The following is a 230,686-nucleotide window of genomic DNA, read 5'->3' as shown; positions in this document are numbered from 1 at the left end:
CCAAGGGTTGGAACGATGAGGTCCAGTCCTACACCGCCGCCTACGACGGCACCGATCTGGACGCGGCCACCCTGCACATCGGCCTCAGCGGCCTGATCGAACCGTCGGATCCGCGGTTCGCGGCGACCGTCGTTGCCACCGAGGCGGAGCTGCGCAGCGGCTCGACCGTGTACCGGTACCACCACGACGACGGTCTGCCCGGCGGCGAGGGCGGCTTCCATCTGTGCGCGGCCTGGCTGGTCGAGGCGTATCTGCTGATCGGTAAGCGCTCGGATGCGGAGGCACTGTTCGCGCAGCTGGTCGATGTCGCCGGACCGACCGGTCTGCTCAGCGAGGAGTACGACCCGGTTGCCGAGCGCTCGCTCGGCAACCATCCACAGGCCTACAGCCATCTCGGCCTGCTGCGCTGTGCACAGCTGTTGGGTAAGCCGGTGGAAGCGCTCGTCTGATCTCGGCGAATCCGCAAATACCAACTCGGGCCCGCGAACCACTCGGTTCGCGGGCCCGGTTCGTTCGCGGCCCCGGCTTCCTCGGGCGCGCCCGACCTCGGGGGCGGCGAAGCGAGCGCCGACTCGTGCTCGGCGGCCGCTACTGCTAAGGTTAAATGGTAACGATTTCCATTATGATCTAGAGCACTCTCTAGGATCTGCCCGCATTGCCAGGAGTACCCCGCGCGTGAACACACGAATTGCCCTCAGGTTCGCCGGTATCGCCGTGGGGGTGGCCACCGCGGCGGCGCTCACCGCATGCGGTAGTTCGAAGGATTCGGATAAGCCGAATATCGTCGCGTCCACCAGCGTCTGGGGCAATATCGCCGCAACGATCGCCGGTCCGGATGCCTCGGTGACCGCACTGATCACCGACCCCGCCGCCGACCCGCATTCACATGAGACATCAGCCGTGGAGTCGGCCGAGATCAGCGATGCCGACCTGGTCGTCTTCAACGGCGGCGGTTACGACGAGTTCATCGAGAAGGCGATCCAGGGCAAGAACAAACGCACCGTCGACGCATTCGAATCCCGCACCGATAAGAGCGACGAGAACGAGCACGTCTTCTACGACCCGGGCACGGTGAGCGCGGTCGCCGATCGGATCGCGAGCACCCTCGGCGAACTCGACGCCGCGCACGCCGCCGCGTATACCGACCGCGCCGTCGCATTCAAGACTCAACTGACCGCGATCACCGCCATCTCCACCAAGATCGCCGGCGAACACCCTCGGACGCCGGTGCTGCAGACCGAACCGCTGGCGCACTACCTGCTGGTCGCCGCCGGAACCACGGATCTGACCCCGCACGAGTTCCAGGAGGCGATCGAACAGGAGACCGATCCGGCCCCCGCCGCCGTCGCCGCCACTCAGGATCTGCTGACCGGTAAGAAAGTCCGCGCGTTGATCTACAACATCCAGACCGAGGACAAGATCACCAAGGACCTACGCTCGCTCGCGCGGTCGAATGGCCTACCCATCGTCGAGGTGACCGAAACCCTGCCCGACGGTGTGGATTACATTCAGTGGCAGACCAAGAACGCCCAGGCGCTCGCCGCGGCGCTGGCCTGATCGCATGAGGGCAGCATCGACGAGGGATGGTAGCCGGGTGACGAGTGAGCCCATGGGAACCGCACTGACCACCGAACACGCCGACACGGTGCAGCGGCGGGCGTCCGACATCCGCTCCGCGGTCGTACACCTCGACGCCGCCAGCCTGGCGTTCGGCGAACGCACGCTCTGGCAAGGACTGGATCTCGAGGTAGCGCCCGGTGAATTCGTCGCGATCCTCGGTCCGAACGGATCCGGCAAAACCTCGCTGCTGAAGGTGCTGCTCGGACAGCTCGGACTCAGCTCGGGTACCGCCGATATCGCGGGCGGACCCGCACGCGCGGGCAATCCCGATATCGGCTATGTGCCGCAACAGAAGACGATCGACGCCGGTGTCCAACTGCGCGGGGTCGATCTGGTCGGGCTCGGCGTCGACGGGCACAACTGGGGACTCGGGCTGCGCCGGCGCGCCGAGCGCAAGCGCAAGGTTCGCGCCGCGATCGCCGATGTCGGCGCGGAGAAATTCGCTTATGCGCCACTGGAATCCATGTCCGGTGGCGAACAGCAGCGGCTGCGCGTCGCACAGGCGCTCGTCGGCGATCCCAAGGTGCTGCTCTGCGACGAACCCCTGCTCAGCCTCGATCTGGCGAATCAGCGACTGGTATCGGAGCTGATCGATCGGCGCAGGCGAACCCATAACACCGCAGTGCTTTTCGTGACGCACGAGATCAATCCGATTCTGCCGCTGGTGGATCGGGTGCTGTATCTGGTCGACGGGAAGTTCCGGATCGGCACGCCCGATGAGGTGATGACCTCGGCGGTGCTCTCGGAGCTGTATCAGACCGAGGTCGATGTACTGCGGGTGCGCGGCCGGCTGGTCGTCGTCGGCACCGGCGACACCATGGACGCACTCGGCACGGCCGGGGCCCAGCACTGCCACGGCGCAACACTTTCCGATGAGCTGCCCGAGTCGAGTGGGGTTCGGTCGTGATCGACAAGCTGTCGGGCGTCACCTCGAAGATGCTCGACTTCTCCACCACCGCGAATCTGCTGTCCTACTCGTTCGTGCAGCAGGCCGTGCTCGCCGCCGCGCTGCTCGGACTGCTGGCCGGGGTGATCGGACCATTGATCATCAGCCGGCAGATGTCGTTCGCCGTACACGGCACCAGCGAGCTGTCGCTGACCGGCGCGGCCGCCGCATTGCTCGCCGGAATCGGCGTCGGTCTCGGCGCGATCGTCGGCTCGGTGGTGGCGGCGGTGCTGTTCGGAATGCTCGGCACGAAAGCCAGAGAACGTGATTCGGTGATCGCCGTGGTGCTGTCGTTCGGGCTCGGGCTCTCGGTGCTGTTCCTGTGGCTCGGTCCCGAACGCGCCGGTTCGAAGTTCTCGCTGCTCACCGGTCAGGTGGTGAGCGTCGGCTACAGCGGACTCGCACTGCTGATGACCTGCACGGTACTGGTGCTCGCTGCGCTCGCGGTGGTCTACCGACCGTTGCTGTTCGCGAGTTCGGATCCCGAAGTCGCATTGGCACGCGGGGTTCCGGTGCGGGCGCTTTCCGTGGTGTTCGCGGTCATGCTCGGCATTACCGCAGCCTTCGGCGTGCAGATCGTCGGGGCACTGCTGGTCCTAGCGCTGCTCATCACCCCCGCGGCCGCCGCGGCGCAACTGACCGCGAATCCGGTGCGGGCCACGGTGCTCGCGGTCGTCTTCGCGGAAACCGCAGCGGTGGGCGGCATTCTGCTCTCCCTGGCCCCAGGTGTTCCGGTCTCCACTTTCGTCACCACCATCTCCTTCCTCATCTACCTGATCTGCCGAATCATCGGCCCCCGCCGCCGCCGAGCCGCCCGCGCCCACTGACCCCGAAAGGCGGTCCCGCACCCGCATCTGCGCGCCGCACTCGCACGCCGCGGGGAATATCGACGTCACCGTGTCGTGGTCTGCACTGGACGGCCTGCTGAAGCCGGGTATGCGAGCGGTCGTCGGAAGATCCAGGACAGCGTTCGGCCCCACTCGTTGCCCGCCGGATTCAGCACGGCCAGCGTGGTCATCACCAGTGCCATCCCGACGGGCGCCCAGGGCTCATGGCCACCCGCGTGGCAGCGCATACCGCTCTCCTCCTGGACTGCCGGACGCACACCCTGCCTGGTCAGCTCGGCCTCGGCGGCGGCTCCGTAGCGGTGCCGGACCAGCGCAATGCCGACGAGGGCGAGGGCGATCAGCACTTCGGCGACAGCGGCGATGATCATGATGGCGGATTCTCCTCATCAGGTTCGTCGAAGGCCGGTGGGCTTCGACGACCAGACGATGTCCTGCTCCGCTGACAGCGCGCTGATACCTCAACGACGCGCGCCGACATCGGCATCAGCGCAGGTCAGAGCGGCTATGATCACTACGACCCAACATTGATGGCAACCGCCGTCAGTCAGTCCGACCGGGTTTCGTATGCTCGACCCACGCGCCCCTCGAACGAATGGTGACCAATGATCGACTTCACGATTCCCGCCGCACTCGCCGCCGAACGCGACCGGGTCCGACAGTTCGTCATCGACAAGATCGTCCCCTTCGAGCGCGACCCGCGACTCACCTCGCACGGCCCCACCGACGAACTGCGCCAGGAACTCGTCGAGCTGGCACGCGCGGAGAAGCTGCTCACGGTGCAGGCTCCGGAATCCCTCGGCGGACGCGGCCTCACCCATATCGAGCAGGCCGTGATCTACGAGGCGGCGGGCTGGTCCACACTCGGCCCGATCGCCATGAACTGCGCCGCACCGGACGAGGGCAATATGTTCCTGCTCTCCAAGATCGCCAACCCGGAGCAGGTCGAACGCCACCTCGCGCCCGCGGTCGCCGGCCACCGACGCACCGTTTTCGCGATGACCGAACCGGACGGCGCGGGTTCGGATCCGAATCAGCTGGCCACCGAGGCCGTCTTCGACGGCGAAAACTTCACCATCAACGGCCGCAAGTGGCTCATCACCGGCGCGGACGGCGCGAAGACCTGGATCATCATGGCCCGGGTCGCGCCGAACCCACATCTGCCCGAGGGCCCGACGCTGTTCCTGACCGAGGGCGATCAGCCCGGCATCATCATCGAACGCACCATGAACACCATGGACCGCAACTATGTCGGCGGCCACGGCGTCGTGCGTTTCGAGAATCTGGTGCTGCCCAAGGAGGCGCTGCTCGGCGAGACGGGCCAAGCGCTGCGCTACGCCCAGCTGCGGCTCGCCCCGGCCCGGCTCACCCACTGCATGCGCTGGCTCGGCGCGGCCGAACGCGCGCAGTCCATCGCGGTCGAATACGCCAAGACCCGCACCGCCTTCGGCAAACCGATCGGCGACCACGAGGGCGTGTCGTTCATGCTCGCCGATAACGAGATCGCGCTGCACCAGTGCCGCCTCACCATCTGGCATGCCTGCTGGCTCATGGACCAGGGCGAGAAGGCCAGGCATGAGAGCTCGATCGCGAAGGCGTTCGTCTCCGAAGAACTGTTCAAGGTCACCGACCGCTGCGTCCAGGTCCTCGGCGGCATCGGTATCAGCGATGAAACAGTGGTCGAAATGATCTTCCGCGATATGCGCGCCTTCCGCCTCTACGACGGCCCAACCGAGGTCCACAAGTACGCCATCGGCCGCCAAGTGCTGCGTTGAATTGCTCTGTTGTTGGCAGCGCCTTCGGCGCTGCGGGTTCGCGGCCCCCTTGGTCTCGCGTCCGAGCCGTCGAGACTCGCGCCTGCGTCGCATCGCTTCGACGACTCGGACGCGAGACGGGCCGCGAACGGGTCGCTCGTAAGACTCGCTCCGTCGGGGTCAGTGAGGTGCGGATCGTCAATACTCGGCGTACACCAGCACAGCCGTCGAGACTCGAAACCTCGTCGCATGCACTTCGACGACTCGGACGCGAGACGGGCCGCGAACGGGTCGCTTGTAAGATCCGCTCCGTCGGGGTCAGTGAGGTGCGGATCGTCAGTACCGGCGTACACCGGCTCAGCCGTCGAGACTCGAAACCTCGTCGCATGCGCTTCGACGACTCGGATGTGAGACGGGCCGCGGGCGGGTCGCTTGTAAGACCCGCTCCGTTGGGGGCACGGATGTGCGGATCGTCAGTACCGGCGTACACCAGCCCAGCCGTCGAGACTCGAAACCTCGTCGCATGCGCTTCGACGACTCGGATGTGAGACGGGCCGCGAACGGTCGCTCCTGAGACTCGCTCCGCGGTAGTCACCAACATTCGAATCGCCAAAACCCGACGCATCAGCCCAACAGTCGAGACTCGCAGCTACGGCACATACACCTCGACCACACAGACACCAGACAGGCCGCGAACGGGCCGCTCCCAAGACTCGCTCCATCGGGGCACCGAGGTGCGGATCGTCAGCACCCGGCGTACACCGGCTCAGCCGTCGAGACTCGAGACCTCGGCGCATGCACTTCGACGACTCGGACGCGAGACGGGCCGCGAACGGTCGCTCCTGAGACTCGCTCCGCGGTAGTCACCAACATTCGAATCGCCAGTACCTGACGTACACCAACCCAACGGTCGAGACTCGCAACTGCGGCACATGCACCTCGACCGCGTGGACACCAGACGGGCCGCTCCTAGGACTCGCTCCGCCGTGGTTACGGGTATGCGGATCGTTCCGCGTACACCGGCTTTGCGGTCGAGACTCGCGGCTGCGACATATGCACCTCGGCGACTCGGCCGAATCCGATGACCGCGGCCGCACAGGGACGTGAGACAAGCCGGAACGGCTGCTCGTGCGATGCGCTCGGTGGTGGTGGCCGGTGCTTGATCGGCGTCCGTCGGGCCCGACCCACTGTCGTCTTGGTCGGCTAACATGCGTGGAATGAGTTCGGAACTGCTCGTCGATGTCTCCGCGGGCATCGCCGTCCTCACGCTCAATCGACCCGCTCAGCAAAATGCCGTTACCCCGGCTATGGCCGCCGAACTGAGTGCGGCGCTGCAGCGTTGCGATGTTGAAGATGCGATCCGCGCGGTCGTCATCACCGGTACGGCGCCCGCGTTCTGTGCGGGTGCCGATCTGTCGAGCCGGGTGGGCGATGTCAGCGCGACCATCGATCCACCGCCGTGGCGGGTGCGCAAACCGGTGATCGCCGCGGTGAACGGCCATGCGGTCGGCATCGGGTTGGCGCTGGCCCTGCAATGCGATCTGCGGTACGTAGCGCGCGACGCGGTTTACGGCCTCAATCAGGTACGCCGCGGCGTGCTCGCCGACGGCTACACGCACTGGACGGTGCCGCGGCTGGCCGGTATGGCCAATGCCGCCGACATCATGCTGACCGGCCGTACCTTCGACGGTGACGAAGCCAAGGCAATGGGTCTGGCCAACGACTGCCTGCCCGCGGGCGAGGTGCTACCAACGGCACTGGCCATCGCCCACGACATCGCGAACGGAGCGGCGCCGCTCCCGGTCGCCCTGTCGAAGCGGCTGCTATGGGAGGGCTTGGGTATGAACCCGACAATGGTCGGACAGCTCGAGACCGACCTGAACGACCACGTCACCAAAAGCATCGACGGCGGCGAAGCAATGGCGGCCTTCCGAGACCGCCGCCAGCCCAACTGGACCGGCAGTATCAGCCAGGAATGGCCCGCCTGGGACAACCACGGCGACCAAGAGCGCCCCAGCCTGGACTGACCGCCGAGCACGCCAACCGCCGCAATCGAACCTCCCCTCCCACGCCCCCTGAAGCACCTCGCTGGCCTGCGACTCCACCCCACGCACCTCCCACGACTCCTGAAGCACCTTGCTGGCCTGCGTCTTCACCCCACGCACCTCCCACGACTCCTGAAGCACCTTGCTGGCCTGCGTCTTCACCCCACGCACCTCCCACGACTCCTGAAGCACCTTGCTGGCCTGCGTCTTCACCCCACGCACCTCCCACGACTCCTGAAGCACCTTGCTGGCCTGCGTCTTCACCCCACGCACCTCCCACGACCTCCCGCGACTCGAAGCATGTCGCTGGCCAACCGCCTCCGCCAGCCGACGCGCCTCAGGAACCTGACGTGCCTTGTCAGCGTGCCGCCCCTCCCGCGACTCGATGCACCTCGCTGGCCAACCCGCTCCACCCACGACCCGACACACCTCCCGCGACCGAAGCACCTCGCTGGGCCTCCCACCCACGACCCGACGGCTGCCCCACTGCCCGCGACCCGAAGCACCTCTGGGCAAGCCGCCGCCGACCCGACACACCTCCCGCAGCCCCAAACACCCCGCTAGGGCCCCAAACACCTCACTAGCCAGCCGCTCCACCCGCGACCGGGCGCCCCTCCCGCTACCCGACGCACCTCGCCGGCCAGAAACCTCTCCCCTGACCCGACGCCCCTCGACCCCACGCGCACCCGTTGGTCTGTCTGCCACGCGACATCGACCGGGCGAATCCGTGCGCGGCGAGCGACCGCGAGACGTGCCAGGGATCAGGCGCGGCCGCCGATCAAGATCAGTAGGAAGACGATCGCCATGCAGACCATCAGGACCGTGCCGATGATGCCGAGGATGTATCCGACCAGCACCTGGGCGCGGCCGCCGAAGCCACCGTGGGATTCCTCGATCTGGTCGAGCGCACGTTTGCCGAGCGCCCAGGCCACCGGCCCCAACGCGCCGCAGCAGAACAGACTCGCCGCACCGAGCGCAAGCACCGCCGTCGCGTGCGGATGCTCGATCGTCTCCTGGGGAGCCTGGTTCGGGATGACCACGAGTCGAATTCTACGGGGCGCGAGCCGATTTGCGGTTCAACCGCAGCCGCCGATTCGCCCGACAACTAGGTCCGCCGATCCGCAGCACGCCCGCCCGCACGCGCCGGCCCTCGCATCCGAGCACGTCCCGGCGGATATCGCCCGACGGCACACGTCCTTTCACACTGCACATGCGCGATTGCGCGTGTGGCTCACCGAGAAGCGTGTGGCGTCGCTATGAGAAGTGGGCGGTGACGGCAGCCGTACTGCGATCAGATGCGGCGCTGGCGGGCGATTTCGGAGAGGACAACGCCCGCCGCGACGGAGGCGTTCAACGATTCCACCGGTCCGGCCATCGGGATGCCGAGGATGGAATCGCAGGTTTCGCGAACCAGCCGGGACAGACCCTTCCCTTCCGAACCCACCACGATCACGGTGGGGATGCTGCCGTCGAAATCATCGAGGGTGGTGTCGCCACCCGCGTCCAGACCGACGATCTGGAAGCCCTGCGACGCCCAATCCTTCAGCGTGCGAGTCAGATTCGTCGCGCGAGCGACCGGAAGCCGGGCCGCGGCACCGGCGCTGGTACGCCAGGCCACCGCGGTGACGCTGGCGCTGCGCCGCTGCGGAATCAGCACACCCTGGCCACCGAAGGCGGCCACCGAGCGGATCACCGCACCGAGGTTGCGCGGATCGGAGATGTTGTCCAACGCGACCAGCAAAGCGGGTTCGGCCGAATCCCGTACCCGCGCAACCAGATCGTCCGGATGGGCATACCGGTACGGCGGCACCTGCAATGCCACGCCCTGATGCAGTCCGTTGGCGCTCAGCCGATCCAGATCGGTGCGCGGCACCTCGAGGATGGAGATGCCCGCATCGGCGGCCATCTTCACGCTCTCGGTCAGCCGGTCGTCGTTGTCGGTGCCGACCGCGACGTAGAGCGCGGTCGCAGGCACACCGGCACGCAGACATTCGACAACCGGATTGCGGCCGAGCACCATCTCCGGACCGTCGTCGCTCTTGCGCCCGGCCGGACGAGCACCGCCGCGCGGGCCCGACTTACCTTGGGCCGCGGCCTTCGCCTTGGCCACCGCCCGCTTGGCCGCGGGATGTTTGGTCCTCGCCTCGGCGGGTGGAGTCGCACCGCGCGGCTCGAGCCCGCGCCTGCGCTGCCCACCGGAGCCGACGACGGCGCCCTTCTTGCTGCCGCCCTTACGGATCGCGCCTCGACGTTGTGAGTTACCTGCCATCAGTTCGCCTTTCCACGCTGCACCGCGCCCGGCGAATGCTGCGCTGCGCCCAGCGACCATTCCGGACCCTGTGGGGTATCGGTCACTTCGATTCCGGCGGCCTGCAACCGGTCCCGCGCCGCATCGGCGCTCGCCCAGTCCTTCTCGACGCGCGCCTGCTGGCGGCGATCGAGTTCGGCGCGCACCAGGACGTCCAATGCGTCCAGCGCGACCGAATTGTCCTGTGGGGTGTACCACTGCGGGTCGAACGGGCAGACGCCGAGGATATTCAACATGGCCCTGACCTGTCCGGCCAGCTCGACCGCCGCATCGACCGCACCCGACTCCAGCGCCTTATTGCCCTCGTGCACCACGCGGTGCACTTCGGCCAACGCCCGCGGAATAGCCAGATCATCGTCGAGCGCCTCGGCGAAGGCATCGGTCCACTTGCCGACCGCGATCTCCCCGGCCCGCTCGGCCACCCGATGCACGAACGCTTCGATCCGCTGGTACGAGGCCGCGGCGTCGTAGAGCGCCTTATCCGAATACTCCAGCATGGACCGGTAGTGCGCACTGCCCAGGTAGAACCGAAGTTCAACGGCCCGAACCTTTTTCAGCACATTCGGCACAGAGAGCACATTGCCCAGCGACTTGGACATCTTCTCGCCGCCCATGGTCACCCAGCCGTTGTGCAGCCAGTACTGTGCGAATCCATCACCGGCGGCCTTGGACTGGGCGATCTCGTTCTCGTGATGCGGGAAGACCAGATCCATTCCGCCGCAATGGATATCGAATTCCGGGCCGAGATAGAACTCGGCCATGGCCGAGCACTCCAAATGCCAGCCGGGGCGCCCCGGCCCCCACGGCGACGGCCAGGTCGGCTCACCGGGCTTGGCGGCCTTCCACAGCGTGAAGTCGCGCGGATCACGCTTACCCTCGCCCGCGCTCTCGCCCTGCGCCACATCGTCGAGCTTGTGGCCGGACAAGTGGCCGTACTCCGGGTAGCTGACCACATCGAAGTAGACATTGCCCGCGGACGCGTAGGCGTGCCCGCGATCGATGAGCCGCCGCATGAGATCGATCATCTGGGTGATGTGGCCGGTCGCGCGCGGTTCCACCGACGGCGGCAGCACGCCGAGCATCTGATACGCCCTGTCGAAGGCGCGCTCATAGGTCGCGGCCCATTCCCACCAGGGACGACCCGCCTCGCCGGCCTTGTACAGGATCTTGTCTTCGATATCGGTGACATTGCGGATGAACCACACGTCGTAGTCGTGCGCGAGCAGCCAACGCCGCAGCACGTCGAATGCGACTCCGCTGCGCAAATGGCCGATATGCGGTTCACCCTGAACGGTGGCGCCACACAGGTACACCGAGGCACGGCCGGGGACCAGGGGCGCAAAGTCGCGCATGGTCCGCGTGTCGGTGTCAAAGAGGCGCAGAGTCACGGAAGTCGATCCTAGCTGGTATATAAGGCCGTTCACGGAGCGGCTCGGGTCGGCGGGAGCTGGCTCAGCGACACGCTTGTAGCAGGGCGGTAGCCACTGCGGCCACGCCCTCGCCGCGGCCGGTCAATCCGAGGCCGTCAGTTGTGGTGCCCGACACCGAGACCGGGGCGCCGAGCAGTTCGCCGAGCACCTCTTGGGCCTCGGCCCGCCGCGGTCCGATCTTCGGCCGATTGCCGATTACCTGGACAGCGGCATTAACGATTTCGAAGCCCGCCTCGTCAAGGAGCCTTCGCACTTCCTTCAGCATGGCCGCGCCGGAAACGCCCGCCCATTCCGGGCGTCCGGTGCCGAAGACCGCGCCGACATCGCCGAGCCCGGCCGCGGAAAGCAGCGCATCGCAGAGCGCGTGCGCGGCGACATCGCCGTCGGAGTGTCCGGCGCAGCCGTCATCGCCGTCGAAGAGCAGACCCGCCATCCAGCACGGCCTGCCGGCTTCGATGGGATGGACATCGCTGCCGATGCCGACGCGCATGGTCATGACCGGCCCACCGTCCGTGCGCCGTCGAGCACCGCATTCGCGAGCAGCAGATCGAGCCGGGTGGTGATCTTGAAAGCCATGGGGTCGCCAGGGATGGTGCGCACCTGGGTGCCGAGCAGTTCGACGAGACCGGCATCGTCGGTGGCCCGGAGAGTCTCATCGGCATAGGCCGCGCGCAGCAATTCGGCGGCGAAACCCTGCGGCGTCTGAATGGCACGCAGGCCCGCACGATCGGGAGTGCCGGTGACGCGGCCGTGTGCATCCACGGATTTGATGGTGTCGACCACGGGCAATGCGGGCACGACGGCGGTGGCACCGGCGCGAAGTTCGGCGACCACCCGGGCGATCAGCTCGGGTGGGGTCAACGCGCGGGCGGCGTCGTGCACAAGAAAGTAGGCGGCATCGGATGCGGCGGCGATACCCGAACGCACCGAATCGGTGCGTTCGGCGCCGCCGATGACCACACGGACCGATTCCGAGGGCGGCAGCAGGGCAACGGCGCTCTCGACGAGTTCGGTGGGGACGATCACGATGATCCGGTCGACCGCCCCGGAGGCGATCAGGCCGTCGACGGCCAGCCGGACCATAGGTGTGCCGCCGACCGCGACGAACGCCTTGGGTGTCGATTCACCCAGGCGCACGCCACGACCGGCGGCAGGCACCAACGCAACGACGGAACCGTCGCTGTTAGAAACATTCACGGTCAGGAGGCCGCGGCGAGAACCTCATCGAGGAGCGTCTCGGCCTTGCCGTCATCGGTCCCCTCGGCGAGCGCGAGCTCACCGACAAGGATCTGACGGGCCTTGGCCAACATCCGCTTCTCACCCGCGGACAGACCGCGATCCTGCTCCCGACGCCACAGGTCGCGAACGACCTCGGCCACCTTGTTCACATCGCCAGAGGCGAGTTTCTCCAGGTTGGCCTTGTAGCGGCGAGACCAGTTAGTCGGTTCTTCGGTGTGCGGCGCACGCAGCACCTGGAAGACTCGGTCGAGACCCTCCTGGCCGACGACGTCGCGCACGCCGACATATTCGGCGTTCTCTGCGGGAACGCGAACAGTCAGGTCACCTTGGGCGACCTTCAGGACCAGATACTCTTTTTGCTCACCCTTGATGGTGCGAGTCTCGATTGCTTCGATCAGCGCCGCTCCGTGGTGGGGGTAAACGACGGTGTCTCCGACCTTAAAAATCATGTGTCCCGTGCCCCTTTCGATGTTCACAGTTTAACATGCGACTCGGTAACGGCGCGATCAACTGTGCAGGTCAGGGCCACAACGAGCCGACCGCTGGGGTTGACAGAAGCGATGCGGTGTGCATTGCGTTGTGCCAGAACAGGTTATCGACCGGCACGCTTACCACACGAGCCGATTGAGAAACCCAGCAGCACCCCGGCAACTCGGCGCGCCGAACAAACTGTTACCCAACGGATGCCATGCCACGGAGTGTCCGGCCTATCCCTTAGACACCTCCCCGACGTCCGCTCACGGAGGGCTACTACTACGCTGCCTAGTTATTACTCTCCCTAGCGGAGTGAGCCCGGTCGACATGGAGGACAACCCGTGACTGCCCTGAAAGCTGTGACCGCCTCGACAGGGGCGCGACGTCGCATGGTTTCGGTTGCCGCGCTCGCCGCCGGAGCGGCGCTCGTGCTGTCCGGCTGCGGTGCAGGCCAGATCTCGCAGACCGCGACCCAGGTCGCCGCGGTCAACGGCAACCACGCCGACATCGACCGGATCTCGCTGCGCAATGTGCACATCGTCTTCCCGGCCGCGGGCAGCGAGTACACCAATGCCAAGGGCGGTAAGGCGATCATCGCGCTGTCGGTCATCAACAATGGCGAGACCGTCACCGACGAGCTGACCAGCATCACCACCGACCTCGGCTCGGTCAAGATCACCCCGCCCGCGGGTGATCCGGCATTCCGGATCGAGCCACAGCAGACTGTCGTCGCGGCCACCTCCGCGGCCGCCGCGCAGGGCACCGCAGCCAAGGACGAGCACGGTGCGACGCCGTCCACCACCGCGGCGCCGTCCACCAGCGCCAAGCCCGATGAGCACGGCGCCGGTCCGGCCAGCGATAAGACCACCGTCAACCCCGAGAAGAAGCCCGGCCTGATCGAGATCACCGGTCTGACCAGGGATATCACCCCCGGCCTCACCTACCCGGTGACCTTCAACTTCAAGCAGAACGGCACCGTGACGGTGCAGGTCCCGGTCGACGCCGGCACGCTGGCCGACCGGCACGAGGGCCAGGCCGCCACGACCGAGGGCGAGCACAAGGGCGGGCACTGATCCGCTGACCGACCCCGACGTACGGCTGTCGCGCAACCGCGCGGCAGCCGTTTTCGTATCTGTCGAGCCCGCTTGTCGGAGGTGGTACGTAAGGTGCGCCTGTGGCCAAGACCAAGTCGATCTTCCGATGCTCCGCCTGCCGGTACGAGGTCGCCAAGTGGGTGGGCAAATGCCCGGAGTGCGGAGCATGGGGCACCGTCGACGAGGTAGCCGGCGCAGCGGCGACGGCGGCATCGCCGGTCGGGCGGCGGGCGATGTTGCCGAGCACCGCGGCGGCGCCCATCTCGCATATCGATTCGAAGGTCACCAAGGCCAGGCCGACCGGCGTCGAGGAGCTGGACCGGGTGCTCGGCGGCGGCATCGTGCCGGGATCGGTCGTACTGCTCTCCGGTGAACCGGGAGTCGGCAAGTCGACGCTGCTGCTCGAGGTCGCGCATCGGTGGGCCGCCCAGCGCGATGAGAAGTCGCTGTATGTCACCGCGGAGGAATCGGCGGGGCAGGTCCGGTTGCGCGCCGACCGGACCAATGCGGTGCACGAAAGGGTCTATCTGGCGGCGGAATCGGATCTCTCGATCGTGCTCGGCCATGTCGAGCAGGTCCGTCCGACGCTGCTCGTCGTCGATTCGGTGCAGACGATGCTGGTACCCGAGGTGGACGGCACCATCGGCGGCGTCACCCAGGTCCGCGCGGTGGCCGCGGCACTCACGTCGCTGGCCAAAGCGAGCGGTATCGCGGTACTGCTGGTCGGCCATGTCACCAAGGACGGCAATGTCGCCGGCCCGCGCACGCTGGAGCATCTGGTGGATGTGGTGCTGCAGTTCGAAGGCGATAAGAATTCCACACTGCGCATGGTGCGCGGCATCAAGAACCGCTTCGGCAGCTCCGATGAGGTCGGCTGTTTCGAACTGCACGACGACGGGATCTCCTGCGTCACCGATCCGTCGGGACTGTTCCTGCATCACCGCACCGATTCGGTGCCGGGTACGGCCGTCACGGTGGCGATGGACGGTAAGCGGCCGCTGGTCGCCGAGGTGCAGGGACTCACCGTCCACACCGAGATTCCGAATCCACGGCGGGCGGTGAGCGGGCTCGACTACAACCGCGTCGCGATGGTGCTCGCCGTGCTGCAGAGCCGCGGCCGGGTGTTTCTCGGCAAGCACGATGTCTACGCCGCGACGGTGGGCGGCATGCGGCTGCTCGAGCCCGCCGCAGATCTGGCGGTGACCCTTGCCATCGCAAGTGCCGAGCGGGATCAGGCGCTGCCCGTCGGCTGGGTCATCCTTGGCGAGGTCGGGCTGGCGGGCGAGGTGCGGCGGGTGACCGGACTGGAGCGCAGACTGGCCGAGGCCGAACGGCTCGGCTTCACCACCGCCCTGGTGCCGCCCGGATCGGCGCGGGCGAAAAACGGTATGAAGGTGCACGAGGTGACCGATGTCAAGTCGGCTATCCGCCTCGCCGGGCTGCGCAAGCAGCGCACCGCACCCACCGAAACCGCCCCCGACTTCTGAGCCGCGATCCGCCAACCCCCGCTCCCCCGAGCTACACCCGCCGACAACGGGTATCGCGCAACCCGAGTAATTGCGTACAGCCGGTGGCTATTCCGCCGCGGCAGCATCTCGATCGACCGCGGTCCGGATGGCAGGCCGCCACGGTCCGGCTGGTCTGGCGGGTGGATCAGGCGATATTGAACGGTTCGGCCGCGCTGCGCAGCGAACCCAGCTGGGCGACAACGGCATACGCGCCGGGCGGGACCTGGACGCGGTCACCGGCACAGTTCGGCTGTGAGGTCGAGCCGGACCAGGTGACCATGAATGCCGCCTGCTCGCCGCGGTTCAGTGTGCGGACATCGGGTGCGCCGTCCGGGTAGCAGTCGGTGCTCGACCAGAGTCGACGCTGACCGTCGAGGGTGGTCACCGAGACCTGCTGCAGGCCGGAACCGACATCCCGCGCGCACGCCGAGGACGAGATATTGGTGATCACGATGCCGAATACCGGGTTCTCCCCGGTCTTATAGGTCGGCTGCTCGACGGTCACCTTCACCGCGAGTGACTGATCCGGGCAGGCGCCAGCGGCGACCTGACCACCGCTGGGCGCGGCGGGCGTAGTGCCGGAAGGCTTCGCACTGGTTTCGGTCGTGGTCGGCGGCGGCGTCGAGGAGGACGCACCCGCGGGCTTATTCGTCGCCGACGACGTGCTCGTCGCGGCCGCCTTTGTCGTGCCGGGCGAGTCGCCTCCGCGCGTGATCGTCAAGACCAACCAGATGACCAGTGCGAGCGCCACGACCAGGATGCCGATGGCGAGCGCGCGACGTCGCCAATAGATCTCCGGAGGCAGCGGTCCATTCGGTTCCAGCACGGAGTCAACGGTAAGGGCACGATCCGGTGCAGCGACTCAGGACCCCGGCGTGTCGGATCGGAAAACGCGCGCGCGACAGGTAAATTCCGCTCGCACGTTGGATCCCCGCGATCGGCCGTGTCAGGCCAGCTCACCGATATTGCCGACGACACGCTGCAATTTCACTTGGCCGTCGGCCAGTTTGTATGTGACACAGGCGATTGCGCACTCACCCGTCGCCACGCGCTGCGAAATGATCATCGACCGCTGCATCAGCAGTCGGCTGGTCTCCACCACATGCCTGGCCTCCATCTCGTCGACGGTGGACAACCCCTCCCTGCGCCCGACCAGAATCGACGGCGTGACCCGCTCGACCACACTGCGGATGAACCCGCCCGGCACCTCGCCGCCGTCCAGCGCATCGATGGTGGCCTTCACCGCGCCGCAGCTGTCGTGCCCGAGCACCACGATCAGCGGCACGTTCAACACCTGTACGCCGTACTCGATCGAACCGAGCACCGAACTGTCCACCACATGGCCCGCGGTGCGCACCACGAACATATCGCCGAGGCCCTGGTCGAAAATCAGCTCGGCGGCGACGCGGGAGTCACCGCAGCCGAACAGGATGGCATGCGGGTGCTGGCCGCTGACAAGCTTGGCCCGGTCGACCGCGCCCTGACTAGGATGCAGCAACGTGCCGTTCACGAAGCGCTCATTGCCCTCGCGAAGGGATTTCCAGGCACTGATCGGGTTGGAATCCGGCATACCGACCATTGTGCACATGGCATTGGTTACCAGCGAGTCCGGTTCGTTACGGATCGGCAAATATCGACCGGCCGCAGGACAATAGGAACGGTGAGGGCAGTGCTCGAGGGCCGCGCAGCGCACAGGCATGCAGACGCGAAACGCAAGATCACGGCGGTAACCAACCAGGTGGATGCCGATTTGTTGCTGGACTGGTATCGGGAAACCGCGAGGGATCTGCCGTGGCGGCGCGCGGACGTCACCGCCTGGCAGATTCTGATGAGCGAAATCATGCTGCAGCAGACACCGGTGGCGCGGGTCGAACCGATCTGGCGGCAGTGGGTGGCGCGCTGGCCGGTCCCTTCGGCGATGGCGGCCTCATCGCAGGCCGAGGTGCTGCGCGCCTGGGGCAAGCTGGGATATCCGCGGCGGGCATTGCGACTGCACGAATGCGCCAAGGTGCTCGCCGAGAAATATGGCGACGCGGTGCCGACCGATGTCGAAGTGCTACTCGGCCTGCCCGGCATCGGCGCGTATACGGCGCGGGCGGTGGCCTGCTTCGCCTATGGGCAGCGAGTTCCGGTGGTGGACACCAATGTTCGCCGGGTGGTGGCGCGCGCGGTGCACGGGCGGGCGGAGGCCGGTAATCCCTCCAGCCGCGATCTGCCCGAGACAGAGGCGTTGCTGCCGCGCCGAATCGACCATGCCGCAATGTTTTCCGCCGCGCTGATGGAACTCGGGGCGACGGTGTGCACAGCCCGCACGCCCGACTGCGCGCGTTGTCCGCTGCCGGAATGCGCGTGGGTTTCCGCGGGCAGGCCGGTATCCGAGGTGGTTCGCAAGACGCAGAAGTACGAAGGCACCGACCGTCAGGCGCGCGGCCGGTTGCTCGATGTGTTGCGCGACGCCACCGGCCCCGTCGAGCGAATTCGCCTGGACCTGGCCTGGACTCGCGATCCGGGCCAACGGGACCGCGCGCTCGACTCACTGCTCGTCGACGGCCTGATCGAGCAAACCCCCGACGGCCTGTTCGCCCTCGCAGGCGAGGGCAACCCCGCCCTCAACTGACCCCACCGGACAGCTTTGCCGGGATCCGCACGGTGCCCGTCCTGGGTTCCGGTGTGGGCGGCTAGGAGCCCAAGACCTTGCGGAGGAAGCGCTCGACCTCGGCGCGGTAGCGCTCGGGTTGGTCGTCGTGGACCAGATGGCCGGAGTTCGGGACGCGCACGTAGACGGCGTCGGGGTGGCTGGCCGCCATCTGTGACATCTGGCCCTCGGGGGTGATGGTGAATTCGCCTTCGATCAGCAGGACGGGGGCTTCGACCGCATGCCACTGGGACCAGAAGTCGCGGGTGCCCCACTCCTCGGAGATATCGCGAAAGGTCGATACCGAGCCGTGCAGGCGGTAGCCGTCCGGGCCGTGGTCGAAGGAGTTGAGGAAATACCGTCCGGCCACCGGGCCGAAGAAATCCAGGACCGCGCGTTCATCCGGAAACGGTTGCGGCCAGGCCTCGATCATCGCTGCCCAGTTCTCGGCGGTGCGGCCGCGGAAGTCCGGGGCGATGTCCTCGACGACAAGTGCGCGCACCCGCTCCGGATACTGCGCCGCGAACACCCAGCCGTGCAGCCCGCCCATCGAATGCCCGATCACCACCATGGGTTCGGAAATATCGGCGGTTGCCGCGGCGAGGTCGTCGATAAAGGCCTCGGTGCTCAGTTCTGCGGGTGCGGGACGGCCGTGCCCCGCGGCGTCGAAGGTATAGACGTGGCCGTACGCCCGCAGCCAGTCCAACTGATCGCGCCAGGTGCGGGCGCTGCCCATCAATCCGTGCAGCAGCAGGATCGGCACCCCTGCCCCGCCTTCGTCGTACACGGTGACATTTTGCCGCGCCTGCGGCGCGGCGTGTTCGCGGCCCCCGGATGTCTCGCGTCCGAGCCGTCGAGACTCACGACTTCGGCGCATGACTCGGATGCGAGACGGCCGCGAACTCCTCACTCGTAAGACTCGCTCCGCCGCGGCAGAGTCGCACCGTCGACTCGCCAGCATCGGGCTACCCCGCATGTGCTGCAAGGTGGCCGGCTGGCGCAGACGTATCGTCGGAGCCATGGCTGTTGTGAAGATCAATGCGATCGAGGTTCCGGAGGGCGCCGGCCCCGAGTTGGAGAAGCGGTTCGCCCATCGTGCGCACGCGGTCGAGGGCTCACCCGGATTCCTCGGCTTCCAGTTGCTGCGGCCGGTGGCCGGGGAGAACCGGTACTTCGTTGTCACCCAATGGGATTCGGAGGAGTCGTTCGCGGCCTGGCGGGACGGGCCCGCGCGGGAGGCGCATGCGGGCGAACGGCAGAAGCCGGTTTCGACGGGCGCCTCGCTGCTGGAGTTCGAGGTCGTGCTGGACGTCGCGGGCAAATCCGCATCCTGAATCCGCCGGACAATCGCGGCGCGCGACTCGCCCCACCGCGTGGTGGGTCGTGTTGACGGCGGGTACGACCAGATGTCACAGTTCGAAGGACAAACGCGAAGGTGATGCGGTAATTCGGTGAGATTCCGAAGCGGTCGCGCCACTGTGTTCTTGCACCGAGTCCTTGGTGCCGGAAAGCCAGACACCGGCACCTCGCACCGACCCAACTCATGGGACGCGCATCCCTAGGAGGACTCGAATGGCCATCGCGCATTCACCGAGTCGGGCAACCGATTCACTCGGCACGCTACTCATCGCGGTAGGCGTCGTTCTGCTCGCACTGCTCACGCTGTACCTGGTCGGCTTCGACCAGGGTGTCATCTCGCGCAGCGGGATGTACTTGCACGAGCTGATGCACGACGGACGTCACCTGCTCGGTGTGCCGTGCCACTGAGTTCACCCACGTCGCCGACTCCGTCGGCTGCCGTCCCCCTGGACGGATCGCTCAATACCCTGCTGCTCCGTGGCCTGCTGGCCGGTCTCATCGCCGGTCTGCTGGCCGCGACAGTGGGCTATTTCGTCGGTGAGCCCAAGATCGACGCCGCCATCTCCATCGAAGAGGCCAATTCCGCCAAGGAGAAGGCCGCCGAACACACCGAGGAACCGGCGGGTCATACGCACGGTGACGAGGAAGAGCCGCTGGTCAGCCGGGTCGGGCAGAAGGCTGGGCAGTTCTTGGCGCTCGGGCTTTCCGGGCTCGCGCTCGGGGCCATCTTCGGTTCGGTGGCGTACTTCGCACGCAGGTACTCCACACTGTCGGGGCCGAAGCTCGTGCTCGGGCTGGCACTGGCCGGTTGGACCGCGATCGTGGCGGTGCCGTTCTTCAAATACCCGGCCAATCCACCCGCCGTGGGTGAGCCGGACACCATCAACCAGCGGACCTTGCTGTGGCTGGCGGCGGTGCTGCTCGGCCTGGCCGCGGTCGGCATCGGGGTGTACGTCTACAAACTGCTTGCCGCGCAACTCGATACGGTCCGTCTGATCGCGGGGGTCGGGGCATTCGTCCTGGTCGTCGTGCTCGGCTACGTTCTGCTGCCGGGGATCAACGAGGTCAAGGACGACTTCCCGGCCGCGCTGCTGTGGCAGTTCCGAGCGGCGTCGCTCGGCGAGACGGCCACACTGTGGGCCTGTCTCGGCCTCGGTTTCGCGGCGCTCTCCGAATTCGCTACGCGCGGTAGCACTCCGGTACGAGAGCCGGTCACTACCGCAGGCTGATCCGCAGTTCGGATTGTGACAGGCAGTGTCGGCGTTATGACCGGCACTGCCTTTTCCGTACGGCCACGCACCGACCATCCCCAACGCCCACCGCGCTCGGTTTCGGTGGCATTCACCGGCCTCGTCATCGCCCTGCTGTGCGGCGTCGGCGAGGCCATCACCTATACGGCCGTCGAACTGGACGGCCCGAATGCCGATATCGGCTCGCTCGCAACAGGATCGGCGATTCGCGGCGCCATCTACCTGGCGGTCCTCGCAGTAGGCATCCGAATGGCCAACGGCGCCCGCTGGGCCCGCATTGTCCTCACCGTCGGCATCGGCGTAATCGGCCTGGCCTCCCTGATCGTCGAACCCCTCGCAGCCACGTTGTCCGCCAAGGAAATCACCGACCTCTTCGATCACCTCACCCCCGCCGCGATTATCACCGGCGCCTTCCGCACCGGCCACATCCTCGCCGTCTTGATCGCCATCCCCGCGATGTACCACCCGACCGCCCGCCGATACTTCCGCCGCTAGAGCGTGCTTTTTCGAGAGTAGTCAAATGGTGGTTGCGATGTATCGGGCCACCATTTCACAAAGATCGACGGGGCCTATTGCCAGCCGGGGCGGACGAGGCCGGATTCGTAGGCCATTACTACGAGTTGGGTGCGGTCTCGGGCGTTCAGTTTCGTCAGGATGCGGCTGACGTGGGTGCGGGCGGTGGCGGGGCTCATGTACAGGCGTTCGCCGATTTCGGCGTTGGTCAGGCCCTCGGCGACGAGGGTCATGACCTCACGTTCGCGATCGGTGAGTTCGGTGAAGGCGGCGGGTGGAGGTTGTTTGGCGTGGGCGGAGAATTCGGCGATGATGCGGCGGGTGACGCCGGGTGAGAGCAGGGCATCACCCGCGGCCACCACTCGGACGGCGCGGACCAGGTCAGCGGGCTCGGTGTGTTTGACGAGGAAACCGGTCGCCCCGGCGCGCATTGCCTCGAACACGTACTCATCGAGTTCGAAGGTGGTCAGTACGACGACCTTCACCTCGGCGAGTTTCGGATCCTCGGCGATCATGCGGGTGGCGGCGAGACCGTCCAGAACCGGCATTCTGATATCCATCAGGACCACGTCGGGGGTCAGGCTGCGGGTCATGCGGACGGCCTGTTCGCCATTGTCGGCCTCGCCGACCACCTCGATGCCGTCCTGCGCGTCGAGCAGCGCGACGAAACCGCCGCGCACCAAGGCCTGGTCATCGGCAACCAACACCCGAATCCCACCCGTCTCCCGACCACCTGTATTCATTTGGCCTCCTCCTGGGACGGTAGCCGAGCCACCACCCGGAACCCACCGCTCGGCCGCGGACCCGCGATGAGCTGGCCGCCGAGTGCGTGTGCGCGCTCGCGCATGCCGAGGATGCCATTGCCTCCACTCGGCCCGGATTTCGATTGTGGCGCGGTGGCGCGGGCATTGTCGATGGTGATCTCGACCGAGTCGGCGGCATAGCGCACGGTCACCGCGGCCGGGGCTCCCGGCGCGTGACGGGCCACGTTGGTCAGCGATTCCTGGATGATGCGCGCGGCCGCCACATCGACGACGCTCGGCAGTTTGTGTGCGGTGCCGATGACGCGGGTGTCGACGGTCAGACCGGCCGCGCGAGCCCGCTGCAGCAACGTATCCAGATCCTCGATGCTCGGCGCTGGGCTGCGCGGGGCGGATGGCCTCGCTTCGGCGACTCCGGCGTTGCGGCCAGCCGAATTATCTTGGGCCCGTTCGGAATCGCGGCGTCCGTTCGCGGATTCGGGAGTGCGCTCGGCACCGGATTCGGGCGCTTCCTCCGTGCCGGGCGTCGAGCCGCCACTGCGGATCGAGTGCAACAGCGTGTGCACCTCGGCCAGCGCATCCCTACTTGCCGTCTTGATCGCCGCCAGCGCCGATTCGGCCTGTTCGGGCCTCTTGTCGAACAACTCCAGCGCGACCGAGGACTGCACGTTGATCAGCGAAAGGCTGTGTGCCAGTACATCGTGCAACTCACGCGCGATGGCCAGCCGCTCCTCGCTGGCCCGCCGTTCGCGCTGCGCCTCCTCGTCGCGACGCGCGGCTTCGGCCCGCTGCCTGCGCGCCACCAGCACCGCCTGGCGCTGGCGGATCCCCTCCGCGATCGCGACGAGCACACCGAGCCAGGCGATCATCCCGAATGCCAGCCACGGATTCGCGGGATGCCCGACCAGCGTGGGCAACGGCCAGACCAGCGCGAAATAGCCGATCGGTGCGAGCGGATATGTCCACCAACGTGATCCGACGATCGCGGCGGAGATGAACGCGATCACCAGCGAAACGAAGATCGGACCGTAGCCGTAGCCGCGCAACAGATACACCGCGCAGGACGCGATCGTGACGAGCAGCACCGGCAGCGGATACGAACGGCGTAGCAGCAATGCGACGGGCCCGACGAGCAACAGCACGTACCCGAGTGCGTCGATCGTGTGCACTCCGGTCTGGCGCAGGTTGGCATTGCGGCCCCCGCCCAGTTGGATCACCGCGACGACCATCGCGAGAACCCAGTCCTGCACGACCGGGCCACGTTTCGATTCCCCTGGCGCTGTCACATGTGCAGCCTATTAGCCCGACCCTGCCGAGGCGTCCGCCGCGCTGCGTATGCTCCCCGCCTCCCGGAATATTTTGCCGGCCGTCAGTGCCCCGACAGTCGCGTCGCGGGGCGACGGTCGAGGTGACAGCCAGGTTTCGGGCGTTCTCGACGAGTCACCCATGTGCCTGCGAAACCCGTCGTCACGTCCGCTATCACGATGATTCGTAGGCCGCGGTACGTATGTCGACCACCGCCGCGCGACGGATGTGTCGGCCCTGGTCGGAGGCGGATTCTCGGAGCATGACAGATTCCATCGTGGTCACCGCGGGGCTGACCAAACGCTACGGCACCCACACCGCCGTCGACGGCGTGCACATGAACGTGGCGCCCGGCGAAATCTACGGCTTCCTCGGTCCGAACGGAGCGGGTAAGACGACCACGCTGCGAATGCTGGTCGGATTGATCCGGCCCACCGCGGGTACCGCCACCGTGCTCGGGCACACCCCCGGCGATCCGGCGGTGGTCCGCCGCATCGGTGTCCTCATCGAGGGCCCTGGCTTCTACCCCTACCTCAGCGGCCGCGATAACCTGCGGGTACTGGCGAAATACCGTGGCCTCGACCGATCCGATGTGGCGGACGCGCTGGACCGCGTCGGCCTCGCGAACCGTGCCGACGATAGATTCCGCACCTACTCCCTGGGCATGAAGCAGCGCCTCGGTGTCGGCGCGGCCCTGCTCGGCCGCCCCGATCTGCTCATCCTGGACGAGCCGACCAATGGTCTCGACCCGCAGGGCATGGCCGAAATGCGGGAGCTCATCACTACTCTCGCGGGCGATGGGCATGCGGTGCTGCTGTCCAGCCATATGTTGAGCGAGGTGCAGGAGATCTGCGATCGCGTCGGTGTGATCTCCGGCGGCAGGCTGCTGACCGAGTCCACGGTTGCCGAATTACGCGGCGCCTCTTCGCTTCTACTGCGCGCCGAACCACTCGAGGTGGCGTTCCCTGCGGTGCGCCGGGTGGTCGGCGAGCGCTCGGCGATGTTGACCGCAGGCGGTATTCGGATCGAAGCCGGTGCGGCCACCGCCCCGGTGGTCGCGCGCGCAGTCGTCGAATCGGGCGCAGATCTGCTGGAACTGCGGACCGATGAAAAGTCCCTGGAAGAAGTGTTTTTCGAAATAACGCAATTGGAGCCGGTGAAATGAACGGGCAGGCGATGAAGGACCTGATGGCGAGCACGAAAGCGGAAATGCTGCGATTGCGTAAGTGGCCAGCGTTCTGGATCATTCTCGGAGTCTGGATTCTGTTGAATCTCACGTTCTCCTACCTGTTCAACTACCTCGCCTACTCCTCGGGCGATATGAAGACGATGTCGAATGGTGTGCCGAAAGACGTTCTGCTGCAACAGATGTTGCCTGCAGCGGTGCCCGAAGTATTCACCCAGGGCATGGCGATGTTCGGTGGTGCGCTGATGCTCATTCTCGGCGCGCTGACCATCGGCAGCGGATATGGCTGGGGCACTTGGAAAACCGTGCTCACCCAGGGACCGTCGCGAGCCAATGCGATCAGCGGCGCGCTGATCGGCTTGGCGCTCACGGTTATCGCGCTGGTATGCGTCGCGTTCGTGGTGGATATCGGGGTCGCCTCGATCATCGCGACGACCCAATCGCAGTCGCTCGCGCTACCGGGTTCGAGCCGGGCCGTGAACGGCATCATCACCGGCACGGCAATTCTCGGAATGTGGACGCTGGCGGGCGCACTGATCGGGGCGATCGCCCGCGGTCCAGCGCTGGCCGTCGGCCTCGGCCTGGTCTGGGTGCTGGTGGTGGAGAACCTGCTGCGCGGTGTCGCGGCGATCTTCAGCCCGATCAAGGTGCTCACCGATCACCTGCCCGGCACCGCGGCGGGGTCGATGGCCGGCGCGATGCGGACCGTGCAGTCACCATCGACGCCAGGGGTGCTCGATATCCTCTCGCGGACCCAGTCGCTCATCGCACTGGTGGTGTACGTAGCGCTCTTCGCGGCGGCCACGATGTGGCTGGTGCACCGGCGCGATATGGTCTGAGCTCCGAGCCCCGAAACCGCTGGTGGACAACAGTTTGTCAGCGGTTTCGATGCTTTCCGAGGGCGATCATCACCGACGCTCCGACAGCACGCAACGGGCCAGCTCGGTCAGTGCCGCGGTGATCTGCGCGGCGGTGAGGCCGCGGCCACGCTGCTGCTGGTAGACCTCGGCGGCCAGCGGCGCGAGCAGCGGATCGACCATGGCGTCCGGTTCCTCGATACCCCCGGCCACGAGCAGCGACCGGACATGCAGGAACCAGAAGCCATATGCGCCGGTCGCGAATCGCGCACCGCCGGTCTCCGCACCGAGCACCAGATCCGCGTGCCCGTCCAGCAATTCGACCATCGCGGCATAGAAGGCGGCGAGCCGTTCGGCGGGTGCGGCGCCGGGGCCGAGCGGCGGATCGCCGCGCAGCAGTTTCTCCTGCAGGGCGCGTTCATGTTCGTCGAGCAGTGCGACGGCGATCGAATTCCTATCCGGGTAGCGGCGATACAGCGTGCCGCGCCCGACCCCCGCCGCCTTGGCGATGTCATCCATCGTCACGGTGCGCGGATCCCGCGTTGCGAACAGTTCGGCGGCCGCGGCGAGCACCTTGGCCCGGTTGCGGGCCGCATCCGCGCGCTCGGTCGGCGCTGCGGGTGCCGCGGTCGGATGCCCGCTGAGCAGGTCCATATCGCTGGTCATGGTCTCGACTGTACTCGACTTTCAGAGAAGTGGACAGAATGTCCAGTTGTCGCTACAGTCGATCTCGTCATCAACCGGACAGTATGTCCAGTTAACTGTGTTGCTACAGAAGAGGCCGATCATGAGCACCTTGTTGCATCTGGATGCCAGCGCCCGGCGCCGTTCCATCAGCCGGGAACTGAGCGCCGAATTCGCCGAGGCGTGGCGCATCGCCAATCCGGACGGCGGCTACATCTACCGCGACCTGGCGGCCGAGCCCGTGCCCTTCATCGACGAGGCATGGACCGAACTGTGCGACGCCGTACTCGCGCAGCCCACAACCGACCTGGACCGCCTCGCCACCTTGGTCCGCACGCCGGAACAGTCCGCCGCCTGGGCGATCGTGCAACCGCTGCTGGCCGACGTGCTGGCCGCCGATGTGATCCTGATCGGCACCCCGATGTACAACTATTCGATTCCCGCCGCACTCAAAGCCTGGCTGGACCAGATCACCTTCCCGCGAATGTCACTGGGAGACAGACGATTCGTTGTCGCGACCGCGCGCGGCGGGTCCTACACACCCGGCGCACCGAAGGCGGCCTTCGACTATCAGGAGCGCTACCTGCGCGACTTCTTCGCCGGCCACTTCGCCGTCACCGACACCGTATTCGTCAACGCGGAACTCGCCAATGCCAGGCAGGATCCGGCACTGGCGCACTTGCGCGGCAAGCATGACGAGTCCTTGTCCGCCGCAATGGAATCCGCGCGCAAGCTCGCTGGCCGCTAGCGACTGCTGGTAGGTCGCTCGAAAGGATCGAAGTACTGATGAATTGGATCGTTCTCGGCATCGCCGGACTGGTGGAGATCATCTGGTCGCAGAGCATCAAGCCGACGGAGAATTTCACCCGCCTCGTCCCCACCGTCATCTGCTTCGTACTCGGCGCGGTCGCGGTGTACCTGCTGTCGCGGGCCATGCAGACGCTGCCGGTCGGCACCGCCTACGCGATCTTCACCGGGATCGGGGCCATCGGGGCCATCGGCCTCGGCGTTGTGGTCAATAAAGATCCGATGAGCGCGGGTCGGCTGCTGTCGCTATCGCTGATCCTCGGCGGCATCGTGCTCGCGCGCGTCACCAATCCGGAATGAGGACGCGCGGCGGTACAGTCCGAACCATGGTCGAACCGGTACGGGTACCCGATCTGTCGTCGCGGCCCTATGGGCTCGAGGTGCAGCGCGCGATGGCCGCGCCGCCACCGGTGCTCTACCGCGCCTGGACAGAGCGGTTCGACCACTGGTTCGCGGCCCCCGGCTCGGTCCTGATGCGCCCGGCCGTGAACGAGCCGTTCTTCTTCGAAACCGACTATCAGGGCATGCGCAGCCCGCACTACGGACGGTTCCTGCACTTGGTTCCGGACCAGGTGGTCGAGCTGACCTGGGTGACCGGGGCGGGCGGCACCGAGGGTACGGAGACCGTGTTGACGGTCGAATTCACGCCGAAGGACTCCGGCACTCGACTTCGACTGGCGCACGCGGGATTTGCCGATGAGCCCACCCGCGACCGGCATTCGCAGGCGTGGCCGCTCGTGCTCGAACAACTCGATCAGCGCACTGCGGAACCGGCCTGACACGGCCTTTGGAACAGGCTGCCACCTCGGAACCCACCGCGTGCGCGGCGGGGGTAGGTTCGACTGCGAATCGTGATTCACACATCGAAAGGACTGTGATGCCCACACGTACCGCGCGCACCGCTTGGACCGGCGGCCTGCAGGACGGTTCCGGTCAGGTCGAGCTGGCAAGTTCCGGTGTCGGCAAGTACGACGTCTCCTTCCCCAAGCGCGCCGCCGACGATGCCGACGGCACCACCAGCCCCGAGGAATTGATCGCGGCCGCTCATTCCTCCTGCTTCGCCATGGCCCTCTCGGCCCAGATCGCCAACGCGGGCGGCACGCCCGAGAGCCTGGACGTCACCGCCGATGTAACCCTCGGCCCGGACCCCGCTGGCGGATTCCGCATCAGCGCCATCGAACTCACCGTCCGCGGCCGGGTCTCCGGCCTCGATGCCGACGGTTTCGCCGCTGCGGCGGCTGCCGCCAAGGCGGGCTGCCCGGTCAGCAAGGCCCTCGCCGGCGTGGACAACATCACCCTCGACGCCGCCCTCGCCTGACTTCCCGGCTCCTCGCACACCGCATAGTGCGAGTGCGAGGAGCCCAGTGGCTATGCGAGTACCTCCGGCAACATCCTGGCCAACTGCCGCACGCGGGCCGTGCCGCGCGCCGGCAAACATCGGGTATCTCCGGCGCTGAAGGCCGTTTGCCAACCCAACGTATACGCGTGCAGGCGTACGACGAATATCGTCGGCAGGCCGATGTCGGGGAGGGGATGTCGGGAGCAGGGTTGGCGCATGAACCTTTTCACACAACCCGAGGCCATGACCTTTTTGGCCGATCACTATGACGACGGCTGGCATCCATGGCCGTTCTTCTGGATCTTTCCGTTGCTGTTCTGGGTCACCTTCATCGTCATCGTGGTATTCGCGCGGCGGCGGTTCTGGGGACACCAGAGCGGAATCGGTGTGCTGCGTACCGCATTCGCGCGTGGCGAGATCACCGAGGATCAATATCGGAGTCGACTGGCAGTGCTGCGTGAACGCGGTGGCACACCGCGCGGCGGCGAAACTCCCACCACCTGAGCCGCATTCGACAAAGGCCGTGCCCGCCGCCCCGGCCCCACCAGCGGCGGTCACCGCAACGCATCACAGGAGACCACACCATGAGCATGACCTTCGGAATCGTTATCACACCGCGATCGGGCGCCGAATGGGCCCGCGCGGCACAGAGTGCCGAGCAGCAGGGCTACCGGACGATCCTGCTTCCGGACACACTGAACACCGCATCGCCCTTCCCAACGCTCGCGGCCGCCGCTGCGGTGACCACCACGGTCCGGCTGCGCCCGAACGTGCTGGCCGCTCCCCTGCGCACGCCGGCCGCCACCGTGCGGGAAACCGCGGCACTGCAACTGCTTTCGGACGGACGATTCGAACTCGCCATCGGGTCGGGGCGTCCCGATGCAAGTGCCGAGGCCGAACGGCTCGGTATGCCTTGGGGTTCGGCGGCCCAACGCCGCGAGCAACTCATCGCCACCGTGCATGCCGTACGCGAACAGGTCGATCCGGCGCCACCGATCGTCGTCGCCGCGAACGGACCTCGAATGCTCACTGTCGCAGCGAGTTTCGCCGATCGGGTGCTGCTGGCCGCCGGGCCGGAGGCCACCGAGGCCGATCTCGCCGATATGGTGCGGGTGGTCCGGGACAACACCGATCGCGATGTGCGCTTCACCCACCAATTGGTGGGCGTCGGCGATGAGCTGCCGTTCTGGCTGAGCAAGCGGCTCGGTCTCACCGCGGATGGACTGCGGGCGGCCGGATCGGCGGGTGTGCTCGACCGTGATCCGGCGACCGTCGCCGAGGTGCTCGAATACCGCAGGGAGAAGTACGGAATCGATGAGCTGATCGTCCCCGGCGAACTGACTCGCGCCTTCGCCCCGGCACTCGCCCGGTTCGCAGACCCCACTGGCTGAGCGCGCCCCCGGAGCGGAATACCGAACGCCGCGGTCGCAATTCCCGCGACCGCGGCGTTGCGCCGACAGACGCGCGCCCTCGATCGGCCCCCAGCATGTCCGCGAAGCTACTTCCCGTCCGGATTCGCCGCCCGCCGTTCGGCATCGGTGAAACCATCCACAGCCTGCCCGGGCGCGGCCATACTGCGCCGCGCCGAATACGCCGCCGCCGAAGCGAAGACGCCGGCCGTACCCGCCGGCGTCGCGCCGTAGGTGAGCGAGCGACGCGGATCGAAGCCCAGTTCGGAGCCGACGGCCACCGCATCCATATTCGCGCCGAGGAATACGAAGTCCCAGGAGTACACCTCCTGCTGCTGAGTGATCAGCGCCCGCACCGCGGCATGCGTCCACTCCCGACTGGAATTCTCGTGCCCGTCAGTGAGCACCACGACGATCACCGTGCCCGGCCGCTCGTGCTCGGGACGGCCGGCGAGTTCGGTGCCGACGTCCGTGACGAGTCGCCCCACCGCGTCATAGAGCGCGGTACTGCCGCGCGGCTGCAGGCTCAGCGGGGGCACCTCGCCGATCGGCCGGTTGGCATAGACCAGTTCGTATTCGGTATCGAACTGAGCAAGCGTCACCAGTGTCGTCTTCGGCACCTTGCGCTGTTCCTCGATGTAGGCATCGAAGCCGCCCTCGGTATCGGATTTGATCGACTGCATGGAACCCGAACGATCCAACAGTACGGCGATCAATGTCAGATCCGAATTTGTCATCCAGCACCCCCGTGGTTGTTATTCGACGATCGCTCCCCACGGTACGCCGCTGCTCGAGCCTGCGAATTCCAGAAAAATGCCGCCCACCGGAAACCCGGTGAGCGGCATTTTCCAGCGATTCGGACTTACTCGCCAGCGGCCTCGGCCACGGTGCCTTCGCCCGCACCCGTGAGCACGACCTCCGGCTTCTCCTCCGTCGCGGGCGCCTTGGTCAACTTCGCCTTACCGGTGAAGGTGAACTTCGCGTTCTCGCCGGAGCCCTCGCCGTCCCAGCCTTCGACGTCGACCACGATGGTCTGACCCGGACCGATCTCGCCGAAGAGGATCTTCTCCGACAGCTGGTCCTCGATCTCGCGCTGGATGGTCCGACGCAGCGGCCGAGCGCCGAGCACCGGATCGAAGCCGCGCTTGGCCAACAGCGCCTTGCCCTGCGGAGCCAGCTCGATCTCCATGTCCTTGTTCTTCAGCTGCACGGCGACGCGGCCGATCATCAGGTCCACCATTTGCACGATCTGCTCGGTCGTCAGCTGGTGGAAGACGATCACGTCGTCGATGCGGTTGAGGAACTCGGGCCGGAAGTGCTTCTTCAGCTCGTCGTTGACCTTGAGCTTCATCCGCTCATAGTTCGAACCCTCGGCATTGCTCTGGGTGAAGCCCAGACCAACGGCCTTGGAGATATCCGAGGTACCCAGGTTCGAGGTGAAGATCAGCACGGTGTTCTTGAAGTCGACCGTACGACCCTGACCGTCGGTGAGACGACCATCCTCGAGGACCTGCAACAGGGTGTTGTAGATCTCCTGATGTGCCTTTTCGATCTCGTCGAACAGCACGACCGAGAACGGCTTGCGGCGCACCTTTTCGGTGAGCTGGCCGCCCTCTTCGTAGCCCACGTACCCGGGCGGGGCACCGAAGAGCCGCGATGCGGTGAAGCGGTCGTGGAACTCGCCCATATCGATCTGGATGAGCGCGTCGTCGTCGCCGAACAGGAAGTTCGCCAGCGACTTGGCCAGCTCGGTCTTACCGACACCGGACGGACCGGCGAAGATGAACGAGCCCGAGGGACGCTTGGGATCCTTCAGACCGGCACGTGTACGGCGGATCGCCTTGGAGACGGCCTTGACCGCATCCTCCTGGCCGATGATCCGCTTGTGCAGCTCGTCCTCCATGCGGAGCAGACGGGTGGTCTCCTCCTCGGTGAGCTTGAACACCGGAATACCGGTCCAGTTGGCCAGCACCTCTGCGATCTGCTCGTCGTCGACCTCGGCCACGACATCCAGATCACCGGAGCGCCACTGCTTTTCGCGCTCGGCGCGCTTGGCGACCAGCTGCTTTTCCTTATCGCGCAGTCGCGCCGCCTTCTCGAAGTCCTGCGCGTCGATGGCGCTTTCCTTCTCCCGACGCGCATCGGCGATCTTGTCGTCGAATTCGCGCAGGTCCGGCGGAGCGGTCATGCGACGGATGCGCATGCGCGCACCGGCCTCGTCGATCAGGTCGATCGCCTTGTCCGGCAGGAACCGGTCGTTGATGTAGCGGTCGGCCAGCGTCGCCGCGGCCACCAGCGCACCGTCGGTGATGGACACCCGGTGGTGCGCCTCGTAGCGGTCGCGCAGACCCTTGAGGATATTGATGGTGTGCTCGACCGTCGGCTCGCCGACCTGCACCGGCTGGAACCGGCGCTCCAGGGCGGCGTCCTTCTCGATGTACTTGCGGTACTCGTCGAGGGTGGTCGCACCGATGGTCTGCAGCTCGCCACGGGCCAGCTTCGGCTTCAGGATCGAAGCCGCGTCGATGGCGCCCTCGGCGGCACCCGCACCGACGAGCGTGTGCAGCTCATCGATGAACAGGATGATGTCGCCGCGGGTGTTGATCTCCTTGAGCACCTTCTTCAGGCGCTCTTCGAAGTCACCGCGGTAGCGGCTGCCCGCGACCAGGGAACCCAGGTCGAGGGTGTAGAGCTGCTTATCCTTCAGCGTCTCGGGGACCTCACCGTTGACGATGGCCTGTGCCAGACCCTCGACCACGGCGGTCTTACCGACACCGGGCTCGCCGATGAGGACCGGGTTGTTCTTGGTGCGGCGGCTCAGCACCTGCATCACGCGCTCGATTTCCTTCGAGCGGCCGATGACCGGGTCGAGCTTGCCCTCGAGGGCGGCCTGGGTCAGGTTGCGTCCGAACTGGTCGAGCACCAGCGAGGTGGACGGTGTCCCGGCCTCGCCGCGCGAACCGGATTCGACCGGCTCCTTGCCCTGATATCCGGACAGCAGCTGGATAACCTGCTGGCGCACCCGGTTGAGATCGGCACCCAGCTTCACCAGCACCTGCGCCGCGACACCCTCACCTTCACGGATCAGGCCGAGCAGAATGTGCTCGGTGCCGATGTAGTTGTGGCCGAGCTGCAGCGCCTCGCGCAGGCTCAGTTCCAGCACCTTCTTGGCACGCGGGGTGAACGGGATATGACCGGACGGAGCCTGCTGGCCCTGTCCGATGATCTCCTCCACCTGGCTGCGCACACCCTCCAGCGAAATACCAAGGGACTCCAGCGACTTCGCCGCTACGCCCTCGCCCTCGTGGATCAACCCAAGCAGGATGTGCTCGGTGCCGATGTAGTTGTGGTTGAGCATCCGGGCCTCTTCTTGGGCCAGGACAACGACGCGCCTCGCGCGGTCGGTGAACCTCTCGAACATCGCTCCCTCACTCTCCTGCTCCGACATTCTGGCGTCCGACGCTTCTGTGGCGTCAGCCTGCCATGAAGCCCGGGGGTTGCGGCCCCGGCCTCCACTCTAGTTGGCAGGGGATTACGCCGCCTCCAGTCCACCCTATTGGGGACCGGCGACAGCACGGTCATTCACTCATAACGTGCTAGTTGCGGGATACGTTTCCGCTCAGGTTTTGCCCTCAGCGAAATCGCCGTCCGCGCTTCCCACGTGTGGTGCTAGCCGGTGAACGGCGGAACGAACTCGCACGGCACCTCGCGCGCGTGCGCCGGATCGAGGGCATTGAGGACGAAGCGGGCGGTGCGGGGGCTGCCCGCGATAGCCAGATGTTCGGAGAAGTCGGACGCGCAACCGTCCTGTACGACGATGTTCGTCGCATTCGTCCCGGTCACGAAACCCGAGCTGTAAGGGACGACGATCTCGTCGAGGCTCGCCATGATGTTGGTGTAGGTGATGCCGGGAACGTAGACGCCGTCGCTGTTGAGGTCCCGCAGGAAGGCGGAGTCGCGCAGCAGTTCGGTGCAGGCCTGGCACAGCGAACCCACCGCGGCCTGGAAGTAGGGCCCGGCCCCGAGCCGGTCGGCGAATGCGGCCATATCCGCACCGCCGCCCGCATTGGAGCCGCGCCAGGCCGGTCCGATCGATACATATCTATCGATCTTGTCCGCACCGCCGAGCCGCTTCGCGTAGTAGTTCGGCATGACGCTGCCCTGGGAATGTCCGACAACATCCACCTTGCTCGCCCCCGTCGCCGCGAGCACCCGATCCACGAACGCGCCGAACTCCACTGCGCTCTGCTCGATCTGCAGCATCCCGCCCACCGCGGAGATCGGCCACGGCAGGTCGTAGGCGCCGTATGTCAGCGCGTAGACGCAGTAACCCTCGTTGGCGAGCAACGGCGCATAGGGTCCCCAGTTCGTCTGCGCACCACCACCGGTGCCGTGTGCCAGCACCACGGGGTTGGGATGCTCGGCGCTCGGCTTGCACGACCAGTCATTGGACCCCGGCAGCGAGCCACCATGATTGATCAGCTCATTCGGAACCCCCGCGAAGAAGTTGTAGTCGACCGGATACTCGGCCTGCGCCGGCCCCGCCGCACCGACCCACACCGCGGCCAGTACGGATACGACGAGTGCGGACCACGGAACACGCCACATGGAGACCTCCGAAAGTCTGGAACGTGTTCCAGAACGTAGCGCAACTTACGACCGCTACGGAGGCAGTTCGGTCAACTGGCCGACCGAATCTCAGTTCGTGGGCATCGGGCGGCGCACGGTGATCGAAATCCGGGACTGGTCATCGACGACGACGCCACCCGATACCTCCGGGCGAGGCATCCTTCGGAGCAGCCGGGGGCTTACTACTGGCGAGTACCACGGGTCGAGGTAGGCACATCCGGACGTGCGCTGTAAGCGGGCGAATGTGCGCAATGGCGCGCGGGGGAATGGGCACCGACGGCCGGTTCAGCGTCCGGTACGAACCCTGCCGGGGTGACACCGTTTCCGCCCGCCGAGCGGCTGTCAGGCGCGTTCCAGAGGTCGCGCCAACTGATCACTACCCGTCCCGCCCGCAACGGTCACCGGAACGGCGAAATGGGCGCGCCCGCCGCGTCTTCTTCGCGAGAACGGTCGCCGCCCTACTGGATTCGGAGTTGCTATCCCAAAACCGCCGCCGGCGAGTCGATTACTGATCGACTCGCCGGCGGCGGCACAGATAGCCACCTAACCGAGGTGATGTGCCCCCGCCGGGTGCGCGGTGGACTGCCCAAATGCGTACTGCTGGGCCATGATCGGTGCGCGGTACGGTGCACCGACGGTCTGCGGGCCGGCACCGGACGCCGACTGCTCCCGCGAAACATGTTGTGTGGCAACCGAACCCGATGCCTGTGTGCGACCGTGCTGGATACCCGCGACGAACAGCGCACCGCACAGCACCAGGAAGGCCAGCGTGTGCAGGATTGCCCGGATGATATTCCAACGCACCCAAGCGGATTCGAAATCGGCGCGCACCTTGGCCAGGTCACCGATCTGGGCCGGATCGCCCGCGGCCGCCAGCTGATCGTTCAGCGGCACATTCAGTCCGGAGGTGACCGCGAAGGCGATCACATTGAGCACAAGGGCTACACCGAGCCAGATCAGCGTGGTGCGGTGATCCTTGCCCAGGTGCAACGCCGCCGCCAGGATGGTGAAGCCGACGGTGCCCATGAATCCGATCATGAACCACGGATTGATGATGACCACGTTGATCTTCTGCATCAGATCGATCATCGCGCGGTCATCGGTGCGGTTCAGCGCGGGCATCACCGACGTCGCATAAGCGTAGAAAACGCCCGCGATCAGGCCGGTTGCGAGGGTGGCCGCCACCAGCGCGGCGAGTCGTAGCGCGAACATGAATTTCTCCTACCTCGAAATCCGGACCTGATCCGATTTACTCGGTCCGGCGATGACTCGAGTACATCGGTTTCCATGGAGACCATCCATGGTTGAAGCGCTCGGCCACCTAAGCCATCGTCCACAGCCCACAGGGGAACGGGCTCACAAGTCCCTATCAGAGATCAACCCGCTCTGCATGGCCAAACCGGCCAGTCGGACCCTTTTTTGATTCTGTGGCAGATTTTCCACACCAAACTTGGCGAACAGTGCCCGCAGATGGGTCTTGATCGCGTCCACACTGAGGAACAATTCCTCGGCGATCTGCTGATTCGAAGCCGGAGTCGCGAAACCCGCCCCGTTCTTATACGGACGGCACAGTGCGACCAGCACCGACCGCTGAGTGTCGGTCAGCGAGCGCAGCGTGGGAATGGCGCCGGTCGAGGTCCGTGTCGCATCATCGGTCACGCCCCCGAAATCGTGGAACGACACCAGCGAAGTGCCGACCCGGATCCGATCGCCCGCCATCAGGCGGCGACGGCCGACCAATCGCTCACCGTTGATGAAGGTGCCGTTGCGGGACAGGCCGTCGTCGACGATGGTCCAGTGTGTGCCAAGGTATTCGATCGCGGCATGCAGCCGCGAGACCTCGGCGTCCCAGCGCAGCGCCACATCGGCCTGCGGGGACCGGCCAATGGTTACGCGCTGCTGGTCCAGGGTGAGCATCAACTCCTGCTGACGACCCGAGTCATCAGTGAATCGCAACAACGATCCGATGAAACCGGTCACTGTGCCGATACCTCATCTCTCCATACCGCCAGCGACGTCCTACGCACAGTTCCATGGTGCCGCGTCCTGGTACCGCGAGCAAGATCGAATCGACTCCCGGCCTTCTTCATATCGAAGGCGTATCACAAACGAGCCGCCGCCCGGGCGTCGCACGATTCGCCCGGGCGGCGGCCCAATAAATTAAGAACTCAGCCCTTCGCGGCCTTGTTGTACGCGTCGGTGATGTCGGCCGAGATACGGCCCCGCGCGGACACCTTGTGTCCATTCCGGCGCGCCCACTCACGAATTGCCGCGCTTTGTTCACGATCGATCGAGACCCGACTCTTCGCAGCACCGGGAGCAGCGACCGCAGCCTTGACCCGGCGCCGACCACTCACGCGCCGAGCGCTCGAAACCCACTCTTCCAGCCCGTCGCGCAGCTTCGACGCATTAGCCGACGACAGGTCGATCTCGTACGAGACACCATCGATCGCAAACTCAATGGTCTCGTCCGCGATGGACTCACCGTCGACATCGTCGATCAGGCTAACGGTGACCTTCTTTGCCATGAGATGAACGTCCTCTCGAAATCGTGCGACCCGCATACTAGGCCGATTACCCGAGGCAAGAATACCCCGAATTCCGAAAATTCCAAGACGGGGGCTGAACTATGCAATCCGATCGTCAGCGAGTGACTGGACGCACAATTGGGAACAGTATCGTTTCCCGGATTCCCAATCCCGTCAGTGCCATCAACAAGCGATCGATTCCCATACCGGTACCCGTTGTCGGAGGCATGCCGTGCTCCATCGCGGCAAGGAAGTCCTCGTCGAGCATCATCGCTTCGTCATCACCCTGCGCGGCCAGCCGCGCCTGATCGACGAACCGCTCGCGCTGGATCACCGGATCAACCAACTCCGAATAGCCAGTTGCCAACTCGAAGCCACGCACATAGAGGTCCCACTTCTCGGTAACTCCGGGCTTGCTGCGATGCTGTCTGGTCAGCGGTGATGTCTCCACCGGGAAGTCGCGAACGAAAGTCGGTGCGTAGAGCTTGTCACCGTACTGGTGCTCCCACAGTTCTTCGACCAGTTTGCCGTGGCCATAGCCCTTGTCTTCGGGAATTTCGAGACCGACCCGATCGGCGAGCGCACGCAATTCCTCGATCGACGTTTCCGGTGTCACAGAGACGCCAAGTGCATCGGACAGCGACGGGTACATCTCGACCGTTGCCCACTCGCCGCGAAGATCATATTCGGTGCCATCCGCGAGTGTCACCACCTGCGTCCCGAAGACCTCCTCGGCAACTTCCTGCACCAATTCCCGAACCATCCGCGCGGAGTCATCGTAGGTGCCGTATGCCTGATACGTTTCCAGCATTGCGAACTCCGGCGAATGGGTCGAGTCCGACCCCTCGTTGCGGAAGTTCCTGTTGATCTCGAAGACCTGTTCCAGGCCGCCGACCACACATCTCTTGAGGAACAGTTCCGGCGCAATTCGCAGGTAGAGATCCATATCGAGGGAGTTGGAATGGGTGACGAACGGCCGCGCCGCCGCACCGCCGTGCAGCGTCTGCAGCATCGGCGTCTCTACCTCGAGGAAGCCGCGCCGCTCCAGCGCATTGCGCATCGCCCGCACCACCGCGACCCTGGTCCTGGCCATTTCCCTGGCCTCGGGACGCACGATCAGATCGACATAGCGCTGCCGTACCCGCGACTCCTCGTTCATCTCCTTATGCGCCACCGGCAGCGGCCGCAGGGCCTTGGCCGACATCGACCAGGAATCGGCCATAACACTCAATTCCCCGGTCCGCGAGGAGATCACCTCGCCGTGCACGAATACGAAGTCACCGAGGTCGACATCGGACTTCCAGGCCGCGAGCGCATCGGCGCCGACGCCGTTGAGACTGATCATCGCCTGCAGCTTGGCGCCGTCACCCTCCTGCAGCGTCGCGAAACATAGCTTGCCGGTATTACGCATGAATATGACGCGACCGGCGACACCGACCCGCAGCCCGGTCTGGGTATCCGGCTCGAGCGCCGGATAAGCGGCCCGAATTTCGCCGAGGGTATGCGTGCGCGGCACCACCACCGGATACGCCTCACCGCCATCGGCGATCAGCCGCTCGCGCTTCTCGCGCCGAATCCGCATCTGCTCCGGAACGTCGTCCCCCTCGGGCGCGGGACGGTTGCTGTGCCCCGCAGGAACCGAACCCGCGGAGCGACCGGATGAAGGCGTGTTCGGGGTACTCACGACTGCGCCTCGCTGATGCTCGGCTCCGTCGTGACCACCCGGGTGGCTGTGAATATTCGCTCGCTACGCTCGCCCACGTTCAACAACCCTAGCGGGCACCGGAAATCGATTTGCGGGCCGCCCGGGCATGACCGACCAGTAACGAATCGGCAGCGGCCGGAACGCGCCACAGCGGCCCGATTTCGGGCCTTCCCGGGCACGCCGAATACCCGGCGCGCTCCGGTGCCGAAGCGAAAGCCATTGCACGCCGCTATGTTTCGAGATGGAAGTGGTTCGACCCTAATTACAGCGTCGCGAGTGCCTCGACCTCACGGGCGAAGTGCGGCGCCTGGACACCCACCGTGAGCAGGCTGGCCGCCTTCAACGCTTGATAGCCGCCGATCACATCGGTGGCCCGATGCAGCCCCAGTTCCTGCAGCGCCGCGGCGGCGAGACTGGAGGTGTAGCCCTCGGAGCAGACGACGATCCATTCCACATCGTGATCGGTGGCCAGCGCCAAGCGGGCCGAACTCGACGGGTCCAAGCGCCATTCCAGGACATTCCGTTCGATCACCAGCGCACCCGGTAACGCGCCCTCGCGTGCCCGCTGCGCCTGCGGCCGGATATCCACCAGAATCGCGCCCCGGTCGACCGCCTTCGGCGTTTCGAAGGCATAGATCCGGTTCAGGCGGCCCCGTGCGTTCTCGAGCATCTGATCGATGGTCAAACGGGTCATTACATATCACCTTCGGGCTGGTCGGTGAGGACGGTTCGGGAGCGACGCAAGGTGCCGTGACCGGTCACCTCGTAATAGGACATAGCGGTCAGCGGCGGTGAATAGGCGTGCACGCTGAGGGTGGGGTCGAGTGGACCGGTCGATTCCGCGGCGGCCGGTGCGCGCATCACGTCGTGCACCCAGCCGATCGGGAAAGATGCCTGGTCACCCGCGGTCAGTATGCGTCGGCGCAGTTCTGTTCCGTTCCAACGGAATTCCGAGAGCGCGCCACTGAGCACGGTCAGTGCACCGAGTGATCCGGCATGGTCGTGCAATTCGGTGGACTTGCCCGGTGTCCAGCTGATCAGCCAGACATCGACCTCGTCATCGGAAAGCAGCCGGGTGGCCCAGCGTTCCTCGGCGGGCCATATTCCATTGGCTGGCAACAGATGGTCGTAGCGCCCCGCGAGTACGTCTTCGGCACCCTCGTCGGTCAGCCGGAGCAGATCGGCGGGACGCAGGCGGGTGGGCAATGCGGAGGAGACGGCGCGATCGAGCGGCGGGGTAACCGTCAGGGCGCTACGCGCGGAATTGACGGAAAGAACAGAAGAACGCATGAGCGAATCTCCAGGAGTATGTCAACGGTCGAGGGACTTGGTCAGCCTCGAACGGTCGAGGCAGGTCAGCCTCGACAACACTCCTGGGTGCGCACGCGGGAATACACGGACGCGAGTGTAGCAGTGCAAAAACCGGCCGCAAAGCGGCCGGTCATGCGCGCACACCCAGGGTGGGCGTATCAACCACCCTTACGGCGCTGATTGCGCTCGTAGACCAGGCGCAATCCGGTCAATGTGAGATGCGGCTCATGGTGGTCGATGGTCTCCGATTCCGGCGCGATCAACGGCGCAGTGGCACCGGTCGCGACCACCGCGACATCATCACCGGCGAACGCGTCGAATTCATCGCGAATCCGATCGATCAGCCCGTCCACCAAACCCGCGAAGCCGAAAATCGCCCCGGATTGGATGGCCTCGACGGTGTTCTTACCGACCACCGAACGCGGCCGCGCCAACTCGACCCGACGCAATGCGGCACGCTCGATCAGCGCCTCACTGGAGATCTCCACACCCGGTGCGAGTACCCCGCCGAGAAACTCGCCCTTCGCCGACACCAGATCAACTGTGGTGGCGGTGCCGAAATCCACGACAATCGCGGCCGTGCCGAAACGATGATGTGCGGCAAGGGTGTTCACGATGCGGTCGGCGCCGATTTCCTTGGGATTGTCGACCAGCAGCGGAATACCGGTTCGCACACCGGGTTCCACCACGACATGCGGGACATGATCCCAATAGCGATTGAGCATCGATCGTATCTCGCGCAGTACCGGCGGCACCGTGGACAGCGCCGAAACTCCGACGATCTCCTCGACCTGCTCACCGACCAACCCGCGCACCTGCATGGCGAATTCATCCGCGGTCAGCAGCGGATTGGTATGCATCCGCCAGTGCCGTACCAGCTTCGCGTGATTACCGCTGCCCGAGAACAAACCGAGCTCGATACTCGTATTTCGGACATCGATGGTCAGTAGCATCGGCTCAGGCGTGAGCGACGGGCACGGAGGCGGCAGCCTGCGTAACCACGGAGGGCCCCGGGAACGCCGCGCCCGGCACAGCGGTCAGCGAGCGCGGAGTGACCAGACCGGAACCCTCCGGCGCGTGCGCCGGATCGGAGCCGAGGTCGGTCGGCCGATTCCGCTCGTCGACGAAAACAACCTTCGGTGCGTACTCTTTCAGCTCCCGCTCGTCCATCATCCCGTAGGCGATCAGAATGACCAGATCACCCGGATGTACGAGATGTGCTGCGGCGCCGTTGATCCCGATGACACCCGAACCGCGCTCACCGGCGATCACGTAGGTCTCCAGTCGAGCGCCATTGTCGATATCGACAATGCAGACCTGCTCGCCCTCGAGCAGATCGGCGGCATCGAGCAGATCCTGGTCGACAGTCACCGAACCGACGTAGTGCAGATCGGCGTGGGTCACCGTGGCGCGGTGGATCTTCGACTTCATCATGGTGCGCAACATCGCTGTCGCCTTCCTAAATGTTGGCCTGGGCAGGCTGGGAGTCGGTCGCGGCGGTGCGCGAATCGGGAAGTGTCGGGCCGCTGGCGACTGCTCGCTGGTCGCTCGAGACAACACCGCCGCCGTCGACGGGTGCGCCGAGCGCGACGGCGGTGTTGTCGATCAGGCGGGTGGCGCCGACCTTGGCGGCGATGAGCAGTCGCGCATTGCCGTTCGCCGGTGCGGGGCCGAGCGTGGACGATCGCAGTTCGAGGTAGTCGACATCGACACCAGGGGTCGCGTCGAGCACCGCACGCGCGGCCGTGAGCACGGCATCCGCGCCGAGCGCGCCCGCATGCCGACCCGCGGCCAGCGCAGCCGACAGGGCCAGCGCCGATTCGCGCTGTGTCGCATCGAGGTACCGATTGCGCGACGACAGCGCCAAGCCGTCGGGTTCGCGAACCGTCGGCAGCGCGACGATCTTCACATCCATATTCAGATCGCGAACCAGCTGCCGGATCAGCGTGAGCTGCTGGTAATCCTTCTCACCGAAGAACGCCTCGGTCGGGCGCGCGATATTCAGCAGCTTCGCGACCACGGTCAGCATGCCGGCGAAATGCGTCGGCCGGGTGGCGCCTTCGAGCTCGGCACCGATCGGGCCGGGGTGCACGCTGGTGCGCGGGCCATCCGGATACATATCGGACGCGCTCGGCGCGAATACCAGCTCCACCCCCTCCTTGCGCAGCAGCTCCACATCGGCATCGAGGGTGCGCGGGTACTTGTCCAGATCCTCGTTCGCGCCGAACTGCAAGGGGTTCACGAAGATCGAGACGATGACCACCTGGTTGGTCCGCTTGGCTCGCCGCACGATCTCCAGGTGACCCTCATGCAGCGCGCCCATCGTCGGCACCAGTCCGACAGTGCGTCCGACGCCGCGCAGCGCCTTGGAGACCGCGGTGATCATCTCTGGATCGTGGTGCACGGTCAGCTCACCGCGCCGGTACGCGTTGCGCAACTTCGGATCCATCATCGGCCTCCTTCCAGCAGCTCGATCAGAGCCGGATTGGTCTTCGCACGTTCGGCCGTGCGCAGTGACATGGCACGGTAGCCCGCGGCCAATCGGGTATCGACGGCTGCCAGCGCGGCCAGATGTGCGGCAACGGCATCCGCATCACCGCGCGCCACCGGACCGGTCAGCGCAGTCTGGCCGCGGCGCAGCGCGTTATCCAGTGCGGCGGAGGCCAAGGGGGCGAGCAATCGCTCGGCCAAGCCGTTGGGCTGATCGTCGACGATCTGCTGGCCGAGCAGGCCGGGGCCCGCCAGCGCGGCGCGCAAGGCGTCGACCGCATCCAGGATCACCGTGACCAGATGATTACTGCCGTGCGCGAGTGCGGCGTGATAGAGCTGGCGATTCTCTTCCTGCACCCGGACCGGCTCGCCGCCCATCTCGATCACCAGCGATTGCGCGATAGCGAAACCGATCTCGTCGGCGGCGGTGATACCGAAGCAGGCATTGCCGAGCCGGGCGACGTCCTCGTCGTGTCCGGTAAAGGTCATCGCAGGATGAATGGCCAGCGGCAGCGCACCGCGCTCGGCCAGCGGGGCGAGCACGCCGACGCCATTGGCGCCGGAAGTATGCGCGACGATCGCGCCGGGCCGGACCACACCGGCGGAGGCCAGACCGCGCACCAGACCGGGCAGTTCGGCATCGGGCACGGCGAGCAGCAACAGTTCGCTGCGCGCGGCCACATCCTCGACGGGCAGGATTTCCGAATCAGGTAGTCGAGTACGCGCCCGGTGCACGGAGGCATCGGAAATGGCGGCGACGCCGAACACCACGTGTCCGGCTCGCTCGAGTGCCGCCCCGAGGGCTGAGCCGACGCGTCCCGCCGAGACGATTCCCACCGTCAGACGTGCAGGCGCGGGGTCACCCGAAGCAGCATTGTCAGAGTTGACGCTTCTCGAGGTCAACGTTGTCCTCTCGATGTCGTTCCAGTCCCGCGCAAGCGGGTACCAGACGTTACGTCCCGAGGATATCGGCCCACGGTTCGCAGAAGCCACAGGGCACCCCGTGATTTACACCGCAGTGTTGTTGGCCGCGCGGGCGCGACCCGTTCGCGGCCCCCTTGGTCTCGCGTCCGAGCCGTCGAGACTCGCGCCTGCGGCGCATCGCTTCGACGACTCGGACGCGAGACGGGCCGCGAACGGGTCGCTCGTAAGACTCGCTCCGTCGGGGTTGGCGTGGTGTTGATCGTCAACACCCGGCGTACACCAGCCCAGCCGTCGGGACTCGAAGCCTCGTCGTGTGCGCTTCGAGGGCTCGGATGTGCGACGGGCCGTGAACCGGTCGCTCGTAAGACTCGCTCCGTCGGGGTTGGCGAGGTGCGGATCGTCAACACCCGGCGTACACCAGCCCAGCCGTCGAGACTCGAAACCTCGTCGCATGCGCTTCGACGGCTCGGATGTGCGACGGGCCGCGGACGGGTCGCTCGTAAGACTCGCTCCGTTGGGGCTCGGCGTGCGAGTTCACCGCTTGGGCGCTGTTAGCGGCCGGTGCGGCCGTTTTCTTCCGACTGCAGGTTGGCCATGATCTCGGCCACTGAAAGGCGGCGCGAGGAATTGCCGGAATCGGCGTCCGGATCGACCCGGCGGCGTCTGCGGGAGGTGGCGGTGCCGGGGGGTGGGACGGCGGTCGTCGGGTGCGGGGTTGGTTCCGGATGTGGGGTCGACTCTGGTGTCGAGAAATCGAGCGACGAAGGCTGGGGTGGGGTCGGCTCCGACGGCGACAAGCGCGGTGGCACGGTCGGTTCCAATGGCTCCAGCCGCGGCGGGACCCCGGTCTTTTCCGGATCCTCGGTGAACGCGTCGGCCCAGCCGAGCGGTCCGGTGTGGTGCGAATCGTCGAAATTGATGTCGGTGTTCTCCGAGTCGTATCCGTTGAGATCGTCGATAGATACGACAGCGGTCTCCGCGGTCACCGGATCATCGAAGGGGCTGGCGAACAGCGGTGTCTCCGGATGATCGGATACGAAGACAGGAGTGAAGGTGCTAGGAGATTGCTGAGACGCCGCGTCCGGCCAGCCGTCGGCATTCGTCGAGCTATTGTTGGACGAATTTCCAAATGCGCTCGGCAACTCCTGAATCCGGGTCGAATCGGCGCGCAACGCGGGGCGATCCATCGGCAAGTCGCCGTCGAAGAGCCGCTGCAGGCTCTGCCGGAGCACAGTCAGTTCGGCGCGCAGGGCGGCCATTTCGGCCGCATCGGCGCCGACTTCCTCGCGCACCCGCGCCTCGACGCGGAGTTCGTATTCCCGTCGCGCGGTGACCTCGCGCTCCAACTGGAGCTCGTACACCGTCTGCAGGTCACGAACCTTGGCCTTATCGATCGTGGCTTCCTTGCGGTACCGCGTCGCGGCCAAAGCGCCGATAACGGCCGCCCATAGCGCCGCAACCAAGCCGATCCGGACAAACTGCAGACGGTCGCTGAAAACCAGGAAAACGCTGGCAACCAGACCGAGCAGAATCAAAACGCCAATGAACAATTTTCCCGCGTCGTCCCGCCGTCGACGAGAGGTGCTGCTACGGGAGGGCGAAACCATGCACGCCAGGGTAGCTTGATCAGCCAGCCGCGCCCAGATTCTCGCACGGTGATTCCAGCGATATTATTTGCTATGTAGTTGCCGGATCGTCCGATGGGTCCTCGGGGGCCCGGCAGCAATACTCCAGCCACAGCGCCGCAGCAACCAAAGCGACCCCGGCCAGCATCCCGACAATGGCGCCGGGGCTGTCCGCACCCGCCGCGTTCAAGGTGCCGCGCTGCGGAAAAACCCAGAACAGGAAACCCAGCCAGACACCGGCGGCGAGCGAACCGACCTGCGCGGAGGCCTTGGCGAGCGCGACCGCACGGGCCGCGGTGATCGGATGCAACTGATGGGTGCCGTCGCCGATCTGATGTTCGTTGACCCGCGAGCGGATCACGAAGCCGAGCGCCACCTCGATCGCGGCCACCGGGTAGAGCGAGGCACCCGCATAGATCGAGATCGGCGGGAAACTGCCGTAGGCCATACGCGTGAGCAGCCACGCGATGACAGCCGCGACAACGACATTCGCGACGAGGTCGAGGATCCGGGTCGGCTTCAGTTTCACCACACCGACCCCTCCGCGGCTCTGGCCGATCCCGGTAGGGCGAATTCGGTCGACCGGACACCCGCGCGTTCGGCCGCGCCGAGTTCGGCGAGCAGTTCGCGCACCGGCCGCACGGCCCCGTCGACTTCGAGTACCGCGTCCGGCTGCACATCCAGCCACGGGATCAGCACGAAGGCCCGATTGTGCGCCTGCGGATGCGGCAGGGTCAGTTCCGGATCATCGCTGCGGCAGACCTGTCCGCCCTCGACGCACCAGACCACATCGACATCGAGAGTTCGCGCACCCCAGCGCACCTCGCGCACCCGCTCTGCGGCCTGTTCCAGTTGCTGGCCGATGCGCAGCCAGTCACGCGCACCGAGTTCCGGATCTTCCACCAGCACAACGGCATTGAGATAGTCGTCCTGTTCGACACCGCCCCACGGCGCGGTCGAGTACACCGGCGATACCGCGGCCACCCGCGGCCCGAGCCCATCGATAACGCTGCGCAAATGCGCGAGCCGGTCGCCCAGATTCGAGCCGATCGACAGCACAGCGCGACTCATACCAGCGCCCCCCGCTGCCGCGAGGTGACCACGCGGACATCGGCGAAGGTATGCGGAATCGGCGCGGACGGCTTGTGTACCACCACCTCGACGGCCCGGATGCGCGGATCGGTCATCACATCGTCGGCGATCTCGGAGACGACCTTCTCGATGAGATTGCGCGGCGGGCCCTGGATGATCCGGACGGCGCGCTCGGCGAGGCCGCCGTAGTCGATGGTGTCGGCCAGATCGTCGGTGGCCGCGGCGGCCGCGAAATCGGCCCATACCGTCAGGTCGACCAGGAATTCCTGGCCGTCGCGGCGTTCGTGGTCGAAACAGCCGTGATAGCCGTAGGCGCGCAGCCCGCGCAGCTCGATCCGGTCGGGCTGTCGCGGCCCACCCGTCTCCCGGCCACCACCCCGCATCGAATCGCTGCGCGATGCTAACTCCATGTCGTCGCTCCTCGCGTGCTGTGCCGGGCGGCGCGCTGCCAGGCGTCGGTGACGGCGATGGCATCCAGCGAGGCGCGCACATCGTGGACGCGGACACCCCAGGCCCCCTGCAGGGCGGCCAGCGCCGATACCGTCGCGGTGGCGGTCTCGCGGCCGTCCGGCGGGCGCGGACCGGTGTCATCGGCGAGCAGGGCGCCGAGGAAACGCTTGCGGGAGGCGCCGATCAGTATCGGCAGACCGCGGCCGACCAGCTCGGGCAGAGCACCGAGCAGTGCCCAATTGTGTTCGGCGTTCTTGGCGAAACCAAGGCCGGGATCGAGTACCAGCCGGGACCGGTCGACTCCGGCCGCGACGGCCAGCTCCACCTGTGCGGTCAATTCGGCGAGCACTTCGGCGACCACATCGTCGTAGTGGTCGGCCGGACCGGTGTGCCGATAGTCCGCGCCCGCCCGCCAGTGCATGAGGATCCACGGAACCTCGGCCGCCGCAACGACTTCGACCATCTCGGGATCGGCGCGCCCGCCGGAGACGTCGTTGACCACCGAGACACCGGCGGCGATCGCCGCGGCCGCGACACTGGCCCGCATGGTGTCCACACTGGTCGGCACGCCCGCAGCTACCAATCCGCGAATTACGGGAACCACCCGCGCGGCCTCGGTTTCGGGATCGATCCGAACCGCACCGGGCCGGGTCGACTCACCACCGATATCGATGATGTCGGCACCCGCCTCGTACAACTCGATGCCGTGCGCGATGGCCAGACTCGGATCGAGGTAGCGGCCGCCGTCGGAGAAGGAGTCGCTGGTGACATTCACCACGCCCATCACCACACAGCTACGACCGCACCGCGCGAGTCCGTGCAGGTCCACCGCGCCGTGCCTCACTTCCGCAGGATCAGATCGAGGGCCTCGGCCCGCGAGGCGGCATTGGACTGCAGCAGACCGCGCACCGCGGAAGTAGTGGTACTCGCGCCGGGCTTGCGGATGCCACGCATGGCCATGCACAGGTGCTCGGCCTCGACCACGACGATCGCACCGCGCGGATCCAGCTTGCGCATGATGGCGTCGGCGATCTGACTGGTCAGCCGCTCCTGCACCTGCGGACGCTTGGCATAGAGATCAACCAGCCTGGCCAGCTTGGACAGTCCGGTCACCCGGCCGTGCGGGCCGGGGATATAGCCGACGTGCGCGACACCGTGGAAGGACACCAGGTGGTGCTCGCAGGTCGAGTACATCGGGATATCGCGCACCAGTACCAGTTCCTGGTGGCCTTCGTCGAATGTGGTGTTCAGCACCGAATCCGGCTCCATGTAGAGCCCGGCGAACATTTCCCGATAGGCGCGGGCGACCCGCGAGGGCGTATCGATCAAACCAGGACGGTCCGGGTTCTCGCCGACCGCGATCAGCAACTCCCGGATCGCCGCCTCGGCGCGGTCCTGGTCGAACTTGCTGCCGGTCTCGAGTGCGATCAGATCCGGCTTGGCCGAACCAGAACCGTATAACTGGACCTCATCCCCGTCGTCGACGGCAGCGTTGCTATTCCCGTGGCCACCGACGTGATTGTTGGCAGACAAGCGAGACACCTCCAAAATCTCAGGCACCGGCAATCACCCGGCACCCAGATGGTCGAGCCTAATCGCCACTGGTCAGTGCCGACCGTTCGGTCCATCCCAATCGTGGTTCTCGCCATCGTTATTCCCGGTACCGTTGGCGGGCTCGTCATAGGGGTCGTTGGCGCGCCCCTGCTGACCCCACGGCTGCTGCGGTTGTGGGTATCCGTGGCGCGGCTGCGGCTCGCCCTGGCGGCCGCCGTAGCCGGGCTGACCCGACTGCTGCTGCGGCTCCTCACGCGGCGGCCAGCCCGGCGCCGACCAACCGGCGGGGGCGCCGTAGTCCGGTCGAGAGCCATGCGTCGATCCCGGCCGCGGGTATGCGGGGGCGGGCGCCTGCGGCAGCGGATAGCCGGCCGCGGGCGGCTGGGCGTAACCGCCGTAGCGCGGTTCCTGGTAGCCGCCGTCCGGGTAGCCGTTGGCCGCGGCGGGTTCGCGCTGCGGCAGCTGCGGCGTGACCGACTCCTGCGGCGGCCACGGCTCACCGCGTTCGGCGGCCAGTTCACCCGGGGTCTTCACCGGCGGCTTGTCCGAGGGGACGCGGTCGCCGAAATCGTTGAACGCGGTGATCCGCGGCCGCTTATCCACTGCGGCGAGAATCTCCTCGAGATCCTTGCGGTGCAGCGTCTCGCGCTCCAGCAGCGCCGTTGCCAGCACGTCGAGCACATCGCGATATTCATTGAGGATGGCCCACGCCTCGGTGTGCGCGGCCTCGATGAGATTGCGCACCTCCTCGTCGATGGCGCCAGCGACCTCGTGCGAGTAGTCCGAACCCATGCCCATCGAGCGACCGAGGAACGGATCGCCCTGCTCCTGGCCGTAGCGCACCGCGCCGAGACGCGCGCTCATACCGTATTCGGTGACCATCGCGCGGGCGATCTTGGTGGCCTGGTCGATATCGGAGGAGGCGCCGGTGGTCGGCTCGTGGAACACCAGTTCCTCGGCCGCGCGGCCGCCCATCGCCATCACCAGGCGGGCGATCATCTCCGAGCGGGTCATCAGGCCCTTATCGTCCTCGGGCACCGTCATGGCGTGGCCGCCGGTGCGACCGCGGGCCAGGATGGTGACCTTGTAGACCGGCTCGATATCCGGCATCGCCCACGCGGCCAGGGTATGGCCACCCTCGTGGTAGGCGGTGATCTTCTTCTCGTGCTCGCTGATGATGCGGCTCTTGCGGCGCGGACCACCGACCACGCGGTCCACCGATTCCTCGAGCTGCTCGCCGGAGATCACCGCGCCGTTCTCGCGGGCGGTGAGCAGTGCGGCCTCGTTGACAACATTGGCCAGATCCGCGCCGGACATGCCGACGGTGCGCTTGGCAAGGCCGTCGAGATCGGCCTCGGGCGAGATCGGCTTGCCCTGCGAATGCACCCGAAGGATGGCGCGTCGCCCGGCCAGGTCCGGATTGCTGACCGGGATCTGGCGGTCGAACCGGCCCGGACGCAGCAGCGCGGGGTCGAGGATGTCAGGGCGGTTGGTCGCGGCGATCAGGATGACGCCGGTGCGATCGCCGAAGCCGTCCATCTCGACGAGCAACTGGTTCAGGGTCTGCTCACGCTCATCGTGACCGCCCCCGAGGCCAGCGCCGCGCTGGCGGCCGACCGCGTCGATCTCGTCGACGAAGATGATGCACGGGCTGTTCTGCTTGGCCTGTTCGAACAGGTCGCGCACGCGGGAAGCACCGACACCGACGAACATTTCGACGAAGTCCGAACCGGAAATGGTGAAGAACGGCACACCGGCCTCACCCGCGACGGCACGCGCGAGCAGCGTCTTACCGGTACCGGGCGGGCCGTAGAGCAGCACACCCTTGGGGATCTTCGCGCCGAGTGCCTGGTAGCGCACCGGATTCTGCAGGAAGTCCTTGATCTCGTAGAGCTCTTCGACGGCCTCGTCGGCACCGGCCACATCCGCGAACGTGGTCTTGGGCATGTCCTTGGACAGCTGTTTGGCCTTCGATTTACCGAAGCCCATCATGCCGCCGCGACCACCGCCCTGCATGCGGGACATCACAAAGATGAACAGTCCCAACAAGATCACCATCGGCAGCACGAACAGCAGGATCTGGGTGAACCAGCTCTCCTGTTTGACCACGGTGTTGAAGGGCGCGCCGGACTTCTGCACGGTGTCGAAGACCTGGTTGGAGGTCTCACTGCCACCTGGGTACTTGGCGATGATCTTCTTCGAGCCAGAGGTGGCGTCGTTTCCATTGCTCAGCTCGATGCGCAGCTGCTGCTCACGGTCGTCGATCTGGACGTTCTTGACGTTGCTCTTGTCGTTGAGCTGGCTCAACGCCACCGAGGTATCGACGCTCTTCCAGCCGCGTGTGTCATTGCCGAAATAGCTGAACGCATAGATCACGAGGAAAATACCCGAGACTATGGCCAGGGTGCGAAACACTGTCTTGCGGTTCATAGAGCGTAGGCCGGGCGGCCAGTCCTTTCCGGTTTCTCCGGTGCATGCCTAGCGTGGCGTCGGGCGCGTCCCGTCCAGTGGTTCGGATGCGGACAGGCCACGTTACCGCGTACGGTCTAGTCGATACATCGCGCAGTTCGGCAGCTGGTGTAGTTCGACAGGTAAACGGCCGGGGAACGTCCGTGGTTCCCGAGGTCTCCGGTCGGGGTTACTCCAAGTGGTCACAATCATGTCATGTTCGGCCTATCGTGAGCGACGACACAACACCGCGGTGCGAGCGACGGGCCCGAAGGCGGTAGCTTGCGTAACCCACGTAGGCCCCCGGGAGCACCGTATACAACAGAGCGCAGGGGGTATGGACATAGTCGAGCTACGGACACCCACAGCGATACTGCGGCACGGACGCGGGCGATTGATAGTGCTGCGACCGGGCAGCGACGGCGAGCGCGTACTGGACGTGCCGGTGACCGACCTACTCAAGGTCCGGCTGAACCGACGTGCCGACGACGCGGTCGTCATCGAGATCTACCTGCGTTATCCGACCCCCGTGCTAACCGGCGTACCCGCCGACCGCACACCACTGCCCGTCCTCATCGCCGAGCACGACTTCCCCGCGGCCGCCGAGATCGTCGAGCGCATCAACGACCAGATCCTGGCCAGCCAGCGCATCGATGTCGCCGCCCCCGACCTACAGCCGCCAGCCCCGCAGTGGGGTAAGGGCGGGCCGACCCGAGCCGACGTCGATCGCGCCGTGCGGCGGATGGCCCCCAAGCGCGATGCCAAGTCGGCGATAGCCGCACTACATCGCTACGTCACCGCCGACGAATATGTGCTCGAGACCGCGATCGCCGTCGCGCACCCGCCAGCGGGTACCGGCCCCGGACTGCTCGCCGCGACCACCGAGCGATTGCTGTTCATTTCCATCGGCACCGGCGACAAATACGCGCACGAGCTACCCATCCCCGCCGTCCTGTGGGCACGCACCACCGAGGGTGCCGCGGCGGCGCCGGGCGAGATCGGTTCGGCGCACGGCGCAACCGGCATCGATGTGCACGACGGAAATGCCACACTGCGTTTCACCGGCACCGATCGCGCCGATACCGAACGGGTCACCTGCGCGGTCAATTTCGCGGTCCGGCGCGATTCCGCGAACGGTGCGGCCGGCCCGGCCGATCCCGGTGTCGCCCAGCTCTATTCCGAGTGGGAGTTATTGGTGGAACGGCATTCCCTCGGCATGGTCGACGACGGACAGTTCCAGCGTTACGGCCGCGGGATACTGCGCTCACTTCCCGACGGGAACTGATTGCAGGCTGATTCGCCGCCAGGGGCTGGTGGGCCGCAGCCACAGGCGCAGCAGCTCCGTGCGCCGATCGACGCCGCCGTTTTTCAGTTCGGCCAGATCCTCGCAGGCCTGCCAGTAGGTCCAGCCGGTCATGTAGGCATCGCCGAATTGGCGCCAGTTCTGATATTTGCGCTGCGCCAGCGGCAGTGCCCGCATCAGATAATCCCAGGCCAGCTCGGCGTCGAGATAGCCTGCGGTGAAAGCCATTCGCGCGACCGCGACCACCCGGGCCAGATCCCAGGCATGGATATCACTCGGCAGCGGCCGGGCCAGATGATCGGTGAAACCGATCTTGATCGCCTGCGACCAAATGTCGTAATCGCGGACCAGCGCCTCCGGATTGTCCATACCGCGGAACGAACCGACCTGACGCAGGAAAGCCCGATGCCGATCGGCCCGCTCACCGAATCGGTCGCGTTCACTGGCATTGATCGATGCCATCACCAGCGGATGCACCATTGCGTACAGCGGCGCGTGCATACCCTCGAGCAACTGTTCCATCGAGGCCTGCGCCTCGGTGCCGTCGGTAATGCCCCACGCGCCGGTCAACGTATCAATGGCGAGTTCGCGGCGGTCACCGAGCGGATGGTCGCGCTCGGGCCCGAGCAGCAGCGCGTCATGGAAGGCGTCCCAGCGCGCCGAATAGAAGCCGCCGAGCGAAAGTGCACGCAGTTCCTCGTCCGATACCGCCGCGCCGGACCAGTGATCCTCTTCCCGCTTATCGAGCTCGTCGTAGGGGAATGTCGTCAAGGTGGGTACACCGCGGGCAGGCATACCCCGATTGTTCCCCATCGATCTTGGAAGAGTCTGTGTAATCGAAATCGAATTGCCCGGCGTTGGTTACCACCGTGCGCGACTCGACCATCCGCAGTAGTGACCACCACGCAGCGAGCCTTATGAGCGAGGAGTTCGTGGCCCGTCACGCGTCCGCCCGAGGGCGCGACCATCGAACTCGGCCGAGTCGTCGAAGCGCATGCGACGGACGGAGTCGTGATTCATGGCGGCGCCGCGAGCGACTGCTTGCAGGTCACTCGAAAGGGTCGGACCCGAGACACGAGGGGGCGCAAATACGCAGCACGCAGCGCTGCAAATCAAACACCGCTAGTGTGCACCCATGAGTAGCAACATCACCCTCCTTCGTGGCCTGGATCCTGCGCCTACCGAGCAGGAAATCTATGCTGCCGCACTGCAGTACGTGCGTACGGTCGGTGGCGTGTCCGGCCTGAGCACCACAACCAAGGCAGCCGTCGACAAGGCGGTGAACGCCATCGCGGCCGCGACCACGCAATTGCTCGCGGATTTACCGGACGTTCGGGTCGCACCGCCCATCGAACCGCCACTACGCCGCGAACGCCAAGGCGCGGAGGCGGAATAGTTCGTAGCAGTTCAAGGTAGGGCGTCCACACCGTAGGTGGCGACGCAGGCCAGTGCGATCTCCAGCGGCAGACTGCGCGCTTCGATCGGATGGCCGAGCAGTTCCTCGATCCGCTGGATCCGGTAGCGGACCGTGTTCTTGTGCACACCCAGTAGTTTCGCCGTGGCCTCCGGGCTGCGATGGCTCTTCAGATACGCGTGCAGTGTTTCGCGCAGGCGTGTGGCATTGGCATCACGGCCCGCCAGCGCGCGTAATTCGCGCCCGATCAAACCGCGCATGGCCCCGTCGTCGGCACCGGCCAGATAGGCGATCTCCACTTCGCGATACGCGGTGACACGCGCTCGATCCGCTCCGCCGCGCTCGGCGACGTGCCTGGCCGCGACGGCCTCGTGATGGCTCTGCCGGAATCCGGCGGCCTGTGCGGCGGGCACCCCGAACGCGACCCGCACCGGCGACTCGACCTGACCGAGCACGGTCCGCTCGATCTCCCCGGGCACCGCCAGTTGGGCGGCATGCGCCTCATCGTCCAATCCCGCCCAGGCCCACATGCCGCTCGCACCGGAGGCGACGGTGAGCACATGGCTACTGCCGAGCGTCGCACCCAATCGCGTCGCCACCCGGTCCAGTAGCCCGCTCAACTCCCCGTCGCCGCCGGGCTCGCCGGTGGTTTCATCGGTCCACAGCACAAAGGCCAAATGCTGCTTGGCAAGTCGGTAGCCGAGCCGGACCGAGGCCTGGTCGATATCGAGTTCGTCACCGGCGAGTAGGGCACGCACGATTTCGGTGCGGCGGTTCAGCGCGGCGCGCATGACGCGCTCGCGTTCCTCCATGTAGGTATCGGTCAGCGTCTCCACCGAAATGCTGACCCATTTGGTCGAGCGCTCGAACAGCCGCAGCATGACCGCGCGCTCGATCTCCGGTGGCGGGCGCCGTTCATCGACGGCGTCGGTCATATAGTCGAGCACCGCCTCTTGGCCGACATGATAGGTCCGCAGCAGCAGCCGCAGATCGTAACCGCGGCGGGCGAGGGTTCTGGCGAAAGCGTGCGCCTCCTCCGGCAGAGCGAATTCGAAGGTGTCGCGAGTGAGATTGGCCAGCACCACTCTGGCGTGCGCCCTAGTGCTCGCAGCCAGGTCTCGGCGCATATCGCGATCGGCCAATTCCGGGATATGCGCGATGATCGCGTTGTCGAGGCGGTCGACGACCTGTTCGAGGGCCTGGGTGCGCATCGTGTCGTAGACGTATTCGGCCAGCCAGTCGCGAACCACTTCGCTGTTCGGGCCGATCGCCGCCGGCCGCGCGGCGCCGCTGGGCGAGGCAGCGGCCATAATTCCTCCGAATTGTACTTTGAGAACAAATTAGGCCGAATTCGTTGACAAAACGATCCAAGAATGTCCTGCAATCTTGTGCCACGATCATAGGTCAGTGAACTGATTCACAGTAATCAGCGACAGCGGTTCACAGCACAACGTCAGTGGGAGAACAGCAGTGACCAACACCGAATCGGTGCCCGACGTGGCCGAGAAGACGACGGCGCGCGCGACAGCCGCCGAGCAAGCGGATCCGACACTGATCGAGGTGCGCAATCCGGGTACCGGTGCGGTGGTCGGCACCGTGCCGAACGAGGGCGCCGATGCGGTCGCGGCCAAGGTCCGTGAGTTGCGCCTGTACCAGCCGGAGTGGGAGGCCCTCGGCCCCGACGGCCGTAAGGAATGGCTGCTGAAGCTGCAGGATTGGATCATCGACAACACCGAGCAGCTCGCCGATGTGCTGCAGTCCGAGACGGGTAAGCCCCGGGTGGACGCGCTGATCGACCCGGCCTTCTCCACCGATCTGATCGGCTACTACGCGCGCCGGGCCGCCAAATTCCTCGCCGACGACCATCCGTCGCCGCACAGCCCGCTGGCCCGGGTCAAGAAGCTGACCACGGTGTACAAGCCGTATCCGGTGGTCGGCGTGATCACGCCGTGGAACTTCCCGCTGGCCATGCCGGTCATCGATGTGATCCCGGCGCTGGCCGCCGGCGCCGCGGTGATCCTCAAGCCGTCGGAGGTGACTCCGCTCTCGGCGGTCGAATTGGCAAGGGGCTGGGCCGAAATCGGCGCGCCGCCGGTCTTCGCCGTGGTCACCGGTGCTGGCGCGACCGGCGCCGCGGTGATCGAGAACGCCGACTACATCCAGTTCACCGGTTCGACAGCGACCGGGCGCAAGATCGCGGCCGGCTGCGTCGAGCGGATGATCCCCTACAGCCTGGAATTGGGCGGTAAGGATCCGGCCATTGTGCTGGCCGACGCCGATCTGGATCGCGCCGCACACGGCATCGCTTTCGGCGGCATGTTCAACTCGGGCCAGGTCTGCATCTCGGTGGAGCGGGTCTACGTCGAGACGCCGGTCTACGACAAGTTCGTCGCCAAACTCACCGACGCGGTCAAGAATCTGCGTCAGGGCCTCGACGGACGCGAGTCCCAGCACGACGTCGGCGCGCTCGCCAACGAGAACCAGGTCCAGATCGTGCAGCGCCACGTCGACGAGGCCGTCGCGGCGGGCGCCAAGGTCACCACCGGCGGCAAGCGGACCGGTGTCGGCACACTGTTCGAACCGACCGTGCTCGTCGATGTCGACCACACCATGTCCTGCATCACCGAAGAAACCTTCGGCCCGACCCTGCCGGTGATCAAGGTCGCCGACGAGGCGGAAGCCGTTCGGCTGGCCAATGATTCGATCTACGGCCTGTCCGCCTCGGTCTGGACCGGGGATAAAGCGCGTGGGGAGCGGGTGGCCCGTGAACTCGATGCCGGAGCGGTGAATATCAACGACGTCTTCGTCAATCTGTTCAGCTTCGCGCTGCCGATGGGCGGCTGGGGGCAGTCCGGTGTCGGCGCGCGCTGGGGTGGCCCGAACGGCGTCCGAAAATACTGCAGGCAGAAGGCGATCACCACCCCGATCCTGCCGACCCAGCAGAAGGAACTGCTCTGGTTCCCGTACCAGATGCCGAAGGTGCTGTTCGGGCTCGGCGCGATGCGCGCGGCAGGGGCACGTGGTCTGCGTCGAATCGATATCCCCGCGATTCTGAAGCTCAAGGGAGACAACAAGTGACACAGGCGGCGAAGATTCGCGGCAAGGTCGTTGTCATCACCGGTGGCGCGCGCGGCATCGGGCTGGCCACTGCGACCGCGCTACAGGCGCTCGGCGCCAAGATCGCGATCGGCGATATCGACGAGACCACGGTCAAGGAGTCCGGGACCGCCCGGGATTTCGACCTGTACGGCAGGCTCGACGTCACCGATCCCACCTCGTTCGAAAGCTTCCTCGACGAGGTCGAGCGCACCATCGGCCCGATCGATGTATTGATCAACAATGCGGGCATCATGCCGACCGGCAAGTTCGCGGACGAGCCGGACCAGATCACCCGCCGCATCCTCGATATCAACGTCTACGGCGTGATCCTCGGATCCAAACTGGGTCTGGCCCGGATGCTCCCACGCAAACGCGGCCACGTCATCAATATCGCCTCGCTCGCGGGTGAGACGCATATTCCGGGTCTGGCGACCTATAACGCCAGCAAGCACGCGGTGCTCGGCTTTACCGACACCCTGCGGGAGGAGTACCGGGGTTCCGGTGTCGTGTTCTCCTCGGTGCTGCCGACGCTCACCAATACCGAACTCGGCTCGGGTGTGAGCGGCCCGAAGCTGCTGCGCCCGGCCGAGCCGGAGGAGATCGCCGATGCGATCGTCGCGTTGATCGCCGCGCCGAAATCCAAGGTCCGGGTGACCGCGGTGGCCGGTCTGCTCTCGCAACTGGTGAATCTGCTGCCCGAACCGGTGGCCGATGGACTGGCCAGGGCGCTGGGTTCGAGCAATGCCTTCCTCGACGATGTCGACGCGGCCAAGCGCAAGGCGTACGAGGATCGGGCGCGCAGCCTCTGATCGATCGTCGAGGGCGCCGTGGTCATGTTGTCGCGACCACGGCGCCCTCGCGTTTTCGGCGACCGCAAACTAATTTGTGACGAATATCACTTTACGCGCCCCTAACAGCCTCAACGCAGTTGCGGGCCGGTTTCCCCGGGGGCGATCGACCACATTGCGCCGCACCGAATTGGACCCCGCGACCACGGCTCGCGCCACATCGTTGCTGGTCATACGCCCAACTAGTTTGGACCAGGTCGTACCCGCCACGAGTGCCCAGGATTCGCGGAGTCGATGATGCAAATGACCATGCCAGGCAATATGCTGTCTTTAACAAACCTGCCGACTGTTTCGGCTGCCGTATCCAGACTTTCCGGCCTCAATAGGCTGGAAATTCAGGACTGATTCTGATAGCAAGGGGCTATGGACCCGCATTTGCGCGACCTGCGGTATTTCGTCGCCGTCGCTGAGGAACTGCACTTCACCAACGCCGCCCAGCGGCTGCACATCGCTCAACCCACCCTGTCGCGTCAGATTCGTCAGCTGGAACGCCAGCTCGACGTGGTCCTGTTCGACCGCAACCAGCGCAGCGTCGCACTGACCGTCGCCGGTAAGGAACTGCTCGAAGGCGCCCGGAAGATCCTGGAGCTGTGGGAGGTCACCAACGTCTCACTGCAGGAGGCGGGTGAGGTGCTGCGCGTCGGCATCCAGTCGGCGCTCGGCCGCGGTCTGCTCAACGATCTGGAGAGCGCGAGCGGGCACCGGCTCGCCCTGCACGCCGCCTCGTGGACCGACCCGTCCAGCGGTCTGGCCGGTCGGCAGGCCGACCTGGCTCTGGTCTGGCTTCCGCTGCCCGATCCGAACCGGTACCGCTGGCAGGTGCTGCGCACCGAGCCGCGCTGGGTGCTGCTACCCGAGAACCACCCGCTGGCCGAGAACGAGACCATCGATTTCGCCGATCTGCTCGACGAACCGTTCATCGCGCTGCCCACCGAAGCCGGTGCGGTGCGCGACTTCTGGCTCGGCAACGATGCACGCAATGGCCGTCAGGCCAAGATCGGCGCCGAGGCGGCGACCCCCGAGGACAAGCTGGAGGCGGTGAGCCTCGGCCTCGGCGTCTGCCTGCTCGCCGAGAACAATGTGCCGATGTACCGCTGGCCGGGGCTGACCGCCCGCCCGCTCAACGGGCTCGCACCATGCGAACTGGCGGTTGCCTGGCGCGCCGACGACAATCGGCCGACCATCCTCGAATTCGCCGCACGCGCGGTGGATGGCGGTTTCTCCGTCCAGCATCAGCAGCCTGCCGTCACCGGATAGCGGGCGCTGCTAATCGGACACAGTTCGCTTCCAGGGGTGGATCGACTCGAGTTGCGCGGACAGGCGCAGCAGGGTTGATTCACCGCCGGGCGGTCCCGCGAGTTGGGCGGCGACCGGCGTCTTGGATCCCGGGTGCATACCCATCGGGATCGACGCGGCGGGCCAGCCGACCATATTCCACAGCGGCGTGAACGGTGAATACCGTGCGCTGGTAATGACATTCGCCAACCAGCCAAGGGTATGCCAGGCCCGCGCGCGTGGCGGTGGCGCGGCGAGCGTCGGGGTGATCACCACGTCGTAGCGCTCGAAGAATTCCAGCAATCGCGCCTCGACCCGGTCCAGCTGGGCCGGGCGCACCAGCCGCAGGCGCTGGACCAACCGGCCGAGTGCCAGGTGTCGGCGGGTGCGCGGCTGCAGTTGTTCGGGGCTGGCGACCATTGCGGCCTCGCGGGCAGCGAATGCCAGCCAGCGCAGGCCCACGGAGATAATCGATTCGCCATAGGGCAGGGTCGTGGGTTCCACAAGGTGTCCGGCCGTGACGGCGGCCGCCGCCGCGGTGCGAGCCGCCGCGGTCCAATGCCGATCGACCCGGAAAAAACGCGAGGGCGGCGCAACGGCCAGCCCGATACGTAGTCGGCCCGGCGGCTCTAGCTCGGCTAGGTCCGGGCGCCCGGCCAACACCGACAGCGCGAGCGCCGCATCGCCGACCGTCGTTGCGAACACACCGTTTTCGACCATTCCCGACCAGGAATCAAAGCCGACCTCGGCCGGCACCGTATGCCGCCCCGGCTTGATCCCGAACACCCCACAGCAGGCCGCGGGAACGCGTACCGAACCGAGTCCGTCGCTGCCGTGCGCCACCGGTACCAGCCCGGCCGCGACCGCCGCGGCCGATCCGCCGGCCGATCCGCCGGTACTGCGCGCGGAGTTCCACGGGTTCCGGCTGATCCGGCCCTCACTCTCGGTGGTGCCCCACAGCCCCAACTCGGGAACCGCGGTCAGCCCGACGACCACCGCGCCAGCGGCCCGCAGTCGGCGCACCACCGGATGGTCGGCTGCGGCCGCACCCGGATCCATGGCGGTGGAACCGGCCAACGTCGACTCCCCCTCGACCGCGATGTTGTGTTCGATCGCGACGGGGACACCCGCCAGTGGCAGCACGTCCAGATCGGAGCGCTGTTCCAGTGCGAGCGCCTCCGCCCGCGCCTTGGCGGAGCGGACGACGACGAACGCATTCGTCTTCCGGTTTCCGGCGGCGATCCGGTCCAGCGCGGCGTCGACCGCCACGGACGGTGTCAGCGAGCCGTCGCGCACGCTCGCGGCGATCGTCGCGGCCGGACCGCGTGACATGCCCGATTCGCGTGGCATGCTTGATTCCATCGAAGAATGCACGGCGTCGGCCGCCCCAACGGACACCCCGTCGGCGGTCTGCACCTCCGGGGCTTCGGCCGCCGGAGCCAATGCTTCGTGGCCACGTTCGGCTACCGCCTTCGTGCCCGTAGCTGCTTTTTGCATGTGCTGGTTCTTCCCCGTCGCATCGTTGTCGAAATCGGGTGATCCGGTGTTGAGGCGCAAGTTATCATTTCGATTACTGCTCGGGGGACGATGGCGTCGGGTGTGGCGGAAAATTCCCCGGTACATCCACCGACCGAACACTGCGGATTCTCTGGATCCGCTCAGCAGCTAGGTCAGAAAATGAGTGCAGATTCCGAAAATAGTCACCGAACCGGTCTCGACTCCGATCCGACCCGCGGTTGGGGCGGACCGCTGCTGCGTACCGATAACGACGTTGTCGAAGCCTTCTCCACCGCATGGGAATCGACCGGTTGGGAATCGGCTCCCCGCCCACCGGAGATCGCCGATTTTCTACCCGATGCGGAGGCCCTGCGCCAGGCGGCATTGATCGAATTGATCCGCGTCGACCTGCGACATCGCTGGATCCGGCTGAGCCCTGCGGTACGAGCGACGGGCGCGCAGGCGCCGCATGATCACGAACCGCCCCGGGAACTCCACCAATCCAACACAGTCCCGACGAGGCGCAAGCGCCTTTTCGACTACTGCGCCGAGTTCCCTGAACTCGATCCGGCCGCTATTCCCGCGGGTTTGGTCTACGAAGAGTTCGTCATCCGCAGGCATAGCGGTGAGCGGGTGGACCCCAAGGATTGTCTGCGGGAATATCCCGAACAAGCGGCCGAATTGCGGGTACTGCTCAATGCCGACGACGTCGAACAGAGCACTCGACGGGCAGCGGTGGAGGATTCGGTACTGACCGAGTTCGCCAGAACTCGTGCGGCCGCTGAGCGGACTCAGACGACCCAGAACATCGAGTTGAACGAAACGACCCGACTGAACCGAACCAGTGAGTCTATTCGTAATACTGAGGTGACCCGAGCATCCGTCGATCCCACCGAGCAGACGGCAGCTATCGATAGCACCAAGACAGCAGCCGACGATCTCACCGAGACGGCAGCCGTCGATTTCAGTGAGACGGCGGCCGTCACTCCGACCACGGTCGGAACCGGTCCGGGGAGCTTCGAGGCGCTCGACCGCATCCAGATCGGCCAGTCCATCGACGATTTCGATCTGCTCACCGGTCTCGGCAGCGGCGCCTTCGCCCGCGTCTTCCTCGCCAGGCAGCGGTCATTGCAGCGGTTGGTCGCGGTGAAGATTTCCGCCGACCACGGCACCGAACCGCAGACCCTGGCCCAACTCGATCACGACTACATCGTGCGCGTCTTCGATCAGCGGCTGCTCGGCTCGGAGGATGCGCGCGATCCGGCCATGCGCCGACTCCGGTTGCTATACATGCAGTTTCTGCCTGGCGGCACGCTGCTCGGCGTGCTGCGCTGGCTGCGCGCGACCCCGCCCGCCGAACGTAGCGGTCAACTGCTGCTCGACGCGGTCGACGCGGCCATGGAGGAGAAGGGCGAGATCCGGCCGACCGATTCCAGCGTGCGCACCGAGATCGCCGGACTGAGCTGGCCGGAGACCGTGGCCTGGCTGGGCCGCAGATTGGCCGAGGCGCTCGAATACGCCTCCGCGCACGGTGTGCTGCACCGGGATGTGAAACCGGCCAATATCCTGCTCACGGCCGAGGCGGTGCCGAAACTGGCCGATTTCAATATCAGCTTCAGCCGCAATGTGGCCGGCACCAGTCCGGTCGCCTATTTCGGCGGATCGCTGGCGTATATGTCGCCCGAGCAGTTGGAGGCCTGCCATCCCGGCCGTGAGCGCACCGCCGAGGATCTGGATACCCGCTCCGATATCTACTCCCTCGGTGTGGTGCTGTGGGAATTGCTGACCGGCGCGAAACCGTTCGATGACTCCACCGCGACCGCGACCGAACACGGCGACGATACGGCGCTGGAAGGCATGCTGGAACGCCGCACTGCCGGAGTGGATGACGTTGCGCAGCAACGTGTTCCGCCGGATTGCCCGGCGGCGCTGCGCCGGGTGCTGCTGACCTGTCTGGAATCGGATCGGACGCGGCGCTGGTCCAACGGCGCGATGCTGGCCAAGCAGTTCGATCTGTGCATGGACGCCAGGGCCAGGGATCTGGTCGACCCGCCGCCCGGCAGTTGGCGGCTGCGGCTGCGGTCGTGGCGACTCGTGATCGTCACGCTGGCCATCGGTATCCCGAATATCCTCGCCTCGGCGTACAACATCCAGCACAATCAGCATCTGATAGTGGACCGGCTCCCCGCGGATGCCGGACGCACCTTCGTGATCATCACCACCGTGGTGAACGGCATCTTCTTCCCGCTCGGCGCGACGCTGATCCTGTACATGGGCCGAAGAGTGCTCACGGTGCCGCACGGGCTGCGCCGCGGCCGACGCTACGATCCCGAGACGCTGCGGCTGGCCAGAGCGGATTCCCTGCTGTTCGGCGATCGGGCGGTATGGGTCGTCTTCTCGCTGTGGGTGATCGCCGGATTCACCTTCCCGGTTGCGCTGGAGGTCGCGGCCGGGGATGTGCCTGCACGTGCGCTGGTGCACTTCCTCACCTCGATCGTGGTGTGCGGTGCGATCGCGATGGCGTACCCGTTCTTCCTGGTGTGCTTCTACATGGTCCGCTGCATCTATCCGATCTTCCTGCGGCACGGCGAGATCAGCACCGAGGACGCGGTGTGGCTGCGCGGTCTGGATCGCCGTGCCAATGGGTATCTGGCGGTCGCGGCATCGGTACCGCTGCTCGCGGTGGCCGGAGTGACCTTCCTACCGCCCGACGATATTCCGATGGTGATCGCCGCCGTGCGTGTGCTCTGCGTGGGCGGTATTCTCGCGTTCATCGGCTCCTATCTGCTCTTCCGCGCGCTGGAGGCCGATCTGCGTGCACTGGAGCGGGTGGTGGCGCCCGAGGAATCCCTGGACCGGGAAGTGGTTTCGGCGGGGCGGGAGCGCGGTAAGCCCACCGCGCTGGAGCTGCGATCGTGACATCTGCCGATTTCGCGGATCGCGGCGAGACCGACGCCATCACCACATTCACCGAAGATTGGCAGCGTTGCCTGCGTGGCGAGCTGATCGAGCCACCGCCGATAGCCGAATACGTCCCCGACGGCATCCAGGTGCGTTTGGCAGTACTCACCGATCTGGTCCGGATCGATCTGCGTCATCGCTGGGATCGGGCGGGACTCGGCAAGCGCATAACCGAGTACCGCAAGGAATTTCCCGAGGTCGAGAACAGTCCGGAATTGGTCGACCTGATCAGCGAGGAGTTCCTGGCCCGGCGCCGGTACGGCCCGCTCGAACTGGAGGAATTCCTCACCGAATATCCGGAGCTGGCGCAGGAAGTCCGCGCGCGGCTGACCGAATTCGCGGAGGAAGGTGACACCGCGGCGGATACCGAGCGCGCGGCCGCGCTGGTCGCCGATCTGACTCCGGGTCGCCGCATCGACGACTTCGATTTGATCACCGATCTGGGCGCCGGCACACTCGGCCGGGTCTTCCTCGCCCGGCAACGATCCATGCAGCGCCTTGTCGCCGTGCGACTTTCGGCCGGTCGAGCAGCCAGCGGGCACAGCATGGCGCAACTGGACCACCCGCATCTGGTCCGGGTTTTCGATCAGCGCCTGGTCACTGACACACCGGTTTCGGCACCGGCGGCCGCCGCATCGGCCCGTCTGGTCTACATGCAGTATCTGCCCGGCGGCACGGCAGCCGGGGTGCTCGCGCAGCGTCGGCAGGGCACGCCAGCCGACGGTGGCACCCTGCTGTTGCGCGCGATCGATACCGCCATGGAAGCGAAGGGCGAGATCCGACCGACCGATTCGAGTGTGCGCGCCGAAATCGCCGCGCTCAGTTGGCCGGAGACGGTGGCCTGGATCGGCAGGCGACTGGCCGACGCACTCGATTACGCCGCGCGCCGCAGCGTACTGCACCTCGATATCAAACCGGCCAATGTGCTGTTCACCGCCGAGGGCATACCCAAGCTCGCCGATTTCGCCGTGCGCGCGGCGGCACCGCGATCGATAGCGAATCCGATTGCGGTAGATCCGGATTCGCTGCCGTACCGCTCCCCCGAACAACTGGCCGAACTACTCGACCCGGCCGCCTCCGCACCGGGCCCGCGCAGCGATATCTACTCCCTCGGCGCGTTGCTGTGGGAATTGCTCACCGGCGCGGTCCCCTTCGACGATCCGCCGATGCCCGCCGATCCGGACGCTCGCGCCGAAACCTTCGTGACCATGGTGCGCCTGCGCGAGCAGGGCATCACCGACGCGACGCTGGCGCGCCTGCCCCCGGACACGCCGAGCACCCTGCGCCGGGTGTTGCTGGAATGTCTGCAGGCGGATCCGCATCGACGCTGGCGCAACGGCGCCGAACTCGCCGCCCAACTCGACCTGTGCCTCGACGCGCGCGCCAGGGAGTTGGTCGACCCGGCACCGACCAGCCTGGCCTATCGGTCCCGCAGCTGGCTGATAGCGATCCTCGGACTGTGTGTCGGCGTGCCGAATGTGCTCGCCAGCATCTACAACATCAATTTGAACCAGTCGCTCATCATTGATCGGATGTCGGTGGCCGATCAGGAACGGTTCGCCACGGTGGGGCTGGTCAATAACTTGATCGCCTTCCCGATCGCCGGACTGCTGCTGCTCTTCCTCACCCGTCGCCCGCTGACCATCGGCTTTCGCCTGGCGCGCGGTCGCGAATACTCACCGCGCACGCTGGCCGCGGCGCGGCGCGACACCTTGCACATGGGTGACTGGGCGGTCTGGGTGCCGTTCGGCTTCTGGATGGTCGCCGGGGTGGGATGGCCGTTGGGGCTGGCCTTCTCCGGGGTCGATCTGCCGCGGCAGACGTTCCTGCATTTCTTTGCCGCACAGGTGGTTTGCGCCGCGATCGCACTCGCCTATCCGTTCTTCCCGATCATGATCTTCGCGGTGCGTTCGATCTATCCGCAGCTATTGGTGCGCGGCGGCATCGGCGCCGAGGACGAACGGCAACTGCGCAAGGTCGCTGAGCGCGGCAATTTCTATCTGGGCGTGGCCGCGTCGGTTCCGTTGCTCGGAGTGGCCAGTGCGACCTTCGTCGACGCCGCCGATCTAGACTTGGTGATCGTTCCGGTCCGGATACTCAGCGTCGGTGGCATCCTGGCCTTCGTGCTCACCTATCGGTTGTTCCGCATGCTCGAGGCCGATCTGCTGGCCCTGGCACGGGCGATTCCACAACGGAACCGTTGACCACCGCACGGCCGTTCGGGCGGCTGATCAGTCTGTCCCATGTGCACGATCCGGCGACGACACCGCTATTTCCCGGTGATCCGGAATTCCGCACCGATACCGTCGCGACGGTATCGAACGACGGTTACTACCTGCGCAATATCCAGCAGGGCGAGCACACCGGAACCCATTGGGGCGCACCGATTCACTTCCATGCCGACGGGCTGGCCGCCGATGAACTCGACCTCGAGGATCTATTACTGCCCGCGGTGAAAATCGACGTGCGCGAGCAGTGCGCGCGCGATCGGAATTATGCGATCAGCATCGGCGATCTGCGGCAGTGGGAGATTCGGCACGGGCGCATACCCGATGGGTCGGCGGTGGTGGCGTGGACCGGCTGGGACCGAAAATGGGGGACACCGGAATTCATCGGCACCGGTGAAAGTGCCACCCAGCAGCCGGGATTCGCGGTCGAGACGGTCGAATGGCTATTGCGGACCGGGCGGCTCGGGCGGCGCGGGGCGCTCGGCATCGACACCTTCGGGCCGGATCTGGGGACCGATGAGACCTATGCGGTGTCGAAGCTGCTGTATCGCGAGCACCGGATCAGCCTGGAGTGTCTGGCGAATCTCGCCGAACTGCCTTTCACCGGTGCCTGGATATTGGTCGGCGGGGCGCGCTATCGCGGCGGGTCGGGTTCGCCCGCAACGATATTCGCGATTATGCCGGCGCCTGGCCAGCGCTCGGCTCCGGCATAGCCGCTGGGCGCTGTGTTGTCTGTTCAATCACTGCGTTCACTCACGCCTGATTACGCGCCGCCGTAGACCTTCGGGTCGAGGGTTCCGATATAGGGCAGATCGCGGTAGCGCTCCGCGTAGTCGAGGCCGTAACCGACGACGAATTCGTTCGGGATATCGAAACCGACATGCGCGACGTCCACGTGGGTGCGTAGCGCGTCCGGCTTACGTAGCAGGGTGACGACCTCGAGCGAAGCCGGGTTGCGGGTGGACAGATTCCGCTTGAGCCAGGACAGCGTGAGACCGGAGTCGATGATGTCCTCGACGATCAGCACATTGCGACCCGCGATGTCTTTGTCCAGGTCCTTCATGATGCGCACGACACCGGAGGACGAGGTGGACGAACCGTAGGAGGAGACGGCCATGAATTCCAATTGCGTGGGAATCGGCAACGCCTTGGCAAGGTCGGTCATGAAGAAGATCGCGCCCTTGAGCACGCCGACCAGCAGCAGATCGCCCTCCGGGGCGTCGGTCGGATAGCGCTTGGCAATGAGTTCGGCCAGTTCCTGGGTCTTGGCCGCAATCTCTTCCTCGGTGATCAGCACCGACGCGATATCGCCCTCGTACACGTCAGTTGGTTTCCCTTCCGGTGTTGTATCGGCGGCGTTGCCTGGGCCCTTCGTGGTCTCCGTCTCCGGGCCCGTCGCTCACCGCGGGTGCCGATCCCGATCCATTATGTGTCATCGGCTCCCACGCAGACGCAAAGTCAGCCTGCCATGTTCGCGCGCCGCGACCAACCTGCTACCCGGCACTGCGCCGCCCACGGCGACGCCGCCCTGACCGCGCCATGCGGTAATCAATTCGTCAACCGCCTGTAAATGCTTGTTGGTCAGCGCTTTAGCACCACCGGCCCGCAACCATGCACGGATCGCGCGTCGACGCAAGGCCGCAGGGGCAGTGGCGAGTGTCTCGATCGAGAGGGCCGGGCAATTACTGTCCGCGCGGTCATTGTGGGTATCGGCACCCGCGCTCGCGGCACGCAACAGTTCATCCGCCAGCGCGTCGAGCACCGCACCGTCATCGCGCAACTGCGCGGCCGTGCGCGCCAGCGCCCCCGCAACCCCACCGCCGAGCACCTGCTCCAACAGCGGCAATACCTCATTGCGCAACCGCACCCTGGTGAACTCCGGCGCCGAATTATGCGGATCCTCATGCGGCGTCAACCCGAGATCAGCACACAACTGCCTGGTCGCCGCCCGCCGCACCCCCAGCAACGGCCGGCCCCACGGCTCAGCGAACGCCGCCATCCCCTGAATCGACCGCCCACCCGAACCCCGCGCCAGCCCCAGCAAGACGGTTTCGGCCTGGTCATCAAGGGTGTGCCCGAGCAACACCGGTAACCCGCCCCGCGCCGCATCCAACGCCGCATACCGGGCCTGCCGCGCCGCCGCCTCCAGCCCCCCGGCATTGCCGACCTCGACCGGCAGCACATGTGCCGACCGACACCCGAGCGCCAACGCCCTCGCCGCCGCCTCGGCGGCAACCTTGTCCGATCCGGACTGCAACTGATGGTCGACGACCAGCGCGTCGACCTGCCCCGCCTCCACGACGGCGGCAGCCGTCAGCGCCAGCGAATCGGCGCCCCCGGACAGCGCGACCGCGACGCCCCGCACCGCATCCGGCGCGTAATCGGCCAGCCACCCCCGCACCGCGCGCCGCACCTCGAGCACCGCCGCGGTCTCGGGCAAACGCCGAGATTTCCCCGGCGTCCCGCCAGCCGCACGCCTCATACCCCGGAGACTACCGCCGGATCGCTCGGGACCAACGGGACCCGGCTGCGACGAACACCGAGCCGAGCAGCAGTCCTATGCGGGCAGGCCCGCACCCGCCACCTTCGATGTCGCCGCATCGTCACGTGGGCTTCGAGCCGCGGGTGAAACGGCCGTCGCCGCCGCTTCCGCTCGACGACGAGCTGGGCACCGAAAGACCTTCGAGCACAAGGTAATCCAGCCACGACGCCAGGCCGGTCCCGCATCGGGACGACGCGGACTATCCGAGTACGCGGGTGATCCAGCGTTGGGGGTCTTCGATTTCGTCTGGGCGAGGCAGGGTTTCCGGGTTGGTCCAGATGGTGTTGAAGTGGGTCATGCCGACGCGGTCTACTACGGCGTCCACGAATTTCTTGCCGCGGACATACTGAGCGACCTTCGCGTCCACGCCGAGCAGGGCGCGCAGTATGCGCTGGAGCGGGTTGGAGGGGCGTTTGCGGCGTTGGTCGAAAGCGGCGCGGATGTGTTCGACCGTGGGAATGACGGCCGGGCCGACCGCGTCCATCACGTGGTCCGCGTGGCCTTCCAGCAGCGTGCCCAGCATCAGCAGCCGGTCCAGCGCCTCGCGCTGCGGCGGGGCTTGAGTGGCGCGCAGCAGCCCGACCACGCCGCGCGAATTCGGATCGTCCTGGCCGGTGCCGCGACGGCGGTCGCGCACCTCCTCGACGAGTCGGCCGAGCATATCGGCCATCGGCTCGTCGCCGACCTCGCCGAGGGTGTCGACATTGGCGCGCATGTAGTCGGCCAGCCACGGCGCGGAGGAGAACTGCACCCGGTGGGTCACCTCGTGCAGGCAGACCCAGAAGCGGAAGTCGGTGGGCGAAACCCCGAGTGCGCGCTCCACGGCCATGATGTTCGGCGCCACCAGCAGCAGCGTCCCATCGGGTCCGGTGAACGGGTCGTACTGGCCGAGGATCGCGGTGGACAGGAAGGCCAGCATCGCGCCGGCCTGCACACCGGCGGGTTTGCCGGAGAGCAGACCGGTATCCGACGACCGCGCGCCGGTACCGGTCAGCTGGGACATGGAGTCGGCCGCGGCGGTAATCCAGCCGGGGCGGTCGACGATGCGGGCCGACGGCACCGGTTCGTCATCGAGCAGCCCGCTCACCTCACGGACCGGCCCCTCGGCCCGCACCGAGGCATCGGCGAGTTCGTTGACGACCTGTTCGGCCGAATACCGTGAGGTCCGTGGGCCGGACGGCACCAAGGCCGCGCCGGTGCGCGCGGCAAGTTGCCAATCGACCGCGCCCGAGAATCCGGAGCGCCTGCGCTCGGCCGGAGCGTCCGCACGCGAATCCACAGCGGGCACGCCGCCTGGTTTGTCAGTGCCTTGGAACATGGTCAACCACCCGTCACGAGCATCCACAGTTACGCAGCGTGCCAGCGATGGCGTCCAATGCGGGCCGACTCAGCTCTGGCGGCCGATCGTTCGACATCAATGCGAAGGTCAATACCCGCCCGTCGCTGTCCAGCACATAACCGACCAACGTGCTCGCCACTGAGAGAGTTCCGGTCTTGGCTCGCACCCATCCCGCGCCGCCTCGGTTCTGCGTGACATAGCGGCTGGTCAGCGACCCGGTTGCGCCCCCGATCGGGAGATCGTCGAGCATCGGCGCCAAGGTGACCGCGATCCGGTCGGTTTCCGGCCTCGCCATGGTGTTGCTCGGCTGCACGGCATTCGCGGCGCTCGGCTCGGCCGCGGTGGCGATGATCTTGTCGAGCAGCCGGGCCGGCACCCGATCCTCGGTCGACAGGCCGCTGCTATCGCGCATCGAGAGGCCGGTGATATCGAATCCGGCCTTGCCGAGGGCGGCCTCGAGGGCGGAAACGGCTCCGGTGAACGACGCCTCGTTACCGCTGGCGACCGCGATTTCCCGGCCGATGGCCTCGGCGAGCACATTGTCGGAGTGGACCATGGTGTCGCGCAGCCGGTCGCGCAGCGGCGCGGATTGCACACTCGCGACTTCCGTCGCACCGGCGGTGGCATTGCCGATCCGAACCTTGGCGGGATCGAGGCCGAGTTCGGCGGCCAGGCGCTGTCCGGTCGCCAGGGCCGGAGTCGGGGTGCGCGGCGAGTACTCGACCAGCGGATCGAGGCGCCCACCGTCGAGCATCACCGGATCCATCGGCGCGATGGAGCCCTCGCCGATATCGACCGGATCCCAGCCGGGGGCCATCGGCGCCCCGGCATAGGCGGAGGTGTCGACCACGATGGTGTCGACGACGCGCCCGGAGGATTTGATCTGCGTCACCAGATCCGACAGCCGCGGCCCGTTCGGGTAGTACCCCTTACCGTCGGGCTGCGCGGTCAGCGTCGGATCACCGCCGCCGACCAGCACCAACTCATTGGGCGCTGATCCGGTGACGACGCTGGTGCTCACCTGGTGATCCGACGGCAAGGTGAGCAGAGCGGCCGCGGTGGTGAGGATTTTGGCGGTGGAGGACGGGATCATCGGCTTATCGGACTCGGCACTCCACAGCACCATCGCCGAATCGGCGTCGGTGACCTCACCCGCGAACGCCCCGAGGTCGGGATTGGCGACCACCTGCGCGAGGGCGGCGGCGATACCGGCCGCGGTGGGCGCGGACGCAGTCGACGGCGCGGGCGCTACCTGCGGAAACGGTTTGACAGGTGCCGGCGGCGCGGCGATCGTCAGGCCGCCGTGCCGGAATTCCTCGGTCCACGGTTTGACCACGACCAGCACACCGCCCGCAGCCACCAGCAGCACGACCAGCGTGACCACGACGCCGATCCACATATTGCGCCGCCGCTTGGCGGCCAACCCACCGATATTCCTGTTGCTGCCACCCACCACGTGCCCGCCGTCTCCTGATCATTTCGAGCGATCCGCAAGCAGTCGCCAGCGGTATCGTTTCGCGCGACCTCGAGCAGTTGCCGGGGCCACCCACCTACCGCACCCAAGTGCCCGCGGACCACACTATCCTCGTTCCGGCACCGTTCCCCCGAACACCTGTCGAGTCGGCGTTCCGACGACCGCTTGCCGGTCGCAGGCAACATCGCGACAGTCCACACAGAAGCACCGAGTAAGGAGATGGCGTGGAGTTCGACGTCACCATCGAGATTCCCAAGGGTTCTCGGAACAAGTACGAGGTCGATCACGAGACGGGCCGGGTCCGGCTCGACCGGTTCCTGTACACGTCCATGGTCTACCCGGCCGACTACGGCTACATCGAGAACACGCTCGGCGAGGACGGCGACCCGTTGGACGTGCTGGTCCTGCTGCCGGAGCCGGTATTTCCCGGCTGCCTGATCGAGGTGCGTCCGGTCGCGATGTACAAGATGGTCGACGAGAAGGGCGGCGACGACAAGGTTCTCGCCGTGCCCGCGGGCGACCCGCGCTGGGATCACATCCAGGACCTGGCCGATGTGCCGGAGTTCGAACTGGCCGCGATCAAGCACTTCTTCGAGCGCTACAAGGACCTCGAGCCCGGCAAGTTCGTCAAGGGTTCGGAATGGGTCGGCCGCGCCGAGGCCGAGGCCGAGGTCACGGCCTCGATCAAGCGGCTGCAGGAGAACGGCGGCCACTGAGCCTTGTTGTGCGGGTGGACGATTCGCCTGCCCGCACAACGCAGAGAGCTGAAACACCCACCAACCGCTCGGCGCGGTATCGCTACCGCATCAGCGTAATGCGCTCTCACGCAAGGCGTCTCGGGTCTGCTCCGCACATGGCAGCGACCCGAGGCGCCCGCAGCGAAGCCTGCGCACTGTCGAGCCGAGTCGGACCGGGCAGGGTTGTCGAACGAGCCGCACTCGCCTGCCCCAACGGAACCCGTTCAACGGGTGGGCCAGCATCGACGACCTAGTGTGGCTGCATGACAACGCCACGAGTGTGGTCCGTTACCTCCACAACGCCGACTGAAGGCGATGCGCGAAGTATCGCGCGGACCGCGGTCGCCGAGCGGCTCGCGGCCGGTGCCGAGATCACCGGTCCGGCGATCTCGGTGTTCCGGCACCTCGACGAATTAGGCGAAGGCGAAGAGTGGCGGGTCACACTACGCACCTCAGCGGCGATGCGTGACCGCTTGGCGGCACGTATTGCCGAGCTGCATCCGTGGGACAGCCCGGAAGTGACCGCAACCCCGGTCGAGTGGTGTATCGACAGTTACGCCGAATGGATCGAACGCTCTACGGCTGTGTAGGAAAAGGTAGCTAACCAGCAACGCCGACGCGCTGACACAGTTCCCGGACGTCGTCGCGCATCCCCGATGGAGGGCGCTTCGCGAGAGCGTGCAGCATCTCGCGGGCGTAGCCGTTGTACCGGATCGTTTCGGATGCGGTGCGCTCCGACTTGTCGAGCATCGCGAGAACCGCGGTCGACTCGTCGCGCTGGAAATGGGCGCGGGCTACCTCGATGAAATGACGGCTCCGACGCGGCAGCGAAGCTATCCGGTCAGCGTCGAATTCGTTGGACGCGCGCAACGCCTCGCCAGGTCGGCGCAGCTCTACACCAAGCGTGGTCGCGTGTGCCGACATCACCGGCATCGAGAACGATGTCTGCACATGCCGATATCCAGGGCCCAGCTGGCGAGCCGTCCGGTCGGCGCATTCCCAATGTTCCCAGGCTTCGCCGTAGCGGCCTCGGCGCGCATGCACATAGGCGATCTCGGCCTCGAGGGCACCTGCGATTCCGTGCCAGTCGTCGGCGGTCCCGTCTCTGTCCAGGTACGGCGATATTTGGTCTATCGCGTTGCGCGCCAACACTATTGCCTCGAACCAGCGGCCCGAGTCGCGCAGTGCCTGCACCATCGCCCACGCACTACACGCGATGATGTACGGGTCGTCGGCTTCATACGACTCGTTCAGCGCGCGGTCGGCGACGAGCCAAACCAACTCGGGCGCAGGCTGATACGCGACGTAGAAGTCAGTGAGCTGATAGACACCGGCCAACGCACGCCGGGCGGCTCGGCGTTCGTCCCCGGTCGAGCGAGCCGCGCGCTGCGCATCCCTGATCAATCCGGGCAGTAGCGCGCCGAGCTGACTGCGGTGATCCGGGCTGGCGTGGCGAACACGCCATGCCTGCCACAGCCGCTCGGTCACGTGCTCGGCGCTTACTGGGCGTTCCGCTGGGCTCAGCCGGAAGTCGGTCAGCGCCGCTTGCACTTCGTTGAGCGCGAAGTGTCGCTCACCAGCGAATACCGATACCGGTACGGCGTGGTCGTTGCCGGTCAGCTCGGCCAGGTCTTCGAGCTCGAGTGCTCGCGCGATCCGCAAGAGCATTGGCAGACGAGGAGTTTGGATGCGGCCGTTCTCTACTGCTTTCAGCCACTCGGCCGACCGGCCGAGCAGCCCCGACAGCACGCGCCGCGACATGCCGATGCGCTCACGCTGCCACTTGATCCGTTCGCCGACTGGCGCGCTGTCGTCAGGGCTGTACATCGCCGCACCCCCTTCGCCCGGTTGGTTCGAGTGGTTCCAGCGTAACCGGACGTGGGCGCACCTGTGAGGGGTACAAACCGTACCCGACCACCCAGAAACGGACACTTAGCGTGCTTCCTAGCCCCGCTGCCGGGTCGATGCCGTGCCCTATCGGCTCCCCGGCAGCGGGTGCCCATAACCGGACGACGTTAGGGGGTAGGCCATGAAAGAACCCGCGCAATTTGATGATGAGGACGCCCGGAAACTCGCGATAGCACCGAAGGACGGTCCGCGATATCTCCAACGCACAGACGGGTCATGGTCTCTCGTTGACGACGAGGGATGGGAAATCGACGCCCGCCCGGATATCACCAGTGCCCGAAATGGTGTCGGCAGCGCGACCGGGCGACAGATATTCGTTGCGCCGCAGACGTTGTGCGATTCCGCGGACGTGGAGTTGGCGCATGTGCTGTCGCAGCAGCATCGCACTTGCCATATCCATCAGTGCATGTGGAAAGCGGCGGCCCGACACACGCTCGTCCTGGCGGGTCGAATGGTTCCGCAGTCGTTGAGTCCGCGTGAACGAGCCGCTGCCCGAGGTATCGACTACCCGCCGACACCGGGGACCGATGCACCGCGGCATGACGGTCCGGGACTGGGGACGTTACGTGCGGTGCTGGACCGGCTCGAGCGGCTGGCGCACGACCCCGACAATGCGCGAACCCGATAGCGCGCATCCGCGAATGGACATGCATCGCACCGAGATCGACGGCTGGCTGGCCGAATGGCGGATAGACCAGCACCACATTCGGATTATGGTGGTGTGCAACGGGTCCGACGAGCCTTTAGTTTCGTTCACCGCGGCATCGGCCCTCGACCTTGTGCAGATGCGCGAGCAATTCCCCGAACTATCGCGGTTGTGGGATGCGATTCGGCACGCGTATTGGACGGAAGTTGCGCCACCTCCGAGACATCCACGTGGACGGTCCGTTTAGCGGACAACAGGGCTACCAACCTCGGTATGCTGGGCCGGATATGCGAAAGGGACATCCGGATCGACCGGATGTCCCTTCGAGCTCGAATTACAGTGCGGTGATACCGAATTCGAGCAGCGCATCAGCTCAGTAGTAGATGTACAGCTCCCATCCGCTGTAGGTGTCGACGCACTCCCAGTAGTAGCCGCCGGTCGCGGGCGAGGCGCCGTCCGACGAACATGCCGCGTAGGTGGCGTAGGTGCCGTAGTAGTAGCCCGTGGCGGCCGAGGCGGTGGCCGCCGTCGACACCCCGGCGACGGCGGCGGTGGCGAGAAGGCCAGCCGCGATGAGGGACTTGATTCGCATTTCACTGCTCCTGAAAGCGAGGTCGAATGATTACCTCGCTTACCGTAGGGACGCGGTGCGTCCTGAACAGCCAACCCTAGGGCTCGAAGATCGCCCCCTTGGGCAATGCCACCTTCTTTACCTTGCCTTGTGCTCGAGGGGTTTTCGCCGCACTTGTTTGTTGGTAGTGCTGGCACTACCAACTCACACCAGTGGGCCCTACCCGGACTTCGGGTGCACACGGCATAGGCGCGACAGGCCCGGATTTCTAGGCTCGAATTGCGAGGGAGCAACGATGACTCCTGCGCTCGAACGGGAGGAAATCACTGCTCATGAAGGTATGTCTGCGCGGTTCCAGCAGGGTCGCGTTATCGGGAATCGCGGTGGCGGCGATCCTGGCCACCGCGGCTTGCGCGACGTCCACCACCTCGACACCATCGCAGGAACTGACCGCTGCGATGGAGCAGGTGGTCAACAGCGGCTTCCCCGGCGTGCAGGCGGTGATCGACGGTCCGGGCGGGCACCGCACGCTGACCGCGGGCGTCGGCGACCTGCGGACGGGTGCGCCGTTCGCCGATAACGCGCAGCTCCGGATCGGCAGCAATACCAAAACCTTCGTAGCGACGGTGATTCTCCAATTGGTGGCCGAGGGCAAGGTCGAACTCGACGCACCCGTGGAACGGTATCTCCCAGGTGTGGTGCAGGGCAGTGGGAACGACGGCAACCGGATAACCGTGCGGCAGTTGCTACAGCACACCAGTGGTGTGCCCGACTACTTGGGACATGGCAGCGCCGAGGGCGGCATGGAAACCGCGGGCAATCAACTCGACCCCACCTCGGACGCGGGCCGCCGACAACAGTTCGCACCCGCGGACCTGGTCCGCATGGCCATGACCATGCCGCCGAACTTCGAACCCGGCGCGAAATCGGTCTACACCAATACCAACTACATCCTGCTCGGCATGCTGATCGAACGCGTCACCGGCCGACCGCCCGCCGCGGAGATCACCCGCAGGATCATCGAACCGCTCGACTTGCGAGCGACGTACTTTCCAACCGACGGCGACACCGGAATTCACGATCCCCATCCGTCGGGCTATCACGAAATCGACGGCAAGCGAATCGATTTCACCGAACTGAATACGTCATGGGCGGGCACAGCGGGCGCGATGATCTCGACCGGATCGGATGTGAATCTATTCTTCACCGCATTGTTGAGCGGAAAGCTATTGCCCGCAGCGCAACTCGCTCAGATGCAGCAGACCGTCCCGTTCGACCGCAGCTCCGGCGAGGGCTACGGATTAGGACTGATCCACCGTCCCGTGTCGTGCGGCAAGGAGGTCTGGGGACACGGCGGCAGCATCCCCGGCTTCGAAGTCCGCACCGGCGTCGCCGCCGACGGGACCGCGGTGGTGGTGAGCACGAACCAACTGCCCGCCGGTCAAGCGGCCTTCGACGCCGTCGAGAAGGTATTCGATATTGCCATCTGCGGCAGATGACCAGCGAAACATGCGACCGAGAAGCGGAGGATCGATAGTGCTACGCAAAAAGGTGGCGATGGCCGGCTTCGCCGTTCTGCTGGCGGGCGCGGGACTGGCCTGCGCCACCCCTGCCGACACGAACGGTCCGGCCTTAGAGCGCTTCTATAGTCAAGCGCTGCAATGGAAGTCGTGCGACAACCCGCGCCTGGACCAGGCCCACGCCCAGTGCGCCGATGTGACTGTGCCGCTGAATTACAGTGCTCCACAAGGCGAGACGATCACCGTGGCGATCTCGCGCATGGCCGCGACCGATCCCGCACTGCGGCACGGAGTGATGCTGTCCAACTCCGGCGGACCCGGCGGGGAGGGGCTCGACTTCATGGTCGATGTCGGCGCGGCGATGACCCCCGACGTGCGGGCCCGCTATGACCTGATCGGCATCGACCCGCGCGGGGTCGGGCGCTCGTCACCGGTCGACTGTCACTGGCCGCGTGGCTTCGGCCTGCAAGCCGCCGGTATCGACGCCGCCGGTTTCGCCGAATCCGTTGCCGTACAGAGTGATCTGGCGACCCGCTGCGCCACCGGCGAGGGCGAGCGATTGCGCTACTTCACCACGCGCAACACCGCGCGGGATATGGATGTGATCCGCGGTGCGCTCGGCGAGCAGCGGGTCAGCTACTTCGGCACCTCATACGGCACCTACCTGGGAGCGGTCTTCACCCAGATGTTTCCGCAGCGCAGTGACCGCATCGTATTGGACAGCACCGTCGATCCGGATCGGTACGGGCCCGTCGGCATGATGCAGGATATGGGCCCGGCCAATGAGGCGGCGCTGGATCTGTGGGCGGACTGGACCGCCGCGCACGAGAACGAATATCACCTGGGCGCAACCCGCCAACAGGTCCGCGACAAAGTACTGGAGCTGATCCGCCGCTCGGCCGCGGACCCGATCCGGTTCGGCGACTTCACCATCGACGACCACACCCTGCCGGTACTGCTGTTCACCGAACTGGACGCCCCGCAAAAGTATCCGACGCTGGCCGCCACCGTGCGTCAGCTCGCCGACGCTGCCGACGGCAAGACGGTCGAGCTCGCACCCGAATTGCACTCGGCGCTGGCCTTCATGCTCAACGCACAGCCACGTGACAGTTCGGCACAGCTCGCCATCATGTGCGGCGATGTGGCAGCACCAAGGGATCCGGCTTGGTACTGGGGCAATATCGAAGCCGCCCGCGCCAGCCAACCGGTATTCGGCGATTTCGTCAATAATCTGACATCGTGTGCGTTCTGGGCTCCGCCCGCCGAATCGCCCACGCAGGTACGCAATTCGGTGCCGACGCTGATCGTGCAGTCCACCGGCGACAGCCGTACGTCCTATCCGGGTGCGGTCGCCATGCACCGGGATCTGACCGCATCCCGCATGGTCACCTTGCAGGATGTTCCCATCCACTGGATCTTCGGGAACTACCCGAACAACTGCACCTACGACGTGGTGAACACCTACCTCCGCGACGGCACGCTCCCGACCGCGGACGTGACCTGCCACGCGGACTGACCGACACGGGATCGCCCGAACCACAATGTGGTTCGGGCGATCCCGAATTCACGCATTCAGATACGCGAGCACGGCGAGTACACGGCGATGTCCGACCTCATCGGTCGCCAATCCGAGCTTCGCGAAAATACTCCGAATATGTTTGTGCACAGCACCTTCGGTGACCACCAACCGCTCGGCAATGGTCGTATTGCTGTGCCCCTCCGCCATCAATGCGAGCACCTCGCGCTCGCGGGCGGTCAATGCGGCCAACGGATCGTCCGCCTTACGCCGCACCAACAATTGCGAGATCACTTCGGGATCCATCGCGGTACCGCCGTCGGCGACGCGACGCAGCGAATCGAGGAATCGGTCGACCTTGCCGACCCGCTCCTTGAGCAGGTAGCCGACGCCACCGGCACCGTCGCCGAGTAGTTCGGCGGCGTAGGAGTCCTCCACATACGACGACAACACAAGCACCGGCAGGCCGGGATGCAGCTCGCGGGCGCGCACGGCGGCGCGCAGGCCGTCATCGGTGAATGTCGGCGGCAATCGAATGTCGACGACCACCGCATCCGGGCGGTCGGCGGCCACCGCGGCGAGGAAATCGTCCGCATTGTCGAACGCCGCGGCTACCTCGATACCCGCGGTATTCAGCAACAACACCAAACCCTCCCGCAGGAGGGCGTCATCCTCGGCGATCACGACCCGCACGGCAGCTCCACTCGCAACACAGTAGGGCCACCGACCGGACTGGTGAGCCCCATCCGTCCGTCCAGCGCCTCGGCCCGTCGCCGGATGCCGGCCAGCCCGCCGCCGTACGCTTCCCGCGCACCGCCGGCACCGTCATCGGCGATCTCGATCGTCAACATCTCGGCGGCACTACCGAGCACAATCGAAATGGACTGGGCTCCAGAGTGTTTGGTGGCATTCGTCAAAGCTTCGGCGATGACGAAATAGGCGGCGGCTTCGACCGCCGCCGGGAGCCGGCCCACCCGAGTCGAATCCAGCACCACCGGAATGGGACTGCGCGCGGCGAGCGCCGACAGCGCGCTGGCCAGCCCGCGATCCGAGAGCACCGGCGGATAGACACTGCGCACCACATCACGCAACTCCGCGAGCGCGACGGTCGCGGTGTCCTGTGCCTTGCGCACCATGCTCTGCGCCGCTTGCGGATCCTGTTCGCGCAGTTGATCGGCCAATCCGAGCTGCATGATCACCGCGGCAATCCTGGCCTGCGCGCCATCGTGCAGATCACGCTCGATCCGCCGCAGTTCCGCGCCGTGCGCGTCCAGCGCGGCCGCCCTGGTCGCGGTGAGCGCGGCCACCCGATCGGCCAGCAGGGCATCCTCCGAGGGCGATAGCAGCGCGCGGGCGGCCACGGCCTGCCAGTCCGCGATCATCGGCAGTTGCAGAGCCACCGCGGCGACCGGCACCGCGATCGCCATGCTCCACACTGCCTTCGGCCACGAGTCGACGGTGAAACCGAAGTTGGCGATCGTACCCGCGGGCAGCAACCGCCAGTACACCGGAATCCACAGCTGATTGATCGCACTGACCGGCAACGCGACCGCCAGAATCGCGACATAGATCCCGGTCACCGCATGCAACAGCAGCCACCCGATATCGCGCCAATTGGCCGGATCGGTGCATGCGGTCCCGAGCCGCTGCCGTAGATCGCCGTCCATCGGCCGATATACCGCCTCGATCGGCGCACCGAGTCGCCGCGCCGCCCTGCGCCGTTCAGCTCCGATCAGGGGCCGGATCATCCGAATCGCCTCGGGAATCGCCGGAATCCCCACACCGATCAGACTCAGCGCCGCCACAACGAGCAGACCGATCACCGCGAACATGGCCAACACCGAGGTCGCACCACCGACCGCCAGATACCCAACCGCGCCCGGCACCCGCCGCAGCCGAACCCACACATATCGCATGGTCAGCGCTTCCACCACATCACCACAAACCGACGGTAGTCCACGCCACCACGCGGCACCTCACCCCGTCGAGCGTAGTCGAATGGTGGCTCAACACCGCGGCGGTCAACCCACCCGATGTTGCATTGACCGCTTGAATCCGCCCGCGGCGTTTACCGCCGTATGACTCCGCTCGACGGACCCACAACGCAACCCCACGCTGGAAGCGTGTGGACCTGCCTGCACAGGCTGTGGAAGAGAAGGCGGGTATGTCGGACGACGTGTCCAGCACTCCTCGGCACAGCACTGGACCGGAGCAGGGCGGTGCGGTCGGACCCCGAGGAGTCCGACCGCACCGCCGACTACGCGTCCGAGGGATTCAGACCGACCCGGCCGTACTCGATGTTGATCCGACGCCGTTCGACGACGTCGCGGCACCATTTGCCGCAATTGCGTCCATGGTGTCCTCGGACGGGCTCAGTGCCTCGCCACCCGCGGTCAACAAGCCCGTGCGCTCCACGACGTCCGGCCCGGCACCATTCGCCGCCGCGTCACCTTTGGCCGCCTCGAGGCCGGCGACCATCCGCAGCGGCACTTCCTTCCAGAACAGCACCAGGATCAGCGCGAGCAGCGCGATACCGGTCACCGACAGGAATACCGTCGACATCGATTCGGCGAACCCGACCTTGAACGGCCGTGCCAGCTCCGGACTCAGCTGCTGCACGATCGAGCTGTCCTTCAGCACGCTACCGGCCGCCGAAGTATCCTGCGCGAGTAGGCCTTTCGCGAGCGCGGCATCGGCCGGATTGCTGCTGTGCGCAGCCTCGACCACCGCATGCTGGAAGGCCGGATCGTTGGCCGCGGACTGCATCTCGGTGGAGATATTCGGCGTCAGCTGCGCGAACAGAATCGACAGGAATACCGCGACACCCAGCGTGCCGCCGATCTGTCGGAAGAAGGTCGCGGCGGCGGTGGAGACGCCCATGTCCTTGGGCGGCAACGCATTCTGCACCGCGATGGTCAGCGGCTGCATGAGATTGCCGAGTCCGAATCCGGTGCAGACCATAAAGATCATCGCAACCCACAGCGGGGTATCGGCAGTCACGAAGTGCAACAGGAACAGGCCGAGCGTCAGCATGGTCGCACCGATGAGCGGAAAGGCACGGTAGCGCCCGGTACGCGAAATGAGCTGACCGGAAACGATCGAACCCGACATCATGCCGAGCACCATCGGCAGCATCTGCAGACCCGCCATCGTCGGGCTGGCTCCGCGCACCACCTGCAGATACTGCGGCAGCAGTGAAATACCGCCGAACATCGCCGAACCCACCACGACCGAGATCAGCACGCCGAGCGCGAAGGTCTTATTGGCGAACATCCGCAGCGGAATCAGCGCCTTATCCTTCATTACCTTCTCGACCAGCACGAACCCGATCACACCGAGCACGCCGATCACGTAGCAGAGAATGGATCGTCCACTGCCCCAGCCCCATTCGCGCCCCTGCTCGGCGACGATGAGCAGCGGCACCAAGCCGATCGCGAGCACCAGCACACCCCACCAGTCGACCCGGTCGGTGGAGTGCGGCCGCTTCGGCAGCTTGAGCACCTTGGAGACCACCGCGAGCGCGATCAGGCCGATCGGGACGTTGACCAGGAAGACCCAGCGCCAGCCGCTGACACCGAGGATGGTGTCCTGTCCGGCGAACACACCGCCGAGCACCGGGCCGATCACGCTGGAGGTGCCGAATACCGCCAGAAAGTAACCCTGGTACTTGGCACGCTCGCGCGGACTGACGATATCGCCGAGGATGGTCAACGCCAGCGACATCAATCCGCCCGCGCCGAGGCCCTGGAAGGCACGGAACGCCGCGAGCTGGTACATCGACTGCGCCACTGTGCACAGCAGTGAGCCGACCACGAAGATCGTGATCGCCGCCATGAAGAACGGCTTGCGGCCGAACATATCGGACAACTTGCCGTAGAGCGGCGTCGCGAGCGTCGCGGTGATCAGATAGGCCGTGGTCGCCCACGCCTGCATCGAATAGCCGTCGAGATCATCGGCGATGGTGCGGATCGCGGTCGAGACAATTGTCTGGTCCAGCGCCGCCAGCAGCATGCCGAGCAGCAGACCGCTGAGAATCGTCAGGATCTCCCGGTGCGTGAAACTTGTGGACTCCTCCACGGTGGCCGGTGCGGTCACGAATCGTTCTCCGTCCCAATGTCGTACAGGTTCTGGTCGTTGCGGATGGCCGCGAGCATGGCGGGTTTGGCCTGCTCGTAGTCGTCGACGAACTGTCGAAGCAGCCCGGCGAAGGCGACCCGGTCCTGCGGCGTCCAAGCCGCCATCACCCGCGTCAGGTTCTCGTGTCTGCGCCGGCGGATCCGCTCGGCGACCTCGCGACCGAGTTCGGTCACGACCAGCACGGTGGCGCGGCCATCGTTGCGATCGGCCTGCCGCTCGACCAGCTGCCGCTCGACCAGATGGGCGACGTGCCGACTGATCGTCGACGCATCCGAATGCACCGCGTCGGCCAGCGCGCCCGAACGCATCGGCCCGTCACAGAGCAGCCGGAACAAGATCGCGAAGGCCGCGGGATCCACACCGTCCCTGGTCCGCAGCTGCGCGGCGGTTCGCTCGCGGATGCGCTGCAGCCGGGTGAGCTGAATCGCGATCGTGTCGACCGACCGCTCGTCCTCATCCACTCGACTCACCTTTACTTGCGTCAATCAATTAGTTGCGTGATACAAGTATGTAGACGACCTAGCGACTAGGGCAAGCAATTAAACGGCCTTTACCGGCCCTTGAACTCCGGGGCTCGCTTCTCGAATACCGACTGGATGGCCTCGGTCAGGTCCTCGGACGGCAGGAACGCCGAGTTCCACGCGGAGACGTAGCGCAGCCCGGCCGCCACCTGATCCTTGGTGCGCTGCTCGAGCACATCCTTCGCGCCCTGCACCACCAGCGGCGGGTTCGCGGCGATCTCGCGCGCGATGGCGTGCGCCGCGTCGAGTGTCGTGTCCTGATCGGCGAATACATCGTTGACCAGGCCGATCTTCTCGGCACGCGCCGCGTCGATGTCCTTACCGGTGTAGGCGAGTTCGCGCAGATGCCCCTCACCGATGATGCCGGGCAGCCGGTGCAGCGACCCGATATCGGCAACGATCGCAACCTTCGCCTCGCGCAGGCTGAACTTCGCGTCCGCGCTCGCGTAGCGGATATCGGCGGCGGCGATCAGATCCAGCCCGCCGCCGATGCACCAGCCGGAGACCGCGGCGATAACCGGCTTGCGGCAGTCGGCCACGGCGGTCACCGCGGCCTGCATCCGGCGCACCTCATAGAGGAAGTCGGTGCGCGGCGCGGCCAGGGCCTTATCCGCCATCAGCGGACCGAACGTCCCGGCCATAGCGGGCAGGTCGAGTCCGTAGGAGAAATGTTTCCCGGAACCGGTGAGCACAATGGCACGAACCTCGGGATCGGCGTCCAGCCCGCGGAAGATCTCCGGCAACTCCCGCCAGAAGTCCGGACCCATCGCATTACCCTTGCCGGGACCGGTCAGTGTGACCTGCGCGACATGGTCCTTGGTTTCCACGGTAAAAGCCTGCCAATCAGTCATTCGTCCAGCGTAAAGCAGGTGTAAGCAAGTCAGCCGACCAGTCCGTGTCCTATGTAAATCCTGTGCAAAATCGGTTCGGCGCACTGGCTCCCGGGGCGGCGCCGGCCGCATCATGGTCGAGTCAGCAAACCCCGCATCCTCTGGCTGGGAGGCCATCATGCTGATGCATCAAGGAATAGGGCTGGACCATTTCAATGCGATGACTCGCGGCCATGCCGTACACGCACTGTTCGAAGTCTGCAGCAATGTCACCTGGGCGGCCACGCTCGCCGACGCCCGGCCCTACGCGGATCGCGACGCGCTGCTGGCCACGGCGGATGTCGAACTGCTCGCACTGTCCCAATCCGATCTCGATCGGGCCCTCGACGGAGTTGTGCACGAACATGTCTCGCAGCGCAGCATGACGGAGCTGGCCCGGGTGGTGCGCGATCGGATCGACCAGCTGCTCGGACCCACCGGCGGGTATCCCGAATACTGACCGGACGAAACTCGCCCGGCGTATTGCCCGCAATCGCTCTACTCTGGTTCCATGCGCAGGTCACTTCCACCAGTCGCATGCCGGGTCGCCGATACCCTGATCGCGCGCGGCCACCACGGTGTCATCGTCACTCAGCCCGCTCCCACGCCCACCGCCGCCGATGCCGCACGGGCACTCGGCATCGATGTGGGCGCCATCACGAAATCACTGGTGTTCCTACTCGACGACGATCCGGTGCTGCTGCTGGTCTCCGGCGCGCACCAGGTGGATCTGGCGCACACCGGCGAACGGCTGGAAGGCAAGCTCACCCGCGCCCCCGCCGATATGGTGCAGGAGGTGACCGGTCAGCCCATCGGCGGTATCGCACCGGTCGGCCACCCGACAAACCTGCCGACCTGGGTGGACAACGCGCTATCCGCGCACCGGGAGGTGTGGGCCGCCGGCGGCCATCCGAATACCGTCTTCCGCACCTCATTTCGCGAACTGGTGCGCATTACCGCCGGACTTCCGATCGACGTGGATTGAATTCCGCACCCGTCCGGCGAGCAGCGCGGACCGCGGAATGGAGATCAACCCGACAACCATTCGACGGTTCATTGTGGACAAAGCCGGCGTAGTTTCGTCATGTGAGCGAGCGGAGCGAGACAAGCATCAACACAGCACCAACGGTCGCGGCGGAGCCGAGCGCTAGCGAGGCGCAGCTGTGACCGATGCTCAACCGCCTGCGACCGACATCCAGATTCCCGATGATCTGAGCGGTATCACCGCCGAGCAATACCGCGCCTCCATGCGGCACTATCCGTCGGGCGTCACCGTGGTCACCCTCGACTCAGTAAACGGTCCGATCGGTTTCACTGCCACCTCGTTCGCATCACTATCCCTGGAGCCCCCGCTGGTCTCCTTCAATATCGCCCACACCTCGTCGAGCCTGACCGCGCTGCGAGCGGCCAACTCGGTGGTCATCCATTTCCTCGGCGAACACCAGCACGATCTGGCCAAGCGCTTCGCCCGGACCGCCGATGAACGCTTCACCGATCGTTCGCTGTGGACGACCCTGGACAGCGGCGAGCCGGTGCTGCACGGCACCCCCATCTGGATTCGGGCCACCATCCAGCAGCTGATCCCGATCGGCGACCACACCTTCGTCGTCGGCCTGGTCACCCGAGTGCGCGACAGCACCGATGAACAGCCCGCCGCCGCACCGCTGCTCTACTACCGCGGCCGCTACTACCGCCCGACCTCGCTCGAAGACTGAACTCGACCGGACGGCAGTCGAATTCCCCTGGGCAGCAACAGAGTTCGATCGCTACAGCTCGAGCGATGAGCCCGTGCGAACCTCAGTATGGAAGGTATCGCCCGCACCCAGGTCCAACGATGACGGCCGGGTCGAGTCCGAGGTCGGATCGCCTTCATCCGGTTCCTCCGGCGGTGCCGTGGACGATTCCGTTGCGGTCGGTCCGGGCGAACTCACGATCGACAGGCTCGCGGTCTGGGGACCGTGAGTCGAAGCCGGCACCGTCGTGTCGTGGATCGAAGTTGGCGTGGGCGTCGTGGATGGTGTCACATATGGCGCGTGCTGCGGTGAGGAATCGTCGGCCGACGTCTCGACGGTGAAAGTCGTACCCCCGGGCGACGGACTCACATACGGTGCGTGCTGCGTAGTGGTCGTATCCGGCTTGTCCTTACCGTTCGACTGCCCGCTGCTCGGGTCGCCCTCGTGCAGCGCCTTGAACGTACGTGCCGGTCCGAGGGCGGTGGTGGTGAGCTCGTTGGCCAGCTTCTTCGTATCCTTCGAGTCGAAGCCGAGTTTGTTGAGCGCACCCTGGATGCCCCCGCTGAGCGCTCCGCGCTCGCCTGCCTTCGTCAGCCGGTCGATGTCGTAGCCGTCGCGGGTTCCCGCTTCAATTGCCAGCGTCTCCAGTAGGAATTCCTTCGCGGTACCGGTCAATGCGCCGGTGGCGGCCTTGATCACCGTCTGGGTGAGGATCTGCTGGATGAGCTTGCGCAGCGCCTGGGAGATGGCGGTGCGAATCGCGACCTGCATCGCCGCGGCCTCTGCCGTACTCGCGCCCAACGTCGGCACCGCCGCCGCGGCCGCCGCAGCCAACTGGATGGCGGTGTAGATCAGCATCGAGATGATGTACAACTTGATGGCCAGGACCAGCGATGCGTAGATCCGCAGCGCCAGTGCGATATCGCGCAGCAGGTCGGTCAGGGTCTCGAGCGCCTGCACGGTCTTCGAGCGGTACCGCTCGATCGCATCGTGCGTCTCGCCTTCGATATGGCCAAGGGCCTCTTGGAATTTGGCGTCGATCCTGCCGGAGTATTTCTCCAGTCTGTTCGCCATCTTCTCGGCCGCATTGCCCAACCGGAACAGCTTGGTCTCATCGGCCTTCGGCCAGCGGTAGACGACGACCGCCGCCACCGGCTGCAACGCCGGTGGTATCGACAACCCCATGCCGCTACCCCTTGCTGTTTTCGCCGAGCAGGCCGGTGATCTTCTCGACGGCGGACTCGAAGTCGCCATCCGTCGTGGTCACCGCGTCGGCAACAGTGGTGAACTTCTTCTCGATCGAGCCGAGCAGGCTGATCACACCGTCGAGCATCTGCGTTGCGTCGTCGGACGGGCCGAGGAAATTCTGCAGAAATGCCCGACCGAATTCGTCATCACCGATGCCATCGCCGTCGGCGCTCAGCGCGCTCGTGAACTCCGCCACATCGGCGGCGAATTCGCTACCCAGTGAACCGATTTCGGTGGCGATCGAGCGGAACTGCTCCGGATCGAGCCGGAAGTTGTTGTCGCCCATGACCTACCAGCCCTTCCAATGCGGGCCCTCGTCGTCCGGGTCCTCGTCCAGCCGGCGCGGGAACTCCACCTGCGGCTCCGGTTCGGGCTCCGGCGGAGGCGGCGGCAGGATATTTCCCTCGGGCCGCGCGATCGGCGGCAGTTCGCCGAACGGATCCTCGGGCAGGCCGACCTCGGATACCGCCGCCAGCACCGGCGCCAGCCGCGCGTCGAGCTGCTCCTTGGCAGACCGGGCCGCGGCCTGCGCCGCCTCGGTCATCGCCGCGCCCAGCCGTTGCGGATTCGAGCGCTTGAATGCCTCCGGCGCCACCCACACATCCAGCGGGATACCCGCCGAATTCGCGGTCACCCGAACCAGCTGATCCCGCGACCAGCCCTGCACGGTCAGATTGGCCAGCTCCGATTTGGCCGCGCCGATCTCCTGTAGCTGCCGCTCGTACACATCGGTCATATGGTCGACTTGGCCGCGCATCCCGTCCGTCCAGGACTGGAGCGCATCCCGCTCTGCCGAATTCATTCAGCCGCCTTTCCGTTCCCCCGCCCCGGCCGGACGAGTGCCATCACCTTCCTAGACGCAGTGGGCGGGGCGCAGGTTCCATCGGAGGCGCGAATTGCGCGGCGAAATTCTCAGAGCGAGATCGGCATGGCCTAGCCGATCGAGCAGGGCGCGGCGCCGCCCGTCGGGTCGAGGCTGGTGAAGGGGCGGGTCTCGGGGGTCGGATTCCACAGGCCGTCGGTGCTGGCGTAGTTCCAGTTCGCACCCGTGGCGACGAGTGTCGCGATGGCCTCGACCAGGCGGTCCACATCGGCGGAGCTGGTGCCGAGGCCGATGCTGGCACGCAGAGCGCCGCCGAGCCCGAGGCGGTCGAGCAAGGGATGGGCGCAAAAACGGCCGTCTCGGATGCCGATGCCGTATTCGGCGGAGAGGTAGGCCGCGACCTGGCCGGGGACGAATCCGTCCAGGGTGAAGGCAACGATGCCGACGGTGTCCGGGCTGTCGTCCCAGATGCGCAACAGGTTGACGCCGGGAATGGCGGACAGGCCGGTGCGCAGACGATCGGCGAGCAGGCGTTCGTGGGTGGCGAGGGTTTCGGGATCGATCGCACAGAGCGCGTCACACGCGGCAGCGAGCGCGGCCGCACCCAGCACATTCGGCGAACCGGCCTCATGACGTTGCGGAGCGGGCGCCCATTCCGCGCGGGTGGTGCTGACCTCGCGGACCGCGCCGCCGCCCGCCAGATACGGTTCGGCGGCATCGAGCCAATCCCGACGTCCGACGAGCACTCCCGCACCGAACGGTGCGTAGAGTTTGTGGCCGGAAAAGGCGAGATAGTCGATGCCGATGTCGCGCAAGCTGATTCGACGATGCGGCGCCAACTGGGCGGCATCGACCAGGATGCGGGCGCCGCACTGATGGGCGATGGTGGCCAGCCGCTCCAGCGGCAGCACCTCACCGGTCACATTGGAGGCGCCGGTGACCGCGAGCAGCGCGGCAGGCTTACTGCACAGTTCGGCGATCAGCTGACGGATGGTCTCCTCGACGGTCGCGGCGGCCTTGACGACGCGTCGGCCGTGCCGAGTCCAGGGCAGGAAGTTCGCGTGATGTTCGATATCCAGCACCACGGTGTCGCCGGGGACGCAGGCGGCGAGCAGGTTGAGCGAATCGGTGGTGTTGCGGGTGAAGACCACCACCTGATCGTCGGCGGCATCGAGGAACCGGGTGACGGAACCGCGGGCCGCCTCGTAGCACTCGGTGGAGATCCGCGAGGCGTAACCCGCGCCGCGGTGCACGCTCGCATAGAACGGCAGCAACTGTTGCACCCGCTCGGTGACCTGCGCCAATGCCGGTGCGCTCGCGGCGTAGTCGAAGTTCGCGTAGGTGGCCGTCCCGCCCTGGACCAACGGCACCTGCAGGTCGTCGCCGGAGACCCGGGCGAAGGCGGAACAGGGCTGGTCAACAACAGCAGTCATCACAAAATCCCATCGGCTGTGGGACCCGTAACCAGGTGATTATCCGAGTCCGCGCTTGCCGCACCCGGTTGGGCTGCGGCCCGGTCGTCACCCGGAGCACCCCACCGCGGAGGAGGGTTGCCGACCAGCTAGCCGGGGCTTGACGCTGGTACTCATAACCTGAACCGAGACTGACAGATATCTCGCCGCTGTGTCAACCGTTGTTTCCGGCCGGCACTCCCGTGCATATACATGCACTCAAATAAATAACCTTGCAAAGCCGGGCGATCTGCGGTCTCATCGAGAGGTGACCGCTTCCCTGCTGCTCAGCTTTGTCGGCCTGTGCATTCTACTGTCGATCACGCCCGGCCCGGACTCTTTCCTGGTGCTGCGATTCTCGATCGTGGACGCGCGACCCGGCATCGCCGCGGCGATCGGCTCGGCACTGGGCGGCATCGTCTGGGCGGTGGTGGTCGCGGCCGGGGTCGCCGCACTGCTGGAGCAGTCCGCGACGGCCTACCGGACACTGAAGGTCATCGGTGGAATCTATTTGGTGTACTTGGGAATTCGGGCGCTGATCGATCACCGCAAGCAGCGCGGGGCCGGTACCGCGCAGACGTCCGGGCAGCCGAGCGCGGGTGAGGTGACATCGATTCGCTCGGCATTCGCCGCGGGCGTGGTTTCGTGCATGTTCAACCCGAAGGTCGGACTGTTCTACCTGGCGGTGCTGCCGCAATTCCTCACCGATGTCACCTTCGTGAACACCCTGGCGCTCGGCGCCATCGAATGCACCATTGCCGCCGTGGAGATGATCCTGCTCGCCCTGCTGGCTGCGCGGGCAGTCGCCATGCTGCGCCGCCCGCGGGTCCGCGATCGGCTCGAGCAGATCAGCGCGGCCATCCTCGCGGCACTCGGCATCGGCACCGCCGCCTCGGCCGCGTAATCCGTTGCGCGCCTTGCCGACAGCCACTTCCAGCGGCCGTCGGCAAGGCGCACCGCGTCCCTATTTCGGCTGCATCTCCTTGCGCCACAGCAGCACTGACGCGACCAGCGAAACCACGGCGGCGGCGGTGATCCACCAGAATGCTTGCCGGAACCCGGCATCCACCGGCAATCCGGCGGCGGCCGCGCGATACAGCACCACCGCCAGCAACGCCGCCCCGATCGACCCGCCGACCCGCTGCAGAATATTGACGAACGACGCCGCATCCGGCATCTGCTCGGGCCGGACCGCGGCATAGGCCGCAGCCACGATGGGCATCCCGGTCAATCCGGTCGCCATGCCGCGAATCAGCAAAAGTGCCTGTATGACAACAGGATTCATCGACGCATCACCGAGCGCGAACGGCACCGTGACCGCGACCGTCACCGCACTGCCCACCACCGCGACAACACCCCCGCCGTACCGATCGGTCAACCGGCCGCCGATGGGCATCGCGATAATGCCGCCGAGTCCGAACGACATGAGCAGCAACCCCGTCGCTACCAGCCCATCGCCGTGTAAGACCTGAAAGTACAACGGCAGCACCAACATTGCCCCGAACATCGAGGCGCCGGCGAAGAAGTTCGCCACATTCGCGGTCGCGAACACCGGATGCCGGAACAAGCCGACATCGAGCAGACTCGCGCCGCGCCCGCGCACCGACCGCGCCACGAACAGGCCGAGTGCCAGCGCACCGACCACCACCGACACCCATACCGTCGGCGCGGAAACGCTACCGCGACTGCCGAATTCGCCCAGCCCGTAGACCAGCGCCGACAAACCGACCGCGATCAGCGCGAATCCGCTGGCGTCGAATCGACCCCCGGTATCGGTCGTCTCGCTGCGCGGCAATACCCGGCGCGCCAGTACGAACGCCACCAGTCCGAACGGGATATTGATCAGGAACAGCCACTCCCAGTCCAGATTCGCAAGCATGACGCCGCCGATCGTCGGGCCGATCGCGGGCGCGGCGACCACCGCGATCCCGACCACGCTCATCACCCGACCCAGCCGATGCGGACCCGCGATCTGACCGATCAACGTCTGCCCCGCGGGCACCAGCAAGCCCGCGGCAAGCCCCTGCGCGATCCGTAACCCGATGAGCCAACCGATATTCGGCGCAAGCGCACACAACCCCGAGGTGACGGTGAACCCGGTGAGCGCGCTCAACCAGACCCGATCCATTCCGAACCGGCGTCCAAGCCAGCCGCATAGCGGCAGCGTCACGGCCAGCGCCAGCAGATATCCACTCGCGATCCACTGCGCGCTGTTCAGCGTCGCACCGAGATCGGTGGCGATGGTGTTCAGGCCGATATTGACCAGTGACGTGTCCAACATGCTCATCACGGCGCCGAAGACCACCACACCGGCGACCCGCCATACCCCTGTAGGGATCGGTTCGAGTGTGGGCGCGGTGGCGGCGACGACCGTTCGAGTATCCGACATGGATCCTCCGCTATTCGTAGACAATCTAGATTGTGGAGGCTATCAACAATATTGGTGCTCAACAATAGATATAATTAGCGAATGCCCGCCGACCACATCTACCCACGCGGCCTGCTCCGCTTCCCGACCTACGCGCTCGGCAAGCTGCACAAGGCCGTGCACGCCGAAATGGGCACGTCCCTGCGCGAACATTGGGTGCTGGTCTGCCTGGAGGAGTTCGACGACCTGTCCCAGCAGCAGGTCTCCAGCGCACTCGGCATCGACCGCAGCGAGGTGGTCCGGCTGATCGATGGCCTGGAAGAGGCCGGGTTCGTGGTCCGCACCCGCGATGCGATGGACCGACGCAAGTACCGGCTTTCCATTACCAAGGCCGGACGGGCCGACCGCCGCAAGACCGATGAACTCATCGAGCAGGCCGCCGAGCGAGTGCTGCACCGACTCGACGACGAGGAGCGGCGCACCCTGCACCACCTGGCCCTGAAGGCGCTCGGCGAAGATCTCTGAGCCCGGCCCAGCCAACCGACCACCCGGTTCGGTCGACGACAGAATGCCGATACCGCAGGTACCGTAGACAGTTGGTCACCGTGGCGTTTGCCCATTGGTAACCCTCTTGTGAAAGAACAACTCGGGAAAGCGCTAGGCAGGTCTATGAGAGGTGGGCAGGACGTGATGCTGCAGCCGCAGGTCGACGCCGCGGCGGACAAGGACCCGACGACCGGGCTCCCGATGCCACATCCCTTGCTACGCGCCGCACTCGCGTCGCAGCCCAGGACCCTTGTCGACATTCTGAACAGCGCCGCACGGACCCACCCCGAAGCACCCGCGATCGATGACGGACGCGTCGTGCTCAGCTATACCGAGTTGCTGGCCGAGATCGATACCGGTGTCGTCCGATTGATCGAGGCGGGCGTGCGACCCGGTGACCGCGTCGGCGTCCGCATGGCGTCCGGCACGCATGAGCTCTACATCACAATCCTGGCCGTTCTTTTTGCCGGTGCCGCCTACGTCCCGGTGGACGCCGACGATCCGGAGGAACGCGCCCGACTGGTCTTCGGCGAAGCCAGGGTTACCGCCATCGCGACGACCGCGGGCATCGAACCGACGGCGGCCGCGGCCGAACGGGCCGATCAGCTCCCGGTAGCGACCTCCGACGAATCGACCATTCGGCCCACCCCCGACGACGACGCCTGGATCATCTTCACTTCCGGATCCACCGGAACCCCGAAGGGCGTCGCGGTCACCCACCGCAACGCCGCGGCATTCGTCGACGCGGAAGCGCGGCTATTCCTCCCAGACGCCCCGATCGGCCCCGGCGACCGTGTCCTGGCGGGACTGTCGGTCGCCTTCGACGCGTCCTGCGAGGAGATGTGGCTGGCCTGGCGCAACGGCGCCTGCCTGGTGCCCGCGCCCCGCGCCCTGGTCCGCACCGGCGCGGATCTCGGCCCCTGGCTGGTCCGTCGCGAGATCAGCATCGTCTCAACGGTGCCCACACTGGCCGCGACCTGGCCCGCCGAGGCGCTGGACCCGGTCCGACTACTGATCTTCGGCGGCGAAGCGGTGCCGCCCGAACTCGCCGAACGCCTTGCCGGAAGTCCCGCGGCGCGAGCGACGGACCTGGAGGAGGTAGCGGAGCGTAACCACGCAGGGCCCCGCGAACGCCGCGAATCCAATACGGATTCGGACCGCGAAGTCTGGAATACCTACGGTCCCACCGAAGCTACGGTGGTCGCCTGCGCGGCACTGCTCGACGGCGGCTTCCCGGTCCGGATCGGACTCCCGCTCGACGGCTGGGACCTGACCGTCGTCGACGCCGCCGGTAATCCGGTGGGCGAGGGCGAATCCGGTGAACTGGTGATCGGCGGCGTCGGACTCGCCCGCTACCTCGACCCGGCCAAGGACGCCGAGAAATACGCTCCACTACCGTCACTCGGCTGGGACCGGGCCTACCGCAGCGGCGATCTGGTCCGCAATGACAGTGCGGGTCTGGTCTTCCTCGGCCGCGCCGACGATCAGATCAAACTCGGCGGCCGCCGCATCGAACTCGGTGAGATCGATAGCGCACTGCAACATCTGCCCGGCGTCACCGGCGCCGCGGCCGCCATCCGTTCCACCAAGGCGGGCAATAAGATCCTGGTCGGCTATCTCACCGGTACCGCACCGGATTTCGATGTGTCCGCGGCCAGGGCCCAACTCGCGCAACAACTCCCGGCTCCACTGGTCCCCCGGCTCGCCATCGTCCCCGACCTGCCCACCCGCACCTCCGGCAAGGTCGACCGTGACGCCCTGCCGTGGCCGCTGCCCAACGACACCGATTCCCCGCGTCCCGACCTCACCGAGACCGAGGAATGGATCGCCGGACTGTGGGATTCGATTCTCGGCGCCGAGGTCACCGGCCCGGACACCGACTTCTTCGACCTCGGCGGCGGCTCGCTCGCGGCCGCCCAACTGGTCACCGCCCTGCGCGAACGCTACCCGCGCATCACCGTCGCCGACCTGTACGACCACCCCCGCCTGGGCGCCCTCGCCGAACTACTCGACGAGACCGCACCACAGGAGGCCGTCGAAACCCGCATCGTGCGCCCCACCCCGCGCAGCGCCCAGTGGGCGCAGATACTCGCCACCATTGCGCTGGCCACTCTTACCGGAATGCAGTGGCTCACCTGGCTGGCCATTGTCGGGAATATCGCGGGCTGGTCCGGCTCACTGCCTTGGCTGCCGCATCTGTCGTGGTGGTGGACACTGGCCGCCTTCCTGCTGTTCATCTCCCCGCCCGGTCGCATGGCGATCTGCGCGACCGGTGCCCGCCTACTGTTGCGGGGCGTCGCGCCCGGCAGCTACCCGCGCGGCGGCTCGGTACACCTGCGCCTATGGGCGGCGGTCCGGCTATCCGAGGCCAGCGGCGCCGAAAGCCTTTCCGGCGCACCGTGGATGGTGCCGTTCGCGCGGGCACTCGGCGCGAAGATCGGCTCCGGCATCGACCTGCACACCCTGCCGCCGGTCACCGGCATGCTCGAACTCGGCGACGGCTGCAGCGTGGAACCGGAGGTCGACCTCTCCGGCTACTGGATCGACGGTGATGTCGTGCACATCGGACCGATCACCATCGGCGCCGGCGCCGTGATCGGTGCGCGATCGATCCTGCTGCCCGGCAGCAAAATCGGCAAGAACGCCGAGATCGCACCGGGCTCCTCGGTCGCGGGCAAGGTCAAGGCCGAACAGGAGTGGGCGGGCTCGCCAGCGACGAAGGTCGGCAAGGCCCAGCACCGTTGGCCCGATCACACCCCCGCCAGGGCCGCACACTGGGTCGCGATCTTCGGCGTGACCTCGATGGCATTGGCGGCCATGCCCATACTCGGCCTGGCCACGGGCGGCGCGTTCATCGCCTGGTTCATCCGCGATGCCCGCACGCTCGCTGGCGCACTCGGCCGCGGCTTCGCGATCCTGCCGGTCGCCACCCTGCTCAGCCTGACCGTGTACGCAGTGACGACGGTGCTCGCGGTACGACTGCTCAGCATCGGACTGACCGAGGGCCATCACCCCGTCCGCAGCCGGGTCGGCTGGCAGGTCTGGGCCACCGAGCGCCTGCTCGATTCGGCGCGCACCTTCCTGTTTCCGCTCTACGCGAGCCTGTTGACCCCGCTGTGGCTGCGGCTGCTCGGCGCGAAGGTCGGCAAGAGCGTCGAGGCCTCCACGGTGCTACTGCTGCCGAAATTCACCACCGTCGCCGACGGCGCCTTCCTCGCCGACGACACCATGATCGCCAGTTACGAACTCGGCGGCGGCTGGCTGCGCATCGGCGATGCGAAGGTCGGCAAGCGCGCATTCCTCGGCAATTCCGGGATGACCGCGCCCGGTCGCCGCGTGCCGAAGAACGGTCTGGTCGCGGTGCTCTCGGCCGCACCGTCCAAGGCCAAGGCGGGTTCGTCCTGGCTCGGCAGTCCGCCGGTCCGACTGCGCCGCGCCTCCGAAACCGGCGATACCGAACGCACCTTCGATCCGCCGCTACGACTCAAGGTATTCCGCGGCATCGTCGAAACCTGCAGGCTCATACCCGTATTGGTGACGTTCGGAATCGGTCTCGGTGTGCTGTTCACGCTGGCCTGGATCGCGGAATCGGCGGGGTACCTGGTCGCCGCGCTGCTCTGCGGTTCGGTGCTGATGGCCGCCGGTGCGATCGCCGGCGCCAGCTCGGTCATCGCGAAGTGGGTGCTGGTCGGGCGAATCGGCGCCGAGGAGCATCCGCTGTGGAGTTCGTTCGTATGGCGCAACGAGGTAGCCGACACCTTCGTCGAAACCGTTGCCGCGCCATGGTTCGCGCGCGCCGCAACCGGCACCCCGGTGCTGAACCTGTGGCTTCGTGGACTCGGCGCGAAGATCGGTCGCGGGGTATGGTGCGAGTCCTACTGGCTACCGGAGGCGGACCTGGTGACACTCGGTGACGGCGCGACCGTGGAACGAGGCTGTGTGGTGCAGACCCACCTCTTCCACGATCGAATCATGGCCATGGACACCGTCACCCTCGGCGCCGGCGCCACCCTGGGACCGCATTGCGTCGCGCTGCCCGCCGCGAGCATCGGCGACGGCGCGACCATCGGCCCCGCGTCGCTGGTCATGCGCGGTGACACCGTGCCGCCGTCCAGTCGCTGGTGGGGAAATCCGATCGCGCCGTGGTCCAGTGCGGCGCCGAGACTTAGCGAGGCCGGAGCAGCCAACTGATGCCGGGCAAGTTCTACGAAGAGCCCATCGACGAATACCTACCGCAGAACGGAAATCGCGGCTACCGAGTATCGCGGTACGAACTGGAGCTCTCCTACAGGGTCGCCAGCAACCGTCTGGCAGGCAAGGCCGCGATCACCGCGGTGACCACCGCCGTGCGAGATCGTTTCGCACTCGACCTGTCCCAAGCGCTCACCGTCGCCAAGGTCTTCGTCAACGGGACCAAGCCCGCGAAATACATCCACCAGCACGGCAAGCTCGTGATCACCCCGCAGCGCCGGATTCCGGCGGGCGGGGTGCTCGGGCTGGTCATCCAGTATTCGGGCGTGCCGAAGCCGGTGCGTGGGCCGTGGGGTGAGGTCGGCTGGGAGGAACTGACCGAGGGCGCCCTGGTCGCCAATCAGCCCAATGGCGCCGCATCCTGGTTCCCCTGCGACGATCACCCGAGTTCCAAAGCCAGCTACCGGATTTCGATCACCACCGATACTCCGTACTACGCGCTGGCCAACGGCACCCTGGTCCGCAAGCAGACCAAGGCGAGCCAGACCACCTGGGTCTACGAACAGCCCGAACCGATGTCGAGCTATCTGGCCACCATCCAGATCGGGCAGTACCAGAAGCACCGCATCGATGCCCCGCACGGTTCGGTGCCGATGCAGGCCGTCGCGCCGGTCCGGCTGCGCGCCAACTTCGAGCACGACTTCGCACGCCAGCAGCAGATGATGGAGTTGTTCATCGAGAAGTTCGGCCCGTATCCCTTCGACGGATACACCGTTGTCATCACCGACGACGAACTCGAAATCCCGATCGAGGCCCAGGGCATCTCCGTCTTCGGCGCCAACCACTGCGACGGCCGCCGCGGCGCGGAACGCCTTGTCGCACACGAACTCGCGCACCAGTGGTTCGGCAATAGCCTCACCATCCGGCAGTGGCGCGATATCTGGCTGCACGAAGGCTTCGCCTGTTATGCCGAATGGATCTGGTCGGAGGCCGCGGGCGGGCCGACCGCCGACCAGCTGGCGCGCGCCGCCCGGCACAATCTGTCCAGGGAGCCGCAGAACATCATCGTCGGCGATCCGAGCCCACAGCGCATGTTCGACGATCGCGTATACAAGCGCGGCGCCCTCACCCTGCACGCCCTGCGCCTGGAACTCGGCGAGTTGGCCTTCTGGGATCTACTGCGCGAGTGGACGATTCGCTACCGGCACGCATCGATCAGCACCGAGGAATTCACCGATCTGGCCGGCCACTACAGTCTGGTGCCGCTGCGGCCGCTGTGGGAGGCCTGGCTGCTCACCGAACCGCTGCCGCAACTGCCGCCCCTCGGTGGACAGGCCAACTCGACATCGCGTTGACGCGCCCTCAGAACACCAGGTAGCGCACGGCCAATTCCTCGATAAGGGGATGGCCTTCCGGAACGCTGTTCAGGGCGTCCAGATCGGATTCGACCGAGATCAGACGGGGGTCGTCCTGTTCATGGTCGAGGGCACCGTCTTGGGCGAGCTGACGCAATAGCTTCGCCCTGACCCGATCCTTCAGCGAATCACGCATAGCGTCAGACCGGCGTGAGCCAGGTCCCCCACGGCGTATTCCGCAGCACCGTATAGCCGATGAGCAGCGCGAAGAACATCCACATGGTGGTGCGACCGATCCGCGGCAGTCGCATTCGCTCACCGCGCCAGGCGCGCAGCGACCAGTCGCCGATCCACAGAAGGAACGCCAGTACCAGCGGCAGCACGAGCAGATTGCTGTGCACCGCATCGAGGATCCGGCCGTCGGTCAGATTGTGCACGCCCCGCATGCCGCCGCAGCCCGGGCAGTAGAACCCCGTCAGCGCGTAGACCGGACAGATTCCGTATGAACCTTCGCTGTGCGGATCACGGAAATGCAGCAGGACCGCGGCGCCGATACCGACGCCCGCCGCGACCAGTGGCCACCCCATGGCGCGCAGCCCGGTGCGCTGCACCTGCTCCGGCTCAGCGGCCGGTCCGGAGTGCAGTGCCAGATCCGGATTCGCCACCGGCTCGCGGTGCACGACCGGTTCCGGTGCTGCCTGCCTCATCTCCACAAGGATCAACGTTAGCCGCGGCCGACCCACTGTCGCCACAGCTGACTCGAGGCACCGGGCGTCCCCACTGACACGATCGAATCCATTCCGGCGTTTCCGCAGCTAGAGTACAATTTCTCCACGTGAACGCCGCTGGTGTTACCCGGCTCGACGGATTCGGGGTCAGGGCGGCTCGCAAGCTCGAATTCGGGCATGTGGGCCACTGGCACGCACCCAGGGACAGCGATTTCTCCGGCTCGGTCGCGGTCGAAATAGACCCCGGCGACGGATCCTCCGTAGTCGTTTTCGTTCGGGCCCCCAACCGCCGCGACATCCCCGATGATTTCCACCCGGACGACCAGGTCTGCCTGGTAATGCCCGAGGACGTCTCCGACTTCCTCGCCCCCAGCTGACCTCCCCTCCGGTCCCCGGCTGACCACTCGGTCCGCCGTGCCCCTGCACGAAACAGCCGCACCTCTCGTCGGATCCGCCTCTGGGCACTGACCCGGATCCCAGCGAGGGGTGCGGCTGTTTCGTGACCCGCGGGAGTTGGGATTGTGACCGGGCACAGGGGAATTGAGGCAGTGCGGGTCGCCGAAGGCGGTAACGGGCGCGTCGATGTCCAGCGATATCCAGGAAGAAAGCGTTCGCGCCCGAAGTTTCTTCCAGTAAGCACTATTGGCCCGACCGAATTTCGGGTATCCACCCGATAGAGCCAGGATTTCCGCCGCAGAGCGCTAGCACTAGCAAGCACTTTGCTTGCACTGTACTGTGGCGGCAGACACAAAGGAGTGCTCGAATGCTGGTCAAGTCGATGAGGACGCTGGCGGAAGTGCGCGGAGACGAACCGCTGACCGCTGCCTACCGTGCGGGACTTCGGTCTCGGACCTACCGGACCGCCGCGCTGAACAAGCCCGCCACCGCGCCCGAGGTCATCCCGGTTACCACCGGAGACGGGGCCAAGCTCAGGGTTCACGCCTATGGCCCCGCCGACGGCGACATCATCGTCTTGATCCACGGCTGGAGCTGCTGCATCGAGTACTGGAACCCGCAGATCAACGCCTTCGCCGACCGCTACCGCGTGGTCGCCTACGATCAGCGCGGCCACGGCGAGAGCACCCTCGGCAGCACCGGTCCCGGCCCGGAAACCCTGGCCGACGACCTCGAGGCCGTCCTCGAGGCCACCATCCCCTTCGGCAAGCGCGCCGTCCTCGTCGGACACAGCATGGGCGGAATAACCCTGCAGGCGTGGGCATCTCGCTATCCGGAACAGGTCGGTCGACGGGCCTCGGCCGTCATCATGGCCAATACCGCAGCCAGCGACATCCGCTACGAGACCGACCTACTGCCGCTGTTCAACAAACCGCTCATGGTGGCCAAGCGACCGGTGACCGTACTCGGCGCCAGTGTCCGAGTCCCGCTCGTCATCGCGGAAACCGCACTCACCGCGCCGGTTCCGCTCCCCGGCGGCTGGCCGGTCAGCGCGGTCTTCAAGGCCCGCGTGATGTCCAAGCCCGCCACCCGCGACGAGGTGGACTTCGCACTCGGCATCATTCGCTCGTGTCGCCCGCTCACCCGCGGCCTGCACGCCGCCGCCCTCGCCGATCTCGACCTGGGCGATGCCGCCGCGCACTTGACGGTTCCGACCACCGTCATCGCGGGCGCCGAAGACCACCTGCTGCCCGAGCGCATGTCCCGCCCGATCGTCGAGGCACTGACCAAGGCGGGCCACCTCGCCGACTACCAGGTCTGGCCCACCGGCCACCTCGGCAATATCGAGGCCGCCGACCGCTTCAACACCCTGCTGGCCGAGGTAGTTCAGCGCGCCAACCCCGGCGAGGCCGTCGCAGGCTAGTCCCCGAACCTCTTCTGGGGCTGGTCAACGGCGCCCGGCCCCAGAAGGAAACTCCTGGAACACCGCTCGTCCTCTTGCTGACGTCGACCGGTGATCAACCTCCGACAGACCTGGCGCCGGCTGCCTTCGCAGCCCGCTCGACCACGTCCACGGGCTGTACGCAGCCCGTGAATGTTCCTGCGCGGAACGAGGTTTCGTACGGCCCCAGACGAAGTCGGCCGCCAACAGAATCGGTCCCGGGAGTCATCTCCCGGGACCGATCTACGGATCGGCTGGATTCGCTCAGATACGTCCGCCGGCCGCTGCGTCCACGAATTCGTGTTTGATGATCATGCCGTCGCCGTCGATATCGAGGCTGTCGAACAAGGCTGCGATATCCCGGGGCTCCCTGCCCTTATTCCGGTAGTGCTCGAAGAATTCGTCACGGCTGACAAAGCCGTCGGAGTCCCGATCCATGGCCTCGAACGCGTCGATAATGTCCCTGTTATCCATTCGGTTCATCTCCCAACTTCTAGGCGGGTGGCGGTACTGCCACTCCGCGCGGACAGGTGGTCGAGCCGTACTGGAAAAACTGACACAACAAGGCTAGGGGCAGATCGGGCACAGGTGTGAGGAATAGCCAATTCTCAGCAAACCGATAGCTGAAGTCCCGCCAGGATCGTCGCCGGAGACAACGTGTCTCTCTCGCCGCGGCGGCCGCCGATGGGTCGGCCCTCGATCCGGACGAAGCTCGACCAGTTACCAGGGCCGGCGATGACTACCGGAGTGGGTCTCTGCGCAGGACCGCTCGGCAGAAATAGGTATACCCCGGGTAGTTCCACCGTCGCGGTCGGACGCCGAGGAGGCGACGCTCGGTGAGGAGAGCATTCATAGCTATCACAGCGAGGTTTCCATGTCCGAGCACACATACGAATCGAGCGGCAACCCCATGGGGGCCGAAACCATATTGATGATTCGGCGTTGTGGGCGCTGCAACAAGTTGTTCGCGCCGCTGACCGCCGAGTGTTCGTCGTGTCGGTCCTGGGATCTCGAATGGGTGCCTTCGTCTGGTCTCGGTTCGATCGTGTCGTGGCGGCTGGTACACCGCAGTCCGAGCCGTGCGCACGCTCAGGTGGCGCCCTTGACGATCGCCATTGTGGAACTCGACGAGGGTCCGTGGATGTATACGACGATCGACGGGGACGTCCCACCGTTCCCGGATCGGCCGGTCCGGGTGCGATTCGAGCCGCGCCCTCGGGTGGACCGATTCCCGGTGTTCGCCGTCTGCCCCGCGGCCGGTTCGGACAATGGCGTTCGTCCCGCATCACCGTGCGGATGTACTTCGAACGACGTGCGGTCGACGCGTCGTCCCGGTGCGCAGACGCGCTACGACGCATCGTGGGTGCGGACATCGCTTCGCCAGTGTGAGCTGCTCGAGGCCGCGAAATCTTTCGACGCGGCAGCGAAGTCACTGATCGGTTTCGCGATCCGCTGGGCGCCGTTCGGCGGCGCCACCGCCGGCGAGCTGCTCGTGACCTTTGGCGTCACCCGTCGACGGTTCCTGCATATGGTGGAGGAGACGCTGCACCCACGACGGGCCGATAGCGCCAAGGTGCGCGGACTGAAGCGTCATTTGCAGGACTCACTGACACAGGCGTGGCAGTCGAACCCCACCGCGTATTCGGCCGGCAACGCCTGATGTAGACACCTAGAACTCGCGCTGCGGGCGCCCCGATCGCGGTCTGGATCGTGGACGAGGCCCAGCACGAGAGTTGTCGACTGCAGTCTCACCCCGCCGGATGGGCGGATCGCCGCACTTTTCGGCTGGCGACCGCGGCCGCGACGGGACCGAGCGCCAGCGTCCACCACCAGGTGAGGTGTGCCTGCGCTGCGGCCAGCGCCGAAGCTGTGGAGATAACCGCTGCGTAGCCGGCCGCTACGGGCAGATGGTGCGACTGTCGGATCGGGACGCGGCGCTGGATCTGCTTTATCCACAGGAACATGCCGGTGACGATCAGCAGGCTGGCACCCCATCCGACGATCGCACTCGTCGTGGACACCTGGACAAGGAAGACACCGAGTGCGACGCCGATGGCGAGCGCAATCGCGATGTCGGATACTGAGGCGCGGTCCTGCCCTGTGTACGGCCGTGAATCCACGGCTCGACGCTAACGTACGAACGCGCTGCTCGCAGTAGGACCTGCCGATTTTGATCGCAGTCCAACGATATGGCCGATGTCCTCGGACGCCTTACACCTCGATGCGCGAACCCATGATCACTGTCCGTTCGCCCGGTAGACCGAAGTATTCGGCAGCGTCGGCGGTGATGTAGGAGGTGGCGATGAACAGGCGTTTGCGCCATGCCGCCATGGTCGGCGCCGTGCCCTTCTTCAACTCGATCTTCGACAAGTAGTAGGACGCGTCGTCGACCGAGATCCGCCCCTCGGTTTTCGTCGGATCGAGCAGCCGCAATGTGTGCGGGACGTTCGGTGTCTCCATGTACCCGAAACGCGCTGTCACGTGGATGATTCCGTCGTCGCCATAGCCGAGGGCATCGATCTCGGTGCGCTCGGAATCCAGGACGCGCGGCACCGGCAGTGTATCGATCGACAGGATGACCACATGCTCGTGCAGCACCAGATTGTGTTCGACATTGGCGCGCATTGCCAGCGGCGTGGTCTCTTTGCCGCGGTTCAGGAACACCGCGGTGCCGGGAATCCGCAGCAACGGCGGCCGACGATCACCCAGCTCATCGACGAACGCGCGCAGCGGCCCCTCCTTCTCCTCCCGCGCCCGGGTGACGACCGCACGTCCCCGCGCCCATGTTGTCATCACGGTGAACGCCGTGACCCCGATCAACAGCGGCAACCACGCCCCGTGCACCAGTTTGGTCATATTCGCCGCCAGGAACAGCAGGTCGACCGCCAATAACGGAACAGCGCCGAGCAGGACCAGCCACAGCGGGGCGCCCCACTTGGCCCGGGCGATGTAGAAGAACAGCAGCGTGGTGATCGTGATCGTCGCGGTGACCGCCATACCGAACGCGTACGCCAACGCCGCCGAGCTGCGGAAAGCGAACACCAGGGTGATCACCGAAACCATCAGCACCCAATTGATCCAGGGCACATAGATCTGCCCGATCGTCGACTCCGACGTGTGCGCCACCCGCAACCGCGGCAGATAACCCAGCTGAGCGGCCTGCGACGCCACCGAATACGCGCCCGTGATCACCGCCTGCGACGCGATCACCGTGGCGGCGGTCGCGATCAGCACCATCGGCAGCCGCGCCCAGCCGGGTGCCAGGAGGAAGAACGGACTGCTCACCGCGCTCTCGTCACCGAGCAGCAGCGCGCCCTGGCCGAGATAGCTCAGCGTGCACGCCGGAAGCACCAGCCCCAGCCAGCCACGCGTGATCGCCTTCCGGCCGAAGTGGCCCATATCCGCGTACAGCGCCTCCGCGCCGGTGACGGCGAGCACCACGCCCGCCAACGCGAAGAAGGCGATGCCGAAGTGCCCGAACATGAAACTCAACGCATAGGTCGGCGAGAGCGCCTTCAGAATTTCCGGATGCCCGGCGATGCCACCCACACCACATGCGCCGATCGAAACGAACCAGATGATCATCACCGGCCCGAACAATCGACCGACCGCAGCGGTGCCACGGCGCTGCACCGCGAACAGCCCCACGATGATCACGACCGTGATCGGCACGATCAGATCTGCCAACCCCGGCTGGACGACCTTCATCCCCTCCACCGCGGACAACACCGAGATCGCGGGCGTGATCATGCTGTCACCGAAAAACAATGCGGCACCGAAGATCCCCAGCGCCGCCAACGCCATGGCGGCCCGACCACTCGCACCGCCCATCCGACGCAGCAGCGTGATCAGCGCCATGATCCCGCCCTCGCCGTCGTTGTCGGCGCGCATCACCAGGATGACGTAGGTCCAGGTCACGATGATCATCACCGACCAGAAGACCAGCGACACGATGCCGTACACGTTCGCGGTGCTGATCGGCACCGGATGCGGATCATCCGGGTTGAACACCGTCTGCAGGGTGTAGATCGGACTGGTACCGATATCACCGAACACCACCCCGAGCGCGCCGACCACCACAGCGGTCCCGACCGAATGTGGGCCGTGCACCGCACGAGTCGACTCGGTGACTGGAGACTCCGTGCTCATGCCCACTCCTTGTTTGCTGGTCCGTATCCCGATTGTCGCGGGGACCACGGCGGTGCCACGGTAACCGACGCAGCGGTCTGTCACATCTCATCGACCCGCGCATTAACGGGCGGTGTGGATTCCAGCGAGGTGGGCCGGGGAGTCTGCTGAGCGAAGTCGCTGCAAATCTGCCGGATCGCCGCCTATGACCGCGAGGCGGGCGGTGCCGCCGACGGCCGGACCGGGTCGGGTCGGGTCGGGTCGGGTCGGGTCGGGTCGGTAGGCGACGTCACCGACCAATGAGACCCGCCCGCGGGACCAGGTGTCAGCGGGGTGAGCCGGTTGAAGTAGAACGCCAGGGTCCGATCCACCGCGGCCAGCCAGTCGACCTTCGGTGAGAGCCAGGCCGCCCGCTCGACTCGCGCTGCCGAGCGGTATCGCGGTGGTGGTAGTCCAGCGGCTGTGGCACCTGCCTCCACCCGGCGAGGTCGAGTCGACGGTGGGCGTCCTCGGCGGAGCAGCGGAGGGCGCCGAGAGTCAGCCTCGCCGTCCGCTGAGGATCACGTAGGCGGCGACCACGACGATGATCATCAACAGGATCGCGGAGCCGATCATCACCGCGGTCGTGCTGTAGGTGGGGAGATCCCCCGATTCGGCGGCGAGCAGCACCATGCTTCGACTATTCATCGCTGCCCCCTTTCCGTAATTTCGAGGGTAAACCGCTGGTAGCGCGGCGGGCGTTGGGATATCGCTAAGAAACCTCGGGGCGCAGGGTTCGACCGGGAGCACCGAGTGCAGGTGTGCCGATGGCTTGGCCCTCTGTTCCGTCGTAGTAGCGGTCCAGCACCGAAACCGACTCGCGGGTGTGATACCCGCGCCCTAATGCCTTCCACGGTCGAGGCGGATCTGCGCCACCAGGGCGCGATGGTCCGCGCCCGGTAGGTTTACCGTCTCCACCTCGACCGCACGACCCTCGGCAACCAGGAAGTGGTCGATACCGACCAGGGGCGTGAACCACTTGTCGGTCGGATATGTGACCAGATGTCCGGCACCCGCTTGTACTACGGCGTCGTCGAAACGCCCGGACAACATCGCGCGGTACTGCGAATGATCGTAGGTGGCATTGAAGTCGCCACCGGCGATCGCCGGCCGATCCGACGGCGACCGCTCGAGAATTCCGTGCAGGCGGGACAATTCGTCGGCCCAGACCCGGGTGCCGAATATCGGCGGTACCGGATGGAAGGCATACACCGTGACCGGCCCGACACCCGGAACGCTGGCCGTCGCTGAAATCTGGTTCAGTACGAACCCGTCGTACTCGACAGTGTCGGACAGCGGATAGCTACTCCAGATCCCTGTCCCGGTCGCGAACTTTCCGGGGGAGAGATATCGGTACGGCAATAACTGGTCGAGCCCCGCCCGGCCGAGACCCTCGACTGCCGCCGGCGTGAGCTCATTGACGGTGAGCACAGCGATGTTCCGCGCACGCACCTCGTCGACCAGCGAGGTGGGATCAGCTCCGTCGAACAGAAGATTGGCTTGCATCGCCATCACCGCAGGTCCGTCGCCGCCGCCTGTGCGGCCTACATAGAGCGGAGCCTGAGTCCACACCGCGGTGGCGAAGACAACGATCGCCACGCCCGCACCGATCCAGTGCCGCCTGGCTATGAACGCCACTCCCGCAACGAGCGCGAAGCTCATCAGGTACGGCGCGCCAGACGCAGCCAAGACCGCTATGTGGAACGACGACGGGACCAGAACGTAGAGCCACCGCGGATCGAAGTGCAAGACGACCCCCACGGCTCCGGTCAGCGTTGCGATCCATGCGAGCAGGTCGACGACTTCACTCCGAATCACCGTCCACTTCACACCGAACAGATAAGCACACGGAATCCGCAACGCATGTAATGGTTCTGATCGTGGATCTGGGCCGCGTTCGGTCGTGAATCGGGCACCACACGCCCGAGCGTGACGGTCGTGGTCGCGAACTTCGGTTCCGGCACCCGGGGAGGTCACTCGCGGACAACACGTCAGAGGTGTAGCCCGCAAAGGTGCAGCGGAATGCGGTGTCCACACTCTCCTCTTCGAAGACTTCCATGAACTCGCGGTGGTAGCGGACCTGCTCGTCCTCGTCGCCAACGTAATTACCGTCGAGGGATCCGAATCGGCGTCGAAATCGACGATGGCCCAGCCCATCCCGCCATGCTCGGCCGCGCCTTGGTATGTGCAGCAGCCGAATTCGATCACCGGCTTACCGTGCCGGGAAATGTCCCCGCAGAGCGCGACGGTAGGCGTCGGATTGTGCGTAATCGCACCATCTCGGCGAAAGATTCTCTGCACTAACGATTTTCGCGCTGTATGCCGTACCGAGCGATGTCGTCGTTGGTACGCCGCGTTGTGGTCTGCGGGTTCGATTCGGTTCATCCCCAGTTCGGTTGCCGCGTCGGAACGACGGTGTCACGCTGACTAACGTGTATACGCCCGAGCGGACGAACCGGGCCGGATACGCCGAGATCACCCCGGCCTACCGACTCCTCGATATCGTGCACGCCACGGCGCTCGCCCATGCCGAGCGGCGGCTGCACCGCGAATTCACAATCTTGTTCGATGCCAACACGATTCACCACTTCCTCCACGACTCCTACCAGGAGATCGGGGCGCGGGCGTCGGTGAACCTATATCTGCCGCTGCTGGCCGAGCGCTTCGCCCGGCAGCGACTGCACGCTCGGGCCAAGGTGGAGGGCCGCATCGAGCACGCGATCCCGGTGGTGCTGTTCCTGTGCACGTTCAACGCCGGGCGTTCGCAGATGGCGTTGGGCTTCTTCGAGCATTACGTGCAGGGACGGGCGCTGGGCTGGTCCGGCGGGTCGGAGCCGAGCGGTGCGCTGAACCAGGCAGCGGTCGCGGCCATGGCCGAGGTCGGCATCGACATCTCCCACGAGTTCCCCAAAACCTGGACCGACGAGATCATCCTGGCCGCCGACGTCATCATCACCATGGGATGCGGCGATGTGTGCCCGCTGGTGCCCGGCATCAGGCACGAAGACTGGGTCGTGGACGACCCGGCCGGGCTACCGGTGGCCGAGGTGCGACCGATCCGCGACGACCTCAACAGCCGCGTTATCGACCTCCTGGCCAGCCTCGATCTTCCGGTCGCATCCTGACCCTCCGCATTTCACCCAGGTCTGGTCGAGCGATCGATGCACTGGTGGTGCTCGTCGGCTCGCAACTGGCGGGCACACACATTCGATGCCGGCTGCAAGCGCGTCGGTCGCGGCACCGATGCGTCAGCCGCGGGTCAGGACCCGGGGACCGATCTGGTGGGCCAGCTCGAGCGCGAGTTCGACTGCCAGCCGGCGCTCGCCGGGCTGGTGACCGAGCAGTTCGCTGGCGCGAGCGACTCGCTGCAGCACCGTATTTCGGTGGGTGTGCAGGCGGGCGGCGGCGCGGGGCCCGTTCTCGGCTTCATCGAGGAACACCCGCAGGGTCTCGCGTAGGCGCGCCGCGCCGGGTGTGTCCGCGGCGAGCGGGCCGAGTGTCGTCGCGACGAATTCGGCTGCGCGGTCGTGGTTCTGGGCGGCCAGCGCGGTGACCTCCAGGTCCTGGTAGAACGCGAGCCGAGCACCACCCGGATGCCCGACGAGCAGACTGTGGATGTCGATCGCCGCAGCATGTGACAGCCGGAAGCCTGCGATGCCGGGGCGAGTGGGCCCCACGGCGACACGGACGCCGGGTTGTGCCCGGTCGATCGCGTCGGGCAGTGCGTCCAATGCAGGATCGGAGTCGGTACCCAACCATGCCCAGAGCGTGGACGTTCCAGCGGATAGCGTGAGCGGGGGCCGGGCACCGGCGGCGCGCGCCAGGATGGCAGCGCTGGACTCCAGAACACCCTGCACCTCGCCCGGCCACTGAGTCCACAGAACAAGCGCGGTGTGGCGCCGGGCGAGCTCGTAGCCCAGACGCTCACTTGCTCTGCGGCTGTCGATCGGGGCGCCGTCGAGGATCAGCCGAATTGTCTCGGTGCGCCGCGCAAGCGCACCACCGAGCAACTCCTCGCGCTCGCGCTGCGCATCGGCGATGACACGGCCGATCACGTGGTCGACGTACTCGAACATGCGCTGCGAGGAGACCTCCAGCAGCCGCACGAGTAGCGGACCCGACGGGACGACGCGGATGGCATGGGCCAGGTAGTGCTGCCACGCGATGTTCTGCCCGCGCCGGTAGGACTGGAAGATCACATCGAGGTCGATACCGCGCCGTGCGACAGTACGGGCGACGTCCAGTGCCTCGGGTGGCACGTCGATCGGGGTCGCCCGGCCCTCGCGACGGGCGAACATGGTCAACAGGCGCGCGGCATTGGCGCGGTTACTCGCCGACATATCCGCCACGAGCGCCGCGTCGACGCCCACCGCCGGCGTCAGCTCGATCTCGGCGGCATCCATCTCGGCGACGAGCTCGTCGAGGTCGGCCAGCATCAACTCGGCGACATCTCCCATGAGCGCTACGACCTCGGCCAACGGCTCGCCATTCATGTATTCGAGTGTGCCACCGCACACATTCCGATGCAAAGACTAGGCAGCTGGACATGCCGCACGAGGTACCAGCAGACCTACCGTGAACCACATCACAACGCCGCCCATCGTGGCCAGGAGAGATCAGTGACTATGACGACCACCAATACAACGCAAACCACGCATTTCGATGTACTGATCATCGGTGCCGGGATTTCCGGTATCGGTGCCGCCTATCACCTCAAAACCCGCCGCCCGGGCACGTCGTTCGCGGTACTGGAGGGCCGCGACTCGATCGGCGGCACTTGGAGTCTGTTCCAGTACCCCGGGATCCGATCGGACTCGGACATGCCCACCTTCGGATTCGGCTTCAAGCCCTGGACACACCCCAAAGCGATCGCCGACGGGCACATCATCCTCGACTACCTGCAGCAGACCGTTACCGAGAACGGGCTGGCCGAGCACATCCGGTTCGGCTACCGCGTGGTCGCCGCGGCGTTCTCCTCATCGCAGCAGCGGTGGACCGTCACCACCCAGCGTTCCGGCACCGGTGAGACCGCAGAATTCACCGCACGATTCCTGTTCCTGGGTACCGGCTACTACGACTACGAGGCCGGCTTCACCCCTGAATTCACCGGTATCGACGACTTCGCGGGCGAAGTGATCCATCCGCAGCACTGGCCGGAGGATCTGGACTACACGGGCAAGCGCGTGATCGTGATCGGCAGTGGCGCGACGGCCGTCACGCTCATCCCGTCGATGGCCGACAAGGCGGACCACATCACGATGCTGCAGCGCTCGCCGAGCTACGTGTTCTCGACTCCGGCGGTGGACGCCATCGCCAACACGCTCAACAGAGTCCTCGGCCACGAACGCGCATATCGGATTGTCCGGCGCAAGAACGTCCTGCTCACTCGCGGGATCTACAAGGCCTGCCAGCGCGCTCCGAAGTTGATGCGCAGGCTGCTGATCGCCAACGTGCGCCGGCAGTTGCCCAAGCACTTCGACGTCGACACCCATTTCACCCCGCGCTACAACCCGTGGGAGCAGCGGTTGTGCATGGTGCCCAACGGGGATCTGTTCAAGACGATCTCGGCCGGGCAAGCCTCGGTGGTCACCGACCGGATCGCCCGGTTCACCAAGACCGGCATCCTGCTGGAGTCGAACCAGGAATTGGCCGCCGACATCATCGTGACAGCAACGGGTCTGAACATGTCGCCCTTCGGCAAGGTCCGGTTCAGTGTCGACGGGCGGCAGGTAAATCTGCCCGATACGACGGTCTTCAAAGCGATGATGCTCTCCGGTGTCCCCAACCTCGTGTTCGCCACCGGCTACACGAATATCGCCTGGACGCTCAAGGTGGATCTGGTCTGCGAGCACTTCTGTCGCCTGCTCGACTACATGGACTCCCGTGGCCACGACACCGTCGAGCCGGTGTTGGACGATCCGCATATGGAACGGGTGCCGCTGATGGATTTGAGTTCGGGCTATGTCCAACGGGGAATCTCGCAGTTCCCACGGGCGGGTACCAGCGGCCCGTGGACGGTCGAGATGGCCTACGAAAAGGACGTCGAGCGGCTACGCGAGGGCCCGGTCGAGGACAAAGCCCTGACATTCACCCCCGCCGAGCCGGCTCAGCTGGCGTCCTGATCGGGGCGATCACAATGAAAAGCGAGATCACCTTCACCAGCCACGGCGTCAGCTGCGCCGCCTGGCATATCCCGGCCCGCACCGACGCACTGACCGGTGCAGCCGGCCGACCGTGCGTGGTCATGGCGCATGGTTTCGCCGGCACCCGCGACACCGGCCTGCTGGGCTACGCCGAGTCGTTCGCCGATGCCGGCTTCGATGCGCTCGTCTTCGACTACCGCGGCTTCGGTGACTCCGAAGGTACGCCCCGACAGGATGTTTCGTTCCGACGTCAGCGCCAGGATTACCACGCTGCCATCGCCGTCGCACGGCACCTGCCCGGCGTCGCCCCCGACCGGATCGTGCTGTGGGGGACGTCGTACTCCGGCGGTCATATCGTCGCGGTCGCCGCGCAGGACCGGCGCATCGCGGCGATCGTCTCGATGACGCCCGCGGTGGACGGGCTCGCGACGCTGGTGCAGCTCGCGCGTTACGCCGGGGTCGGACAACTGGCGCGCGCGACCGCACACGGACTGCGTGACCTCGCCCGTGCCCTCACCAAGCGGACGCCGCACCACATTCCGGTGGTCGGGCAACTCGGGTCGGCAGCGATGATCACCACCCCCGGCGCCGAGCAGAGCTACACCTCAATGGCCGGCGCGACCTGGCGCAACGAGGTCTGTGCACGCACCGCACTGGAGGTCGGGCTGAACCGCCCCATCACCTTCGTCGGCCGCGTGGCATGCCCGATCCTGGTGCAGGTCGGCAGCAACGACAGTGTCGCTCCCCCCAGCGCGGCACGCCGGGTCGCCAGGAAGGCCGGGCCGCGAGCGCAGCTGCGCGAGTACCCCGTCGACCACTTCGACGTCTACCAGGGGCCATGGCAGCGGCGGGCGCTGGCCGACCAGCTTCAGTTCCTGTCGGGCGCTCTCGAACCAGGGCATGTACCCAACGGCCGCCGAACTTACGAGGGGCTTGGGAAGTAGCGGCAGCGCACGTCGAGGTCTCGTCGGGGCGATGCCGAACCATGTGATCCACATGTCACCGGCCACTGCCGGGTAACGCCTACGACCGGACAACAAATCGATGACGAACGCTGCGTCGACATAGCCAAAGTGGGTGGAGACGAAATAGGTCGAACCATGGGTATCGGCCCGAGTCCACAATTGACGTAGGGCAGGATATTCCGCCCATGGAAGGCCGATGCAATGGCCCACAGCTTTTCCGGAATCTTGAACGACAATATTGTATCGGAGCCGAAAGTCGTTGTAGTGGAAGATGAACGATGCCAATTACGGCAAATACGCCGGACCCGGCTGCATCGTCCTCAACAGCGACAAAAGGAGTAAGCTCAATGCATTCGGTGTCGATAAGATCGAAATGTTGATGCACAAGTAGTACCAGGCGACGGCGACCAGATGCCAAGTCGACCGAACGTTCCACGTCAGAGAATTGTCGGCTGAACAGAGCAATCGAGGAGCCCTCATGACCGTGGTCCAGAACTTCATCGACGGCAAGCTCGTCGACTCGGTCGGCGGTGCGACGATGGCGCTCGTCGATCCTGCCACCGGCGATCAGTACGGCACCGCCCCGGCGTCCAACGAACAGGACGTCGGTAACGCGTATGCAGCGGCGGCCAGGGCGTTCGACGACTGGAAGCGCACGACGCCGTCGCACCGGCAGAAGGCGCTGTTGGATTTCGCCGACGAGTTGGAGAAGGCCGCCGCCGCGCTTGTCGAGGCCGAGGGCCGCAACACCGGCAAGCCGAACCACCTCACCTTGGCCGCGGAGATCCCGCAGATGCTGGACCAGACTCGATTCTTCGCGGGTGCGACACGGGTACTCGAGGGCAAGTCGGCCGGCGAGTACCTGACGGGCCATACGTCGTGGATCCGCCGGGAGCCGGTCGGCGTCATCGGGCAGGTAACGCCGTGGAATTACCCGATGATGATGGCGATCTGGAAGTTTGTTCCCGCGATCGCGGCGGGCAACACCGTGGTGATCAAGCCGAGCGACACCACCCCAGTGACGACGGTGATGCTGGCCGAACTGGCCTCCGAACACCTGCCGCCGGGCGTGCTCAACGTGGTAACCGGTGACCGGATGACCGGTGCGGCGGTGGTCGCGCATCCGACCCCGAAGATGGTGTCGATCACCGGTTCGGTGGCCGCAGGCCGTGCGGTCGCGGAGTCGGCCGGAGGTCACCTGAAGCGCACGCATCTGGAGTTGGGCGGCAAAGCGCCGGTAATCGTGTTCCCCGACGCCGATATCGCTGCTGCCGCAAAGGGTATCGCGGCCTCGGGCTATTTCAACGCCGGGCAGGATTGCACGGCGGCCACCCGGGTGCTCGGTCACGCGTCGGTGGCCGATGATTTGACCGCGGCGCTGGCCGAGCAGGCCGGCAGTGCAACAACGACGTTCGGCAAGGCCACCGATGACGAGGACGCCTGGGTGCCACCGGTCAATAATGCCAACCAACTACAGCGGGTGCTCGGCTTCCTCGGTGAGGTGCCCGATCACGCTTCGGTCGCGGCCGGTGGGCACCGGCAGGGCGACCACGGGTATTACGTCGAGCCGACGGTCATCGGCGGACTGTTGCAGGATGACCGGCTGAGCCAGCACGAGATCTTCGGCCCGGTGATTACCGTGCAGTCGTTCACCGACGAAGACCAGGCGATCCGGTGGGCCAACGGCGTCGAATACGGGCTGGCGTCCTCGGTGTGGACCAAGGATGTGTCGAGGGCGCTCCGCGTGTCGGCCGCGCTCGACTTCGGCTGCGTATGGATCAACACCCACACCGCGCTGATCGCCGAAATGCCGCACGGCGGGTTCAAGTCGTCCGGGCACGGCAAGGACCTGTCGATGTACGGGCTGGAGGACTACACCCGCATCAAGCATGTGATGGCCAAGATCGACTAGCTAGTTCTCCGCGAGCAATCTCCATCCCCATTCAGCTTTCGATATGGCACGCGTGATCGTCGCGTGCAAAATCAACCTCGCCCTCGGTCCGGTCGAATCCGGCTGAAATAGGTCATTCGGCGCTCAGTCATCGTGCCCGGCTCCCGAACTCATTTGCGTGGCACCGGAATCCGGGGCCACGATATCGAGTTGATCGGCCGCGTACCGGGCGCGCAGGACCTTTTTATCGAATTTACCGACGCTCGTCTTGGGCACCTCGGGCACGAATGTCCAGCGTTCGGGCAATTGCCATTTCGCCACTTTGTCGGCCAAGAACGCCCGCAGCGCACCTGCGTCGACCTCGGCTCCGGTGCGCAACGCGGCGGCCACGACGGGACGCTCGTCCCACTTCTCGTCGGGCACCCCGAACACCGCCGCTTCGACGACGTCCGGATGCGCCATGATCGCGTTCTCGAGTTCGACCGAGGAGATCCATTCGCCGCCGGACTTGATGATGTCCTTCGCGCGATCGACCAGAGTCAGGTAGCCGTCGGCAGTGATGGTGCCGATATCGCCGGTGCGCAGCCAGCCGTCGCGGAACGCGTCGGAGCCGATCGTGTCCGCATCCGGCGAGTAGTAGGAGGCGGTGATCCACGGACCGCGAACCTCCAACTCTCCCACGGTTCTTCCGTCGCGAGGCAACTCCGCGCCGTCGTTGCCGATGAGGCGCGCTTGCACGGGAGCCGGAAAGCGCCCCTGGGTGACCCGGTAGGCGTAAGCCGCCTCACCTTCGATTTCCGGCGGGGGCCAGGCGACGCAGCCCAGCGGCGAGGTTTCGGTCATTCCCCACGCCTGGATGATGCGGACCCCGTGGCGATCCTCGAAGGCCCGCATCAGTTGCGCCGGCACGGCCGAGCCCCCGACCACGACCGCTCGCAGATGGCCGAGGTCCCGTGGGCTCGCATCGACCGCGGCGAGTACGCCGTTCCACACTGTCGGAACAGCGGCAGCGAAACTCGGTCGTTCGGCTGCCATCAGCTCGAGCAGCGGTGACGGCTGCAGGAATCGATCGGGCATCACCAGCGACGCGCCGACCATGAGCGCCGCGTAGGGCAGGCCCCAGGCGTTGGCGTGGAACATGGGCACGACCGCCAGCACCCGATCGCCTGCCCTGATGCCCATGCCGTCTGCGGTGCACGCGTGCATGGAGTGCAACCAGTTCGAACGGTGCGAGTAGACAACGCCTTTCGGGTCACCGGTGGTACCGGAGGTGTAGCACATCGCAGCGGCGGATCGCTCGTCGAGCACCGGGAAGTCCAATACGGGCGGGAACTCGGCGAGCAGCGTGTCGAGTTCGTGTACCGCGACACCATCGGGTGCGTGCAACGCCGCGGCGTCTCCGTTGGCGACGATGACATGGCGGACAGTCCGCAGCGTCGGCAGCACCTGCGCCAACACGGGCACCAGCGAACCGTCGACGATCACCACCTTGTCCGCCGCGTGGTTGGCCACATAGGTGATCTGTTCCGGAAAGAGCCGGATATTGAGGGTATGCAGCACCGCGCCCATGGCAGGCACTGCACAGTACGCGATCAGGTGTTCGTTGTTGTTCCACATGAACGTGGCGACCCGGTCTCCGCGTTCGATTCCCAGCGCGGTCAGTGCATGGGCGAGCCGGGCCGCCTGCGCACCGAGTTCACGGTAGGTCAGCACTCGCGACGCGCTGCCCGTCCAGGTGCGGACGGTGGCGTCGGCGTGCACGGTGGTGGCGTATCGCAGCAGCGTCGCCAACGAAAGAGGTTCGTCCTGCATCGTGCTCGGCATCGGCAGGTCGTAGTCGTTGTAAGTCATTGTGTGCTGGTCTTTCTCAGGAAGAGCGCGGCGTCCTCTTGGTACCGCGGTCGGCCGGGCCGGAGCGTGCCCCGGACCGGCCGACCGCTGTCCTCAGCCGCGTAGCGCCGAGGCGAAAATCGCCGGCAGGGCGCCGACGCCGGGGTTCTTTGCGAAGTCGGTCAAGCGCCGCAAGGTCGTGGCACCGGTGCGGTTGGTGACAAACCACGGCGGCTTCGGCGAGAGGCTGAATTCGCCGTGCAGCAGCGACCGAGGTGCAGGACGGAACGGACCGCGGACCACGGTTCGTTCCGGTTCGGCGATCAGCAATGCGTTGTGCACCACGCCGATTCCGCTCTGGATATCGGCCAACGAGTGCCCGGGGAACGCACCCCACGAAGCCCGGGCGGTGAGATACCCGAGACCGGTCCAGGCGTTGATGGCGATGGTGCCGTACCGCAGCTCGGTCACCGCGGAGTCGAACCGTCCACCCAGTTTTTCGATCGTGCCGGGGTGGGCGATGATGTTCACGCCGAGCGTGCCCTCGATCTCCTCGTTGCACACGCGAACGGCCCGCGACAGGAATTCGGCTGGATCGCCGGGCAATTCGACCACGCCGAGCACCGGGGCGAAGTATTCGGTGTGCAGCGCGGGTTCGTGGCGATCCGGTGTCATACCCTCGATGAGTATGCGTGCGCCGATCACCTGCGCCTGCGGGTAGGTCTGGCGCGCGGCTGCGACCCGGTTCGCCGATCCGGGGTAGTAGTCGGGCCGCTGCGGGGCACGGCCGATCGCCGCGCGGAGTTCGGCGAGAAACCGCTCCTTCTGGGGCCAGTCCGCGGAGATCACCGCGACCTGAGTGGCGACGCAGTTGTACCCGTTGTTGTGTAACCGCTGCGTGGCCAGGTGTTCGGCTTGGAACCGCAGGTCCGCGCTCGACCAGCGACCGGGTACCACGATTGTGGGTGAGACGCCGCCGAGCTCACTGGTGATGGGCTTGGTCAGTTCGGGCGTGCCGGCCGCTCTGTTCTTGTCGGCCTGCGGTCCAGTGCCGAAAACGATGGCGTCATGGGTGACTGCGCTGCCGGTGATGTGTACTGCGTCCACATCGGGATGGTTCACCAATGCCGATCCCACATCCGGGCCCCCGGTGATCAGACGGAGGAAACCGCGCTCGATCATGGGAGCGAAGATCTTCTCAAGCACCGGCAGCAGCGGATCGGTGATCGGGTTGAGCTTGAGCGCCACCACTCTGTTGTCGGCGTACAGCTGGTACAGCACGTCCAGCGGTGCGATCGAGAAGATATTGCCCGCCCCCAGCACGACACCGACACCACCGGTATCGGTTGGTGTGCGCTGTCCCAATCCCGCACGGGCGCGGACGGATTCGGCATCGACGCCGGGCCGCGACCAGACTTCGGCGCGAAATCCGTTGAGCAGCAGGGCGTCGAACATGCCGTGCGGGAACACCTCGACGGCGGTGCGACCACCGGGCGCCGGGCGCATCGGGTATCCGTCGACCGGGCTGCGCCCTTCCTCCAGAGCCAGCAGGGATTCCGCGAGCGCGGCGGCCCCAGTGAGCAAGGAGTACGGCCCGCTGACCCATTCTTCACCCAGCAAGGGCGAGTCCAGGGGCAGTTTCTTGATCCGGGCCGCGGTCTCGATCCACTCTTGCGCATGCTTCGCCGTATTGGCATGGATCTGCTCCAGCAGTCGACGCCGGGCGGCCAAATCGGTTCGAGACCATTGGATTTCACCGTGTCGCAGTGCGGAAACGGCGGCGTCGATGGTTGCCGTCACGATTGAGGTCACGCTTGGTTTCCTTCCGATTCAGCGTCCTCGAGGACCATGACCGAAGCCTTCTCTCCGATCATGATCGTGGGCGCATTGGTATTGCCTCGGACTACCGACGGCATGACCGACGCGTCGGCGACTCGCAGGCCGCGCACGCCCAGCACGCGCAATCGCGGGTCCACGACGGTGCCGATAGCGCAGGTCGATGTGGGGTGGTACAGCGTCTGCGCGGTGCGGGCCGCGAAATCGAGCAGCTCGGCATCGGAATCGCCTGCGGGAGTCAGGAATTCGCCGGTGGTGAGCTCCCGGAGTGCGGGCTGATCAGCGATCTCCAGCGCGCTGCGCAGACCGGCTAGCAGGCTGGCGCGGTCCGCTTCGGTGCCGAGGTAGTTGTGGTGGATACGCGGCGCAGTGCCGGGGGCCGCGGAGCGCAGGGTGAGTTCACCGCGGCTGGTCGGGTTGACCAGGCATGGGCCGAACGCGTAGCCGTGCTCGGTCGCGGCACCCATGCCTTCACCGTGGAAGAGCACCGGGGCCATATGGAACTGGATGTCCGGCCCGGCGAGGCCGGTTCGGGTCGCGATGAATCCGCCGGCCTCGCCGATATTGGAGGTCAGTGGCCCTCGGCCCTCGTCCTGGAGCAGGCCGAGGTTTTCCGGAGTGAGCGCGGTCATCAGAGACTCGCGGTCGGTGCGGTAGTTGAGGAACACCGACAGATGGTCCTGCAGGTTCTGCCCGACCGGCAGGTCGCGGACCACCTCGATCCCGAACGCCGACAGCTGTTCAGCCGGGCCGATGCCCGACAGCAGCAGCAGTTGCGCCGATCCGTATGCGCCTGCGGTCAGAATGACCTCGCGCCGGGCGCGAACCACTTCCGTGCTCCCGCCGCGGCCGATGACCACGCCGGCGGCACCGCCGTTCTCGAACACAACCCGGTGCGCGAGAGCGTCGGTGATCACGGTCAGATTGGGACGGTCGCCCGCCGAATGCAGATAGGCGACCGCGGCGCTGCATCGCATGCCGTTGCGCTGTGTCACCTGGTAGCGACCGACGCCCAGCTGGGTAGCCCCGTTGAAATCGTCGTTGCGGAGGTGACCAGCTTGTTCGGCGGCGTGCAGGAACGCCTCGACCAGCGGATGTTTCGACCGGCTCTCACTCACCGTCAGGGGCCCGCCGACGCAGTGGTAGGCGTCCTTCCCGCGTTCGTTGTCCTCGGCTTTCAGAAAGTATGGAAGTACCTCGTCGTAGCTCCATCCGTCGGCGCCGCCCGCGGCCCAACCGTCGTAGTCGGCACGCGCCCCGCGGATATAGATCATCGCGTTGATCGAACTGCATCCGCCGACCACGCGCCCGCGCGGCAGGTAGGCGCGACGGAAGTGCAAACCGGCTTCCGGTTCGGTGTCGTAATCCCAGTCCAGCGGACTCTTGAACAGCGATGGAAAGGCAACCGGCAAGTGGATCTCGTCTGCGGCGTCCTGCGGCCCGGCCTCCACCAGGGCAACCTGCACCCGCGGGTCCTCGGACAATCGGCTGGCCAGCACGGATCCACCGGACCCTGCGCCTACGACGACATAGTCGTACACGGTCGGCACCTCTCTCGAGCACATACTGAAATCGGGGAACTATGACCCCGGTCACCGTCGAAGTCGATACTGCAGGCTCGATGCGACCGCCCACTATGTGCGCGGGTTTACCGATCCCGGCTACTTGATGTGCTCGGGCACAGGCGCCATCCAGAGCGAATGCCTACCATCGACGCCATGACCGTGCTGACCGAGCCGCCCGCGAATGATTCCACTGCGCTGGCACGCACGCTGCTGATGGAGGTCGACGACCTCACGGCCGAGCTGGTCGGCCGAATTCGTACGGGCGACCACGCCTATGCGGAATCAACAGCTCTCACCGACGACGAGTTGGGGTTCGTCGTCCGTGACAACCTTGTCGCGCTCCTCGGCGAACTCTCGGGCAGCAACGGACGCCGGCTGCAGCCCGCTACCGTGGTCGGCCGAGTCAAAGCCGAACTCGGCGTGCCCCTCGCGGCGGTGCTGCACGCGTACCGCTTGGCCGGGCGGCTGCTGTGGGAACGCGCGCTCATCACAGCTGCGCGCACCAGCCTCGACATGTTGCCACGGCTCGGTTCGGAAATGTGGCGAATCATCGACGACTACTCGGGTGCGGCTGCCGATGCATACGGCGACTATTTGACAGAACGAGTCCGCCGTGACAATTCCGAACGCCGTGCGATGTTGCGCAAGCTACTCGACGGCGATACCGACGATCCGACCCAACGCGATATCGCCCGCGCACTTCACCTACCGCCGCTGGGCAACTTTATCGTGGTGCACGCAGAAGCCGATCCCGACCTGATGGAGCCGCTGTCCGGCATCGAGGAGCGACTGCGCGCCGACTTCGTCGAATCGATCTGGATCAGCGAAGCCGGCGCTCGGATCGGCCTGCTCAGCCTGGCCACGACACGCGCTCCCGATCGGGTACTCGCGCGGCTGCGCGAACATGCCACCAGCCGTATCGGCGCGAGCCGGCCCTTCCCGACCGCAGGGTTTGCGAGCACCGCGCTGCGCGAAGCGGAACTTGCCGGACGTTGTGCACTGCCAGGAACGGCCACCGTTACCGCCTACGGCAGTACACCCATCCCGCTCGTACTCGCGCACGCCCCGTCCGCGTCACTGGAACTGGCCAACGACATCCTCGGCCCCGTACTGGACTTACCTCCCGAAGAACGCGACACGCTCCTCGGCACGCTCGCCCTCTGGTTCGAGTGCGGTGGCTCCAATACCGAAGTCGCTCAACGCCTGCACTACCACCGGAACACCATCCACTTCCGACTGCGCCGCATCGAGACCCTCACCGACCGCCGCTGCTCGGATCCCAAAGCAGCCGCCGAGCTATACGTTGCTCTGACTGCGGCACGACTAGCAGGACTGGGTCCAGCCTGATACACCTGCCATCCGGCCGTCGTCGCTCACGGTTTTCGAAGGGCCTCGAACCAGGCTCTTCAGACAAGCGTGTCAAGGGATGGTCTGATCTCGCCAGCGGGTAGGAGGACCGAATCCTCGCGATGAAAAGGGCAGGTCAACCGCGGCAAAGGACAGCCCGCCCGCTTGCGGGTCATCAAATGCACAAGAAGCCTCTAAAAGAGACTCCACCTGTGCTTATAGCAAGATAATATGGGGCCGCTCGAGCGGATCGAACCCCGACCTTTCGTTACCAGAGATCACCGCTACTTCAAGCGACTCTTCGCTGTCGAACGACTATCACAGTGAGACCCGAACAGCGGCTTTGATGAATCTCAACCACTCCCGGCGATCGAACATATATTCGACACTCCTCGACTCGAAGCGATTCAGTTGGGACTTTCTTGGGCGCCACCAGGTCGGCGCCTCAACGTGTCAGACATGCGGCACGCCGCCAGTTCTCGTCATTAGCAAACGCCTGGCTAACGAATGGGGCCACGGCGCAGCAGAGCGGTCGAACATCACAGTGAAAGGGAAATATCCCATGCAGCGATCCACTCTCTACCGTGCGCTCGCGGTCACGGTGACCGCCGTCGTCGCAGCCACCGGCGCGCATCTCATTGCCGGACGCGGCACTGCGTCGGCACAGCCGTGGCCAGGTAGCGCCGAGCAGTTCACCCTTGCCGCGGACAAGTCGGGGCACCGATGGGCATCCGCCGCGTCCGCCACCATAACGCCCGGGGTGCAGACCAATACCCAGGGTGCGAGACAGTGCACGGCGAACTACACCTTCACCGACGATGCCGGCAACGTGTACCTCGGTCAGGCCGCGCACTGCGCTGGGACAGGTATCGGCGACCTGAAAGACCCCGACGGCTGCACCGCTGACAGTCTCCCCCTCGGCACCGCCGTAACCTTCAACCGTGGCGGCCTACTGATGTTGTTCCCCGGTGAGGTCGTCGGCACCGGTCAACTGGTCTATAGCAGCTGGCAGGCCATGCGGCAGGACGGCGAGCAGGACCACAACGCCTGCACCTACAACGATTTCGCGTTGGTGAAGGTCGCCCCCGAGGACGTCGGCAAGGTCAACCCGAGCGTGCCGTACTGGGGTGGTCCCGTCGACATCAACACCACCGGAACCGGCATCGGTGACCGCGTCTATGGTTACGGCAACTCCGGCCTGCGGTTCGGCATCGCCGAACTGTCCCCGCGGATCGGCCAGACCAAGGTCGACGGGCTTGCTACCGCCGGTTGGACGCACGCGTTGACCACGCCCATGCCAGGGATACCCGGCGACAGCGGCAGCGCCTTCCTCGACCGCACCGGCTGTGCCCTCGGCACACTGTCGACACTGGGCATCGGCGTGCCGATCGTCAACAACATCGGTGACATGAGCCACGAACTTGCTTACGCCCGAGCGCATTCCGGCATCTCGGGACTCTCGCTGGTCCTCGGCACCGAACCGTTCAACCCGAACCACTGAGAGAAGCTGTCAGCTCTAGCGATATCGAGCGGAAACAGCTGATGCAGAATGCTTCCCGAGTTCGCTGTGCCGACGCCTGACCTCGATCTGGCGGCGGTTGTGAGTTCGTTCGTACCCTACGCAGGTGAGCATCGCGGTCTTCGAGTGCCGCCGGATCGGTTGATCCGGCGGCATCGTCGGCTGTGTGGACGCTGCGTGATACGCAGAATGTTGGGCACGAGTGGCGGCGGGTTCGTGGCGCACTCGGCATCCATGACGATGTGACGGCACACAGCTTCCGTGGTGCGGTAGCGGACGATTCTGGACTCCGGATCGTCGACATCGAAGGTGACGCCGCCGCGCGCCGAGGTCGCCGCGATAACCACTGTGCGCTGTTCGACCCGCACCGAAACCACCCGGTTCCACGGCAGTTCGGGATCTGGTTGGGAGTTCCATCCAGATGGATAGATATTCACGCGACCGAAAGCGCCCTCTACCTGGGAAAATGGAGCCGCCTGGGGGAATCGAACCCCCGACCTTTTCATTACGAGTGAAGCGCTCTACCGACTGAGCTAAGGCGGCGTGCCTTTCGGCCACGCGAGTCTATCGTCTCGACGGTCGGATCGCGAAAACGGGTGGTCACCGCAGCGTGATCGGCGGACGGGACGGCGGCACCTGACGGGTTCGTGGACGTTGCCAGCCCAATATCGGGCCGATCGAACCCTTGTCCTTTTCATTACGAGTGAAACGCTCGGCTCATCCGGAGTGGTCGATGAAGCCGTTAGGCAGTTTGGGCCGAGATGAGGGTGGCGACCATCGCGGCGAGGGCGAAGCGGGGTTTGACGTTGAGGTCCAGGGCTTCGCGGCAGGTGAGGACAGCTTCGATGGAGCGGAGCAGGCCTTCGGGGCGGACGCGGTCGGCGAGGTCGTGGATCTGGTCGGACAGGTCGGGGTGTGTGAGGGCGACGCCGGAACCGTTGCGGGCCGCGCCGAAGCGGACGGCGATGGCGTCGCGGTAGACGCCCGCGACGTCGATGAGGGCGCGGTCGAGAGCATCGCGTCCAGTGCGGGTGGCGCGGGACTTCTGCCTGCGCTCCAAATCCTTCAGCACACCGGCCGAGCCTCGGGTCGCGCCCGCGGCACCCTTGCCTGTGCCGCCAGCGCCGAGTGCGGTCGCCAATTCTTCCCGCTCGCGTTCGTCGCGAGCCGCACTCATCTGCTTCGCCTCGTCGTCGGCCGACTTCACCAATTCGTCCGCGGCGGCATAGGCGGCACCGGGCCGCGAAACCGCACCGACCAGTGCCAGCGCACGCTGACGGCGCGACCGGGCCTCCTCGTCGGTGGCCAGCCGCCGGGCCCGCCCGACGTGGCCGCCGCTCACCGATGCCGCCCAGTTGGCCGTCTTCTCATCGAGCTTGTCGCGCTCGCGCAGCACCTGCGCGATGGCGGGCACCGACGGCGTCACCAAATGCACATGCCGACAACGCGATCGCAGCGTCACGGAGATGTCCTCCGGATCCACCGATGGCGCACACAGCAGGAACACCGTCCGATCCGGCGGCTCCTCGACCACCTTCAACAGCACATTGCCCGCAGCCTCGGTCAACCGATCGGCATCCTCGATCAACACCACCTGCCACCGGCCGGTACTCGGCCGCCGCGAGGCGATCTGCACGATCTCGCGCATCTCCTTGGTGCTGATGCTGAGCCCCTCCGGAATCACCCGCCGCACATCACCATGCGTTCCGGCCATTGTGGTCGTGCACGCATGACACCGCCCACACCCGGGCGTCCCCTCGTCCGTGCACTGTAGTGCGGCCGCAAAGCACAGCGCGGCAATAGATCTCCCGGATCCCGGCGGGCCGGTGAACAACCATGAATGTGTCATCGCCCCGTTGCCGGTCCCCCCACGAGCGGCAATCGCGGCAGCCGTGAGTTCGGATTCGACCGCATCCTGGCCGACCAGCCGATCGAAGACACCCACCACGCCGTACACCCTAGCCGCCCCCACCGACATGCAGTCAGACGCGCTGATAAGTGGTGTTCGCCCCGTCGAGTTCTTCCCGGATGATGTCGGCGTGGCCGCTGTGGTGCGCGATCTCGCGCAGGACGTGCAGCACCGTGAACCGCACCGACCACCAGACCCGCTCGGGCGTCCACGGCGTAGTCGGTGTCGGGATGGACGTGCTCAGATCGGGCTCGGTCCGAATCAGCTTGGCCGTCGCCTCCGCCGCCTCGTCCCACGCCGCCAGCAGTCCGGCAACCGTTTCGTCGGGACCCATCACATACTCGCCGTCGAATTCCGACACATCCAGCTCCGCCGTCTCATCCCGCTCGATGACGACCTTCGTCCAGTGCCGCTCGCAGTTGACGATGTGGTGCAGCAACCCGCCCAGGGTCAGCTCGCTTGCGGTGGTGCGCTGCCGCGCTTGCTCATCAGTAATGCCCCGCAACGTGATTCGGAACAGATCGCGCTGACTGGCGAGCGCGAGGATGAGATCTTCGCGTTCCTGGTCGATGGTCATGGGCGGTCCCCTTCACGGTCCAGCGTCGATACGGCGCGAGGCTACGCCATAGCTCGGTCTCGTTCGACGACTGTCTGCCCTACAGACTCGACAACGACAGCCTGCGGTGGATCGCGCCGGTCAGCTCGAACCGACCGGCGCGACACCGTCACGACTTCTTCGCGGCTGTCTTCTTGGCGGCGGTCTTCTTCACCGCCGTGGCCTTGGTCGCGGTCTTCTTCGCGGCCGTCGCCTTCTTGGCGGGCGTCTTCTTCGCCGCGGTCTTCTTGGCCGCCTTCTTCACCGGACCACGCGCTCGCCGATCGGCGAGCAGTTCCGAGGCTCGCGCGTCGGTGATCGACTCGACCTCGTCGCCCTTGCGCAGGCTGGCATTGGTCTCACCGTCGGTGACGTACGGACCGAAACGTCCGTCCTTGATCACCATCGGCTTGCCGGTGGCCGCGTCGTTCCCGAGCTCGCGCAGCGCCGCGGCGCTGGCCGCCTGCCGCCCGCGCCGCTTGGGCTCGGCGTAGATCTTCAAAGCCTCATCGAGTGTCACGGTGAATATCTGATCCTCGTTGAGCAGCGAACGTGAATCCGTGCCCTTCTTCAGATATGGGCCGTAGCGCCCGTTCTGCGCGGTGATCTCCTCACCGGAGACCGGATCGGCGCCGACAACGCGCGGCAGCGACAACAGCTTCAGCGCATCGTCGAGCGTAATCGTGGCCAGATCCATATCTTTGAACAGCGATCCGGTCCGCGGCTTCGGCGCCGCAGCCTTTTTCGCGGTCTTCTTGGCGGGCGTCGGCCCATCCTCGGCCGCAGGCTCGGGTTCGGGCAGAATCTCGGTGACGTACGGCCCGAAACGTCCTTCCTTGGCAACGATTTCGTGTCCGGTCGCCGGATCCACGCCCAGTGCACGGCCCTCCTGCGGCGTCGAGAAGAGCTTCTCGGCGACCTCGGCGGTCAGCTCGTCCGGCGGCAGATCATCGGGCAGATTCGCCCGCTGCGAGATCGAATCCCCTTCCGGGTCATCGGGATTGGCGACCATCCGCTCCAGGTACGGCCCGAACCGGCCGACCCGGACCACGACGTCGCGACCGGCGTCATCAACGAACAGCTTGATCGAATTGACCTCGCGGGCATCGATATCGTCGAGCCGCTCACCGACCATCTTCTTCAGACCACCGGAGCGCGCGACCGACCCCTCGACACCGTGGTCGCCACCGAAATAGAAGCTGGACAACCAATTTCCGCGCTGCTCGCGCCCACCGGCGATGGCATCGAGGTCGTCCTCCATCGCGGCGGTGAAGTCGAAGTCGACCAGCCGACCGAAATAGGCCTCCAGCAGACCGACCACCGCGAACGCGACCCACGACGGCACCAGCGCACTGCCGCGCTTGTACACATATCCGCGGTCGAGAATCGTTTTGATGATCGAGGAATATGTCGAGGGACGGCCGATGCCGAGGTCTTCGAGCGTTTTGATCAACGAGGCTTCGGTGTACCGCGCGGGCGGATTCGTGCTGTGCCCATCGGGATTCAGCTCCACCGCGGTGACGCGCTCACCCTGCTCGAGTGCGGGCAGCCGGGATTCGGCGTCATCGGACTGACCGCCCGCCTCTTCGTCCACACTCTCGACATAGGCCTTCAGGAAGCCCGGGAAGGTAATGGTCCGACCGGAGGCCGAGAAGACGCATTCCTCACCGGTACCAGCGACACCGGTGATCCGCAGCGTCAACGTGGTGCCCCTGGCATCGGCCATCTGCGAGGCGACGGTGCGCTGCCAGATCAGCTCGTAGAGCCGGAACTCGTCATTGTCCAGCCGTGCGTGCAGCTGTCCCGGTGTCGCAAAGGTATCGCCCGCCGGACGGATCGCCTCGTGCGCCTCCTGCGCGTTCTTCACCTTGCGGGTGTACTGACGCGGCGTCGGATGTACATACTCCGCGCCGTACAGCTGGGTCGCCTGCGATCTGGCCGCGGCGATCGCCGACTCCGACAGCGTGGTCGAGTCGGTACGCATATAGGTGATATAGCCGTTCTCGTACAACCGCTGCGCGACCCGCATGGTGCGCTCGGCGTTGAACCGCAGCTTGCGGCCCGCCTCCTGTTGCAGCGTCGAGGTCATGAACGGCGCGTACGGCTTGCGGGTATACGGCTTGGCCTCCGCGGAGGAGACCACGAGATCGGCGCCCTCCAGCGCCTCGGCGAGCCGCCGAGCGTAGGTCTGATCGAGTACGACGACCCCATTGCCCCTGAGCTGACCGTCCGGACCGAAGTCCCGTCCGGTGGCGACCCTGGTCCCATCGACGGTGACCAGACGCGCGCCGAAGGTCCGTGGGTTGGTGGCGTCGCCGTTCTCCCCGCCCGCATCCAGCTTCGCCGCGATATCCCAGTACTCGGCCGAGCGGAACGCCATCCGCTCCCGCTCACGCTGCACGATCACCCTGGTCGCGACCGACTGCACCCGGCCAGCCGACAACCGCGGCATGACCTTCTTCCACAGCACGGGGCTGACCTCGTAGCCGTACAAACGGTCCAGGATGCGCCGGGTCTCCTGCGCGTCGACCAGATCGGTGTCCAGATCGCGGGTATCGGCCGCGGCGGCCAGGATGGCGGGCTCGGTGATCTCGTGGAACACCATGCGCCGCACCGGCACCTTGGGCTTCAACGTCTCCAACAGGTGCCAGGCGATCGCCTCGCCCTCACGGTCGGGGTCGGTGGCGAGGTAGAGCTCATCGGCGTCCTGCAACAGGCTCTTGAGCTCGGAGACCTTGGCCTTCTTATCCGGGCTCACCACATAGATCGGCTCGAAGTCGTTGTCGACGTCGACGCCGAGGCGCGCCCAGGACTGCCCCTTGTACTTGGCCGGAACGTCCGCCGCACCACGCGGCAGGTCCCGAATGTGACCGACCGAGGCCTCGACCATGTAATTGCGGCCGAGATAGGGCGCGATTTTGCGGGCCTTGGTCGGGGACTCGACGATCACGAGACGACGCAGGGGACGGCCCTGGTCGGCTGCACCGCGGTCTCGTGTTGCCACCGGCGAATACACCTTTCCTAATCGACCCGCGCGGCGCGTTTCGCGCTGTGCGCGGCTGGGGCAAGCGGCGGCGACGAGGAGAACGTTGCCACCAGACACGTTTATACCTTGACGCGACGTGTGGCCGAGCGCTTGCGACTCGAACCACAGAGCGTACCTGCGTCGCTGCTGATCAGTATGCAGTGCCCATCACAATGCGGCCGCACAGCAGGTGCCCGGCATTAATTGTGTCCTACCCCAGATATAGCTCGTCCCTCACCTCCGTTACCGGCGGTGAGGGACGAGCGAATCGTTGCGTCGCTCAGCTGAGCGCGCGAACTCCGGTGGCCTGTGGGCCCTTCGTGCCCTGGCCAACCTCGAACTCGACCTTCTGGTTCTCCTCGAGGGTGCGGAAGCCCGACCCTTGGATCTCGGAGTAGTGGACGAAGACGTCAGCGGAGCCGTCCTCGGGCGCGATGAAGCCGAACCCCTTCTCCGCGTTGAACCACTTCACAGTTCCCTGTGCCATTCTGTTCCTTCTCTTTTCTTACCGGAACGGCGGACAAGTAGGTTCGCCCACCGGGTCCGTTCCGACCGCTGTACTGTTGGTTCCCCCTGCAGGAAAGCACCAAGCACACCGTTCGCAACATCGATCCTGCTGACGGTTTGGACTTTGGATCCGTCCCTCGAACACAGAAGCTTGCGACCAGGAACTAGTGAACCATGTCTTCGAGCAATTCAACAGTCGAGTTACCGACAATTTGCAAAAAAGTTGATCTTGCGAATGCGCAGGTGAGGGACACAATGCCAGAATCCAGACTTGTGGTTCGTTTGCCTCCAGATAACCGAGTCAGCGTATGGCAAACGGCCTGTGACCCAGGTCGCTATTTGGTATCGAAATGGCAGGTCGAGCTTCCCAAGTGCACACGTTTCACACTTTCCACGCGTGTCGCGGAGCCGGAGTCGTGAATCCGACCGAACCGGTAACTCGGATACACCCCAGCAAAGGCCCGAGCTACGGGGGATCGTTGCTGAATCGTGTCCTAAATGGGGTCCCCGACGATGCCCCCCGTCTCACCCATGTCGTAGAGCTGTCCGCCCGTCCCGCGGCCGCCACTACCTGGCCGGATTGGGCCGCGCCCGATGTGGTCGCGGCGCTGCGCGCCACCGGCGTCGAGGCGCCGTGGACGCATCAGACCAAGACCGCCGACCTCGCCGCGAGCGGGCGACACGTCGTCGTCAGCACGGGAACAGCATCCGGGAAATCGCTCGGCTACCAGCTGCCGGTCCTCACCGCGCTGCGGGAAGATCCGCTCGCCACCGCCGTTTATCTCGCGCCGACCAAGGCATTGGGCGCCGACCAGCTGCGGGCAATAGCGGAATTGACCCACGAGAGTCCGCTGCGGGACGTCCATCCGGCCACCTATGACGGCGATACGCAGGCCGAGGTCCGGCAATGGGTGCGCGCGAATGCCAGGATGATCCTCACCAATCCGGACATGCTGCACGTCGGCATGCTGCGCTCGCATCAACGCTGGGCCAGGGTGCTGCGCAGGCTGCGCTATGTAGTGGTGGACGAATGCCACGCCTACCGCGGTGTGTTCGGCTCACATGTGGCGCTGGTACTGCGCAGGCTGCGGCGCATCGCGGCCCATTACGGCGCGGACCCGGTATTCATACTGTGCTCGGCGACCACGGCCGAACCAGCGGCAGCGGCGTCCCGGCTGATCGGCGCGCCCTGTGTCGCGGTCACCGACGACGGATCGCCGCAGGGCGCACGCACCATCGCACTGTGGGAGCCGCCGCTGTTGACCACGCTGACCGGCGAAAACGGTGCGCCGGTACGGCGCTCCGCGACCTCGGAGGCGGCCAGGATCATGGCTGATCTAGTGGTCGAGGGCGCGCGCACGCTGGCATTCGTCAGGTCACGACGGGCCGCGGAATTGACCGCGATCGAGGCGCGCAGGCTGCTCGCCGAGGTGGATCCGGCGCTGAGCGAGCGGGTCGCGGCCTATCGGGCGGGTTATCTCGCCGAGGATCGGCGCGAGCTGGAGGCCGCGCTCTCGGATGGGTCGCTGCTGGCGGCGGCGACCACCAACGCGCTGGAGCTCGGGGTCGATATCGCGGGGCTGGATGCCGTCGTGATCTCGGGTTTTCCCGGCACGGTCGCCTCGTTCTGGCAGCAGGCCGGGCGTGCGGGGCGGCGCACGCAGGGATCGCTGGTGCTGCTGGTGGCCAGGGACGATCCGCTGGACACCTTCCTCGTCCACCACCCGGAGGCGCTGTTGGACAAGCCGGTCGAGGCCACGATCACCGATCCGCGCAATCCCTATGTATTGGGTCCGCAGTTGCTGTGCGCCGCACTGGAACTGCCGCTCACCGATGGTGAGGTCGATGCGCTGGGTGCGCGCGATGTGCTCGCCGATCTCGCAGGTCAAGGGCTGATTCGACGCCGAACGGGCGTTGCGAGGGACGGCAGCGCACGCTGGTTCGCGACGGCGGAGGCGCAGCCGCACGATGCCGTCGACGTGCGCGGTGGCATCGGCACACCCATCGCCATCGTGGACGGTGAGACCGGCAGACTGCTGGGCACCGCCGACGCCGGACGAGCGCGGGTGACGCTGCACGAAGGAGCGGTTCACCTGCATCAAGGCGATATCTATGTGGTCGATGAGCTGGATTTCGAGGGCGGGGTCGCCTTTGTGCACGGCGCCGATCCCGGCTGGACCACCAGCGCCAGGCAGGTCACCTCGATCATGGTGGAAAAGGTGACCGAAGAACACTGCCACGGCGATGTGACCACCGCATTGGCGCAGGTACGGGTCACCAGCCAGGTGATCGGTTATCTGCGCACGCTGCGCACCGGCGAGGTACTTGACCTGGTGGAACTGGACCTGCCCGAGCAGACGCTGTCGACGCGCGCGGTGCTGTACACCGTGACGCCGGAACTATTGGCTGCGGCAGGCCTGGATACGCCGCGGGTGCCCGGTGCGCTGCACGCCGCCGAACATGCCGCGATCGGTCTATTGCCGCTGGTCGCGACGTGTGATCGGTGGGATGTCGGCGGCGTCTCCACCGCCGAGCATCCGGATACGGGGCTGCCTACGGTCTTCGTCTATGACGGGCAGCCAGGTGGCGCTGGCTTCGCCGAACGTGGATTCGCGCAGCTACGGCGCTGGTTGTCGGCGACGCTCGCGGTGATCGAGAGCTGCACATGCGCGGTGGGCTGCCCATCCTGCGTGCAGTCACCCAAGTGCGGCAACGGCAACCATCCACTGGACAAGGCGGGCGCAGCCCACCTACTGACCGCGATTCTGGGCGAATTGGCGGCCGGAACGGGTGACCGATCGGCGTGATCAAGACCCCGGGCTCGATTCGTGACAGCGCCGACCCCCGCACGTGATCACTTGTCCACCTCGCCGGGCGGTCACTGGGGGTGACGGGCACGGATCGGCCTGCCGCGCCGGGCGGCCCCGGCCGTGTCGGGCTGCCGATTAAAAAGGAATGTATTCATGTTAACTGAGGCATTGCCACAGGCATTAGTGCCCGACGTGCGGATTCATAGATTGCGTTCCGCGGTTACTAACTAAATTGATGCGATACCGCAATTATTCGATCATCCCAATTACCGAATTCCGTCGATGTGACGTACCACTGTCGGACATCAGTACGTACCGGTCACTCTCCAACTTCGACCGGTCCTGCGCGTGCAACCGCACGAACAGTCCGCTTTCCGAACAGACCTATTGGTACATTCCCTTCAACAGTGACAGTCGCATCCCACTGCACTACCGCGCACTGCAGAATCCGCACTCCCATCCGCGATGCGATATCACCCGCCGTCGCACATCCGGCTTCGGTCCCACGCTCCAGATCCGCCGCCGCCGACAATGCCGCCAGATCCGCCGCGGCCTGCGCCCGATGCCGCCCCACAATCACCACTCCGACTTGACCGATCAATAGCGTCACGCCGATCAGCGCCGACAGCACCAGGCACGCGAACACCGTCGCGATACCGTCATCGGCCGAGGTGCGCCGCACCGCGCCACAGCAACGCTCACCTCCGGCCGCGATCACGCTGTCCGCTCGGCCGACTCGGGCATCGATGACAGCGCAACGCCGATGCGACGTCCGCACACCGACACGGGTGGCTGAGGCGATGATCAGTCCGGTCGTCAGGCTGAGCCCGCCGCACCGCAACGCGGCGCGCGTACTCGTCTTCGGATGCAAATGTGCTGCCCGATGGTCGATTCGGTCCACCGCAATCCGCCGCCGTTCGGTCCGCACACCGACAATCTGGCGGCCATCGTCGACTCGCCGACATCGGGCTTTGTCCGACGGCACCGCGTCTACCGCTGGATCACTGCACTCCCTTACCGCCACTCCGGTGTGGCGTGGCACCCCTTTGTCCGTTACCTGTGCCAGGTCCGCAGGGAGACCGGCTTCGGCCGCCGGGCCGCGGGCGGTCACGGCTCGGCTGCCGGCTCGCGGGTGGCCACGGCCTCTGCGCGCAGCACCAGCAGTGGCAGCAGGGGCGAGCGGGCAGAGACCGCCGCGACCACCCGATCGCCCTCACTGCGCAGCGAGATGTCGGCGGCGGGAGGAGCAACCCGCCGTGCCGCCGACACCGCATTCGCTTGATCACCGCGGGCAGCCAACCGGGCCGCTTCGCGAGCGGCGTCGACACAGCGCACCTGCGTCGACGCCGCGATGGCAGCGAGCGCGATCGCCGCCTCAACTGTCACCGCACCCCGATCGCCACCGAGATGCGTTGTACCGCAACAGTTTAGTCGACGATCATGGTCTGCTACACAGCGGTGTTCAGCGCCTTGTCGATGATCTTCGTCAGCGCGTTCACAATGCTGTCCCCGGTCACCACCCCATAGAGCACGGCCCCGAACGCCGCCGCGGCAATGGTCCCGATCGCATACTCCGCTGTACTCATCCCATCCTCGGCGACCACCGCCCGCAACAGCCGGGCCCGCACCTCGACGCCGACTGCACCGAGCTCCCGAACCATCCGTTCCCGCATCTTCCCGATTCGCACCGATTTCCCCTCTCTCTCCAGTCCACGCGGCCACTCCGCGTCGACATGCTCTGCCCCGCTGAGCCCTTCCCAGCACGGCATTGCCCGGCACGGCACTGTGCCGCTCGGCGCTACCCGGCACGGCATTCAGTACGGCGCTGCCCCACTCAGCACGGCCTGACCTGGCAGGTCCCGGATCAGCAGTGCCCAGCTGGGCACTGCCCGACACGGCACCATTCGCCCCGGCGCGGCTCCACTCAGTGCTGTCTGACCTGACGATTTCCGGATCAGCACTGCTCAGCTCGGCACCGCCCGATACAGCACGATCCCGTACCGCACTACCCGGCATTGCACGATCTGGCTCGGCGCAGGCCCACTCAGTGCAGCCTGACCAGGCGATTCCCTGGTCAACACTGCTCCGCTCGGCGCTACCCAGCACGGCACCATTCAGCACGGCCCTCCCCGCTCAACGCGACCTGACCAGGCGATTCCCCGATCAGCACTGCCCAGCTCGGCACCGCCTGGCACAGCACGATCCCGTACCGCACTACCCGGCATTGCACTATCTGGCTCGACGCAGGCCCACTCAGTGCGGCCTGACCAGGCGATTCCCTGGTCAACACTGCCCAGCTCGGCACCGCCCGGCACAGCACGATCCCGTACCGCACTACCCGGCATTGCACTATCTGGCTCGACGCAGGCCCACTCAGTGCGGCCTGACCAGGCGATTCCCTGGTCAACACTGCCCAGCTCGGCACCGCCCGGCACAGCACGATCCCGTACTGCGCTACCCGGCATCGCACTATCTGGCTGGCCGCAGGCCTGCTCAGTGCGGCCTGACCTGGCAGGTCCCGGATCAATGCTGCTCAGCTCGGCACTGTCCGGCATGGTTCGTCCCGGTTGTGGGGTTTTCACAGCAGTCCCCCGCCGAGCACTCGGCCTGCGAGGCCGATAATTACGGGGACGATGCCGAGGCAGATGAAGGCGGGGAGGAAGCAGAGGCCGAGTGGGCCGCCGATCAGGACTCCGGCGCGTTCGGCTCGGGCGGCGGCCGCGTCTTCGACTCCGCTGCGGCGCTGCTCGGCGAGTTCACCAACGGCGGCGGCGAGCGAAGCGCCCGATCGTGCTGAGCGCCGTGCCATGCGCGCGAGCGAGTCGACCTCCTCGGCGCCCGGTTGGTCGGCGCCGTCTCGTGCCACTTGGTCCCATGCCATCGCTGCGTCCGCACCCAAGGCCAGAAGATCGGCAGCCCGGCATAGTGCGGCTCCGAGGACCGCGGGCGCGCCGGGCGCCACTGCGCGCGCCGCGGCCGCCATCGGCAATCCCGCGCGCAGGCACGCCGCCAGCAGGTCGAATACCGACGCTACGGCCACGGGATCGCTGTTCGTGCCGCGCGTCGATACTGCGGCAACCGGCTGCGTGCCCGCCGCTCGCAGCGCCCGCAGCCGCCGACTCACCGCGACCCGCCCGGGTAGCACCACCAACGCCCCCGCGAGCAAAAGCACCGGCCCACTGGTAATTCCAACCATCCCCAACCCCTTCGAATGTGTGCACAACCGGGCTCGCCGTTCAGATTCGTTTCATAGGAGGACCTTTCGCGTGATCGCGTCGGTCCACAGCAAGCCGATGCACGCCAACGCAGCACCCAGAGGTAGCAGTACGGATCCGGCGCCTGGGCTCAGCAGTACCTGCAGTGGAGCCGCACCCATCAGTTGGCCGAGACCGATCCCCAGCAGTGGAAGGCATGCCAGGACCGCGGCAGTGGCGCGAGCACCGGCCAGTGCGGCCGTGGTGCGGGTGCGAAAGCGGATGCGGCCCAGTAGATCCGTACGGGCGGCGGAAAGTAGCTCAGCGAGGGCGAGACCGTGGTCTTCGGCAACCTGCCACGCGTCCGCGATCCGGGCGAGTTCCGCATCGACAATGGAATCAGGATGACGCAGACCATCCGCACCGGAGCCGCCGAGCCTGCTGCGAGCCGCACTGACCGCGAAGGCGCGTGCGGCCTCGCCACGCGCCTCCCGTGCGGCGACCTCCGCGGCAGCACTCGGATGAGCGCCGACCCGCAGTTCACCTATGACCGCCTCGAGCGCGTCGAGCAAGTGAGCGCACTCAGCACCGCGCCGCCGGTCCCGGCTTGCCCGCCGAACCCGAATACCGACAGTTCCCCCCACCAACACCGCCGCAACCAGCGGACCGATACCAACGGCAAGCGCCACCACCGTCGCGACACCGAATCCCCATCGAAACATACTGCCGCGCCGCAGCTTTCGACGATCCCCAGACGAGACGAACATCCCGACGAAGCGACGCCGCGACCTCGACACCGGCGCCATCAACACCGCACCCGCCAGACATATCAGCGCCCCGATCATCGGTCGAGCCGTTCGTCGAGTCGGCAAGTGAGTTCGGGGGTGACCGATGCCGCTGACATGCCCGGATCCGGTGCCACGGGGATCGCTTCCAAAGGGCGGACGCGTTCGGTGATCATCGAATGAGCTGCGAGCAGGTTGGAGGCTCGTGCTGCGAGCGTTGCGGGTACGGGGTGCTTCGATACGGCGATCATCGGTCGAGCCGTTCGTCGAGAAGGCGGGTTAGTTCGGGGGTGGCGGGGGCGGGGGCTTGGTCTGCGCGCCAGGCGGCGGTTATGTGGACGCGGCCTTGGGGGTCGCGTTCTACGATGCCGATTTCGCGGAGGCCGCGGGATCCGTCGGCTCGGCGGTGGACGTGCAGCACCACTTGGACGGCTGCGGCGAGTTGGCTGTGCAGGGCCGCCCGATCCATACCGCCCAGTGCCGCAAGAGCTTCCAGGCGGGCGGGGACCTCGCGGGGCGAGTTCGCGTGCACGGTGCCCGCGCCGCCGTCGTGTCCGGTGTTCAGCGCGGTCAGTAGGTCGACTACCTCGGCGCCGCGGACTTCACCGATGACGATTCGGTCGGGGCGCATCCGTAGTGCCTGGCGGACCAGATCGCGGACCGTCACCGCGCCGACGCCCTCCACGTTCGCGGTGCGCGCGACCAGGCGCACGACATGGGGGTGTGGTGGTGCCAGTTCGGCGGCGTCCTCGACGCAGATGATGCGTTCGTCCGCGTCGACTTTGGCCAGGAGTCCGGACAGGAGTGTGGTCTTGCCCGCGCCGGTCCCGCCGACAACCAAGAACGCCAGTCTGGCCCGAATGATCCTCTCCAGCAGTAGTTTCGCGTCGGCGGGTACCGCACCCGCGGCGGCCAGCGCGTCCAGTCCCTGCGTTGCCGGACGCAGCACGCGCAATGACAGGCAGGTGCCGCCGTGCGCTACCGGCGCCAACACCGCATGCAGCCGCACTCCGAACGAATCTCCCAGCGCCGCTTCCCTTCCCGACAGTCTGCCGTCGACCCACGGCTGCGCATCGTCGAGCCGCCGTCCGGCCGACAGCGCCAACCGCTGCGCCAACCGGCGCACCGCGGCCTCATCCGGGAAGACCACCGAGGTCCGCTCCAGCCCCCGGCCCCGATCTATCCACACCGCATCCGGTGCGGTCACCAGCACATCGGCGACCCGCCGATCCTGCAACAGCGGCTCCAATAGCCCCGCCCCGGTCATTTCGGTCTGCAACAGCCGCAACGCCCGCAGCAGATCCGTATCACCGAGCACACCACCGGCCTCGGCCCGAATGGCCGCGGCCACCTGCGCCGGATCCGGATCCCCCGATGTCCCGGCCAGCCGCTCCCGCACCCGATCCAACAACTCCGACGTCACCAACGCACTCAACTCGAACACCTCCCCACCGAAGCCCCAGCGTCCAGTCCGGGGACGTGCCCCAGCACCTGGGACATCGCCCGCGCACTCGCCGATCTCCCGGCACCGAGCACCGCACCACGCACCGCGCCGAACACAGACCGCAGCGCACCCTGCACCTCACGACGCAACATTGCGGATCGTCGGGCATCGACCACCGCCCGAGCAGCACATGCCGCAAGCCGATACCGCTGCCGCCGTTCTGACGTCACCAACACGCTCATCTCGAACGCCTCCCCACGGCAGCGCCAGCACCCACTGCAAGGCCATGCCCCAGCACCCGACAGGTCGCCCTCGCCCTGATTGCCGCAGATCGCCCGACACACAGCACCCCATCACGCACCGTGCCCAACACCGCGGATGGCCCGAGGTAGAGCACCGCCCGAACGGAATACGCCACATTCCGATACCGCTGCGGCAGTTCGGACTCCACCACCAACGCGCTCATATCGAACGGCCTCCCTGCCGAAGCGCCAGCACCCACACCAAGGACGCGCCCCAGCACCCGCGGGCCCGCGCGCGCCCGGAATGCCGCAGATCGCCCGGGACAGAGCACCCAATATTCACCGCTCCCAACACCACAGATCGCCAGATGCCGAGCACTGCTCGAACAGCAGCCGCGGTATTTCGATACCGCTGCGGCAGTTGGCATTTCTTCGACCAACTCGCCTCGATACGGCGCCCCGAAGGCCCCGGCACGGTTGCATCGGCCGTGCGGACTCGAACGTGTGGATCGGATTTCGTGGATGCACTCATTGCAGGGCCTGTCCGGTTGGGGCGCTGAGCACGCGGAGGATGGCGTCCGCGGCGTCGCGAAGGGGGCCACGGCGTAGGGTCAGGCCGCCGCGTTCGAGGCGGGCGGCGAGGCCCGGTTGGGCTCGCACGGCGGCGAGTAGGGGGAGGTCGAGGACTTCGGCGACCTCGACGCCGCGTAGTCCGCCGGGAGCTGGGCCGCGAACAATCAAGCCCTGGTTCGGATTCCGTTGGCCGATATGGGCGGCGACCGATTCGGCGGCGGCCACCGCGCGCAGGCGGGCGGGGACGACCAACACAACGAGGTCGGCCGCATCGAGTATCTGGTCGGCATGTGGGCCGCGTTCGCCGGATAGGTCGCATATCACCAAATCGCCTGCGGCACGGCCTGCTTCGATGACAGCGCGGATCGCGGCGGGACCTATTTCGGCGGGCAAGCGGCCGGCACCGCCGCGGCCGCAGGACAGTACAGCCAGTCCCTGCGCCGCTGCCGGCAGTGCGCTGTGCAGCGCCGCGGCGGAGACCCGACCGTCCTCGATCACCAGATCCGGCCAGCGCAACCCGGCCCCGGTTTCGATGCCGAGCAGCAGGTCGAGGCCGCCACCGAGGGGTGCGCCGTCGACCAGGACAGTGTCGCGCCGGAACCGCTCGGCCGCGGATCGCAGCCCGGTCGCCGCAGCCAATATCGAGGCCCCCGCACCGCCGCTCGCGCCCGCGATCGCGACGACTACACCGTCGCCCATGCGATATTCACCGTGCTCAGCAAACTTCTCGATAAGCCCAACGGCGGCGCCGGGCAGCGCGATCACGCGCTCGGCTCCGACCGCGGCGGCGGCCTGCCATTCGGTCAATCCGGGTTCCCCGTCGGTGACCAGGACGATGCCGATCCGCCGGAGATATCCAGCCCCAGCACAGCTCTGGGCAGCCCTTGTGTCGAGAATCACCAGCGGCGCGGCTGTCCAGGCATGTCGGCCGACGGGCAGCCCACGCTCGTCCAGAGCACGCTCCGCGGCCGCCGCAACCCGGCGCACCTCGTCGCGCAGCCGGGTGTCCTGGATGAGCATGAGCGCGGGCGGCGGCGTGAGTGCTGCGGCGACTTCGAGATTCATGCAGGTCAGCGTGCTCGAAGATGGGACGCAGCAGAAGATGCACTATGCCGAATGTGGATAACTCGGGGGGTGTGGATAAATCTGGAGAGCCGAAACCGGGGAAACCTTCCCCGAAATAGAGGACGGCCCCAGCCGGGGGGGGAGGAGGCTGGGGCCGTCGGGTTCAGCCCCGGGGGGTCGGGCTGAACGCGCCTGGACTATGTCCAGGTGCCAGCAATACTACACCCAAGCCCGGGCCACAACGCAAGTCTGTTGTCGGAGAACTTTGTGGCCACCACCGGCCCGGCGTCTGCGGGGCAAACTCCCGAACAGACTCCGCGCCCGGCCCGTCCGGCACGCTCGACGACGCATGCATATTCTGAACGGGTGACGGCCGATGGCGACCAGACAGAGCTCGCGGACCAGACGGCATGGGACGTGACGGCAACGAAGCGCCCCACCGCAGGGGGCGAGCGCGTGGCCGCCTTCTTCGATCTCGACAAGACGGTGATCGCGAAGTCCAGCACCTACGTGTTCAGTAAGCCCTTCTATGCACAGGGCCTGCTGAACCGGCGCGCGGTGCTGGAGAGCAGTTATGCCCACTTCTTGTTCATGCTGTCGGGCGCCGACCACGATCAGATGGAGCGGATGCGCGCCAATCTGACGAATATGGTCGCGGGCTGGGATGTCGAGCAGGTGAAATCCATTGTGGCCGAGACACTTCACGAGCTCGTCGACCCGCTGATCTACGCCGAGGCGGCCGATCTCATTGCCGATCACAAGATCCGCGGCCATGACGTGGTGATCGTTTCGGCGTCGGGTGAGGAGATCGTCGGCCCGATCGCCGAGGTGCTCGGCGCCTCACACACCGCGGCCACCCGGATGGTGGTCGAGGACGGTCGCTACACCGGCGAGGTCGAATTCTATTGCTACGGTGCGGGTAAGGTGACCGCGATCGAAAAGCTCGCCGCCAGTGAGGGTTACGACCTGTCGCGGTGTTATGCGTACTCCGATTCGGTGACCGATCTGCCGATGCTGAGCGCGGTGGGGCATCCGACCGCGGTGAATCCGGATCGCAATCTGCGTCGCGAGGCGGTGGCCAAGGGATGGCCGATCCTCACCTTCTCCAACCCGGTATCGCTGTGGGCGCGCTTCCAGACCCCGTCGTCGACCACCCTTGCCGCGACGGCGGCGGTCGGCTTGAGCGCGGTGCTGGCCGGAGCGATCAGTTACCGGCTGCTGCGCCGTCGCCGCTGAGTCATAGCCGACCCGGTTCGGGGCCTGCGGCCTGGCTGTTCGGAAGCGAATCGGACCGCTTGCGGAAGCGTTTGCTGACATAATGCGGCGCGACGCTGCGACCAGGGATTTAACCACGAAACGCCGGTAGACACGCCGATTATTGAATGTTTTCTCAAGCCTTGATGTGAAGGCAGTCGCAGGTGTAAAAAGGTAATTACGGAAGGACGGAAGGCCTGAGCGGAGCCGGAAGAGAAGGTTCAGCTTCCCAACCCACCCTTCCCAGCACGGGCACCAGGCACCCACGCGGAGCGCGCCGCGACAAGGGCAGAAGCGTTGTGGGCCTGCGAGATACGGGTTTTCGTCGGCGAGGGCCTCGCACAGGTTGCGGGGATGAACCGGCGGAGTTCGGATTATCGCCGAGGCCGCAGAACACAACCCACCCAGCACGCTTGGTAACCCGGAGTCCGTGCTAGCGGGCGGTGAGGTCGTTAACGACAACGCCGCCCGCTTTGACGTGTATCGGCCCCTATCCCGACGCCGCTTCGGCGATCGACGTGGCCTCGCGCGCACCATCCTCGAAGGCGCCACAGCACAGGATCACCCAGCTGCCCACCGCATCCACGGCGCCCGAGCCGAACCCGGCCGCCGCATCCTGGTACTGCTGGCGCCGCCGCAGCCAGAACACTTCCGGCACACCGAGGCTGTGCGGGTCCAGCCCACTGGACGCCGCGACCAGCCGGGAGGCCGCCCGCGCGACGATGCCGTCGGCCGTACCGAACGGCCGCAACGCCAGCAGCTCCCCATGCACGACCGCCGCGATGACCGGCGCGGGGGCCTTGGACCCGAGCACCGTCTGCGCCAGCAGGTCGAGCCGTTCGGCCACGCCGCCGTCACCGCGCGGCCGCCCGAGCAGCGTCTCGTCGGTCACCAGATCGGCCGCGGCCAGCAGATGCAGTCGGGCCAGCGCCTGTAGCGGCGCCCGCTGCCAGGTGCCGACCAGATTCCGCAACGCGTCACCGTCGAGGGCCTGCCCGACCCGCAGTGATCCGGCCAGGATCGGATCCGCGACGCGGCCGTCGGCGGGCAGTTCGGTGCTCGCACCCTCGATCGCGGCGGATGACCTGGCCGCACGCACCGCCGCCTCGGCCGCCGTGGTGGGCCAGCCCCGCCGGTTGGCCTTGTGCCGATGCACGGCGGCGAGCGCGTCGCGCGCCTTATCAGCTGCTTCGCGCACTCCGGGCAGATCGACAAGAGGCTGTAGCGGATCGGTCACTGTGTTATTTTGCCGCGCCTTCGGCGCGGCGTGTTCGCGGCCCCCTGGGGTCTCGCGTCCGAGCCGTCGAGACTCGCGACTTCGTCGCATGCGCTTCGACGACTCGGACGCGAGACGGGCCGCGAACGTCGCTCGTAAGACTCGCTCTGCCGGGGTCAAGTGAGTGGGTAGATCGGCCACGCTGGGTATCTCCAGCACGGTCACGGGTTCGGAATCCGCGGCATCGCTCGCGCTGTCGGCGACCGGCTGAGCCTTTCGTAGACACTGGATGTACGCCGGCCCATTAGTCGGGACTCGTGCCTGCGCGCATGCGCTACGACCACTCGGACGCGAGACGGGCCGCGAACTCCTCGCTCGTAAGATTCGCTCCGTTGTAGCTGGGAGGGGCGAGTCGGTCACCGCCTCGCGTGCGCGCCGTCCGAACTCGCCCGTGCGCCCGCCCCAGCGGGACACCGTGCAATGCAGGTCATCCCGCCAACAGGTCTCGGCCCGGGATGGCGTCGAGTAGGCGGCGGGTGTACTCCTCTCGGGGGTTGTCGAAGACTTCATTGGTGGCGGCCGCCTCGACGATCCTGCCGGTTTGCATGACCAGGACGTCGTCGGCGATTTGGCGGACGACGGCCAGGTCGTGGGTGATGAACAGGTAGGACAGGCCCAGTTCGGCTTGTAAGTCGTTGAGCAGCTTGAGGATCTGGGCCTGGACGAGGACGTCGAGGGCGGAGACCGCCTCGTCGCAGACCACGACCTCCGGCGAGAGCGCGAGTGCACGGGCCACCGCAACGCGCTGGCGCTGGCCGCCGGAGAGTTCGTTGGGGTAGCGGCGCATCACCGAGGACGGCAATGACACCTTGTCCAGCAGGTCGCGCACCGTTGCCTCGCGTTCCTTGGCGGTGCCGATCTTGTGCGTGCGCAGCGGCTCCTCGATGGTGCGGTAGATCGAGTACATCGGATCCAGCGAACCGTAGGGGTCCTGGAAGATGGGCTGCACTCGGCGACGAAATGCGAATGCGGCCCGACGATCCAGCTTCGCCACTTCTCGTCCGTCGAAGGTCACCGACCCCGATGTGGGTTCGAGCAGACCCAGGACCATCTGCGCCACCGTGGATTTGCCCGAACCGGACTCGCCGACGATCGCCGTGGTCGTGCCGCGCTCGAGCCGGAACGACACATCGTCGACCGCGACGAAATCCGTCGACTTCCACGGCGTACTGCCCCGAATCTTGAACGCCTTGGTCAGATTTCGCGCAACCACGACGTCATCGGAGACCGCTGCGAGCTCGGTATCGGCCGCCGCGAGCTCCTCGGCGACCTGGACAGCCTGCTTGCGCACCTCGATGCGCTCGCGCACCGAGGACAGCCGCTGCGAGGCGAGCGAGGGCGCCGAATTCACCAGCTTCTTGGTGTACAGATGCTGCGGTTCGCGCAGAATCTGCAGTGCCGGACCGGATTCCACCACCTTGCCGCGATACATCACCACCAGATGTTCGGCACGCTCGGCGGCCAGGCCGAGGTCGTGGGTGATGAGCAGGACCGCGGTGCCGAGTTCGCTGGTCAGCCCGTCGAGATGATCCAGGATCTGCCGCTGCACCGTGACGTCGAGGGCCGAGGTCGGCTCGTCGGCGATCAGCAGTTTGGGACGGCAGGCCAGTCCGATGGCGATGAGCGCGCGCTGGCGCATACCGCCGGAGAATTCGTGCGGATACTGATTGACCCGGCGCGCCGCATCCGACATACCGGCTTCCTCGAGCAGTTCGACGGCGCGCTGCTTGGCCGCCTTGCCCTTGGCAATGCCGTTGGCCTCCAAAGTCTCTCGGATCTGGAACCCGATCTTCCACACCGGATTCAGATTCGACATCGGATCCTGGGGGACCAACCCGATGCCGCTGCCGCGGACCGCGACGATATCCCGCTTCGACGCCTTCGCCAGATCCTTGCCGTCGAACACGATGGACCCGGAGGTGACCTGCCCGGTGCCGGGCAGCAGGTCGATAATGCTGTGCGCGGTGGTGGATTTCCCGGATCCGGATTCGCCGACGATCGCGACGGTCTGCCCCGGATACACCGACAGACTGACGTCGCGCACCGCCGGAATCTTCTTGCCCTCGGAGGAGAAGCAGACGTTGAGATCCTCGATCTCGAGCAATGGTCTCTCGGACATCGTCGCGGTCACCTCTTCCTCGCCTTCGGATCGAGCGCGTCCCGCAGCGCGTCGCCGAGCAGGATGAAACTCAGCACGGTGAGTGCCAAAGCCGTAGCGGGATAGAACAGAATCGGCGATCCGCCGCGCAGCTCGTGCTGGTTGGTGTTGATATCGGAGCCCCAGGACACGATGGTGCGCGGCAAACCGACGCCGAGGTAGGACAGCGTCGCCTCGGTGACGATGAACGCGCCGAGCCAGATCGTGGTGACCACGATCAGCGGTCCCGCCGCATTCGGCAGCACATGGCGCAGCAGCGTCCGGATTCGGGACACGCCCAATGCCTTCGCCGCCGTGACGTATTCGCTGTTCTTCGCCTCGATCACCGCGCTGCGCGCGATGCGCGAGGCCTGTGGCCAGGTGAAGGCCGCCAGGATCAGGATGACGGTCCAGATCGTGCGCGAGTCGAGCAGCTGCATGATGACGATCGCGGCCAACATCAGCGGAATCGCGTAGAAGATCTCCGCGATGCGGGAGACGACCGAATCCAGCAGCCCGCCATAGAAGCCCGCGAGGGCCCCGAGCGTGCCGCCGACGAGTAGGAACACCGTCGTCGCGCCCAAACCGGCCATAACCGAAGCCCGTGCGCCGTAAACGGTTCGGGTGTAGACGTCGCAGCCCTGCTTATCGAACCCGAAGGGGTGACCGGGCCCACGCGGATCCATGCTGAAATCGCCATTGCAGTAGCGCGGATCCTGATCCGAGAACAGGCCGGGCCAGAGCACGACGATGGCGATGAACACGATCAGCACCGTGGCGACGATGAAGATCGGATTGCGGCGCAGCTGGCGCCACGCGTCCTGCCAGATGCTGGTCGGCGAACCGGTGTCGACGACCTGGTCGGTGGCGAGCACCTCCACTTCGTCGGGCGGAGCGACGAAATGCGGTTGCCTGTCCGGAGCTTCCTTATCGAGGTCAGGCATATCGGATCCTCGGGTCGAGCGCGGCGTAGAGCAGGTCGATGATCAGATTCGAGATCAGGAAGATCACGATCAGCACGGTCACGAACGAGACCACCGTCGGTGGTTCACCGCGGGTGATCGCTTGGTACAGCGTTCCGCCGACGCCCGGAATGTTGAAGATGCCCTCCGTGACGACCGCGCCACCGATCAACGCACCGAGATCGGCGCCGAGGAAGGTGATCACCGGGATCATCGAGTTGCGCAGGATGTGCACGGTGACCACCCGGGGCCGACTCAGCCCCTTCGCGGTCGCGGTGCGCACATAGTCGGCGGACATGTTCTCCGCCACCGAATTTCGGGTCAGTCGCAGCACATAGGCGAACGACAGCGACCCGAGTACGAAGGCGGGTACGAACAGTTCACCGACGCTCGCCTTGCCGGTGACGGTGACCGGTGCGATGCCCCATTTCACGCCGAGCACGAACTGGGCGAGGAAGCCGATCACGAAGATCGGCACCGCGATGATGATCAGGCTGACCACCAGCAGCGTCGAATCGAACAGTTTGCCCTTGCGCAGACCTGCGATCAGACCGAATATCACGCCGAAAATGCCCTCGATGAGCACCGCCATGAACGCCAGTTTGATGGTGATCGGGAACGCCCGTGCGAGCTCGTCACGCACCGGGCGGCCGGAGAAGGCGGTGCCGAAATCGAGCGTGAAGATGCCCTTCAGATACAGCAGATACTGTACGAAGAAGGGGCGATCCAGGTGATAGCGCGCGCGGAGCTGGGCTTCCACGGCGGGTGTCATCGGCTTGTCGCCGGCCAGCGCGTGGATCGGATCGCCCGGCACTAGGAAAACCAGTGCATAGATGAGCAGCGTCGCCCCGAGGAAGACGGGGATCATTTGGAGCAGACGCCGCAAGATATACCAGGCCATTTCGTCTCCTGGGTGAGCGGCGCGGCCGTGCCGTCAGGTCATGACGGCACGGCCGGCGCCGAGCGGCTACTTCTCGATGTTCTCGAAGTCGAACAGACCATTCCAGGCCAGGTCGGCCTTCTTCACCTTGTCCGAACGTCCCGCTGCGGCAAGGTAGTCCAGCACCGGGATATCGGCCATATCCTTGATCAACAACGCCTGCGCCTGCGCCACGATCTTGTACGACTCGGCCAGCGTCGGCGCGGCGAGTGCGGCGTCGAGCAGGTGGTCGAATTCGGGGCTCTTGTAGTCGACGTTATTGGTCTCGGAGTAGCTGAAGTACTGCGAGGTGAGGAACTGCAACATCGTCGGGTAGTCACCCTGCCAGCCGTAACGGAACGACTTGCCGATCGTCTTCTGGTTCACCAGATCTCGGATGTTCTTGAAGGTCGGGTACGGCGTGCCGACGGCGTCGATACCGAGGGTGTTCTTGACGCTGTTGGCCACGGCCTCGATCCACGCCTGGTGGCCGCCATCGGAGTTGTAGGCGATCTCGTAGCGACCCGACCACGGCGAAATGGCATCGGCCTGCGCCCACAGCTTCTTGGCCTCATCGGGGTTGTACTTCAACACCTCCGAGCCGGGCAGGTTTCCGTCGAATCCGGGCAGGGTGCTCGATGTGAAGTCACGTGCCGGGATCTTGGTGCCGTTGAAGATGGTGTCGCAGATCTGCTGCCGGTTGATCGCCATGGAGATGGCCCGACGACGCAGCAGCCCTTCCTCACCACCGAAATGCGGGACGTTGGCCTGGACGCCGATGTGCTGGTTCTGCGCGGACGGATCGAGGATCGCGCGATCGCCGAGGTCCTTCTTGTAGGAGGTCAGCGCGCTGTCCGGAATAGTGTCCAGGGTATCGAGATTGCCCGCCTGCAGATCCGAGTAGGCGGTGTCGAACGACTGGTACATGACGAAGCGCAGGCCCTTGTTCTTGGGCGGACGTCCGCCCTTGTAGTCCGGGTTGGGCGCCATCTCGATCTTGACGTTGTGCTCCCAGGTCTGGAACTTGTAGGGGCCGTTGCCGATCGGGTTCTCGCCGAAGGCCTTCATATCCTTGAACGCGGCCTCGGGCAGTGGGTAGAACGGCGCGTAGCCGAGTTCGGTCTCGAAGTCGATGGACGGTGACTTCAGCGCGACGGAGAAGGTTCGGTCATCGACCACCTTCAAACCCGACATCGTCTGGGCCGTCGGCTTCTCCGCGGATACCTCGTCGAATCCGACGATCGGGGTGAACACGTAGCTCTGCAACTGGCCGTTGGTGCCGAGAGCGCCGTAGTTCCAGGCGTCGACGAACGATTTCGCCGTCACCGTGGTGCCATCGGTGAACTTCCAGTCCGGCTTGATGGTGATCGTGTAGTTTTTTCGGTCGGTCGTCTTGATCGACTCGGCCATCTCGTCGTGCGCGACGCCCTTGCCGTCGTAGTACTTCAGACCCGCGAACAGCCGGTCCACGACGCGGCCACCCATATTCTCATTGGTATTGGTCGGCACCAACGGATTTTGCGGCTCACCGCCGTTCGTCGTGACGATGTCGGCATCGGCACTATCACTCGACGAACATGCGGACAGTCCCAGGCTTGTGGCCAGTACGAATGCCGCCGTCAACGCTGTAGCTCTGTTGAATCTCAACGCGTTCTCCCGATTTCGAGACAGGCGAAGGGGGTACGTGACGGCGCATGCGTAACTACCCAGCGCGCCTCGACTCCATCCGCCTTGGAATGCCTGGGACAGTAGCCATTCGACGCAGCCTTGTCATCGGATTGACCAAGGTTCGTTCCACTTGTTACCAATCCGGCAACATCGCCGAAACACGCTAAACATTCATGAGAAAACAGACATCCGCCGGAACTATGCCTCCGTTGGGGCTTCCGATGTCCGGAGCTGCTTGATCAATCACGATAGCGACCAAAAGGCCGGTTTGTCAGCGGATCGCGCAGGATACCCGGCGCGGTGACCGAACGGAAACCCGTTGGACACACCGGACGCGGTGCGGGTCACAGTTGGTTACTGTCGAATCGACTGCGACTGCCAGCACTACGGCTACGTGAAGGAAGAGATGAGATGACCGACGCCACCGCCGACCACCGGGACTCGTACCCACCGACCGAGGCATTCGCCGCAGCCGCGAACGCCGACGCGTCGCTGTATCAGCGGGCCGCGGCGGATCGCGACGCGTTCTGGGCCGAACAGGCCGGGCGGCTGCACTGGGATCAGCCATGGACGCAGGTGCTCGACTGGACCGACGCGCCCGTCGCGAAGTGGTTCGTCGACGGCAAGCTCAATGTCGCCTACAACTGTGTGGACCGCCATGTGCTCGACGGGCACGGCGATCAGGTCGCGATCCATTGGGAAGGTGAGCCGGGCGACTCCCGCGACATCACCTACACCGAACTCCTGGCCGAGGTGTCCCGCGCGGCAAATTATTTGACCGAACTCGGGCTCGAGGCGGGCGATCGGGTCGCCATCTATATGCCGATGGTTCCCGAGGCGATCGTCTCCATGCTGGCCTGCGCCCGACTCGGACTGACGCATTCGGTGGTGTTCGCTGGCTTCTCCCCCACCGCCCTGCGCCAGCGCGTCGACGACGCCAGCGCCCGGCTGATCATCACCACCGACGGCCAGTGGCGGCGCGGTAAGGCCGCCCCGCTCAAGGAGGCTGTCGACGAGGCGCTGTACGCCAATGGCGATGTGCCGCACAGCGTCGAGCATGTGCTCGTGGTGCGGCGCACGAATATCGAAGTGCCGTGGACCGAGGGGCGCGACTTGTGGTGGCACGAGACCATCGCACAGGCCGCGCCGGAACACCAGCCCCAGGCCTTCGACGCCGAGCATCCGCTGTTCATCCTCTACACCTCCGGCACCACCGGTAAGCCCAAGGGCATCTTGCACACGAGTGGCGGATATCTCACCCAGGCGTCCTACACCCACCACAATGTCTTCGACCACAAACCCGGTCAGGACGTGTACTGGTGCACCGCCGATATCGGCTGGGTCACCGGACACACCTACATCGTCTACGGACCGCTGTCGAACCGGACCACCCAGGTCGTCTACGAGGGCACGCCGAACTTTCCGGATGAGCATCGGCACTGGAACATCGTCGAAAAGTACGGCGTCACCATCTATTACACGGCGCCGACGCTGGTCCGCACGTTCATGAAGTGGGGCAAGGAGATTCCGGCCGCCCACGATCTGTCCAGCATCCGGCTGCTCGGCAGCGTCGGCGAACCGATCAATCCGGAGGCGTGGCGGTGGTACCGCGAGGTGATCGGCGCGAGCACCGCGCCCATCGTTGACACCTGGTGGCAGACCGAGACCGGTTCGATCATGATCTCCCCGCTCCCGGGTGTCACCGCCGCGAAGCCGGGCGCCGCGATGACACCGCTGCCCGGCATCTCGGCGACGGTCGTCGACGAGGAGGGCAAGGCGGTCCAACTCGGCGAGACCGAGGCCAACGGCTACCTGGTGCTCGATCAGCCGTGGCCGTCGATGCTGCGCGGTATCTGGGGCGATATGGAGCGCTACCGGGCAACCTACTGGGAGCGCTACGCCGCTCAGGGCTGGTACTTCGCCGGTGATGGCGCCAAGCTCGACGCCGACGGCGATCTGTGGGTGCTCGGCCGGGTCGACGACGTGATGAACGTATCGGGTCACCGCATCTCCACCGCCGAGGTCGAATCCGCGCTCGTCGGTCACTCCGGGGTCGCCGAGGCCGCGGTCGTCGGCGCCAGCGACGACACCACCGGACAGGGCATCGTCGCATTCGTGATCCTCACCGCAGAGGCCAAGGACACCGGCGACGAGCTGGTCGACGAGCTGAAGGCGGAGGTGTCACGGGAGATCAGCCCGATCGCGCGGCCGCGGGAGATCCACGTGGTGCCGGAACTGCCCAAGACCCGCAGCGGCAAGATCATGCGGCGACTGCTGCGCGATGTCGCGGAGGGCCGCGAATTGGGCGACACCTCGACGCTGGTCGATCCGAATGTCTTCGAGGCGATTCGGACCAGCCGCGCCTGAGTCGGCATACCGAAACGGCACATCGTAGGGCCGGTGACGAGATTCGTCACCGGCCCTACCCGTTAGAATTACGTAAGGTGTGCCGGGAAGCCTGGTCGGCATGCGGTCGTGTACTTGAACGCCGAATCGGTGGGATTGCGCGTCCGCAGCCGTATCCACCCTGCCGGAAGGTTTCCCGTGATCACCCAAGTGCGCTCGGAGCTGACGCGCTACCTACGCACCGAAACCGTTGGTGGCGCAATACTTCTGATCGCGGCAGCGGCCGCCTTGCTGTGGGTGAACTCGCCGTGGGGCCACAGCTACTTCACCGTCACCGATACCGTCCTGCCCCTCGAGGCACTGCATCTGCACCTCACCCTCGCGGACTGGACCAAGGACGGTTTGCTGACCATCTTCTTCTTCGTCGCCGGGCTGGAGCTCAAACGCGAGTTCGTGGTCGGTGAACTCGCCGACCCGAAGCGCGCCGCACTGCCGATCATCGCGGCGGTCGGCGGCGTGGTCACCCCGGCGCTGATCGCGCTGGCGGTCGGATTCGGTGTCGAGGGCATGGACCGGGGCTGGGCCATCCCGGTGGCGACCGATATCGCCTTCGCACTGGCCGTGCTGGCCATGACCGGCTCCAGGATCCCGGCGAGCGCACGGGTATTCCTGCTCAGCTTGGCGGTGGTCGACGATCTACTCGCCATCATCCTGATCGCGGTGCTGTTCACCACGACGCTGGCGGTGCTGTGGCTACTGGCCGCCGCGGCCTGTTTCGCGGGCTGGGCGCTGGCCCAGCACAAGCGGATCTCCACACCCCTGGTGTACCTCCCGCTGGCATTGGTGTCCTGGTACGCGCTGCACGAGGCGGGCATCCATCCGACCCTGGCCGGTGTCGTGCTCGGCCTGCTGACCAGAGCGCGCAAGGACCCGGGTGAGGCGCAGGCTCCGGCAACGCGGCTCGAACACCTGATCCAGCCGGTCTCGGCCGGCTTCTGCGTGCCGCTGTTCGCCTTGTTCGCCTCCGGAGTTCCGTTGGACGGCAAGGTTTTCCAGCAGCTGTTCAGCGATAGGCTGTCACTGGCTGTCATTCTCGGACTACTGCTGGGCAAGACCATCGGCATCTTCGGGATCAGCTGGGTGGCAATCCGATTGGGTATCGCCAAACGTCCGGCGAGCCTGGGCTACCGAGACATGTTCGCCCTCTCGGTGCTCGGCGCGATCGGCTTCACCGTTAGCCTTCTGGTGGCAGAACTCGCGCTGGCGGACGTAGGCGACGGCTCGGCCGTCGAATTGGCGAAGGCCGCGGTGTTGGTGACATCAATGGCGGCGTCGCTCGCCGGTTCGGCGCTACTGTTGCGGCGTGGGCGTGTCCACCAGGCGCGGCGGGATGCGCGTGCGATAGAACGAGAGAGTGAGGCCGATACAGTGCCGGGACAGGGAGAAGGGTCGACCAAGTGAGTTTCACAAACGGCGGTAACGGGGACGAGTCGCGTCGCGACCGCACTGTCACCTCGATTCCCCTCACGGATGCCGACCCCATCGGATCGGCGAGCTTCGGCACTCTGGTCCGCGATGCCACCGAGCAGATGTCGACACTGGTGCGCGCCGAGGTCGAACTGGCCAGGGCCGAGGTGACCGGTGAGATCAAGAAGGGCCTGCAGGGCAGCGTCTACTTCATCCTCGCGCTGACCGTCCTGCTGTTCAGCACCTTCTTCTTTTTCTTCTTCCTCGGCGAACTGCTCGATGTCTGGCTGGCGCGCTGGGCGGCGTTCCTGATCGTGTTCCTGTTGATGATCGTCGCAACGGCGGTATTGGCACTGCTCGGCTATCTGCGCGTCAAGAAACTGCGGGCGCCGGCGAAGACGATCGATTCGCTCAAGCAGGCACGGACAGTGCTGCCGAGCGGCTTCGGCTCGCATGAGGAACACCTCGCGCTCGAGAAGCCGTCGAAGTAAGCGCTCGGCGCGGCCGGGTCCGGCTGCGCCGACTAGGCGGCGAGGCACGCGCCACACTAGGCTCGATCGGCGTGTCGTCCAACTCGTTTCCCGATCCGTCCAGCGTCCGTTACGACGGACCGTGGACGCATCGGGACGTGCATGCCAACGGCATTCGCTTCCATATCGTCGAGGCGGCGCCGGACCGCAGGGACGCACCGCTGGTCGTGCTGCTCCACGGATTCGCCGACCTGTGGTGGTCCTGGCGGCATCAGCTGACCGGCCTCGCCGATCTGGGCTATCGCGCGGTCGCGGTGGATCTGCGCGGCTACGGCGACAGCGATAAACCACCGCGCGGCTATGACGGCTGGACGCTGGCGGGCGATGTCGCCGGACTCATCCGCGCCATGGGCTACTCCGAGGCCACGCTGGTCGGCCATGCCGACGGCGGACTGGTCTGCTGGACGACCGCGGTGCTGCACCCGCGGCTGGTGCGCTCGATCGCGCTGGTGAGTTCCCCGCACCCGGTCGCTCTCAAGAGCGCGGTGCTGCGGGACCGGCGCCAACGCCGCGCCTGGCTGCCGAATTTCCTGCGCTATCAGCTGCCTCGATACGGCGAACACCTGCTCACCTCCGGCAATGGCTTCGAAGTCGAGCGGCTGCTGCGCCAGCGGGTCAGCAGAACCTTCTCGGGCAGCACCGAATTCATCGATACAGCCAACCGGATGCGCTCGGCCATCCAGATCCCGGGCGCGGCGCACTGTGCCCTGGAATACCAGCGTTGGGCCTTCCGCAGCCAGTGGCGTCCGGACGGCCGCCGCTTCATGGCCACTATGCGGCAGCCGATCCGCATCCCGGTCCTGGCCATGCGCGGCGAACTCGACGGCTACCTCCTGCCCGCGACCTTCCAGCGCGGCCGCCGATGGTCACCGCAGCGACGGCAAGTCGTGATCCCGGACGCGGGCCACTTCGCGCACCAAGAGAATCCGGATGCGGTCACGGCCGAGCTGGCCAAATTGCTCGGCTGAGACCGACCCTACGGCGCGGGTCAGGACCGCGGCGGCCACACCGGCACAGGGGCAGACGCAGACCCTGCGGGGGCCGGTCAGCGGCGCAGCCGTCGAACCGACACCAGGGCGGAGGCACGACGCCGACATTGCCAGCCCGTCAACGCCACAGCGATCGTGCGGAAACAGAAGCAGGTGCACGACGCCGACCCCGCGGGCCGGTGTGAGCCGCAGCCGACGCACGGACACAGGGGCAGCTGCACCCCTGTGTCGCTCGTCGATCAACTCAATACGCACGCACCGGTTTCCACCGACGTGACGGAGGCCGTCGCGGCATCGAGTTGCGGCCGGACCTCTGCCAATGTCAGGACGTATCCGGTGTCGTCGTCGGTCACCGCGGCACCGAATACGATGCCGAGCGCGCGGCCATCCGTATCCACCAGCGGCCCACCGGAATTGCCCGCGCGGACCTGTCCGCGGACCGTGTAGACCTCGCGTTCGACGGTGCCGTTGCGGTAGATCGTCGGTCCGGTCAGGTCCAGCGTTTCGCGGATTCGGGCCGCGCTGGCCGTGTACCGCCCACCACCCGGATATCCGAGCACGATGGCATTCTCGCCCGAGCGCGCGGACGTTGGTGCCTGCTCCACCACCGGGGCGACTAGCCCGGGCACCGCCAGTATCGCGACGTCCTTGGAGGGATCGAACAGCACGACCGAAGCGTTGAGCGGACCACCGACGGCGTCCACCGTGATACTGGTGGTTCCGGCGACTACGTGGGCATTGGTCACGACCCGCTCGGGCGCAATCACAAATCCCGAGCCCTCGAGTGCGCGCTGGCAGCTCGGGGCGACGCCGCGAATGCGCAGCACGCTCTGCTGTAGCGAGGCCGCCACCGGGCTGGCGAGGACGCTGGGATCCGGTGGTTCGACGGCCGCGATCGGGGCGCGGCCGAAGGGACCGATGACATCCGGAAGGCCGGAGGTGTTGAGCAGCTTGGAGAATTCATTGGGAAGGCGGCGCAGCCAGTTCGGGGAAACGTCGTTGACGTCGGCGAGCACCTTCGAGCCGTTGATGGCCGAGGCGATCGCGGGCTGGGAGGAGGTGGCCAGCGGCAGTGCCAGCAGCCATGCGGTGACCAGCACCGCGACCGCTTGCAGCAGGGCACCGATGACGCTGTCCACGCTGCGGGTGAACGGATGACGCATACCGCCGCGCGCGGCCCGGCCGAGGACCATGCCCGCGACCTCACCGACGATGACCAGCAGCACGATCAACAGCACCCCGGTGAGCACCCGCGGTCTGCCCTCGTTGACGTGGATCAGAATGTGCGGCGCGATGAGGATGCCGGCGACCGCGCCGAGTACGACGCCGAGGAAGGCCAGTGCGGAAGCCACCGCGCCCTGCCGCCAGCCGGAGGAGGCGGCCAGCAGTGCGAGCAGTACCACCGCGATATCGAGCCAAGCCGATGAGGTCATAACGTCATCCCTACGGCCGCCAGCGCGGTCTCCAGATCACGGACATCGCTGTGGTCCCATTCCCGTTCCCACCCGGCGGCTTTGCAGATCCCGGCCAGAATGCCGCCGGTCAGTCCCCACACCAGCAGGCCGTCGACCTGGAATGCCGGACTCTGGTAACCGACGCTGCCGCGCACCATGAAGCGGTTCGCCGGTTCCAGCAGGTCGGCCAACGGCACCCGCACGACGCGTTCGGTCTCGCCGTGATTGACCACTCGGACCTCTCTCGGGGTGTGCCAGTAGGCCACCACCGGGGTCACATCGAATCGGGACGGGGGCACGAACAGTTTCGGCAGCATAGCGAAGGGTTCGACGCCATCGCGCGCCAGCCCGGTCTCCTCACAGGCCTCGCGTAGCGCAGTGTCGATCGGCCCGGAGTCACCTGGATCGACCGCACCGCCGGGGAAGGCGACCTGACCGCGATGCTGACGCATGGTGGACGCGCGCTGGGTGAGCAGCACATCCGCGTCGGCGGGCAGCCCGCCGGGGGCATCGGGATCCGGTTCGGGCGAACCGCTGAACAGTACGAGCACGGCGGCCTGCCGTGGCGTGCTGTTGGCGATCATGGCCCGCCGCAGTGCTCGCGCCAAGGTCAGCGTGTCGGAGACGTCGGTATTCGGGTCCGCGGCTCGGCGCAGCCATTTCGGGATGCCTCCGGACGTGGGGATATCCGTCATGCCGCAACTCCCAGATTGTTCGCGACCGTATCGGCGATATCGTCGACGCCGGCGAAGGCGCGCACAACCACCTCGGCGACCGATCCGTCCGCACGCAGCAGCACCGACACCGGCAGTACTGCGGGCGCGCCCACCGCTGTGCGGACCTTGGCGCGCGGATCGAGCACGCCGGGCAATGTCACCTTCACATCGGTCAGCAACGCGAGCGCCCTCGCCTCATCAGGATCGCTGTGCACCGTCAGCACGGTAATCGCGTTTCCGGCGCGTCGTGCGTACTCCTGCACATCCGGCAACTCTTTGGCGCACGGTCCGCACCAGTACGCCCACAGGTTCAGCAGTGCCGGTTTACCCGCGAGCGCGGCCGCCAGATCGACCGGATTTCCGTCGGCCAGACACCCGAGGCCGAGCCCCGCAAGCGGCCCGCGTCCCACCGCATCGGCCGCGGGCACCGGACATTGCGTGAGCCCGGCGGCGGTGCGTGCGGCGAGCGCGGCCGTGGTAGCGGAGTTCGCCGGATGGTCGCCAACCGTCGCGGTGTCGTCGCTATGGCGCGGCCACAGCGCGACCGCCAAGGCCACCACGGTGATCAACCCTGCCAGCGCCAAGCGCGCCGCGACAGGTATCCGTCTCACCGGCCCACCAGCTCGAGCAGATGCTCCGCCTCCGGACCCTTTACCAACTTGGCCGCGGTATCCGGATCGGTCGGCCCAGCGCCGAACGACGGGCAGTCCTTGGCCAGGATGCAGACACCGCATGCGGGTTTGCGGGCATGACAGACCCGGCGCCCGTGGAAGATCACGCGATGGGACAGCATCGTCCATTCCTTGCGCTCGATCAGCTCGCCGATGGCGTGCTCGACCTTCACCGGATCTTCCTCGGTGGTCCACGCCCAGCGCCGCACCAAGCGGCCGAAGTGGGTATCAACCGTGATGCCCGGCACCTCGAAGGCGTTGCCCAGGATGACGTTGGCAGTCTTGCGGCCGATGCCGGGCAACTGCACCAATTCGTCGAGGGTGTGAGGCAATTCACCGTCGTAGCGTTCGACCAGTGCCTGGCCGAGCCCGATCAGCGAACTGGTCTTGTTGCGGAAGAAGCCGGTCGGCCGGATGTATTCCTCCAGCTCGGCGCGGTTCGCCTCGGCATAGGCGCGGGCATTTCGATACTTGACGAACAGCGCGGGTGTGGTCAGATTCACCCGTTCATCGGTGCACTGTGCGGAAAGTATTGTGGCGACCGCCAATTCGAGCGGAGTGGTGAAGTCGAGTTCACAGTGCGCATCCGGGAAAGCCACCGCGAGCGCACGGTCCATCCGGCGGGCTCTTCGGGTCAGGCCCAACTGGGTTTCCGCTTGTCGCGCTCGGGATTTGCGTTTCGGAACGGAGACCGCGGCGGGTTGCGCATCGGTCGCCTCGGCGGCAGGCGAAGGCCCGCCGACGGCGGCTGTGGAGGGGGAGACACGCACCTGTCCACCATACGGAACCACGCCGCAACGGTGCCCTCCTAGATCTCTTGCCGTGTTCCATCTGAGACCTAGACCGTGTTTACTGCTCGTCATGCAAGGACTCGCTGTGGTGCTCTTCCCAGTGGTGCTGATGCTATTTGCACTGGGCATGGAGCGGGTCGAGAATCGGCTCCGCAAACTTCTCGAACCCGACGAAGAGGTTCAGCAGTACCTGGACAAGGCAAGTAACGCCGAAGTGAAGGAGCTGACGAAGCTCGGACTGCCCGCCGCGGTGGCACGGATGCGCAGGCGCCGGTCCCGTGGTGAAGAACTGGACGTCGCACGCGCCAGCTGAATCCCTACCGACCAGTACCTGGCACGTCGCGCAATCCACTCGTTACGTGGCGTCTGTCACTACGCTGTCGTAATGCCGCGTAGACTGCGCTGTTGGCCGAATCGCTTCGGTCCAGGACAGAGCCATTTCCCATAAGGAGCACATTCGTGGACGAGGCCCTCGCCAGAGCAGGCATCTTCCAAGGCGTAGAGCCCACCGCGGTGGCGGCTCTCGCCAAACAACTGCAGCCCGTCGATTTTCCGCGCGGGCATGTCATCTTCAACGAGGGCGAGCCCGGTGACCGGTTGTACATCATCACCTCGGGCAAGGTGAAGATCGGACGACGTTCCCCGGACGGCAGGGAGAACCTGCTGACCATCATGGGTCCGTCGGACATGTTCGGTGAACTGTCGATCTTCGACCCGGGTCCGCGCACCTCGACCGCAACCACCGTGACCGAGGTGCGCGCGGTCACCATGGACCGTGACGCACTCAAGTCCTGGATCGACCAGCGGCCCGAGATCGCCGAGCAGTTGCTCCGCGTCCTCGCCCGCCGTTTGCGCCGCACCAACAACAACCTGGCCGACCTGATCTTCACCGACGTTCCCGGCCGGGTCGCCAAGGCGTTGCTGCAGCTCGCGCAGCGGTTCGGCACCCAGGAAGCCGGTGCGCTGCGGGTCACCCACGACCTCACCCAGGAGGAGATCGCCCAGCTGGTCGGCGCCTCCCGCGAGACCGTGAACAAGGCGCTCGCCGACTTCGCGCATCGCGGCTGGCTGCGGCTGGAGGGCAAGAGCGTGCTGATCTCCGACTCCGAGCGCTTGGCCCGCCGCGCGCGCTGACGCTCGCCCCATACCGGCAACCGGCCCCCACCGCCGCATAGCCGCACGGTGACGGACGGACGCCACAGCACAGATACAAAAGCACGCTGAGTTCAGCGCTTCAATGAACTCAGCGTGCTGTTGTGTTTGCCAGTTCTGCTCGGGTGTCTAGTTCTGCTCGGCACGCAAGTACTCGAGCTGTGCCTGCACCGAACTGCGCGCGGCCAACCACAGTCGCTTATCGACATCGGCATAGACCTTGCGCACCACCGCCATCGCACCCGCGTCCGGGCCGAGCACGCGCAGCGCCTCGCGCACTTGATCGAGACGCTGTTGCCGGTGCGCGACGTAGTAGCGGGCGATCGGCTCCAGATCGGGATGATCCGGACCGTGCGCGGGTAACAGCGCACGTCCCGCGCCCACCTCAACCAGCTTGTCCAGCGACGCCAGGTAATCGGCAAGGGTGCCGTCGCTGGAGTCCAGCACGGTGGTACCGGAGCCGAGAATGGTGTCACCGGTCAAAACCGCGTCATCGAGGACGAAGCTCACCGAATCCTTGGTGTGGCCGGGGGTGTCGAGGACGGCGATCCGGAGACCGGCCGCCTCGATCACCTCGCCGTCGACCAGCGGCGCATCGGAGCCGCGCAGGAATTCGGCGGTCCTGGCCCGGACCGGGGTACCGGTCAGCTCGACCAGGTGGTCGATGCCGCCGGTGTGGTCGTGATGCCGATGGGTGATCAGGGTGAGCGCGATATTGCCGCCCGTCGCGCGGACGATCGCCGCGCTGTGCGCCTTATCCTTCGGCCCCGGATCGACGACCACATACTCCGATTGCCCCGGGGCGCGCAACAGCCAGGTGTTGGTGCCCTCCAGCGTCATCTGGCCTGGATTGTCCGCAAGTACGACCGCCGCGGTCGGCGTAACCTGCCGCAGCTGGTCGTATGCGGGATGGGTGAGCGTCATCGGAGTACCCCAGTCGATCGAAAATCTAGCCGTAGCGACTGCTTGCAGGTCGCTCGAAATGGTCTGCCTGCGGACCTGTCTAGCGCACTTCGACGATCAGTTCGACTTCGACGGGGGTGCTGCGGGGCAGTTCGGCGACGCCGACCGCGGAACGCGCGTGCACGCCCGCATCACCGAAGACCGCACCGAGCAGCTCCGAGGCACCATTGATGACCTGCGGCTGATCGGTGAATCCCGGTGCGGAGGCGACGAATCCGACAACCTTGACGATCCGCACCACCGCATCGAGCCCGACCAGATCGTGCACCGCGGCGATCGCGTTCAGCGCGCAGAACTTCGCTGCCTCCTTGGCCTGTTCGAGCGAGACCTCGGCGCCGACCTTGCCGGTCGCCGAGAGCTGCCCGTCCACGAACGGCAGCTGCCCGGAGGTATAGACGAGCGAACCGGTGCGGATCGCCGGAATGTAGGCGGCGACCGGTGCCACGACCGGCGGCAAGGTCAGTCCGAGTTGGGTGAGGTTCTTTTCCCACTGGGTCATTGGCGAATCCTTTGCTTACTTGGGACGCTTGAGGTAGGCGACGTGCTGTTCACCGGTCGGACCGGGGAGCACGGTCACCAGCTCCCAGCCATCGGCGCCCCACTGATCCAGGATCTGCTTGGTCGCATGCGTGAGCAGCGGAACGGTGGCGTACTCCCACACCTTCGATTCACTCATGCACCGACTGTATCTTTGGCTGTGTTGTTGGCCGCGCGGGCGCGGCGTGTTCGCGGCCCCCTTGGTCTCGCGTCCGAGCCGTCGAGACTCGCGACTACGGCACATCGCTTCGACGACTCGGACGCGAGACGGGCCGCGAACGGGTCGCTCGTAAGACTCGCTCCGTCGGGGTTGGCGAGGTGCAGATCGTCAACACCCGGCGTACACCAGCCCAGCCGTCGAGACTCGAGACCTCGTCATGTGCGCTTCGACGACTCGGACGCGAGACGGGTCGCGGACGGGTCGCTTGTAAGACTCGCTCCGTTGGGGTTGGCGAGGTGCGGATCGTCAACACGCGGCGTACACCAGCCCAGCCGTCGAGACTCGAGACCTCGTCATGTGCGCTTCGACAGCTCGGACGCGAGACGGGTCGCGAACGGGTCGCTTGTAAGACTCGCTCGGTCGGGGTCACCGAGGTGCGTCGAGACTAGAGACCTCGTCGCATGCGCTTCGACGACTCTGATGTGAGTCGGGTCGCGAACGGGTCGCTTGTAAGACTCGCTCCGTGGTGGTCGCTGAGGTGCGGATCGTTAGTACCCGGTGTGCAGCGGCCTGGCTGTCGAGACTTCGTTGCATGCGCTTCGAGGCTCGGATCTGAGACAGGCCGCGAGCGCGTCACTCGCTTCGTCTGGGTTGCCGAGGGGCGGATCGTCAATACCCGGCGTACACCAGCCCAGCCGTCGAGACTCCCGACTACGTCGCTATGCGCTTCGACGGCTCGGATGTGAGACGGGTCGCTCGTAAGACTCGCTCTGTGGCGATTTGGGGGCCGTGGTGATCTCGCCCCGTTCCAATGCGATGCGTCTCACTGTCTGGGACGGAATCGCCGGCAAAGTCGGCTAGTGACCGTATCGCTGGGGCGGGATCTCAGAACGGGTTATAGGCTCGCGATCGTGGGAGTACCAACAGCAGTGCCTATTTCGGCGGAGCCGGGGCTGGAAACGGGTTGGCCGGAGCGCGCGGACAAGGCCCGCTTGCACTATGTCTCCGGCAAAGGGGGAACCGGCAAGTCGACGGTCGCGGCGGCGCTGGCGCTCGCGCTGGCCGCGGGTGGGCGGCGGGTGCTGTTGGTCGAGGTGGAGAGCAGGCAGTCCATTGCCCAGTTATTCGATCTGCCGCCGTTGCCGCCCACCGAGACCAGGATTGCCACCGCGGATGGCGGCGGTGAGGTGGTCGCGCTTGCGCTCGATATCGAGCATGCCTTCCTCGAATACCTCGATATGTTCTACAACTTGGGCTTCGCCGGGCGGGCCATGCGCCGGGTCGGCGCCATCGAATTCGTCACCACGATCGCACCCGGTCTGCGCGATGTCATCCTGACCGGCAAGATCAAGGAATGCGCAGTCCGGGTGGATAAGCAGGGCAAGCCCGTTTTCGACGAAATCGTCGTCGACGCACCCCCGACCGGACGGATCGCCAGCTTCCTCGATGTCACCCAGGCCATGGTCGAGGTGGCCAAGGGCGGGCCGATCGCCTCGCAGGCCGAGGGCGTCTCGAACCTGCTGCACTCCGATCAGACGATGATCCACCTGGTCACCCTGCTCGAGGCGCTGCCGGTACAGGAGACCGCCGACGCGGTCGCCGAACTCACCGCCAATGACCTGCGGATCGGCACCGTCATCGTGAACCGCGCGACCAAGGGGCAACTACCCGCCGAGGTGCGCAACAGGGCCGCGCGCGGCGATATCGACCGCGACGCCATTCGCACCGGACTCACCGAGGCCGGAATCACAGTGCCGGACCAGGACTTCCAGGGGCTGATCACCGAAACCGTGGAGCACGCGGCCACTTTGCAGGCACAGGACGATAGCGCCGTCGAACTCGCGAAGGTCGATGTGGCGCGGATGTATCTGCCCGCACTCGCCGACGGTATGGATCTCGGCGGCCTCTATGAACTGGCCGAACATCTGAGTAAGCAGGGAGTCCGATGAGCATCCCGAATGTGACCACGCCACTGGATATTTCGAGGATCATCGAGGACCCCACGGCACGGGTGGTGGTCTGCTGCGGCTCCGGCGGCGTCGGCAAGACGACCACCGCGGCGGCCATCGGGCTGCGCGCGGCGGAACAGGGCCGCAAGGTTGTGGTGCTCACCATCGATCCGGCGCGGCGACTGGCCCAGTCACTCGGTGTCGCCGATCTGGACAACAGCCCGCAGCGGGTGGCGCTCGGTCCGGAGGCCAAGGGCGAACTGCACGCGATGATGCTCAATATGCGTCGCACCTTCGACGATATGGTGCTCGAGCACACCAGTCCGGAGAAGGCGGAGCAGATTTTCGCCAACCCCTTCTATCAGACGGTCGCCTCCTCCTTCGGCGGCACGCAGGAATACATGGCGATGGAGAAGCTCGGCCAGCTGGCCGGACACAAGGAGTGGGACCTCATCGTGGTCGACACTCCCCCGTCCCGCAATGCGCTGGACTTTCTCGATGCGCCCAAGCGTCTCGGAAACTTCTTGAACGGCAGGATGATCCGGGTCATCATGGCTCCCGGTCGCGGTGTCACCCGGCTGGTGACCGGCGCGATGAGCCTGGCCGTGCGCGGTGTGTCGACCATTGTCGGTGGGCAGATGCTCAAGGACGCGTCGAACTTCCTGCAGTCGCTGGACTCGCTGTTCGGTGGTTTCCAGGATCGCGCGGACCGGACCTACGCGATGCTGTCCAAGCCGGGCACGCACTTTCTGGTGGTCGCGGCCCCCGAACCCGATGCACTGCGCGAGGCGTCGTTCTTCGTCGACCGTCTCTCGACCGAACGCATGCCGCTGGCCGGATTGATCTTGAACCGCACTCATCCGGTGCTCAGCGGACTGCCCGCCGACCATGCGCTCACCGCCGCTGATCAGCTGGCCGAATCCGATCCGCTCACCGCCGCGGTGCTGCGCATCCACGCCCAGCGGATGGCGACCGCCAAGCGCGAACTGCATCTGCTGCACCGGTTCACCGGAGCGCATCCGCGGGTGTCGATCGCCTCGGTGACCGCGCTGCCCTTCGAGGTCTCCGATCTGGAGGCGCTGCGGGCGGTCGGAGTACAACTCACCGATGCGCACGCGGTCGAGGTGACCGCCTGATCGTGACGATTCGAGCCGAAATCGTTCGGGCCCCGAAATCGTTTGGGCCACTGTGTCATTCTGATGCCGGATTGATATAGACCCATTAACGGAACCGAGCCCGCAATCGCGGGCTCGGTTCCAGTTTCCGGGTTAGATTGCTACCTGATGGTGACGTTGGGCTTGGAAGAAGTCGGCCCAGGACGTCACCTCCGGATGCTGCTTCAGCAGCGCGCGACGCTGCCGCTCGGTCATGCCACCCCACACGCCGAATTCGACTCGATTATCGAGTGCATCGGCCCCACACTGCATCAGCACCGGGCAGTGCCTGCAGATCGTCGCCGCCTTGCGCTGCGCCGCGCCGCGGACGAACAGTTGATCAGGGTCTACTTCCTTGCATCGGGCCTGGGCAACCCAGGCGATCCTCGCTTCGGCCTGCTCTACGTCCAATCGAGCGATGGGGGTTGTCATGTGCATTTGGTGTGCCCCTTTGCAGTCCGAACACCGGGTCAACGGCGCTCCAGAATCGCGTGTCAGTGCCGCAGCAACCCAAACCCCGCTGCGAACTGCACCACATTCCACTTTGAGTGTTAGCTCTATCACACTGGGTTCTCAATCTAGGTAAAGGTATGGCTTCTGCGCAAGACCGTCCCGAGACTTTTTGGTACGTCCGTCCATGCAAACGTGATCGAGAACCGGGCGGTCGACCCGACATGCGGTTCGCCCTTCAACGACACGCCGGATTCCGTCCAACGACACGCCGATTCGGTCGCGCGAACCGCACGATCCGACGGACTGACAAACACACCCGAGAGCCCCGGATCGGCACCCCGTAGTCTGGGGCTCGTGCCGATCACACATACGCTCGCGAGGCTGGCCGGCAGCTGCGCGCTGGCCGCCGTGCTCGTCGCCGGGTTGTTGTTCCCTCTCGCAGGCGGTTTCGGGTTCGTCTCCAACCGTGCCGCCGACGCCGTCGACAATGTGTCCGCAGAACTGGTCGAGGGCACTGTCCCCACCGTCTCGACCATGGTCGACACCAACGGAACACCCATCGCCTGGCTGTACGAGCAGCGCCGCTTCGAGGTCCCCAGCGACAAAATCTCCAACGACATGAAGTTGGCGATCGTCTCCATCGAGGATCGGCGATTCGCCCAACACGAAGGCGTGGACTGGCAGGGCACGCTGCGCGCGTTCCTCACCAATACGAGCAGCGGCGAAGTGCAGCAGGGCGCGTCCACCCTCGATCAGCAGTATGTGAAGAACTTCCAACTGCTCGTCGTCGCCAAGACCGACGCCGAGCGCCGGGCCGCCATCGAGACCACTCCGGCGCGCAAGCTACGCGAGATCCGGATGGCGCTCACCTTGGACCGGGAGCTGACCAAAGACGAGATTCTCACCAGATATCTGAACCTTGTGCCCTTCGGTAACGCCTCCTATGGCATCCAGGACGCGGCGCAGACCTACTTCGGTGTCGATGCCGTGAATCTGACTATGACGCAGTCGGCGATGCTGGCTGGCATGGTGCAGTCCAGCTCGAAGCTGAATCCCTACACCAACCCCGAGGGCGTACTGCAGCGGCGCAATACCGTGCTGGACACCCTGATCCAGAACATCCCCAGCCGCGCCGAGGAATTCCGCAGGGCCAAGTCCGAACCGCTCGGCGTGCTGCCCGAGCCGAAAGGGCTGCCGCGCGGGTGCATCGCCGCCAATGATCGCGGCTTCTTCTGCGATTACGCGATGCAGTACCTGGCCAATGCCGGTATCAGCCGCGAACAACTCAACACCGGCGGCTACACGATCAAGACCACCCTTGATCCGGCCCTACAGGATTCGGTGAAGCGCTCGGTCACCGAGGCCGCGAACCCGAACCTCGACGATATCGCCCAGGTGATGTCGGTGGTCGGCCCCGGACAGGATTCGCATCCGCTGCTCGCCATGGCGAGCAGCCGCACCTACGGCCTGAACCGCGATGCCAACGAAACGGTGCAGCCGCAGCCGTATTCGATGGTCGGTGACGGTGCCGGCTCGATTTTCAAGCTCTTCACCACCGCCGCCGCCATGGAAAAGGGCATGGGTATCAACGCCCAACTCGATGTGCCGGGCCGGTTCGAGGCCAAGGGCATGGGTAACGGTGGTGCGCGCGGCTGCCCGCCCGCCACCTACTGCGTGCAGAACGCGGGCAATTACAAGTCGCCGATGTCGGTGACCGAGGCGCTGGCCACCTCGCCGAATACCGCGTTCGTCAAGCTGATCCAGGCCGTCGGGGTCACCCCGACCGTTGATATGGCAGTGCGCCTGGGCATGCGCTCCTACACCGAGGCGGGCAGCTCGGGCCACGGCAATCAGAGCCTGGCGGACATGATCAAGGAACAGAACCTCGGCTCGTTCACCCTCGGCCCGGTCGCGATCAACCCGCTCGAGCTGTCGAATGTGGCCGCCACCTTGAGTTCCGGCGGCCGGTGGTGCCCGCCGTCGCCGATCAAGGAGGTGGTCGACCGCTCCGGCCGGACGGTACCGCTCACCCAGCAGGCCTGTGAACAGGTCGTCGACCCCGGCCTGGCGAACACCCTTGCCAACGCGATGAGCAAGGACGACGTCAGCGGTACGGCGGCCGGTGCGGCGCAGGCCACCGGCTGGAATATGCCGCTGTCGGCCAAGACGGGGACCACCGAGAGCCACCGCTCCTCGGCGTTCGTCGGCTTCACCAATTCACTGGCGGCCGCGGCCTACGTCTACGGCGACAGCCCGACGCCGGGCGAGATCTGCTCGTTCCCGCTGCGCAGCTGCGGCGACGGCAATCTCTTCGGTGGTAACGAACCCGCCCGCACCTGGTTCAACGCGGTCAAGCCGGTGATCGGGAACTTCCCGCCGCCCGGACTGCCGCCGCTGGACGATAAATATGTGCGCGGATCCAATCAGGCCCAGGTCCCCGATGTCGCCAATATGTCACAGGGCCAGGCCACCGCCGCACTGGTAGCGGCCGGCTTCCAGGTGTCACCGGTGAACGGCGCCGGTGCACCGCCGAAGGGGACGGTGATGGGGACCGCGCCGAACGGATCGGCGATCCCCGGGTCGGTGATCACCATCTACATCAGTGATGGGACGCAGCGGGTCCCGGCGCCCGCACCCGGACCCGGCGCGCCACCGGGGATTCCCATTCCGGGCATCCCGGGCATTCCGGGATTCCCGAACATCCCGGGATTCCCCGCTCCTCGATAACGCTTCGACAACACGAAACCGCCGACCCGGATCAGATCCGGGTCGGCGGTTTCGTTTATCCCGACTTGTGCCGGTGCTAGAGGCGCGCTTTCACGGCGGCCGAGAGCCGCGAGCCATCGGCTTTACCCGCGGCGATCGCGGTGGCGGCCTTCATGACCTGGCCCATCTGCCGCATGCCCGGCCGCTCGCCGAGTTCCTGGGCGACCTGGGCGATCGCGGTGTCCGCGACGTCGGCGACTTCCGCGTCGGTGAGCTGGCTGGGCAGATATTCATCGATGATGCGCGCCTCGGCATGTTCGTTGGCGGCCAGTTCGCCACGCCCGGCCTGGGTGTAGACCTCGGCCGCTTCGCTGCGCTTCTTCGCCTCTTTCTGCAGTACGGCAATGACCTCGGCATCGGAAAGCTCCCGCGCCTGCGAGCCCGCCACCTCAGCGGTTTGGATGGCGGCGAGCAGCATCCTGAGCGTGGCGAGGCGCAGCGTGTCCTTGGCTTTCATCGCGGCGGTCATATCCGCGCGCAGCTGCGATTTGAGTTCCGACATGTGCCACACGGTAGCCGCTTCGCTGTTCCCGGCCCACTACATTTGCGTGGCGGCGCCCCTGGATCGCCCGTCGCCCGTGCCGCGGGTCGGAATTGACCGCACCACGCCGACCGCTTGTGCGGAAACACACTCGGCGTTCCGCACCTGGGTCACCTATGCTGGGCAAATGCCCGTAATCTCGACCTCCGCTATCCGACGAACCGCGTTGGGAGCCGCCGGGGCCGCGGTGGCCGGTATCGGCTACGCCTCGCTGATCGAACGAAACGCCTTCGTACTGCGTGAGGCCACGATGCCGGTACTGGCGCCGGGCTCATCGTCGCTGCGGGTGCTGCACATCAGCGATCTGCACATGATGCCCGGTCAGAAGCTCAAGCAGCAGTGGCTGCGGGAGCTGGACCGGCTGGAGCCGGATCTGGTCGTCAATACCGGCGATAACCTGTCGCACCAGAAGTCGGTGCCCGCGGTGGTTCAGGCTCTCGGCGGATTGCTTTCCCGCCCAGGCCTTTTCGTTTTCGGTAGCAATGACTATTTCGCGCCGGTGCCGAAGAATCCGGCGAAGTACTTCAAGAAGGATCACCGCCGGGTGTACGGCGCGCCGCTGCCGTGGAAGGACCTGCGCGCGGCCTTCACCGAGCGCGGCTGGCTGGATCTGACCCACGTCCGCCGCGACGTCGAGGTCTCCGGCATTCGGATCGCGAGCGCGGGCGTCGACGATCCGCACCTGCAGCGCGACCGGTACGACACCATCGCGGGCGCGCCGAACCCGCTCGCCGTGCTGAGCATCGGCCTGACCCACTCGCCCGAGCCCCGGGTACTGGATCGCTTCGCCGAGGACGGCTACGACCTGGTCATGGCCGGGCATACACATGGCGGCCAGCTGTGCCTGCCCGGCTACGGTGCGCTGGTCACCAACTGCGGTATCGACCGATCGCGGGTGAAGGGCTCCTCCAAGTGGGGCACGCATACCCAACTGCACGTCTCCGCGGGTCTCGGCACTTCGCCCTGGGCGCCGTACCGCTTCTGCTGCCGCCCCGAGGCCACGCTGCTGACCCTGGTCGCCGCACCGCCGAAGCGCCCCAATGCCGATAGTGGCCAGGGCGTTTCACCCTCGGAAGCCATCGCACGCTGAGTTCGGCTAAGGTCCCTTGCCGAGACTGACGGCAGGCAGGGGAACCAGTGTGAGTGATTTCGACGACCGGCGCGACGAATCAACGGATTTGGGACGACCCGGTACGCCGTATCAACAACAGCATTACGGCGCAGGCCAATTCGGTCCTGCGCTGGGACAGCCCGAGCTCTCCGCTCCCACCCAGCCGCAGCCACAGCCAGCGCAGGGGCACAGCGCCCCCAGCGCCCAGGCGCACGACACGTTCGGCGCGCCGGTGTACCTCGATCCGCCGGTACCGCCATCCGGCAGCGGTGCGTCGAACTGGTCGAATAACGGTGCCAATACCCCAGCGGGTCATTTGCAGTGGCAACCCGGCTACACCGGATCGACCCGAACCGAAAGCGCGCAAGGGCAATTCGAACCCACGGCGCAGTGGGGACCCGCATCGATGGCCTCGACACAGTACGAATCCACCGCGCCATGGCAGACCAGCCGGGGACAGACCGGTTCGACGACGCAACTCCAGCCCGGCGCAACAGCATTCGGGCCACCGGGGCCAGCGCGATCGCCCTATGGACAAGACGGCGGCCTGAATGCGCTCTTCGGTGACCGACTCACGCAGGCCGCGTTGAGTCCGAATCGCCGCAGGGGCGGGCGCGGTATCGCGTGGGTCGCCGCCGCGGTGGCGGCGCTGGTGGTCGCGGGCGGGGTGACGGCGATCGTGGTCGCCAACAGCGGGCCGGATGACACCTCCGCGCAGAATCCGCCGCCGTCGATGGTGAGCGCGCTCACGACCACGGGCTCGCACACCCCGCCGAGCACCAGTAAGCCCAGCGCCCCGGCCGAGCACGAAACCGCGGTCGTGCCCGGCTATCAGGTGGTGGTCGCTTCGGACCTCGGCGCCGCCTATGACGTGCCCGCCGACTGGACCGTTGCGCCCGACGGCAAGGTCGGCGGTTTCGGTGAGCCGCCCAACGCCGTCACCGGCAAGGGCTTGGCGACCGAGGGCAAGAGCTACTGCCCCGGCTCCACCCGCACCGTGGCCTTCCTGACCGGTTCCAAGGACAGCGATTCGGCAACCGCCGCAACCGAACTCGGCACCACGACCGCCAAGATCGCGTACACGAACTCACCGGGCGGCACACCGAGCCCCCCGCAGCCGCTCAGTTCCCTCGACGGCTCCCAGCAGGGCATGTTCGTCGAGACCAAGGGCACCGCGACCAAGGTCACCCCCGGCTGCGCGGCGGACTTCTCCGTCTACACCTTCGCCACCCCCACCGATAACGGCAGCTTCGTCATGGTGATCGCCGCCGACACCGGCGTCCCCAACGCCGTCGACGCGGCGACCGCGATGCAGATCTTCACCAGCATTCGACCCCATGCAGGGTGATTGACCTGCCGGTTTAACGTCTGGACCCGAGCTGTTGTAAGCTACTCCAGGTTCGATTCACGGGGTGTGGCGCAGCTTGGTAGCGCGCTTCGTTCGGGACGAAGAGGTCGCAGGTTCAAATCCTGTCACCCCGACTCGTGGTTGAGACGAACGGCTCCGCCCCCGGCCTGCACAGGCCGGGGGCGGAGCTGTTTGCGCCGGGTGGCCCGACGGTACGGGGTCGGCCACCACACCGCGCAGGCGATGACCGCTAGTAGCCCGCAAATCAGGGCTAGCAAGCCGACGATCACGAACGCTTCCATCGGTACCTCCCGTGACTGCTCGTAGGTGCACCCGGCGCCGAGAGCGGATCGCCACCGACTGACGGCGCGGGAGAGCTGTCGGCGGGTTCGTCTCCGCTGGCTCCGCTACCGCGCGTCGGGCCGCTCATCACCCTGCTGCGGCACTGTGTCCTGCAGTGGCGCGACGTTGCCAGGTGTTGCTGTCTGCTCAACCTCACTGTGCACCGCTGGTGAGAAGTTCCGGAAGGAGGCGCGCCGAGGACGGACCGAATGACAGCGCGGCCGTTCCGATATGTCCCGCGATGTCCCATATGGGGCGGTGAGCACACTCTTACCGCTTGCTAACTTGCGGTCATCTCGACGAAACGCGAGGTCCATAGCGTATACAGGCATGTCGACAAGGGTGGCCACACAGGCGGATGCGGCGGGACGACCGTTGCGTGATGTGGTTTATACGACGTTGCGCGGCGAGCTGATGAACGGGGATATCAGGTTCGGTGAGCGCCTGACCGAACCCAAGTTGTCGGCTCGGTTCGGGATCTCCCGGACACCGATCCGCGAGGCGCTGACGGTGCTGTGCTCGGACGGGCTGCTGCAGCGCGAGGAGTACGGGTTCACCCCGGTACGGCCGAGCATTCCGCTGATCCGTGATCTCTATGAGCTGCGAATCACCCTGGAGCTCAGTGGAATTCAGCGGGCCATCGACAATCCGGCAGTGGTACACGATCACGCACTGCTCGCGGCCGAGCGGCAGGCTTGGCTGGTCTTGCGGGCCGATCCGCCCGAGCAGGAGCCCGGTTTCGTGGTTCGGGACGAGGAATTCCACGTCACCCTGTTGACGGCGGCGGGCAATGCCGAACTGGTGCGCTCGTTGAAGGCGGTGAACTCACGGATCCGGCATGTGCGGATGTACGACTTCATGGTCAACAACCGGATCGAGACCACCATCGCCGAGCATCTGGGAATTCTGGATGCCGTACTGGCACAGGATCTTCCGCTGGCGTACCGCTTGCTGCACACCCATATCGGCGAATCGCTCGATGTCGTCCTCGATCGGGTCACGCGGGCCATTGCCGCGATGTCCCTGGCAACTGAATAGGGAGATTCCAGTGGCACTGGAGTTCGATACCGTCCTGGTCGCCAATCGCGGCGAGATCGCGTGCCGGGTCATGCGGACGGCCCGCGCATTGGGCTTGAAGACCGTCGCCGTCTACTCCGACGCCGATGCGGGTGCGGCACATGTCGAAATCGCCGATGTCGCGGTACATCTGGGACCGAGCCCGGCCGCGGAGTCCTATCTGCGCACCGACCGGGTGATCGACGCGGCATTGTCGACGGGTGCTGGCGCGATTCACCCTGGATACGGATTCCTTTCGGAGAATGCGGATTTCGCCACGGCCGTGGCCGAATCCGGCATCGCGTTCGTCGGGCCGACGCCGGAGCAACTGCGCATCTTCGGCGATAAGCACACTGCCAGGCAGACAGCGAAAGCCGTAGGGGTGCCGCTGATTCCGGGCAGCGGACTGCTCGAATCCGCCGATCACGCGGTGGCCGAGGCCGAACGCATCGGTTATCCGGTGATGCTCAAGGCGGTCGGTGGCGGCGGCGGTATCGGCATGCAGGCCTGCGGCAATGCCGATGAGCTGCGCTCGGCATATCGACGCGTGCAGCGGCTGGCCGCGACGAACTTCTCCTCGACCGGTGTCTTTCTGGAGCGGTTCGTGGCGCGGGCCAGGCATATCGAGGTACAGCTGTTCGGGGATGGTCGCGGACGGGTGGTCAGTCTCGGCACCCGGGATTGTTCGCTGCAACGGCGCAATCAGAAGGTGCTGGAGGAGGCGCCGGCGCCCGGGCTCGCGGCGGGTCTGCCGGAGCAGTTGCTCGCGGCATCGCGGGAGTTGGCCCGATCGGTCGGGTACCGATCGGCGGGCACGGTCGAATTCGTCTACGACGTCGACCGCGGCGCGGCCTCGTTCCTGGAGATGAATACCCGGCTGCAGGTCGAGCATCCGGTGACCGAGGCGGTGACCGGGGTCGATCTGGTCGAGTGGATGCTGCGGCTCGCGGGCGGGGACACCTCGATGGTGGACGAACAGCCCGAGGGCGGACCGGCGATTACCGGCTGGGCCGTCGAGGCGCGGGTCTACGCCGAGGATCCCGGGCACGACTACCGGCCGAGTGCCGGATTGGTCACCGCGGCGACCTTCCCGGATCGCACTGCCGGATCCGCGCCCGGCGTCCGAGTCGACACCTGGATCGGTACGGGGACCGAGGTCAGTCCGTTTTATGACCCACTGCTCGCCAAGGTGATCGTGTCGGGAGCCACCCGAGACGCTGCCTTCGCGGGGTTGCGCGATGCGCTGGCTACGACGCGGATCTATGGCGTCCAAACGAATCTCACTCAGTTGCGTGCCGCGGCCGCCGATGCCGTCGTGCTCGAGGCCGCGCATGTCACGACCACGCTGGCCGGTATCCGGCCCGCCGGACATCGCATCGATGTGCTGCGCGGCGGCACGATGACCACGATCCAGGATCATCCCGGCCGAATCGGATTGTGGCAGGTGGGAATTCCACCATCCGGTCCGATGGACGATCTGTCGTTCACCCTGGCCAACGCGGCCGTCGGAAACCCGTCGGGCGTGCCAGCGCTGGAATGCACGCTGCAGGGCCCGCAGCTGCACTTCGCCGATACCACCGTGGTGTGCGTGACGGGCGCGCACACGCCGGTCACGGTTGATGGGCAGCCGATTCCCATGTGGGAGCCGGTGGCGGTCCCGGCCGGATCGGTACTCGATATCGGTGCTCCGGCCGACGCCGGATTGCGCACCTACCTCGCGGTGCGCGGCGGCATCGACGCGCCGCTGTATCACGGCAGTGCCGCCACCTTCACTCTCGGCGGTTTCGGTGGCAGCACCGGCAAGGCCGTGGTGGCGGGCGATGTTCTGGGTGTCGTCGGTGGGCGGGCCGGACTCGCGCAACCACGCGCGGTGCCGATCGACGAGCGACCCGAATTCACCCACGTTTGGCGGCTGGCCGTCGGTATCGGCCCGCAGACCTCGCCCGCCTATTTCACCGATGCGGATATGGACCAATTCTATTCGCACCCTTGGAAAGTCGGCAGCCATGCCAATCGCACCGGCATCCGTCTCGACGGGCCGAAGCCGACGTGGTCACGCACCGACGGCGGTGACGCCGGACTGCATCCGTCGAACCTGCACGACAATCCGTACAGCGTAGGGACATTGAACGTCTCCGGCGATACCCCGATCCTCTTGGGGCCGGACGGGCCGAGCCTGGGCGGCTTCGCCTGCCCGCTGACCGTGGTTTCGGCGCACCGATGGAAGCTCGGCCAGCTGCGTCCCGGTGACACCGTGCACTTCGTACCCGTCGACGACGATCGCGCCACCGAACTGCGCCGTTCGAATGCCGCCCGCGCCCGCGCCGACACCACAATGGCTCTCAACACGGCCCGGGGTCTGCGCACCGGTTCCGGTACACCCGTCGGCCTGGATGATCGCGGCATTCTCGGCGCTGTTCCGGCGGGGGCGGATCGCCCCCGCGTCGCCTATCTGCGCGGCGGCGATGACAATATCCTGGTCGAATACGGCGAGATGGTGCTGGATCTCGGGCTGCGCATGCGGGTGCACGCACTCGCGGAGGCGCTGGCTGGTACCGGACTGCCCGGCATCATCGATGTGACGCCGGGTGTCCGATCGCTGCACATCCACTTCGATCCCGATGTGCTGCCACAGTTTCGGTTGCTCGGCACGCTGACCGAACTCGAGCTCGAGTTGCCCGCCACCCACGATCTCGTGGTGCCCAGCCGCACCATCCGATTGCCGCTGTCGTTCGACGATCCGTCCATCGCCGAGGCGATCGACCGCTATCGCAGCGGTGTCCGCGATACCGCGCCGTGGCTACCCTCGAATACCGAATTCATCCGCCGCGTCAACGGACTCGACAGTGTCGAGGATGTCCGTGCCGCTGTCTTCGACGCCGAATATCTGGTACTCGGCCTCGGCGACGTCTATCTCGGTGCGCCACTCGCGGTTCCGCTCGATCCGCGGCATCGGCTGGTCACCACCAAATACAATCCGGCGCGCACCTGGACCCCATCGGATGCCGTCGGCATCGGCGGCAAGTATCTCTGTGTCTACGGCATGGCGTCGCCGGGCGGCTACCAGCTGATCGGCCGGACGGTGCCGATCTGGTCCAGTTACCGGCAATCCGCACCGTTCGAACCCGGCACCCCGTGGCTGTTCCGGTTCTTCGACCGGATCATCTGGGAACCGGTGACTGCAGATCAGTTGCTCGAACAGCGTGCTGCCGCCACGGCGGGACGTTTCGACGCCGAGGTCAGCGAGGGCACCTTCGCGCTCGCCGACCATCTGCGAATGCTCACCGAAAACGCCACGGCCATAGCGGAATTCGAGACAAAGCAGGCCATCGCCTTCGAAGCCGAGAAGCAGGCATGGCGTGCCGCGGGGGAATTCGAGCGCAGTGCGACCGTCGCGAGTGCGCCCGAACCCGCCACCGACCCACTGGCCGGGTTGCCGCCGGACGCGACCGTGGTCACCGCACCGATGATCGGCAATGTCTGGCGGGTGGAGATCGAAGTGGGGCAGCGGCTCGACGCTGGCGACCCGGTGGCCATCCTGGAAGCGATGAAACTCGAACTGCCGGTGCACAGCCCGGGCACCGGCACGGTCTTGAAGGTGCTGGCCACCCCCGGCGCCAAAGTGGAACCGGGAACCCCACTAGCAGTGATCGGAGCCGCCGAATGACCTCGGGCGTCCTAGGCAATATCGAAGTCCATGGCACGCCGACCGCGCGGGTCGCCGCCGCGTATCGGCGGATCGCCGAGGTCGATCGACCGGAGGTGTGGATCACGCTGCGCAACGAGGTCGATGTCGCCGCCGATGCCGCGGCCGTCGAGCAGCGGGTCGCCGACGGCGAATCCTTACCGCTGGCCGGGGTGTTGGTCGCGGTGAAGGACAATATCGATGTCGCGGGATTGCCGACCACCGCGGCCTGTCCGGAATTCGCCTACCTCGCCGAGGTCACCGCGGCGGCGGTCGAGCGCCTGGTCGCGGCGGGTGCCGTGGTGCTCGGCAAGACCAACCTGGATCAGTTCGCGACGGGACTGGTCGGGACCCGCAGCCCGTACGGCGCGGTCCGCCATGCCGACGATCCGGCGTTGATCTCCGGCGGATCCAGTTCCGGGTCGGCGGTCGCGGTGGCCTTGGGTATCGCCGATATCGGAATCGGTACCGACACAGCGGGTTCCGGCCGCGTTCCGGCGGCACTGCACGGAATCGTCGGCATCAAGGCCACCTTGGGCATCATTCCGGCACATGGTGTCGTCCCGGCGTGTGTGGACTACGACGCCGTGACGGTCTTCGCCACCGATTTGGACCGCGCGGTCGCGGTCGCCGCGGTCATGGCCGGACCCGATACGCGGGATCCGCGCAGCCGCGCATGGCCCGCCGATGTGCCACTCGCCGCACCGCAGGTCCCTCGGCTCGCCATTCCCCGCGCCGAGGACCTCAGCGCGCTCAGCCAACCGTACCGAGATGCCTTCGCCCGCACGGTATCCGCGGTGAACAGCACCGGTATGACGACCGAAGAGGTGGATATTTCCGGTTTGCTCGATGCCGCGCTGCTCCTGTACGACGGCGCGATCGTCGCGGAACGCTATGCGGCCGTCGGCACATTCCTCGACACCGCACCGGCGAGCGCCGATCCGACCGTGACCGCGATCATCAAGGCCGCCGGAAATACGACCGGTCCGGGATTCGCGGCCGATCTGGATGCGCTGGCCAGCGCCAAGGTCGCGGCGGCGGTGACATTGCGGGGATTCGCGGGGCTACTGCTGCCGACGACCACCGAGCATCCGAGTATCGCTGCGGTACAAGCGGATCCGGTCGGGATCAACCGCCGGATGGGAACCTACACGAACTTCTGCAACCTGCTCGATATGGCCGCGATTGCCATCCCCGGCCTGCCCACTGCGACCGGAGGTCCGTTCGGGGTCATGGTCGTGACCCCCGCCTTCGCCGATCAGGTCGCCATCGATATCGCCGCCCGCATCCTCGGCAACGACTCCGCACCGACGCTGATCGAAAGCGGTACGGAGCTTGCCGTTTTCGGCGCACACCTGCGCGGTCAGCCACTGCACTGGCAACTGGAGGAGATCGGCGCGCGATTCACCGGGGAGATCCGCACGACCGATGCCTACCGCCTGACCGCACTCGACACCACACCCCCGAAACCGGGCCTGGTGCGCCACGGCCCCGGGCTCGGCGCGCCGATCCTCGGCGAACTGTTCCGGATATCGGCGGCGGGCCTCGGCCGCTTCCTTGCCACACTACCCGCACCAATGGCGCTGACCAGCATCGAACTATCCGACGGCCGTTCGGTCATCGGCTTCGCCTGCACCTACGATGCCGCCCGCGCCGCCACCGATATCACCTCGTTCGGGGGCTGGAAGGCTTATCTGCAAGATCAGAATTAGCCCGCAACCTCGCTGAACGAGCGTCTTACACATTTGTACTAGACAGACGTGCAAGTGATCTGTTAGACATATGTGCAAGACATTCGAGTCAGTGAGGAACAGATCATGAGCACCAACCACTCCGCCACCACCCAGCCTCGGATCCTCGTGTGCGGCGGCGGGATCGGCGGCAACGCCGTCGCGCTGCAGTTGCTTCGGGCCGGGATCCGGGCGACCGTGGTCGAGCGTGCGGCTGCGCCTCGCCCGGGCGGGCAGGCCGTCGATCTGCGCGGGCCGAGCGTCGAGGTGGCGGAGCGGATGGGGCTGATGCCGGGGATTCGCAAGTCCCAACTGGATGAGCGCGGCATGGTCTTCGTGGACAGCGAGGGCAAGGAGCTGCTGCGCATGGCAGCGGAGGTCTTCGAAGGTAAGGGGACGGTCGCCGAGATCGAGATCACCCGCGGCGATCTGAATCAGGTGCTGCTCGATCTGCTCGCCGAGGCGGGCGGCGTGGACCTTCGCTACGGCGAATGGGCTACCGAGATCAGTCAGGACGATACGGGCGCCGACGTCACCTTCGCCTCCGGCGGCACCGAGCGCTTCGACATCGTGATCGGTGCGGACGGACTGCATTCCTCGACCCGACGCCTGGTATTCGGACCCGAGGAGCAGTTCTCCACCTACCTCGGCGGCTACATGTCCTTCTTCACGCTGCCGACGCCCGCCTATGCCGAGCCGCACTGGATCGCGATGAACTCGCTGGTCGGCGCGACCGGTGTCGGACTGCGTCCGGATGCCGATCCATCCACCTGCAAAGCGCTGGTGGTCATCCGCGACGCGGCGAATCCGGCATTGCGCCGCGATATCGCGGCACAGCAGCAACTCATCCGCGAGCGGCTGGCCGACGGCGGCACGATCGCGAGCACCGTCCGCGACGCCATGGGCGAGGCGGACGACTTCTACTTCGACGAACTGGCACGCATCGACGTCCCGAATTGGTCCAAGGGCCGGGTAGTACTGCTGGGCGACGCGGGCTACTGCGGTTCGCCGCTCACCGGGCAGGGCACCGCAATGGCCCTGGTCGGCGCCTACGTGCTGGCCGGTGAAATCGCCTCGCAGGCAACCGATCCCGCGCAGGCACTGACCCGCTACGAAGAGGTGCTGCGCCCATTCGTCGCCACCGCCCAGGAACTGCCGCCGGGCGGTCTGCGCTCGATGACGCCGAAGTCCCGGTTCGGTATTCGCGCCGGCCTGTTCGTCAGCAAGCTGATGACCACCAAGGTCATGAAGCCGCTGATGATGAAGATGCTCACCAAGACCGAAAGCTACGACCTGCCCGACTACTCGGTCCAGACCGTCGGCTGACCACGGCCATACGCGAGGACCGGCACCCCACCACGGTGCCGGTCTTCGCTTTTCCCCAGCACTACTCACGGCCCTGCCGGGCCGGTCACCCCTCGTGAACCGGCCCGGCTCATACCCTCTGGATGGGATCGTCGGCGCGCACCGAATGGTTACCTTCGGCAGTGGCGAGCGCAGGCTCGCCGGTCAGCTCCGGGAAGAGCCATCAGAAGTGGTTGCCCCCGATAAAAGCGTCAGCCGGGTCGGTCACCCCTCGTGGACCGACCCGGCTGGCGCTACCCCCGTGACGCGACCTGTTAACCCCTCGTGAACAGGTCGAGCCCGGTTCCCCACCCCCGGTGGTGGCTTATTGCGCCGCGATCTCGATCTGGCCGGTGACCGTGGCGGTGGTCGAGAGGGCGAGGGCGGTGGCCGGCTTGCGGATCATCGTCTGTGCCTCCTTGTCGTTCCGGATCAGTTTTTCCGGTGTGTTCCGGTGTTGACACAAACAATGCCGCTGCGGGCTTGTTGGGCACTTAAGAAGACCTTGCAGGAGAAAAACCGCAGGTAGGGGCGTTACTTCTGCCGGATCACGATAAGTTTGCAGCGCGGCGGCACGAATCGGCGGATGATGGAGGGTACGGGCGCCAAGGAGATTGGAGCGGCGATGGAGACCGTGGTTGTCTGGGTGCTGGCCTGCCTGCTTTATTGGTGGGGCCTGTTGTAGTTCCGAAGCTCGGGGCCCGCCGAATCCTGCCCCCACCTAACGAAACAGCTCCGCCTCCGACCGAAATGGTCAGGGGCGGAGCTTTTTTCGGAACGCTCGTCAGCGAGTGCGCACCGGCTGCCGTACCTCGAGTGCGTCAGCCCTCGAGTCCGGCACGAACGCCTTCCTCGACGCGCTTGCCGAGGTCTTGGTCCACGTTCTTCCAGTATTCGAAGACACGCGACAGCACCGGCTCCTGCACACCGCCGAGTACGTGTCCAACGATGTTGTCCACCAGGCGATCTCGCTGGTCGTCATCGAGGACCTCACGCACCAGAGTGCCTGCCTGGGTGAAGTCGCCGTCCTCGGCGTGCTCGATATAGCCCGCACGCACGGCGCTCACGCGCCCCGCCGACTGCCCCCCAGTGCTCGGGTCGAACTCCCAGATGCCGACATCGGGTGCCTGTTCGGGGTCGGCATGCGGTCCGCCGAACGAATTCGGTGCGTAGACAGGCACACTCGCGTCGTTGTAGTCGTAGCGCATCGAGCCCTCCTTGGCGTAGGAGTTGACCTCCGCGGCCCTGGCGCGGTTCGGCGGCAGCTGCGCATAGTTGGTGCCGATGCGGTAGCGGTGCGCGTCCGCGTAGGCGAATACCCGGCCCAGCAGCATCTTGTCGGGCGAGAAGCCGATGCCGGGAACGATATTCGAGGGTTCGAAGGCGGCCTGCTCGATATCGACGAAGTAGTTGCCCGGGTTGCGGTTCAGCGTCCACTTGCCGACCTCGATCAGCGGGTAGTCCTGATGCGACCACACCTTGGTCAGATCGAACGGGTTGACGCGATAGCCATCGGCCTCGGCGACCGGCATGACCTGCACATAGAGCGTCCAGCTCGGGAACTCGCCGCGCTCGATCGCCTCGTACAGATCGCGGCGGTGGTAGTCGCCGTCGACACCGGCGAGGCGGTCGGCCTCGGCCTGGGTCAGGTAGTCGATGCCCTGGTCGGTCTTGAAATGGTATTTCACCCAGAAGCGCGCACCGTCGGCATTGATCCACTGGTAGGTGTGTGAGCCATAGCCGTTCATATGCCGGTAGGTCTTCGGGATGCCGCGGTCACCCATCAGCCAGGCCACCTGGTGGGCGGTCTCCGGACGCAGGGTCCAGAAGTCCCACTGCATAGTGTTATCGCGAAGTCCGCTGCCGGGCAGGCGCTTCTGCGAACGGATGAAGTCGGGGAACTTGATCGGATCCTTGATGAAGAAGATCGGGGTGTTGTTGCCGACGAGGTCGTAGTTGCCGTCCTCGGTGTAGAACTTCACCGCGAATCCGCGCGGGTCACGCCAGGTATCGGGGCTGCCCTGTTCGCCAGCGACGGTGGAGAACCGGACCAGCGACTCGGTCCGCGCACCCGGCTGGAACAGCTTGGCCTTGGTGTAGCGGCTGACGTCGGTGGTCACCACCAACTCACCGAATGCGCCAGCGCCCTTGGCGTGCACGATGCGTTCGGGCACCCGCTCCCGGTTGAACTGGGCGAGCTTCTCGATGAGGTAGTGGTCGTGCAGCAGGATCGGACCCTGCGTGCCCGCGGTGAGCGATTCGTTATCGCTCTGGACCGGTGTTCCGGCATTCGTGGTTGTCGGCTTGGTCATTGCCGCCTCCTTCGCTCGAGAGCAACGGGGTGGGTTGCCCCGGGTTGTCAGGTGGATTACCGCTCGAGCGCGCGGCCCGGCGGGGTCGCTTCGCTCGCACGGCAGGTCGGGCACCGGCCCCAGAAGACGACCTCGGCCTCGTCGATGACGAATCCATTGGCGTCCTCGGGTTCCAGACAAGGGGCGCTGCCCACGACACAGTCGATATCCACGACCGTGCCGCAGCTTCGGCACACCAGATGGTGATGGTTGTCCCCGGTCCGGGTCTCGTAGCGCGCGGCCGAACCGGCCAGCTCGATGCGCCGCAGGATTCCGGCGTTCACGCAGGCCCGGAGCACGTCGTAGACGGCCTGCGTGGATACCGAACCCAAGGTCTCCCGGACGGTGGCGGCCACTCGATCGGCGTCGGAATGCGGTCGGGCCGCGACCGCGTTCAGTACCGCGACCCGCGGGGCGGTGACCCGCAGGCCTGCCGCGCGCAATAGCGCCTGCGGATCGGTGGCTTCGGTGTGCATGGAACCGATGGTCGTCGCCATTCTGGAATAAGTCAAGAAATTGATCTACTAAAGATTCGACGGCCGCGGGCAGCCGACCGCGCGCATTTCGGCACGCACCCGGTCCGCCAGCGGAACGCCGATGCTCTCGTAGATGCCACACGCCTCCGCCAGGGCGGCGCAGGCTTCCGACAGATATCCGGTATCAGCGGCGACATGCCCCAGACTGCGCAGCACATCGGCGCGGCCGTGCCGGTTGTTGATCAGGTTCGCGTCGCGCAACGACTCGGCGTAGCGGCGGCGCGCCGCGTCATAGTTGCCCAACTGCCGTTCGAGATGTCCGATTCCACGCAGGATCTCCTCCTGGGCGAGTGCGAGGTTGATCTCGATCGCGATGTCGTAGGCATCGGAAAACCGCTGGCGCGCATCTTCGAACTTGCCCGCGTTGCGATGGGGTGCCCGAGGCCCCACAGCGACCAGACCTCACCGTGGCGATCGCGGATATGGCAGGCGATCTCCAGTGCGTCCTCGTAGTAGCGGCGTGCGCTATCCCAATCCTCGGCCAACCGGGCGACGTGACCGAGGCCGCGCAGCGCATCGCCCTCTGTTCTGCACACCGAAGGAGGCGCCGCGGCCTGTCGACGCGCAACCATGATTCGTTCGGTGCGGCGTGATTTGTTCGCCCGCCATGTCGCTCGGTTATGGAGCAGTGCCGAACGACGACTTCGATGGCGTCATCACCGATTTGCTCGGTGCCGTGCACGCTCTGGTGACCAGGTCTACCCACACTTGTGGATCGGTCGACCACAGGTTGTGCGCAACTCCGGGTAGTTCCTCGAACCTGCCGTGCGGGATCAAGGCGGCGAGTTGCCGCAGTGGCCAGGATGGGCGGATGTCGTGCTGTGGGGCGATGAATGTCATGGCGACATCGGTGTCGGCCAGTCGGCGGAGCAGGTCGGGTTCGTGAATCCACTGCACGAACGACGCGCTCAGTGCGGCGTGAACGTCTGGTTCCCAGTCGATTTCGATATCGGCTTCCAGATGCCGCGAGGACTCGTACGCCTGGGACCAGGTGCGGTCCTTGTGCAATCCGTGCCCGGCGACACCGACCACGGATCTGACCCGGTCGGGATGATCGAGCGCGTAACGCACCGCGAGATCCGAGCCCCAGGAATGGCCGAGCACTATCCAGCTGTCGATACCGTTGGCTCGCCGCACCGCTTCGATATCGGCGACTGCCCGACCGAGGTCGTGTGGCCCGCCCTCGGAACGCCCGACACCCCGCGGCTCCGGGTACCACGCCCGCATCCCATGCGGTGCCAGCTCGTCATCCTCGAGGTAGTGGACGCAACCGGGTCCACCGGACAGAACCACAACGTCCGGACCACGTCCCGTGACACCGACGTGCAGCAAGGTCCCGTCCTCGGCCGGCACCATCGTCGATCGCATGTCACCCCCTGGCTGCCAGCGAAACCGAGCAACCGAATTCGCCACCTCCACCCTAATGCCGGTGTGGCGGCATTCGACGTGCGCACGAACCAGGCGATACCTGTGGCGCAGGTCACATTCGAGGTTCGTGGAATAGATACGGACAGTGGGTGGTTGATCAGCACTGTCGGCGTCCGGACAGCCCCGGGCCTCACCCCATTTGTCGCTTCGAGCGACCACTCGCCGAGAGGCGCTTGTGGGACGTCGGCACCGGAGTCGTGACGCTGGCGTGGCGTCCGGAGACTCGGCGCCGCCAGGTAACACTCGTTCCTGGCGGCGTTTCGCATTCCTGGGCGGCCCCGATTCGTGGTTCGCGGTGGCGTGGCCGATGATGCGGCCATGGCAACGCACGGCGATGGGCTCCAGCGCAGGCTCGGGCTCACCGACTCGGTGATCATCGGGCTCGGGTCGATGATCGGCGCCGGCATCTTCGCGGCGCTCGCCCCCGCGGCGGCAGCGGCGGGCGGCTGGTTGCTGCTCGCGTTGGCGGTTGCCGCGCTGCTCGCGTATTGCAATGCGACTTCCTCGGCACGGCTGGCGGCGCGGTATCCGGTGTCGGGCGGCACCTATGTGTACGGGCGCGAGCGCCTGGGTGCGTTCTGGGGGTATCTCGCCGGGTGGGGGTTCGTGGCGGGCAAGACCGCCTCGTGTGCGGCAATGGCGCTGACGGTGGGCGGCTATGCGTGGCCGCAACATTCGCGGGTCGTGGCGGTCGCGGCAGTGGTCGCGATCACCGCGATCAACTACACCGGCGTACAGAAGTCGGCGCTGGCCACGCGGATCATCGTGGCGGCGGTGCTGGCCACGCTGGCACTTGTCGTCGGGGTGGGATTGTTCGGAAACCATTCCGCCGCAGCGGCTCTGCCGGACCGGATCGGGCCGCGTGGCGTACTCGAGGCGGCCGGATTGCTGTTCTTCGCCTTCGCGGGATATGCCCGCATCGCCACCCTCGGCGAGGAGGTGCGTGATCCGCGGCGCGCGATACCGCGGGCCATCATGATCGCGCTCGGACTCGCCCTCGCGGTTTATGCGATGGTAGCGGTGGCGGCGCTGGCGGTACTCGGGCCTGCGGGTCTCGCGCATGCGATCGACCCACTCGCCAGGGTCGTCTCCGCCGCCGGGGCGCCGAGGCTGGCACCGGTGGTCCGGGTGGGCGCGGTGCTCGCGGCGGCCGGATCGCTGCTCGCACTGATTCTCGGGGTCTCGCGCACGGCACTGGCGATGGCGCGCGACCGCTATCTGCCGGGCGCGTTGGCTGCGGTGCATCCACGCTTCGGTGTGCCGCATCGGGCGGAGTCGGCGGTCGGCGCGGTGGTAGCGGTTGTCGCCGCGACCTTCGATCTGCGTGCGGCTATCGGCTTTTCGTCGTTCACGGTGCTCGTGTACTACCTGATCGCCAATATCTCCGCGGCGACGTTGACCGCAGCAGAGGACCGCCCGCCGCGCTGGGTGCCGATAACCGGTGCGGCCGGATGCGTGGTCGTCGGACTGTCACTGCCCGTCGGATCCGTACTGACCGGGCTCGCGATCCTGGCCATCGGCAGCTGCTGGTACGTCGCACATACTTGGTCCACACGCCACTGAAGCACCGTCCATCCAGGAGCTATCAGTTGCCGGCCGCACTTTCGGACCGCAATCGAAGGTAGTCGCATGGTGGCTGTCGATGCCGCGCCGAGCCGCCATTTCACAGAGACGGCTACCAAATCGCTCGGCGTTGCCGGGGGCGGAGTGGCAATTGCTCGGTGTATCCGCCTGTTGCCCGGTGTGGCGGGGGTTGGCGCGATAGCCTCATGCGCATGGGGCGCATCTACGGATTCCTGGCCGGAATTGCGGCGGTATCGCTGGTGGCGGGGGGTGTTTTCGCGGGAGGGGCGCAGGCGGAGACAGCCGCGCAGGTGGCGTGTGGGGTGTCATCGGGGCGGGAGCCGGAGCGGGCGGCGCCGGAACAGGTTGGGCTGGATTCGGAGCTGCTGACACAGGCGTTGGCGTTCGCGAGTGGGCGCAATCGGTTGAATGTGCAGGTTTTCCGGCACAACTGCCTGATCGGCGAGGGCCCGACGAATGCGCAGACCGGCAATGTCGCCTGGAATATCTGGAGCGCCACCAAGAGCGTTGTTTCGCTGCTCGCCGGAATGGCCTGGGATCAGGGCAAACTGGATCTCGCGGCGCCGATCGGCCAGTATCTGCCGCCGGGGCTCGGCGATGAACAGCATCGGTCGATCACCGTGGAGAACCTGCTCACCGAGACCTCCGGGATGAAGGTGGGTGTGCTCACCGAGGGCATCACCGGGGTGATTCCGGTCGATCCGAATAGTGCGGTACAGGCGCTCGGTGTGCCGCTGGACAATCCGCCGGGCGCGGTATTCAGCTACAGCCAGCGCAATGTCGATCTGCTCTCGTATGTCATCGAGTTGGCCGTCGGTGAGCCGTTCCAGCAGTTCGCGCAGCGTGAGCTTTTCGATCCGCTCGGCATCGAACGCGGTGACTATTACTGGGCGCGCGATCGCGCCGGGCACACCTACGGATACGCCCATCTGATGATCCCCCCGAACGATTTCGCCAAACTCGGTCTGCTGGTGAGCAACAACGGCCGCTGGGGCGCACAGCAACTCGTCTCCCAGACGTATCTGCGCAAGGCACACCAGCCGTCGGCAGCGAACAAGTGCTACGGCTATCTGTTCTGGGTTGGGCCAGGATGCGCGGAGACCCCCGCCTTCCTGCCCGCCGATGTGTACACGATGGCCGGACTCGGCATGCAGAACGTCTTCATCGTGCCCAGTCTGGATGTGACCGTGGTGTGGACCGGAGTCTTCGGAAATGTCAGCAGCGAGGGCATTTTGGGGAGCGTGCAGGACACCGCGGAATTGCCGCACGAATTCTTCCGCCGGTTGTTCGCGGCGTTCCATGACCATCCGGTGCCCGATCCGGGTCCGTATGTGGAGCCGCCGCTGGTCCTGGATCCGAGCCGATTCGTGGATACGAATATTCTGCTCGCGGTCTTCGGCATCGGACCGTCGGCCTATCTGGGCTGCAATGTCTTCAGCTGCCTGAACTATCCGTTGGCGCCGCCGTTCGCGGATACCGCCCCCGGATGCGTCATTCTGGTCTGCCTCGGTCCAGATCCGCGCACACCGGGCATCCGCTGAATCACAGGCATGTGGAGTCAGCCCAGCGGGGTGACCCAACCATGGTGGGTGTCGGTGCGGAGGGCGGCGGCGTGGCGTTTGCGGAGGGTTTGGGCGGTCGGGCCGGGGCGGCCGTCGGCGATGAGACGGCCGTCGACCTCGGTGACCGGGGACGTTCCGGATGAGGTGCCGGTGACGAAGACCTCATCGGCGATGTAGAGCTCGGTCAGGTCGATGGTGCGCTCGACGACCGGGATGCCGTCCTCCGCCGCGAGAGTGAGGATGGTGCGCCGGTTGATGCCGTCGAGGATGTCGCAGGACACATCCGGTGTGATCAGGGTGCCGTTGCGGACGAGGAAGATATTGGCGGCGCTGAGTTCACAGACGTGGCCGTTGCCGTCGAGGAAGATGCAGTCGTCGTAACCGCTGTCGATCGCATCCTGTTTGGCCAGCACCGAATTGACGTATGCACCATTGACCTTCGCGCGCGAGGGAATCGCATTGTCCGGAATGCGCCGCCATGGGCTGGATTTCAGGCGCATACCGTCCTGGGGCACGATCGGCACCGCGGCGTAGACGAAAATGCTCACCTGGATCGCGCACCCGCGGACTCGCGTACCCGGAATCGATTCGACGACATGGACTGTCGCGCGGACGAATACGTCCTCGGTCGGCGCATTGGCCGCGATCAGATCGATGACCGCCGTGCGGAATCTCGCGAAGTCCCATTCGGCGGCGAACCGGTCGATGCCGATGATCTTGCAGGATTCCTCGAGCCGCCGGAAATGGTCGTCGAGCCGAAAAGCGGTGCGCGCCGATCCATCCACATGCACCGGGAACACCGTGTACACACTGAGGCCGTACAGCACCGCCGATGATGCGACACCGACCGACGCCTCCCGCGCGCCAACGATCCGGTCCCCGAAGTACACCTGTGGATAAGGATTCGCCATCGGCGCAGGCTAGCAGTCCGAACCCGGGCGGGGCGACGGTATTTCCGATGCGACCGCCCGGGAACTGCGGTCAGTTCTCCGCGAGCCGGGCGAAGCGCGCCGTATCCATATAGTCGCGGAAAAGCGTGACCTTGCCGTCCTGAACCCGAACCACGTTGACGGAGGTGCGAACTCGCGCCCGCTCCGCGCCGGGCACGGTCATCTCCACCTCGTTCTCGACGAAAACCACCTCGGGATCGGCTGTTTCGTACACCTGGGGATAGATGCCGTGGACCTCGATGCCGGAGATGCCCGACCAGCGCTGCGCGAGATGCGCCCGGATCTCCTCGCGCCCGACCAGCCGGGTCGGCATCCCGGGGATGACGAAGGGGATCTCGAACACCGCATCCGGTGCGAGCATCTCGACGAATGTGTCGGCATCGCGCGCAGGTAGCCGGCGGAAAAGCCGTTCGACCAGCTCACGAGGGCTTTCCATCGAAGTCTCCACCATGAAACACCTTCTTCAGTTAAGCGGAACGTTGACCCCGTTTATGATCCGGAACGCACGCCCCGCTTGTCAATGCCTACAGTAAACTCACCCCTCGTGACCGATCGCGAGGAACCACGCCCGCTGCGCGCCGACGCGCGCCGCAATCGCGACCGGGTACTCGCCGCGGCTCAGGCGGCATTCGCCGATGAAGGCATCGCGGTGCCGCTGGACGAAATCGCGCGCCGCGCGGGCGTCGGCGCGGGCACCGTCTATCGCCATTTCCCCACCAAAGAAGCCCTTTTCGAAGCAGCGATCGTGGACCGCGTCGAGCGCATGATCACCCACGCCCGCGACCTGGCCACCGCCGCCGACCCGGGCAAGGCCTTCTTCGACTTCCTCGACCGCATGGTCACCGAGGGCAGCATCAAACGCGACCTGGCCGAAGCGGTCGGCGTCGATGCCCCCGAATACCGCAAACCCGCCCACGCGCTCAACACCGCGATCGGCGAATTACTCACCCGCGCACAACAATCCGGCGCGGTCCGCGGCGATATCGATATCGACGACCTGATGCGCGTCATCAAGGGCACATTCCTGGCCGCCAACAACACCAACACCACCACCGACCAACGCCGCCGCACCTTCACCATCGTGTTCGACGGATTGCGCCCCCGCTAACCGAACCCGCCCCGGATCGAACCCGTCGGTTATGCGAAAAGCCCTGTGCGAGTAGGTATTACGTCGACCGGAACTTTCGTTGTCTCTGATCTAGGGGCGATCGAACTCGCCATCGTTCACGCCAGCGGTGAAGGCGTCCCATTGACCAGAGGTGAAGACCAGCGCCGCGCCGGTCGGATTCTTGGAGTCACGGACACCGACCAGTTCGCCGTCCAAGTGCGCAACCTCCACGCATTCCGCCGTTGAGCCGCTATGGTCTGGCCTTGAACCACTCCACCCCGGACAAGTCGACGCTCACGGCATACTCTTCGCTACGTTGTCAGGATCGATCGAACTCGCCGTTGCGGGCACCGGCCAGGAACACGTCCCACTCGCCAGGAGTGAAGACCAGCGCCGGGCCGGTGGGATTCTTGGAGTCACGAACTCCGACCAAACCCTCGTCCAGGTGAGCAACCTCCACGCATTCCTTGCCTGATGAGCTTCGGCTGGACTTGAACCACTGGGCCCCGGACAGGTCGATGCTCACTCGCCATACTCCTTCGCTACCGCCAGGATGAGATCCCTGGACATGTGATGATCCAACGCCACCCGGTCTATCTCCCGCAATGCATTGCGATAACGATCGACCTCTTCCTCACGTTCCAGGTACAAGTCTCCCGCGTACTCCTCCACATACACGATGGATGGCTCGGTCAACTTCGACTGTGGCAACTCGGCGAAGTCCAGAAGGATGAACGACCCGACCAGCGCCCCAAGGTGTCTGGGCGCGCTGAACGGTACAACCCGAACCGAAACATTAGGACGCTCCGACGCTGCGACGATGTGGCGCAATTGGTCGGCCGTCACTCCGGGGCCACCGACCCTGTCGCGCACCGCCGCTTCGGACAGCAGGACGTCGACGGAAAGTTCTGGATCTTCTAGGCGGGTTTGCCTGCGGGCGGCCAGTTCGATGCGCCCTTCGATGACTTCAGGGGACAGCTCGGGTATCTCCGACCAAGCTAGCGCGCGGCGATACTCCGGTGTCTGGAGCAAGCCGGGGACCACGGTCACCTTCCACGCGGTCAGCCGACTTGCCGCTTCCTCCAAGGCCAGATAGTGGTCGAACCCGCTCGGAAGATCAGCATCCGCGTATGCCCGCCACCAGCCTCCGCCGTGTTCGCGTGCCGCCCGAACCTCTGACACCAAGCCGAGCAAAGTGCGCCGCTCGGCGTTGGTTGCATCGAACGCATCGCACAGGGCATTCACCATCATCTTGGTGACGCGCGTGGATTGCCCCTCCTCGATCCGTCCGATTGATTGCGGGGAAGTCTCTCCCGCCCTTGCTGCTTCGGCCTGTGTCATCCCCTTGGCCGTGCGAAGCCTGCGCAATTCGCGACCGAGAGCGCGCCGCGAGAGGGTACTTCCGGTAACGCTCATATCGTTTACCTCCCCTAATGAGTGACCCCGCCTTTGGAAGCCGTCAACTGGCAGCAACTACCAGGCGGCATCCGTGCCAAAAGTACGACATCTATCAATCGGATTCCTGCGTTTGAGGATTCCGATCTGGCTCGCTTCGGTGTGTCCTTGAAACGCGCCCGGTACGGAGCCTGGATGTGTATCCCCCACGCAGTCCAGCTCTTGCCTCGAGGATGTTCAGGGGTTGCCGAGAACCGGGCGCAACTAAGCCAATTCAACTATGAGCAGAGGTTCTACCGATGGACCACAACGCTTTTGGCGATACACCGTTGTCCCGCTGCCATTTCTACCGGCGGGTGTGCGATCTGCCCGCGAACGTCGATCCGCCCCACCTCGGGAGGATCGTGATGAAAGCCGAGCACGTTTGGGGCGTGATAATGCCCGCTTCACTCGGACACGCCGTCAAATGCCATATGCAGAACCGTGATTCAGATATCGGTCCGATTTTGTCACATCCACGGTCGGGCCGATGGACATTTCTCGTACGGCCGGATATTCCGGACGACACGCGCCTGTTCGCGGATATGTTCCGCCATAACGTGTCCGTGGTGCGCACAGGTGGCACGGTCGCATTGCCTTCGCCGACCGACCAGTGTGTAGAGTTCCGGCGCTGGATCGAACCGCCGCGCTGTACATTCCGGCCGTCCGGGCTGGTTGTGATCGAGGCGGTACGTGCTTGCTCCGGTCAACGTCGGCCGATGCAACCGAGGGCAACTCATGTCTGAATGTGGTTGTGGCCCATGGGTAAAGCTGTCCATGTGCGGCATCGGGCAGTTCAACACCAAGACCGGGGAGTTGGTGTCGGTGGCATGCCCGTCGGCACTGTGCGCGTACTTGATTCCGCTGGTCGACGGCCGAATCGGTGCACACGACGGGATCATGCCCATGCGGGAACCGTGCCCGTGGGCCGGTGTGCGGGTGGTCGATGACCGAGAAGACTTCGCACCCACCGGTATCGGAGTCGTACGCCATGAGTGAGATCGAACCCAACCGACACGAGACAGCCCCCTCCATCGCCGCACTTCATGGCGACCCCGAAGCACATCGAGACGGTCGGCGATCTGGCTCGACACCCGTTTCACGGGAGGTCCAATGCTTGCTCGCAATCTTCCACGAAGAAACGCGACACAAAATGGCGATCGCCCCGGTCGAGGGCGTCACGATCCGAATCACCCTGGATGCCGTGACCGCATTCGACCACAACGGCTGGAGCCTGGACTACGACGACCTGGACAAAGACGACGCCATCCCGGTCCGGCCGACCACCGTCATAGACACCGAACAGCCATGAGCGCCAACACATCCCCGCGCCCAACAGAACCAGATGTCCATCTGAGCGTCTTCCTCCACGGCGCACGATTCGACTTCGTCGCCTGCCTCACCGCCGCACTGACGTTCCTACAAGAGCACCAAGCCCAGCACTACCACGACGCCGTCTCACTCACCCTAGGTGACACCAGCACATTCCCCCGCCTACCTTGCGAACGCCTCTACCTCGCCCCCTAACCCAACCAGGCGAGCCAAAGGGCTACTCGCCTGTCGACGCGAGTCAAAGGGTCACTCGAACCCCCAGCCGCAAAGACGCTTCGACTACCCTCGAGCTATCCGCCCGGTACCGGTCCGGCAGAACCATTGGGCCGGAACGGTCCGTCGGGTTGGGTCAGCGCTGGGACAAGAGGACTTCGGCGATCTGGATGGTGTTGAGGGCGGCGCCTTTTCGGAGGTTGTCGCCGGAGATGAACAGGGCGAGGCCGCGGCCTTCGGGGACGCCGGGGTCCTGGCGGATGCGGCCGACGAGGGAGTCGTCCTTGCCTGCGGCGGCCAGGGGGGTTGGCACGTCGGTGAGTTGGACGCCGGGGGCCTTGGCGAGGATTTCCTTGGCGCGCTCGACCGAAATCGGTTCGGCGAATTCGGCATTCACCGACAGCGAGTGGCCGGTGAAGACCGGGACGCGCACACAGGTGCCGCTGACCAGCAGGTCGGGCAGGCCGAGGATCTTGCGGCTCTCGTTGCGCAGCTTCTGGTCTTCGTCGGTTTCGAAAGAACCGTCGTCGACCAGCGAACCGGCGAGCGGGATCACGTCGAAGGCGATCGGCGCGACGTACTTGATCGGAGCCGGGAATTGCACCGAACTGCCGTCGTGCACCAGCTTTTCGGCGTCGCCGACCACGGCACGCACCTGGGAGGCCAACTCCTCGACACCCGCGAGGCCACTGCCCGAGACCGCCTGGTAGCTCGAGATGACCAGCCGCTGCAGCCCTGCTACATCGTGCAGCGGCTTGAGCACCGGCATCGCGGCCATGGTTGTGCAGTTCGGGTTGGCGATGATGCCCTTGACCAGATTGCGGGTCTGCTCCGGATTCACCTCGCTGACGACCAGCGGAACCTCGGGATCCTTGCGCCAGGCCGACGAGTTGTCGATCACGGTGACGCCGGCCGCGGCGAAGCGCGGGGCCTGCACGCGGGACATGGTCGCGCCCGCGGAGAACAGCGCGATGTCCAGGTCGGTGGGATCGGCGGTCTCGGTGTCCTCGACCACGATCTCGCCGCCGCGCCACGGCAGGGTCTTACCCGCCGAGCGGGACGAGGCGAAGTAACGCACCTCGTCGGCCGGGAAGTTGCGCTCCTCCAGCAGTTTTCGCATGACGGCGCCGACCTGTCCGGTCGCGCCGACGACTCCTACTCGCACGCCCATGGTTTATCGTCCTGTTCCCGCGTGGACCACGGCGACATCGTCGCCACCCAGATCGAAGGCTTTGTGCAGCACCTGCACGGCCTCGTTCAGTTCGGTGTCCTTGACCAGCACCGAGATCCGGATCTCGGAGGTGGAGATGAGGTCGATGTTCACGCCGGCATTCGCCAGTGCCTCACAGAAGGTGGCGGTGACGCCCGGATGGCTCTTCATACCCGCGCCGACCAGCGAAACCTTGCCGATGTGGTCGTCGTAGAGCACCTGCGAGAAACCGATCTCATCCTGACGCTTGGTCAGCATCTCCACCGCACGCGCGCCCTCGGTCTTGGGCAGGGTGAAGGTGATATCGGTCTTGCCCGTCTCGATCTTGGAAATGTTCTGCAGGACCATATCGATATTGATCTCCGCGTCGGCGATCGCGCGGAACACCTTGGCGGCGTAACCCGGTTCGTCCGGCAGTCCGACCACGGTCACCTTGGCCTCGCTGCGGTCGTGCGCGACGCCCGTGAGGATTGCTTGCTCCAAGGGGATGTCCTCCATCGATCCATAGACATAGGTGCCGGGCTTGTCGGTGTACGACGAGCGCACATGCACGGGAACGTTGTAGCGGCGCGCATATTCCACGCAGCGCAGCATGAGTACCTTCGCGCCGCATGCCGCCAGCTCGAGCATCTCCTCATAGGAGACCTGCTCCAACTGCTGGGCGTCGGGCACGATCCGCGGGTCGGCGGTGAAGACGCCGTCCACATCGGTGTAGATCTCGCAGACGTCGGCATCGAGCGCGGCGGCCAGCGCGACCGCGGTGGTATCGGAACCGCCGCGGCCCAGCGTGGTGACGTCGCGGCTGTCCTGGCTGACGCCCTGGAATCCGGCGACCAGCACGACCAGACCCTCGTCCAGTGCGGCGCGGACCCGGCCGGGGGTGACATCGATGATCTTGGCGTTACCGTGCGATCCGGTGGTGATCACACCCGCCTGCGAGCCGGTGAACGAGCGGGCCTCGGCGCCGAGCGAGTGGATGGCCATGGCGACCAGCGCGTTGGAGATGCGCTCGCCCGAGGTGAGCAACATATCCATTTCGCGGGCGGGCGGTGCCGGCGCCACCTGCTGGGCCAGATCGAGCAGTTCGTCGGTGGTATCGCCCATAGCCGAGCAGACGACCACCACATCGTGGCCCTGCTTCTTCGTCTCGACGATCCGTTCAGCGACGCGCCGGATGCGCTCGGCGGTTGCGACCGAGGATCCTCCGTACTTCTGAACAACGAGAGCCACGACAGGGTCCTCCAAGATCGACAAACAGCTGCTAACAGCTCCCCAGAGTACCGGCCGAGGCGTACTCAATTTGTTGGTACCTCCCGGCCCGGCAGCGTCGAGGGGGCCTGACGCGAATCGATCTTGATGCCAATGGCTTCCATGAGCGGGTGTGTTTTCGTGTTCTGGAATGCGGCGATCAGCCACTCGCCGTATTGCCGGACGAAGACCGTCGTCTGCACCTTCATGGCGCGACGCGTGCGGCGCTGCCGATGCTTCAGCAGCCAACCCCGGCCGTGCACGACCGCCACATCCGGCGTGAGAAATCGCAGCTGGGTGATCTCACCTTCGAGGTGGGTGCCCTTCAGGTATTTCGCGAACAACGGGAGGTGCGAGTCACGGATGGCCGCGCGGCCCTTGAAATGGGTGCCGATCCAGGTGACGTAGTCGGCGTCGGGTGTGAACACCGTCGCGTACGCCTCGGCGTCACCCGCCGCCCAAGCCGCGTTCTGACGGTCGAGCAACGCGAGAATCGCAGCCTCATCGGCCCGCTGATCAACGGACATGACAACCTCCGGACAGGATCCGACCAGCGTAAGATCTGAGCAACTCAATAACTGATCAAGTAAATAGTTGACTGAGTAAGATATTGATCGAGTGATACGAGGATGTCAAGGGATGGCAGAACGCGCGGATTTGGCGACGGCATTGACCATCGCCGCCCAGCAGAGCGCCAATGACGGCGTGATGATGCATCAGGCGGTCGCGGACAAACTCGGCCTGCACGTCACCGACCTGCGCTGTCTGAACATGCTCAGGCTCGGCGGCCCGGCAACGGCCGGGGAACTGGCCGCGCGCACCGGCCTGACCACCGGCGCCGTCACCCGGATGATCGACCGACTGCTCAAGACGGGCTATGTGCGGCGCGAGCACGACGAAAAGGACCGACGGCGCGTCAATATCAGCGTGGTCCGGGAGCGCATCGATGACCTCGCCCCGCACTACGAGGTACTCGCACGCGAGTTCGGCGCGGCCATGTCCGATTACCCGGTCGAACAACTGGAATTCATGCTGGAGGTGTTCAACCGGCTGCACGAAACATCACTGAAGGTGACCGCGCTGCTGCGGGCGAACGAAACCGGCTCCGGGCACGAATCGCGTTGAACACCGGTACGCGATCGCGGGACGCAAGAGGACGATGGAGCCCATGAAGAGCACGGTGATCAAGGTGAGCACGGGACGCACCGAGGTCGTGCGCGACATCACCCCGCAGTGTGCGTCATTCGCGCGGGACGCCGGTGGCGATGGACTGTTGCATATCTTCGTACCGCACGCGACCGCCGGAATCGCGATCATGGAACTCGGCGCACGCAGCGACGACGACTTACTCGCCGCACTGCGCGACCTGCTGCCCGCCGACGACCGATGGCGGCACGCACATGGCTCACCGGGGCACGGGCGCTCCCATGTGATGCCCGCGCTGATTCCGCCCTATGGCACCGTTCCGGTCATCGACGGTGCGCTGACATTGGGCACCTGGCAGTCGATCGCGCTGGTCGATCTCAATGTCGACAACCCGGATCGGCAGGTACGACTGTCATTTCTGCGCGACGGCGCGTGACCAACAACAGCACCGGGCCCTCGGCAGCGTCGGCACGATTGCGTGCACTGCTGGTCAGCGCTCGGATGCATCATTCGGCGCCAGACGAGCGAGCTCGGTACGGTTGCCGATCCCCAGTTTCGCGTAGACGTGCGCGAGATGGGTCTTCACGGTGCCGCGGCTGATGAACAACCGCGCGGCGATCTCCGGATTGGTCAGGCCGGAGACCGCGAGTTCGACCACGGAACGCTCTGTTGGCGTGAGACTTTCCCAGCCGGAGTCGGGACGGTTGCGTCTGCCGCGAGCCCGGGTGATGTAGTCGATCGCGTCGCGCAACGACATGGTGCGGCCGCGTTCGATGTGCTCGAGCAGCGCCGGTTCGTCGGGAATATCCACGCGGACAACCGATCCCGCGTCGGCGCGGGCCCGCTCGGCGGCGCCGGACAGCAGACCCGCGGTCTCGAAGGAGGCGCGTCGCAGCGCCACCGCCGCCAATGCCGCCAGACTGTCCGCGCAGCCGAGCACCAGACCGTGTTCGTCGCGAATGCGTAAGGCCTCGTGGTGCATTCGCATTTCCTGCTCGGTATCCGGCGCGAGTAGTGCCCGCTGCTCCAGCACAGCGGCGTGCACCGACGGCAGGACCGTGGTCAGCGGTTCCGCCGACAGCTGGTCGAGCAGTTCGGCGGCCTCGGTCGCGGCGCCCGATGCACGCTGCGCACGAGCGAGCACCAGTCGCGTCCACGGTGTCAGCTGATCGTCGGAAGGCCGCTCCTGCCAACGCCCTTCGCGCCGACACCAGGTGATGGCATCGGCGGGCCGTCCGCAGTCGAGTTCGAGCAGGGCGTGCACCCGCTCCCAGCCGGGGACGAACGGCGGCAGGTCGGCACCATCGACGAGTCGATCGAGCGGTGCGAGCGCAGCGGCCGCGGACTCGGATCTGCCTGCCCACAGCAGGATTTCGGCGAGCGCGGTACGGGCCAGTGCGATGCGGTGGTAATCGCGCAGCGGAGCCGCGGTGGTCACCGCCTGTTCGGCGAGGTCGATCGCGCGCGCCAGCGCACCGCAGTGCGCGGTCGCCAATGCGAGCCAGCACAGTGCGGAGGAACCGATGGCGCGGTCGCCGCGCCGGAGTAGACCCGATACCGCGGGCTCGAGGTGGTCGATCGCGTCACGATGTTCGTCGCGCAGCAGATGGACCAGGCCGATCAGCGCCTGGGTCGCATCGGCGACGAAACCGGCACCGGCCCGTCGCGCGTCCGCATGCACCGCCGCCGCTTCGGCACGAGCGCGGTCCAGATCGAAACCGATCGTGCCGATGGCGATCAGTGCGCGGGCCAGCAGACCGACGTCGACCAGATCCGATTCCTCGGCAAGTTTTGCTGCGGCGCAGGCCTTTTCATAGCTGATGAACCCGGGCAGGGCGGTATCGGCAACGAGCGCTTGGGCCAGCAGCACCCGCGCGTGCGTCTCGTCCTGGGAGCCATTCCCTTGCACCGCAGCACGTTCCAGCAGCCGAATACCATCGGCAGCGTGGATACCCAGATGCCACAGCCAGGCCACCCCGGCCGCCAGCCGCCGACCCGCCGTCGGGTCGGCGGCGCTGCCGACTGTCTTCCTCGACATGGCAGAGGTCAAGTCACTCGAAGCGGCGCGCGGGTCGGCACGGTCCAAACCCCATTCGATGGCGGCACGCAGATTCGGATACTCGACGGTGAGTTGGGTACGCCACGCGTCCTTGTCCGAATCCAGCATCGGCGCGGCGTCTTCGACCAGTGCGAGCATGAGATCCAGATGTAGATCGCGCAGTTCCGCTGCTTCGCCCGCCTCGTCGAGCCGCAGCAGCGCGTAATCGCGCACCACGCCGAGCATTCGGTAACGGGCCACCGAACCAGTGGTATCCGCGGACACCAGCGATTTGCCGATCAAGCCGCGCAACGCACGCAGATAGCGCCCAGCCGGAATACCGAGCCGCTCGGCCAGACCGGTGACAGCTTGCGCAGCGAAGCCGGGCTCGAAAACCCCCAGACGCCGGAACAATTCGCGCTCATCCGCGTCGAGTAGGTCATAGCTCCACCGCATCGATGCGGTCAGCGTGGCCTGCCGGAACGGTGCGCGTCCGGTGTCGTCGTCGAGTAGTGCGAACGGATCCCGCAACGAATCCGCCAGCTGGGGAAGCGAGAGCGTGCCCGCCCAGCCCGCGGCGAGTTCGAGAGCGAGCGGTAGTCGGTCGAGCCGGTCGCACACCCGACGCGCGGCGGCCAGCCCATCCAGGCCCAGCTCCGTCCCACCTGCTCGGTCCAGGAAGAGTTCGAGTGCGTCGGCCAGATTGAGCGCCGACAACCGGTGCACCCGTTCACCGGGTAGGTCGAGCGGTACGCGACTGGTGGCGAGCACACCGACGCCGGGGCCACGAGCCAGGATGGCCGCCACGATCCGAGCCACCGGCGCACGCAGGTGTTCACAGTTGTCCACCACCAGCAGCGTGGTCTTGGACATCAATTCTTGGGCCAACATGCGCACCGGATCCGCAACCGCGGCAAGCGATCCACTCGACTCCTGCAGCGGCCCTGCCGACACCGCCAACCGCCCATCCGACTCCGCTAACCGTCCACCTGACTCCGCCAGCCGTCCATCCGACACTGCCGGCCGCCCACCAGACTCCGCCAGCTCAATACCGGTCGCCGCGAGCGGAATTCCCAGCGCCGCCGCGATCGCGCGGACAATGCCGTCGGCGTCGCGCTCATCCTCCAAACCGATCCAGCGGATGCCGTCGGGCCATGCGTCGGCGAGTGCGGCGCAGGCCCGCAGTGCCAGCCGAGTCTTACCGCAGCCACCCGGGCCGACCAGGGTCAGCGCTCGGCCGGGCGCGACTGCGGCCGTGAGGGCGGCCAGTTCCTCGGCTCGGCCGACGAATGACGATAGCTCGGGCGGAAAGTGCTGGTCGGAGTCGATCATCGCGCCTCGGAGTCTGCCACTACCGCCCGCATCCGACCACCGGGAATCGGCCACCTGTCGGCGCGAATATCGACCAGTTGGCAGATGTTCGGCGGTGGCGACGCCGGAAGTATTCAGTGCAGCGGCGCACCGGGCGCCACGAACAAAAGGAGCCGATCATGACCGACACCACCGCCCGCCGCGTCGTTGCCAATATCTCGCTGTCCCTCGACGGCCGGACCAATGGCAGCGGCGGCGATTACGACATGAGCTGGATCGTGCCGCATGCGGTGAGCGACGCCTCCCGTGACCAGATGGTCAAGCTGACCAGCACCGCGACCACGGCCCTTCTCGGCAGGAAGAACTACGAGGGCTTCGGCGGCTACTGGCCGACGGTCGCCGCCGACGAGAACGCCGAGCCACGCGATAGGGCCTTCGCTACCTGGCTCGATGCGGTGGACAAGATCGTCTTCTCACATACCCTGACCGAGGCGCCGTGGCCGAATTCTCGTATCGCCGAGGCCGACCCGACCGCGACGGTCAAGCGCCTGCGTGCCGAATCCGGCGGCGACATCGTGGTGCTGGCCTCCGGCAGCGTGATCAAGGACCTGCTGGTGGCGGGCGAACTGGATCGGCTGATCATCACCCTGTGCCCCGAACTCGTCGGCGGCGGCGCGCGGCTGTTCGAGGACGGCGTGCCAGCGACCAGCTGGTCGCTCACCGATCTGTCCACCACCGACTCCGGTGCCGTCGTCCTGGTGTACGACCGGATCGGCGCGGGCGAGCGGTGAGCCGGGCCCGGCCCGTGGCGGCGCGATGCCGCCACGGGCGGGTTTCATGCCCTGGTCAGCCAGGTGACCTGGGTACCGTTGCCGAACTCCGTGCGCTTGGTCGGCGCAAACAGCGTCGGGTTGAATTCGCCTGCGAAGGCCGGGGTTCCGGTACCGGAGACCACCGGATAACTCTTGATGACGAGTTCGTCGATCTCGCCGAGCAGTTGCGCGGCGAGCTTGCCACCACCTGCCAGCCAGATATCCATGCCCTCCTCTTGCTTCAAGCGGCGGATCAGACCGACGGGATCGCTGTCGACCAGTTCGACCGTCGGATCGTCGATGCGCCCCAGGGAGCTCGATACGATGTACTGCCGCATATGGGCGTACGGGCTGGTCACGCCGATGGCCAGGCCCGGGTCGTAGGTGCCACGGCCCATCACCAGCGTGTCGAAATTCTGATTCGGAGCGTCGACCGCCAGCCCGATATGTGGGCGCACATGGGTGGGCAGCGTCTCCGGGTACTCCGCCTTCATCCAGTCCCACATATCGGCCCCGATCGGATAGAAGCTGATGTCATCGCCGGGACCCGCGATGTAGCCGTCCAGGGACATGCCGACGAAGTAGCTGAGTTTTCGCATATCGATACCTCTTTCGTACTGCTGGATGGTCAGGCCCGGGTGAACCAGGTGACCTGGGCGCCGTTGCCGAAGTCCCGGCGCTTGGTCGGCGTGAACAGGGTCGGGGCGAACGCACCCGAGAAGGCGGAAATGCCGCTGCCCGCGACTACCGGATAGCTCTTGACGATCATCTCGTCGAGCTCACCGAGCAGTGCCCCGGCCAGCTTGCCGCCGCCGCACAGCCAGATATCGCCGCCCTCTTCCTTTTTCAACCGCTGCACCAGACCGAGCGGGTCACTCGCGACCACCTCGACCTTCGGATCATCGCTCGGGCCGAGGGTGCTCGAGATGACGTACTGCCGCAGATGCGCGTACGGGCTGGTGACGCCCGCCGACAGCGCGGGCTCATAGCTCGCCCGGCCCATCAGCACGGTGTCGAAGCGCGTGTTCGGTTCATCCACCGCCATCTCGAAGTGCGGCCGCACCTGACTCGGCACGAACTCCGGATATTGCTGGTTGATCCAGGTCGCCATCTCGGCGTCTAACGGATAGAAGTCGTACTCACCCGTCGGACCCGCGATGTAGCCGTCGAGCGATACCGCCACGTAGTAAACAAGCTTTCGCATATCGATACCGCCCGATCCGTTGTACTCTGCCTGAAGTGGTTTGAAGGTAGTACTACAGATGGAGTGGTGTCAAGTGCGGACCAACCCGGAGCGACGACAAGCGCTGCTCGATGCGGCACTCGAGGTGCTGGCGAAGGAGGGAGCGCGCGGGCTCACCTTCCGAGCGGTGGACAAGGAGGCAGCGGTGCCAGCGGGTACGGCGTCCAACTACTTCGCCAACCGCGACGACCTGCTCACCCAGGCGGGCGGCCGATTCTATGAGCGCTTGGAGCCGAGTGCGGCCACCATGGCCGAACTCGCCACGGGCCCGAAGACGCGCGCGCATATCACCGAGTTGATGCGGGAGACGGTCAGCCGCATCGAGGCGTTCCGCACCGGCTACCTGGCAATGCTCGAGCTGCGCTTGGAGGCGACACGGCGACCGGAGCTGCGCGCGGTCATGACCGAGGCGGTGCGTGCGGATCTGGATTTCAATGTGCGCAACCACCTCGAAGCCGGACTGCCCGGCGACGACAAGTCGGTAATTCTGCTCTATCTGGCGCTGAATTGGCTGATCGTGGACCGGCTGACGCTGCCGGGGATCTTCACCGAGGAGCAGAGCCAGCAGCTGATCGAGACCGCGGTCGATCGGCTCGTCGGGACCGAATGAAACGCCGTGTTGTACGGCGAACCCTTGTGATGCACGTCACCGCCATTCGATAATGGGGCGATGATGGCGAATGTCGGAGACCGGCTCCTCGTGCACGGACACGTAGTGGGACAGGGTGATCGCCACGGCGAAATCGTCGAAGTCCGAGGGCCCCAGGGCGCACCGCCCTACGTAGTGCGATTCGATGACGGGCACGAATCGCTCGTCTACCCGGGCCCGGACGCGATTATCGAACCCGCGATGCCCTGAGCCGCGAAACCCGAGGGCCCGCTACCCGCGGGTCGGTTGTTTGCTGCGCAGCCAGGCCCAAGCCAGAATGCCCGCGATCAGCACCCGGCCGACCGTCGCGAACAGGGCGTTGACGTCGACGGCCGGATGCCAGGTCAGCTTTCCGTCCCGCAGGACGAACGCGCCGACCGGCGCACCGCCCAATCCGAACCCGGCGCCCTCACCGCCTACCCCCTCTGCGCCCTGACCGCCGCCACCCCCGCCGCCACCGACACTCGCGGCCGGAATGACGGTGACGCCGTTGGATTCATGCGCCTCCCCGAACACCTTGCGCACCGTGATCGCGTCCTGGACCCGGGTCAGCAACTCGCTGTATTTCATGGCAACGCTCCCTCCCCGGCAGGGCGGCCGCACTCAGCCACGGTGACCGGCATCTCCGATGGTAAGTCCAGTGGACCCGGCGATATCGCCGTTCGACCGAATACCCAATCGGAACACGTTCTCGCAGTTGATAATCGATTGTGATCACCCCGAGATATGCCTCCGAATCCGACTGATGTGGCGCCGGGCACTGAACCGCTCGGTTGACTTGTGAATGTGTCGCTGGGCACAATTTGCCGATGTAGTTGGGCGGGGGCGGAGGTATGGAATGCGTACAAAGACCGATATCCGTTTCGTCGTCGACGCCGATCCCGAGCAGGTAATGGATGCATTGGCCGCGGTCGAGATGCTGCCGGAGTGGTCGACGTCCTACACCGACGCCCGGGTCGCGAGCCGCGATGACGAGCTACGCCCGCGCCGGGTATTCGTCAAAGCGGAGCTGATGGGCAGCTCGGATCTGCAGGTGCTGGAGTACGAATGGACCGATAACCGGTCCTCCTGGGAGGTCACCGACAGCACGCGCGGCGTCAAGGGCGGCGGCTGGTTCGAGGTCACCGAGGGCGCCGACGGCACCGACGTCTGGTACCACGTGGAGCTCTATGTCCCGATCCCCATCCCGGGCATGCTGGTGAGCCGGAACATGCGGCGCTCGAACGAGACCATGGTGCAGAACTTCATCGAGTTCGCCGAGGGCTTCACAGAGAACGAGAACTACCAGGCCGTGTAGCCGACCCTGCGCACCTGTCGCATTCGGATGCGACGATGTGCACCATGATCGGTTCCAAACGGGCTCGACTCCTGCCAACGGCAGAGGATGCGTCCGTCACTCAGCTCGAGTTGTTCTTCGACCTCGTGCTCGTCTTCGCCTTCACCATGGTCACCGACCTGGCCGCGCACGACACCAGCGCCAAGAACATGCTGCGCGCTGGTCTGGTACTCGCGGTCATGTGGTGGCTGTGGATCGCCTACTCCTGGCTGGGCAATGTGGTGCGCGCGGACGAGGGCATCGCCCGGGTCGCCATGTTCATTGCGATGGGCGGCGGCTTCCTGGCCGCGCTCACCATTCCCGAGGCCTTCAAAGATCTGCGCGGCGGGTGGTACGGGCCGCTGGTCTTTGCGGTCGCCTATCTGATCGTGCGCCTGGTGCACCTGGGCATGTTCCTGCTGGCCAGCGCCGAGGATGCACAACTGCGCAAACAGGTTCTGCGCTGGAGTCTGGGTTCCATCACCATCGGCACGACCCTGCTCGTCATCGCCGCGATGACCTCCGGGACCGCGCAGATCGTGCTGTGGATCGCCGCGATCGCCGGGGATATGGGCTGGACCCTACTGGCGGGCGAGGACTGGCGAGTGAATTCGGCCAGCCATTTTTCGGAGCGCTACGGGCTGATCATCATTGTGGCGCTGGGCGAATCGATCGTCTCGATCGGCATCGGCGTTGCCGGCCTGCCCATTTCGTGGCCGATCGCGGTCGGATCGCTGCTCGGGCTCGCGGTATCGGGTCTGCTGTGGTGGGCGTATTTCGATGTGGCGGCGCTGGCGGTGGAGCACGAGCTGCGGCACGCCGAGGGTGAGCGACAGGTCAAGATCGCCCGAAACTCCTACACCTTCTGGCATTTCCCGATGATCGCCGGGATCATCTTGCTCTCGCTCGGGCTGAAGAAGGTGCTCTACTACGTCGGCGACGAATCGGCACACAGCTTGCGGGACGCGCTGTACGGCATACCGCTGTACGCGCTGTACGGCGGTGTCGTGCTGTATCTGATCGCGTTGGTGGGATTCAAGCACTACGCGACCCGCACTGTCACGGTGCCGCGACTGGTGGCCGCAGCGGTACTGCTCGCGCTGATCCCAGCGGCCCGTGCGCTGCCCGCGCTGGCGTCACTGGCACTGCTGTTCGGCGTATTGGCGCTGCTGATCGTTTGGGAGACAATGCGATACGCGCAGCCGCGCGATGAGATCAGGCACGCGACACACGACTGAGGTGGTGCCGCACGCTCGCTTCGGGCGGCGTCGGGCCGTGGTTGGACGGCTCGACGCGCACCCCGGCATGCACCGCGTCCCGGATCTGATCCACGTTCTCGCGGATCATGTCCGAGACCAGTTCGTCGGTGCGTGGATCCGCGAGCACCTGGAACACGATGCGAAATGTGGTGTCGGCGATCAGTCGGATGATCTCGTCGTGGAACGGGATGTAGCGGACCCGACCGGCCTGCGGATCCTTCTTGATGAGTTCGAGGATCATCTCGTCCATTTCAGCGCGGTTCTCCTCTAGCGCCGCCGCGATATTGCGGGTGTAGTGGCCCGCGCGCAGCACCTGCGCGACCTCGTCCAGGATGGCGATGGTCATGGGGCGCTTGATGACATCGACGATGGTCGTGACGAACCGGTTCACCACCGCCGCGGTCACCCGATCGCCGAGCGCCCGGTCGGCGACCCGCCCGACACGCACGGCGATCACCACGATCCGCAGCAACCGGAACCCACGGAAGAACGGGCTGGTCACCGGGATCATGCCGAGGACTTCGTACCAGTAGACGAACGGGAAGGTCCACGGCCAGCCCGCGCGCCGCCAGCGCCAGAGGAATTCGGCGGCGAAGATCGCGCACACCGAATAGTCGAGGACCACGATCACCCGGTAGGTGTGTGCGGAGACGTCGAAGAAGACGACCCAGGTGAGCAGCGCGACGGAGACGACGGCCAGCACCAACATCACCAGGTCCGACCACAGCGCGGGCGGTTTGCGCGGAAAGTCCAGCTTAGGCGCTTCGTCGAGGCCCAATGGGGTCGGCCTGGTTGGAGTTGCCACGTGAGGATCCCTTCGACGCCGAACGGTCCCGCCGACAGTAATACGGGCCGCGCCGGGCTACTTCCCAGCGCGGATGATCGCCTCGATATTGCGCTCGGCCAGCGCGGTGATGGTGAGCGACGGGTTGACCGTGCCGGTGCTCCCGGGGATGGCCGCACCGTCCATTACGTACAGGCCGGGATGGCCGTGCACGCGGCCGTTGCCGTCGGTGGCCCGCCCGAGCACCGCACCGCCCAGCGGATGCGCGGTGAACAGCGCGTTCGCGTCGTAGCCGAGTGCGCCGTATTCGACCAGGGCATTGGAGCGTTCGGCGATCCGGTGATCGACCGCGCGGGCGGCCGCGACGATATCGTCGCGGTTCTGGGACGACCAGGACAGCCCGACCGTATTGCGGGCGCGGTCGTAGCCGAAGCGTGCGCGAGTCGGATCGAGCACCATGCCCAATGAGGCGAGCGCGCCGGTCTCGAACGGAATGCCGGGGATGTACCAACTTTCGAGCGTGAGCGGCACGGCGGATTCGTCCAGGATCCGGCTCGCGCTCGGCACGCCCTGACCGAAGCCGGCCAACTGGCTGGCACCGCGCGCCAGCACCACATCACCGTTGGTGCCCCAGCCGTCGCCGGTGTGCTCGTTGAGGTTCGGCAGTGCGCCGGTCGCCTGGGCCCGCACCAGTAGCTCCGAGGTGCCGACCGAACCCGCGCCGAGGAACAGGCGGTCGCAGGTGAGGGTGCGGGTGCAGATCACCTCGCCGGTCGGCGAAAGTTTGGTGACGGTCACCACATAGCGGCCACCGGATTCCTGCGCGATGGCGTCGACGCGATGACCCGGATAGATGGCGGACTTGCCGGTGTCCTGGGCATAACGCAGGTAGTTCTGGTTGAGGTCGAACTTCGCGCCGTTGGAGTTGCCGAGATTACTGCGCGCCACCGTCGCGGAGGGCCTGGTAGTGCCAGCGATTTCGCCGCGCAGCACATCCCAGTTGAAGATCGAGTCATTGGCGAGCGGCTGATAGCCCGCCCTGCGCACCTGCTCGTCCCAGGCCCGGGAATGTGCGAACGGCGTAGCGGCGTAGAGGTCCGCCGGAATCGGGCTGAGCCGCAACATCTCTCGTACCCGCGGGTAATAGACCCGCTCCATTTCGCCGTAATCGACTGTGCCACCGAAGACTTGGTCGAAGAAGCGGCGCTCGGGCGCGACCATCGCACCGGAGAAGATGACCGAGCCGCCACCGACCGCGGCCGCCCGCCACACGTCGATGCCCGGGTACGGGGTGCAATCGAGCACCCCGCCGAAGCTGGCGAAATGCATCGGCACCTTGGTGACACCGGTGAAGTTGGTGCGATGCCAGAAGCCGCGGCCGTCGGGCAGATCGTCACCGGTGAAGATTTCCCGCCAGGGATCGTTCGGCCAGTGCGAACCGCGCTCCAGCACGGTATTGGCGATGCCGGCCTCGGCCAGGCGCAGTGCGGTGACCGCGGCGCCGAAGCCGGAGCCGACCACGATCGCGGGCGAATGCGCGGGCGGATCGGGAAGTGGCGCAAAGATTTCCGGGACCCACATGCGGAAAAGGTTGTCCCACATCGGATCTGCGGCACCTGACGGTCCCGCACCCACTGCAATACCCGCGACACCCAACATCGCGGCCGCACCGGATGCCTTGAAAAAGGCACGTCTGTGCACCCGGGCCACCTCCATAATCACGCAGAGCCGAGCGCAGACTACCGGGATTCGGGTGTGCTGAACAGTGCAGCCGAACGATCTTGGTCGACCGGAGCACGCGCAGCGTCGTCAGTCGGCGAATGGTGCCCTATCGGGCTTGCAGGTCGCACCGGGTGCGGGGAGTTGCAGGTCCACGAGATAGTGCTCCTGGAGTCGGCCCGCGCACTCGCTCACCACCGCGTGCCCATAACCGCCCTCTATGACAACCAGCCTGGCGTTGACCAATTCCTGCTGGGCCCTGCGGGCCGCCGTCAACGGGGTGACCGGATCGAATCGGTTGTTGAACAGCAGGGCGGGCTTATCCGAGCGCAGAATCCACGGACCGGTGATGCGCTGCGAATAGCCCGTGACGGCCGCGGGCCAAGCCCCACAGGCCTGCCGCAGATACAGCCACATGGCGCCGTAATGCGGTGCAGTGCTTGCGAGTTCGGTTGCCAGCGTCGGCCATTGCTCAGGCTCGCGACCAAAGCTGTTGTCCGCGCAGCTGATCGCGGTGTAGGCATCGAGGAAGTCCTCGGTGAAACCGCCCGCGTCCAGAATCTGTTGTACGGCATCGGGATTGCCCGCCGGGCCGCGCTCCAGCTCGGTGAGCAGCTCGGCCAGCGCGGGCCAACCCGCTTTCGGGTCGTAGAGCATGGTGGCGTGGGCGGGAAGCACGTCGGCCAAGGTCACCGCGCGGGCGCGCTCACCCTGTCCGACCTCGATCGGGCCCTGACGCAACCGGTCGAGCACCGCATCGTTGCGGGCGCGCAGCGTGGCGGCGTCGGTCTTGGCCGGGCCAGCGAATGCGCAACGAGGTTGTCCCGCTTCGGCACACAGCCGCAGGAACTCCGCGAGCACCTCCTCGGTGCCCGCCGCGGAGTCGGCGATCTGGGCGCGTGAGTCGTTGGTGTAGGCATCCGGATCGATCATGGAACCGAGTTGCAGTGCGCGGACCCGGTCGCCGAAGAGCGCGCCGTAGACCTCGCCCAGATAACTCGCGTAGGACCCGCCCTCGTAGGTCGTCGTCGCATCGCCGACCGCGCGACGCAGCAGATCCAGATCACGGGCGGCATCGACGGTGGTGAGATGCCCGACCAGCTCAGGACTGTTCGCGGCGCATCCCGCGGCCAGCTCACGGGCGTTGCGCGCGGCGGCGCTCTCCTGTTCGGCATTCGTCGGCGGCAGCAGGAATCCGGACCAGAACCGGTGCTGCTCTTCGGAATTCGGGAAGCAACGCACCTGCCCGCTGCGGCCGATACCGCGCTGGTCGAAGGTGATCACATCGAATCGACGGGCCACCTCGCCGGAGAACAGCTCGCCGTGGCTCGCCCATTTGAAGCCCGAGCCGCCGGGCCCGCCGACCGCGGTGAACAGGGTGCCGATGCGCCGGTCCTTGTCGGCGGCGGGCTGTTTGATGATCGCCAGGGATAGCGTCGGGCCGCTGGGCTGCGCGTAGTCGATCGGAACCGCCGCGGTGGCGCACTGGTACCTGCTCAACTCGGGCTCGGCGCACTGCGCCCAATCGAGTTTCGGAGTAGGCGCCGCATCCGCCTGTGCGACGAGTTCGGCGATCTGCGATACCGCCTCGCTCTGCCTGGCGCACCCGACCAACGACGGAACCAAGGCGATCAGCGCCAACCCAACGATCTTCCACCCGCGCATACCGATAATCCTGCGTCGCGGACCCGGCCCTCGTCGTCCTCCTTTGGGACCAATCCCGCTCCGCCGCAACCCTGATCGCGCCGCACCATCCGGTAGGGGATTCCCCCGACGGACGCCAGAGACGCGCACTAGACCGGTCGAGTGCGGCGCGGGCGGCGCGTCAACTCGCCGCCGCAGTTCGGACAGACGGCCTGCACAGCCGCCGTGCACCGATCGCAGAAGGTGCACTCGAAACTGCAGATGTGCGCAGGGCCATCGAGCGCGAGGGCCGCATCGCAGCGCTCGCATGCGGCTCGCATCTCGAGCGCCATACTCCTCCTCCATCTCCGCTGATCCCCTACGACCACCGGTCATACAGACTATTGCGCCGATGCGGACGGCCGGACTACGCCATCAGCAATCGAACGACGGCGATACTGCCGACCACCACGATCAGCGCGCGCAATACGTTGGGCGGCATCCGCCTGCCCATCTTCGCGCCCAACTGCCCGCCGATGATCGAACCGACGGCGATCAGCGCGGCCACCCGCCAGTCGACGTCGGCGACCAGTGTGAAGATCACCGCGGAGACCGCGTTCACCAGCAGACCGAGCACATTCTTGACGCCGTTGAGGCGCTGGATGTCCTCGTGCACGAACACCCCGAGCAGACCGATCAACAGCACGCCCTGTGCCGCGCCGAAATACCCGCCGTAGATGCCGCACGCGAAGATCGCGAGGAACAGGATCAGCCCACCGTGTTCGGGCGCCGGGCCGGTATCGGCCTCGCGGCGCTGTTTCACCCAGCGCGCCAACCGCGGCTGGATAACGACCAGGATCAGCGCCGCGATGATCAGTACAGGCACGATGGCCTTGAAGGCCGACGCCGGGAGCGTGAGCAGCAAGATCGCGCCGGTGGTGCCGCCGAGCAGTGACGCGGTGCCGAGCCGGACCAGCCTGGCGCGCTGTCCGGCGAGTTCGCGCCGGTAACCGTACGCACCGCTGATCCCGCCGGGAACCAGGCCGATGGTGTTCGAGACGTTCGCCGTGACCGGCGGAATCCCGAAAGCGAGTAGCACCGGAAAGGTGATGAGGGTGCCCGATCCCACAATGGTGTTGATGCCGCCCGCCGCGATACCAGCGGCGAAGACGGCCAGTTGTTCCAACCAAGTCATACGAAGTACCTCTTACGTCCCGTCGGAGCCGTCACAGGACGGAATCCGTACAAGCGTCTACCAGCCGGTCGGAACGCTAATCGTTACGTCGGATGACCGGATGATGGGGGCCGGACTTTCGTCCGCGCATTGCCGCCCTGTAAACTCGCCGACATCATGCAGCGGGCACTTCTTCTCGGCCGCCGCGACGGGGTCTGATCGGACCGGCCTCCCGTCGCGGGGTTCTGCCGCGCCGGTCGCCCCGATAAAAGGGATCCACCACACCCTGGAGAAATCGCATGTCCCCTGCTGACGCCTTCGTATCCGGTATGCGCACCATCACACCCCCGTCGAAGCCCGCCCCCGCCGACCAGCCCACCTGGAACCGGCAGCAGAACTCCTCCATGCCGACCTTCCGGTACCGGCCCTTCGCCGAGGAGGTCGAGCCGATCACCCTGCCCGACCGCACCTGGCCCAACAAGATCATCGACCGCGCTCCCGGCTGGTGCGCCGTCGACCTGCGCGACGGCAACCAGGCCCTGATCGATCCGATGAGCCCCGCCCGCAAGCGCCGCATGTTCGACCTGCTGGTGCGGATGGGCTACAAGGAGATCGAGGTCGGGTTCCCGTCGGCCAGCCAGACCGATTTCGACTTCGTTCGCGAGATCATCGAAGACGGCGCCATTCCCGATGACGTGACCATCCAGGTGCTGACCCAGTGTCGCGCCGAGCTGATCGAACGCACCTTCGAGGCGTGCGCCGGTGCGGCCAATGTGATCGTCCACTTCTACAACTCGACCTCGGTGCTGCAGCGGCGTGTGGTGTTCCGCGCGGACCAGGAAACGGTGAAGAAGATCGCGACCGATGCTGCCGCGCTGTGCCTGGAGGTCGAGACGAAGTACCCGGACACCAACTGGCGCTACGAGTACAGCCCGGAGTCCTACACCGGTACCGAGCTGTCCTACGCCAAGGAAGTCTGCGACGCGGTCACCGAGATCATCACGCCGACCCCGGACAAGCCGATGATCATCAACCTGCCCGCGACCGTCGAGATGGCGACTCCGAATGTGTATGCCGATTCGATCGAGTGGATGAGCCGCAACCTGGCGCGCCGCGATTCGATCGTGCTGTCGCTGCACCCGCACAACGACCGCGGCACCGCGGTGGCCGCCGCCGAACTGGGTTACCAGGCCGGAGCCGATCGCATCGAGGGCTGCCTGTTCGGCAACGGTGAGCGCACCGGCAACGTCTGCCTGGTCACGCTGGGGATGAATCTGTTCTCCCGCGGCGTGGATCCACAGATCAACTTCTCCGATATCGACGAGGTCCGCCGGACCGTCGAATACTGCAACCAGCTGCCGGTACACGAACGCCACCCGTATGGCGGCGATCTGGTCTACACCGCGTTCTCCGGTTCACACCAGGACGCGATCAACAAGGGGCTGGACGCGATGAAGGCCGCGGCCGACGATGCCGACTCCGATGTCGACGACATCGTCTGGGAGGTGCCGTACCTGCCGATCGATCCGAAGGATGTCGGGCGTACCTACGAGGCCGTCATCCGGGTCAACTCGCAGTCCGGTAAGGGCGGCGTCGCCTACATCATGAAGACCGACCACGGGCTGGTGCTGCCACGACGGCTGCAGATCGAGTTCTCCCAGGCGATCCAGAAGATCACCGACGGCGAGGGCGGCGAGGTCTCGCCCAAGGAGATGTGGGATGTCTTCGCCGAGGAGTACCTGAGCCCGATCCGTCCGCTGGAGCGGATGCGGCAGAAGGTGACCGCCTCGGAAACCGACGGTGGCGTCGACGCGATCACCGCGGTGGTGAAGGTCGACGGCGTCGAGCAGGAGATCACCGGCGCGGGCAATGGACCGCTCGCCGCCTTCGTCGATGCGATCGCGACGGTCGGATTCGATGTGCGAGTACTGGATTACTCCGAGCACGCGATGTCCGCGGGTGACGACGCACAGGCCGCGGCGTATGTGGAGTGCGCGATCGGTGACAAGGTGGTGTGGGGTGTCGGTATCGCCACATCCATCACGACCGCGTCACTGCGGGCCGTTGTTTCGGCGGTCAACCGGGCACACTGAACCAAAGTCCTTCTGGCCCGGATTCGCTCGGCCCGGTCCGATCGATCCGGCACCTCGGCTGAGACCGCGGAGTACGGTGAGAGCCGGACGCCCACTGGTGACGCTATGTTGCCGATCCGGGCGTCCGGCTCTGGAAATCGCTGTTGGATCAGTATTTTCGGACTACCTGCAAGCAGTGGTGAGTGGCGGCGTGTCACCCGGTGCGTCTGCTGTATACACCACGGCGCGGGGGCAAGAACCCCGTGCTAGCGTTGATTCGCATGCAAGCGCCGAGCTCTCTGCTCGAATTTCCGAGCAGATGGGGGAACTGTGACAAGTAACGACCACAACCCGACTTCTCCGCCCTGGCTGCAGAGTCATTCGGTGGATACGGCCGAGGTCACCACCGACTCCTCGGGTCAGCACGCGGCGCAGGACGAGGCGGCCGAATCCGCATCCGTCGACGCGGCATCCGAGTACCCAGGCGACGAGCAGGAGGCCGCCGAGGCCACCGACCAGTCGGAGACCGAGCAGCCCGACGAGCCCGCGCAGCCGGAGCCCGGGCAGTTCGCCGGATTCCCGGCGGGGCCGGATCAGACCACCGCCTATCCGCAGGCCGGGATGCCGCAGCAGCAGTACGGACCGCCGCCCGGTGCACCGGAGCAGTACGGGCCTTACAGCACTGGCCAATTCGCGCAGCCGTACCAGCCGGGTCCGTACCAGCAGGGGCCGGGTCCCGGGCAGAGCGGTAACCATCCGGTGCAGCCCGAGCCGTCCTATGGCGAGTTCCGTCAGGAGATCGGGCCCGATGGGCTGGTCCGGCGGGTTTCGCAGGATGGCCAGGGCGATCCGCACGGTCAGAGTGAGCCGCAGAGCGGGCCGATCTACAGCTGGGCGCCGCCACCGCCGGTGCAGCAGCCGATGTATCAGCAGCCCCCCATGGGGCAACCGCCGATGGGGCAGCCGCCCATGGGTCAGCCACATGGCGGGCCGCTGCCCTACGCGGAACAGGGGCCACCGTCCTATGTGGACCAGGGGCCGAATACCGGCCAGATGCCATATGCCGAGCAGGGTCCGCCGCCCGGATGGCAAGGGGGCCCGCCGAATCCGTATCAGCCGCAACAGCCGTTCCAGCCGCAGCATGTGCCGCAGCCGGGGCAGCCAGGGCATTCGGTCAATGACCTGAATCTGCTCAAGCGGGCCCGTAAGGCGCCGCGCAGTGGCTGGCGGCGGGCCATGCACAAGGCCTCCGGCGGCATGATCAATCCGGGTGAGTCCGCGGCCGATGTCGTCTACCGCGATCTCGTCGACCGGGTGAATCAGCCGGTGCGCGGCGATTATCGGATCGCGATCCTCTCGCTCAAGGGCGGCGTCGGCAAGACGACGACCACGGTCGGGCTCGGATCGACGTTCTCCTCACAGCGCGGCGACCGGGTCATCGCGATCGACGCCAATCCCGACCTCGGCACCCTGGCGCACCGCGTGCCACGACAGACCCGCTCCACCGTGCGCAATCTGCTCGAGGACCACCACATCACCAGGTACTCCGATGTGCGGGCGCATACCTCACAGGCGCCGAGCCGACTGGAAGTGCTTGCCAGTGAACAGGATCCGGCGGTTTCCGAGGCCTTCAGCGAGGCCGACTACCGCCAGGCCATCGGCATCCTGCAGTCGTTCTACAACATCATCCTCACCGACTGCGGCACCGGTCTGATGCACTCGGCGATGGCCGGTGTACTGGATATGGCCAGCTCGCTGGTGCTGGTGACCTCGCCGGCCATCGACGGCGCCCGCAGCGCCTCGGCCACCCTGGACTGGCTGGACCACCACGGCTACGGCAAGTTGGTCGAGCGAACCGTGGTGGTGGTCAACGCCTCTCGCCGCGGCGCCTCCACCGTCGACCTGGACCAGCTGCGCAAGCTGTTCCTGGACCGCACCCGCGCGGTGCAGGTGGTCCCCTTCGACGACCACCTCGCCGAGGGCGCGGAAATCGACCTCGAACTGGTCAGCAAGCCCACCCGTCGCGCACTCCTGGAGCTGGCCGCCATGGTCGCCGACGACTTCGGCTACATCGGCTCCCAGCAGTACCGCCCGGGCCCGCCCCGACACCACTAGTCCCGAGAATTCGGCTGCCGCATAGCGATTGGCACCCTCACATAAGTTGCAGCAACCTGTGTGACGGTGCCACAGGCTGTGCGCCAGTGCGGGGCGGAGGTTATTCGGCGGCGACTTGAGCTGCGGCGGTGCGGAAGGCTTGCAGGACGGTGGCGATGGCGGGGCGAGTAATGGCGTGGGGACGGGTGGCCAGTTCGTAGAGGCGGGCGGCGCGGACGCCGGCGAGACGTAGGACCGCGAGGTTCGGGTGGGCTACGGCCCAGCGGGGCATGAGGGCGACGCCGTAGTTGGCGGCGACCAGGGTTTCGATGACACGGAAGTCGTTGAGGCGCTGGGCGATACGGGGTTGGACGCCGGTCATGGTGGCGATGGAGCGCAGCACATCGTCGACCGGGAAGCCGCCGCGGACGCTGAGCCAGGTTTCCTCGGCGAGTTCGGCCGGAGTCACCTCGGTACGGGCCGCGAGCGGATGGGTCGGTGCGACAACGACATCGGTGGGTTCGCGCATGATGACGCTGGTGCTGACGCGGGGGCCCGCGATGCTGGGCGAGCGCTCGTCGCGGTGGGTGAGAACGATGTCGTAGTCGGCGAGCAGGCGCGGCACTTCGCTCGGCGGCAGATCCTCGTCGCGGGCGATGACCTCGACGCCGCTGTCGGCGAGGGCGGGCAGCACCCGCGGCAGCAGCAGTGCCGCACCGGAGGGAAAGAGCGCGACCCGGACGCGACCGCGGGCAGAGCCGCGATAGTGGGCCATCTCGGCCACGGCCCGGTCCATCGCACCGAGCACCTCGTCGGCACGGATGACGAGGGCATGCCCCGCGTCGGTGAGCCGAACGCGACGACCATCGGGTTCGAGCAGTGCCACCCCCGCCTCCTTGCCGAGCACCTTGAGCTGCTGCGACACCGCCGACGGCGTCATCGAAAGCGCCTCGGCGACAGCGGCGATCGTCCCGCGATCGGCGAATTCGCGCAGCACACGCAACCGCTCGACCGCCATCGGCGGCCCGACACCTACGTTCTCCGTCGCTGCGACCGATTCGGACATCATTAAGCGATGCTACATTGATAGTCCACATTTATTCGATTGTTCTTATCGGTTTCATTAGCCACGATAAAGAACGTGACCAATCGCGACCGCCTGCTCGGGCTTACTGTTGTCCTGCTCTGGGGGCTGAACTTCATTGCTATCCGGGTGGGGCTGGATCACTTTCCGCCGTTCTTCTTCGCCGCGCTGCGGTTCGCGGTGATCGCGGTGCCGGTGCTGCTGTTCGTCCCACGGCCGCAGGTGCCGCTGCGCTGGCTCCTGCTGTACGGCATCGGATTCGGGATTCTGCAGTTCGCCTTTCTGTTCACCGCGATGCGCGCGGGGATGCCGACCGGGTTGTCCTCGCTGGTGCTGCAGTCGTCTGCACCGTTCACCGTCGTGCTCGGTGCGGTGTTCCTGCGGGAGCGGCTGCGGGGGACGCAGTTGCTCGGCATTGCCGTCGCGGTGGCGGGCATTGTGGTGATCGGGGCCGATCGGGCACAGCACGCCGCGCTGCTGCCGGTACTGCTGACCCTGGCGGGCGGCCTCGGATGGGCCTTCGGCAATATCGGCTCCCGACTGGCCACGGCGTCGGGCGGCGTCAACCCGCTGCACCTCACGCTGTGGATGACGGTCGTGCCGCCGATCCCGATGTTCGCGCTGTCCGCACTCATCGAAGGACCGACCACCGGCCTGCACGCACTGACCGACGTCACCTCCCCCGGCGGCTGGCACGCGCTGCTCGGCCTCGCCTACATCGTGGCGCTCGGCACCATCGCGGGCTCGGGCCTGTGGACCTACCTGATGAGCCGCTATCCGGCCAGCACGGTCGCACCCATGTCCCTGCTCGTCCCGGTGGTCGGCATCCTCGCCGCCTGGGCCGCATTCGGTGAGGACCCGACGCCGCTGTCGCTGCTCGGCGGAGCAATCGTGATCGCGGGTGCGTTCGCGGCGACGAAGGCAGGTCGCCGCGATGCCGCCGCCGCGACGGCGGAATCGGCTTCGACCGTTCGCCCGGAGCCGTTGGATCCGCCCCTCGACAGACAGCACCGATTGATCGAGGCCTGATATACATCCTGGTCACACCGACGCCCTTCCTGACATCGCTGCGATATCTGCGCCCGATCCCGCCGCGGCCACACCGGGGTAAGTGTTGTCGCGCCACGCGCCGCAGCCTTATCGGGGACGACGGACCCAGGCCACAGCGCCCGGGTCCGCTTCGTCGTGCCGACACCACCGCGACACCTTCGAGCGAGCGGCCCGCCGCACGCCTCGGTAGGTGCCCGCCGCGCGGTGATTGCCGAAATACACACCGACGCGACCGGATTCGGACACCGACGCAGCCACCGGCATGCAGCGGCAGCAATACACAACGGCGTCCGCCATCGCTCCGCAAGCGTCTCCGCGTCCCAGCGCGCCGGAACGAACCAGTTGCGCCGGACAGCGCTCAACACAGCCTGCGATAAGCAGCCCACCCGCACCGCGAGCGATCTACCTAGTGCTTCCCCCGAACCCGGCAGCCTCGGCCACCGCGACACCCCGACCTGCGAAGGTTGCGTACGAAGCCGGATCCAGGAAGTAACTCGGACCGGTCGCACAGCCCGGTAATGTCTGCCCCGCTGTATTCCTGGACCGGCCGAAGGCGATGTCGACCGTGTTCCGGCGGCATGAGGGGTGGGTCGGTTGCCTGCCCACAGTCGCTTTACAGTGTATTCGGCGTGGAACAGGGTCCGGAGGCTTGAACGTGTCGAGAAAATTGTCGGTGCTTGTCCGTAAGGCGGCTCCCGTATCGGGAACGATGCCCCGGACCGCCGAGCGGGAGGCCGGGTTACCAATGCCTGTGGAGGTTTCGGCGCTGGCCAGCCCACTATTCGGACTAGTGAAGCCGATGTCGATGAGGCAGGAACCGGCACCGGTGCGGGAACACCCGAGAAGGGTGGCGTCGGACAGTTTGTTCGGCACGCTGTAGGCACAACGACGCGCATGACAGATCAGCGATGGACGGTGTCGCGCCGAGCAATGCTTCGCGGCACCGTCGCAGCGGGGGTAGCGACGGCGGGGGCACTGGCGGCCGGTGCGCTCAGACCGGTGCCTGCAGTGGGCAGTCCCGGCGGCAGGCGGGTCGCGGTACTCGGCGGTGGCGTCGCGGGTTTGACCGCGGCGCACGAATTGGCCGAGCGCGGGTTCCAGGTCACCGTGTACGAGAGACGCGCACTCGGGGGCAAGGCGCGCAGCATTCCGGTACCGGGCAGCGGGTCGGGGGGACGGCCGGACCTGCCCGGTGAGCACGGCTTCCGTTTCTTTCCCGGCTTCTACCAACACATTCCGGATACGATGCGGCGAATTCCGTTCGCGGACAATCCGAATGGCGTCTGGAACAATCTGATCGGTGTGCCCGAGGCACGCTTCGCCCGTCGCGACGGCGAAGATTTCCGACTTCCGCTCGGCCCGAAGGCCCGCACGAATTTCACTCCGGAGGCCTTTCGCGAAACCGTGGGCGCGATGATATCGACGGCGCTGAAAATGCCCGCCAACGAGGGCGCCTACTTCGCCGACCGACTGCTGGTGTTCAACTCCAGTTGCGACGCCCGCCGACACGGCCAGTGGGAATACACCTCATGGCGTGACTTTGTCGACGGGCATGAGCGCTCCCACGAATTCCGCGCGCTGCTCTCGCGCACGCTGACCAGCATCATGGTGGCGGCGAAGGAGGATGTCGCCAGCGTCCGGACCATCGGCACCATGGGCGAACAGTTCCTGGGCAATCCCTTCGAGATCGGCAATGACGGCTCACTGGATCGCGTCTTGAACGGGCCGACCAATTCGGTCTGGATCGATCCATGGGTGCAGCGGTTGCGTGAGCTCGGCGTGCAATTCGCACTCGGGACCGAGGTGCGCGGGCTCGACGTGCGCGATCGGCGAATCGCATCGGCCCGCATCGTCGACGAGACCGGTGCCGACCGCACCGTCGACGCCGACTATTTCGTGGTAGCGCTGCCCGCCGAAAAGGCCCGCGCGCTGTGGTCGCCCGACCTGCTCGAGGTGCGCCCGGAATTGGCCGCAATGGACCGGCTGTTCGTCGATTGGATGAACGGCATCCAGTTCTATCTGCGCAGGCCGATGGATATTTCGCACGGTCACACCGCCTATATCGACGCACCATGGTCGCTCACCTCGATCACCCAGAATCAGCTGTGGACACGCAAACTCACCGAATTCGGCGACGGCACCGTGCAGGACTGTCTTTCGGTCGATATCTCCGACTGGAACACCCCAGGAATGCTCTACGGCAAACCCGCCAAGGAGTGCACGCACGAGGAGATCGCCCGCGAGGTATGGGCCCAGATGACCGCGCATCTCAATGATCGCGGTGAGCTCTTGCGCGATGACGACCTGCACTCCTGGTTCCTCGATTCGGGTATCAGCTGGCAGGAATCCCAGCGGCGCAATGTCAATGCCGACCCGCTGCTGATCAATACCGCCGGTTCCTGGGATTGCCGACCGGAGACCCACGGCGCGCTCGAAAATCTGTTCCTGGCAGGCGATTACGTGCGCACCGATGTCGATCTCGCGACCATGGAGGGCGCCAACGAATCCGCACGCGATGCGGTCAACGCCATTCTCGAGGTGTCCGGCTCGAATGCCGAGCGCTGCCGCAAGTTCACCCTCTACCGGGCGACCGAGTTGGAACCACTGCGCCGCATCGATGCCGAACGCTACGCCGCGGGCCAGCCGAATCTGTTCGATGTGCGACTGTGATCGATCTCCCCTCACGGAAACGTAATTCGATCGCCCGGGACGACCTGCCGGTGCTTTGATCGAAATATGGGCGAAATCACCGGTACTACTGACATCACCGATCCGGCCGACCTGCGGCAGCTGCTCGGGGAGGTCATGCCGCGGGCCGCGACCAAGGAGCGCGTCGCACTCCATCCCCGCGACCGCGACTGGATCGCCGCCACCCCATTCATCGCCCTGAGCACCAGTGATGCCGAGGGCAACTGCGATACCTCGCCGAAGGGCGATCCGGCCGGATTCGTGAAGGTGCTCGACGACACCACCATCGCCATCCCGGAGCGCCCCGGCAACCGCAGGGCCGACGGCTATCTGAACATCCTCAGCAACCCCCACGTCGGCCTGCTGTTCATGATTCCGGGCCGCCGCGAAACGCTGCGTATCAACGGCCGGGCGCGGCTGGTCCGCGACGCACCGTATTTCGACGACATGGTGGTGCAGGGACACCGCCCGATCCTGGCGATCGAAGTCGATATCGAACAGATCTTCTTCCACTGCGCGAAGGCGTTCATCCGCAGTCACCTGTGGGAACCGGAGCTGTGGCCGGTGGACGACCTGCCCAGTGCCGCCCGCTTGGTCAAGGAGGTCCAGACCAACGTGAAGGAGTCGGTGCAGGAGCTGGAGCGCTACTACTCGCCGGAGAATTACCAAGCCAAGCTGTACCGGGAGTGAGCACGGTCACTGCGGCCGAGTGGCCGGGCCGCAGGGAGTGCGCCAGCGCGCAGAACACATAGACTCGCGGCGTGGCAGAGATAACGGTGCGCGGGCGGCTCGCGCTGCGGGCAGCGGCGGCGGCGTCGTGGGCCTCGCAGAAGGCGGGACGCGGCAAGGGATCGATGATCGGCGGGCTCATCGCACTGCAGATCGATAAGACGATCATGGATCAGCTCGGCCGCGGACGACGCACCGTGCTGGTGACCGGCACCAACGGCAAGTCGACCACCACCAGGATGACCACTGCCGCGTTGAGCACACTCGGCAAGGTCGCCACGCAGGCCGACGGCGCGAATATGGACGCGGGCATCGTGGCCGCGCTGAGTGCGCACCGCGGGACGCCGCTGGCCGCGATCGAGGTGGATGAACTGCATCTGCCGCACGTCACCGATTCGTTGAACCCATCCGTGGTGGTGCTGCTGAACCTCAGCCGCGACCAGCTGGATCGTGTCGGCGAGATCAATATGATCGAGCGCAAGTTGCGCGCGGGGCTGGCGCGGCATCCGCAGACCGTGGTGATCGCCAACTGTGACGATGTGCTGGTGACCTCCATTGCCTACGACCATCCGAATGTCGTGTGGGTCGCCGCGGGCAGCGGCTGGTCGATGGATGCGACGAGTTGTCCGCGCAGCGGTGAGCCGATCCTGTGGGAGGGCGCGCACTGGCGCAGCACCGGCACGGATTTCGAACGGCCCGAACCGGATTGGTGGTTGGACGGCGATGAACTGGTCGGACCGAACGATATTCGGCTGCCGCTGAAGTTGGCGCTGCCCGGGCGGGCCAATAAGGGCAATGCCGCACAGGCGGTCGCCGCGGCGGTCGCGCTCGGCGCGGATCCGGCGGCGGCATCGACCGCCGCGGGTACCGTGCGCGAGATCGCGGGCCGCTACCGGACCGTACAGGTCGGCGAGCACGCCGCCCGCCTGCTGTTGGCGAAGAATCCGGCGGGCTGGCAGGAAGCGCTGTCGATGATCGAGCCCGATTCGGCGGGTCTGGTGATCGCGGTCAACGGGCAGGTGCCCGATGGCGAGGATCTGTCCTGGCTGTGGGATGTCCGGTTCGAACATTTCGAAGGCGTGCAGGTGGTGGCGGCCGGCGAGCGGGCCACCGATCTCGCGGTGCGCCTCACTTATGCCGGAGTCGAGCACACCACGGTGCCGGATCCGTTGCGCGCCATCGCATCCTGTCCGGCGGGACGGGTCGAGGTGCTGGCGAACTACACCGCGTTCCGCGATCTCAACCGCGATCTGGAGGAGCGAGCATGAGTGCAGCATCGCGCAGCGATTCGATGGGGGATGGTGGCCGGGTGACGGGTGGGCGCGAATCGACCGTACGTATCGGCCTGGTGCTGCCCGATGTGATGGGCACCTACGGCGATGGCGGCAATGCACTGGTGCTGCGGCAGCGGTTGCGCATGCGCGGCCACGACGCGGAGATCGTCGAAATCACCCTCGCCGACCCGGTTCCCGCCACATTGGACATCTATACGCTCGGCGGAGCGGAGGATTCGGCGCAGCGCCTGGCCACCCGGCACCTGCAGCGCTACCCGGGCCTGCAGCAAGCCGCCGCGAAAGGCGCTCCGGTACTTGCCATCTGCGCCGCCATCCAGGTGCTCGGCCACTGGTATGAGACCTCGTCCGGCGAGCGCGTCGACGGCGTCGGCCTCATCGACGTCACCACCTCCCCGCAATCGAAGCGCGCGATCGGCGAGGTGACCACCACCCCGCTGCTCACCGGCCTCACCGCCGCCCTCACCGGTTTCGAAAACCACCGTGGCGGAACCAAACTCGGCGGCGACGCGACCGGCCTCGCACATGTGACCCGCGGCGTCGGAAACGGCGTCGGCGACGGCCTCGAAGGTGTAGTCCAGGGCGCCACCATCGGCACCTACATGCACGGCCCGGCCCTGGCCCGCAACCCCGAACTCGCCGACTTCCTGCTCGCCCGGGTCCTCGGCGTCGACTCACTCCCCCCACTCGACCTCCCCGAGGTCGACCAACTCCGCCGCGAGCGCCTGCGCGCCTGATCGCTGATCCGGGCCGGGCGTTGGTGATCGGCAGCGCGCGCGGTGTGCGGTAGGGACAACGCGACGCGCTTTCGCCTGGGGCCTCGACGGAATCGTGAGTGATGCACGATACGCTCCCGCTATGGCGACGATCACACCAACGAGATCGGATCGGATCGAAGAGCAGTCGGTACCGCCAATTCATCGGCGGTCCTTAGTGAGCCGACTACGGGCATGGCGACCACGTCCGCTACATGCCTCGGCAATCGTCACCGGCGTCGTCGCACTCACGTCATTCGAAATGTCGTTCGCCGCATTGCACGACCTGGCGGTGCGAAACCTGGTGTCTCCCGCACTCGCCGCGAATGTGCCGATCGCCATCGACGGCCTGGTCGTCGGTTCGATCATCGCAACCGCCACCTTCCGGAGGGGAAGTTCCAGCTGGTGGTACGCCACGGCATTATTCGTCTTCTGGACCCTGGTGTCGGTCGCAGGAAATATCGAATACGCGCGCGAAATCGGGGGTAGCCCCGTGTCTTTGGCGTTGTACGCGGGCATGCCGATGACGATGCTGTTCGCGGTACATCTCACCCTGATGCTGTTCGGGCGACGACGTGAGCACGAACGCACCGAGGAACGCGCCGCGGTATCGCAGGAGAATGACGTCCCGACACCGCACAACGATCACGCCCCGACGCCGCAACAGGATCGCGCCCCAGCGGCGCACAACGATCACGTCCCGACGCCGCACAACGATCACGTCCCGACACCGCACAACGATCACGTCCCGGCGCCGCAACAGGATCGCGCCCCAGCGGCGCAGGAGGATTGGGACTCGGCACTGCAGGACGAGGATTGGGACTCGACGGCGCAGGAGGATGAGGATTGGGATTCGACACCGCCGCTCGAGCGTGTCGTGCCGACGTGGATTCCCGCGATCCTGGAGAATACCGACCCGCTGCTCGTCGCGCCGAAGACGGTGCTGACCAGCGCACTGCCTGAGACCGACCACTCGGTGTCGCCGCGGATCACCCCGACGTTCGCGACCACCGGGCCGAACGGCCAGACAAAGATCAACCCCTTCTGAGTTCGAACTGCTTCAGCCACAATCGGACACGTCGATGGAGTAAGCAATGGCTTTTACCGTTTGGCAAGACCAGGGCATAGAGCAATTCCGGGATGTCGCGGGTCGGCTCGCGTCAGTGATCCAGAGCGGCCTCGACCGATCGGGCGCGTTGAACCAGTTCGCCGAATCGGTCAGCAGCGGCGAAGCATTCACCGAGTTGATGATCGAATACTCGTCTCGCTGGTTCACCGAAACCAGCGGACGCTCGACCTTGATCGGGCCGGAGTTGTTCTGGCTACTGTCGGAGCCCAGCCCCCGCCGGGTAACCGGCGCCAGCCTGCGGGCCCAGGAATCGTATCTGGATACCGAATTGACGGCCGGACAGCGGGCCCGGATTCTGTTGCTCATCTGCGTATACGAGGCGCTGGCGCAAAACCAGTGGGCGCCGGAAGGCATCACGGAACACATGATCGCGACCAACGGCGTCGGCTAGGCAGCCGATCCTCCGAGCACGGCGTAGGTCCGCGCGCACCCACGGTGCGCGCGGTCAGCGCGGGTCGGAGGCGCCGCAGAGTTCGTGGACCAAGCGCATCTTTTCCAGGACCGGGTCAGGGAGGACGAACGGGTAGAGGTCGTCGTGGCCCATGGAGCGGTTGACCATATTGAGGGACCAGGCCAGGGGAAGCCAGAGGTCGATGATGCGGTCGAAGCCCGCGCGGCCCACTTGGGGGCGATCGAGGGTGGCGCCCGCCGGGGCGAAGCCGAAGGCGGCCGCGGTGTCCAGGGTGTCGCGGATGTGCAGGTAGTGGGCGAAGGTTTCGGCCCAGTCCTCGGCGGCGTGCATGGAGGCGTAGGAGGAGACGTAGTTGGCGTCCCAGCCGGCGGGTACACCCTCGGAGTAGTGCTGGTCCAGGGCCGTTTGGTAGTCGGCGTACGGATCGCCGAACAGGTTCCGGAAGCGTTGCTGGGCATCGTCATCGGCGACGAGTACGGCGAAGTAGTAGTGGCCGATCTCGTGGCGGAAGTGGCCGAGCAGGGTGCGGTAGGGCTCATCCATTTCGATGCGCAACTGTTCGCGATGGGGATCGTGTGCCTCGGCCAGATCGACCGTGATCACGCCGTTCTTATGGCCGGTGGTGACCTGGTCGGTGGCGCTGGAGAGCAGATCGAAGGCCAGGCCGGTCTGCGGATTCTTATCGCGGCCGACGATCGGCAGCCCGAGTTCGACCAGTTCCATGATCAGTCGCCGCTTGGCGGCCTCGGCTTCGGCGAAGGCCTGCATGCCCGCGGCGTCGAGATCATTGGGCCGGGTCCGGGTCAGGCGGCAGGACTCGCAAAATCGCGGTCCCCCATCGGCATTCGACATCGGTGCGACCACGCCATCCGTCGTCGTCGCGGTGATCGGCCGGGCATCGTCTGCCGTGCCGAATTCGGACTGGGCAGGCGGCACAACCGCACTGGCCGCGATGCCCGGCTCCTCCGGCACCGGCACCAGCCAATTGCACTGCGCCACATGCAGGTTGTCACAGAGCCGGAAGCGCTCACGATCGACCACACCGCTCGACCGATCCACCGCGGCGTCCCCGGGCGGATCGCCGATCACTACCAGCGCACGGTCGGCGAGACTGAAACCCAGTGGGCTGGAACAGGACAGGCATACGGAGTTCTCGAAGGCCAACTGTTGCCCACAGTTCGGACAGGTGAAATCGCGCATCTCGCTACACCTCCACCGGGGCCACGTCGACGGATACGGTGATGGAACTCTCCTTGGCGTCGGTATAGATGATGCCACGCAGCGGTGGCACATCGGCGTAATCGCGGCCCCAAGCGACGGTTACGTACCGCTCGTCGGCCAACTGGTCGTTGGTCGGGTCGAAACCGATCCAGTGACCGGTCCGGTCGTGCGCGGTATCACCGGGCACCCACACCGCCGACCAGGCATGCGTCGCGTCCGCGCCGACCATGCGTTCCTTACCGGGCGGCGGATCGGTTGCCAGATAACCGGATACGTAGCGTGCGGCCAGACCGTGTGAGCGCAGGCAGGCCACCCCGATCCGCGCGAAGTCCTGGCAGACCCCCGCGCGGGCCGCGAAAACGTCCGCGACCTTCGTGGATACCGTCGTCGATCCGGACTTGTAGGTGAAGTCGTCGTAGATGCGGGTATTGAGTTCGGTCACCGCCGCCAGCAACGGCCGTCCGGGGGTCAACGATTGGGCGGTGTACGCGGTGACCTCGGCGGTGATTTCGGGCGGATGCAGGTCGAGGGTGAACTCGACCGCCAGTGGGCCGTTGGCGGTGCTGGGACGCGCCTGCTCCCACGGCTTGTCGGTCGCGCTGATCGCGGTCCGGTCCGGTACCTGCACCTCGACCATGGACTCACCGGTGACCACCAGCTTCGTATGTTCGGCCGTGACGTGAAAGTACGAGGTGGTGTTGCCGTACACATCGGTGCCGATAGATCGGTCCGATGGCATCGGATCGATCTGGATCTCATGTGCGAGCAGCTGCTGTCCCGGAAACTCCCGCGGCGTCAGAAACGCGCGACCATAGGAGCTGCTGACCTCGGCAGAATATTTGTAGGTAGTGCGATGCTCGACCCGATAGCGTCGGGCCGCGCCGTTACTCGCCATCATCCAACGACCCTCGTGCTACCCCACAGCGGCTGGATACCAACCGGCAGTGCCAGTTTCGTCGTCTCGAACGATTCGGAGACCTTGCGCAACCGCAAATGCACGCCCTCCAGCAACTCGGCCAATTCGGTACGCCTGCCCTGGTCGTCGGTGATATCCAGATCAGCCGGGTCGACGCGGCTCAGCATGCGCTGTGCGTCGGCCAGCAACCGTTGCGGGCGTGCCGATCCCGATGCACCGGGCAGCGCCTGGAAGTCGGCATCGAGCTGATCCAATTGATAGGCCAGCGAGCGCGGGTTGCTCGCATCGAACAGCAGCAGCCCGGCGACAGCCGAAACCCGCACCGAATCCCGGTGCCGCCGACGGTAACTCACCGATGACTCGGTGGCCTTGAGCACCGTTTCGGTGACCACACGCTCGGCCGCCGCGGGATAGGACTTCGTCAGCGCGGAGGCCAGCAATGCGGTCAGCGACAGCCCCCGTTCGATGCGCTTGCCGATATCCATGACGTACCAGCCGGTATCGCGCACCAGCGATTCGGCACCGATTCCGGCCAGCGACAACAGCGCCGCCAAGGACAGCGAATGCACCGCCGACAACGCCGACTCCTGATCGTCCCCGGTGTACCGATAGTCGGCCAGCGCCCGTTCCACCGCGCCCAGAATCATCCAGGTATCCGCCGACAACTGATCGCGCACCGCCCGCGCCGCCGACCCGTACCGATTGATCGCAAAGGCCATCGACCCGGGCATATCCCGGTCAACCGTCAACTCCACCAGATAGTCATGCCCTTCGCGGCCCACCTCGGGCTCCACCGCCCGCCCGGCGACCGCGGCCCGCTTCGACGCCGTATCCGTCTCGACGGCACCGGCATTCGGCTCACCTGACCCGGATTCATCCGCGGCGGACTCCGATGCATCCGGATATCGCTGGTCCTGAGACGAAGTAGGCTCGGCCGGACCCGCGGCGCTCGAGCCCGGCCCCGCCGCCCTCGACTGCGCTTGTGACCGAGACTGGCTCGAACTCGACCCGCTCACGCCCGAACCCGACACTCCCACCATAGGACTCGGCGGCTCGACCTTGACCACAACTGCGGCACCGTGCAGACCGCCGGGCAGCACACTCAGCGGCGCCAAGGTGCCGGTGGTGCGGGCCAGGGCGGCCATGAGTGCGGGCAGGGCGTCGGCGCCTTCCAGCCATGGGCGGTAGCGGTAGTCCTGGTACTGGTCATGGGTCGCGATCAGCAGGCGCACAACGGCTTCGGCACGTTCGCTATAGCGGCCCATCCAGAACAGGTCGTTGAGTACGCGCGGTGAGCTGACCGGTTCGAGTGCGGGGGCACGGCGTTCGCGTTCCTCGTGCGCGGGTTCGGTGGCGATGGCGGCGACGGCGGTGGGGGCCGCACGGACCCAGATATCTTTGGCGGCGACCTTGATGACCACCCGCTCGGGCAGCAAGCGCTGGCGCAGCTGGCCGAGACCACCCTCCATCGCGGTGTAACCGCCGCGCCGGGCCAGCGAGAACAGCCGCATACCGATCGGAGCCGAGGCCAGACCGCCATACCCCTGGACCGCGGGTGCGACCGAGAACTGGGCGGGTTCCTGCCCCACCCACTGCCAGCCGCTGTCCTCGATCTCGGCGGCGAGTTCGGCGCGCTGCGCATCCGACAGTTCCGGCCCGAACAGCGTCGCCCCGTCGACCGCTGAACGAATGATCAGCCGATCCAGATTGGCGATCAGATGCGACCGTTCGCTGTCGTGGCCACCCCAGTACGTCGGCGCACTCTCGAGCGCCAACTCCTCCCCGAGCAGGGCCCGCGAGATCCGCGGCAGGAATCCGGCCAGCGCCGGATTCTCCAGCAGCCCGCTGCCGAGCGTATTGACCACGGTCACCGCGCCGCGCCGCAGCACCTCCACCAGCCCGACCACCCCGAGCCGCGAATCCGGCCGCAGATCCAGCGGATCGGAGAATTCGGCATCCACCCGGCGCAGCACCACATCGACCCGCTTCAAGGTGCCGAGCGAGCGCATCCACAGCGCACCGTCGCGCACCACCAGATCCGCGCTCTCCACCAGCGGAAAACCCAGCGTCGATGCGAGATGGGCCTGATCGAAGGCAGTTTCGGAGTGCACACCCGGACTCAGCACCACCACGACCGGATCCTCGTCATCGGCCATCGGCGCGGATTCGATCAACATCAACCGCATGGCCCTGGCGAACGGCGTCAACGGCCGCGGATTGGAGCGCTCGAAAGCCTCCGGAATCGCCGTCGACACCACCCGGCGGTCGGCCAACGCGTAACCAGCGCCCGACGGCGCCTGTGCCCAGTCCGCGATCACCCGGAACTGCCCGTCGCTCCACCGGCTGAGATCGCAGGCGTGCAGGAACAGCTGATGCCGTCCGGGAATCGTGATGCCGTGCGCGGCCCGTACATATCCCCGGTTGCCGAATACCAATTCCGGCGGCAGCAGGCCGGTGGTGATGGTGCGGCGCGCGCCGTAGATATCGGTGAGCACTTCGTCGAGCACTCGCGAGCGCTGCACCAGCCCGGCCTCCAGCCGGGTCCAGTCGTCCGCGGAAACCAGCAGCGGAATGGGATCGAGGCGCCAAGCCGTCGGTATGGCCGGTTCGCCCGCCGCGCCCACCTCGGTGTAATAGATGCCGTCGTCGTCGATCAGCCTGCGCACCCGGCTGTCCAACCGCCCGAGCCCGGTCGTGCCCAACTCGACGAAGTCGGTCGAGAGCTCCGACCACATGTGGCGCACACCGCCATCGGGGTCGACCAGTTCGTCGTAGTAGCCGCCCATCGGCCGACCGCATTCGTCATAGGCCGCGCTATCGGCGCCCTCGGCGCGGTATCTGGCGAACTGTTCGGCGATCTGCTCACGCACGCCGAGCCGTCCGGCATTCGGCAGCGTCGACTTCCCCCGCGCGCCGGATTCCCGGGCGCCCGAGCCTCGCGCTTCGTCGCGCATCGTCACCGCGCCGACCTCGCTTCCCCTGTCAGACGTTGTCCAGTGTGCCGCGGACACATGTCCGACTTACCGATCGCTGACCAGTCCCCACACCGTGCGCGCCCGACGCAGATCGAGGATGCCCGGCGCACCGACGTCGCTGGACTGTGCTGCCATTTTCGCACGTAGTTCGCCCGGGTCGACCCGGGCGGTGGTGTGCCCCGCGGCCTCGAATCTCCGATTGCGGCGCGATTGCGCGACTACCGCATTGACCGGCGGCTCGTCGTAGGCCATACCGCCGGGATGCGCGACGTGATAGGTGCAGCCGCCACGGGACAGACCGGTCTGCGCATCGATCAGATCGAAGACGAGCGGCGCGTCCACGGTGATCGTCGGGTGCAGTGAGTTGGGCGGCTGCCATGCGCGATAGCGCACCCCGGCCACTTGGACGTCGGCCTTATCGGTGGCCAGCAATGGCACCGGCATCCCGTTGCAGGTCACCACGAAGCGGTCCCGGTCCGCGCCGACGACCCGCACCTGCAGCCGCTCCACCGAGGAGTCGACGTAGCGGGCAGTACCGGTCGCCGCGGTCTGCTCGCCGAGGGTATTCCACGGCTCGATGGCGTCGCGCAGTTCGAGTTCGACATCGCCGAGCACCACGGTGCCGATGCGCGGGAAGCGGAATTCGGTGAACGGGTCGAGCCAGCTGGTGTCGAAATCGATGCCGTGATCGCGCAGGTCGGCGGCGACGTCGGCGATATCGGTCATCAGGAAATGCGGCAGCAGATAGCGCCCGTGCAGATTCGCACCGTGCCGAATCAGTCTGGCCCGCAACGGTTCGGACCAGAATCGCGCGACCAGACCCCGCACCAGTAGCGACTGCACCATGGCCATCTGGAAATGCGGCGGCATCTCGAAGCCGCGCAGTTCGACCAATCCCAGTCTGCCCCTTGCCGTTTCCGGGCTATAGAGCTTGTCGATGCAGAATTCGGCGCGATGGGTATTGCCGGTGAGATCGGTGAGCAGATGCCGCAGTGCCCGATCGATATGCCATGGCGCGGATCGCCCGTCCGAATGCTTACTCAGCCGGGCGATTTCGGCGAAGGCGATCTCCAATTCGTACAGCACGTCCTCGCGGCCCTCGTCCACCCGAGGAGCCTGCGAGGTCGGCCCGACGAACCGCCCGGCGAACAGATACGACAGCGACGGATGCCGCTGCCAGTAGGTGAGCATCGACACCAGCAGATCCGGTCGACGCAGCAGCGGCGACCGCGCGGGTGTCACCCCGCCGAGGGTGATGTGATTGCCGCCGCCGGTCCCGCTGTGCGTGCCGTCCACATCGAAGGATTCGGTGCTGAGCCGGGCCAGCCTGGCCTGCTCGTACAGCGTCGAGAGCAGTTCGGACTGTTCGGCGAAGGACGCGCTCGGCTGCACATTCACCTCGATCACCCCGGGGTCCGGCGTGACCGAGAGGGTGCGCAGTCTGGCATCGACGGGCGCAGCGTAGCCCTCGAGCACCACCGGCTGCCCCTGCGCGACCGTCGCGGCTTCGATCCGCCGGATCAGTTCGAGGAAATCGTCGAGTTCTTCCAGCGGAGGCAGGAAGACGTGCAGCCTGCCGTGGCGTACCTCGGCGACGAGTGCGGTGGTCGGCTCCCAGTCCGCGGCCGCCACCACCGCGGGCGGCTCGGTCCGTCGGATCTGCAGCGGCCCCATGAACAGCGGGTCACTGTCGGGCCGTGGCCGCGGGGTCTGCCAGGAGACGGCATCCAGCGGCAATCGCAATCCGGCCGGAGAATCCCCCTCCGACAGGACGATTCGCCCCTCCGGCTGACCGGGTGACTTGCCGCGACGCATCCGCCAGTCGGCACTCGCCCACCCGGATCCATCCTCACGCCGATACAGCGGCAGCACATACGCGACGGGCGCGGTCACCGGTGTGTCGAGCCGCGCCAACAGCTCAGTGCGTGCCTGCGCCGAATCCTGGTCCGGTTCCAGATCATCGCTCGGATCCACCGGATCCCCTTGCGGCGCACGGACACTGCCCGCCAGCCGGGCCAGCGGATCCTCGAAGGCCGGGCGCACCTGGGTATCCGGGAGGCCGAGGCCCGCGGCGACATGTGCGATCACGGCGCGCGCCGACTCCACATCGGCGTGCGGCGGCCACTGCGTACGCCGGACCGCCGAGCCGGCCGCGGTCGCAGCACCGTTGCCGCTGCTGCCATTTTCGACCGACTGCGGCCGGGCCACACTCCCCGCGTGCTCGGCCATCGGCTCGACGCTGACGGATTGTCCCTCCGGGGCCACGGCAACCATCTTGGGTGGCGTCCACGGATCGGCGAGCAGCTCCTGGCGGGTCCAGACAGGCGCATCGTCGGCGCGCCAGACAACCGCGATCTCCCAGCGCGGCAACGGTTCTCCGGGATACCACTTGCCCTGCCGGTATTGGACAAGCCCCGTCGGCGCGTAGATGCGGCGCAAACGATCGGCGAGATCGACGGCCCGTTCCCGTTTATGCGTACCGTCCGCATCGGTGGTCCATTCCGGGCTGGTCTGGTCATCGATCGAGACGAAGGTCGGCTCGCCGCCGATGGTCAACCCGATATCCATCGCGGCCATGCGCTGGTCCAGCGCCGCACCGGCGGCGGTGATCCGCTCCCACTGGGATGTGGTGTAAGGCAACGTCGTTCGCGGATCCTCGTGTACCCGTCGCACGGTATTGGCGAAATCCATGGTCGCCTCGGCGTGCCCGGTCGCCCCGGTGATCGGGGCAGACGAGGTCGGATGCGGTGTCGCCGCCAACGGTATGTGGCCCTCCCCCGCGAACAGACCCGAGGTCGGGTCCATCCCCACCCATCCAGCGCCGGGCAGATACACCTCGGTCCAGGCATGCAGATCGGTGAAGTCGGCGGGCGGGCCCGACGGTCCATCGAGCGAGGGCACGTCCTGGGCCAACTGCACCAGGTATCCCGAGACGAACCGGGCCGCCAGTCCGAATTCCCGCAGGATCGACACCAGCAACCAGGCCGAATCGCGGCACGAACCGATCGCGGCGCGCAGCGTGTGGTCCGGCGTCTGCACGCCCGGCTCCATCCGAATCGTGTAGCCGACGTCATTGCGCAGCGCGTAGTTGATCTCGACCAGGAAGTCGATGGTGCGCGGCCGATCGGTCGGCATATACGCGCGCACCCAATCGCGAACCAGCGCACCGGGCCCGGAGCCGGGTACGGATTCATCCACCGGACGCAGATACGGCTCCAGATCCGTGACCAGCTCTCGGCCGTAGGCGAACGGGAAATGTTCGGCATAGTCCTCGACGAAGAAGTCGAACGGATTGATCACCTCGAGATCCGCGATCAGCCCAACGGTAATCGACAGCTCCCGCGTCGGATTCGGAAAGACCAGCCGAGCAAGGAAATTCCCGAACGCGTCCTGCTGCCAATTGCAGAAATGATCGGCCGGGGTGACCCGCATCGAGTAGGCCTCGATCCTGGTCCGCGAATGCGGCGCCGGTCGCAGTCGCACCACGTGGGGATAGACCTCCACCAGCCGGTCGAAGGTGTAGGTGGTCCGGTGTTCGAGCGACACCTTGATGCCCATGCAGCAAGTTCATCACACCCTGGCCAGCTGTGGCGCAGCATGAACAGTCGGTTTCCAGAGAGCCGCCGTCCCGATGCCGTCACGCGACACACCCGACCTCCCACCACCCCGCGCGCGTGGGTGATATGACCGATTCACGAACCGATCTCGTCTGGAGGTCATATGCGCGCGCCGACCTGTCCGTCCTGCGAATCCGCCATCGACCACTGCCACGGCACCCTGATCGTCCACCTCGTCCGGATCACCGAATGCACCGACGAGGACTGCGACGATCTCGACCACGCCCGGCACGCCTTCATAGTCGATTGCGCCGACGTTGCCGGGGGCTGCGCCTGCACCGCGCCCACCCGGGATATCGCGCGCATCGCCTGAACCGGACCCGGCTGCGCCGAACTTGCTGCGATCGCGCACCCGTACGCTGGGCTGGTGAGTTACGACCACGTCTTGTTACCGTCCGGCGTCGCCACGACGATCGCGCAGGTCGACGCGTATCTGGCCACCCAGCAGGGTAGACCCGAGACGGACCCGGTCGCGGCGATGGCGGCCGAGCTGAACAGACGCAATGCCGAGCTACCCGAACAGGACGGTTTCCTGAGCACGGTTCCGGTCGGCGGTGCGGCGACCGGTGCGGTGCTGCACGTCCCGTGCCCGTACGACGCGATCGGGTTCGTCCGTCATTTGCTGTTCGAGATCGCGACGCCGCTGAATTACGCCGTCTACGATCCGCAGCTGGCCTGGTTGATCGATCCGGCCGGACATGTGCCTGCGCTGGTCACCCACGGTGGCGCGGGCGAATTCCCCTACGTGACGAAGGCGCTTGCCGACCAGTGGGTTTCCGAGCTGGTCCCGCCGAATCCCTATCTGGTCGTCGAGCGCGACGAGCAGATCTACATCCAGACCTACCGTGATAAGTCCGGGACGTTCACCCTCGAATATCGAGATGGCGCCCCGGACAGGCACTTCGGCATCACCGTCACCGACCCGCGGATCGTCGCGGAACTGATCTGGGATTGGGCCACCGACGATCGCACCCGCCTGCAAACCCTGCCGTGGAGCCGAATCACCCTGTGACGGTTACTGGTTCTGCACGGCAAGTCGACCGGCCAGGGCGATGAAGGAGGCCCCGAAGACCCGGCGCATCCACGTGACGACCGCGGGCCGCGATATCACGTGGTTGCGCACGGCGGCCGCGCATGCGCCATATACCGCGAACACCACGAACGTGGCGAGCATGAACAATCCACTCAGTTCGAGCATGCGCGCCAACGCATTCGGCGCATGACTCGGCACGAACTGGGGCAGGAAGGCGAAGAAGAAGATCGTCAGCTTCGGGTTGAGGATATTGAGCAGCACCGCCGAGGTGATGACCTGCCGCGCCGACGGCGCACCGCGCGTTGCGGTCTGCTCCTCCGGCACGGCCAGCGCGCCCTTGTCCCGGAAGGTATTCCACGCCATGTACAGCAGGTAGGCGACACCCAGGTACTTCAGGGTCTGAAAGGCGACGGCACTCGCATTGAGCAGTGCGGCCAGTCCGGTCACGGCCGCGATCATGTGCGGAATAATGCCGAGCGTGCAGCCGAAGGCCGCGATCACGCTGGCCCTTGTCCCCCGGGACAGCCCGGCCGCCAGTGTGAACAGCACGCCGGTTCCCGGTGTGGCGACGATGACGAGCGTGGTCAGCAAAAACTCGATGCTCATCCCCGACACAGTAACCCGTATGTCGTAGGACGCAACCCCGAGCTACAGCGCGCGCCGACCCGATAGCGCGCGACCGAGCGTGAGCTCGTCGGCGAATTCGAGATCGCCGCCCATCGGCAGACCGGAGGCCAATCGCGTCACCGAAAGACCGGGAAAATCGCGGAGCATCCGCACCAGGTAGGTGGCCGTCGCCTCGCCCTCGGTATTCGGGTCGGTCGCGATGATCACCTCGCTGACATCGACGCCGTCCTCCTGATTACCGATACGCGCCAACAGTTCTCGAATGCGCAGCTGGTCCGGTCCGATGCCGCTGAGCGGATCGAGCGCGCCGCCGAGTACGTGATAGCGGCCGCGGAACTCACGGGTGCGCTCGATCGCCTGCACATCCTTCGGCTCCTCGACCACACAGATCATGGTGCGGTCGCGGCGCGGATCCGAGCAGATGCGGCACATTTCGTTATCCGAGACCGTGCCGCAGACAATGCAGAACTGCACGCCGTCGCGCACCTTCTGCAAAGCGGCCTGCAGCCGGTCGATTTCGGGTGGCTCCACCTGGAGCAGATGAAATGCGATGCGCTGCGCGCTCTTCGGACCGACGCCGGGCAGTTTGCCCAACTCGTCGATCAAATCCTGGACCGGGCCCTCGTACAACGACGTCCTCGGATCAGAAGTCGGGCAGACCCGGCAGCGATCCGCCACCGGCCAGCGGACCGAGCCGCTCGGCGGCCAGCTGCTGCGCATTGGACATGGCGTCGTTGACCGCGCCGATCACCAGATCCTGCAGGCCCTCGACATCGTCGGGATCGACGATCTTCGGGTCGATACTCAGCGCCACGACCTCACCGGTCGCCTTGATCGTGACCTTGACCAGGCCGCCACCGGCCTGACCCTCTACCTCGGTCGCCGCGATCTCGGCCTGTGCCTGCATCACCGCCTGCTGCATCTGCTGCGCCTGGGCGAGTAACTGCTGCATATCGAACTGACCACCGGGCTGCACGGCTTGTCCTCTCTGCGGAAAGTGTCGCCGTCCAGCCTAGTGGGCGTGGATGCGGGCCGTCCGTCCGGAGCCCGGTGCCCAAGCGACGGCCGGGTAACGATCCGATCTTCAACGAATGCGGCACAAGGCCACCGGCCTACCATCGATCTGGGTCGGAGACCAGGTGTGGAGACAGCAATGAACGCGAACCGAGTTCTTTTCATGAGCACCTTGGTGCTTTCCTTGGGCTTCCCAATTGTGTTCCTCGGGGTCGCGAGCCCCGCCGCCGCCGACTCGGGTGTCCTCGATTCCGATGTTGTCGATTCGGATGTCCTCGACGCGGCGGCGGACTACGGCGGCGGATGCGTGCTCTACCCCGACAATCCGACGGCCACCATCGATTCACTCCGATTCCGCTGCTCGGCCGTGCAGCAGGACGCGATCTTCCACGATGCCCCGCGCGGCGATGTGCCGAGCGGCGTGACCAATGGCTGGGTGACCCGGCCACCGGTCATGCAGGCGGTGGCCCCGCCACTGTGGATCGGTAAGACCTTCTACACCGGCCCCGACGGCGGCTTTCTGGTGAACCGGATCACCAGCGCGGGCCTCGAGGCCTGGAAGGCCGACGTCTACACCGCGCCCGCCATCTCCGATGGCCTGCCAGCTTGGGCGCTCAACTACGACCCCTCACCGACACCACCGGTCTACGACGAGATCCGCGAGATCACGCCCAATGTGTGGTTCGGCTACTCCTGGTGGCGCGGCTATTTCCAGACCACCCTGCTGCTGACCTTCGCACTGACCTACTAGGGCGATTGCTTGACTCTCCCCTCCCTGGAGGGTGTTCGCTGGAGACATGACAGCGACAGTCTCCATCGGGGAGTTCGCCAGGCTGACCTATCTCAGCGTGAAAACGCTGCGGTACTACCACGAGGTCGAACTACTCGAACCCGTCGCGATCGACGCCGGATCCGGGTATCGGCGCTATGGGATCGATCAGGTCGGGCAGGCACATCTGATCCGGCGACTGCGCGGGCTCGATATGCCGCTGCCGGAGATCAAGGCGGTGTTGGCCGCATCGGATACCGAATCCCGCGATGCGGCATTGCGCGCGCACCTCGGACGGATGGAAGCGGAATTGCAGCGCACGCAGTCGGTGGTGGCATCGCTGCGGTCACTGCTGACACCGGCCGCGCCGATCGCCGTCGAATACCGCTCGATCCCGGCCTTCCCGGCGCTCGCGCGGGTCGATTCGGTCACCAGGGACGCGATCGGAGACTGGTGCGCGGCCGCGTATCCGCTACTGCACGAGACGTTGGCCGCCGCGAATATCGCGCCGACCGGTGTCGACGGCGCCACCTATTCGATGGAATTCTTCGAGAACGACGCGGGTGAGGTCGCTGCCTTCGTCCCGATCCCGCCGGACGCCCGAATCGCACTGCCGGACGAACTCTCGATCATCGAACTGCCCGCACGCCGCTTCGCGATCGCCGTGCACTCGGGCCCCTTCGACGATTTCGACCGCACCTACGGTGCCCTGGGCAGCCACGTCGCCGAATACGACATCGCGCTGGCCGAACCCGTCCGGGAGCTGTATGTCCTGGGCCCCGGTGAAATCGACGACCCGACCGCCTATCGCACCGAAGTCTGCTGGCCCATTAGGTCGGCTCTGAAAGAGGGAGAATCTCAATGACACTCACGATCGGACACGTCACCTTCGACTGTGCCGACGCCGCCGCACTTGCCGGTTTCTGGTCCGAGCTATTGGATCGGCCGCTGGACGCGGACGCGAGTGCGCAGTTCGCCACCGTCGGGATGGCCGAAGGGACTTCGCCGGTGCTGATGTTCATCCAGGTGCCGGATAAGACGCCCGGCAAGAATGTGATCCACCTGGACCTGAAGGCCGAAGACTGGCGCGAGCAGATCGATCGTGCGATCAGCCTGGGGGCCGAGCAGATCGGCGACTTCGACGAGTACGGCACGCAGTGGGTGACGCTGGCCGACCCGGAGGGCAACCTCTTCGATATCGCGGCCAGCTGATCGAAAAAGCCCGGCACGCATGACGTGCCGGGCTTCTGGGCTATCTCAGGAGAGTTCGCGCTGCAGGTTCCCCAGCACCTCGGCCTGAATCTTCTTCAGCCCCAACGGCGCGAAGATGCCCTCGAAGATGCCAGCGACACCGCCCGCGCCCTTCCACGAGGTGCGCAACGTGACCTGCGAACCCGAACCCTCCGGCGTCACGGTCCAGGTGTTCACCAACGTCGAATTCGAATCCCGTTCGGTCACAATGGAATCCGAGACCGAGACGACCGCATG

At 66.1% G+C, this 230,686-nt stretch carries 213 protein-coding genes, 2 tRNA genes and 1 riboswitch (2 of these 216 only partly in view); of the genes, 95 read left to right on the top strand and 120 right to left on the bottom strand.

Annotated features, from left to right (window positions below; translation table 11 throughout):
* From otsB to ACQP1G_RS02875, 4 genes are all read left to right on the top strand, one after another.
* Window positions 1–449 carry the final stretch of a trehalose-phosphatase gene (gene otsB / locus ACQP1G_RS02890; RefSeq protein ID WP_433198062.1) on the top strand. Its footprint begins 2,122 nt before the window's first position, so the window shows 449 of its 2,571 coding nt (coding positions 2,123–2,571); the start codon falls outside the window, past its left edge; the stop codon is at window positions 447–449.
* 226 nt (window positions 450–675) lie between these two features.
* On the top strand, window positions 676–1,557 hold the full coding sequence (locus ACQP1G_RS02885; RefSeq protein WP_433198060.1) for a metal ABC transporter solute-binding protein, Zn/Mn family: 882 nt from the start codon (window positions 676–678) through the stop codon (window positions 1,555–1,557).
* Window positions 1,558–1,609: 52 nt separating this feature from the next.
* Window positions 1,610–2,527, top strand: a complete 918-nt coding sequence (locus tag ACQP1G_RS02880) for a metal ABC transporter ATP-binding protein (protein ID WP_433198058.1) — start codon at window positions 1,610–1,612, stop codon at window positions 2,525–2,527.
* Window positions 2,528–2,556: 29 nt separating this feature from the next.
* A complete protein-coding gene (locus ACQP1G_RS02875) occupies window positions 2,557–3,393 on the top strand; it encodes a metal ABC transporter permease (RefSeq protein WP_433208083.1) in 837 nt (278 codons plus the stop codon).
* 65 nt (window positions 3,394–3,458) lie between these two features.
* Here the strand turns inward: ACQP1G_RS02875 and ACQP1G_RS02870 are convergent, their stop codons facing one another.
* Entirely contained in the window at window positions 3,459–3,782 is a 324-nt protein-coding gene (locus ACQP1G_RS02870; RefSeq protein WP_433198056.1) for a hypothetical protein, read from the bottom strand.
* 234 nt (window positions 3,783–4,016) lie between these two features.
* On the opposite strand from ACQP1G_RS02870, the gene ACQP1G_RS02865 reads away from it, so the two are divergent.
* The gene (locus ACQP1G_RS02865) at window positions 4,017–5,186 is read left to right on the top strand and encodes an acyl-CoA dehydrogenase family protein (RefSeq protein WP_433198054.1); all 1,170 of its coding nucleotides are present in this window, start codon (window positions 4,017–4,019) and stop codon (window positions 5,184–5,186) included.
* Between the two features lie 1,196 nt (window positions 5,187–6,382).
* Window positions 6,383–7,192 carry an enoyl-CoA hydratase/isomerase family protein gene (locus ACQP1G_RS02860; protein WP_433198052.1) on the top strand — a complete coding sequence of 270 codons (810 nt, stop codon included), beginning with the start codon at window positions 6,383–6,385 and terminating at the stop codon, window positions 7,190–7,192.
* Window positions 7,193–7,971: 779 nt separating this feature from the next.
* Here ACQP1G_RS02860 and ACQP1G_RS02855 read toward each other — a convergent pair.
* The 6 genes from ACQP1G_RS02855 to carD all read right to left on the bottom strand — a co-directional run bounded on the left by ACQP1G_RS02855 (window position 7,972) and on the right by carD (window position 12,636).
* Window positions 7,972–8,250, bottom strand: coding sequence for a DUF4190 domain-containing protein (locus tag ACQP1G_RS02855; protein WP_433198050.1), 279 nt, complete (start codon window positions 8,248–8,250; stop codon window positions 7,972–7,974).
* A gap of 251 nt (window positions 8,251–8,501) precedes the next feature.
* Window positions 8,502–9,479: a 23S rRNA (guanosine(2251)-2'-O)-methyltransferase RlmB gene (rlmB, locus tag ACQP1G_RS02850; protein WP_433198048.1), complete on the bottom strand. Its 978-nt coding sequence runs from the start codon at window positions 9,477–9,479 to the stop codon at window positions 8,502–8,504.
* On the bottom strand, window positions 9,479–10,906 hold the full coding sequence (cysS, locus tag ACQP1G_RS02845) for a cysteine--tRNA ligase (protein WP_433198046.1): 1,428 nt from the start codon (window positions 10,904–10,906) through the stop codon (window positions 9,479–9,481). Before cysS ends, rlmB begins: the two co-directional genes overlap by 1 nt.
* A 64-nt stretch (window positions 10,907–10,970) precedes the next feature.
* A complete protein-coding gene (gene ispF, locus ACQP1G_RS02840) occupies window positions 10,971–11,438 on the bottom strand; it encodes a 2-C-methyl-D-erythritol 2,4-cyclodiphosphate synthase (protein ID WP_433208080.1) in 468 nt (155 codons plus the stop codon).
* A 2-nt stretch (window positions 11,439–11,440) separates the two neighbouring features.
* Window positions 11,441–12,145: a 2-C-methyl-D-erythritol 4-phosphate cytidylyltransferase gene (ispD, locus tag ACQP1G_RS02835; RefSeq protein ID WP_433198044.1), complete on the bottom strand. Its 705-nt coding sequence runs from the start codon at window positions 12,143–12,145 to the stop codon at window positions 11,441–11,443.
* Between the two features lie 2 nt (window positions 12,146–12,147).
* Window positions 12,148–12,636 carry an RNA polymerase-binding transcription factor CarD gene (carD, locus tag ACQP1G_RS02830; RefSeq protein ID WP_011206964.1) on the bottom strand — a complete coding sequence of 163 codons (489 nt, stop codon included), beginning with the start codon at window positions 12,634–12,636 and terminating at the stop codon, window positions 12,148–12,150.
* 366 nt (window positions 12,637–13,002) lie between these two features.
* On the opposite strand from carD, the gene ACQP1G_RS02825 reads away from it, so the two are divergent.
* Together ACQP1G_RS02825 and radA are read left to right on the top strand one after the other, a co-directional pair.
* On the top strand, window positions 13,003–13,734 hold the full coding sequence (locus ACQP1G_RS02825) for a hypothetical protein (RefSeq protein ID WP_433198042.1): 732 nt from the start codon (window positions 13,003–13,005) through the stop codon (window positions 13,732–13,734).
* A gap of 101 nt (window positions 13,735–13,835) precedes the next feature.
* Window positions 13,836–15,242 (top strand): DNA repair protein RadA, encoded by a 1,407-nt coding sequence (radA, locus tag ACQP1G_RS02820; protein ID WP_433198040.1) that lies wholly within the window; start codon window positions 13,836–13,838, stop codon window positions 15,240–15,242.
* A 166-nt stretch (window positions 15,243–15,408) separates the two neighbouring features.
* Here the strand turns inward: radA and ACQP1G_RS02815 are convergent, their stop codons facing one another.
* Window positions 15,409–16,089 (bottom strand): hypothetical protein, encoded by a 681-nt coding sequence (locus ACQP1G_RS02815; RefSeq protein ID WP_433198038.1) that lies wholly within the window; start codon window positions 16,087–16,089, stop codon window positions 15,409–15,411.
* A gap of 120 nt (window positions 16,090–16,209) precedes the next feature.
* Window positions 16,210–16,833 carry a carbonic anhydrase gene (locus ACQP1G_RS02810; protein ID WP_433198036.1) on the bottom strand — a complete coding sequence of 208 codons (624 nt, stop codon included), beginning with the start codon at window positions 16,831–16,833 and terminating at the stop codon, window positions 16,210–16,212.
* A 147-nt stretch (window positions 16,834–16,980) separates the two neighbouring features.
* On the opposite strand from ACQP1G_RS02810, the gene ACQP1G_RS02805 reads away from it, so the two are divergent.
* Window positions 16,981–17,880 (top strand): A/G-specific adenine glycosylase, encoded by a 900-nt coding sequence (locus ACQP1G_RS02805; RefSeq protein WP_433208077.1) that lies wholly within the window; start codon window positions 16,981–16,983, stop codon window positions 17,878–17,880.
* A 61-nt stretch (window positions 17,881–17,941) separates the two neighbouring features.
* On the opposite strand, the gene ACQP1G_RS02800 is transcribed toward ACQP1G_RS02805, so the two are convergent.
* Entirely contained in the window at window positions 17,942–18,775 is an 834-nt protein-coding gene (locus ACQP1G_RS02800) for an alpha/beta fold hydrolase (RefSeq protein WP_433198034.1), read from the bottom strand.
* 142 nt (window positions 18,776–18,917) lie between these two features.
* On the opposite strand from ACQP1G_RS02800, the gene mhuD reads away from it, so the two are divergent.
* The 4 genes from mhuD to ACQP1G_RS02780 all read left to right on the top strand — a co-directional run bounded on the left by mhuD (window position 18,918) and on the right by ACQP1G_RS02780 (window position 21,002).
* Window positions 18,918–19,232 carry a mycobilin-forming heme oxygenase MhuD gene (mhuD, locus tag ACQP1G_RS02795; protein WP_330250962.1) on the top strand — a complete coding sequence of 105 codons (315 nt, stop codon included), beginning with the start codon at window positions 18,918–18,920 and terminating at the stop codon, window positions 19,230–19,232.
* Between the two features lie 238 nt (window positions 19,233–19,470).
* Window positions 19,471–19,665, top strand: a complete 195-nt coding sequence (locus tag ACQP1G_RS02790; protein WP_040686176.1) for a CbtB domain-containing protein — start codon at window positions 19,471–19,473, stop codon at window positions 19,663–19,665.
* Window positions 19,656–20,486 (top strand): CbtA family protein, encoded by an 831-nt coding sequence (locus ACQP1G_RS02785; RefSeq protein WP_433198032.1) that lies wholly within the window; start codon window positions 19,656–19,658, stop codon window positions 20,484–20,486. Before ACQP1G_RS02790 ends, ACQP1G_RS02785 begins: the two co-directional genes overlap by 10 nt.
* Before the next feature lie 36 nt (window positions 20,487–20,522).
* Window positions 20,523–21,002 carry a hypothetical protein gene (locus tag ACQP1G_RS02780; RefSeq protein WP_433198030.1) on the top strand — a complete coding sequence of 160 codons (480 nt, stop codon included), beginning with the start codon at window positions 20,523–20,525 and terminating at the stop codon, window positions 21,000–21,002.
* Between the two features lie 74 nt (window positions 21,003–21,076).
* On the opposite strand, the gene ACQP1G_RS02775 is transcribed toward ACQP1G_RS02780, so the two are convergent.
* Together ACQP1G_RS02775 and ACQP1G_RS02770 are read right to left on the bottom strand one after the other, a co-directional pair.
* A complete protein-coding gene (locus ACQP1G_RS02775; RefSeq protein ID WP_433198028.1) occupies window positions 21,077–21,763 on the bottom strand; it encodes a response regulator transcription factor in 687 nt (228 codons plus the stop codon).
* The gene (locus ACQP1G_RS02770; protein WP_433198026.1) at window positions 21,760–23,067 is read right to left on the bottom strand and encodes a sensor histidine kinase; all 1,308 of its coding nucleotides are present in this window, start codon (window positions 23,065–23,067) and stop codon (window positions 21,760–21,762) included. Before ACQP1G_RS02770 ends, ACQP1G_RS02775 begins: the two co-directional genes overlap by 4 nt.
* A 281-nt stretch (window positions 23,068–23,348) precedes the next feature.
* Between ACQP1G_RS02770 and ACQP1G_RS02765 the strand changes: the two genes are divergently transcribed.
* On the top strand, window positions 23,349–24,251 hold the full coding sequence (locus ACQP1G_RS02765; RefSeq protein ID WP_433198024.1) for an ABC transporter ATP-binding protein: 903 nt from the start codon (window positions 23,349–23,351) through the stop codon (window positions 24,249–24,251).
* Window positions 24,248–25,111 carry an ABC transporter permease subunit gene (locus tag ACQP1G_RS02760; protein ID WP_433198022.1) on the top strand — a complete coding sequence of 288 codons (864 nt, stop codon included), beginning with the start codon at window positions 24,248–24,250 and terminating at the stop codon, window positions 25,109–25,111. The genes ACQP1G_RS02765 and ACQP1G_RS02760 overlap by 4 nt, the downstream gene beginning before the upstream one ends.
* Before the next feature lie 69 nt (window positions 25,112–25,180).
* On the opposite strand, the gene ACQP1G_RS02755 is transcribed toward ACQP1G_RS02760, so the two are convergent.
* Entirely contained in the window at window positions 25,181–25,795 is a 615-nt protein-coding gene (locus tag ACQP1G_RS02755) for a TetR/AcrR family transcriptional regulator (RefSeq protein WP_433198020.1), read from the bottom strand.
* Window positions 25,796–25,916: 121 nt separating this feature from the next.
* On the opposite strand from ACQP1G_RS02755, the gene ACQP1G_RS02750 reads away from it, so the two are divergent.
* From ACQP1G_RS02750 to ACQP1G_RS02725, 6 genes are all read left to right on the top strand, one after another.
* On the top strand, window positions 25,917–26,561 hold the full coding sequence (locus tag ACQP1G_RS02750) for an FMN-dependent NADH-azoreductase (RefSeq protein ID WP_433198018.1): 645 nt from the start codon (window positions 25,917–25,919) through the stop codon (window positions 26,559–26,561).
* Between the two features lie 38 nt (window positions 26,562–26,599).
* Window positions 26,600–26,920: a DMT family transporter gene (locus ACQP1G_RS02745; RefSeq protein ID WP_433198016.1), complete on the top strand. Its 321-nt coding sequence runs from the start codon at window positions 26,600–26,602 to the stop codon at window positions 26,918–26,920.
* A 26-nt stretch (window positions 26,921–26,946) separates the two neighbouring features.
* On the top strand, window positions 26,947–27,399 hold the full coding sequence (locus ACQP1G_RS02740; protein WP_433198014.1) for an SRPBCC family protein: 453 nt from the start codon (window positions 26,947–26,949) through the stop codon (window positions 27,397–27,399).
* Window positions 27,400–27,497: 98 nt separating this feature from the next.
* Entirely contained in the window at window positions 27,498–27,938 is a 441-nt protein-coding gene (locus ACQP1G_RS02735) for an OsmC family peroxiredoxin (protein WP_433198012.1), read from the top strand.
* Window positions 27,939–28,175: 237 nt separating this feature from the next.
* Window positions 28,176–28,463: a hypothetical protein gene (locus ACQP1G_RS02730; RefSeq protein ID WP_433198010.1), complete on the top strand. Its 288-nt coding sequence runs from the start codon at window positions 28,176–28,178 to the stop codon at window positions 28,461–28,463.
* 80 nt (window positions 28,464–28,543) lie between these two features.
* A complete protein-coding gene (locus ACQP1G_RS02725) occupies window positions 28,544–29,350 on the top strand; it encodes an LLM class flavin-dependent oxidoreductase (protein ID WP_433198008.1) in 807 nt (268 codons plus the stop codon).
* A 107-nt stretch (window positions 29,351–29,457) separates the two neighbouring features.
* Here ACQP1G_RS02725 and ACQP1G_RS02720 read toward each other — a convergent pair whose 3' ends face one another.
* From ACQP1G_RS02720 to ftsH, 20 genes are all read right to left on the bottom strand, one after another.
* Complete coding sequence (locus tag ACQP1G_RS02720) at window positions 29,458–30,105, bottom strand: VWA domain-containing protein (protein WP_433198006.1); 648 nt, start codon at window positions 30,103–30,105, stop codon at window positions 29,458–29,460.
* Between the two features lie 125 nt (window positions 30,106–30,230).
* Entirely contained in the window at window positions 30,231–32,789 is a 2,559-nt protein-coding gene (locus ACQP1G_RS02715; RefSeq protein WP_433198004.1) for an ATP-dependent Clp protease ATP-binding subunit, read from the bottom strand.
* 248 nt (window positions 32,790–33,037) lie between these two features.
* The gene (locus tag ACQP1G_RS02710; protein WP_433198002.1) at window positions 33,038–33,976 is read right to left on the bottom strand and encodes an esterase/lipase family protein; all 939 of its coding nucleotides are present in this window, start codon (window positions 33,974–33,976) and stop codon (window positions 33,038–33,040) included.
* 564 nt (window positions 33,977–34,540) lie between these two features.
* Entirely contained in the window at window positions 34,541–35,209 is a 669-nt protein-coding gene (locus ACQP1G_RS02705; RefSeq protein ID WP_433198000.1) for a DUF1772 domain-containing protein, read from the bottom strand.
* A 144-nt stretch (window positions 35,210–35,353) separates the two neighbouring features.
* Window positions 35,354–35,914 (bottom strand): FHA domain-containing protein, encoded by a 561-nt coding sequence (locus tag ACQP1G_RS02700; RefSeq protein WP_433208074.1) that lies wholly within the window; start codon window positions 35,912–35,914, stop codon window positions 35,354–35,356.
* A 251-nt stretch (window positions 35,915–36,165) separates the two neighbouring features.
* On the bottom strand, window positions 36,166–36,525 hold the full coding sequence (locus tag ACQP1G_RS02695) for a histone-like nucleoid-structuring protein Lsr2 (RefSeq protein WP_354961709.1): 360 nt from the start codon (window positions 36,523–36,525) through the stop codon (window positions 36,166–36,168).
* 115 nt (window positions 36,526–36,640) lie between these two features.
* Window positions 36,641–38,107 carry a lysine--tRNA ligase gene (lysS, locus tag ACQP1G_RS02690; RefSeq protein ID WP_433208072.1) on the bottom strand — a complete coding sequence of 489 codons (1,467 nt, stop codon included), beginning with the start codon at window positions 38,105–38,107 and terminating at the stop codon, window positions 36,641–36,643.
* A 385-nt stretch (window positions 38,108–38,492) separates the two neighbouring features.
* Window positions 38,493–38,915: a rhodanese-like domain-containing protein gene (locus ACQP1G_RS02685; RefSeq protein WP_433208069.1), complete on the bottom strand. Its 423-nt coding sequence runs from the start codon at window positions 38,913–38,915 to the stop codon at window positions 38,493–38,495.
* A gap of 8 nt (window positions 38,916–38,923) precedes the next feature.
* Complete coding sequence (locus ACQP1G_RS02680) at window positions 38,924–39,478, bottom strand: cysteine dioxygenase (protein WP_433208066.1); 555 nt, start codon at window positions 39,476–39,478, stop codon at window positions 38,924–38,926.
* A gap of 221 nt (window positions 39,479–39,699) precedes the next feature.
* Window positions 39,700–40,494, bottom strand: a complete 795-nt coding sequence (locus tag ACQP1G_RS02675) for a type III pantothenate kinase (RefSeq protein WP_433197998.1) — start codon at window positions 40,492–40,494, stop codon at window positions 39,700–39,702.
* Between the two features lie 4 nt (window positions 40,495–40,498).
* Window positions 40,499–40,987: an aspartate 1-decarboxylase gene (gene panD / locus ACQP1G_RS02670; RefSeq protein WP_433197996.1), complete on the bottom strand. Its 489-nt coding sequence runs from the start codon at window positions 40,985–40,987 to the stop codon at window positions 40,499–40,501.
* Window positions 40,988–41,000: 13 nt separating this feature from the next.
* Window positions 41,001–41,993, bottom strand: coding sequence for a pantoate--beta-alanine ligase (gene panC, locus ACQP1G_RS02665; RefSeq protein WP_433197994.1), 993 nt, complete (start codon window positions 41,991–41,993; stop codon window positions 41,001–41,003).
* Window positions 41,990–42,934, bottom strand: a complete 945-nt coding sequence (locus ACQP1G_RS02660) for a Rossmann-like and DUF2520 domain-containing protein (protein ID WP_433197992.1) — start codon at window positions 42,932–42,934, stop codon at window positions 41,990–41,992. The genes panC and ACQP1G_RS02660 overlap by 4 nt, the downstream gene beginning before the upstream one ends.
* A gap of 572 nt (window positions 42,935–43,506) precedes the next feature.
* Window positions 43,507–44,562, bottom strand: coding sequence for a DUF6779 domain-containing protein (locus ACQP1G_RS02655; RefSeq protein WP_433197990.1), 1,056 nt, complete (start codon window positions 44,560–44,562; stop codon window positions 43,507–43,509).
* A gap of 70 nt (window positions 44,563–44,632) precedes the next feature.
* The gene (locus tag ACQP1G_RS02650) at window positions 44,633–45,103 is read right to left on the bottom strand and encodes a DUF3180 domain-containing protein (RefSeq protein WP_433208063.1); all 471 of its coding nucleotides are present in this window, start codon (window positions 45,101–45,103) and stop codon (window positions 44,633–44,635) included.
* A 2-nt stretch (window positions 45,104–45,105) separates the two neighbouring features.
* Complete coding sequence (gene folK / locus ACQP1G_RS02645; protein ID WP_433197988.1) at window positions 45,106–45,651, bottom strand: 2-amino-4-hydroxy-6-hydroxymethyldihydropteridine diphosphokinase; 546 nt, start codon at window positions 45,649–45,651, stop codon at window positions 45,106–45,108.
* On the bottom strand, window positions 45,648–46,055 hold the full coding sequence (gene folB, locus ACQP1G_RS02640; protein WP_433208060.1) for a dihydroneopterin aldolase: 408 nt from the start codon (window positions 46,053–46,055) through the stop codon (window positions 45,648–45,650). The genes folK and folB overlap by 4 nt, the downstream gene beginning before the upstream one ends.
* Window positions 46,056–46,072: 17 nt before the next feature.
* Entirely contained in the window at window positions 46,073–46,906 is an 834-nt protein-coding gene (gene folP, locus ACQP1G_RS02635) for a dihydropteroate synthase (protein ID WP_433208057.1), read from the bottom strand.
* 56 nt (window positions 46,907–46,962) lie between these two features.
* Window positions 46,963–47,553, bottom strand: coding sequence for a GTP cyclohydrolase I FolE (gene folE / locus ACQP1G_RS02630; protein ID WP_433208054.1), 591 nt, complete (start codon window positions 47,551–47,553; stop codon window positions 46,963–46,965).
* 174 nt (window positions 47,554–47,727) lie between these two features.
* Complete coding sequence (gene ftsH / locus ACQP1G_RS02625) at window positions 47,728–50,106, bottom strand: ATP-dependent zinc metalloprotease FtsH (RefSeq protein ID WP_433197987.1); 2,379 nt, start codon at window positions 50,104–50,106, stop codon at window positions 47,728–47,730.
* A 355-nt stretch (window positions 50,107–50,461) separates the two neighbouring features.
* On the opposite strand from ftsH, the gene ACQP1G_RS02620 reads away from it, so the two are divergent.
* Window positions 50,462–51,409, top strand: a complete 948-nt coding sequence (locus ACQP1G_RS02620; protein WP_433197985.1) for a hypothetical protein — start codon at window positions 50,462–50,464, stop codon at window positions 51,407–51,409.
* On the opposite strand, the gene ACQP1G_RS02615 is transcribed toward ACQP1G_RS02620, so the two are convergent.
* Window positions 51,389–52,222 (bottom strand): DUF1266 domain-containing protein, encoded by an 834-nt coding sequence (locus tag ACQP1G_RS02615; protein ID WP_433197983.1) that lies wholly within the window; start codon window positions 52,220–52,222, stop codon window positions 51,389–51,391. The two genes, ACQP1G_RS02620 and ACQP1G_RS02615, sit on opposite strands and share 21 nt — an antisense overlap.
* 340 nt (window positions 52,223–52,562) lie before the next feature.
* Here ACQP1G_RS02615 and ACQP1G_RS02610 point away from each other — a divergent pair, with 340 nt between their 5' ends.
* Window positions 52,563–52,823 (top strand): DUF2277 domain-containing protein, encoded by a 261-nt coding sequence (locus ACQP1G_RS02610; RefSeq protein ID WP_433197981.1) that lies wholly within the window; start codon window positions 52,563–52,565, stop codon window positions 52,821–52,823.
* An 11-nt stretch (window positions 52,824–52,834) separates the two neighbouring features.
* Here ACQP1G_RS02610 and ACQP1G_RS02605 read toward each other — a convergent pair whose 3' ends face one another.
* Complete coding sequence (locus ACQP1G_RS02605; RefSeq protein WP_433197979.1) at window positions 52,835–54,151, bottom strand: PucR family transcriptional regulator; 1,317 nt, start codon at window positions 54,149–54,151, stop codon at window positions 52,835–52,837.
* A 160-nt stretch (window positions 54,152–54,311) separates the two neighbouring features.
* Here ACQP1G_RS02605 and ACQP1G_RS02600 point away from each other — a divergent pair, with 160 nt between their 5' ends.
* The 3 genes from ACQP1G_RS02600 to ACQP1G_RS02590 all read left to right on the top strand — a co-directional run bounded on the left by ACQP1G_RS02600 (window position 54,312) and on the right by ACQP1G_RS02590 (window position 58,045).
* Window positions 54,312–55,919 carry an aldehyde dehydrogenase family protein gene (locus tag ACQP1G_RS02600; RefSeq protein WP_433197977.1) on the top strand — a complete coding sequence of 536 codons (1,608 nt, stop codon included), beginning with the start codon at window positions 54,312–54,314 and terminating at the stop codon, window positions 55,917–55,919.
* Window positions 55,916–56,749 carry an SDR family oxidoreductase gene (locus ACQP1G_RS02595; protein ID WP_433197975.1) on the top strand — a complete coding sequence of 278 codons (834 nt, stop codon included), beginning with the start codon at window positions 55,916–55,918 and terminating at the stop codon, window positions 56,747–56,749. Before ACQP1G_RS02600 ends, ACQP1G_RS02595 begins: the two co-directional genes overlap by 4 nt.
* 402 nt (window positions 56,750–57,151) lie before the next feature.
* Window positions 57,152–58,045: a LysR family transcriptional regulator gene (locus ACQP1G_RS02590; protein WP_433197973.1), complete on the top strand. Its 894-nt coding sequence runs from the start codon at window positions 57,152–57,154 to the stop codon at window positions 58,043–58,045.
* Window positions 58,046–58,054: 9 nt separating this feature from the next.
* On the opposite strand, the gene ACQP1G_RS02585 is transcribed toward ACQP1G_RS02590, so the two are convergent.
* Window positions 58,055–59,425, bottom strand: a complete 1,371-nt coding sequence (locus tag ACQP1G_RS02585; protein WP_433208051.1) for an amidase — start codon at window positions 59,423–59,425, stop codon at window positions 58,055–58,057.
* A gap of 870 nt (window positions 59,426–60,295) precedes the next feature.
* On the opposite strand from ACQP1G_RS02585, the gene ACQP1G_RS02580 reads away from it, so the two are divergent.
* The 3 genes from ACQP1G_RS02580 to ACQP1G_RS02570 are packed head-to-tail and all read left to right on the top strand — an operon-like array spanning window position 60,296 to window position 65,462.
* Complete coding sequence (locus ACQP1G_RS02580) at window positions 60,296–62,479, top strand: serine/threonine-protein kinase (RefSeq protein WP_433208048.1); 2,184 nt, start codon at window positions 60,296–60,298, stop codon at window positions 62,477–62,479.
* Complete coding sequence (locus ACQP1G_RS02575; protein WP_433197971.1) at window positions 62,476–64,725, top strand: protein kinase domain-containing protein; 2,250 nt, start codon at window positions 62,476–62,478, stop codon at window positions 64,723–64,725. The genes ACQP1G_RS02580 and ACQP1G_RS02575 overlap by 4 nt, the downstream gene beginning before the upstream one ends.
* A complete protein-coding gene (locus ACQP1G_RS02570) occupies window positions 64,722–65,462 on the top strand; it encodes a cyclase family protein (RefSeq protein WP_433197969.1) in 741 nt (246 codons plus the stop codon). The genes ACQP1G_RS02575 and ACQP1G_RS02570 overlap by 4 nt, the downstream gene beginning before the upstream one ends.
* 50 nt (window positions 65,463–65,512) lie before the next feature.
* Here the strand turns inward: ACQP1G_RS02570 and hpt are convergent, their stop codons facing one another.
* The 4 genes from hpt to dacB form a co-directional block, all read right to left on the bottom strand.
* Window positions 65,513–66,070 carry a hypoxanthine phosphoribosyltransferase gene (gene hpt / locus ACQP1G_RS02565; RefSeq protein WP_433197967.1) on the bottom strand — a complete coding sequence of 186 codons (558 nt, stop codon included), beginning with the start codon at window positions 66,068–66,070 and terminating at the stop codon, window positions 65,513–65,515.
* 111 nt (window positions 66,071–66,181) lie between these two features.
* Window positions 66,182–67,231, bottom strand: coding sequence for a tRNA lysidine(34) synthetase TilS (gene tilS / locus ACQP1G_RS02560; RefSeq protein WP_433197965.1), 1,050 nt, complete (start codon window positions 67,229–67,231; stop codon window positions 66,182–66,184).
* 259 nt (window positions 67,232–67,490) lie between these two features.
* On the bottom strand, window positions 67,491–68,609 hold the full coding sequence (locus ACQP1G_RS02555) for a zinc-dependent metalloprotease (RefSeq protein ID WP_433197963.1): 1,119 nt from the start codon (window positions 68,607–68,609) through the stop codon (window positions 67,491–67,493).
* A gap of 13 nt (window positions 68,610–68,622) precedes the next feature.
* Window positions 68,623–70,029: a D-alanyl-D-alanine carboxypeptidase/D-alanyl-D-alanine endopeptidase gene (gene dacB / locus ACQP1G_RS02550; protein WP_433208045.1), complete on the bottom strand. Its 1,407-nt coding sequence runs from the start codon at window positions 70,027–70,029 to the stop codon at window positions 68,623–68,625.
* 299 nt (window positions 70,030–70,328) lie between these two features.
* Here dacB and ACQP1G_RS02545 point away from each other — a divergent pair, with 299 nt between their 5' ends.
* Window positions 70,329–70,820: an inorganic diphosphatase gene (locus ACQP1G_RS02545; RefSeq protein WP_433197961.1), complete on the top strand. Its 492-nt coding sequence runs from the start codon at window positions 70,329–70,331 to the stop codon at window positions 70,818–70,820.
* 284 nt (window positions 70,821–71,104) lie between these two features.
* The gene (cutA, locus tag ACQP1G_RS02540) at window positions 71,105–71,431 is read left to right on the top strand and encodes a divalent-cation tolerance protein CutA (protein WP_433197959.1); all 327 of its coding nucleotides are present in this window, start codon (window positions 71,105–71,107) and stop codon (window positions 71,429–71,431) included.
* A gap of 10 nt (window positions 71,432–71,441) precedes the next feature.
* Here cutA and ACQP1G_RS02535 read toward each other — a convergent pair whose 3' ends face one another.
* The 3 genes from ACQP1G_RS02535 to ACQP1G_RS02525 form a co-directional block, all read right to left on the bottom strand.
* Window positions 71,442–72,668 carry a helix-turn-helix domain-containing protein gene (locus ACQP1G_RS02535; RefSeq protein WP_433197957.1) on the bottom strand — a complete coding sequence of 409 codons (1,227 nt, stop codon included), beginning with the start codon at window positions 72,666–72,668 and terminating at the stop codon, window positions 71,442–71,444.
* 295 nt (window positions 72,669–72,963) lie between these two features.
* Window positions 72,964–73,143: a hypothetical protein gene (locus ACQP1G_RS02530; RefSeq protein ID WP_433197955.1), complete on the bottom strand. Its 180-nt coding sequence runs from the start codon at window positions 73,141–73,143 to the stop codon at window positions 72,964–72,966.
* Window positions 73,144–73,768: 625 nt separating this feature from the next.
* Entirely contained in the window at window positions 73,769–73,987 is a 219-nt protein-coding gene (locus tag ACQP1G_RS02525) for a hypothetical protein (RefSeq protein ID WP_433197953.1), read from the bottom strand.
* Between the two features lie 311 nt (window positions 73,988–74,298).
* On the opposite strand from ACQP1G_RS02525, the gene ACQP1G_RS02520 reads away from it, so the two are divergent.
* On the top strand, window positions 74,299–75,465 hold the full coding sequence (locus tag ACQP1G_RS02520; protein WP_433197951.1) for a serine hydrolase domain-containing protein: 1,167 nt from the start codon (window positions 74,299–74,301) through the stop codon (window positions 75,463–75,465).
* A 37-nt stretch (window positions 75,466–75,502) separates the two neighbouring features.
* Window positions 75,503–77,002, top strand: coding sequence for an alpha/beta fold hydrolase (locus ACQP1G_RS02515; RefSeq protein ID WP_433197949.1), 1,500 nt, complete (start codon window positions 75,503–75,505; stop codon window positions 77,000–77,002).
* 48 nt (window positions 77,003–77,050) lie between these two features.
* On the opposite strand, the gene ACQP1G_RS02510 is transcribed toward ACQP1G_RS02515, so the two are convergent.
* The 5 genes from ACQP1G_RS02510 to ACQP1G_RS02490 form a co-directional block, all read right to left on the bottom strand.
* Window positions 77,051–77,695 carry a response regulator gene (locus tag ACQP1G_RS02510; protein ID WP_433197947.1) on the bottom strand — a complete coding sequence of 215 codons (645 nt, stop codon included), beginning with the start codon at window positions 77,693–77,695 and terminating at the stop codon, window positions 77,051–77,053.
* Window positions 77,683–78,933, bottom strand: a complete 1,251-nt coding sequence (locus ACQP1G_RS02505; RefSeq protein ID WP_433197945.1) for a sensor histidine kinase — start codon at window positions 78,931–78,933, stop codon at window positions 77,683–77,685. The genes ACQP1G_RS02510 and ACQP1G_RS02505 overlap by 13 nt, the downstream gene beginning before the upstream one ends.
* A 343-nt stretch (window positions 78,934–79,276) precedes the next feature.
* The gene (locus ACQP1G_RS02500; protein WP_433197943.1) at window positions 79,277–81,097 is read right to left on the bottom strand and encodes an MDR family MFS transporter; all 1,821 of its coding nucleotides are present in this window, start codon (window positions 81,095–81,097) and stop codon (window positions 79,277–79,279) included.
* Window positions 81,094–81,600, bottom strand: a complete 507-nt coding sequence (locus tag ACQP1G_RS02495; RefSeq protein WP_433197941.1) for a MarR family winged helix-turn-helix transcriptional regulator — start codon at window positions 81,598–81,600, stop codon at window positions 81,094–81,096. Before ACQP1G_RS02495 ends, ACQP1G_RS02500 begins: the two co-directional genes overlap by 4 nt.
* Window positions 81,601–81,689: 89 nt before the next feature.
* Window positions 81,690–82,511, bottom strand: a complete 822-nt coding sequence (locus tag ACQP1G_RS02490) for a crotonase/enoyl-CoA hydratase family protein (RefSeq protein WP_433197939.1) — start codon at window positions 82,509–82,511, stop codon at window positions 81,690–81,692.
* A gap of 157 nt (window positions 82,512–82,668) precedes the next feature.
* Here ACQP1G_RS02490 and ACQP1G_RS02485 point away from each other — a divergent pair, with 157 nt between their 5' ends.
* The 3 genes from ACQP1G_RS02485 (at window position 82,669) to ACQP1G_RS02475 (ending at window position 84,244) form a co-directional block, all read left to right on the top strand.
* The gene (locus ACQP1G_RS02485; protein WP_433197937.1) at window positions 82,669–82,989 is read left to right on the top strand and encodes a 2-oxo-4-hydroxy-4-carboxy-5-ureidoimidazoline decarboxylase; all 321 of its coding nucleotides are present in this window, start codon (window positions 82,669–82,671) and stop codon (window positions 82,987–82,989) included.
* Window positions 82,990–83,040: 51 nt separating this feature from the next.
* On the top strand, window positions 83,041–83,514 hold the full coding sequence (locus tag ACQP1G_RS02480) for a YbaK/EbsC family protein (protein WP_433197935.1): 474 nt from the start codon (window positions 83,041–83,043) through the stop codon (window positions 83,512–83,514).
* A 262-nt stretch (window positions 83,515–83,776) separates the two neighbouring features.
* A complete protein-coding gene (locus ACQP1G_RS02475) occupies window positions 83,777–84,244 on the top strand; it encodes a flavin reductase family protein (protein WP_433208042.1) in 468 nt (155 codons plus the stop codon).
* A 51-nt stretch (window positions 84,245–84,295) separates the two neighbouring features.
* Here ACQP1G_RS02475 and ACQP1G_RS02470 read toward each other — a convergent pair whose 3' ends face one another.
* The 4 genes from ACQP1G_RS02470 to ACQP1G_RS02455 form a co-directional block, all read right to left on the bottom strand.
* Complete coding sequence (locus ACQP1G_RS02470; RefSeq protein ID WP_433197933.1) at window positions 84,296–85,447, bottom strand: hypothetical protein; 1,152 nt, start codon at window positions 85,445–85,447, stop codon at window positions 84,296–84,298.
* A gap of 4 nt (window positions 85,448–85,451) precedes the next feature.
* Window positions 85,452–85,796: a hypothetical protein gene (locus ACQP1G_RS02465; protein ID WP_433197931.1), complete on the bottom strand. Its 345-nt coding sequence runs from the start codon at window positions 85,794–85,796 to the stop codon at window positions 85,452–85,454.
* Window positions 85,797–85,799: 3 nt separating this feature from the next.
* Window positions 85,800–86,312, bottom strand: coding sequence for a YbaB/EbfC family nucleoid-associated protein (locus ACQP1G_RS02460; RefSeq protein ID WP_433197929.1), 513 nt, complete (start codon window positions 86,310–86,312; stop codon window positions 85,800–85,802).
* 131 nt (window positions 86,313–86,443) lie between these two features.
* Window positions 86,444–87,766, bottom strand: coding sequence for an aminotransferase class V-fold PLP-dependent enzyme (locus ACQP1G_RS02455; protein ID WP_433197927.1), 1,323 nt, complete (start codon window positions 87,764–87,766; stop codon window positions 86,444–86,446).
* A 46-nt stretch (window positions 87,767–87,812) separates the two neighbouring features.
* Window positions 87,813–87,926, bottom strand: a riboswitch (SAM riboswitch).
* A 126-nt stretch (window positions 87,927–88,052) separates the two neighbouring features.
* Here ACQP1G_RS02455 and ACQP1G_RS02450 point away from each other — a divergent pair.
* Window positions 88,053–88,688: a LysE family translocator gene (locus tag ACQP1G_RS02450; RefSeq protein ID WP_433197925.1), complete on the top strand. Its 636-nt coding sequence runs from the start codon at window positions 88,053–88,055 to the stop codon at window positions 88,686–88,688.
* Between the two features lie 60 nt (window positions 88,689–88,748).
* Here the strand turns inward: ACQP1G_RS02450 and ACQP1G_RS02445 are convergent, their stop codons facing one another.
* Window positions 88,749–90,173: an MDR family MFS transporter gene (locus ACQP1G_RS02445; protein ID WP_433197923.1), complete on the bottom strand. Its 1,425-nt coding sequence runs from the start codon at window positions 90,171–90,173 to the stop codon at window positions 88,749–88,751.
* Window positions 90,174–90,254: 81 nt separating this feature from the next.
* Here ACQP1G_RS02445 and ACQP1G_RS02440 point away from each other — a divergent pair, with 81 nt between their 5' ends.
* From ACQP1G_RS02440 to ACQP1G_RS02430, 3 genes are all read left to right on the top strand, one after another.
* Window positions 90,255–90,677, top strand: coding sequence for a MarR family winged helix-turn-helix transcriptional regulator (locus ACQP1G_RS02440; RefSeq protein WP_433197921.1), 423 nt, complete (start codon window positions 90,255–90,257; stop codon window positions 90,675–90,677).
* Window positions 90,678–90,899: 222 nt separating this feature from the next.
* Window positions 90,900–94,889: a Pls/PosA family non-ribosomal peptide synthetase gene (locus ACQP1G_RS02435; RefSeq protein WP_433208039.1), complete on the top strand. Its 3,990-nt coding sequence runs from the start codon at window positions 90,900–90,902 to the stop codon at window positions 94,887–94,889.
* Window positions 94,889–96,244, top strand: a complete 1,356-nt coding sequence (locus tag ACQP1G_RS02430) for a M1 family metallopeptidase (protein ID WP_433197919.1) — start codon at window positions 94,889–94,891, stop codon at window positions 96,242–96,244. Before ACQP1G_RS02435 ends, ACQP1G_RS02430 begins: the two co-directional genes overlap by 1 nt.
* Before the next feature lie 7 nt (window positions 96,245–96,251).
* On the opposite strand, the gene ACQP1G_RS02425 is transcribed toward ACQP1G_RS02430, so the two are convergent.
* Together ACQP1G_RS02425 and ACQP1G_RS02420 are read right to left on the bottom strand one after the other, a co-directional pair.
* Complete coding sequence (locus tag ACQP1G_RS02425; protein WP_433197917.1) at window positions 96,252–96,440, bottom strand: hypothetical protein; 189 nt, start codon at window positions 96,438–96,440, stop codon at window positions 96,252–96,254.
* A gap of 4 nt (window positions 96,441–96,444) precedes the next feature.
* Window positions 96,445–96,951 carry a DUF2752 domain-containing protein gene (locus tag ACQP1G_RS02420; RefSeq protein ID WP_433197915.1) on the bottom strand — a complete coding sequence of 169 codons (507 nt, stop codon included), beginning with the start codon at window positions 96,949–96,951 and terminating at the stop codon, window positions 96,445–96,447.
* A gap of 128 nt (window positions 96,952–97,079) precedes the next feature.
* Between ACQP1G_RS02420 and ACQP1G_RS02415 the strand changes: the two genes are divergently transcribed.
* A complete protein-coding gene (locus ACQP1G_RS02415) occupies window positions 97,080–97,349 on the top strand; it encodes a hypothetical protein (protein ID WP_433197913.1) in 270 nt (89 codons plus the stop codon).
* A gap of 386 nt (window positions 97,350–97,735) precedes the next feature.
* On the top strand, window positions 97,736–98,791 hold the full coding sequence (locus ACQP1G_RS02410) for an alpha/beta fold hydrolase (RefSeq protein WP_433197911.1): 1,056 nt from the start codon (window positions 97,736–97,738) through the stop codon (window positions 98,789–98,791).
* 282 nt (window positions 98,792–99,073) lie between these two features.
* Here the strand turns inward: ACQP1G_RS02410 and ACQP1G_RS02405 are convergent, their stop codons facing one another.
* Window positions 99,074–99,283 carry an EF-hand domain-containing protein gene (locus tag ACQP1G_RS02405; protein ID WP_433197909.1) on the bottom strand — a complete coding sequence of 70 codons (210 nt, stop codon included), beginning with the start codon at window positions 99,281–99,283 and terminating at the stop codon, window positions 99,074–99,076.
* A 400-nt stretch (window positions 99,284–99,683) separates the two neighbouring features.
* Between ACQP1G_RS02405 and ACQP1G_RS02400 the strand changes: the two genes are divergently transcribed.
* Window positions 99,684–100,469, top strand: a complete 786-nt coding sequence (locus tag ACQP1G_RS02400; RefSeq protein WP_433197907.1) for a Zn-ribbon domain-containing OB-fold protein — start codon at window positions 99,684–99,686, stop codon at window positions 100,467–100,469.
* 88 nt (window positions 100,470–100,557) lie between these two features.
* Here the strand turns inward: ACQP1G_RS02400 and ACQP1G_RS02395 are convergent, their stop codons facing one another.
* From ACQP1G_RS02395 to ACQP1G_RS02380, 4 genes are all read right to left on the bottom strand, one after another.
* Window positions 100,558–100,929, bottom strand: a complete 372-nt coding sequence (locus ACQP1G_RS02395; RefSeq protein WP_433197905.1) for a hypothetical protein — start codon at window positions 100,927–100,929, stop codon at window positions 100,558–100,560.
* Window positions 100,930–101,020: 91 nt separating this feature from the next.
* Entirely contained in the window at window positions 101,021–102,958 is a 1,938-nt protein-coding gene (locus ACQP1G_RS02390; RefSeq protein ID WP_433197903.1) for a potassium transporter Kup, read from the bottom strand.
* A gap of 516 nt (window positions 102,959–103,474) precedes the next feature.
* Entirely contained in the window at window positions 103,475–103,624 is a 150-nt protein-coding gene (locus tag ACQP1G_RS02385; protein WP_433197901.1) for a hypothetical protein, read from the bottom strand.
* Window positions 103,625–103,816: 192 nt separating this feature from the next.
* On the bottom strand, window positions 103,817–104,794 hold the full coding sequence (locus ACQP1G_RS02380; protein ID WP_433197899.1) for an endonuclease/exonuclease/phosphatase family protein: 978 nt from the start codon (window positions 104,792–104,794) through the stop codon (window positions 103,817–103,819).
* 656 nt (window positions 104,795–105,450) lie between these two features.
* On the opposite strand from ACQP1G_RS02380, the gene ACQP1G_RS02375 reads away from it, so the two are divergent.
* Window positions 105,451–106,101, top strand: a complete 651-nt coding sequence (locus ACQP1G_RS02375; protein WP_433208036.1) for an arsenate reductase ArsC — start codon at window positions 105,451–105,453, stop codon at window positions 106,099–106,101.
* A gap of 123 nt (window positions 106,102–106,224) precedes the next feature.
* On the opposite strand, the gene ACQP1G_RS02370 is transcribed toward ACQP1G_RS02375, so the two are convergent.
* Window positions 106,225–107,469, bottom strand: a complete 1,245-nt coding sequence (locus tag ACQP1G_RS02370; RefSeq protein ID WP_433197897.1) for a PucR family transcriptional regulator — start codon at window positions 107,467–107,469, stop codon at window positions 106,225–106,227.
* A 132-nt stretch (window positions 107,470–107,601) separates the two neighbouring features.
* Here ACQP1G_RS02370 and ACQP1G_RS02365 point away from each other — a divergent pair, with 132 nt between their 5' ends.
* From ACQP1G_RS02365 to ACQP1G_RS02355, 3 genes are all read left to right on the top strand, one after another.
* Window positions 107,602–109,098, top strand: a complete 1,497-nt coding sequence (locus tag ACQP1G_RS02365; RefSeq protein ID WP_433208033.1) for a flavin-containing monooxygenase — start codon at window positions 107,602–107,604, stop codon at window positions 109,096–109,098.
* Between the two features lie 14 nt (window positions 109,099–109,112).
* The gene (locus ACQP1G_RS02360; protein ID WP_433197895.1) at window positions 109,113–110,063 is read left to right on the top strand and encodes an alpha/beta hydrolase; all 951 of its coding nucleotides are present in this window, start codon (window positions 109,113–109,115) and stop codon (window positions 110,061–110,063) included.
* Between the two features lie 499 nt (window positions 110,064–110,562).
* Window positions 110,563–111,996 carry an aminobutyraldehyde dehydrogenase gene (locus ACQP1G_RS02355; protein WP_433197893.1) on the top strand — a complete coding sequence of 478 codons (1,434 nt, stop codon included), beginning with the start codon at window positions 110,563–110,565 and terminating at the stop codon, window positions 111,994–111,996.
* Between the two features lie 123 nt (window positions 111,997–112,119).
* Here the strand turns inward: ACQP1G_RS02355 and ACQP1G_RS02350 are convergent, their stop codons facing one another.
* The 3 genes from ACQP1G_RS02350 to ACQP1G_RS02340 all read right to left on the bottom strand — a co-directional run bounded on the left by ACQP1G_RS02350 (window position 112,120) and on the right by ACQP1G_RS02340 (window position 117,182).
* Window positions 112,120–113,799 carry a long-chain fatty acid--CoA ligase gene (locus tag ACQP1G_RS02350; protein WP_433208030.1) on the bottom strand — a complete coding sequence of 560 codons (1,680 nt, stop codon included), beginning with the start codon at window positions 113,797–113,799 and terminating at the stop codon, window positions 112,120–112,122.
* A gap of 120 nt (window positions 113,800–113,919) precedes the next feature.
* A complete protein-coding gene (locus ACQP1G_RS02345) occupies window positions 113,920–115,617 on the bottom strand; it encodes an aldehyde dehydrogenase family protein (protein ID WP_433197891.1) in 1,698 nt (565 codons plus the stop codon).
* Window positions 115,614–117,182 (bottom strand): GMC family oxidoreductase, encoded by a 1,569-nt coding sequence (locus ACQP1G_RS02340; RefSeq protein ID WP_433197889.1) that lies wholly within the window; start codon window positions 117,180–117,182, stop codon window positions 115,614–115,616. Before ACQP1G_RS02340 ends, ACQP1G_RS02345 begins: the two co-directional genes overlap by 4 nt.
* A gap of 177 nt (window positions 117,183–117,359) precedes the next feature.
* On the opposite strand from ACQP1G_RS02340, the gene ACQP1G_RS02335 reads away from it, so the two are divergent.
* Together ACQP1G_RS02335 and ACQP1G_RS02330 are read left to right on the top strand one after the other, a co-directional pair.
* On the top strand, window positions 117,360–118,553 hold the full coding sequence (locus ACQP1G_RS02335; protein WP_433197887.1) for a PucR family transcriptional regulator: 1,194 nt from the start codon (window positions 117,360–117,362) through the stop codon (window positions 118,551–118,553).
* A gap of 562 nt (window positions 118,554–119,115) precedes the next feature.
* Window positions 119,116–120,054, top strand: coding sequence for a hypothetical protein (locus ACQP1G_RS02330; RefSeq protein WP_433197885.1), 939 nt, complete (start codon window positions 119,116–119,118; stop codon window positions 120,052–120,054).
* A 485-nt stretch (window positions 120,055–120,539) separates the two neighbouring features.
* On the opposite strand, the gene ACQP1G_RS02325 is transcribed toward ACQP1G_RS02330, so the two are convergent.
* The 5 genes from ACQP1G_RS02325 to ACQP1G_RS02305 form a co-directional block, all read right to left on the bottom strand.
* A tRNA-Thr gene (locus ACQP1G_RS02325) sits at window positions 120,540–120,615 on the bottom strand.
* A 199-nt stretch (window positions 120,616–120,814) separates the two neighbouring features.
* Window positions 120,815–122,050 carry a DNA polymerase III subunit delta' gene (locus ACQP1G_RS02320; protein ID WP_433197883.1) on the bottom strand — a complete coding sequence of 412 codons (1,236 nt, stop codon included), beginning with the start codon at window positions 122,048–122,050 and terminating at the stop codon, window positions 120,815–120,817.
* Window positions 122,051–122,054: 4 nt separating this feature from the next.
* A complete protein-coding gene (locus tag ACQP1G_RS02315; RefSeq protein WP_433197881.1) occupies window positions 122,055–122,558 on the bottom strand; it encodes a DinB family protein in 504 nt (167 codons plus the stop codon).
* Window positions 122,559–122,706: 148 nt separating this feature from the next.
* Window positions 122,707–125,526: a type I DNA topoisomerase gene (gene topA, locus ACQP1G_RS02310; protein ID WP_433208027.1), complete on the bottom strand. Its 2,820-nt coding sequence runs from the start codon at window positions 125,524–125,526 to the stop codon at window positions 122,707–122,709.
* Window positions 125,527–125,881: 355 nt separating this feature from the next.
* Window positions 125,882–126,088 carry a cold-shock protein gene (locus ACQP1G_RS02305; protein WP_011206895.1) on the bottom strand — a complete coding sequence of 69 codons (207 nt, stop codon included), beginning with the start codon at window positions 126,086–126,088 and terminating at the stop codon, window positions 125,882–125,884.
* Window positions 126,089–126,587: 499 nt separating this feature from the next.
* On the opposite strand from ACQP1G_RS02305, the gene ACQP1G_RS02300 reads away from it, so the two are divergent.
* Window positions 126,588–128,915: a DEAD/DEAH box helicase gene (locus tag ACQP1G_RS02300; protein WP_433197879.1), complete on the top strand. Its 2,328-nt coding sequence runs from the start codon at window positions 126,588–126,590 to the stop codon at window positions 128,913–128,915.
* 322 nt (window positions 128,916–129,237) lie between these two features.
* Here the strand turns inward: ACQP1G_RS02300 and ACQP1G_RS02295 are convergent, their stop codons facing one another.
* From ACQP1G_RS02295 to ssd, 7 genes are all read right to left on the bottom strand, one after another.
* Window positions 129,238–129,846: an Rv3654c family TadE-like protein gene (locus tag ACQP1G_RS02295; RefSeq protein ID WP_433197877.1), complete on the bottom strand. Its 609-nt coding sequence runs from the start codon at window positions 129,844–129,846 to the stop codon at window positions 129,238–129,240.
* A gap of 179 nt (window positions 129,847–130,025) precedes the next feature.
* Entirely contained in the window at window positions 130,026–130,304 is a 279-nt protein-coding gene (locus ACQP1G_RS02290) for a TadE family type IV pilus minor pilin (RefSeq protein ID WP_433197875.1), read from the bottom strand.
* A gap of 62 nt (window positions 130,305–130,366) precedes the next feature.
* The gene (locus ACQP1G_RS02285; protein ID WP_433208024.1) at window positions 130,367–130,579 is read right to left on the bottom strand and encodes a DUF4244 domain-containing protein; all 213 of its coding nucleotides are present in this window, start codon (window positions 130,577–130,579) and stop codon (window positions 130,367–130,369) included.
* 917 nt (window positions 130,580–131,496) lie between these two features.
* Window positions 131,497–132,114: a type II secretion system F family protein gene (locus ACQP1G_RS02280; protein ID WP_433197873.1), complete on the bottom strand. Its 618-nt coding sequence runs from the start codon at window positions 132,112–132,114 to the stop codon at window positions 131,497–131,499.
* 51 nt (window positions 132,115–132,165) lie between these two features.
* On the bottom strand, window positions 132,166–132,957 hold the full coding sequence (locus ACQP1G_RS02275) for a type II secretion system F family protein (RefSeq protein WP_433197871.1): 792 nt from the start codon (window positions 132,955–132,957) through the stop codon (window positions 132,166–132,168).
* Between the two features lie 187 nt (window positions 132,958–133,144).
* The gene (locus tag ACQP1G_RS02270) at window positions 133,145–134,332 is read right to left on the bottom strand and encodes a TadA family conjugal transfer-associated ATPase (RefSeq protein WP_433197869.1); all 1,188 of its coding nucleotides are present in this window, start codon (window positions 134,330–134,332) and stop codon (window positions 133,145–133,147) included.
* A 779-nt stretch (window positions 134,333–135,111) separates the two neighbouring features.
* Window positions 135,112–136,221 carry a septum site-determining protein Ssd gene (ssd, locus tag ACQP1G_RS02265; protein WP_433197867.1) on the bottom strand — a complete coding sequence of 370 codons (1,110 nt, stop codon included), beginning with the start codon at window positions 136,219–136,221 and terminating at the stop codon, window positions 135,112–135,114.
* A 417-nt stretch (window positions 136,222–136,638) separates the two neighbouring features.
* Between ssd and ACQP1G_RS02260 the strand changes: the two genes are divergently transcribed.
* Window positions 136,639–137,457: an HAD family hydrolase gene (locus ACQP1G_RS02260; protein WP_433208021.1), complete on the top strand. Its 819-nt coding sequence runs from the start codon at window positions 136,639–136,641 to the stop codon at window positions 137,455–137,457.
* Between the two features lie 508 nt (window positions 137,458–137,965).
* Here the strand turns inward: ACQP1G_RS02260 and ACQP1G_RS02255 are convergent.
* The 5 genes from ACQP1G_RS02255 to ACQP1G_RS02235 all read right to left on the bottom strand — a co-directional run bounded on the left by ACQP1G_RS02255 (window position 137,966) and on the right by ACQP1G_RS02235 (window position 144,416).
* Window positions 137,966–138,712 (bottom strand): oxidoreductase, encoded by a 747-nt coding sequence (locus ACQP1G_RS02255; RefSeq protein ID WP_433197865.1) that lies wholly within the window; start codon window positions 138,710–138,712, stop codon window positions 137,966–137,968.
* Window positions 138,713–139,178: 466 nt separating this feature from the next.
* On the bottom strand, window positions 139,179–140,870 hold the full coding sequence (locus tag ACQP1G_RS02250; protein ID WP_433197863.1) for a dipeptide ABC transporter ATP-binding protein: 1,692 nt from the start codon (window positions 140,868–140,870) through the stop codon (window positions 139,179–139,181).
* Between the two features lie 8 nt (window positions 140,871–140,878).
* Window positions 140,879–141,832 (bottom strand): ABC transporter permease, encoded by a 954-nt coding sequence (locus ACQP1G_RS02245; protein ID WP_433197861.1) that lies wholly within the window; start codon window positions 141,830–141,832, stop codon window positions 140,879–140,881.
* A complete protein-coding gene (locus ACQP1G_RS02240; protein WP_433197859.1) occupies window positions 141,825–142,751 on the bottom strand; it encodes an ABC transporter permease in 927 nt (308 codons plus the stop codon). The genes ACQP1G_RS02245 and ACQP1G_RS02240 overlap by 8 nt, the downstream gene beginning before the upstream one ends.
* Window positions 142,752–142,817: 66 nt before the next feature.
* A complete protein-coding gene (locus tag ACQP1G_RS02235) occupies window positions 142,818–144,416 on the bottom strand; it encodes a peptide ABC transporter substrate-binding protein (protein WP_433197857.1) in 1,599 nt (532 codons plus the stop codon).
* A 432-nt stretch (window positions 144,417–144,848) separates the two neighbouring features.
* Here ACQP1G_RS02235 and acs point away from each other — a divergent pair, with 432 nt between their 5' ends.
* The 4 genes from acs to ACQP1G_RS02215 all read left to right on the top strand — a co-directional run bounded on the left by acs (window position 144,849) and on the right by ACQP1G_RS02215 (window position 149,748).
* A complete protein-coding gene (acs, locus tag ACQP1G_RS02230) occupies window positions 144,849–146,804 on the top strand; it encodes an acetate--CoA ligase (protein ID WP_433197855.1) in 1,956 nt (651 codons plus the stop codon).
* 180 nt (window positions 146,805–146,984) lie between these two features.
* Window positions 146,985–148,244 carry a Na+/H+ antiporter NhaA gene (gene nhaA, locus ACQP1G_RS02225; protein ID WP_433208018.1) on the top strand — a complete coding sequence of 420 codons (1,260 nt, stop codon included), beginning with the start codon at window positions 146,985–146,987 and terminating at the stop codon, window positions 148,242–148,244.
* Window positions 148,241–148,741 carry a phage holin family protein gene (locus ACQP1G_RS02220; RefSeq protein ID WP_433197853.1) on the top strand — a complete coding sequence of 167 codons (501 nt, stop codon included), beginning with the start codon at window positions 148,241–148,243 and terminating at the stop codon, window positions 148,739–148,741. Before nhaA ends, ACQP1G_RS02220 begins: the two co-directional genes overlap by 4 nt.
* Window positions 148,742–148,812: 71 nt before the next feature.
* Window positions 148,813–149,748, top strand: a complete 936-nt coding sequence (locus ACQP1G_RS02215; protein ID WP_433197851.1) for an alpha/beta fold hydrolase — start codon at window positions 148,813–148,815, stop codon at window positions 149,746–149,748.
* Between the two features lie 260 nt (window positions 149,749–150,008).
* Here ACQP1G_RS02215 and ACQP1G_RS02210 read toward each other — a convergent pair whose 3' ends face one another.
* From ACQP1G_RS02210 to nth, 4 genes are read right to left on the bottom strand one after another with little or no spacing between them, the layout of a single operon-like run.
* The gene (locus ACQP1G_RS02210) at window positions 150,009–151,202 is read right to left on the bottom strand and encodes a MarP family serine protease (protein ID WP_433197849.1); all 1,194 of its coding nucleotides are present in this window, start codon (window positions 151,200–151,202) and stop codon (window positions 150,009–150,011) included.
* On the bottom strand, window positions 151,199–151,918 hold the full coding sequence (locus ACQP1G_RS02205) for an NUDIX hydrolase (RefSeq protein WP_433197847.1): 720 nt from the start codon (window positions 151,916–151,918) through the stop codon (window positions 151,199–151,201). The genes ACQP1G_RS02210 and ACQP1G_RS02205 overlap by 4 nt, the downstream gene beginning before the upstream one ends.
* Window positions 151,915–152,550, bottom strand: a complete 636-nt coding sequence (locus tag ACQP1G_RS02200; RefSeq protein ID WP_433197845.1) for a TlpA family protein disulfide reductase — start codon at window positions 152,548–152,550, stop codon at window positions 151,915–151,917. The genes ACQP1G_RS02205 and ACQP1G_RS02200 overlap by 4 nt, the downstream gene beginning before the upstream one ends.
* Window positions 152,547–153,227, bottom strand: a complete 681-nt coding sequence (gene nth / locus ACQP1G_RS02195; RefSeq protein ID WP_433208016.1) for an endonuclease III — start codon at window positions 153,225–153,227, stop codon at window positions 152,547–152,549. Before nth ends, ACQP1G_RS02200 begins: the two co-directional genes overlap by 4 nt.
* Before the next feature lie 244 nt (window positions 153,228–153,471).
* On the opposite strand from nth, the gene ACQP1G_RS02190 reads away from it, so the two are divergent.
* Together ACQP1G_RS02190 and ACQP1G_RS02185 are read left to right on the top strand one after the other, a co-directional pair.
* Window positions 153,472–153,714, top strand: a complete 243-nt coding sequence (locus ACQP1G_RS02190) for a hypothetical protein (RefSeq protein WP_040686056.1) — start codon at window positions 153,472–153,474, stop codon at window positions 153,712–153,714.
* 146 nt (window positions 153,715–153,860) lie between these two features.
* The gene (locus ACQP1G_RS02185) at window positions 153,861–154,535 is read left to right on the top strand and encodes a Crp/Fnr family transcriptional regulator (protein ID WP_011206875.1); all 675 of its coding nucleotides are present in this window, start codon (window positions 153,861–153,863) and stop codon (window positions 154,533–154,535) included.
* A gap of 147 nt (window positions 154,536–154,682) precedes the next feature.
* Here ACQP1G_RS02185 and ACQP1G_RS02180 read toward each other — a convergent pair whose 3' ends face one another.
* The 3 genes from ACQP1G_RS02180 to ACQP1G_RS02170 all read right to left on the bottom strand — a co-directional run bounded on the left by ACQP1G_RS02180 (window position 154,683) and on the right by ACQP1G_RS02170 (window position 156,192).
* The gene (locus ACQP1G_RS02180; protein WP_433197843.1) at window positions 154,683–155,477 is read right to left on the bottom strand and encodes an MBL fold metallo-hydrolase; all 795 of its coding nucleotides are present in this window, start codon (window positions 155,475–155,477) and stop codon (window positions 154,683–154,685) included.
* A gap of 79 nt (window positions 155,478–155,556) precedes the next feature.
* Window positions 155,557–156,015: a RidA family protein gene (locus tag ACQP1G_RS02175; protein WP_433197841.1), complete on the bottom strand. Its 459-nt coding sequence runs from the start codon at window positions 156,013–156,015 to the stop codon at window positions 155,557–155,559.
* A 15-nt stretch (window positions 156,016–156,030) separates the two neighbouring features.
* Window positions 156,031–156,192, bottom strand: coding sequence for a DUF4177 domain-containing protein (locus tag ACQP1G_RS02170; protein WP_364497970.1), 162 nt, complete (start codon window positions 156,190–156,192; stop codon window positions 156,031–156,033).
* A gap of 950 nt (window positions 156,193–157,142) precedes the next feature.
* Between ACQP1G_RS02170 and ACQP1G_RS02165 the strand changes: the two genes are divergently transcribed.
* Window positions 157,143–158,162, top strand: a complete 1,020-nt coding sequence (locus ACQP1G_RS02165; protein WP_433208013.1) for an ArsA-related P-loop ATPase — start codon at window positions 157,143–157,145, stop codon at window positions 158,160–158,162.
* Entirely contained in the window at window positions 158,159–159,298 is a 1,140-nt protein-coding gene (locus tag ACQP1G_RS02160) for an ArsA family ATPase (RefSeq protein WP_433197839.1), read from the top strand. Before ACQP1G_RS02165 ends, ACQP1G_RS02160 begins: the two co-directional genes overlap by 4 nt.
* A 132-nt stretch (window positions 159,299–159,430) precedes the next feature.
* On the opposite strand, the gene ACQP1G_RS02155 is transcribed toward ACQP1G_RS02160, so the two are convergent.
* Window positions 159,431–159,754: a WhiB family transcriptional regulator gene (locus ACQP1G_RS02155; protein WP_397240795.1), complete on the bottom strand. Its 324-nt coding sequence runs from the start codon at window positions 159,752–159,754 to the stop codon at window positions 159,431–159,433.
* A 369-nt stretch (window positions 159,755–160,123) separates the two neighbouring features.
* Between ACQP1G_RS02155 and ACQP1G_RS02150 the strand changes: the two genes are divergently transcribed.
* Entirely contained in the window at window positions 160,124–162,496 is a 2,373-nt protein-coding gene (locus ACQP1G_RS02150) for a penicillin-binding protein (protein ID WP_433197837.1), read from the top strand.
* A gap of 76 nt (window positions 162,497–162,572) precedes the next feature.
* Here the strand turns inward: ACQP1G_RS02150 and ACQP1G_RS02145 are convergent, their stop codons facing one another.
* Window positions 162,573–163,037, bottom strand: coding sequence for a GatB/YqeY domain-containing protein (locus ACQP1G_RS02145; protein WP_433197835.1), 465 nt, complete (start codon window positions 163,035–163,037; stop codon window positions 162,573–162,575).
* Window positions 163,038–163,203: 166 nt separating this feature from the next.
* Here ACQP1G_RS02145 and ACQP1G_RS02140 point away from each other — a divergent pair, with 166 nt between their 5' ends.
* The 7 genes from ACQP1G_RS02140 to ACQP1G_RS02110 all read left to right on the top strand — a co-directional run bounded on the left by ACQP1G_RS02140 (window position 163,204) and on the right by ACQP1G_RS02110 (window position 173,674).
* Entirely contained in the window at window positions 163,204–164,166 is a 963-nt protein-coding gene (locus tag ACQP1G_RS02140; RefSeq protein WP_433197833.1) for a metallophosphoesterase, read from the top strand.
* Window positions 164,167–164,215: 49 nt separating this feature from the next.
* Window positions 164,216–165,535, top strand: a complete 1,320-nt coding sequence (locus ACQP1G_RS02135) for a hypothetical protein (RefSeq protein WP_433197831.1) — start codon at window positions 164,216–164,218, stop codon at window positions 165,533–165,535.
* Window positions 165,536–165,595: 60 nt separating this feature from the next.
* Window positions 165,596–165,669 (top strand) — tRNA-Pro (locus ACQP1G_RS02130).
* A gap of 538 nt (window positions 165,670–166,207) precedes the next feature.
* On the top strand, window positions 166,208–166,915 hold the full coding sequence (locus ACQP1G_RS02125) for a GntR family transcriptional regulator (protein ID WP_433197829.1): 708 nt from the start codon (window positions 166,208–166,210) through the stop codon (window positions 166,913–166,915).
* Between the two features lie 10 nt (window positions 166,916–166,925).
* Window positions 166,926–170,600, top strand: a complete 3,675-nt coding sequence (gene uca, locus ACQP1G_RS02120) for an urea carboxylase (RefSeq protein ID WP_433197827.1) — start codon at window positions 166,926–166,928, stop codon at window positions 170,598–170,600.
* A complete protein-coding gene (gene atzF / locus ACQP1G_RS02115; protein WP_433197825.1) occupies window positions 170,597–172,330 on the top strand; it encodes an allophanate hydrolase in 1,734 nt (577 codons plus the stop codon). Before uca ends, atzF begins: the two co-directional genes overlap by 4 nt.
* A gap of 105 nt (window positions 172,331–172,435) precedes the next feature.
* Window positions 172,436–173,674: an FAD-dependent monooxygenase gene (locus tag ACQP1G_RS02110; RefSeq protein ID WP_433197823.1), complete on the top strand. Its 1,239-nt coding sequence runs from the start codon at window positions 172,436–172,438 to the stop codon at window positions 173,672–173,674.
* Between the two features lie 839 nt (window positions 173,675–174,513).
* Here the strand turns inward: ACQP1G_RS02110 and ACQP1G_RS02105 are convergent.
* The 4 genes from ACQP1G_RS02105 to ACQP1G_RS02090 form a co-directional block, all read right to left on the bottom strand.
* Window positions 174,514–176,004: a catalase gene (locus ACQP1G_RS02105; RefSeq protein WP_433197821.1), complete on the bottom strand. Its 1,491-nt coding sequence runs from the start codon at window positions 176,002–176,004 to the stop codon at window positions 174,514–174,516.
* Window positions 176,005–176,060: 56 nt separating this feature from the next.
* A complete protein-coding gene (locus ACQP1G_RS02100; RefSeq protein WP_433197819.1) occupies window positions 176,061–176,519 on the bottom strand; it encodes a Fur family transcriptional regulator in 459 nt (152 codons plus the stop codon).
* A 48-nt stretch (window positions 176,520–176,567) separates the two neighbouring features.
* Entirely contained in the window at window positions 176,568–176,969 is a 402-nt protein-coding gene (locus tag ACQP1G_RS02095; RefSeq protein WP_433197817.1) for a tetratricopeptide repeat protein, read from the bottom strand.
* Between the two features lie 228 nt (window positions 176,970–177,197).
* The gene (locus ACQP1G_RS02090; protein ID WP_433197815.1) at window positions 177,198–177,947 is read right to left on the bottom strand and encodes an alpha/beta fold hydrolase; all 750 of its coding nucleotides are present in this window, start codon (window positions 177,945–177,947) and stop codon (window positions 177,198–177,200) included.
* Between the two features lie 378 nt (window positions 177,948–178,325).
* On the opposite strand from ACQP1G_RS02090, the gene ACQP1G_RS02085 reads away from it, so the two are divergent.
* Window positions 178,326–179,570, top strand: coding sequence for an APC family permease (locus ACQP1G_RS02085; protein WP_433197813.1), 1,245 nt, complete (start codon window positions 178,326–178,328; stop codon window positions 179,568–179,570).
* 212 nt (window positions 179,571–179,782) lie between these two features.
* Window positions 179,783–181,132, top strand: coding sequence for a serine hydrolase domain-containing protein (locus ACQP1G_RS02080; protein WP_433197811.1), 1,350 nt, complete (start codon window positions 179,783–179,785; stop codon window positions 181,130–181,132).
* Between the two features lie 17 nt (window positions 181,133–181,149).
* Here ACQP1G_RS02080 and ACQP1G_RS02075 read toward each other — a convergent pair whose 3' ends face one another.
* Window positions 181,150–182,064, bottom strand: a complete 915-nt coding sequence (locus ACQP1G_RS02075) for an aminotransferase class IV (protein ID WP_433197809.1) — start codon at window positions 182,062–182,064, stop codon at window positions 181,150–181,152.
* 70 nt (window positions 182,065–182,134) lie between these two features.
* Entirely contained in the window at window positions 182,135–182,554 is a 420-nt protein-coding gene (locus tag ACQP1G_RS02070; RefSeq protein ID WP_433197807.1) for a nuclear transport factor 2 family protein, read from the bottom strand.
* A 93-nt stretch (window positions 182,555–182,647) separates the two neighbouring features.
* On the opposite strand from ACQP1G_RS02070, the gene ACQP1G_RS02065 reads away from it, so the two are divergent.
* Window positions 182,648–183,211, top strand: coding sequence for a TetR/AcrR family transcriptional regulator (locus ACQP1G_RS02065; protein ID WP_433197805.1), 564 nt, complete (start codon window positions 182,648–182,650; stop codon window positions 183,209–183,211).
* Between the two features lie 90 nt (window positions 183,212–183,301).
* Here ACQP1G_RS02065 and ACQP1G_RS02060 read toward each other — a convergent pair whose 3' ends face one another.
* The 3 genes from ACQP1G_RS02060 to ACQP1G_RS02050 all read right to left on the bottom strand — a co-directional run bounded on the left by ACQP1G_RS02060 (window position 183,302) and on the right by ACQP1G_RS02050 (window position 184,627).
* Window positions 183,302–183,442: a DUF397 domain-containing protein gene (locus ACQP1G_RS02060; protein WP_433197803.1), complete on the bottom strand. Its 141-nt coding sequence runs from the start codon at window positions 183,440–183,442 to the stop codon at window positions 183,302–183,304.
* Window positions 183,443–183,530: 88 nt separating this feature from the next.
* Window positions 183,531–183,737 carry a DUF397 domain-containing protein gene (locus ACQP1G_RS02055; RefSeq protein WP_433197801.1) on the bottom strand — a complete coding sequence of 69 codons (207 nt, stop codon included), beginning with the start codon at window positions 183,735–183,737 and terminating at the stop codon, window positions 183,531–183,533.
* Window positions 183,734–184,627 (bottom strand): helix-turn-helix domain-containing protein, encoded by an 894-nt coding sequence (locus ACQP1G_RS02050; protein ID WP_433197799.1) that lies wholly within the window; start codon window positions 184,625–184,627, stop codon window positions 183,734–183,736. The genes ACQP1G_RS02055 and ACQP1G_RS02050 overlap by 4 nt, the downstream gene beginning before the upstream one ends.
* Window positions 184,628–184,905: 278 nt before the next feature.
* Between ACQP1G_RS02050 and ACQP1G_RS02045 the strand changes: the two genes are divergently transcribed.
* The 4 genes from ACQP1G_RS02045 to ACQP1G_RS02030 all read left to right on the top strand — a co-directional run bounded on the left by ACQP1G_RS02045 (window position 184,906) and on the right by ACQP1G_RS02030 (window position 186,172).
* Window positions 184,906–185,391 carry a DNA-directed RNA polymerase subunit beta gene (locus ACQP1G_RS02045; RefSeq protein WP_433197797.1) on the top strand — a complete coding sequence of 162 codons (486 nt, stop codon included), beginning with the start codon at window positions 184,906–184,908 and terminating at the stop codon, window positions 185,389–185,391.
* Window positions 185,384–185,644 (top strand): hypothetical protein, encoded by a 261-nt coding sequence (locus ACQP1G_RS02040; RefSeq protein ID WP_433197795.1) that lies wholly within the window; start codon window positions 185,384–185,386, stop codon window positions 185,642–185,644. The genes ACQP1G_RS02045 and ACQP1G_RS02040 overlap by 8 nt, the downstream gene beginning before the upstream one ends.
* Before the next feature lie 154 nt (window positions 185,645–185,798).
* Window positions 185,799–185,957, top strand: a complete 159-nt coding sequence (locus ACQP1G_RS02035) for a hypothetical protein (protein ID WP_433197793.1) — start codon at window positions 185,799–185,801, stop codon at window positions 185,955–185,957.
* Window positions 185,954–186,172: a hypothetical protein gene (locus tag ACQP1G_RS02030; RefSeq protein WP_433197792.1), complete on the top strand. Its 219-nt coding sequence runs from the start codon at window positions 185,954–185,956 to the stop codon at window positions 186,170–186,172. The genes ACQP1G_RS02035 and ACQP1G_RS02030 overlap by 4 nt, the downstream gene beginning before the upstream one ends.
* Window positions 186,173–186,326: 154 nt before the next feature.
* Here ACQP1G_RS02030 and ACQP1G_RS02025 read toward each other — a convergent pair whose 3' ends face one another.
* The 3 genes from ACQP1G_RS02025 to ACQP1G_RS02015 all read right to left on the bottom strand — a co-directional run bounded on the left by ACQP1G_RS02025 (window position 186,327) and on the right by ACQP1G_RS02015 (window position 189,175).
* Window positions 186,327–187,361, bottom strand: a complete 1,035-nt coding sequence (locus ACQP1G_RS02025) for an aspartate-semialdehyde dehydrogenase (protein WP_433197790.1) — start codon at window positions 187,359–187,361, stop codon at window positions 186,327–186,329.
* 3 nt (window positions 187,362–187,364) lie between these two features.
* Entirely contained in the window at window positions 187,365–188,630 is a 1,266-nt protein-coding gene (locus tag ACQP1G_RS02020; protein WP_433197788.1) for an aspartate kinase, read from the bottom strand.
* A 65-nt stretch (window positions 188,631–188,695) separates the two neighbouring features.
* Complete coding sequence (locus tag ACQP1G_RS02015) at window positions 188,696–189,175, bottom strand: SgcJ/EcaC family oxidoreductase (RefSeq protein WP_433197786.1); 480 nt, start codon at window positions 189,173–189,175, stop codon at window positions 188,696–188,698.
* Window positions 189,176–189,287: 112 nt separating this feature from the next.
* Between ACQP1G_RS02015 and ACQP1G_RS02010 the strand changes: the two genes are divergently transcribed.
* Both ACQP1G_RS02010 and ACQP1G_RS02005 read left to right on the top strand, forming a co-directional pair.
* Window positions 189,288–189,773, top strand: a complete 486-nt coding sequence (locus tag ACQP1G_RS02010) for a MarR family winged helix-turn-helix transcriptional regulator (protein WP_433197784.1) — start codon at window positions 189,288–189,290, stop codon at window positions 189,771–189,773.
* 43 nt (window positions 189,774–189,816) lie between these two features.
* Window positions 189,817–190,230: a YjbQ family protein gene (locus ACQP1G_RS02005; RefSeq protein WP_433197782.1), complete on the top strand. Its 414-nt coding sequence runs from the start codon at window positions 189,817–189,819 to the stop codon at window positions 190,228–190,230.
* Between the two features lie 54 nt (window positions 190,231–190,284).
* On the opposite strand, the gene ACQP1G_RS02000 is transcribed toward ACQP1G_RS02005, so the two are convergent.
* On the bottom strand, window positions 190,285–193,164 hold the full coding sequence (locus ACQP1G_RS02000) for a helix-turn-helix transcriptional regulator (RefSeq protein ID WP_433197780.1): 2,880 nt from the start codon (window positions 193,162–193,164) through the stop codon (window positions 190,285–190,287).
* Between the two features lie 158 nt (window positions 193,165–193,322).
* Here ACQP1G_RS02000 and ACQP1G_RS01995 point away from each other — a divergent pair, with 158 nt between their 5' ends.
* Window positions 193,323–193,934, top strand: coding sequence for a dihydrofolate reductase family protein (locus ACQP1G_RS01995; protein WP_433197778.1), 612 nt, complete (start codon window positions 193,323–193,325; stop codon window positions 193,932–193,934).
* A gap of 44 nt (window positions 193,935–193,978) precedes the next feature.
* Here ACQP1G_RS01995 and ACQP1G_RS01990 read toward each other — a convergent pair whose 3' ends face one another.
* Both ACQP1G_RS01990 and ACQP1G_RS01985 read right to left on the bottom strand, forming a co-directional pair.
* Window positions 193,979–194,554, bottom strand: a complete 576-nt coding sequence (locus ACQP1G_RS01990; protein WP_433197776.1) for a dihydrofolate reductase family protein — start codon at window positions 194,552–194,554, stop codon at window positions 193,979–193,981.
* Window positions 194,555–194,583: 29 nt separating this feature from the next.
* On the bottom strand, window positions 194,584–195,159 hold the full coding sequence (locus ACQP1G_RS01985; RefSeq protein WP_433197774.1) for a dihydrofolate reductase family protein: 576 nt from the start codon (window positions 195,157–195,159) through the stop codon (window positions 194,584–194,586).
* A gap of 58 nt (window positions 195,160–195,217) precedes the next feature.
* Here ACQP1G_RS01985 and ACQP1G_RS01980 point away from each other — a divergent pair, with 58 nt between their 5' ends.
* Window positions 195,218–195,808, top strand: coding sequence for a TetR/AcrR family transcriptional regulator (locus tag ACQP1G_RS01980; protein WP_433197772.1), 591 nt, complete (start codon window positions 195,218–195,220; stop codon window positions 195,806–195,808).
* A gap of 60 nt (window positions 195,809–195,868) precedes the next feature.
* The gene (locus tag ACQP1G_RS01975) at window positions 195,869–196,057 is read left to right on the top strand and encodes a DUF1918 domain-containing protein (protein ID WP_433197770.1); all 189 of its coding nucleotides are present in this window, start codon (window positions 195,869–195,871) and stop codon (window positions 196,055–196,057) included.
* A gap of 21 nt (window positions 196,058–196,078) precedes the next feature.
* On the opposite strand, the gene ACQP1G_RS01970 is transcribed toward ACQP1G_RS01975, so the two are convergent.
* On the bottom strand, window positions 196,079–196,417 hold the full coding sequence (locus ACQP1G_RS01970) for a sporulation protein (protein WP_433197768.1): 339 nt from the start codon (window positions 196,415–196,417) through the stop codon (window positions 196,079–196,081).
* Between the two features lie 268 nt (window positions 196,418–196,685).
* Between ACQP1G_RS01970 and ACQP1G_RS01965 the strand changes: the two genes are divergently transcribed.
* Together ACQP1G_RS01965 and ACQP1G_RS01960 are read left to right on the top strand one after the other, a co-directional pair.
* Window positions 196,686–197,144: an SRPBCC family protein gene (locus ACQP1G_RS01965; protein ID WP_433197766.1), complete on the top strand. Its 459-nt coding sequence runs from the start codon at window positions 196,686–196,688 to the stop codon at window positions 197,142–197,144.
* 44 nt (window positions 197,145–197,188) lie between these two features.
* On the top strand, window positions 197,189–198,400 hold the full coding sequence (locus ACQP1G_RS01960; RefSeq protein WP_433197764.1) for a low temperature requirement protein A: 1,212 nt from the start codon (window positions 197,189–197,191) through the stop codon (window positions 198,398–198,400).
* Here ACQP1G_RS01960 and ACQP1G_RS01955 read toward each other — a convergent pair.
* The 5 genes from ACQP1G_RS01955 to ACQP1G_RS01935 all read right to left on the bottom strand — a co-directional run bounded on the left by ACQP1G_RS01955 (window position 198,378) and on the right by ACQP1G_RS01935 (window position 203,742).
* Window positions 198,378–199,226, bottom strand: a complete 849-nt coding sequence (locus ACQP1G_RS01955) for an ion transporter (RefSeq protein WP_433197762.1) — start codon at window positions 199,224–199,226, stop codon at window positions 198,378–198,380. The genes ACQP1G_RS01960 and ACQP1G_RS01955 overlap by 23 nt on opposite strands.
* A gap of 57 nt (window positions 199,227–199,283) precedes the next feature.
* Window positions 199,284–200,906: a GMC oxidoreductase gene (locus tag ACQP1G_RS01950; protein WP_433197760.1), complete on the bottom strand. Its 1,623-nt coding sequence runs from the start codon at window positions 200,904–200,906 to the stop codon at window positions 199,284–199,286.
* Between the two features lie 108 nt (window positions 200,907–201,014).
* Complete coding sequence (locus ACQP1G_RS01945) at window positions 201,015–202,589, bottom strand: alpha/beta hydrolase (RefSeq protein WP_433197758.1); 1,575 nt, start codon at window positions 202,587–202,589, stop codon at window positions 201,015–201,017.
* 128 nt (window positions 202,590–202,717) lie between these two features.
* On the bottom strand, window positions 202,718–202,888 hold the full coding sequence (locus ACQP1G_RS01940) for a DUF1272 domain-containing protein (protein ID WP_433208010.1): 171 nt from the start codon (window positions 202,886–202,888) through the stop codon (window positions 202,718–202,720).
* 86 nt (window positions 202,889–202,974) lie between these two features.
* Entirely contained in the window at window positions 202,975–203,742 is a 768-nt protein-coding gene (locus ACQP1G_RS01935) for a sulfite exporter TauE/SafE family protein (protein ID WP_433197756.1), read from the bottom strand.
* A gap of 278 nt (window positions 203,743–204,020) precedes the next feature.
* On the opposite strand from ACQP1G_RS01935, the gene leuA reads away from it, so the two are divergent.
* On the top strand, window positions 204,021–205,814 hold the full coding sequence (gene leuA, locus ACQP1G_RS01930; protein ID WP_433197754.1) for a 2-isopropylmalate synthase: 1,794 nt from the start codon (window positions 204,021–204,023) through the stop codon (window positions 205,812–205,814).
* Window positions 205,815–206,414: 600 nt separating this feature from the next.
* Window positions 206,415–207,908, top strand: a complete 1,494-nt coding sequence (locus ACQP1G_RS01925) for an AAA family ATPase (RefSeq protein WP_433208007.1) — start codon at window positions 206,415–206,417, stop codon at window positions 207,906–207,908.
* Between the two features lie 100 nt (window positions 207,909–208,008).
* Here the strand turns inward: ACQP1G_RS01925 and ACQP1G_RS01920 are convergent, their stop codons facing one another.
* The gene (locus tag ACQP1G_RS01920; RefSeq protein ID WP_433208004.1) at window positions 208,009–208,905 is read right to left on the bottom strand and encodes a LysR family transcriptional regulator; all 897 of its coding nucleotides are present in this window, start codon (window positions 208,903–208,905) and stop codon (window positions 208,009–208,011) included.
* A 123-nt stretch (window positions 208,906–209,028) separates the two neighbouring features.
* Between ACQP1G_RS01920 and ACQP1G_RS01915 the strand changes: the two genes are divergently transcribed.
* The 7 genes from ACQP1G_RS01915 to ACQP1G_RS01885 all read left to right on the top strand — a co-directional run bounded on the left by ACQP1G_RS01915 (window position 209,029) and on the right by ACQP1G_RS01885 (window position 217,005).
* Window positions 209,029–210,000 (top strand): EamA family transporter, encoded by a 972-nt coding sequence (locus ACQP1G_RS01915; protein WP_433197752.1) that lies wholly within the window; start codon window positions 209,029–209,031, stop codon window positions 209,998–210,000.
* 915 nt (window positions 210,001–210,915) lie between these two features.
* Complete coding sequence (locus tag ACQP1G_RS01910; RefSeq protein ID WP_433197750.1) at window positions 210,916–212,691, top strand: hydroxysqualene dehydroxylase; 1,776 nt, start codon at window positions 210,916–210,918, stop codon at window positions 212,689–212,691.
* Window positions 212,692–212,757: 66 nt separating this feature from the next.
* Window positions 212,758–213,399, top strand: a complete 642-nt coding sequence (locus ACQP1G_RS01905) for a pyridoxamine 5'-phosphate oxidase family protein (RefSeq protein WP_433197748.1) — start codon at window positions 212,758–212,760, stop codon at window positions 213,397–213,399.
* Between the two features lie 71 nt (window positions 213,400–213,470).
* Window positions 213,471–214,706: a MurT ligase domain-containing protein gene (locus tag ACQP1G_RS01900; RefSeq protein ID WP_433197747.1), complete on the top strand. Its 1,236-nt coding sequence runs from the start codon at window positions 213,471–213,473 to the stop codon at window positions 214,704–214,706.
* 23 nt (window positions 214,707–214,729) lie between these two features.
* On the top strand, window positions 214,730–215,467 hold the full coding sequence (locus ACQP1G_RS01895; RefSeq protein ID WP_433208001.1) for a type 1 glutamine amidotransferase: 738 nt from the start codon (window positions 214,730–214,732) through the stop codon (window positions 215,465–215,467).
* Between the two features lie 196 nt (window positions 215,468–215,663).
* The gene (locus ACQP1G_RS01890; protein ID WP_433197745.1) at window positions 215,664–216,533 is read left to right on the top strand and encodes a DUF2637 domain-containing protein; all 870 of its coding nucleotides are present in this window, start codon (window positions 215,664–215,666) and stop codon (window positions 216,531–216,533) included.
* A gap of 46 nt (window positions 216,534–216,579) precedes the next feature.
* The gene (locus ACQP1G_RS01885; protein ID WP_433197743.1) at window positions 216,580–217,005 is read left to right on the top strand and encodes a hypothetical protein; all 426 of its coding nucleotides are present in this window, start codon (window positions 216,580–216,582) and stop codon (window positions 217,003–217,005) included.
* A 54-nt stretch (window positions 217,006–217,059) separates the two neighbouring features.
* Here the strand turns inward: ACQP1G_RS01885 and ACQP1G_RS01880 are convergent, their stop codons facing one another.
* The 4 genes from ACQP1G_RS01880 to ACQP1G_RS01865 all read right to left on the bottom strand — a co-directional run bounded on the left by ACQP1G_RS01880 (window position 217,060) and on the right by ACQP1G_RS01865 (window position 225,696).
* Complete coding sequence (locus ACQP1G_RS01880; RefSeq protein WP_433197741.1) at window positions 217,060–218,226, bottom strand: zinc-binding metallopeptidase family protein; 1,167 nt, start codon at window positions 218,224–218,226, stop codon at window positions 217,060–217,062.
* Between the two features lie 4 nt (window positions 218,227–218,230).
* Complete coding sequence (locus ACQP1G_RS01875; RefSeq protein WP_433197739.1) at window positions 218,231–219,145, bottom strand: transglutaminase family protein; 915 nt, start codon at window positions 219,143–219,145, stop codon at window positions 218,231–218,233.
* On the bottom strand, window positions 219,142–222,117 hold the full coding sequence (locus ACQP1G_RS01870; protein ID WP_433207998.1) for a circularly permuted type 2 ATP-grasp protein: 2,976 nt from the start codon (window positions 222,115–222,117) through the stop codon (window positions 219,142–219,144). The genes ACQP1G_RS01875 and ACQP1G_RS01870 overlap by 4 nt, the downstream gene beginning before the upstream one ends.
* Before the next feature lie 66 nt (window positions 222,118–222,183).
* Window positions 222,184–225,696 carry a DUF2126 domain-containing protein gene (locus ACQP1G_RS01865; RefSeq protein WP_433197737.1) on the bottom strand — a complete coding sequence of 1,171 codons (3,513 nt, stop codon included), beginning with the start codon at window positions 225,694–225,696 and terminating at the stop codon, window positions 222,184–222,186.
* Between the two features lie 162 nt (window positions 225,697–225,858).
* Here ACQP1G_RS01865 and ACQP1G_RS01860 point away from each other — a divergent pair, with 162 nt between their 5' ends.
* Entirely contained in the window at window positions 225,859–226,068 is a 210-nt protein-coding gene (locus ACQP1G_RS01860) for a hypothetical protein (RefSeq protein ID WP_433197735.1), read from the top strand.
* Between the two features lie 54 nt (window positions 226,069–226,122).
* Complete coding sequence (locus tag ACQP1G_RS01855) at window positions 226,123–226,767, top strand: hypothetical protein (RefSeq protein WP_433197733.1); 645 nt, start codon at window positions 226,123–226,125, stop codon at window positions 226,765–226,767.
* Between the two features lie 3 nt (window positions 226,768–226,770).
* On the opposite strand, the gene ACQP1G_RS01850 is transcribed toward ACQP1G_RS01855, so the two are convergent.
* Genes ACQP1G_RS01850 through ACQP1G_RS01840 form a run of 3 tightly spaced genes read right to left on the bottom strand, consistent with a single transcriptional unit; the run spans window position 226,771 to window position 228,391 of the window.
* Window positions 226,771–227,394: a LysE family translocator gene (locus tag ACQP1G_RS01850; protein WP_433197731.1), complete on the bottom strand. Its 624-nt coding sequence runs from the start codon at window positions 227,392–227,394 to the stop codon at window positions 226,771–226,773.
* Window positions 227,395–227,436: 42 nt separating this feature from the next.
* Window positions 227,437–228,045 carry a recombination mediator RecR gene (recR, locus tag ACQP1G_RS01845; protein ID WP_364358372.1) on the bottom strand — a complete coding sequence of 203 codons (609 nt, stop codon included), beginning with the start codon at window positions 228,043–228,045 and terminating at the stop codon, window positions 227,437–227,439.
* Between the two features lie 13 nt (window positions 228,046–228,058).
* Window positions 228,059–228,391, bottom strand: a complete 333-nt coding sequence (locus tag ACQP1G_RS01840) for a YbaB/EbfC family nucleoid-associated protein (RefSeq protein ID WP_433197729.1) — start codon at window positions 228,389–228,391, stop codon at window positions 228,059–228,061.
* Between the two features lie 201 nt (window positions 228,392–228,592).
* Here ACQP1G_RS01840 and ACQP1G_RS01835 point away from each other — a divergent pair, with 201 nt between their 5' ends.
* The 3 genes from ACQP1G_RS01835 to ACQP1G_RS01825 are packed head-to-tail and all read left to right on the top strand — an operon-like array spanning window position 228,593 to window position 230,410.
* Window positions 228,593–229,180: a hypothetical protein gene (locus ACQP1G_RS01835; RefSeq protein ID WP_433197727.1), complete on the top strand. Its 588-nt coding sequence runs from the start codon at window positions 228,593–228,595 to the stop codon at window positions 229,178–229,180.
* 46 nt (window positions 229,181–229,226) lie between these two features.
* A complete protein-coding gene (locus tag ACQP1G_RS01830; RefSeq protein ID WP_433197725.1) occupies window positions 229,227–230,063 on the top strand; it encodes a MerR family transcriptional regulator in 837 nt (278 codons plus the stop codon).
* Window positions 230,060–230,410 (top strand): VOC family protein, encoded by a 351-nt coding sequence (locus ACQP1G_RS01825; protein ID WP_433197723.1) that lies wholly within the window; start codon window positions 230,060–230,062, stop codon window positions 230,408–230,410. Before ACQP1G_RS01830 ends, ACQP1G_RS01825 begins: the two co-directional genes overlap by 4 nt.
* A 45-nt stretch (window positions 230,411–230,455) precedes the next feature.
* Here the strand turns inward: ACQP1G_RS01825 and ACQP1G_RS01820 are convergent, their stop codons facing one another.
* Window positions 230,456–230,686, bottom strand: the 3' portion of a protein-coding gene (locus tag ACQP1G_RS01820) for an SRPBCC family protein (RefSeq protein WP_433207995.1). 204 nt of this gene lie beyond the right edge of the window; 231 of the gene's 435 nt are visible here — the last part of the coding sequence; the start codon falls outside the window, past its right edge; its stop codon occupies window positions 230,456–230,458.

The sequence above is a fragment of the Nocardia sp. CA-107356 genome, assembly GCF_050946365.1.
Taxonomy (GTDB): domain Bacteria; phylum Actinomycetota; class Actinomycetes; order Mycobacteriales; family Mycobacteriaceae; genus Nocardia.
This window is presented reverse-complemented; position numbering and strand designations above follow the sequence as displayed.

Coding starts and splice junctions, on each gene's coding strand:
- ACQP1G_RS02880 (WP_433198058.1), top strand. CDS start 1,610: ATGGGAACCGCACTGACCACCGAACACGCCGACACGGTGCAGCGGCGG.
- ACQP1G_RS02875 (WP_433208083.1), top strand. CDS start 2,557: ATGCTCGACTTCTCCACCACCGCGAATCTGCTGTCCTACTCGTTCGTG.
- ACQP1G_RS02870 (WP_433198056.1), bottom strand. CDS start 3,782: ATGATCATCGCCGCTGTCGCCGAAGTGCTGATCGCCCTCGCCCTCGTC.
- ACQP1G_RS02865 (WP_433198054.1), top strand. CDS start 4,017: ATGATCGACTTCACGATTCCCGCCGCACTCGCCGCCGAACGCGACCGG.
- ACQP1G_RS02860 (WP_433198052.1), top strand. CDS start 6,383: ATGAGTTCGGAACTGCTCGTCGATGTCTCCGCGGGCATCGCCGTCCTC.
- rlmB (WP_433198048.1), bottom strand. CDS start 9,479: ATGGCAGGTAACTCACAACGTCGAGGCGCGATCCGTAAGGGCGGCAGC.
- ispF (WP_433208080.1), bottom strand. CDS start 11,438: ATGCGCGTCGGCATCGGCAGCGATGTCCATCCCATCGAAGCCGGCAGG.
- carD (WP_011206964.1), bottom strand. CDS start 12,636: ATGATTTTTAAGGTCGGAGACACCGTCGTTTACCCCCACCACGGAGCG.
- ACQP1G_RS02810 (WP_433198036.1), bottom strand. CDS start 16,833: ATGCCGGATTCCAACCCGATCAGTGCCTGGAAATCCCTTCGCGAGGGC.
- ACQP1G_RS02800 (WP_433198034.1), bottom strand. CDS start 18,775: ATGCGCCGAAGTCGTGAGTCTCGACGGCTCGGACGCGAGACATCCGGG.
- mhuD (WP_330250962.1), top strand. CDS start 18,918: ATGGCTGTTGTGAAGATCAATGCGATCGAGGTTCCGGAGGGCGCCGGC.
- ACQP1G_RS02790 (WP_040686176.1), top strand. CDS start 19,471: ATGGCCATCGCGCATTCACCGAGTCGGGCAACCGATTCACTCGGCACG.
- ACQP1G_RS02780 (WP_433198030.1), top strand. CDS start 20,523: ATGACCGGCACTGCCTTTTCCGTACGGCCACGCACCGACCATCCCCAA.
- ACQP1G_RS02775 (WP_433198028.1), bottom strand. CDS start 21,763: ATGAATACAGGTGGTCGGGAGACGGGTGGGATTCGGGTGTTGGTTGCC.
- ACQP1G_RS02765 (WP_433198024.1), top strand. CDS start 23,349: ATGACAGATTCCATCGTGGTCACCGCGGGGCTGACCAAACGCTACGGC.
- ACQP1G_RS02760 (WP_433198022.1), top strand. CDS start 24,248: ATGAACGGGCAGGCGATGAAGGACCTGATGGCGAGCACGAAAGCGGAA.
- ACQP1G_RS02755 (WP_433198020.1), bottom strand. CDS start 25,795: ATGACCAGCGATATGGACCTGCTCAGCGGGCATCCGACCGCGGCACCC.
- ACQP1G_RS02750 (WP_433198018.1), top strand. CDS start 25,917: ATGAGCACCTTGTTGCATCTGGATGCCAGCGCCCGGCGCCGTTCCATC.
- ACQP1G_RS02745 (WP_433198016.1), top strand. CDS start 26,600: ATGAATTGGATCGTTCTCGGCATCGCCGGACTGGTGGAGATCATCTGG.
- ACQP1G_RS02740 (WP_433198014.1), top strand. CDS start 26,947: ATGGTCGAACCGGTACGGGTACCCGATCTGTCGTCGCGGCCCTATGGG.
- ACQP1G_RS02735 (WP_433198012.1), top strand. CDS start 27,498: ATGCCCACACGTACCGCGCGCACCGCTTGGACCGGCGGCCTGCAGGAC.
- ACQP1G_RS02730 (WP_433198010.1), top strand. CDS start 28,176: ATGAACCTTTTCACACAACCCGAGGCCATGACCTTTTTGGCCGATCAC.
- ACQP1G_RS02725 (WP_433198008.1), top strand. CDS start 28,544: ATGAGCATGACCTTCGGAATCGTTATCACACCGCGATCGGGCGCCGAA.
- ACQP1G_RS02720 (WP_433198006.1), bottom strand. CDS start 30,105: ATGACAAATTCGGATCTGACATTGATCGCCGTACTGTTGGATCGTTCG.
- ACQP1G_RS02715 (WP_433198004.1), bottom strand. CDS start 32,789: ATGTTCGAGAGGTTCACCGACCGCGCGAGGCGCGTCGTTGTCCTGGCC.
- ACQP1G_RS02710 (WP_433198002.1), bottom strand. CDS start 33,976: ATGTGGCGTGTTCCGTGGTCCGCACTCGTCGTATCCGTACTGGCCGCG.
- ACQP1G_RS02705 (WP_433198000.1), bottom strand. CDS start 35,209: ATGTTCGCGCTACGACTCGCCGCGCTGGTGGCGGCCACCCTCGCAACC.
- ACQP1G_RS02700 (WP_433208074.1), bottom strand. CDS start 35,914: ATGCTCACCCTGGACCAGCAGCGCGTAACCATTGGCCGGTCCCCGCAG.
- ACQP1G_RS02695 (WP_354961709.1), bottom strand. CDS start 36,525: ATGGCAAAGAAGGTCACCGTTAGCCTGATCGACGATGTCGACGGTGAG.
- lysS (WP_433208072.1), bottom strand. CDS start 38,107: ATGCGGATTCGGCGCGAGAAGCGCGAGCGGCTGATCGCCGATGGCGGT.
- ACQP1G_RS02675 (WP_433197998.1), bottom strand. CDS start 40,494: ATGCTACTGACCATCGATGTCCGAAATACGAGTATCGAGCTCGGTTTG.
- panD (WP_433197996.1), bottom strand. CDS start 40,987: ATGTTGCGCACCATGATGAAGTCGAAGATCCACCGCGCCACGGTGACC.
- panC (WP_433197994.1), bottom strand. CDS start 41,993: ATGATGGATCCGAAGTTGCGCAACGCGTACCGGCGCGGTGAGCTGACC.
- ACQP1G_RS02655 (WP_433197990.1), bottom strand. CDS start 44,562: ATGGTTTCGCCCTCCCGTAGCAGCACCTCTCGTCGACGGCGGGACGAC.
- folK (WP_433197988.1), bottom strand. CDS start 45,651: ATGAGTCGCGCTGTGCTGTCGATCGGCTCGAATCTGGGCGACCGGCTC.
- folB (WP_433208060.1), bottom strand. CDS start 46,055: ATGCGGGGTGGTGGCCGGGAGACGGGTGGGCCGCGACAGCCCGACCGG.
- folP (WP_433208057.1), bottom strand. CDS start 46,906: ATGGGCGTGGTGAATGTCACCAGCGACTCCTTCTCCGACGGCGGCCGC.
- ftsH (WP_433197987.1), bottom strand. CDS start 50,106: ATGAACCGCAAGACAGTGTTTCGCACCCTGGCCATAGTCTCGGGTATT.
- ACQP1G_RS02620 (WP_433197985.1), top strand. CDS start 50,462: ATGGACATAGTCGAGCTACGGACACCCACAGCGATACTGCGGCACGGA.
- ACQP1G_RS02615 (WP_433197983.1), bottom strand. CDS start 52,222: ATGCCTGCCCGCGGTGTACCCACCTTGACGACATTCCCCTACGACGAG.
- ACQP1G_RS02610 (WP_433197981.1), top strand. CDS start 52,563: ATGAGTAGCAACATCACCCTCCTTCGTGGCCTGGATCCTGCGCCTACC.
- ACQP1G_RS02605 (WP_433197979.1), bottom strand. CDS start 54,151: ATGGCCGCTGCCTCGCCCAGCGGCGCCGCGCGGCCGGCGGCGATCGGC.
- ACQP1G_RS02590 (WP_433197973.1), top strand. CDS start 57,152: ATGGACCCGCATTTGCGCGACCTGCGGTATTTCGTCGCCGTCGCTGAG.
- ACQP1G_RS02585 (WP_433208051.1), bottom strand. CDS start 59,425: ATGGAATCAAGCATGCCACGCGAATCGGGCATGTCACGCGGTCCGGCC.
- tilS (WP_433197965.1), bottom strand. CDS start 67,231: ATGAGGCGTGCGGCTGGCGGGACGCCGGGGAAATCTCGGCGTTTGCCC.
- ACQP1G_RS02555 (WP_433197963.1), bottom strand. CDS start 68,609: ATGTTCCAAGGCACTGACAAACCAGGCGGCGTGCCCGCTGTGGATTCG.
- dacB (WP_433208045.1), bottom strand. CDS start 70,029: ATGTGGATCGGCGTCGTGGTCACGCTGGTCGTGCTGCTGGTGGCTGCG.
- cutA (WP_433197959.1), top strand. CDS start 71,105: ATGACAACGCCACGAGTGTGGTCCGTTACCTCCACAACGCCGACTGAA.
- ACQP1G_RS02535 (WP_433197957.1), bottom strand. CDS start 72,668: ATGTACAGCCCTGACGACAGCGCGCCAGTCGGCGAACGGATCAAGTGG.
- ACQP1G_RS02530 (WP_433197955.1), bottom strand. CDS start 73,143: ATGGCAAGTGCGATGCTGCTGCGACAGCACATGCGCCAACTCCACGTC.
- ACQP1G_RS02525 (WP_433197953.1), bottom strand. CDS start 73,987: ATGCGAATCAAGTCCCTCATCGCGGCTGGCCTTCTCGCCACCGCCGCC.
- ACQP1G_RS02520 (WP_433197951.1), top strand. CDS start 74,299: ATGAAGGTATGTCTGCGCGGTTCCAGCAGGGTCGCGTTATCGGGAATC.
- ACQP1G_RS02490 (WP_433197939.1), bottom strand. CDS start 82,511: ATGACTGATTGGCAGGCTTTTACCGTGGAAACCAAGGACCATGTCGCG.
- ACQP1G_RS02485 (WP_433197937.1), top strand. CDS start 82,669: ATGCTGATGCATCAAGGAATAGGGCTGGACCATTTCAATGCGATGACT.
- ACQP1G_RS02480 (WP_433197935.1), top strand. CDS start 83,041: ATGCGCAGGTCACTTCCACCAGTCGCATGCCGGGTCGCCGATACCCTG.
- ACQP1G_RS02475 (WP_433208042.1), top strand. CDS start 83,777: ATGCGGCACTATCCGTCGGGCGTCACCGTGGTCACCCTCGACTCAGTA.
- ACQP1G_RS02470 (WP_433197933.1), bottom strand. CDS start 85,447: ATGGGGTTGTCGATACCACCGGCGTTGCAGCCGGTGGCGGCGGTCGTC.
- ACQP1G_RS02465 (WP_433197931.1), bottom strand. CDS start 85,796: ATGGGCGACAACAACTTCCGGCTCGATCCGGAGCAGTTCCGCTCGATC.
- ACQP1G_RS02460 (WP_433197929.1), bottom strand. CDS start 86,312: ATGAATTCGGCAGAGCGGGATGCGCTCCAGTCCTGGACGGACGGGATG.
- ACQP1G_RS02455 (WP_433197927.1), bottom strand. CDS start 87,766: ATGACTGCTGTTGTTGACCAGCCCTGTTCCGCCTTCGCCCGGGTCTCC.
- ACQP1G_RS02445 (WP_433197923.1), bottom strand. CDS start 90,173: ATGTCGGATACTCGAACGGTCGTCGCCGCCACCGCGCCCACACTCGAA.
- ACQP1G_RS02440 (WP_433197921.1), top strand. CDS start 90,255: ATGCCCGCCGACCACATCTACCCACGCGGCCTGCTCCGCTTCCCGACC.
- ACQP1G_RS02435 (WP_433208039.1), top strand. CDS start 90,900: ATGCCACATCCCTTGCTACGCGCCGCACTCGCGTCGCAGCCCAGGACC.
- ACQP1G_RS02430 (WP_433197919.1), top strand. CDS start 94,889: ATGCCGGGCAAGTTCTACGAAGAGCCCATCGACGAATACCTACCGCAG.
- ACQP1G_RS02425 (WP_433197917.1), bottom strand. CDS start 96,440: ATGCGTGATTCGCTGAAGGATCGGGTCAGGGCGAAGCTATTGCGTCAG.
- ACQP1G_RS02420 (WP_433197915.1), bottom strand. CDS start 96,951: ATGAGGCAGGCAGCACCGGAACCGGTCGTGCACCGCGAGCCGGTGGCG.
- ACQP1G_RS02410 (WP_433197911.1), top strand. CDS start 97,736: ATGCTGGTCAAGTCGATGAGGACGCTGGCGGAAGTGCGCGGAGACGAA.
- ACQP1G_RS02405 (WP_433197909.1), bottom strand. CDS start 99,283: ATGGATAACAGGGACATTATCGACGCGTTCGAGGCCATGGATCGGGAC.
- ACQP1G_RS02400 (WP_433197907.1), top strand. CDS start 99,684: ATGTCCGAGCACACATACGAATCGAGCGGCAACCCCATGGGGGCCGAA.
- ACQP1G_RS02390 (WP_433197903.1), bottom strand. CDS start 102,958: ATGAGCACGGAGTCTCCAGTCACCGAGTCGACTCGTGCGGTGCACGGC.
- ACQP1G_RS02385 (WP_433197901.1), bottom strand. CDS start 103,624: ATGAATAGTCGAAGCATGGTGCTGCTCGCCGCCGAATCGGGGGATCTC.
- ACQP1G_RS02370 (WP_433197897.1), bottom strand. CDS start 107,469: ATGAATGGCGAGCCGTTGGCCGAGGTCGTAGCGCTCATGGGAGATGTC.
- ACQP1G_RS02365 (WP_433208033.1), top strand. CDS start 107,602: ATGACGACCACCAATACAACGCAAACCACGCATTTCGATGTACTGATC.
- ACQP1G_RS02360 (WP_433197895.1), top strand. CDS start 109,113: ATGAAAAGCGAGATCACCTTCACCAGCCACGGCGTCAGCTGCGCCGCC.
- ACQP1G_RS02355 (WP_433197893.1), top strand. CDS start 110,563: ATGACCGTGGTCCAGAACTTCATCGACGGCAAGCTCGTCGACTCGGTC.
- ACQP1G_RS02350 (WP_433208030.1), bottom strand. CDS start 113,799: ATGCCGAGCACGATGCAGGACGAACCTCTTTCGTTGGCGACGCTGCTG.
- ACQP1G_RS02335 (WP_433197887.1), top strand. CDS start 117,360: ATGACCGTGCTGACCGAGCCGCCCGCGAATGATTCCACTGCGCTGGCA.
- ACQP1G_RS02330 (WP_433197885.1), top strand. CDS start 119,116: ATGCAGCGATCCACTCTCTACCGTGCGCTCGCGGTCACGGTGACCGCC.
- ACQP1G_RS02320 (WP_433197883.1), bottom strand. CDS start 122,050: ATGTCGGTGGGGGCGGCTAGGGTGTACGGCGTGGTGGGTGTCTTCGAT.
- ACQP1G_RS02315 (WP_433197881.1), bottom strand. CDS start 122,558: ATGACCATCGACCAGGAACGCGAAGATCTCATCCTCGCGCTCGCCAGT.
- ACQP1G_RS02305 (WP_011206895.1), bottom strand. CDS start 126,088: ATGGCACAGGGAACTGTGAAGTGGTTCAACGCGGAGAAGGGGTTCGGC.
- ACQP1G_RS02285 (WP_433208024.1), bottom strand. CDS start 130,579: ATGGTTCGGGAGCTCGGTGCAGTCGGCGTCGAGGTGCGGGCCCGGCTG.
- ACQP1G_RS02280 (WP_433197873.1), bottom strand. CDS start 132,114: ATGGTTGGAATTACCAGTGGGCCGGTGCTTTTGCTCGCGGGGGCGTTG.
- ACQP1G_RS02275 (WP_433197871.1), bottom strand. CDS start 132,957: ATGATCGGGGCGCTGATATGTCTGGCGGGTGCGGTGTTGATGGCGCCG.
- ssd (WP_433197867.1), bottom strand. CDS start 136,221: ATGAATCTCGAAGTCGCCGCAGCACTCACGCCGCCGCCCGCGCTCATG.
- ACQP1G_RS02250 (WP_433197863.1), bottom strand. CDS start 140,870: ATGTCCGAGAGACCATTGCTCGAGATCGAGGATCTCAACGTCTGCTTC.
- ACQP1G_RS02245 (WP_433197861.1), bottom strand. CDS start 141,832: ATGCCTGACCTCGATAAGGAAGCTCCGGACAGGCAACCGCATTTCGTC.
- ACQP1G_RS02240 (WP_433197859.1), bottom strand. CDS start 142,751: ATGGCCTGGTATATCTTGCGGCGTCTGCTCCAAATGATCCCCGTCTTC.
- acs (WP_433197855.1), top strand. CDS start 144,849: ATGACCGACGCCACCGCCGACCACCGGGACTCGTACCCACCGACCGAG.
- ACQP1G_RS02210 (WP_433197849.1), bottom strand. CDS start 151,202: ATGACCTCATCGGCTTGGCTCGATATCGCGGTGGTACTGCTCGCACTG.
- ACQP1G_RS02205 (WP_433197847.1), bottom strand. CDS start 151,918: ATGACGGATATCCCCACGTCCGGAGGCATCCCGAAATGGCTGCGCCGA.
- nth (WP_433208016.1), bottom strand. CDS start 153,227: ATGGACCGTGCGCTCGCGGTGGCTTTCCCGGATGCGCACTGTGAACTC.
- ACQP1G_RS02190 (WP_040686056.1), top strand. CDS start 153,472: ATGCAAGGACTCGCTGTGGTGCTCTTCCCAGTGGTGCTGATGCTATTT.
- ACQP1G_RS02180 (WP_433197843.1), bottom strand. CDS start 155,477: ATGACGCTCACCCATCCCGCATACGACCAGCTGCGGCAGGTTACGCCG.
- ACQP1G_RS02175 (WP_433197841.1), bottom strand. CDS start 156,015: ATGACCCAGTGGGAAAAGAACCTCACCCAACTCGGACTGACCTTGCCG.
- ACQP1G_RS02170 (WP_364497970.1), bottom strand. CDS start 156,192: ATGAGTGAATCGAAGGTGTGGGAGTACGCCACCGTTCCGCTGCTCACG.
- ACQP1G_RS02160 (WP_433197839.1), top strand. CDS start 158,159: ATGAGCATCCCGAATGTGACCACGCCACTGGATATTTCGAGGATCATC.
- ACQP1G_RS02155 (WP_397240795.1), bottom strand. CDS start 159,754: ATGCACATGACAACCCCCATCGCTCGATTGGACGTAGAGCAGGCCGAA.
- ACQP1G_RS02145 (WP_433197835.1), bottom strand. CDS start 163,037: ATGTCGGAACTCAAATCGCAGCTGCGCGCGGATATGACCGCCGCGATG.
- ACQP1G_RS02140 (WP_433197833.1), top strand. CDS start 163,204: ATGCCCGTAATCTCGACCTCCGCTATCCGACGAACCGCGTTGGGAGCC.
- ACQP1G_RS02125 (WP_433197829.1), top strand. CDS start 166,208: ATGTCGACAAGGGTGGCCACACAGGCGGATGCGGCGGGACGACCGTTG.
- atzF (WP_433197825.1), top strand. CDS start 170,597: ATGACCTCGGGCGTCCTAGGCAATATCGAAGTCCATGGCACGCCGACC.
- ACQP1G_RS02110 (WP_433197823.1), top strand. CDS start 172,436: ATGAGCACCAACCACTCCGCCACCACCCAGCCTCGGATCCTCGTGTGC.
- ACQP1G_RS02105 (WP_433197821.1), bottom strand. CDS start 176,004: ATGACCAAGCCGACAACCACGAATGCCGGAACACCGGTCCAGAGCGAT.
- ACQP1G_RS02100 (WP_433197819.1), bottom strand. CDS start 176,519: ATGCACACCGAAGCCACCGATCCGCAGGCGCTATTGCGCGCGGCAGGC.
- ACQP1G_RS02090 (WP_433197815.1), bottom strand. CDS start 177,947: ATGCGATCGACGATGGTGCCGGCCGAGGACGGGACCTTGCTGCACGTC.
- ACQP1G_RS02085 (WP_433197813.1), top strand. CDS start 178,326: ATGGCAACGCACGGCGATGGGCTCCAGCGCAGGCTCGGGCTCACCGAC.
- ACQP1G_RS02080 (WP_433197811.1), top strand. CDS start 179,783: ATGGGGCGCATCTACGGATTCCTGGCCGGAATTGCGGCGGTATCGCTG.
- ACQP1G_RS02075 (WP_433197809.1), bottom strand. CDS start 182,064: ATGGCGAATCCTTATCCACAGGTGTACTTCGGGGACCGGATCGTTGGC.
- ACQP1G_RS02070 (WP_433197807.1), bottom strand. CDS start 182,554: ATGGTGGAGACTTCGATGGAAAGCCCTCGTGAGCTGGTCGAACGGCTT.
- ACQP1G_RS02050 (WP_433197799.1), bottom strand. CDS start 184,627: ATGAGCGTTACCGGAAGTACCCTCTCGCGGCGCGCTCTCGGTCGCGAA.
- ACQP1G_RS02045 (WP_433197797.1), top strand. CDS start 184,906: ATGGACCACAACGCTTTTGGCGATACACCGTTGTCCCGCTGCCATTTC.
- ACQP1G_RS02040 (WP_433197795.1), top strand. CDS start 185,384: ATGTCTGAATGTGGTTGTGGCCCATGGGTAAAGCTGTCCATGTGCGGC.
- ACQP1G_RS02035 (WP_433197793.1), top strand. CDS start 185,799: ATGGCGATCGCCCCGGTCGAGGGCGTCACGATCCGAATCACCCTGGAT.
- ACQP1G_RS02030 (WP_433197792.1), top strand. CDS start 185,954: ATGAGCGCCAACACATCCCCGCGCCCAACAGAACCAGATGTCCATCTG.
- ACQP1G_RS02025 (WP_433197790.1), bottom strand. CDS start 187,361: ATGGGCGTGCGAGTAGGAGTCGTCGGCGCGACCGGACAGGTCGGCGCC.
- ACQP1G_RS02015 (WP_433197786.1), bottom strand. CDS start 189,175: ATGTCCGTTGATCAGCGGGCCGATGAGGCTGCGATTCTCGCGTTGCTC.
- ACQP1G_RS02010 (WP_433197784.1), top strand. CDS start 189,288: ATGGCAGAACGCGCGGATTTGGCGACGGCATTGACCATCGCCGCCCAG.
- ACQP1G_RS02005 (WP_433197782.1), top strand. CDS start 189,817: ATGAAGAGCACGGTGATCAAGGTGAGCACGGGACGCACCGAGGTCGTG.
- ACQP1G_RS02000 (WP_433197780.1), bottom strand. CDS start 193,164: ATGATCGACTCCGACCAGCACTTTCCGCCCGAGCTATCGTCATTCGTC.
- ACQP1G_RS01995 (WP_433197778.1), top strand. CDS start 193,323: ATGACCGACACCACCGCCCGCCGCGTCGTTGCCAATATCTCGCTGTCC.
- ACQP1G_RS01990 (WP_433197776.1), bottom strand. CDS start 194,554: ATGCGAAAACTCAGCTACTTCGTCGGCATGTCCCTGGACGGCTACATC.
- ACQP1G_RS01985 (WP_433197774.1), bottom strand. CDS start 195,159: ATGCGAAAGCTTGTTTACTACGTGGCGGTATCGCTCGACGGCTACATC.
- ACQP1G_RS01980 (WP_433197772.1), top strand. CDS start 195,218: ATGGAGTGGTGTCAAGTGCGGACCAACCCGGAGCGACGACAAGCGCTG.
- ACQP1G_RS01975 (WP_433197770.1), top strand. CDS start 195,869: ATGATGGCGAATGTCGGAGACCGGCTCCTCGTGCACGGACACGTAGTG.
- ACQP1G_RS01970 (WP_433197768.1), bottom strand. CDS start 196,417: ATGAAATACAGCGAGTTGCTGACCCGGGTCCAGGACGCGATCACGGTG.
- ACQP1G_RS01965 (WP_433197766.1), top strand. CDS start 196,686: ATGCGTACAAAGACCGATATCCGTTTCGTCGTCGACGCCGATCCCGAG.
- ACQP1G_RS01960 (WP_433197764.1), top strand. CDS start 197,189: ATGATCGGTTCCAAACGGGCTCGACTCCTGCCAACGGCAGAGGATGCG.
- ACQP1G_RS01945 (WP_433197758.1), bottom strand. CDS start 202,589: ATGCGCGGGTGGAAGATCGTTGGGTTGGCGCTGATCGCCTTGGTTCCG.
- ACQP1G_RS01940 (WP_433208010.1), bottom strand. CDS start 202,888: ATGCGAGCCGCATGCGAGCGCTGCGATGCGGCCCTCGCGCTCGATGGC.
- ACQP1G_RS01935 (WP_433197756.1), bottom strand. CDS start 203,742: ATGACTTGGTTGGAACAACTGGCCGTCTTCGCCGCTGGTATCGCGGCG.
- leuA (WP_433197754.1), top strand. CDS start 204,021: ATGTCCCCTGCTGACGCCTTCGTATCCGGTATGCGCACCATCACACCC.
- ACQP1G_RS01925 (WP_433208007.1), top strand. CDS start 206,415: ATGCCGCAGCAGCAGTACGGACCGCCGCCCGGTGCACCGGAGCAGTAC.
- ACQP1G_RS01920 (WP_433208004.1), bottom strand. CDS start 208,905: ATGGCGGTCGAGCGGTTGCGTGTGCTGCGCGAATTCGCCGATCGCGGG.
- ACQP1G_RS01910 (WP_433197750.1), top strand. CDS start 210,916: ATGACAGATCAGCGATGGACGGTGTCGCGCCGAGCAATGCTTCGCGGC.
- ACQP1G_RS01905 (WP_433197748.1), top strand. CDS start 212,758: ATGGGCGAAATCACCGGTACTACTGACATCACCGATCCGGCCGACCTG.
- ACQP1G_RS01895 (WP_433208001.1), top strand. CDS start 214,730: ATGGGGGATGGTGGCCGGGTGACGGGTGGGCGCGAATCGACCGTACGT.
- ACQP1G_RS01885 (WP_433197743.1), top strand. CDS start 216,580: ATGGCTTTTACCGTTTGGCAAGACCAGGGCATAGAGCAATTCCGGGAT.
- ACQP1G_RS01880 (WP_433197741.1), bottom strand. CDS start 218,226: ATGCGCGATTTCACCTGTCCGAACTGTGGGCAACAGTTGGCCTTCGAG.
- ACQP1G_RS01875 (WP_433197739.1), bottom strand. CDS start 219,145: ATGATGGCGAGTAACGGCGCGGCCCGACGCTATCGGGTCGAGCATCGC.
- ACQP1G_RS01870 (WP_433207998.1), bottom strand. CDS start 222,117: ATGCGCGACGAAGCGCGAGGCTCGGGCGCCCGGGAATCCGGCGCGCGG.
- ACQP1G_RS01865 (WP_433197737.1), bottom strand. CDS start 225,696: ATGGGCATCAAGGTGTCGCTCGAACACCGGACCACCTACACCTTCGAC.
- ACQP1G_RS01860 (WP_433197735.1), top strand. CDS start 225,859: ATGCGCGCGCCGACCTGTCCGTCCTGCGAATCCGCCATCGACCACTGC.
- ACQP1G_RS01850 (WP_433197731.1), bottom strand. CDS start 227,394: ATGAGCATCGAGTTTTTGCTGACCACGCTCGTCATCGTCGCCACACCG.
- ACQP1G_RS01835 (WP_433197727.1), top strand. CDS start 228,593: ATGAGCACCTTGGTGCTTTCCTTGGGCTTCCCAATTGTGTTCCTCGGG.
- ACQP1G_RS01830 (WP_433197725.1), top strand. CDS start 229,227: ATGACAGCGACAGTCTCCATCGGGGAGTTCGCCAGGCTGACCTATCTC.
- ACQP1G_RS01825 (WP_433197723.1), top strand. CDS start 230,060: ATGACACTCACGATCGGACACGTCACCTTCGACTGTGCCGACGCCGCC.